Origin of the sequence: Dyadobacter sp. CY347 (assembly GCF_021502655.1) — a bacterium.
Lineage (GTDB): Bacteria > Bacteroidota > Bacteroidia > Cytophagales > Spirosomataceae > Dyadobacter.
Map to the genome: position 1 here is coordinate 115343 of NZ_JAKFFT010000002.1, position 230686 is coordinate 346028.

Here is a 230686-nt window from a genome sequence, read left to right on the forward strand (position 1 = left end):
TATATTGTCCCTTTTCAATTCGACAACACAGCATCTCTGCCAGTTACCCTCGTTTCGTTCTCAGGCAAGAAATCGGCTGAAAACGAGAATACGCTGAAATGGGTCACTTCGGACGAAAAGAACTTTGACCGCTTCGAAGTGCAATCGTCGGCGGATGCAAGGTCTTTTCAAACAATAGGCAACGTAACCGGCTCAGAAAGCCAGTCCACAAGCTTTTCTGAATATCAGTTCGTAGATCAGAACATTTGGTCAACCAGCTATTATCGACTGAAAATGATTGACAAAGACGCTACATTTAGTTACTCAAAAGTAATCGTGGTAAGCGACCATGGAAGCGCTGAGGAAATTTCGGTTGTTGGTAAAATTTATCCCAACCCTTCTATTGGAGACGTATTTGTTGACGTAATGGCCGTTAAGCCGGAAACGTGGCACATCACGATCCTGGACGTAACTGGCAGAATCATTTTCACCGAAAACCGTGACTTGCAAACTGGGATCAATAAAATCAAGCTGCAAACCCCGTCGTCTGGTTTGAATCTGATCAAATTCGAAAATGGAAAAGAAAGTGTTGTAAGGAAACTGGTGAAAGAATAGTGATGCAGTCGAAAGCGATGTAGTTCACAAGCTTACAAAAGAAGAGAGCGCCTCATTTTAATTAAGGCGCTCTCTTCTTTCAATGTGGGCCCACCTGGAATCGAACCAGGCACCTACTGATTATGAGTCAGTTGCTCTAACCGAATGAGCTATAGGCCCGTTACTCTTTCCTGGATAGGCCAGGCACCTACTGATTTTGAGCCCCAGTGGAGCTGCGGACGCGGCGCGGTTCACTTGCTATAATCGACCGGGCAAACGCTTTGTGAGCTATAGGCCCGTTCCTATTACGGAATGAAGCGCAAAAATACGCAATAGCGGCAATTCTCCAAATCATATTGATAAGAATAACTTCTTTTGTCCGTTGCTTGTTTATTACTTTTGCCAAAAAATCGAGCTTTGAATAAAAGGAAAATCATTAACGACCCCGTTTACGGGTTTATATCCATATCTTCTGATCTGCTTTACGACCTGGTTGATCATCCCTATTTTCAGCGTTTGAGGCGCATTAAGCAGCTTGGTTTGGCAGATGTTGTTTACCCCGGAGCCCTGCATACGCGCTTCCATCACGCGTTAGGCGCCATGCACCTCATGGGACAGGCCCTCAAAGTGCTGCAACAAAAAGGTCACGCCATTTCCGAACCGGAATTTGAGGCAGCACAAGCGGCCATTCTACTGCACGACCTGGGGCATGGTCCGTTTTCTCACGTTCTGGAAAGTGTTTTGTTACAGCATGTCGCGCATGAATCCATTACGCTGGTCATGATGAAAGCATTGAACAGCCAAATGGAGGGACGGCTTGATCTGGCGATTCAGATGTTTGAAGGGACTTATCCCAGAAAGTTTTTCCATCAAATGGTTTCCAGTCAGCTGGATATGGACCGGATGGATTATCTGAACCGCGACAGTTTTTATACAGGCGTCATTGAAGGTTCTATTGGTGCAGACAGGCTTATAAAGATGCTGGATGTGAGTGAGGATCAGCTGGTAGTTGAGGAAAAGGGCTTGCTTAGCATTGAAAATTTTCTGCACGCGAGAAGGCTCATGTACTGGCAGGTTTATTTGCACAAAACATTGTTAAGCGCGCAGGCCATGCTCACCCAGCTGCTGCAAAGGGCCCGCGAATTGTCTGATGGCGGCGCAACATTATTTGCTACGCCAGATTTTGCGAGGTTCCTGCACAATAATTACAGCCTTGAAGACTTTGATATACACCCGGATCTGCTGGAATCGTTCAACGGTTTGGACGATAACGACGTATGGGCTTCTGTAAAGGGCTGGCGGACACATAGTGACCCCGTTCTCTCGACGCTTTGTACCATGCTGCTTAACAGGCAGTTATTTAAAATTACTTTCTATGATTCGCCGCCAGATGAAGCGTTACTTGCTGATTTGCGAAGGCAGCTTCTTGAAGCGGGCGTCGCTGAGGAGCAAATGGATTATTTTCTGGTCAGCGGCGAAACGACCAACTGGGCCTATGCAAAAGAACTGGATCCGATCCGGGTGAAAATGAAGGGTGGCGCACTGCTGGACATTGCCGATGCATCCGACATCCCAACCATTAAGGCGCTCACTAAGATTGTACGCAAGTACTATGTATGTTGGGCTAAAAATGTATCTTTGCGTGGTTAGTCAGGATCATTAAAAGAAAAAGCCCTTTTCAAAATCCACTATAAGTACTCGATATTCGTTACCCGAAATTAGCCGAAAAAATATGAAATTTACTGTCAGCGAGATTGCTCAAATGCTTGATGGAACCATTGTTGGAAATGATACAATTACAATTGATTCGGCTGCTAAAATTGAAGAAGGGCGTCCGGGCTGTATTTCCTTTTTAGCCAACAGTAAATACGAACCTTACATATATACTACACAATCTTCCGCAGTCATTGTCAGCAAGGATTTTGTTCCTAAAAAAGAGATATCGGCAACACTTATATATGTCGAAAACGCTTACACTGCATTCACGATCCTGCTCGAAGAATATCAAAAACGCATTGCCAGCGGCAAATCCGGAGTAGAACAACCTAGTTTTATCGGGGAAAATAGTCAGACAGGCGAAAATTGTTACCGAGGTGCTTTTTCCTACATTGGCAAGAATTGCGTGATCGGCAACAGCGTAAAGATTTATCCAAATACTTATCTCGGCGATAACATTGAAATAGGGGATAACTCCATCATCCATCCCGGCGTACGTATTTATGATAATACGATCATTGGTAAAAACTGCGTGATTTTTGCGAATACAGTCATAGGAAGCGATGGTTTTGGTTTCGCGCCCCAAACGGACGGAACTTATAAAACGATCCCGCAACTTGGTAATGTCATCCTGGAAGACGATGTGAGCGTAGGATCCAATTCCACAATCGACTGTGCGACAATGGGTTCCACAATTATTCGGAAAGGGGTTAAAATAGATAATCTCGTGCAAATCGCACATAATGTAGAGATTGGAAAAAATACCGTAATTGCAGCCCAATCCGGGATCTCGGGATCAACAACGGTTGGCGAACAATGTGTCGTGGCCGGACAAGTTGGGATCGTGGGGCATATTACAATTGCAAATAAGACTAAAATAGGAGCTCAGAGCGGATTAGGGAAATCAATCAAAAAAGAAGGGCTTTCGCTGTCCGGCTCACCAGCCAGGGATTTGAACGAACATTTAAGATCAATGGCCCTCGTCCGCAGGCTGCCCGAAATAGAAGAAAGGCTGAAAGATCTGGAAAATAAACACGAAACATCCGATTTTCAGGGTCAATAGTACAACGCGCCTTTAAGAAGAAAAGGAAATTTATAATGAACGAAAAACAACAAACCATTTCCAAGTCTGTATCCGTAACAGGAGTGGGTTTACATACGGGTGTGGTGGCTACAATGACATTTGTGCCTGCCGCCGCCAATCACGGATACAAGTTTCAACGCATTGATTTACCCGATCAGCCCATCGTAGATGCAGATGTCGACAATGTGGTCGATCTGTCGCGTGGAACAACCATTGAACAAAACGGAGCGCGTATCCATACGGTTGAGCATACGCTTGCTGCCCTAGTTGGTTTGCAAATCGACAATGTGCTCATCCAGCTCGACGGCCCCGAGCCGCCGATCATGGACGGGAGCTCTATTAAGTTTGTAGATGCATTGCTTGACGCGGGCATTGAAGAACAAAATGCATACAGGAATTACTTCGAAGTTCCTGAATATGTGCATTATATGAATAAAGAAACAGATACGGAGCTTGTTGCGTTGCCACTTTCCGATTACCGCCTGACCGTGATGGTCGACTATAATTCGACGGTGATCAGCAGCCAGCATGCATCCCTGAATGATATTACATTATTCAAAGACGATATCGCCGAATGCCGCACATTTGTATTCTTACACGAACTTGAAGCGTTATACAGGCAAAACCTGATCAAAGGCGGCGACCTGACCAACGCGATTGTGATTGTAGACCGGGAAGTGCAGGATGGCGAACTAGATCACCTTTCGCAGCTTTTGAGTAAACCAAAAGTAAGCGTAAACAAGTCAAAGGGCATTCTGAATAATGTAGACCTGCATTATCCGAATGAAATGGCGCGTCACAAGCTGCTGGACCTGATCGGCGATCTTGCTTTGGTAGGCCGTCCGATTAAGGCGCAGATATTGGCTGCCCGTCCGGGACATGCAGCTAATGTGGCTCTGGCCAAAAAAATTAAGAAACTAATTAAATCCGGGAAAGGAGATATCCCGCAATATGACCCGAACAAGGCGCCGGTTTTTGACATTAACCAGATCGGACAGCTATTAGCGCACCGTTATCCGTTCCAAATGATCGACAAAATCATTGCATTGGACGAAAACAGCGTGGTAGGCGTGAAGAATGTGACGATCAATGAGCAGTTTTTCCTGGGCCATTTCCCCGGAAACCCTGTAATGCCCGGCGTTTTGCAATTGGAAGCCATGGCGCAGACGGGCGGTATTCTGGTTCTGACAAGCGTGCCGGATCCTGATAATTACTGGCCTTACCTGATCGGAATTGATGCATGCCGCTTCCGCCGCAATGTTTTTCCCGGGGATACGGTAATTTTTAAATGTGAATTTACGTCTCCAATGAAAAGGGGAATCGTGAAAATGAGTGGCCGGGGATATGTAGCCGGACAGTTGGTGTGTGAAGCGGATATGATAGCAAGCCTGGTAAAGAAAAAATGACTCAATCATTAGCATATATTCATCCTGGCGCTAAGATCGCTCAGAATGTGGAAATTGAACCATTCGCAATGATACATTCCGATGTTGAAATTGGCGAGGGCTCATGGATCGGATCACACGCTGTTATAAATTCAGGTGCGAGAATCGGAAAGAACTGCCGGATCTTTCCGGGTGCAGTAATCGCTTCTACGCCCCAGGATCTCAAATATAATAACGAATACACATTTACGATCATCGGTGATAACACCACGATCCGCGAATACGCGACGATCAGCCGCGGAACTGAGGAGCATTGGAAAACGGTGGTGGGTTCAGACTGCCTGATTATGGCTTATGCACACGTAGCGCATGACTGCCGCGTTGGGAACAGCTGTATCATTGGCAATAATGTACAGATGGCCGGTCACGTACATGTAGGCGACTGGGCTATTGTAAGTGCGTTAAGTGCTGTGCATCAATTTGTTAAAATCGGATCACATGCATTTGTTTCTGGGGCAACATTAGTCCGCAAGGATGTGCCGCCGTTCACAAAAGCCGCGCGTGAACCCATTTCTTATGCTGGAATCAACTCGGTTGGATTGAGAAGACGTGGTTATAGCAACGAGAAGATCAACGAGATCCAGAATATTTACCGTTACATCTATATGAGAGGCCTTAATAATGCCGAGGCTCTGCAAAAAATAGAACTTGAATTGCCGCCATCCAACGAGCGGGATGTGGTCATTAACTTTATTCGTAATTCGGAAAGAGGGATCATGAAAAGCCCTTTCCAGACAAATGGAACAACAGAAGCAGAAGCGCAGCCTTAAACGTTTGCCAGCAGGATTTGTCTTAAAATATATGAAGCCCGGGATTTTCTTCCGGGCTTTTTTTTCGCTTAAAATTCAAAAAACAACCTTGAATTAACTATTCAAGACTCATTCTTATTCAATTACTTCCAACACGTCCCCTTCCTTAACAACCCCAAAATTACTGGCAACCAAGTTTTGTCCGAATAGCACTTTGTTGTTAACGCGTCGGTAACTGGCTAGTGTTTTTAATGGTTCAGGGCCTTTCTGCCCGGTTGCGGGATCAACGGTAGTGAGGACGCAGCGGGCGCAGGGTTTTACGATTTCGAAATCCAGTTCGCCGATCCGGATGCGCTTCCATTGATCTTCTTCAAAAGGCGCTGTTTCGGAAATAACGAAATTGGGCCTGAAACGAACCATGGATATCGGCTCTTGAAGGCGTGTGTTGAGATCATCCAGTGAAGCCTGTGAAATGACCAGGAATGGGTAACCATCAGCAAAACTGACGATCTCTCCATTTTTAGCATACTTCGGATCCGCTTTCCGCTCCGTGGATTCTGGCATCATTACCAGCCTTACATTTTGTCCTATTTGTGCCGAAAGCCATTGATCCGCCTCATCCGAAACCGTTACAGCTTCGGCAAGGTCATCCCAGATCTTAACAGTCAGATTTTCACCGGAAACGGGCTCATAGGCAGCTGTAATGCTGTTTTGCGGATCGTTTCTTTCGAATATTTTCAGTCCGTCCTGTTCCAGGGAAACGTCAATCAATGCCATTTGGTGAAAGACGCGCTGCGTAATGAATGTATTATTGTCATCAATGATCAGCCAGCGGCGGTCGTATTGCAGTCCCTTGTTTTCGGTTTTTGCCTCTTTTAACCTTATTCCACCCAATGATTTGACGGGATAGATCCATATTTCTGATAAACGCATGTTCGAATATGTTTTTGTTCATGACTTTTTCAAAACTCCATCCGCGCCATCGGACTAACCATTTGATCAGTGAAATCCCTGGCTTCAAACTTATAATGTGCCGCCATGGCGATCATAGCAGCATTATCTGTGCAGTATTCGAATGCTGGAATGTACACTTTCCAATCCAGTTTCGCTCCCAATTCAAGAAGCGACTTCCTTAATCCGGAGTTGGCAGAAACGCCGCCGGCGATCGCAATTTCCTTAATCCCAGTTTCACGCGACGCTTTTTTGATTTTTTTCAAAAGAATATCCACCAGTGTATACTGAATGCTCGCACAGATATTATTTAGATTTTCACGGATAAAATCAGGATTCTCCCGCACCTGCTTTTGCAAAAAATACATAAACGAAGTCTTGATCCCGCTGAAAGAGAAATCCAGCCCCGGCATTTCAGGAAGCGGAAAAGGATATGCCTGAGGATTTCCAAATGCCGCATATTTATCGATCAATGGTCCGCCTGGATAGGGCAGGTCGAGCAGCTTGGCGGTTTTGTCAAATGCTTCGCCTACTGCATCATCTTTTGTCTCCCCGATAATCTCCATTTCCAGCGGGCCGGTAACTTTTACAATTTGGGTATGTCCGCCGCTGACGGTGAGGCAGAGAAATGGAAATGCAGGTTTGGGATCGTCGATAAAGTGCGCGAGCACATGGGCTTGCATGTGATTGATTTCTATCAGCGGAATATTAAGTCCCAGTGCCATCGATTTGGCAAAAGAAGTCCCTACGAGCAAAGCGCCTAATAACCCCGGTCCTTTCGTAAAAGCAATGGCATCCAGGTCTTTTTTTGTTACTTTTGCATCATTCAATGCGTTATCTACCACAGGCAGAATGTGTTGCTGGTGCGCCCGTGAAGCAAGTTCGGGAACAACGCCGCCATATTGTGTGTGAATCAGTTGCGTAGCAACAACATTGGAGCAGATTTTCCCGTTAGTGATTACGGCTGCGGAGGTTTCGTCACAAGACGATTCAATGGCGAGGATATTCATAATTGTTGAACTATAGTCGCAAAATTAAGCATTAACAATAAGATAAGCGGTATCCCGCCGCGAAGCTATATATGTTAAAATTCCTGAAGGCGTTTGGTAATGGTCTGATCGTAGTGATCATCTTTGCGCTGCTGGCGTTGGGAATTGTTACCATTGCACTTCAACTTCCTTCCGTCCAAACCTGGGCAGTTCAGCGTGTTACGAGCAATATTTCTGAAAAGCTGGGTTATCCCATTACCATTCAAAAAGTCAACATTAAGTGGTTTGACGTCGTTTCTCTGGAAGGGATTTCGGTAAAAGACACGAGCCGGAAGGATATGATCGATGTCGGCAGGATCGACGTCAACTTAGATCTGAATAACATCATCGAGAATTCTGCCAGGGAAATTTATCTTGACGAGGTGAATGTTTACCAGCCCAATGTGCATCTGGCCGTGCTGCCTTCATCAGGTTCATTGAACATTGATGGCTTCATCGAACGCATTAACGAGCTTACCGCCCCGGACGTTCCGCGTCCCAAAAACGCACCCGAAAATAATACACCATTCATTATTGGTAAATCAAAAGTCATTGACGGAACATTCCGCTATGATGATCCGCGCCAGCCTCGTGACAGGGGCGCCAGGACATTTGATTACTCTCATTTTGAACTGAACAAACTGAATGGTGACCTGAGAAATTTCCTTGTCCAGGGCGATACGATCTCTTTTCTGGCCAGAAACCTGGAAACCGTTGATAAACAGACTGGTCTGACGATGCACGATCTGGAAACGCGCTTTTTGTTTTGCCAGAAAAAAATGGAATTGAAAGAGCTGGACGCTCATATCGGCAATTCGCATTTGAAAGACGAAGTCATATTCTACTATAACAGGTCCGGCGAGCTGGGCGATTTCAATCACAAGGTCCGGATGAAAGGACATTTGGTAGGCAGTCGTGTTGATTCAAAAGATCTTGGACTTTTTTCGAGCTATGTTGATAATCTGAGTGAAACCTGGCGCATATCCGGCGATTTCAACGGGAAAGTGGATGATTTCATGGTTTCCAATATGGATCTCCATTTCGGGAGAGGCAGCCGGCTGGTTGGTAATGTTGGTTTTGAAGGGCTTCCGACTATCGAAGGCGTGAAAATGGACATTCAGCTGTCGCTATCGAAAGTGGAACCGATGGACATTGTTCAGTACTATCCTGAGTGGGAGATGCATTCTGAACTTTCAAAATTCGGTCTCACGCTGCTGGATGGCACCTTTAAAGGAACATTAGAAGATTTTGCCCTGAATGCTTCCGCCTCCTCGGATATGGGGGAAGTGGCGGGCGATCTCGTTTTCCACATTGCCGATGCGCAGTCAACCACTTATTCGGGAACGATCAAAACGGCTGCATTTAAGCTTGGGAAATTGCTGGATGACGAAGAAACGTGGCAGGAGCTGGATTTTGACGGAAAAGTTTTTGGAAAAGGCACGGAGTTGAAATTCGCTTCCACGGATATGAACGCGACAGTCGGGCGCGTAGGATTTCAGCATTATAATTATAAGAACATTCAGCTTAAAGGAAATATACAAAACCAGTATTTCAATGGCCTGGTCGTTGCGCGGGACAGCAATCTGCTTGCCAACATTGAAGGGGAATTTGACCTCTCAAAGGCGCAAAATGCATTCGACGTGCAGGGAATCGTTGAGCGCGCGAACCTGAAAGAACTTGGCTTTGCCAAAGATGCCATCACATTACGCACGCAACTAAATATTAATCTGACCGGTAACACATTGGACGCGCTGACAGGCGATGCCAAGCTCCTCGACACGTATTTGCTGATGTCTGAAAAGGAAAGAAATCTCGTGATGGATACGCTGGTGTTTTCATCCCGCCAGATCGCCGACAGACGCATTCTAAAACTGGAAAGTGAATTCTTGACCGCAAAAATGGATGGGAATTTTCTTCCCACAGCTGCCTATAAAGACATTAGCCGGATTTTGGAAGAGTACAAACTTTACTTTTTCGAAAACGAAGCAAACCGGACCGAATATTATTCTAGAAAGGCTGCGAAGACGTCACTGGACCGTTACCAGATCGACTATGCGGTTGAAACCAGGAACTTGTCACGTTTTCTCGCGTTCTTGAGTCCGGATGTATATGTTTCAAGAGGAGCGAAGGCAGAGGGGGTTTTTAAAATGGATAATACGGCTTTTTTGACATTGAATGCAGTTTCCGATACAGTCCGTTATGGAACAAATGAATTTGTAAAGGCAGAAGTCGACGTTACAACTTCAAAGTTTGTAAACTCAGCGGAAGTTCTGGCTTCAATGCTTGTCACATCCGAAAACCAGAAAATAAGCGCATTAGTCCCGACAGAAAAACTGGAAATCGAAGGCACCTGGGATGTTGACCATATTGATTTCAATAGTGCCCTGAACCAGGTTAACAGCACCAACAACGCTAATCTGGCCGGCGAAATCCGCTTCTTACCTGCCGGTTTGGACATTAATTTCAAAAATTCAAAGCTTAATTTGTTGGAGGAAACCTGGAATGTTCCTTCTGAGAGCTTTATCTCTATCGTCGGGCGTGATGTGACAATGTCTAATTTAGGTCTTGTAAGTGGCAAGCAGCGGATTTTTGTGAGCGGCACGGCATCGGAAGATCCGGATAAAAGCATGGTCCTGGACATCAAGAATTTCAGGTTGGCGAGTTTGAATGCGCTGTTAACCACGCAGTTGGCTGGGATTATGGATGGCTCCGCGCGGGTCAAAGACATTTATAATGATGTGGTGCTCGACGCCAATTTCAACATTGAAAGCCTTGGTTATGGTCAGTACGAATTTGGAAACTTATCCGGGACCGGCGATTGGGACCAGGGCAGGAGTGAGCTGGAAATTGATGCACAGCTTAATAAAGATGCAAGGCGCGTGTTCAATCTTACGGGTGCCTATCGTCCGAAGTTAAATGCTAACACGCTGGATTTGAAGGCTATTTTCAACAATTTCGATTTCAAAGGCCTCGAACCATTTGCTACCGGGCTGGTTTCGGACATTAGCGGGACGGCGAAAGGTGTGGTGACCATCAAAGGCGTTGTGAACGCACCGGTTCTTTCGGGTTCGTTAATGGTGGACAAAGGCCGGATGAAATTCGATTATCTGCAATCGATCTTTACTTTCAGTGATAAGATCAACTTTACCGAAAGTGAAATTACGTCCGATAATATGCTCATTACGGACACCGATGGAAACACCGCGAATCTGCGCGGCGGGGTTTTTCATGATGGTTTTAAATATTTTTCCTTGGGTTTCAATGCGGATTTGAAAAATTTCAAAATCCTTAACACAACAGCGAAGGATAATAGCATTTTCTACGGAACTGCCTATGTTACAGGCCCGGTCGCCGTTTTTGGCCCCATTGATAACCTCAACATTGAGGCTAATGTAACCAGTAACAAAGGCACCAAAATTCACATTCCGCTGGATGGCGCTACCGAAGTGGCCACACAGGATTACATTCAGTTTGTAAGTAAAATGCCTCCGGCAGACAGCACGGCAAACACGGGTGATTCAACGGCAAGAAGCCAGGTTGCAGGCGGAATAAAAATGGATTTCAATTTCAACCTGACGCCAGATGCGACTTGCGAAATCATTTTTGACAGGCAAACCGGTGACATTATCCGAGGGAACGGCAGTGGCAGGCTGAACCTCAACATTGATACAAAAGGCGATTTTACGATGGCCGGAACGTATGAAATCGAACGGGGGGAATACAATTTCACATTGCAGAATGTCATTAACAAGAAATTCAGCATCAAACCCGGGAGCCGCATTGTGTGGTCCGGGGACCCTTATGGTGCGCAGTTGGATGTAAAAGCGGGTTACACGCAAATGGTTTCGCTGGCCGGCGTTTTGCCCAATACAAGCACAACAGAAACGGGCAATGATGCATTATCCCGCCGTTATCCGGTGGAGGTTACCATTGCACTTTCAGAACAGTTAATGTCGCCGCAGATCCGGTATGATCTCAAAGTGCTGGATAATCCTTCGCTAAGCACGTATCGCGGACAATTGGAGGCATTTCAAAATAAATTGAAGTCGGATGAACAGGAATTGAGCAGGCAGGTGAGTAGTTTATTGCTTGTCAATCAGTTGCTTCCGGAGGCGAGTCTGGCTGCGGTGGGAAGCCAGAATTTCCTGGGCAGCAGCATTAGCGAGCTGGTGTCGAACCAAATCAGCCGCTGGGCGTCGGGGATTAATGAGAATCTGGAAGTGGGCGTTTCGGGGCTTTCTTTGGATCAAAATGCGCTAAACAACTTACAATTGCGTTTTTCTTACCGTTTTCTTAATGATCGCTTCCGCGTAACGCGCGATGGACGCTTCACATCTGGAACGCAAAGTGCCAATGGCGCTTCACAATATGATGCGGCCAGCTTGCTAGGTGAATGGACTTTGGAATACTGGCTCAACCCCAGCGGATCGGTGCGCGTGAAAGCCTATAACCGGAATGTGCTGAATTCACTTGTGCTGAACTCCGTGACAACCGGTGGCGTGAGCATGCAGTTTACACACAGCTTCAACCGTATTTCTTTAATGCCGAAGCCTTCGGTAAAGATCCCTTACGTGCCCGCTGATACAACCAGGCAGGACACGACGGTGAATAAGATGATTTCCAAAAAAGATCCTACACGCTAAATTTTGGCAAAAATTCCGGGCTCGATCGCGCGAATGTTATTCACCGCGATATCTCACAGCCAGCCCGCTGAGCATATAACCTTCACTTTTGACGCTGGTGTAATACTTGTATTTCACATTAATAATGGCATCAGCACCAATTTTTTGTGCCTTAATAACCAGACGCGCCGTAAGTAACTCCTTGGTTTTGGCATCATTACCCCGATACATCATGCGCTTATCCTGAGTCTGACGTGCTGTCAGCGAGTCTTCGCTGGTAATTTCCACGATCCCGATCTCTGAATAAGGGCGGTCCAGCGGCTGGTTATCGTAAAGCAATTCAATGGGATACTTTGTGTTGGTTGAAATAGGAATGCCCGAGGCGCAGCCAGCCAGGATCATAATAGCAGACAGGAAAAGCAGGCGGGTAATGTTTTTGAGCGGCGTCATTTATTTTAATTAAATCATATATGTTAAAACTGCTATTCTTCTCTCAGAATTCCTACTGACGCCGGAAAATATGTGGGGCTGTCCAGACCTATACACCAAAACGTTGCCATTGTGTTGCAGCGGATTTTATTTCGCCATTTATCCCTAAGTCATTGCTAAATGCGATAATCTGCGTTATTTTCATGCATTCTAAATCTCACATAATCTTCTGGATATGGTCATGAATTTTAAAAGAAGAAATGCATTCCGTGGCAAAGCTGTGCTCGGTCTGCTGCTAACCTCCCTGATTTCTGTTACTTCCTTTTCGCAGGATCTGCCGAAAGGTGTCAAAAAGGTCACTTCCGTGGAAGGGATCACCGAATACAACCTGGAAAACGGGCTGAAAGTCCTGATGTTCCCGGATCCTTCCAAGCCAACCATTACGGTGAATGTGACCTATCTGGTGGGTTCCCGTCACGAAGGTTATGGTGAAACGGGCATGGCGCATTTGCTGGAACACATGGTTTTCAAAGGCACGCCCAAGCACCCGAACATTCCGCAGGAGCTTACCGAACATGGTGCCAGACCGAACGGCACAACTTGGTATGACCGTACCAACTATTTTGAGACATTCTCTGCTTCCGAAGAAAACCTGAAATGGGCTTTGGACCTGGAATCGGACCGGATGGTGAATTCTTTTATTGCCAAAAAAGACCTGGACAGTGAATTCAGCGTGGTGCGCAATGAATTTGAATCCGGAGAAAACAGTCCTTTCCGCGTTTTGATGGAACGCGTAATCTCCGGCGCTTTTTTATGGCATAACTATGGCAAATCGACGATAGGAAACCGTTCCGACATTGAAAGGGTGCCCATCGACAATTTACAGGCGTTTTATAAAAAATATTACCAGCCCGATAATGCTGTATTAACCGTTGCCGGGAAGATCGATGAGGCTAAAACGCTGGCGGTGATCAATGATTATTTTGGTAAAATCGCAAAGCCCGAGCGTGTGCTGCCGAAATCTTACACTTCTGAGCCTACCCAGGATGGTGAGCGTTTTGTGGAGCTGAAAAGAACCGGCGACGTGCAAATGCTGATGGCAGCTTACCACATTATGCCCGGCTCACATGCCGATTATCCTGCTATGGAAGTGCTGACAGAGCTTTTAACGGCCGAGCCAAACGGCAGGCTTTATAAAAATCTGGTCAACACAAAAAAGGCGTCTTCCGAATTTGGTTTCAGCTTTCAGTTGTTTGATCCGGGATTTGTCCTTTTTGGAGCAGAGGTTTTAAAAGAAAAATCGTTGGATGAAGCCAAAAAAGCATTTACAGCGACACTGGATTCTGCCGCAGTCCTGAAACCTTCAAAAGAAGACATTGAGCGTGCAAAAACGACTATCTTAAAAAATTGGGACCTCGAATTCCGTAATTCCGAAAGGGTAGGATTGAGCATTAGTGAAGCCATTGCAACGGGTGACTGGCGGCTTGCGTTTTTGTTCCGTGATAACATTCGAAAAGTTTCCCCGGAAGACGTTTTCCGCGTTGCGCAATATTATTTCAGGCCATCCAACCGCACATTAGGAACATTTGTGCCCGAATCCAACCCGGTAAGGGCTGAAATTCCGGAAGCGCCGAATGTAGCTGATCTGGTTAAAGGTTATAAGGGAGAAGCCGTTGTGGCAGAAGGCGAAGCATTTGATCCGTCGCCACTGAATGTGGAATCCCGCACGACGCGTATTGAAAAACCCAACGCCATTGAAACAGCATTGTTGCCCAAAACCACCAGAGGAAATGTGGTCGCAGCCAAAATCACATTGCGCTATGGCGATGAAAAAAGCCTGATGAACAAAGCGACTATTTCAGATCTGACGGGATCAATGCTGGACAAAGGCACAAAAACCAAAACGAGACAGCAATTAAAAGATGAGTTTGACAGGTTGAAAGCGCGCGTTAGTTTCTTCGGGATCAATAACCAGGCTGGGGCGAACATTGAAACAACCAAAGAAAACCTGCCTGCTGTGATGAAGCTCGTGGCGGAAGTTTTGAAAAACCCTGCATTTGACGAAACGGAATTTGATAAACTGAAACAGGAAGAACTGGCCGGAATAGAATCCCAGCGCAGCGAACCACAGGCCATTGCATTCAACCAATATCGCCGGATCACGACGCCATATCCAAAGGGTGACATCCGTTATGTGGCTACTTTCGATGAAGATGTGGAGAGCATTAAAACCACGACCATCGACCAGATCAAGCAGTTTCACAAGGAATTTTATGGAGCCAACAATGCTTCCGCATCGGTTGTAGGGGATTTTGACAAAGCGGCGCTTCAAAAGATCATTAATGATGAATTCGGCAACTGGAAAAGTGCGAAGCCGTTTACCCGCGTTGCGTCGCCTTATGTGGCAGTGAAGGCCGAAAACAAAATGCTTGAAACGCCCGACAAGGCAAATGCCATGTTCATTGCAGGCCTTAACATGCCATTGCAGGACACAGATCCGGATTATCCGGCATTGGTGATTGGCAATTACTTGCTGGGCGGCGGCTTCCTGAACTCACGCCTTGCCACGCGCATTCGCCAGAAGGATGGATTGAGCTATGGCGTTGGTTCACAATTCTCGGCCAGCTCGCTGGACAAGAGCGGAACGTTTATGTCATACGCGATTTACGCACCTCAAAATGCTGAAAAACTGGAAGCGGCATTTAAAGAAGAGATCGAGAAAGCGATGAAGGAAGGGTTTACGCCAGAGGAATTGAAAGCTGCGAAATCGGGTTATCTGCAATCCAGGCAGGTAGGAAGGTCGCAGGATGCGTCACTGGCTAACACATTGACCAACAATCTGTATCTTAACCGGACCATGCAGTGGGATGCGGATTTCGAGAAGAAAATCGAAGCGTTAACACCTGAGCAAATCAAAGCGGCATTTAACAAGCACATTGATTACAATAAGTTGGTGATCATTAAGGCTGGCGATTTTGCCAAGGCTAAAAAAGGCGCTCCTGCTGCCGCTGCGCCAGCACCGCTGGGGGGAAGTGAGAAAAAATAAGGGTTTGTGTATTAAGAGATAATTAAACCGGCGGCAATTTGCTGCCGGTTTCTGCTTTTAAAGCGGTACATCTTTATCTTTGCCAAGTATATAAGGAAACCTTTACCGCTACCATGCGTCTCCAATGAAATTGATAAAAAACCTGACATTAAGATTACTGATTGCAGGACTCATCATCAGCCCATCCGTTTTTAGTCAATCCAAAACAAAACCTGCTACGGCTAATCCGGGCAAACTGGCTCGTCCTAAGCTTGTTGTGGGCATTGTGGTGGATCAGATGCGTTATGATTATCTGTACCGCTATTATGACAAATACAAAGAAGGCGGCTTGAAACGACTTATGAATGAGGGTTTCAACTGCCGCAATAACCATTATCATTATGCATTAACGGTTACTGCCGCAGGACATTCGGCCGTTTACACAGGTTCATTGCCAGCGATAAACGGCATTGTCGGGAACGACTGGTATGATGCGCAGGCCGCAAAAACGGTTTACTGCACAGATGACAGCACAGTGGCAACGGTTGGAAGCAACAATGGTGCCGTGGGCAAAATGTCACCGCGCAACTTGCTCACCAGCACCGTTACAGACCAGTTGAGAATTGCTACCAATTTTCGCTCCAAAACCATAGGCGTGGCCATTAAGGACCGCGCTTCGATTCTACCTGCGGGGCATGCTGCATCGGGTGCATACTGGTTTGACTCCAAAACAGGAAATTTTGTAACCAGCACGTATTACCGGGATGAGTTGCCGGATTGGGTGACTGCTTATAACAACCGCAAAATGCCTTCGGAATATTCGAAAGCGGGCTGGAAACTCTTGTTGCCGGTTGAACAATACACGCAGAGCACAGCAGACGATGTGATTTGGGAAGGTAAAATCTCCGGTGAGCCCAAATCGATTTTCCCGCACGAACTGATCGGGACCGCTGGCGATGCTTACACGGTGATCACAACTTCTCCGTGGGGCAACACCATGACAAAAGATATGGCGATTGCGGCTATTAAGGGTGAAAATCTGGGTAAGGGAGCGGATACGGATTTCCTGGCCGTAAGCTTTTCAACGCCGGACCGCATCGGACATGCATTTGGCCCAAACTCTGTGGAGCAGGAAGATAATTATCTTAAACTGGACATGGAATTTGCTGATCTGTTCAATTTCCTGGATACATGGACTGGAAAAGGCAATTACACGGTTTTCCTTACTGCGGATCACGGAGCGATGGATGTTCCTGCATTTTGGAAAGAAAATAAGCTGCCAGCGGGCTTAATGAGCGCAACCGCATTGACGCGCGCTGTCGTGAAATCGTTGAATGATGCCTATGGAGAAGGCGATTACATTGCTGCTTTTGAAAACTATCAGCTTTATTTAAATAAGGCCCTTTTGAAAGAAAAGAAAGTAAGCATTGCCGATGCCTACCAGGTATTGCGCACTGCCTTGCTCCCGATGGAAGGCGTTGCGGACGTGTTGAACCTCACCGACATTGGCCGTGCTCCGTTGAATACATATCAATTGGAAATGTATAAAAACAACATTCACGCAAAACGCACGGGCGACATTCAGGTGATTGTGCAGCCAGGCTGGTTTGCATCATCTTACGCCACAGGAACGGATCATGGAACGCCTTATAACTATGATACGCACGTGCCATTCCTACTTTACGGCTGGGGTGTGAACAAAGGCGAAACATTGCGCCGGACCACGATTGCGGACATTGCGCCTACGATCTCTGCATTGCTGCACATTCTGCCGCCAAGCGGAAATGTGGGCAACCCCGTTGAAGAAGCATTGAAAAAGTAATATTAGTCCCTTGCAGACTCCGTTGGCTGCAAGGGTTTTTTGTTTAATATATATTCCTGAACCGTGAGAAAAATTTGCTTAAAAGCGTTGCTGATACTGCTTTCTGTATCTGCATTTGCCCAGACTTCCAAGAAAGCCGCCCCCAAATCCTCACCGCTCGCCCGTCCCAAGCTTGTAGTCGGCATTGTGGTGGATCAGATGCGTTATGATTATTTGTATCGCTACTACGACCAATATCAGGAAGGTGGTTTTAAAAGAATGATGAATGAAGGTTTCAACTGCCGGAACAACCATTATAGTTATGCATTAACGGTTACTGCTGCGGGTCACGCGTCTGCCTATACGGGTTCTGTGCCTGCGATAAATGGCATTGTGGGAAACGAATGGTTTGATCCGATTACGAAACAAAGCATTTATTGCGTGGAAGACAGCACAGTAAAAACCGTCGGCAGCAATAATCCGACTGTGGGCAAAATGTCGCCGCGAAATTTGCTGACCAGCACGGTGTCTGACCAGCTCAGGATCGCGACCAATTTCCGCAATAAAACTATTGCGGTTGCGATCAAGGATAGAGGCTCTATTCTGCCTGGCGGGCACACGGCTAACGGTTCATATTGGTTTGATTCCAAAACCGGAAATTGGGTGACGAGCACTTATTATATGGACGATCTTCCGCAGTGGGTGAAAGATTATAATGCAAAAAAAATGCCTTCTGCTTACTTACAAAAAGGCTGGCAACTCTTGCTGTCTGCGAATAGTTACGGCCAAAGCTCGCCGGATGATGTGGATTGGGAAGGCAAATTGCCCGGTGCGAAAAGGCCTGTATTTCCTTATGATCTGGCTGGTCTGGCTGGCGATGCATTTGGTGTGGTAACCGACACGCCTTGGGGAAACACGATTACAAAAGAAATGGCTATCGAGGCCATTAAGGGTGAAAATCTCGGAAAAGGAAAGGATACCGATTTCCTGGCGATCAGTTTTTCCTCAACGGATAAAATCGGGCATAGGGTAGGGCCGAATTCTATGGAACAGCAGGATGATTTTCTGCGGTTGGACAGAGAATTTGCGGAGCTCTTCGGCTTTCTGGATAGTTGGGTAGGAAAAGGCGAGTATACCGTTTTCCTTACTGCCGACCACGGCGTTGTAGACGTTCCCGGGTTCGCGGCCGCACATAAGCTTCCCGCCGGCCTGGTTGAACGCCGCGTTGTGAATGCCACCGTTGACAAAGCATTGGATGATGCTTTTGGTAAAGAAAAATATGTGTTGAGCAGAGAAAACAATCAGCTCTATTTTGATCATGACCTTTTGCTTAAAAAGAAAATAACAGTCGCTATGGCCACAGAAGTGATCCGTGAAGCATTACTGAAAGTCCCGGGCGTAGCCGACGTGCTGAACCTGAATGATATGGGAAAAGCACCGTTGAACACGTATCAGCTGGAATTATATAAGAACAATGTGAATGCCAAACGCAGCGGAGATGTGCAGATCCTTGCCGAGCCAGGCTGGTTTTACGGAACGTTAACCGGGACATCGCATGGCACACCATATAATTATGACACGCAGGTTCCGTTCGTTATGTTTGGTTGGGGGATAAATAAAGGGGAAACATTGCGCCGGACTTCGGTTTCGGACATTGCGCCTACTATTTCTGCATTGCTGCATATTTTGCCAGCCAGCGGGAACATTGGAAACCCTGTTGAGGAAGCGATTAAGAAGTAAGTTATGGCAAAAAAAGGCTGCATAGGGGATATGATCCTTGCTATGCAGCCTTTTTTATGAATGTTCAGGTCTGTTTGAACACATTCAGGATTCTTCTACGATCAGCAGAATTCCGTCTGCTTTTTTGATCACAACTTTACTGCCAGCAGTAATCGAGGTGTGATTGAGGGAATTGGCTTTCCACTCTGCTCCGCGGTAATAAATTTTGCCTTCACCTTCGGCCGGTATATCCTTGATAACCATGGCTGTTTCGCCCACAAACTCATTGTATTCAGCGGCTCCCTTCCGATCCAGCAGCCTGCGAGCATGCTTGCGTAACACCAGCATGGAAATAACGGAAATCACAGAAAATGCGATGATCTGGCTTTCGGTGCTCGTAAGCAAGCCGGCGGCTGCGAGTAATGAAGTGAACAGCGCACCAATTGCAAAAAATACAAAAACAAGTAAAACACTGACCAATTCTGCGATAAGCATGATCAGTCCAACGATAAGCCATATTTGCGGCAGCGACAAATCCATACTATTTCTTCGGTTCTGATTTAACAACAGTAAGCGCAGTGGCAATCAGGGAGCTCATATCGGCGAGGTTTGCGGGCAAAATAAGCGTGTTCCCGGCCTTGGCCAGCTTGCCAAATTGTTCCACATAATTTTCGGCCACTTTCAGCTGGACTGCCTCGAAGCCGCCATCGACCCGGATTGCCTCCGCCACCAGCCTGATACTTTCCGCAGTGGCTTCTGCCACCGACCGCAAAGCCGCTGCTTCTCCTTCCGCCTCATTAATCTGTCTCAACTTTATACCCTCCGACTCCAAAACCACCTTTTGTTTCTGTCCTTCGGCAACATTGATTGCCGCCTGTTTCTCACCGTCTGACTGCAAAATAACCGCCCTTCTTTCTCGTTCTGCCTGCATTTGTTTTTCCATAGCAATCAAAACGCTTTGCGGCGGTGTGATATTCTTAATCTCATAACGTAAGACTTTCACGCCCCATCCCGTAGCAGCTTCATCAACCGACTCTACAACTGCACGGTTAACGGTCATACGTTCTTCAAATGTTTTATCAAGATCAAGCTTTCCGATTTCACTCCGCATGGTCGTTTGCGCGAGCTGGATTACGGCAAATGTGTAATCTGCAATACCGTAAGCGGCTTTTTTCGGATCAATAACCTGTATGAAAATGACTCCGTCCATGCGCACCTGCACATTATCGCGCGTGATGCATATCTGTTCGGGAATGTCGATAGCAGTTTCTTTGAGTGTGTATTTATAAGCAACACGGTCGAAAAAGGGGATTATAAAGTTAATGCCGGGTTGAAGGACGGCGTAGAATTTCCCTAACCGTTCCATAATGTAGGCGGTTTGCTGCGGGATCACTTTCACGGTCATCAGGATCGTGAATACAACGAGGACTAATAATACTAATAGTGGAGTAGTCATTTAAAGTCAGGTTATGGTCTATTGCGAAAATAACCATAACATGACTGGCTTCCTACTGCTTGATGCACCAGTGTAACGGAAACTTGCTCGTCGGCTTAAGATGGGGATGGATGGTTATTGATATATTAATTTTTCAATATTTCTTTTGATATAACCAATTTTTGAATTTCGCTGGTGCCCTCGCCAATGGTGCAAAGCTTGCTGTCGCGATAGAACTTTTCGGCCGGATAATCCTTTACAAAACCATATCCGCCAAAGATCTGGACCGCCTCATTGGCCACCCTGACGGCCGTTTCGGAAGAATGATATTTGGCAACAGAGCTCGCCAGCGCCACTTTTTGTCCCGAATCCTTTAATGCTGCAGCATGAAATGTCAATAATGTTGAAGCCTGCACGTCCGTATACATATCGGCCAGCTTGAACGCAATCGCCTGAAAATCACAGATGGCCTTGCCAAATTGTTTACGCTCTTTTGAATAAGCCAAAGCCGCTTCATATGCGCCTAATGCTGTACCCACGCCCAAGGCTGCAATAGAGATCCGGCCGCCGTCGAGCACTTTTAATGATTGTATAAAACCTTCGCCCACCTCACCCAGCCGCTGACTGTCCGAAACCCGGCAATCCTGGAAAATGAGCTCCACCGTTTCAGAAGCGCGCATGCCAAGTTTGTCTTCTTTCCGACCGGAAGCAAAACCGGGTGTTACTTGCTCAATGATGAATGCAGTCGCGCCATGCTTATCGCCGGGCTCACCGGTGCGGGTAATGATGACCGCTACATCACCTGACTTCCCGTTCGTGATGAAATTCTTGGAGCCGTTGATGATCCAGTCGTCGCCGTCGCGTACGGCAACAGTTTGCATATTGCCTGCATCTGAGCCTGTGTTAGGTTCCGTAAGGCCCCAGGCGCCCACGTGCTGGCCGGATGCCAGCTTGGGAAGATAGGTCTGTTTCTGCTCCTCGTTGCCAAACATTAATATATGATTTGTACAAAGCGAGTTATGCGCAGCCATGGATAACCCTACGGACGGATCTATTTTGGAGAGCGCAATGATGGCGGTAACATATTCTTTATATCCTAATCCCGATCCGCCGTATTGCTCCGGCACCAGCATGCCCATCAGGCCCAATTCGCCTAAGCTATGAAACAATGTTTTTGGGAATTGCTGTGCTTCGTCCCACTCCCTGATGTATGGCTTTATATGTATCGCTGTGAAGTCTTTAACTGTTTCCCGGATCAGGTCGCAGGTTTGTTCCCGCTGGCTTTCAACTGAATCCTCTTTTATTAAGTCCATATTTGCTGATGATTATATTATGATATTCAATGTTAGCAAGATTTGTATAAAAATCACCATCCGTAAACGAACAAATCCTACACGAGGAGGTGAAGATTCATTTAAAAAAATTACTTTTGCATACTCCGAATACTAGCCGTCTTGGTTAAGTACAAATATTTAACGTTAATTAATAAGTGTCATAACAGCTATATAATAATTATCACATTTTATGAAAATCGCAGTTGTAGGAACAGGGTACGTTGGTTTGGTTACGGGAACATGCTTCGCCGAGACGGGCAACCAGGTGACCTGCGTTGACATTGATGTCAGGAAAATAGAACGTTTGCAAAAAGGCGAGATCCCTATTTATGAGCCAGGTCTTGATGTACTTTTTGATCGCAATGTGGCTGAGGGCCGTTTATTGTTTACAACCAATCTTGCAGAAGGAATTAAAGACGCTGAGGTTATTTTCCTTGCACTTCCAACTCCTCCGGGCGAAGATGGTTCTGCGGATTTGAAATATATTCTGAAAGTAGCCGACGATCTGGGACACATCCTGGATAAATACGCAGTTATTATTGATAAAAGCACAGTGCCTGTTGGAACTGCCGAGAAAGTAAATGCTGCCATCGCGGCCAATGCAAAAGTGAAATTCGACGTGGTTTCAAACCCTGAATTCTTGCGTGAAGGTGTTGCCGTAGAAGATTTCATGAAGCCCGACCGTGTCGTTGTTGGAACTTCCTCTGAAAAAGCGAAGAAAGTGATGGAGAAATTGTACGCACCATTGGTACGTCAGGGCAACCCGGTTATTTTCATGGACGAGCGTTCTGCTGAAATGACAAAATATGCAGCCAACTCATTCCTGGCCATGAAAATCACTTTCATGAACGAGATCGCAAACCTTTGCGAAAAAGTGGGTGCTAATGTGGACGATATCCGTCGTGGTATCGGAACGGACAGCCGCATTGGAAAGCGCTTTTTGTTTGCAGGGATTGGTTACGGCGGAAGCTGTTTCCCGAAAGACGTGCAGGCTCTTGCCAAAACTTCAAAAGATTACAACTACGATTTCCGCATCCTGCAATCGGTTATGGATGTGAATGATGACCAGAAGAAAAAGCTTTTGCCAATGGTAGACAGCTATTTTGGAGGAAGTCTGAAAGATAAAACAATTGCGGTTTGGGGGTTGGCATTTAAGCCATATACGGATGATATCCGTGAAGCTCCGGCTTTGGAAAACATCAATGCATTGCTGGAAGGCGGCGCGAAAGTGACCGTTTACGATCCGGAAGCAATGACGAACGTTAAAAATATCCTGGGTGATAAAGTGACTTTCTGCCACACGCCATACGCAGCTCTGGACGATGCGGATGCGTTGATGATCTTCACAGAATGGCCTCAGTTCCGTACACCTGAATTTGAAAAAATGGGTAAACTGCTTAAAAACAAAGTAGTTTTTGACGGAAGAAACCTCTATGAACTGGAAACAATGCGCGAAATGGGTTACACTTATTTCAGCATTGGAAGAGAAAAGGTGGTTCCAGCCTGAGGGGAAGTCCAATATCAACATTAAAACTATCTCATTTTAAATGAAACGTGTATTAATAACCGGAGCGGCGGGTTTCCTGGGCTCACACCTTTGCGAGCGCTTCCTGAAAGAGGGCATGTATGTGATCGGGATGGATAATCTCATTACGGGTGACATGCGGAACATTGAGCATCTGATGCCAGATCCGAATTTTGAATTCAACCACCACGATGTGACGAAGTTCGTACACGTGCCGGGTGACCTGGATTACATCATGCACTTCGCATCCCCTGCCAGCCCGATCGACTATTTGAAAATCCCGATCCAAACCCTGAAAGTGGGTGCAATGGGAACGCATAACCTGCTTGGCCTTGCACGCGTAAAAAATGCACGTTTTATTATTGCTTCAACATCGGAAGTTTACGGAGATCCATTGGTTCACCCGCAAACGGAAGATTACTGGGGCCACGTAAACCCGATCGGGCCGCGTGGTTGCTATGATGAGGCAAAACGTTACCAGGAAGCGATAACGATGGCTTACCATCGCTATCACCAGCTGGAAACACGCATTGTTAGGATCTTTAACACTTATGGTCCGAGAATGCGCCTCAATGACGGACGGGTATTGCCTGCATTCATCGGCCAGGCGCTCAGAGGTGAGGACATTACCGTATTTGGTGACGGAACGCAGACCCGCGCATTCTGTTACGTGGACGATCTGGTTGAAGGAATTTACCGTCTGTTAATGAGCGATTATTCTCTGCCAGTTAACATTGGTAACCCATCCGAAATCACGATTGGCGAGTTTGCCGAGGAAATTATCAAATTGACCGGAACGGATCAGAAAGTGATTTATCAGCCGCTTCCACAAGACGATCCTAAACAACGTCAGCCGGACATTACACTGGCGAAGGAAATTCTGGGCTGGGAGCCTAAGGTTTCCCGTGAAGAAGGTTTGCGGATCACTTACGATTACTTCCGCAGCTTGCCAAAAGAAAGGCTTTACGAAGAATCAAACCACAGAGGCTTCGAAAGTTTCAGTGGAACCAAATAGAATTTTAGAATATATAATGCATAAAAAATCCCGCCTGAGCGGGATTTTTTGTTGATAAGCCAGTGATTTAAAAATCACTAAACTTCCATGATCTCTTTTTCCTTTGCATTAAAGATCTGCTCCACTTTGGAAATAAAACCGTCTGTCAGTTTCTGAACGCGGTCTTCGCTCAGCTTGATCAAATCCTCCGCAGCGCCTTCTTTCGTTAGCTTACGCAACGAATTGTTGGCATCCTGACGAATGTTCCGAATGTTGATTTTCGCAGTTTCAATTTCGTTTTTTGCGCGTTTAACCAATTCTCTTCTGCGTTCCTCATTCAATGGTGGAACCGAGATACGGATCATTTCGCCATCATTTGAAGGCGCAAAACCCAGGTTACCATTCCGGATCGCCTTTTCAATTTCATTGATGATCTTTTTCTCAAACGGCCTGATCGCGATAGTCCTTGCATCAGGCGTATTGATTGTTGCCACATTTTGCAATGGCGTCATGGAGCCGTAATATTCGATTTGAAGACCTTCCAGCATCTGAGGCGTTGCCTTTCCGGCGCGTATTTTACCCAATTCAATGATCAGGTGCTTGATGGCGCCTTCCATGGTGTCTTTGGCGTCATCCAGATATAATTCTATTTCTTCCATTATTTTGTAGTAAGATATTGTATTACTGCTAGTTAGAAATCAAAGTGCCCACCTCTTCGCCCATAACGAGGTCGTACAGGTTGCCAGGCTTGTTCATATCAAAAACGATGATCGGAACATTGTTTTCCTTACAAAGCGTAAATGCCGTCAAATCCATGATTTTCAGATTTTTAGACAATGCTTCATCGAATGTAAGTTGCGTGTATTTTGTAGCCAGCGGATCTTTTTCAGGGTCGGCTGTATAAACGCCATCAACGCGTGTGCCTTTCAGAACCACTTCCGATTCAGATTCAATGGCACGGAGGCCGGCTGTTGTATCCGTAGTAAAATATGGGTTTCCCGTTCCTGCTCCGAAGATCACTACACGTCCTTTTTCCAAATGGCGGATTGCGCGGCGGCGGATAAGCGGCTCGCAAACCTGCTCCATTTTAATGGCCGACATCAAACGCGTGTTCACGCCATGCTTTTCAAGGGAGCTTTGAATGGCCATACCATTGATCACCGTTGCCAGCATGCCCATATGGTCGCCCTGCACTCTGTCGATGCCCGATTTTTCGACTGATGCGCCGCGAAAAATATTTCCTCCTCCGATAACGATTGCAATCTGAACGCCTACTTCGGCAATTCTTTTAATTTCCCGGGCGTAATTATCCAGAATGTTAAAGTCAATAACCTGGCCTTTGTCGCCGCCATTAAGTGCTTCTCCGCTCAGTTTCAGTAATAAACGTTTATATTTTGGTTCGGGCATGATTGTGATGTAGGTGTTTTCGACCGTAAAAATAAGCGTAGGAAGTTAAGATTAACAAGTAATTTATTGAAACTCGAGCAATACCTGGTTTTTTTCAACGATTTCGCCAGCCGCCACTTTCAATGTCTTAACCACTCCATTTCCGGATGATTTGATTGTGTTTTCCATTTTCATGGCCACAAGCACCAGCAAAGTATCGCCTTTACTGATCGTATCGCCCTCAGCAACCGCAACGGACTGAATAAGCCCGGGCATTGGCGCTTTTACATTGTTGATCTTCGTGCTTGCCGTATTTTGCAATCCCATTCCTTCCAGAAGCAAGTCGAGCTGATCTTTTGCTTTGGTATAAAAGTGCTGACCATTGATCAAAAGATGAAATGTCTTTTCAGCAACATTGTGATCCAGCACTTCAATGTTATAGGATTTGTTTTGCCAAATGGCGTGGAAATGGTTCGTGCCAATGGGCACAATATCGCCTTCAAAAAGTTGCCCGCCTATGGACAAGCTGTTCTTTTCATTGTTGATCTCAAAAACATTTCCAGCTGACTTGTCGTCATCATTTTCAGTTGCGGGAGAATCGGATACTGCGATTTTTAGCATAATGCTTCGCTGTATTCGTGGACAACTTCCTGCAAAATCCCGTCGAGTTCTTCGTAGGTCATTCCTTCCACGAGCCGCATACGAAATGGTTTGAAATGATCGAGCCCTTTGAAATAATTGGTATAATGTCTGCGCATTTCGAAAACGCCCGCAACCGGCCCTTTCCAGCGGATCGAAAATTCAAGGTGTTTGCGGCAAACGGCTACGCGTTGTTCCATGGTTGGCGGCGCAAGCTTTTCACCCGTTTTCATATAATGTTTGATTTCATTAAAGATCCATGGATTTCCAATCGTCGCACGACCAATCATAATGCCGTCCACACCGAACCTGTTTTTGTATTCCAATGCTTTTTCAGGCGTATCCACATCCCCATTTCCAAATATCGGAATGGTAATGCGCGGGTTGTCCTTGATCATGGCGATCAATGTCCAGTCTGCCGAGCCTTTGTACATCTGCACGCGTGTGCGGCCGTGTACAGACAATGCCTTGATGCCGATATCCTGCAAGCGTTCCGCCACTTCCTGCACATTCTTGGTGCTTTCGTCCCAGCCCAGGCGCGTTTTCACAGTAACAGGCAAATGCGTCGATTTTACAACCGCATCCGTCATTTTCACCATTTTTGGGATATCCTGCAAAAGCGCAGCTCCGGCCCCACGGCAGGCCACGTTTTTGACCGGGCAACCATAGTTTATATCAATCAAATCCGGATTCACGCGCGATGCGATTTCCGCACAGGAACCCATTGTTTCTATATCACTGCCAAACAGTTGGATCCCAACCGGTCGTTCGTATTCGAATATGTCAAGCTTCTGCACACTTTTCGCCGCATCGCGGATCAACCCTTCCGACGACACAAATTCTGTGTACATCAGATCCGCCCCATTTTCCTTGCAAACCGCCCTGAAAGGAGGATCACTCACGTCCTCCATGGGTGCGAGAAGCAGTGGAAAATCACCTAACGCTATGTTTCCGATTTTTACCATTTCAAAAGGGAAGACCCCAAAGCCTTATTTTTAAATTCATAATTAACTGTAAATTTACATCAATTATGCAAAATAGTAACCCTATCCACTTAGTTTCCCGTGTACCCGGCATAGGAGGCAGTTTGTTGGTCCTCATCGGCTTCGTGCTTATTGGTATGGCAGTCGGCAATATCCTGGCGGTCATGGTGCTTGCAGTGTATTTGAAGGTGGATACGAATAGCATTACCACGGTTTTGAACCAATTACTGAGTGATCCCGGCGGCGTGAAAAATGGCTGGTATGCATTAATGATGCTTCAAGGCACGGTCCATTTCTTTTCTTATCTGCTTCCATCGCTTTTATTCTGGACTTACATAGATCGCAAATCAATTGCCGAATTCGATTTCCGGGCCAAACCTGCGTTTCGGATATGGTTACTGGCTTTTTTGCTTGTGCTGGCTTTTATCCCGGTTAACAGCAAGTTTATCGAATGGAATGCAGCCATGAAACTGCCGGATGCATTGTCTGGCGTAGAATTGTGGATGAAGGAGAAAGAGAACCAACTTTCAGTGATGACGGCTTTTATGACCGGGTATACTCAGTTTGGCCAGTTGCTGATCGCATTGTTTATAGTCGTTCTATTGCCTGCGTTGGGCGAAGAAGTGCTTTTTCGCGGGGTTATTCAAACCAAGCTGATTCAATTGTGGGGGAATCCGCATGTGGGAATCTGGGTTGCTGCGGCTATTTTTAGCGCCATACATTTCCAGTTTTACGGATTTTTGCCCCGGATGATGTTGGGCGCAGTGTTTGGTTACCTATATTACTGGACTGGTAGCATCTGGGTTGCTATACTCGCCCATTTTGTCAATAACGGCTTCGTGCTGGTGATGATGTATCTGAATAATATTGGTGTGGTCAACATTAATATTGAAGAAACAAAGTCGATGCCAGTGATGCTGATCTTATCTTCGCTGCTGGTTTCTGCTGGCATATTGTTTTCTATTAGGAAAACCAGTGCGGTGCAGAGTGAGGCGATTGTGGCAGATAAAGAATTTTAAATCAATATTTTAACAAATAATATGGCTGAGAATTGGGTAAAGGCTTATCAGAGCGCACAAATGATGCGTGCTGATATTGCGCGTGAAATTTTAGAGCAAAACGGAATTGCGGCTGTCATCGTAGACAAAAAGGATAGCAATTATCCTGTTTTCGGAATGTATGAAGTGCATGTGCCGGCAAGTGATTTTTCGCAGGCCCAAACGATAATAACGAATGAAGGAGCGCTTAACGAAACTGAATAATTTACAGCAAAGGACCATCACCGCACTGGCGGGGGTATTTGTCATCATTAGTTGCATTCTTTACAATGAATTGACCTTTCTGCTCCTTTTTTGTACCATCAGCTCGCTTACCCAACTGGAATTTTATAAGCTCCTGGGCCTCGATGGAAACCAGCCGCTGACATATTATGGAACATTCTGTGGCACAGTCATGATATTACTTGCGTATCTGATAGAACAAGACATTGTGCCGTTTGAAAATTACTTCATAATCAGCCCGTTGTTATCGATGATATTCTTTATCAAGCTTTATAAAAAGAATGACCTGAAACCTTTTACCAACATTGGTTTCACTTTTCTGGGCATTATTTATGTGGCTTTGCCTTTTGCGCTCATTATTGTGATGGCTATGCGAGGCGGGAATTATAATTATGAGATCGTGCTGGGAAGCTTGCTCTTGCTTTGGGCTTCTGACATCGGCGGTTATTTTGCGGGGACAAAATTTGGGAAAAGAAAGCTGTTTGAGCGTATTTCTCCCAAAAAATCATGGGAAGGCGCCATGGGAAGTGCGGTCTTTGCAGCGTTTATCGCATTTGTGCTCGGCTATTATTTCCGTACCTTCGAACCCTGGAAATGGTATTGCATGGGGGCAATTATCGTTGTAGTAGGCACTTATGGTGATCTGGTAGAGTCGCTTTTTAAACGCAGCATTGCCATTAAGGACTCAGGAAGTAGTATTCCAGGTCATGGGGGCTTTTTAGATCGGTTTGACGGTCTGCTTCTTTCTGCTCCGTTTATCGTCACTTTTTTGAAGCTCTTTTCCTGAGCAGCAGGCATTAGTCTTAAAAGAAGGCAATGCCTTTGACACTAAGTCGTTTTTAAATTAGGAACAGATTTTTAGCGATGATTACAAATGCATTTGGTTTAACATTGATTTTGGAATAACGATCTGGAAATGAAACGGAGTCTTTTTATATTTTTATTGATACTTGCAGGTGTAACTGGATTCCGGGATTCGTATGCGCAGGGTGAACAGAGTGCGATTGTATTTTCAGGGATGGTTGTAGGCGGCAAAACCACCGAAATCCTGCCTGGGGCTACGATTTTCATTGTCAATGCAGGCAGAGGAACATTATCCAGAAGCGACGGTTCTTTTACGATCAAGGTTTTTCCCGGGGATAGCATTGTTTTTGGTTATGTTGGTTTCAAAAAACAATATCACGTCATCCCAAGAAGCTATAATTCAGACATTTATTCGGCGATTGTTGCGTTGAGAGAAGATGTGGTAACGCTTTCCGGTGTGACCATTTATCCATATTCGACCGAAGAAGAATTCAAGAAAGCATTCCTGGAATTGAAGCTGCCCGATCAGGCGGACCGCGATGCACTGGCTAGGAGCACAGATCCTGACTATATCAACAGAATGGCCGCGCAGGTTCCTAATAATGCGCAAACCAATTATCGCTATTCAATGGATCAGCTGCTCTTCGGGCGCGAATCATCTGCTAATAAAGGCTTTGCGACCACATTTCCTTTCCTGAACCCATTTGCGTGGGCCAACTTTATCAAATCCGTTAAGAAAGGTGATTTGAAACAAAAGGATTGGAGAAAAGACCTGAATGCAGCTCCCCGGGAGAACATTACCAAGCAGGATTTTATTCCCCCAATGCCGGATAATGACATAAAGAAAAACGGCAGTAACTAAACCGTTTCCGCTTCAAATTTCTTCAAAGTAACATTACTGCCATCAAAAGTGGCAAAATGCTGCTGCGTAACCCATTCCCCAAGATTAATGTAGCGCGACCGCGCGTTGACCTGCATATCCAGCACCAGGTGACGATGCCCGAAAATGTAAAAATCGTGGTGTTGCGTTTGCTCCACTTCGCGGCAATATTGGAATAACCACTCATGATCCGCGCCCATAAAGCGCTCTTCGCCTTTGTTAACATTGGCTATCCGGCTTCTTTTAGACCATTCCATCGCGATCCACATGCCCACATCGGGATGTACGATCCGGAAGATCATTTGAAAAAAGCTGTTTTCAAAAACCTTTTTCAAAAACTTATAAGTGCTGTCGCCCGGCCCTAATCCATCTCCGTGGCCTATTAATATGCTTTTAGAAGCACCTTTTGCATTGAATGTAAATGAAACGGGATTCCTGTAAATGACAGCGCCTAGTTCCTCCGTCAGGTAACCCGACATCCACATATCGTGATTTCCGGTGAAAATGATCAGCTCAATTCCTTTGTCTGACAGCTCCGCGAGTTTGCCCAGTAAGCGCACAAAACCCTTGGGAACTGCCTTTTTGTATTCAAACCAAAAATCAAAAATATCGCCTACCAAAAATATCACCTGCGCATCGTGCTGGATGGATTCCAGCCAGCTGACCACGCGTTTTTCCCGTTCGCGGCTTTGGATCGGGGAGGGGACGCCAAGATGATAGTCAGATGAAAAGTAGGCGCGGCGGCCATCTTGCAAATGAATCGTCTTCTTCTCAAAATGAAAGTTCATGCGGATGTTTAAATGCGCTGCAATTTACAACCTTCCTTTTAATTGACACGGGTAATAAGTCTTTCCAATAAGGTTCAAGCCGCTAACTCAATTAGTTTCAGCACCCATATCTAAATGTGAATATTTAGTAAGGTATTTATCCAACTAAAAATCAGCACGTTATGAGAGCTTTATATGTAATGTTGATGTACGCAGTTTCTATGGCTTGTTGTCCTGTTAGCACATTCGCGCAAATACGGATCAATGAACCCGGGCGGGTTGTGGAGCGGCAGGCCGAAAACAGGGCCAACAGAAAGATTGATCAGGCGGTTGACAAGGGTTTTGACTCAGTGGAAGAGGGGATTGGTAACCTCTTTAAAAAGAAAGATAAAAAGGCGAAGGAGCCGGAAAGTTCTAATTCCGACGCAAACGCTGATAAAAAGCCGGAAAGCAGCGCTTCGTCCACTGCTGGTAATGAGGCGAATGCGGATAATGGAACACCGGTTAAGGCTGGAAAATCAACACTGAAATCTTATAGCAAGTTTGATTTTATTCCCGGTGAAAAAGTCGTTGCAGTGGAAGATTTCGCGCAGGATGCCGTGGGAGATTTTCCGGCTAAGTGGAACACAAATTCATCCGGCGAGGTGGTTACCATTGAAGGAACCGAAGGGAAATGGCTAATGCTTGGTCCCGAAGGTGTTTTTTATCCTGAATTTGTCAATAAGCTTCCCGAGAATTTTACGCTGGAATTCAGCCTGGCTACCACTTCGGAATTCAGTTATTACTCCGGTTATCTCAGAACAGTCATCGCGGAAGTTGGCAGTCCGGCAAAAGATTTCCCCAATTGGAAGGGATACGATGGAGACAAAAAGAACGGAATAGAGCTCGGCTTGCATCCCAAGGACGCTGGTGGAAGCCAGGGACTGGCCATGTTCAATGTCTTTGGCGATGAGAATGCTTCTTCAATTATGAAAAATGAAAAGAGCTTCCCGGCCTTCCATGTGCCTGATCATAATGTTGTAAAAGTGTCGGTATGGCGTCAAAAAGGGCGTATGAGGCTTTATGTGGACGATTATAAGGTTTGGGATTTACCTCGGGCATTTAATCCTGAGAAAAATTACAACTTTATCGCATTTTCCAATCAGGGTTATCACGACCAAGCGAACCGCTATTTTATCTCAAACCTGCGCATTGCCGTGGGTGCGCCAGACACCAGAAGCAAGCTGATTACGGAGGGTAAATTTTCTACAACAGGCATTTTGTTTGATGTGAATTCTGCAAATATCAAACCGGAATCCTATGGCGTGCTCAAAGACATCGCCAATGTGCTGACGGAAAACGGCACGGTGAAGGTCAAGATCATAGGTCATACCGATAGCGATGGTGACGATGGCAGCAATTTAGCATTATCCAAGAAGCGCTCGGAGGCGGTGAAAGAAGCATTATCAAGAGATTTTGCCATTGACAAAGCGCGTTTGGAGACAGACGGAAAAGGGGAAAGCGAACCTGCTACACCCAACACCACTTCGGAAGGAAAAGCGAACAACCGACGGGTCGAATTTGTGAAAATGTAGCCGGGGCGTGGTTTTTTAGCAGTCTCTTTCTAGATTGCGCACCGTTTACAACTCTTGCTAATGAAAAAATATTTCGCTTCCGTCATGATCATTTGTGCGCTTGCTTACAGCGCGCCCATTTTTGCCCAGGCCCCCAAAAAGATCCCGGCCGACAAGCAACGCGCTGCCCAGTGGCAACCCGCCAAAGGCCAGTATTATTTCAGCCATTCGCTGGTTTACGATTATGAAAACAAGGCGGATCAAACCAAAGGCACGATCACCATTTATCTTGACCCGGTGAGTGGCGGCATGTGTTTCAAAAAAGAAAGCAGTTTTGGAAAAGGCGGTAAGGATTTCGATTTTGTGATCGGTTTCCCGGACGGGAAATACATTTTCTGCGGCGCCGATGAGAATGGCAAAAAGATGAGGATCAACGAAGCCGTGGGCGCATTGAAACCAGGCCCTGATACCAAAGCGCAGGCAAGAGAAGATTTCTCAACTTACTGGGCAGCAACCGGAAACAAAAGGGAGGATTTTGGATTTGAAAGTCTGGAATATAATGTGAGTTTTGCCACTTCCGAGAACAAGGATACGGTTTGGATTGCCAAAACACCATTTAATGTTTATCCGCTATATGGGTTGGAATTTGTCGAAAGCGCAGTGGCCATGCCCATTTCCCTTGACTATATGCACCTTTTGGAACCTAATCAGCTGGTGGCTGAGATCAATTCCAAAGACACCATTCTGAAACTGAAAAGCTTCAGTAAGGATCCAATCACAGTCTCCACCAAAGGCTACACAGAATTCAAAACAGATTAAAAATTTATAAAACATTTCCGTCCCTTTAAAGGGACGGAAAACGTCTCTATTCTGCAATCGCGTCTGCTTCTGCTCTTTCTGCTTTCACTTCCGATAATGGGCGCATGTTTGCTGGGATTTCCTGCTCGTCCTCTTCTGCTGTGTACGGGAAAACGTCCAGGATTGGCGTTAATACAATATCTGTTGTTTCGTATGGGATCAGGAAATTGCGCATGCTTTCGTTGATCCGGTCCAGCGCTTGCTGAATGCCATCCGCGTTCACAAGCATATAATTCACGATTTTCTTTTCCTTACCACTCTTTTCATCTACTGAAAAATAGATCACTTTGGCCTTAAACCATTGTTCTCCTTCCTCAAATGTGAACAGATCGGCAAGCCGCATACGCGAAATGCTCATCACGCTGAACTCGCTCGCGCCGGTTACGATCTGCTTGTATAGCCTGGCTTCAGACTCTGTATATGAAACGGCGTCTACCAGATAAACTTCATTGATTGTTTTAAGACTCCCTGCCTCATCCTCTTTTTGATACCGAATTTTCCCTAAATACCAGCTCGCCATATTTGTAGTTTTGTTTTTCTTAAAAGTAGGCAAATGTAAACGCTTGGGTGAAGGCGTGCAAAAAATATAGTTACAAACTAATAATCGATGTGCGGTGCATGCGTTCTGATACCTACTGTTTAACTTGCGAAAAATATTTTGATAATGAAAAAGAACATTTGGGTCCTTGTACTCATGATTGTAGCCGGTGTGGCTTCGAGTTGCGGAGTGGGCCGCCAGGTTGCCGATGCCAAGACTTTTGGCGATTGTAAATACGACATTGCCTCCGTCGACAGCGTTTATCTGGCCGGAATTGACATCAGGGAGTTCCGTAACATCCGCAGTTTCAGCGATTTTGATCTGGCTAAATATCCGGGATTGGCGATGGGGCTTTTGCGTAAAAATGTGCCTCTTGACCTTCGGGTTAACATTGATATTACCAATCCAACAAAAAAACGCGCTGCGATCAATCAGTTGGAATATAAAGTGTTGCTTACGAATAATGAGATATTCAACGGTTTCCTGAGCCAGCTGATCGAAGTTTTGCCGGGAACGAGCCCTACGAGAGTTCCGGTGCGGTTGAACACCAATGCTTACCAGCTTCTTTCCAATGATAAAACGCGCGATGAATTCGTAAATATGATCCTTGCTTTAACAGGTAAGGCTGATGCCAAGCCAGCAAAATTTCAAGTGAAAATCAAGCCGACGCTGGACGTTGCCGGAAAGCAGGTGAATTATCCGGGTTATATCACATTTGAAAAAGAAATAACCAGTAAAATGCTGGCACGTTAAGATCTAAATCACACAGTTTTGAGAATACTTGTAGACAACCCTTATCTTTTTCAATATTTCAGCCTAGTCGTTATCCTGCTTATTTTATTTGGAATAAGCTTTTACAAAGGTCAGGTTGTATTAAGGAAATGGTCGGGAATAGGGCTGATCGTTACGCCGGTTGTCTATTTTTATCTTATTCTGGAAGCCTATACATTGAATATTCCTTACACGGATGACTTCAATCTGCTGGAAACGATTCACAATTTTCATGTTGCCGATGGTTTTGTAAGTAAAATTGAAGTGCTTTTTGAGCAGGTCAACCAGCACCGTTTTGCATTTGAAAGAACTGTAATGCTGATCATGTACTTTTTTACAGGTACGGTCAACATTAAAACTCAAATTTTGCTCGGTAACCTGGCGTTGCTGGGCATTTTTTATTTACTCTTTCTGACATTCAAAAAAGAGCAGATCACCTGGTATTACTTCATTCCCGTTCCCTATGTGCTTTTCAATCTGGTTTATTTTGAAAACGCGGTCTGGGGAATTGCCGCGATTCAGAATACACCGCTGATCCTTTTCGCGTTGGTTTCTGCATATGGATTAGCCAGAAATGATCAAAAAGGCTGGTATTTGGGAATTGCGGCGGCGTTGCTGACAACATTCACGAGCGGAAGCGGCATCCTGACCTGGATCATTGGATCATTAATACTTCTTTTACAAAAACGATTTAAACTACTCTTTATATGGCTTGCGCTCGCACTGGCCATTGTGCTTTTTTACTTCCTTTTTGACTATCAGGTGATCCCTTCGCACACGGGTTCCGTCTGGCCGCATCCGATATTTAACCTCGTTTTCGTGTTTGCTTTCTGGGGTAATGCACTTTACCTGGACGTCATACACCCGATGATGAACACATTTTATGCCGACATGATCGCGTGTGTTTTGCTTGGAGCGGGCATGTTGCTGGTTTTCGGCATCTGGCTGCTGCGGCTTTTGGTAAATAGGAAGCCGGTTTGGAGTGATTGGTTTTTATGGGGTGCTATGATGTTTGCCATGGGAACCGGCGCCATGTTCATTATCAGCAGGCCTATCAACACTTATGTCATGTATGGCGGCAACATCTTTTCGCGGCGTTACATGATTTTCGGGGTGGTTTTGCTGGCGACGGTTTATGTCTGTGTTGTGATTTTGCTTAAAAATTTCAAAAGCATTAAGCACATGGCAGCATTACTCGGCTTTTTTGGTTTCGTAGCGCTCAATTTTGTGAGCTATTACCTTTCCGTAGCAAGCATCCGCAAGTTCCATGAAGATCTGGTAATCGACAGTTTTTATTGGAAAAACCATAAGACATTCCTGACAACAGGCGACAATTTCGGGGACATTCCTTTCTGGAACCATCCAACGAGGATGAGCAACCTTATTGATACATTAAATGCGAATAACCTGCTGAATTTTGATCAGTATCAAGACTTCCCGGTTCATCAGCAGGTCATTGCAGAAACCGGAAAGAAAGCGGACCGTTACGAAGGGAAATTCGAGGTGAAAGTGAGTTATTTGAACGACGGCAATAACAATCCCGCAAAATTCCTACGCTTTCAGGCCACGGACATCGCGGGTGCAAAGCCGGTCTATTTTGCTCTGGCTTCCAATGAACGCACCCTCCTTTTACCAGCGCTTCCCATCCCTAATTCGCCTGGTGATCTGTTGAAAAGCCACACGTATTACAGCTCCGATTATCAATATTCGTTATACCGGACAAAGCTTCCGGCGGGATTATTTGAAGTTTGGATGGTGGAAAAAGACCCGGCTGCCCCAGGAAAATGGAAATCCTATTTTACCGGAAAAAGCATATCCTTATGTGAAAGCAAGAGTGCCCAAAAATAGCTGATATGAAAATACTTACTTACAATCTCAATGGGATCCGTGCCGCGTTACGGAATGGCCTGGTTGAATGGTTAAGCACGATTTCCGCGGATGTTTTATGCTTTCAGGAAGTGAAAGCAACGCCGGATGTTGTGGATCTTTCCGGGCTGAAAGCGCTTGGCTATGAGCTTATTGGCTGGCATGCGGCGGAGAAGAAGGGTTACAGCGGCGTCGCTATGTTTTCCAAAATTCAACCTGATATGGTTTCCGCAGGCTGCGCCATTCCGGCTTATGATGCAGAAGGGCGGATTTTGCGTGCGGATTTTGGTGATATCACTGTTTTGAACTGTTATTTTCCTTCGGGCACGAGCGGGGAAATCCGTCAAGGTGTTAAAATCCAGTTTTTGAGTGACTTCTTTGATTGGGTTACAGAATTAAGAAAAGATCGTCCTAACCTGATCATTTGCGGCGATTACAACATTGCGCACAACGAAATTGACATTCATGATCCGGTCAGAAATAAGAAAATGTCCGGTTTTCTGCCTGAGGAAAGAGAATGGATGACCAAATGGTTTGGTAATGGCTACACCGATGCTTTCCGCTTTAAAAATCCGGAGCTCCGGGAATATTCCTGGTGGACTTACCGTGCAGGCGCCCGAGGCAACAACAAAGGCTGGCGGATCGACTATATTTCGGTTGCCGATAGTCTCAAAGATCGGATCGTTTCGAGCCGGCAAATAAATGATGCCGTCCATTCGGATCATTGTCCGGTGTGGTTAGAAATTGAATCGCCATATTCACAGACCGACTCATAAATTTCGTATTTTTGATCAAAGCGAGATTCAAACAAAAGCGTTATGGACATGCCAATGCCGGTGACAATGAAGATGGGAGACCTGATGAGTGAGGAAGAATTCTTCCAGTTTTGCCAAATGAACGACACACTAGAGTTCGAAAGGGACTCGCAGGGAAATATTATACTTATGTCTCCAACAGGATTATTAACCGGTACATTTAATTCCAAAGTTTCAATTGAACTGGGAATTTGGAATAAAGAGAACGAACTAGGTCAGGTTTTCGATTCGTCAACGGGTTTCACATTGCCTAATGGCGCAGTAAGATCCCCGGATGTTTCATTTTTAACAAGCGAGAAATGGAATGCACTTTCCGAGAGCGAAAAGGAAACATTTGGGCATGTTTGTCCGGATTTTGTGATTGAGATTCGTTCCAAATCTGACGGCCTTAGTTATTTGCAGGATAAAATGAAAGAGTTTATTGCTAACGGCACTCAGTTGGGCTGGCTGATCGATCGGATCGCTAACAAAATTCACATTTATAGAGCCGATCAATCTGTCAGCGTTTACGATTCGTTGGATGTGATGCTTTCGGGAGAAGACATTCTGCCAGGCTTTACGCTAAATCCTGCTGCCTTAATTAAGATAAGCAAGCGCTGATACAGTCCTAATCCTTTCAATTTGTTCCGTTACTTCTTCATTTACAAGCCGTTTGGGATGCTTTCGCAGTTTACGCGTGAGGGCGATCATTTGACGCTTGCTGATCTGGATTTTGATTTTCCCAAAGATATTTATCCCGTTGGTCGTTTGGATGCGGATAGTGAGGGATTGTTGCTCCTTACCAATGATAATTTCCTCAAAACAAAGGTTTTAGATCCAAAAAATAAGCATTCCAAAACCTACTATGCGCAGGTTGAGAGCATCATAACAGAGGAAGCCTGCGCAATGCTTCGCAACGGCGTGCAAATTTCAATTAACGGCAAAAAGCACCTGACGCTTCCCGCCCAGGTTTCTCCTATCAGGGAGCCATCGCTTCCAGAACGCAACCCGCCCATCCGTTTCCGCCAGAACATTCCCGTTTCCTGGGTTTCCATTTCCATAGGCGAAGGCAAAAACAGGCAGGTCAGGAAAATGACCGCCGCCGCAGGTTTCCCGACATTGCGGCTCGTACGCTGGTCGATCGGAAAAATTTCTCTTGCGGATAAAACAGGCGAATTCCCTAAACCCGGGGACATATGGGAAGTTACGGCCAAAGAGGTGCGCCGCGTTTACGATTGAGATTTTCCCAGCTTTCACAAAACCTTTGTGCAATGTTGCCAAACCGGAGAGAAGGCTTAATTTTGTACATATCCTTTTCTTAAAATAAGGCTCATAGTTGGCAAAGGCACAAAAAGAAACTCCGCTTAATAAACAATACAATGAGATCAAGGCCAAATATCCGGGGGCGCTCCTGCTATTTCGTGTAGGCGACTTTTACGAGACTTTTGGCGAGGATGCCATTCGGGCTTCCAAGATCCTGGGCATTGTGCTGACGCGCCGGAATAATGGCGGAGCGCATGAAGAATTAGCCGGATTTCCACATCATTCGCTGGATAATTACCTTCCGAAATTAGTCCGTGCCGGTGAACGTGTTGCCATTTGCGACCAGCTTGAAGATCCCGCTGCGGCGAAAGGAATCGTAAAAAGAGGAGTGACAGAACTGGTTACTCCGGGCGTTTCGCTCAATGATAATGTGCTTGATATCCGTAAAAATAATTACCTGGCTGCCGTGCACATCGGACCGGATAACCTTTACGGAATTGCTTTCCTTGATATTTCGACAGGCGAGTTTATGACGGCGCAGGGCAATGCGGCATACATTGATAAGATGCTGCAAGGTTTCAGCCCGGCCGAAGTGCTTTTTTGCAAAAGACATAAACAAGAATTCAACCAGCTTTTCGGTGGCAAGTATCACACATTTCAGCTCGAAGACTGGTGTTTCGGCTACGAATACGGCTACGACCAGCTCATAGGGCATTTTCAGACAACTACATTAAAAGGTTTCGGGATTGAAGCGCTGCCTATGGGCATCATCGCAGCTGGCGTGATCCTGCATTATCTCCGCGAAACCGAGCATAAGGAAGTAGGGCACATTGGCCGCATTACGCGTTTAGAAGAGGAAAGATATGTTTGGCTTGACCGCTTCACAGTCAGGAACCTCGAACTCGTTTATCCGCAACAGGAAGGCGGCGTGCCCCTGATCCAGATTTTGGACCATACCGTGACGCCAATGGGTGCGCGGCTGCTTCGGAAGTGGATTGTGTTGCCTTTGAAAGAAAGATTAGCAATTGAAGACCGGCTTAATACGGTTGAGCATTTCCTTGATAATGAGGATTTGCACGAAACGATCACGCAGCATTTAAAGCAAATAGGAGACCTCGAGAGGCTTATTTCCAAAGTTGCGGTAAAGAGGATTAATCCCCGTGAGCTGGTTCAGCTTAAAAAATCGCTGAAACAAATCGGGCCTGTTAAAGAGCTGATATCCGGGATCATTCATCAGGAAGAGGAAAAATCAAAGGCGGCGGGCAAGAAACAGATTTCTACCCAAGCCATTGAAATACTAAAAAAATACGCGGACCAGCTTAATCCATGCAGTTTTTTGGTTGATAAAATTGAAAACGAGATCCGCGATGACGCACCGATCCTGACAAACCAGGGCCGCATTGTAAAAAGCGGCGTGGATTCTGAGCTGGACGAGCTGCACGCGATTTCCTATGAAGGGAAGGATTATCTGATCAAACTGCAAAACAGGGAAATCGAACGGACAGGGATCGGATCGTTAAAAATAGCCTATAACAAGGTCTTCGGCTATTACCTTGAAGTCACGCATGCACATCAAAACAAGGTTCCGGCCGACTGGATCCGGAAGCAGACTTTGGTGAATGCCGAGCGATACATTACGCCGGAGCTGAAAGAATACGAGGAAAAAATCCTGAATGCAGAAGACAAAATATCGGCCATTGAATACCGGATTTTTAGTGAATTAATGTTGATGGCTGCCGAATATGTCAGCACGGTTCAGCAGAATGCGGTGGTGATATCCACGCTGGATGTTTTGAGCTCGTTTGCGACAGTTGCCAGGAAAAACAATTATACAAAACCCACCATTAGCGAAGGCAATGAGCTCGATATCAAGGACGGCCGCCATCCGGTGATCGAGCAGCAGCTTCCTATCGGCGAAAGTTATGTCCCCAACGACCTCTTTCTGGACGATGTCGCTCAGCAGATCATTATTATTACAGGTCCGAACATGGCTGGTAAGTCTGCACTTTTGCGGCAAACTGCACTGATCGTGCTTATGGCGCAAATGGGATGCTATGTTCCGGCCAAATCGGCGAAAATCGGGTTGGTGGATAAGATCTTCACCCGGGTAGGAGCGAGCGATAATTTGAGCCGGGGCGAAAGTACATTTATGGTGGAAATGACCGAAACCGCCAGCATTCTCAATAATTTGAGCGACCGGAGCTTGGTGTTAATGGATGAGATCGGGCGGGGAACGAGCACCTATGATGGCGTTTCCATTGCATGGGCCATTGCGGAATATCTTCATAATCAGGCAGATTGCAGGCCTAAAACGCTTTTTGCAACACATTACCACGAACTGAACCAGCTTACCGAAGATTTTCCGCGCATCAAGAATTTTAATGTTGCGGTGAAGGAAGTGGATAACAAAGTAATTTTCTTGCGTAAGCTGAAACCAGGCGGAAGTGCGCACAGTTTCGGGATCCACGTGGCGCAAATTGCCGGTATGCCGCAACTTATCGTGCTGAGGGCCAGCGAAATCATGCACCATCTTGAAAAAGACCATGTGACTCAGGAGCACAAAAAACGGGTTAAAGAAAATCCGAAAAACAATTTCCAGCTAAGCATTTTCGAGCCCGCAGATCCGCGTATGGAGGAATTGAAGGAAAAGTTATCGCTCGTGGATGTCAACACGCTTTCCCCGATCGAGGCGCTTTTGAAACTCAACGAATTTCAGAAAATAGTCAAGAAATAACCGAATGCACTTTATATTTTACCAATTTAATCTCCTATCCCTTTTATGAAAAACTCGACGCGCTTCCAGTTGATGGCCATGATGTTCCTGCTCTATTTTATTTGGGGATCATGGTATGGGCAAATGAGTAAATACCTTTTTACGGCTCTGGGCGCATCCGGAGCGCAGGTTGGGAATGCTTATGCTGCTTTTTCAATTGCGCAGATCATCGCCCCATTTTTCGTTGGGATGATCGCCGACCGTTATTTCGCCGCCCAAAAAGTGCTCGGTGTTTTGAGCCTCGCAGGTGCAGCGATTCTTTTCGTGCTCACGGGCGTTGATGATCCGGACAACTTCTTCTGGATTATCCTGGCCTATTGCATATCATTCGCGCCGATGATGTCATTAACGACCTCCATCGCGATGCAGCAGGTGACCAATTCCGAAAAGGATTTTCCCGCAATACGCGTGATGGGAACGGTTTCGTGGATTGTCGTTTCCAATATCATCGGCTACTATGGCTTTGGGGATAATGTGATGATCTTCAAAATCTCAATGGTTGCCTCTGCATTCCTTGGCATATATTCATTCTTTTTGCCCGATACACCTCCGAAACCGAGCACAAAATCATCCTTCTCGGACATTCTGGGGCTTGATGCATTCAAACTCTTTAAAGACAGGTCTTTTGCAATATTCTTTATTTCGTCACTCCTGATCTGTATTCCCTTGTCATTCTATTACGCCATGGCCAACCCATCGCTGACGGATTCAGGTATGACCAATGTGGAAAACAAAATGTCCCTGGGACAAGCTTCGGAAGTTGTCTTTATGTTGCTGATTCCCCTTGCATTCAGCCGTTTAGGTGTTAAATGGATGTTGGTCGTAGGGCTTATTGCCTGGATCATCCGTTTTATTGGTTTTGGATATGGGGATGTGAACAACGAATGGCTTCTGTATATGGCAATCATTCTGCACGGTGTTTGTTATGACTTCTTCTTCGTAACCGGCCAGATTTATACAGATAGCAAAGCAGGCGAAAAATACCGCTCGTCTGCACAGGGACTTATTTCCATCGCCACTTACGGGATAGGAATGGGAATAGGCTCGTGGCTGGCCGGCCTGGTGGCCGATATGTACACGGTTAATGGTGTGAAAGACTGGACAAGCATCTGGATGGTCCCAGCGGGCATTGCAGCAGTTGTTTTGGTGCTTTTCGTGCTGTTTTTTAAAGATAACAAGATTAAAGCGACTGCTTAATCGGTTGAATAAGCCATTAAAAAACCCTGTAAGAATCATCTTACAGGGTTTTTTATTTATTGTTGTTTCAAATATTAATCGTCATCATCGTCGTCACCAATGTTGCGGGTGTAGTTTTTGGATCCGCCGCCGCCTTTTTTGTAATCTCCGCCGCCTTTTCCAAACCGGTCGTCGGATCTTGACTTGCCTCCGAATCCGCCTTTATCACCATATCCGCCGCCACTGTGTCCGCGGTCGCTGCTTCTATATCGGTCATTATTTCCGCCTCCTGAACTTCTATCGCCACCTGAATAGCCTCCGCCGCCACTGTATCCGCCGCCTCCGCTATATCCACCGCCTGTGCTGCTTCCGCCGCCTACGCTGCTGGGTCTCTCCGTGCTGCTGCTTCCTTCCGTACGCGGAGGTCTGTTAAATCCTCCCTCTCTTCTGGGTGCACCGGCATCACTTCTTGCATCTTTCTTCTGCGATTCGTTTACAACCAGCGGGCGACCGTACATGTCGGCACCATTTAAATTGTTGATCGCTAATCTTGCCTCCTCTTCATCCGGCATTTCAACAAAACCGAAGCCCTTGCTTTGACGTGTAATCTTGTCAATGATAATTTTCGCGGAGCTCACTGTTCCAAATTTTTCGAAAGCTTCACGCAGTTCGCTTTCCTTCAACTTAAAAGAAAGACTCCCAACAAAAATGTCCATGGAAACGACTTGTTTTAATTTAATTTTTAGGTTATAAATATATTTATTTTAACTGATAAGCTACAACACTGTTTTTGCCAAAAGTCGGCACGTAAACAATTTTTTTGACCGAATCGTAGCCAATGTCCGCCGAATTGGTCTTGTCTGCCGTAGTATCAATCAATTTTTGCGTAGTGCCGTCTGATTTTACGTAATAAACTACGCCAGCCCAGCAAGAAACAATGTATTCACCCGGAACAACTTGTTCAATTCCGTCGGTGCTTTTGTCCATTCCTTCCGCAACCACACTTACTTCTTTTGTCGCGCTGAGTCTTTTCAAAGTTCCGCTATCAGCAATCAGCAAGTCAGAACCAACGGCCAGAACACCATTTGGCCCTGTCAGGTCCTCAAAATAGGTTGATACTTTGCCGTCTTTTATCAAATGAACCTTCTTAGTATTCGAATCAGAAACATAAATGTTCCCTTCGGCATCAATGGTAAGATCGTTCAGGAATTTAGAACCTTCCACAGCATGCTTTTTTAAGATTTTTCCTGCTTTAATATCAATTTCAACAACATCCGTAACGTCTGAAACGAATAGCTTGTTTCCCATGATTCCCATGCCTTTTGGCGCATGAAGGCCGGTAATCCAATCTTTTTCGATGATCTTACCATCCAGTCCCACTTTTCCAATCGCCCCTTTGCCATCCTTTTCGCCTGGTTTTCCGTCAATTTGTGCGATATACAAAAGCTTATCTTTTGCACTGTACAGCACAGATTCGGGAATAGGGAGAGATGCTTCAGTTGACCAGATTTCTGTCAGCGAATGCTGCGCATAAGCAGATGCAGAAGCAAATAACAATGAAGCAGCAAGTAAAATATGACTGGTTTTCATGTGGATCAATTTATGTGGATACGTTCGCTTGGCCGTTTTTTTTGATACTTACTCAAAGCTAAATAAAAATGCCCGAAACAGTTCCCTATGGGCATTTTTAAATTTTTTTATAATTTAATCCTCGAATCGCGAACGAAGTCCCTGATTTCCAGAAAGTGTCGTCCGCGAATTCTCATTTCTTTTTCTTCTTTTTTGACGAAGATGCAGTTGGTTCAGCGACTGTCTTGCTAAGGTCTGCGATTCTGATGTTCCTGAACTTCAATTCCGAGCCGTGGCCCAAAAAGCCCAAATGTCCGCTTGTGCGTTTTAGTCCGGGATGTTCTTTGTGATCCACCGTGCCGTTCTTACTTGCTTCAGCCAGGTCACCATCCAGAATAACTGTTCCGTTCAAGGTTACCTTGATTTTAGAACCCTGCACACGCACTTCCTCATAATTCCATTCACCCATTGGCTTCAAAAAGCCCTTTTTTGCTGGAATGATGCCATATGCTGAGCCGTGATACTGGTATTCGTGCAGGTCTTTATAAACGTCTGCATCATTGTCCAGGATCTGGATCTCAGTTCCAACATAAGCGGCATCGCCTTCCATCGGCGTCCTGATTCCCAGCCCGTTATTAGCTCCGGGTGTTAATTGAAACTCAAATCGAAAGTCGAAATCGCTGTATTCGTCTTTGGTGTACAAATTCCCTTTGCCGCCTTTTTTCGGATCTACAACCAATGCGCCGTTTTCAATGAAATAATCCGTGCGGTTTCCTACCCAATTGAACATATCAGTCCCGTCGAACAGCACTTTAAAGCCTTCTTTTTTCTCAGTTTCTGACAGTGTAAATGGTTCAGGACGAGCAATTTCTCGCACATATACGTCGCGATAATTGATCTGGTTTCCATGCGCCTGCAACTCGATCTCTTCTTTGGCAAAAATAGGCAGGTTACGGTCCCAGTAATTTTCCAGGATCACATTATCCACCACATTCTCACCATTCAGATCCACAGAAACGCGGTCACCGATCATGGTAATGTGGAAAGTATTCCAGTCGCCGATGGCATTATCAGCCAGTTTTGAAGGTTTGCTTGGATTCGTTGTGTTGTTATACAAGCCGCCCGATCCCACTTGTGCACCCACGCTCACACGCGACGTGTCCCAGATCTGCACCTGCGGCGTTCCACGCAAATAAATGCCCGCATCGCCGTCTTTTTGAATTTTCCAATCCACAAACATTTCAAAATCACCATATTGCTTCACAGTGCAAAGGTTATCGCCATGGCCGGAGAAAACGAGCTCGCCGTCTTTTGCATACCAATCCTTATTTGCAGCTTCGTCGGCCTTTTTTTGTTTGTAAGCCAAACTGTCCGCGCTCATTTTGCCACGCGCAATCGGGTTTTCAACCAAACCTTTCCATCCGGAAAGATCTTTTCCATTAAACAATGCTACGAAACCTTCATCCTTTGGAAGTTCAGACAAATGCCTTTTAATCGATTCCCGCTGATATTCCGCATCTTTTCCTTTTAGTACAGACGAAGTTTTGTTAAGCAAATCACGGATTTCGGCGCCGTAAAAATTCTTATTAGCAAGCGCGATGGACGTAACAGCTTGTGCAGCAGCCTGTGCCGTTGCCGGATTGTCCAGAAATTTCCCTGCAAATAGCAATGCATTGAATGTTCTCAACCTCGGTAACTCTTTTAAAATTGTAATGCGCTGTGAGTCTGTTTTTGCCAGCGTCATGGCTTCACGCAGCATAATGACCTTATTAACAGGGGTTTTGGTAGATTTTGCAGCGGCAGCGACGTAACCTGTCAATGCTAATCCAAACTCCTCATCATCCGTTGCCTTTCTGGCCATGTTCAAAAGATCACCCGCAGCGCTTGCATCCGACCAGGACGATAACGCAGCAATCGCAGCCTTCTTCGACTTCGCATCACCGCTGTTATAGGCCGAAACCACAGAATTAAGGGCCGTTTTGCCTCCTATGCTTGATAAAACAGCCAGATAATTGGCTTGCTTGTCGGCCGGAGCGGCTTGCATTTGTTTCAAAATGATATCCGTCTGCGCCTTGGCATCGCCGGAACCTTTTACACCAGCCGCCACTGCTTTTTGGATAGCAGCCATTGGCTCTGCAGCGGTTACCGTGTTTAACAAAATGTACATTTGCGGCAGATCATTCGCTGTCGTCAGCGACTTCAATGCAGTGTAAGCCGATTTTGAAACTTCCGCATTCGGGCTTTTTAATAATGCAAACACATTGCTGAGCTTGGAACTGGCTTCGCGCGAAGCGATCACGTCAATGGCAGCAGCCTGTGAAGCTGCTGGTAATGTGGGTAATGCTGTTGCCAGCTGATTTACGACGCCCTCGCCCTTCATGGTTAGCAAGCTGCTTTTCACTGTTGCCACTTCCTCGGCATTGCCGGTTTTTAAAACAGTGATCAATGCTGGAAGACTTTTCTCCTGACCAATCCTGCCAGCCGCCCAAATCGCAGCTTGTTTGACTTTGCTATCCTTCGAGCTCAATGATTTCTGAATTGTAGGCAGGGCATCAAGGGAATTGGCATGGCCCAGCATGGTGATAATCTCTGCCTGCACTTCGGGTTTGGCCTTTTTCATTGCATTCAGCCAGGGCGTTGTGCCATCGGCCATCAGATATTTTTGGCCTAATTTCAATGCTGCTGCACGATATTGCGCATCGGCGCTCTGCAATGCGCTCACCAACACAGGCACAGATTCCCGTTTTTTAATGTCTGAATAAATTTTCAGCGCAGACGAGCGCGTAGGCGTTTGCTTCACATCCGGCGTGTTTTTAAGCAAAGCCAATGCAGCTTTTTCCGATGCGGCAGCATTGCCATTCTCGGCTAACCGGGCCAGATATTTGAGATAAACGGCCGTAGCGTCCGATTCGTCATAACCGAAATTCGCCTTTTGCGCAGCAGCCAATAAAATCTGCTCAGAAGAAGGTGCACCGATTTCAGAAAGTGCATACAAGCTCACTTTGCGTAAAAGCAGATCTTCATTCACCGCCGATTTTTCGATGCTCGGAGCCGCTTCCTTGTAACGCGCACCGCCTAATGCTTCGACAACGGCAATTTGTGTGCTTTCGGGAGCACCTTCCAAGCCTTGTAACAATGCAGCGCCAGCAGCAGGCGAACCAATTCTCGCCAATGTCCTTGAAGCCGGGCCGGAAAGTCTTTCGTCTTTTAAATAAGGTTTCAAAACTTCAACTGACTCATCTTTGCCAACCGTCTGCAATTGATAGATCAGGAAATTCTTGCTATCGGGATCGCTTACTTTGGACAGTGCTTCTCCATAAGCCTCAGCAGCGATTGTCCGAAAATCTTCTTTGCCAGCTTGGGAAGCATAATAGGTAAAACCGCCGATGGCATACTGAATTTTCGTATTGTCGCCTTTTCCGAGTGGAGTTAACATGGAGGCGATCTGCACCAGTCCCGGTTTACCGAGCTGGCCGAGTTCTTCCATATTCTTCTTTAATGAAGCTTCGTTCTGGGAAGGGAATTTTGACAGCAACGCCTTGGCTTTGGTCGCCAGCGCATCGTCGGTTTGCGCCCATGCCTGGGGGATCAGGATGCAGAGGGCGAGAATGTTATATAATGTTTTTTTCATGAATGGTCAGGGATAGAAATGAATGGTTGCAAAATTCGCGTTAACACAGTTTAAATGGTCCATGGACCTCGCATAGGCTGGTTAATCAACCGGTTTGCACCTTCATCGTCTATAAATTCTTGTTTTTCGGGGTCAAATTTCAGGGAGCGTCCTAACCTTAATGCGGCGAGTCCCATGTTTACAATGGTGCAGGAGCGGTGACCGTTTTCTTCGTTCAGCGCAAATTTTTTGCGGTTTTTAACGGCGTCCACAAAGTCTGTAACCTGTGGTTCGGGATCTGGGAATGCGGCCAGTTTCTTTTCCAGATCCGGAATGTCGGATTGGAAATTGGGGTAAAGTTTGCCTTTCGGACCTTCTATATAAGCCACTTTCTCGTCTTTTGCTTCGCCATCCAGAACGATCTGACAGCCGTCCGCATAAGTGTAAGTGATTCGTCGCCAGGTTCCTACGGCTTCTGTGTGCTGTTGAGGAGCGTCCACTTCTACGCTCACCGGACTTGTGTCATCTTTGCCGAGAAAATATTGGATCGGATCAATGTAATGCTGACCCATATCGCCCAATCCGCCGCCATCGTAATCCCAGTAACCGCGGAAAGTCTGATGCACGCGATGCTCACTATACGGTTTGTAAGGTGCAGGTCCGAGCCACATTTCGTAATCGAGTTCAGCGGGAACGGGTTGAGGCGCGTTGTTTGTGTTTCCTACCCAGTAAAATTTCCAGTCAAAACCGGTGTGCTTGCTGACGGTTACTTTCAAAGGCCAGCCCAATAATCCGCTTTGAACCAGTTTCTTAATGGGCTTAACCGGTGTCCTCATGCCGTAAAAATTGTCCTGAAACCTGAACCAGGTGTTCAACCGGAAAACACGGCCATGCTGCTGCACAGCTTCGACAAGCCTTTTTCCTTCGCCAATCGTGCGCGTCATTGGTTTTTCACACCATACATCTTTTCCTGCCCGTGCAGCATCCGCGGCAATGATCCCGTGCCAATGCGGCGGGGTGGCCACATGGACAATGTCTACTTCGGGCAACTGGATTACTTCGCGATAGTCAGAAAAGGTTTTCACGCCTTTATCCACCATTCCGACGGCTATATCGAGGTGTTTTTTATCCACATCACACAGCGCAACGACTTTGGTGCCTGCATATGGAATGTGCCCGCGGCCCATGGAGCCGGTGCCGACGATGGCTTTGGTCAGCTGGTCGCTGGGTGCGATGAAACCTTTGCCGAGAACGTGGCGGGGGACAATGGAAAAAGTGGCCAGCGTAGCCAGTGAACCTTTGATAAAGGTCCGTCTGGACGCAGAAGTGCCCGATTTTTCTTTCATTAGTTAAGGATGTTTAGGAAATTAAAACTTGGGAGTGAATTTAGAATATTAATCTTAAAGCGGAATGTTTCCATGGTTTTTTCTGGGACGCACATCCACCTTGTTTTCGAGCATTTCGAAAGCCCTGATGAGCTTTTCCCGCGTTTGTTCAGGATAAATGACCTCATCAATGTAACCCCTGAATGCCGCACGATATGGGTTTGTGAATTTCTCTGTATAATCTTCGATCTTCTCTCTGAGCTTTTCAGCTGGATCTTCTGCCTGCGCGATTTCACGTTTGAAAATGATCTCTGCCGCACCGCTCGCACCCATCACCGCAATTTCCGCCGTAGGCCAGGCAAAGTTCAAATCCGCGCCAATATGCTTGGAATTCATTACGTCATAAGCACCGCCGTAAGCCTTTCTCGTAATGACCGTAATGCGGGGAACGGTGGCTTCGCTGAATGCATAAAGCAATTTGGCACCATTTGTAATGATCGCATTCCACTCCTGATCCGTGCCCGGGAGGAATCCGGGAACGTCTTCCAGAACCAGCAAAGGAATGTTGAAACAATCGCAGAACCGCACAAAACGGGCCGCTTTCTGACTCGAATGAATGTCGAGCACCCCCGCCAGCACGGCAGGCTGATTCGCCACAATGCCAATGCTCCGGCCCGCAATCCTGGCAAAACCAACGACAATGTTTTCTGCAAAGTTCTGGTGCACTTCAAAGAAACTTTCCGCATCAGCGATTTCCCCGATTACCTCGCGCATATCGTAAGGCTGATTGGCATTGTCAGGGATAATGTTGTTTAAAACAGGACGCGATTCGTTTTGTGCCTCATAGGGAACGCCCGGTGCATTTTCCTCACAGTTCTGAGGCATGTAACTCAGCAGTTTTTTAATGTTAAGGAGGCATTCCACCTCATTGGGCGACACGAAATGGGTAATGCCCGATTTGGTCGCATGCGTCATGGCTCCACCCAGTTCTTCGGCGGTAACTGTCTCGTGCGTAACCGTTTTGACCACATTAGGGCCGGTCACGAACATGTAGCTTGTATTTTCGACCATTAATATGAAATCGGTGATGGCCGGAGAATAAACCGCACCGCCCGCGCACGGGCCCATCACCGCGGAAATCTGCGGAATGACGCCGGAAGCCAATGTGTTTTTATAAAAAATATCCGCATAACCAGCCAGTGAAAGCACGCCTTCCTGAATACGCGCACCGCCCGAATCATTCAAACCAATTAACGGAGCGCCATTTTTCATCGCCAGATCCATGATCTTGCAAATTTTCTCCGCATGCGTTTCAGAAAGTGAGCCTCCGAAAACGGTGAAATCCTGCGCAAAAACGTAAACCAGCCGGCCATTCACCTTGCCATAACCCGTCACCACGCCATCGCCCAGATAATGTTCCTTATCCAGCCCGAAATCCTTGCTGCGGTGCATCACAAACTTCCCGATTTCCTCAAATGTGCCCTTGTCGATCAGGACCATAATGCGCTCGCGGGCGGTGAGCTTGCCTTTGGCGTGTTGTGCTTCAATCCGTTGCGCACCACCACCCAAATCGGCCTCAGCATTTTTCTGATCTAAAAGTTCTTTTTTTGAAGTCGCGGAAGATTCTGATCCCATGTAATACGGACGATATGGTTACATTTGTTCTTGAAGAGAATCTAAATATACTGTCATTTTACTGATTCGGGAAATTATTGCAAACTATGAGGCAGATCGGATTGTGCGCTTTGTTTTTGGCCGGGATCATTTTTGGCGTCCGGCAAACGGCACATTCACAATTCATAGGCGGAAGAAACAAGCTCGATTTTCTGCAACTGCCGGCCCAGGCAAAAAGCACTGCCTTAGGCACCCATCACCTCACGATTTCGGGCAATGATCCCGCGATTTTTATCCAAAATCCTGCCCTGCTTGATTCTTCCAAAGCAAAAAATGTTTCGGTCAGTTTAATGCCTTACCTGGCTGATACGCGGTTTGTGAATGCTGCTTACGCCCGGCGGGCTGGCAAATCTGCGGGCGTTTGGGCGGTTGGGCTGCAATATCTGAACTACGGGACCATGGTGGAAACCGACGACATCGGCAATGTGATAGGGGAGTTCCGGGCGGCGGATTATGGCATTTCAGCGGGTTATGGGCATAGCATCGGCGCTTTTACCGTTGGTGGAACATTGAAATTGGTGGGCGCTTCCGTTCAATCTTATAATGTGTTCGGTCTGGCGCTGGATTGGGGTGGAGTTTTCAAGCATCCCGAGCAGGACCTTACCGTTGGTTTTGTGGTTAAAAATATAGGGTTTGTAAAACAGAATTTTACGAGTTTGAGTGATCCCACATTGCCGCTGGATGTGCGGTTGGGCATCACATTCAAACCGGAATATATGCCCATCCGTGTGTCGCTTACTGCGCATCATTTGAATCAGTTTGATATGGTTTACAATGATCCGAACCTGTTTTTTACCTATGATAACAATGGCAATAAGACCCCGAAAAAGGTCAGTGTAGCCGAAAAGTTGGGCCGCCATCTTTCACTCGGAGCGGAAGCATTATTTCATCCGAATTTCAGGGTTATGCTCGGTTATGACCATTTGCGCAGGCAGGAACTCCGGCTTTCCAACCGCGGCGCATTGGCCGGGTTTTCCTTTGGCGCATGGCTGCGGATCAAACGGTTTGAAGTTGGTTATGGACGCGCGCAATATGTTCCTGGTTTTGGAAGCAGCTCATTATCAATTGTTATGAACCTGAAAAATGGTTTTGTCAAAGAAGCCGTCAATGCGAAGCGATATTTTTCCTGCTTATGAATGCTATGTTAAATTTTGTTCATAATAGCTTAATCTTCACGTAAAACCCAATAGCCGCGGTTAGTCTAGTTTTGTTAAATAACTATCTCACCATGGCGATGAAATTTAACTCTATTCCCAAAAATGCCCTTACCGCGCTGGTTTGCGGCGCGATGACCTTTTCCGGCTGCATTAAAGATCATAATGATCCGCCAGTGGATTCTTCAAAACTCATTAACCGTTCGGTGAACCCTTCGTTGCTGCGTTCTTTACCGGGTTTTGAGGATCTGAAAATCACGACACTGATCAGCTCCGACGACAAGTTGCAGGATTCTCCCGACTTCATTTACGGTGCTCAGCCAGACGGCGGTGCATTTGTGAAAAACCCAAATGGTGAAGGCTTTGTGATGATCAATAACCATGAAATTCTTTTCTCCGTATCCCGCGTTTATCTTGACAAAGAGTTGAAACCCGTTAAAGGTGAATACATTGTGGACGCAGAAGGCGGGCAGTGGAGATTGTGCTCTGCTACATTGGCAACCCCACAGGAACACGGTTTCGGGCCATTATTTCTGACGGCGGGTGAAAGCAACTCAGAGTCGATGACGCATGCCATTGACCCATTTGCGCCAGCTGATAAAAAGAATAAGACAAGAACGGTAAGTGCATTTGGAAAGTGGAATGCTGAGAATGCAGTGCCGCTTCCTAAGGATGCATTTCCGGGCAAAACGGTGATCATTATCGGTGAAGATGATACGAATGGTCAGCTTGTGGCTTACGTGTCGGATGTGGTTGGTGATCTGAACAATGGTAAATTATATGCATTGCGCCGCACAAACCAGGAAAGTGTGGAAACGGATATGGTGAAAGGACAAGCTTACGACGTTGAATTTGTTCCTTTTGATAATGTAAAAACAAGCACTGGAATGGAACTGCAAACACAGACGGTTGACAAGAAAATGATCCAGTTTGCCCGCGTTGAGGACATTGATTACCGCAAAGGCGGCGGCGATGCAGGTCGCGACATTTACTTCACTGCAACGGGTGTGAGTCAGTCGGATAAGGTTACTCCTGTGGCTGGGAAAAACATGTGGGGCCGCGTTTATAACCTGAAATTTGATGCAGCGAACCCATTGAAAGGCAAGTTGCAGATCATTATGGACGGAGCGGATAAGCCTGGCAGCTTCATTGTAAACCCGGATAATATCTGCGTGACCAAAAACTTCGTGTACGTGCAGGAAGACGGTGATTCATTCTATAAAGACAATGATCACGATGGCACGATCTGGCAGTATAACATGGCTACAAAAGAGAGCAAGGCAATGCTTCAAATGCACCACCGCAGAGAAGATGCGACATTCAACGCAAAATATAACTCGGTAGGAAACAATTCGTTAAGCACCTGGGAGTATGGCGCAATGATAGATATTTCGGATGTTGTGGGCATTCCTGAAACATTCATGATCAACCTGCACCCGCACACGTGGCAGGATGAAAAATACAAAGGTGCTGACGGCAGCGGCATTTCTACAAATAAAGAAGGCGGACAAACAGTGATCGTTCGCGGAATTCAGCAATAACACTTCTCAGCAAGCATATAGAAGGCCTTTTTCGGAGGGCCTTCTATCATTTTTATATTCACCATGAAAAATATTGTCTTTGCGATTTTCGCAGGCATTCTGGTTTTTGTGCTCAATTCCTGCACATCTGAAAAACCGCCGCACGAAAAAATCTATGCGGATTTTAATGCAGACCTGGATTCATTGATCGTGATGAATGATGGTTTTTTGGAAAAAATAAGATCAAAGCCGGGCGTGAAAACTTTGCAGGAGGATTTCCTGAAACTCCGGCTGCAATTCAAAAAAACAGAAGCATTTGCTGAATATTTTTTCCCTACTACGGTCAGAATGATCAATGGCGCGCCATTGGACGAGATTGAGGATGAGGAGAATGCGGTTTTTGAGCCGGGTGGGTTGCAGGTTATCGAAGAGCTCATTTACACAGATGAACCTGTGAACCAGGAAGAACTGGTGCGTCATGCGCGCAAGATGCAGGTGAATGTCAAACGGATCAAGATGTTATGGGTGGACATTCGCATTACCGACTCGCATGTGATGGATGCGCTGCGGCTCGAAATGTTTCGGCTGATCAGTCTGGGCATTTCCGGGTTTGATACGCCGGCTTCGGGCAATGCACTCGCGGAGAGTGCGGTTGTTTTAAAATCTTTTCAACATTATACACAAGCATACAAAGATCAATTGCCTGAATTTGCGAAACTGGACGGCCTTACCAGGGCTGCAATTGCGTTTTTAGGCCAAAATAGGGATTTCAATGCGTTTGACCGCTCAATATTTATTGCCGATTATGTCAATCCGTTATGCCGGTCGCTGCATAAAAACCAGGAACTGGCGGCCATCCCGTTTATGAATGGACGGAAGCTTCTGAACGGGAATGTGGCCACGATTTTTGATAAAAATGCATTTAATCCCGAAGCGCTTTTACCCGATTCGAAGTTCAATGCGACAGCGGACCGGGTTGCGCTGGGCAGGACATTGTTTTACGATAGCAGGATTTCAGGCAATGGAAAAACCAATTGCGGCTCGTGTCACCAGCCCGGTAAGGCCTATGCGGATGGCTTGAAAACCAGCAAAGGGTTTGATAATAAGTTCGTTGACCGCAATGCGCCTTCCATTATGTATGCCTCTTTGCAGCAAGCCCTTTTTTACGACTTGCGTGCGCCATCGCTGGAAGATCAGGCCGCGGACGTGATCCATAACAAGCTGGAAATGCATGGTTCTATGGACGACGTGGCCAAACTGGTGGCGACGGATGAATCTTACAAACGGGATTTCAAAAAAGCTTATCCCGAGCTGGATTCCATCAGCCCGGTTTACATTCAAAATGCGCTGGCGTCTTTCGTCCGGTCATTAAACCCTTTCAATTCGCCCTTTGATAAATATATGCGGGGTGATAAAAAAGTGCTTACTGATGATCAGGTGAAGGGTTTTAATGTTTTTATGGGCAAAGCCAAATGCGGGACCTGTCATTTCGTGCCGTTATTCAATGGGACCGTTCCACCCGATTTCCAGCGGACAGAATCGGAAGTTTTGGGGGTGACTGTTCATGCAGATTGGAAAAATCCTGTGCTGGACAAAGATCCGGGCAGAGGCGTGCACGACCAGTTTCCACAATGGAAAAATGCATTTAAAACGAGTTCCGTCCGAAATATTGCCAAAACGGCTCCCTACATGCACAATGGGGCTTTTGCTACCATGCAGGAAGTGATGGAGTTTTACAATGAGGGTGGGGGAGCCGGTCTGGGACTCGATGTGCCGAACCAGACGCTGGCAGCAGAAAAGCTTAACCTTACGGCAATTGAAATTACGCAGGTAATCTCCTTTATGGAAGCATTAACCGACGCCCCGGAATGATCAGGCGATCACTTTTCCCTTATCCAACCGCAATGTTTTCGTGACGCAGCCTGGGATTTCATGCGGGTAATGTGAAACGTAAATCAATGTTCGCTCGGGTGTGTCGCAAATGGCATCGACCACGGCTTTGAAATATTCAATGGCATTCGCATCTAGCCCCTGGCAAGGTTCGTCTAGAATCAGCAGAGGCGGATTTTTGACCAATGCACGCGCCAGCAAAACCATGCGCTGCTGCCCTTTGGAAAGCTCTGAAAATTTCTTTTCGATCAAATGGCCGACATGCAAGAGCGCTGCCACTTCATACACCTTATCAATTTGCTGTTCGGACAATTTTTTGAAAAAAACACCCGTTGCGTCAAAGAAGCCCGAGGCGATGGTTTTGAAAACAGACGTGTCCCGCGGAAAATAGAGATGCAGTTCAGGAGAAACGTGCCCGATCTTTTGCTTGATATCCCAGATAGAAGCGCCTGATCCGCCTCTTTTTGTATCAAACAAATCAAAATCATTGGCAAAGCGCTGTGGGTTATCAGCAGTAATAATGCTCAGCAATGTTGATTTCCCTGAACCATTAGGGCCGGAAAGCGCCCATTTTTCTCCTTTTTCAATTTTCCAATTGACCTGATCCAAAATAAGCTGATCGTGATAACGGACCGTGATGTTCCTGAGATCAATTGCATTTTCAAAATCTATATGCGCAGGATAACCGAAGCTGGCGAGCTTTTCAGGATCGGGCTTGGGGTTATGGTGCTGCCCTGCGAACCCCGCTTTATATTCGTCTATATTGAAAGTGCCTGCAATGTGGCCTGCATTCAGTTCAAGAACGTGCGTGATGCAGGGTGGAATTTCAGTTGCCGTTGTTGCCATGATAATGGTTACTCCGGATGATGCCAGCTCGCTCAAGGCATTGCGAAGCACCTCTCTCGAATGCACATCCAGGCCGCTGAATGCATTGTCGAGGATCAGTATCTTGGGTTTTTTAAGTAAGGATTTAGCCAGAAGCATCCGCCGCGTTTCTCCGTTTGATAATGTTACAAAAGGATGATTAAGTAAGTGGGTGATGGACAGCAGATCAGAAATTTCATTCAGTTCCGACTCGCTAACCTTCGCCGGTCCCAGCGTAACAGAATTCTCATTCACCGTTCCCACTGGCTTTAACTGATCGGTGAGAATCGCCCTTACCGATGGCGCGCGCTCGCTTTCATATGCGTGGAAACGCTGCTGGTAATATTCTGCGCCGGCACTTACAATGCGGTTGAACGAATAATCATTGGAAACCAGCTCAATGGCTTGCCTCAACGGCGCTTGCAGATCATAGGTAACCTGCCCTTTGGAAACCGGCCACCTCCCGGCCACAACATCAAGCAAAATCGTTTTCCCCGAACCATTCGGCCCAATCACCGCCCAATGCATTCCGGGTTCAATGTTCCAGTCAATATCAGATAAAACAGTAGTATCGTATTTACGGGCAGAAACGCCCAAAAGAGAAACAAGTGCCATGTAAACGCCAAATCAATGAGCGGGCAAAGATAGTAGTTCGGCGTTTAAGCGAGGATATTTGAAGGGAACTAAGTTGCGAATCGAGCATTGTTTAAATACTCGATTTTGCAACGTGTGGTAAATTCCTTAATGATAAACTTCCAGATTGAGCTGCTTGATCAATGCGCTTGTGAAGGCGGAGAGGTCGTCGGTTGTGCGACTGGTGATGAGGCCGTTGTCGGTTACTACTTCCTGGTCTACCCATCTTGCTCCTGCATTTTCCAGGTCCTGCCGGATGGAAGCGTAGGAGGTGATTATGCGGCCTAAAACTACATCAGCATCAATCAGGATCTGGGGGCCATGGCAAATGGCTGCGACTGGCTTGGCAGATGCAAAGAAAGATTTTACGAAATCAATAGCCCGGCTGTTCATTCTTAGCGCATTCATTCCCAGCACGCCGCCGGGCAAAAGCAATGCATCATAATAATCTGCCCGTGCCAGTGTAAGCGGCACGTCAACATTATGCTTTTCACCCCAGTCAAGATGACTCCATCCTCTAACCGCATTTTTGTTAGGGGATATGAGATGAGTTGTTGCCCCCTTTTGATTTAGGACTTTTCTGGGGCCGGTCATTTCAACCTGCTCAAATCCATCCGCCACCAGAATAGCAACTTTGATAGAATTTAATGACTGTTCCACGGGATTTGTGTAGAATTAAAGGGTTAGATTATTTAGATATAAAATTGTACAAAAATTATGCCAAAATGCGATTGTGGTTCCGTAGTGCATTTCTTGATTTAAATGTTGCCCCTATGTAACCAGTGTGGTGTACGCGTTGAAAAAGTGGGGCACGTTACAAAACAAAGCGAGCGACATTGCTGCCGCTCGCTCTAATATTAATATTTCAAGAAATTAAAGCTCAACATTACCTACATTTTCAAAGATCAGATCACCTTGCGAATTGAGCTCCATCATAATGACGGAGTCTTTGGCAACCTGTCCGCTCAATATCCCTTTGGACAACTCATTCAAAATGCGTCTCTGCATGATCCGTTTCAAAGGCCGTGCACCAAAAGCTGGGTCAAATCCATCCTCACCCAGTTTGGTAAGCGCTTCGTCGGTGGCATCGAGGGTAATTCCCTGTTCTTGCAGCATCTTCTGAATCCCTTTGAACTGAATATCCACAATCTTGCGAATGTTTTTCTGCGTAAGGGGCTCGAAAAGCACAATTTCATCGATCCGGTTCAAAAACTCAGGTCTTACTGATGCTTTCAACAGGTCCAGGACCGCCTGTTTGGCTTCCTCCACAACCAATGTATGGTTCCAGCCCTCATCCTCAGCAAATTTCTCCTGGATAATGTGGCTGCCCATGTTGGAAGTCATGATAATGATCGTGTTCTTGAAATTCGCAACACGTCCTTTGTTATCCGTCAGACGGCCTTCGTCCAACACTTGCAGCAGAATGTTCCAGACATCCGGATGGCCTTTTTCAATTTCATCCAGCAAGATCACGCTGTAAGGTTTACGACGAACGGCCTCGGTCAATTGTCCGCCTTCATCGTAGCCCACGTATCCCGGAGGCGCACCCACCAGCCTGCTTACAGAGTGCCGCTCCTGATATTCGCTCATATCAATCCGTACGATCGCATTTTCGTCGTTGAACAAATATTCGGCAAGCGTTTTAGCCAGTTCTGTCTTACCTACACCCGTTGGTCCCAAGAAAAGGAAGCTTCCGATAGGGCGTTTCGCATCCTGCAAACCAGCCCGGCTCCGCCTGACAGCATCGGCAACCAGTTCAATGGCTTCGTCCTGTCCCGCAACGCGGTGGTGCAAATGATCTTCAAGCTGCAAAAGTTTTTCCCTGTCGCTTTGCAGCATTTTGCTTACCGGAATGCCTGTCCATTTTGCAACTACTTCTGCAATGTCCTCAGGCGTGATTTCCTCCTGCATTAAGCTCTCGGCGTTTTCGGATTGCTGCAATTGCGTCAACTTGTTTTGCACTTCCGGAATGCGTCCGTAACGGATTTCCGCTACTTTGCCAAAGTCACCCGAACGTTCGGCCTGTTCGGCTTCAAGGCGCAGCTGTTCGCTTTGCTCCTTCAATGTGCGGACTTCGTTGACTTTTCCTTTTTCATTTTCCCACTGGGCTTTCAAAGTGTTGCGCTCCTCGCTGAGGTCTGCAATTTCTCTGTTCAGCACGGTTTCTTTGTCTTTGTTGTTCTCACGGCGGATTGCTTCGCGCTCGATTTCGAGCTGCATAATGCGGCGGTTCAGTTCGTCGAGCTCTTCGGGAACGCTGTCCATTTCGAGCCTTAACTTCGAAGCTGCCTCGTCCATTAAGTCAATGGCCTTATCGGGCAGGAAACGATCGCTGATGTAACGGTTCGATAATTCGACGGCTGCAATAACCGCATCATCCTGAATCCGCACGCCGTGGTGCAATTCGTATTTCTCCTTAATCCCCCGAAGAATGCTGATCGCATCAGGAATATCCGGCTCGTCGACCATTACAGCCTGGAAACGACGTTCCAGAGCTTTGTCTTTCTCCATATATTTCTGATATTCCTTCAAAGTGGTCGCACCAATTGCGTGCAATTCACCACGGGCAAGCGCAGGTTTCAGCAGGTTAGCAGCGTCCATAGCACTTTCGCCGCCCCCGCCCGCACCGATCAATGTGTGGATTTCGTCAATGAAGAGAATGATCTCGCCTTCTGAATCGGTCACTTCTTTGATAACTGCTTTCAGACGTTCTTCAAACTCGCCCTTATATTTCGCACCAGCGATCAGAAGTCCCATATCGAGGGAAACAATGATCTTTGATTTCAGATTTTCAGGAATGTCTCCTTGTACAATCCGTTGCGCCAGACCTTCCACGATCGCGGTTTTACCCACGCCGGGTTCGCCCAGCAAGATCGGATTGTTTTTTGTTCTCCGGCTCAAAATCTGCAAAACACGACGTATTTCCTCGTCCCTGCCTATAACCGGGTCGATTTTACCGGCTTTCGCCAGTTCATTTAGATTTTTGCTGTATCGTTCCAGTGAGCGATATTTAGCTTCTGCATTTTGATCTTTCACGGGATTGTTTTTACCTCTGAGTTCTTTGATTGCGTTAATCAGGTCTTTTTCCTTGAAACCAACTTCCTTCATGAGCGTCGCGGTGGCGTCTTTTCCAGCCAGGATACCCAGGATGAGGAGTTCAATGCTTATGAATTCGTCGTTAAATTCTTTGGTGAAATTTTGGGCTTTGGCGCTTGCCGCAGCCATATCATTGCCCAGGTAAGGCTGGCCGCCGCTTACACGCGGATATCCTTCCAATATCTTTTCCAGACGGTTGTTCAAAATGTCCGGGCTTATCTTGAGCTTATTAAGCAGAAATAACGAAGTGTCAGGGTCTTCTTCCAGAATTGATTTCAGGACATGACCCGTTTCGATGGCCTGTTGCTGGTTGCCCTGGGCCATTTGCGCAGCATGTTGTATAATCTCCTGCGCCTTAATTGTATATTGGTTGAAGTTCATGGAGATGATTGCTTTGTTTACATCACTCCATGAAAATCATATGCCTGATCAGAAAGCCTGAAATTTTGGCATTAAAAAAAAAGAATTGAGCTTATTCAGGACATAATGTCTTGTTACAAGTCCATTTGTGTCTTCAACAGATCTTCCAGCGTTTCCCGTCTTCTGATCAGTCGTGCTTCCGATTGGTCTACTAAAACTTCCGCCGGCCTTTCGCGGGCATTGTAATTGGAGCTCATGGTGAGGCCATAAGCGCCTGCATTCAAGAATGCGAGTAAGTCTCCGGTTTTTACTTCCGGCAAAGTCCGGTCTGTTGCAAACGTGTCTGTTTCGCAGATATAACCCACCACATTATAAACTTTCGGCTCACCCGCAGGATTGGAAACATTCAGAATATGATGATAAGATCCGTACATCATAGGGCGGATCAAATGGTTTAATCCGGAATTCACATGCACGAAATTGCGTGCCGGATCTTCTTTTACAACGGTTGCATTCACCAGTAAGTAACCGGCTTCACTCACCAGGAATTTGCCTGGCTCGAACCAAAGCTGCAATTCTCTTCCATATTCACTGCAAAACTTTTTAAACCGCTCGGAAATTTTTCTTCCCAACAAATCCATGTCTGTGATCTCATCTCCGGGCAAGTAGGAAACCTTGAAACCGCCTCCCAGATCGACTATTTCAAGATCAGGGAAATGTTTGGCTGTTTCAAACAGAATGTCCGCCACTTTCAGGAACGGCTCCGCATCTTTGATGTCTGATCCTGTGTGTTGGTGTAAACCAATGATTTTAATGTCATATTTTTTAACAACTTCAAGGATTTGGTCCAGTAACAGCACCGATATGCCGAATTTGGAATCCGCATGCGCCGTCATGATCTTCGCATGGCCGCCTGCCGCAACATTGGGTTTTATTCTGATCAGGCATGGTTTGGTGTTGCCGTAAGTCTGGCCGAACCATTCCAGTAACGGAATGCTGTCCACATTAACGATCGCGCCCGCATCCACAGCCTGCCTTACTTCTTCAAATGGAACCCCGCTTGGTGTGAATGTAACCTGGTTTGCAGTATAGCCAGCCATTAAACCCATTTCCAGCTCCCCCGGCGACACCACATCCAGTTCCACTCCAATTTCACGCATTAAGCGCAAAATAGACAGGTTTGTATTGGCCTTGCAAGCATATTTGATCTTCATATTAATGCCGGGAAACGCATGCTGCAATTCCTGCACTTTGCGTCGGATCGTCGCGCCGTCGTAGACGTAAAGCGGACTGCCGAATTTCTCAGTTAACTGATGCGGATCAATGTTTTGTATCGAATATGAATGCTGATCGGAGAGTTGCATGGAGCAATGTAATGGATTGAAAACTGGAAGATTAATGTTGTAATTTTAAGTGCTTACTTGCAATATTGGTCGAGATAAGTTGCCATTTCCTGCTGCAAAAGCTGGGCTTCTTTTTTTGCTTTTTGGGCAAAATCAATGTCATTTCCGGCATAAATAATGCTTCGGGATGCATTCACGAGGAGGCCGCAATGTTTATTCATGCCAAATTTTGAAAGTTCTTCGAGATTTCCGCCCTGCGCGCCTACGCCGGGAACGAGCAGGAAATGATCGGGGATTATCGTCCTGATCTTTTCAAACTCAGCCGCTTGCGTTGCGCCTACGACGTACATCATACGGTCGGCACCGGCCCAGGTTTGGGAAGTTCTGAGCACTTGCTCATATAAAGGTGTGCCGTTTATTTCGAGACGCTGAAAGTCGCTGCTGCCCGGATTGGACGTTAATGCCAGCAGGATAACCCATTTATTTTCAAAATCTAAAAACGGAATGACAGAATCGCTGCCCATGTAAGGCGCGACGGTAACTGCATCAAAATCAAGCCCGGAGGCCGAAGGATCGAAGAACGTCCTGGCATAAAGGCCGGACGTATTCCCAATGTCGCCGCGCTTTGCGTCCGCAATCGTAAAATGACTTTTTGGAATGTATTCAATCGTTTTTTGCAAACTTTCCCAGCCTTTGGAACCCGAAGCTTCGTAAAAGGCGATGTTAGGTTTATAGGAAACACAAAAATCCGCAGTGGCATCGATGATCTGTTTGTTGAATTCAAAAACAGGATCCGCGGCTTTGTGCAGATGCGCAGGGATTTTCCTGATATCTGTGTCAAGCCCTATGCACAAATAGGATTTTTTCTGGGAAATTTGTTCAAACAGCGCTTCGTAGGTCATGATTTTGGAAATAATGCGCTGAAATTACAACCTCTATCAATAGATTCATAAATTTGTCCCAAGATTAAGACTTACCATTACCAACCAACAGAAATATTATTTTATGCAGATTCGCGAAACTTCCATTGCCGGATTAGTTGAACTTACCCCACGTGTTTTTCATGATGATCGTGGAATGTTTTTTGAATCTTATAATGAGCAGATATTTAAACAATTGGGTTTGCCAACCAACTTTGTTCAGGATAATCAGTCTTTTTCGAAAAAAGGCGTGGTAAGAGGGCTTCACTTTCAGAAAGCACCGTTCGCGCAAGGCAAACTGGTCCGCGTTATTTCCGGTAAGGTTCTGGACGTGGCCGTTGACATTCGCCCTGAATCCCCAACTTTCGGTAAGCATGAAATTTTTGAATTAAGCAGCGAGAAAAACAATATTGCCTACGTTCCGGAAGGTTTTGCGCACGGCTTTGTTGCACTGGAAGATTCGATTTTCTCTTATAAATGCACCAATATTTACAACAAGGAATCCGAATCTGGAATTTTGTGGAATGATGAGGACCTGGCGATCAACTGGGGCGTAGAAAATGCGAATGTGTCTGATAAGGATGCGATTTTACCGACTTTCCGCTCGCTTTTCGGAGACCTGAAAATCTAACATTATTTTTCAAAGAGCTCTTCCAGCGCTTTTGAGGCGACTTTTCTTGCTGAGTTTGGATTCTGGCCAGTGATCAGTCTTTCATCCATTTCAATGAATTCCATAAAAGGGATCATTGATTTGGTGTAATGTGCGCCGCGCTCTTTCAATTTGTCTTCCAGATAAAACGGCACCTCACTTACAAAGCTCATCAGGGCTTCTTCCACATTGGAAAAGCCGGTAACGTATTTATCCTGGATCAGCCAGGAACCGTCAGATAATTTAACATTCAGGAGGCCGCATACGCCGTGGCAAACTGCGGAAACCATTCCGTTGCGTTCGTAAACATCCCTGACGATGTTCTGCAAATCTGTATTTTCGGCCAAATCCCACATGGCTCCGTGACCGCCCGCAAAATAAACCAGGCGATAATCGGCAGAACGGACCTGGGCAGGGGAAAGCGAATGGTCTAATTTCGACCGGAAGGCTGCATCTTCCCAATATTTTGCATTGCATTCATCTTTCAATTCCAGACTGCGTTCGTCGATCGGAATTTTTCCACCCAACGGGCTGACAATGTCCATAAGAACCCGCCGTTTGGACATCACATCATAAAAATAAGTCAGTTCACTCAGCCATAGACCTGTTTTACCGGCTTTGGTCGGGAATGTTTCATGATTGGTGCAAACGATGAGGACTTTCATAAGATCTTACAAAGTTACTGGCTGAAAGATAAATAAATCACAGGAGTTTCCCAGCTGAAAACGAGAATGACACGCATTTGGGTGCGTGTCATTCTGTAAATTGCAATTTATAAATGCTCTTAATTCAATAGTTGATTTTTGTAGGCAAATGCAACCGCAGCTGCTGTGCTTTTGGTTCCTGTTTTTTCCAAAACCCTTAACCGGTGGCCTTCTACCGTGCGCACGCTGATGAAAAGCTTGTCGCCGATCTCCGCCGTCGAAAAGCCGTCGCATATCAGTTGAAGGACTTCCTTTTCCCTTGACGAAAGCGCAACATTGCAGGCGTTGGGGAAGAAGGGATGCTTATTAACCTGCCGGGTTACCATTTTCCGGTGCATGGCTTTGGAAACGAAGTCGTTGTAATAAAAACCTTCCTCATCCACGCGGCGAATGGCTTTTTCCACTTCGTCCGGACTTGTGTCTTTTAATAAATAGCCCTGCACACCCTTTTCCAGCATGTGAATAACGAAACGGTCTTCATTATACATGGAAACAACGATCACCTTAATGTTAGGGAATCTTTCAAAAGCAGCCTCTGTGGCCTGAATCCCATCCATAACCGGCATTTGCAGGTCCATAAAAACGATATCCGGTGTGTTGGCAGGCAAACGGTCGAGTAATTCCTGGCCATTGGCCGCTTCAAGTACAAATTCGAAATCGGGAATGCCGCTCAGCATGGAGATAAACCCCTTTCTGAACAGTTCGTGATCGTCGGCAATTCCCAGTTTTAAGGTTTTCATATTTAATTAAATGTTCACGCGCTCACGGCGGAATGGATGCAAAGGTTCCGGTTTGCTGTCTGAAACCGGCATCACCGGGATCTGTGCAAATGCACTTGCGCCGCCTTTTTCAGGTTTTTCGTATTGGACTGTTCCGTTAACAATCGCCAGCCGGCTTTCGATGCCTAACAGGCCCAGCCCAGCGAGATTATTTTCTTTGATTTTTTCGGGATCAAAACCCACTCCGTTATCCGTCACTTTCAATCCGATCATCTGATCATTGATTTCCAGCCGTATATCAATTTTAGAGCAGTTGGCATGCTTGATCGCATTGTTGACCAATTCCTGCATAATGCGGTAAAGCGTAAGTTCCAGTTTCTGGCCTTGCCTTGGGAAATCGTCTGTGTTGGCCAGGAAGGTGATGGCGAGGTTGTTATCTTCTTCTAATTTATGAATAAATTCCTCGATCGCCTCCATTAATCCAAACCTTTCCAATGTCGTGGGCACCAGATCACGCGTGATCCTGCGCACATGAAGGATGGTTTCCTCAACCAGCGACTGCGACTTTCTCATGATCTGGTCCTCCTTCTCATTTCCGCTGCTGCCGACCAGTTTGCTGAGCTGGTTAAGGCTTAACTTGGTGAGGGATAGCATTGTCCCAATGTCGTCATGCAAGTCTTGGGCAATGCGGCGGCGCTCTGTTTCTTCTGAGTTAAGCGCGGTGTCCAGTAAGAGGCGGTTGTAATTTTTTTCAATGTCACTGATCCGCTTTTCCTCCTCAAATCGTCTTTTTTGATAGTACATCACGAAAGAGATCATGCAGAACGCCATGGTCAGCATTGCCAGCGAGGCAATGAGTAACGCCCATTTCAATTCTTCACTGTTTTGCATAATGTCCTGCCGAAAAATGATAAATACCAACGCTAAAGCACAACGCACATACTATTTCAAAAATAGTTGGAATGGTTTCAGTTAAGCCTATGTCAACGGAATGATTCCAGGTGGCCGTATAATGTAAGACAGGCGCAATAAAGATAAAACTTGAATAATATAACAGTAAACCTGAGCATACCCAGAAAAAGGGAAAGGTAAGCAGGTTTGGAATGCGCAAAGACTTTATCAGTTCATAGAAAAACAATAAAATCAATGTAATAATCAAGACTCCTTCCACTGTTTTTGAAAACAATACTGCCCTGTGGTTATGCAGGTCACTTATCACTGGATTTGAATTAAAAATATCCCATGCTGTGAAAGCTAAAAAGCCCACCATTGAACCTATAATCCCTTTTTTTAATGTCGGTGAGTTGAATTTGTAATAGAACATTCCGCCCAGCAAAGCGTAATTAACCGGGATGGCTAAATTGAAAAACAATATATTATTCTCATGATTAGCAGCCGAACGAACCATTATAATATCAATCATCAATTTCACTGTCAAGTAAACCAACAGCAATCGGAAGGTGGGGTCGATGTATGCTTTTTTTAAAATTATTAATATTAGCGGTAATAGTGTGATAAATACTGCTATGCATGAGACCGGGTTTCTGAAACAATACGAAATGAAAATTTCAAACATATAGTGTGTTAATTATTACTGCCTAACATTGGTGCGGGCAAAGCGGTCCGCCTGTCATGGCTTCTTTCCTTGCGGGCATATCCTTCATTCCACTAAGCCGGGCAGACTTGGTTAGGTCATTGCCGTGCGCGTCGACAGGGATAAGCACAAGTCTTGCGGTCGGTCTTTTTGTGCCTTTGGCCAGCATTTGCTTTTCTCCTGCGTTATGTCCTTCCTCCTCCGTAATGCCGTAATAAACGCGAAAACCAACACAAGTTTCTCCGTGAATGCTCATCAATTCATTGAATGTATGTATTCCAAAAAACTCGGCTTTTACATAATTCTCACCGCGAAGCGTAATTTCCTGTTCTCTTCTCTGAAAAGGTTCAGTAATTCTTAATGCTTGTTCCGCTGAGATCAGCTGTCCTTCTTTACCCGTAAATTTCCGTGGATCCATAAACGTTTTAGAGAATTTTTAAAAATTTCTTGATATACGTAAATGTAACCCCCACGTGCCTTACCACCAAGCGGAATGCATTGTATTGAGTTACCGGTTCTCGTGTAAAGATTTGTAAACCAATGTGTTGAAAAATGAGCTGGGGACAAAAACACGTAGTTTTACCTACTACATTGGGGATTATTACCAAGGCTTAAAATAGGGGTTACGCATTTTACAAATCAGGGGTTATAACGCTAAAAATAATGTATAGGGCAAGCGACATTTGTAAAGCGTTAAGGGAGAAATTTTTAGACGGATTTCTCGCAAAAGATTAAAAGGGTTAGGTTAAAATTCGAAAGCCGTGAGGGATATCCTTCACGGCTTTTTTGATAACTTGATGACCCAAAGCATTGTGTTAATGATCATGAAACCTACAATCAACATTGAATACTGCCCGAAATGCGGCTGGCTGCTGCGATCTGCCTGGATGGCGCAGGAATTACTCACCACATTTACCGACGATCTGCATGCAGTCCAGCTTGTGCCGTCGGAAGTTGCGGGAAGATACATCATCAGCTTGGGGGACGACATTATCTGGGACAGGAAGCGCGAAGGACACTTCCCGGAGCCCAAAGAAATCAAGCAACTGATCCGCGATCGCATTGATCCCGAACGCGACTTAGGACATTCTGATCGCAAATCCTGATCAGCATTCAGATAGTAGGACAATTTGTCGCTCTGTGGGGAGCGGTTACTGCAACTTTGACATTAGGTTATTTCCGGTTTATTTGTGGTAATATGGTTATTCAGGGCTAAAAAGATGCTTTCAGTCATTTGAAGGCGGTTGAAGATTTTTTACCAACGGATTATATTTTCAAATTTTAATCGAAAAATAATCTTTGGCACGTAGTTTTTCGTTAATGTATAAAACTTGTGAATCTTAAACGCGATAGCTATGGAAAGCAAACTGAAAATACCCCAGGAAATGCTGATGAATATTGATTTCATCAACACGATCAATGGTGGAATGAGTGAGCCCGCTATAAAGCTTGATAGAGGATCGGACGGTTTTGAAGTTGTTGTGAAGGTTCCTGGCATCGAGGTTGAAGATCTTCAATTGGAAGTAGTAAAAGGAAAAAAGAATACTAATAATCTAAAACTATTTCACTTGTTGCCCATATTTTCTCAGGAAAGTCTGTCCGATGAAGAGCAGTGGAGAACGATACGTTTCATCAATACATTCGTCATTCCCGACGGGGTCGACGTTGAAAATATAACAGCAAAATATGACGATAATTTGCGCCATCTTGTGCTATTTCTTCCTTACGGAGACGAGCAGGGAGATTACCACAGGAAGGTTAACATTGAACGCTGGTAACAGCGAATTTGCACTAAATAAAGTCACCCGATAGTTACAACTGTCGGGTTTTTTTATGTGTCATGCACTATATTGCGCCCGAAAAAGAGATCTTTCATTGCCTTCGGTCTTATGAATGAAGCACATGGAATATAGCTTTCAGGAATTGTACGCATCCAATAGTTAATATTAACATAGGGTAAACATTTTGTTTTATATTAAAAAAAGGAGTTTCATCTCTGTATCTTAGCATCCATATTTTATATATTACTCCTCCAATCTCAACGTTATGAAAAAATCAAATATCTTCGCTTACATTGAACTTACGAAACTTGTAGAAGAGCTCAAAGTTTCAAATGCTTCCGGTCAGCTTAAGCAAAAGTTAAAATCCCAATCTGCATATTTCAACATTATCGAACCGCGGTACTTTTCCGATAGCCTTATTGGGGAGTGGGAGCAGATCCTGAGCCTTATCAAACAGAAAGGTGTGAAAGTGAATGAGGAAGGGAAAGTTGTTTCCAATGCGGTAAGCAATACAATCGACCAGTTTTCGGACAGGGAATGCGAAGTGCTGGTGGATAAGGTTTACTCCTTGTACGACCAGGTTAAGATGGAATTTCAATAACATTTTTATAGAAAAGGGCTCCTGGTTTTCCAGGAGCCCTTTATTGTTTCAAGTTGCAGATTATTAATTTACTGTCCCGCCGTTCCACACTTCTTTTCCGGGCTGTACAAAAGCCAGGCTTCCGTCCCGGTCTTCGGCCATCAGGATCATTCCGTGACTTTCCAGCCCCATCATCTTTCTCGGCGCAAGGTTTGCCAGATATAATACTTTTTTGCCAACCACTTCTTCCGCTGAAAAGTGCTCTGAGATCCCGCTAAGGACAGTTCGCTGTTCAGTGCCGATGTCTACGAGCAGTTTGAGCAGTTTTTTGCTTTTCGGAACGTTCTCCGCAGCGACGATTGTAGCGACACGAATATCCATTTTTCCAAAATCATCATATTGAATCTCCGGCTTGATTGCCGTGACCGTTTTTCCTTCCAGCTCGTTCATTCGTTTTGCGTCGTGCAGTTTCTGAATTTGTTTTTCAATGACATGGTCTTCAATTTTCTCGAATAACAGTTTCGCTTCCAGAACAGCCTGTCCGGAAGACAGCAGATCCGGGTTTCCAGCATTTTCCCAGGCTGTATCGGTCATTCCCAGTTGCTCCTGGATTTTCGCAGCTGTAAAAGGAAGCACGGGCTCAGACACAATGGATAATGTTGCTGAAATTTGTAATGCAATGTTCAAGATCGTGTTAACGCGTTCAGGATCAGTCTTAATGGCATGCCAGGGCTGCGTTTCTGCGAGATATTTGTTTCCTGATCTTGCTAAGTCCATGATCAATGTAAGCGCTTCACGGAACCGGTAAGTTTCCAGGGATTCTGCAATGCGCGCCGGGAATTCAGAAAGGTCTTTCAAAGCGATCTCGTCAATTTCCTGCAATGCGCCTCTTGCGGGCACTTTGCTGTCACAGAATTTTTGGGTTAAAACAATGGCCCTGTTAATGAAATTGCCGTAAATACCAACGAGCTCGCTGTTATTTCTGGTCTGGAAATCTTTCCAGGTGAATTCGCTGTCTTTGGTTTCAGGCGCATTGGCCGTAAGCACATAACGCAGCACATCCTGCTTATTGGGAAGCTCTTCCAGATATTCATGAAGCCACACGGCCCAGTTTCTTGAAGTGGAAATTTTATCGCCTTCCAGGTTCATAAACTCGTTTGCAGGTACATTATCCGGCAAAATATAGTTGCCTTCCGCCATCAGCATAGCAGGGAAAATGATGCAATGGAAAACAATGTTGTCTTTACCTATAAAATGCACCAGCTTCGTCTCCTCGCCAGGGGTGGTCGGTTGCCACCATTGCTTCCAGCCCTCGTCCGTTCCGTTTTTTTGGATCAGCCAATCTTTTGTAGCTGAAATGTATCCGATAGGTGCTTCAAACCACACGTATAAAACCTTTCCGTCCGTATCAGGAAGCGGTACTTTGATTCCCCAATCGAGGTCGCGGGTCATGGCGCGGGGTTTTAGTCCGTCTTTTAACCAGGATTGGCATTGTCCGAAAACATTTGTTTTCCACTCGCTGTGGCTGTTGATGTAGCTTTCAATGTCAGGTTGCATGGTGTCCAAAGGCAAATACCAGTTTTTGGTCGCCTTCAAAATCGGTTTTGCGCCGGATAGCATTGATCGCGGATCTTTCAGTTCCAGCGGGCTTAATGTTGAGCCGCAACGTTCGCACTGGTCGCCGTAGGCATTTGGATTTGCGCAAACCGGGCATGTTCCGACAATGTATCGGTCGGCCAGGAATTGTTCGGCCGTTTCGTCAAAATATTGCTCGGTTGTTTCTTCAACGAAAACATTCTTATCGAACAGGTCTTTGAAAATTTCCTGCGAGGTTTCATGATGGACCGCCTTGCTCGTCCTGGAATATATATCGAACGAAATGCCCAGTTCTTTAAAGGAAGCGTCGATTTGCGCATAATATTTATCAACGACCTGCTGCGGCGTTAGGCCTTCTTTTTTCGCACGAATCGTAATGGGAACGCCATGCTCATCGGTTCCGCTGATAAAAGCAACATCTTTCCCTTTGGAGCGCAGGTAACGAACGTATATATCTGCCGGTATGTAACATCCGGCCAAATGACCAATGTGTATAGGGCCATTGGCATAGATCAGCGCGGCGGTAACAGTATATCGTTTTGGATCGGGAATGGGCATCTTTGAAATTCAGGTAATATAAATAAGATTCTAAAACGTAAAATTAGTAAAAACGCTTTCAGAACCGGGACTTTGAGAAAGTGTAAATAAAATTTTATAACTTCAAGTGTTAACGCTTGTTCCACCATTTACCATTAACAAGATGACGACATACATATACAAAAGGCTTTTTGTGCTCTCTCTGGCTGTGCTGGCAGCGTTCGGATGTGCTGACAATCAGGATGATTATCTTAAAAAGGCAGAAAGACAGTATCATTTTACAAAAGCAGTAACCGAAGATGATGCATTATTCCCAACCTATTCCCTGGCGGAAAACGGGAAGATCACTAGGGAGCTGGTCAAATCAGAACGTCAGTTAAAAGAAAGGCTAACCGAAATGGCGCCGATCCAGTTGCCGGCAGAGAATGCGCCACTGACAGACGATCAGAAGGATGGGATTTTGAGAACGTATAAAAGCTTTTTGCGAAGCCACCGGGAAGATGCGTTGCTGATCAGGCACGTTCGGAACAGATACGCAAGAGTGATCTTGGAAGATGGTGATGTGATCAACTCAGACGACTATGCTTTAATTGCCTTTTTAACCAAAGAACTGATCGACTCCAAATGCGGCCGTTTTGCACTCATTATGGAAGGGATTAATAAAGTTAAAGGCCATGTTGCAGACAATGAATATAGCTTGCTGGTTGGTGATTTTAAGAACCAAATTTTGACAAGCCTGGATTTGCATAAGCAAGCGCAGGCAGCCTTACCCGGGTTGATTCAAAAAGTGAAAGACAGTCCCGAAACGACCGGAGAACTCCGAAAGGATTTTATGATTGCATTGTATGAAAAAGACGATCTTTCTCCCAGGATCGAAAAGCTTGAAAAATATCTGCTCGAAGCAGAACGCCTTTAAAATATCAGTTTTCAGAATGACATTCCCTTTCCTGATCTCGCGATTTGGGAAGGGTTTTTTGTTGTTATGCAGTGAATTCATTTTTTTACAGCCAACTTTGACCTTCACATTCTGTTTAATAAAATATGAAAGTGCTCATTACTGGTGCCACGGGGTTGGTTGGAAGTGCTACGGCGAAGAAGTTTGTTTCCGAAAATCATGAAGTTTTTGCATTGGCACGGCCTGACTCCGACCGGAGCCTGCTCGCTGACATTGCAGCAGAAATAACATGGGTGGAAGGCGATATTCTTGATCTCAGTGCTTTGGAAAGGGCGATGGAAAACATGGATATGGTTGTGCATACGGCCGCAGTGGTTTCCTTTATTCCAAAAGAGCGGAAGGCCATGTACAAAGTGAATGTGGAGGGAACGGCGAATGTGGTGAATGTTTGCCTTAAATATAAGATCGGAAAACTTTGTCATGTGAGCAGCATTGCGGCAATCGGCAGGCCTGATGCGCGAAAAACCCTTCCCGGAAAGGACGTTATTCTTGATGAAAGCCAACGCTGGGAAGATTCTCCGGAGAATTCTGAATATGCCAAAACCAAACATTTGGCCGAACTTGAAGTCTGGCGCGGGATTGCGGAAGGGCTTAATGCGGTGATTGTCAACCCCACATTGATACTGGGCGAAGGGGATTGGAGTAAAAGCAGCACGCAGATTTTTGGTTACATTTTTAAAGAAAAACCATTTTATACAGAGGGGATCGCCAATTACGTGGACGTGAAGGACGTCGCCGACATTATATTTCAGCTTTTGCTATCGGATATCTCCGGAGAGAGATTTTTGCTGAATGGTGGGAGCATTTCTTATCAGAATTTGTTCAATACTATCGCAGATGCCATGCACAAGAAGCGGCCTACATTTAAAGTGGGCGCCGGACTGGCTGGAATTATTTGGCGGTTCGAGGCGGTAAGGACGTGGTTACTAGGAACAAAGCCGCTAATTACCAAGGAAACGGCCAAATCTGCGGCCAGAAAGATCAGTTATGACAATGGAAAAATCCGAAAAGCATTGAATTTTCAGTTTCAGCCCATTGAGCGAACGGTTGCCAGGGTGAGTGAAAGTTTGCTTGGCAAGATTTGAATTACGATAATTTATTTTATAACTTTCTTTAATTAATTAGTGGTGCGTTAGCCCTCAAATCTAACCTGACGGTCCGTATGATGGAGAAAAATTTTGGGGAAAGAAAGGATTATATGAAAGAAACATTGCTCAGGTTTGAAAGAATGCTTAAAACGAGTGAGCCGGTTTTTTTTGATTTGGATACTTACGAAAAAGTAACGGTTCACTACATTGAAAAAGGAGATTGGGATAAGGCTTTTAAAGCTTGTGAGTTAGGATTGTCGGATTATCCTTATTCGCTGGATCTTTTGCTGAATATGGTGCAGCTGCATGCCAATCGCGGCGAACATGAGCTGGCCATGGAAATCCTCGAAAGAGCTTCCCTTTTTCATCCCGGCGACATTGAAATTTCGTTCATGCAGGTTGCCATTTCCAATATGATGGGAGAGTTTGAAGAGGCCATTGAGGTTTTGGAAAATCTGTTGCAACGTGTTGAAGATCAGGATGAAATATATTTTCAAATAGGGCAGACTTACCAGAATTGGGGCAAATATGACGAGGCGATCAAGTTCTATAAAAAGTCGCTCCGCAATAACCTGAATAACGAAAGCGCGCTGTATGAGCTTGCACATTGCCTGGATTTGGTAGGGCAGCTGGAAAGTCATCTGGATTATTATAATGAGCTCGTCGATCGCGATCCGTTTTCGCATCATGCCTGGTATAATTTGGGCATCGCATTCAGCAAGCTCGAACGTTACGAGGATGCAGTGAATGCTTACGAATATGCAACATTGGTGAAGGAAGATTTCGCTTCGGCATTCTTCCAGCTGGGCAATTCGTACATGAACCTGGAAAAGTTCGAAGACGCCAAAGAGCAATATCTGAAAGCCATTGAACTCGAAGGGGAGCAGCCGGAAACATGCTGCTGCCTGGGCACTTGCTATGAAAAACTGGGGCAATTTGAAACAGCCATCAAATATTACCGGCAGACTGTTAAGCTGGATAAGCAATGGGATGACGGCTGGTATGGATTGGGAATTTGTTTCAGTGAGCTTGGGCGCTGGTATGAAGCCGTTGGATTTTTGCGTAAGGCCATTCAGATCACAGAGTTAAATCCCGATTACTGGCTTGCACTTGCTGAAACAGAATTCAAAGTGGGTAATGTTATTTCAGCATTTGAAGCATTCGAAAAAGCAGCGGAAATCGAGCCTTCGAATCCTGATATCTGGCTGAAATGGTCTCACGTGTTGTTTGAACAAGGCAATTACTTGCGCGCTTGTGACCTGTTGCAAGCAGCCATCGATGAAATGCCCGAGGAAGCCGATCTCTATTATAGAATGGCAGTTTACCAGATTCACGGAGGTACGTATCGTGAAGCATTATTAAACCTGGAAACCGCATTAACGCTCGATTACGACGCGCATGTGCAGCTTTTCGATTTTTTCCCGGATCTGGAAAAACAAAAAGCATTGTTCCGGATCATTGAACAATACAGAGAGAAATAATTTAGCGGAGATTTTGGTATAAATCCACAAGCTGACGAGCAATATTTTCACCGGAAAACCTGCTAATGTGCTGTTTTCCGGCTTCTACAAGTTGTTTTCTTAAAGCGGCATCAGTTATCAGTTTATTCAGCTGATGGCTGATGTCTTCTTTTTGATAAGGATCTGCATACAGTCCACCCGGGCCACCCGCTTCTTCCAGGCAGGAGCCTTTCGCTGCCAAAACCGGGGTTCCACTGTGTAATGCTTCCAGAATCGGAATTCCAAAACCTTCGTAAATTGAGATGTAGGCAAATATTTCAGCGGCCTGATATAGTGCTGGCAAATCCTCTGTAGGGACATTATGAAGGATTTTCACCTTCTCTTCGAGGTTAAATTTTTGAATGCATTCCAAAATTCTGGGCGTGTAACTCGTTGGTTTTCCCACCAGAACAAGCTGAAAATCATTGCCGGCAACATTCGCAAATGCTTCTACCAACCTGTGCTGATTTTTACGTTCTTCCAATGTTCCTACACAAAGAATGTACGGACCCTGAATGTTATATAACTGCTTGATCTCTTCTATTTTATCTTGTTCACCTCGCTGTTTGAAAATCGGATTGCAATCCTGATAAACAACCTGGATCTTCTTATCATCAACATGATAGAGTTGTACCAAATCACGCTTTGTTTGCTCGCTAATGGCAATAACCGAGTCGGCGCGGCGGCATGCGGATTGGAATTTATGTCTGTAAATAAGCCGGTCAACGGGTTTGAACAAATGCGGAAGCCGTTCGAAAATCAAATCGTGAATGGTCACAACAGACTTAATGCCAGCCTGTTGCAATCCTTGCGGAAGTTCGTTGCTTAATCCATGAAAAACATCAATCTTATCTGCTTTCAGCTGATGGGTTATGGATGCGTAACGCCAGTACGCCGAGAGTTTTTTGTCCAGGAATGTCTGGGGAAGCCGAATGTTGTTTTCAGGGAAAGCAGTAAAAAGTTTTGCCTTGTTTTTGGGCGTGTAGGCGAAGTAGGTTTGTGCTTTTTCATTTGTCTGGAGCGCATCGAGCACAAATCGGGTGTAATTTCCGAGTCCGGTTTTATTGGCAAAAGCTCTTTTGGCATCAAATCCAACGCGCATAACTGGTGCTTTTCAAGGGTTTCAGAGCAAAAGTCTGTAATTTTGTGGATACCACCGAAAATTATTGGTGCCTATTTTGTGTTCAAAAGGAATGAAGAGAGATAACGTCCGTAAACAGGGTAACCCCAAATCCACCACACTACCAATCACAGAAGATTATCATTTACATACGCTTGCCAATGGGATCCGCATTGCTCACAAGCAGGTCCCTTATACGCAAATCGCGCATTGCGGCATCATGCTCGATATCGGAAGTCGCGATGAGCTGGCGCATCAGCAAGGCCTGGCCCATTTCTGGGAACATATGGCTTTTAAAGGAACCGAAAAACGAAGTTCTTACCACATTATCAACAGGTTAGAGAATGTAGGCGGTGAGCTGAACGCTTATACGACCAAGGAAAAAATCTGTTTTCACGCTTCGGTCCTGGACGATCATTTCGATAAAGCCATGGATTTGCTTGCGGATATAACATTCCATTCCATTTTCCCTGAAAAGCAGATCGAGCGCGAGCGGAATGTGATTTTGGAGGAAATGTCAATGTACATTGATTCTCCCGAAGACGCTATCCAGGACGATTTTGACCAGCTTATCTTCCCGGATCACGCATTGGGAAATAATATATTAGGCACGACCGAGACCGTCAGTTCGTTTGGCAAAGCGGATTTAATGCAATTTATCAACGACAACATTGATACAGAGCGCATTGTCGTTTCCTCGGTAAGCCGTTTGCCTTTTTCAAAAGTGATTCGCGTTGCCGAAAAATATCTGGGCAACATTCCGCACCGCAAAACTTCCAGGATCAGGCAGGCGCCACTCGCGTATGTGCCTGTGAGTCAGCAAAAAGAACGATCGATTTCCCAGGCGCAATGTGCGATGGGCCAGCCGGCATACCCTTTGTTGGACGACAGAAGATTGTCGTTTTTTATGTTGGTTAATTTGTTGGGCGGGCCGGGAATGAATTCCAGGTTTAACCTTTCATTGCGCGAGAAATACGGTTTTGTTTACTCTATCGAAGGGAATTACACGCCTTACCTGGACACAGGTTTTATGGGAATTTTCTTTGGTACAGAACAAAAACAACTCACGAAAAGCATTTCCCTGATCCATAAGGAGCTCAAAAGAATCCGGGAAGTTCCTTTGTCGGTTCTGCAACTGCATCAAACCAAAGTGCAGCTGATGGGGCAACTGGCTATGTCTGAGGAAAGTAACATGAGTTTTATGTTAATGATGGCCAAAAGCCTGCTGGACACCGGCCGCGTGGATTCGCTTCCGGAGATCTTCACAGAAATTGAGCAAATCACCGCACTTCAATTGCAGGACATTGCACAGGAAATGTTTAAAGAAGAGAATTTCAGTTATCTGACTTTCCTGCCGGAGGATTAATTGGCCACAGCCTGCTTATCTTCTGCACGATAATATAATGTGGAAGCATTTTCGGGCCTGAGCACCGATTTTGCCGCTTTGTGGATATCCTCGGAAGTAAGGTTTCTGATAATTTCCGCATCTTCATTGGCCCAGTCTACATTTCCGGCATTGGCCGCAAAAGCCAGGTTCATGGCACGGTTCAGCAGCTCCACTTCCGAAAAAGCCAGTGAAGCTTCCGACTGGTTTTTTACTTTGGTCACCTCATCATCATTAGCACCATTCGCTACAATTTCGCTAAGTATTTCAGTCACAGCGGCATCAGCCTCGTCCAATGTAACATTTGGATTGAGATTTCCTTTAATTAAAAGTAAACCGGGATCCAGGGACGAAGTAACGCTAGCGCTGATGCTGTTAAAGATCGATCTTTCCTTCAAAAGACTTTGATACAAACGGGACGATTTTCCACGTCCCAGAATATCACTCAGCAAGTCTGTCGCATAGAAGCCATTTTCATATCTGCCCGGCATGTGATACACTTTGATCAAGGAATTCAGTGGAACGGCTGCTGAGATTTCCAGATGTCGGGCTTCATTCTGTAATGGTTCTTGCGGAAGGTTGCGCACATAAGGCGCGCCCGGAGGAATGTCACCGAACCATTTGCTGACCAGTTCCCGAACCTGTGCAGTTTTTATGGCACCGGCAACGACCATTACTGCATTATTCGGGCGGTAAAACCGAAAGAAAAAGTCCTGAACATCATCCATTGTTGCCCTTTCAATATGGTCAATGTCCTTACCGATTGTTGCCCAGCGATAAGGATGCTGCTTGTAAGCCAATGGTCTTAATTTCAGCCACATATCACCGTAGGGCTGGTTCAGGTAACGCTGTTTGAATTCTTCGATAACGACTTTTCGCTGCACTTCCAGCACATTGGGATCAAAAGAAAGGCTCATCATTCTATCCGATTCGAGCCAAAAAGCCGTTTCTATATTGTCTGCGGGCAGTGTAATGTAGTAATTGGTGATGTCGGGCGAAGTGAAAGCATTGTTTTCGCCACCGACATTCTGGACTGGAATATCGTAGCTGGGAATGTTTTTGGATCCGCCGAACATCAGGTGTTCAAACAAATGTGCAAATCCCGTCCGCTCTTCATCCTCGTCCCGTGAACCAACATTGTACAAGATATTTACGGCAGCCATTGGTGTTGAAAAATCTTCATGAACAAAAACTTTCAAGCCATTATCCAGGGTAAACTGCTCGTAACGAATCATAATATCAATGAGTAAAATAATTTTTAAAAGAACCGTCCAAATAAAGCTTTGGAACAGAAACCCGGCATCTTGTTTTAGGGTTATTAACAAAGCTAATGTTCCGGTGCGGTTCCACCAAACCATTTTGAGTTTATAGTAATTGCCATGCAAAATACCCTTCGGTTTCTTTTCATATTTATATTGACACTTTGTTCGCTTTCTGCACCTGCACAACTTCTGAATGATCCGGCATCGTTAAAAAATGTTCAGAACAGCCTGGACAAAATTTACAATTACGAGTTTGAGGAGGCGGAAGTTTTTATGCATCAGGTTCAAAAAAAGTATCCTAATCACCCTGTTTCATACATTCTGGATTCGTTTGTGCTCTTCTGGAAACATTTGCCGATCAAGGATAACCCAGCAAAATCCAAGGAATATATTCACAAGCTGGACCAATGCCTTGACGCTATTAATAAGAAATACGGGAAAAACAGCCTGGATCCCGAAGCGGTTTTTTACACAATGGTTGCGCGTGGTTATATGGCCATGATGTACAATTATAAGGGTGAAATGATGAATGCAGCGGGGGAGGGCAAGAAGGCGTATAATGCATTCGTTGAAGGCCTGAAACTGATCAATAAGAACCCGGAATTTTACTTCACTTCGGGCATGTATAACTATTATGTTGAAGTATATCCTGAGGAACATTCAATGGTGAAGCCGCTGATGCTCTTCTTTAAAAGCGGTGATAAAGCGTTGGGATTGAAACAAATAGACAATGCAACCAAAGTCGGGACGATCACGCGTGCGGAGGCTAATTTTTATATTTCACACATTTACCTTAAATACGAGTCAAGACCGGACAAGGCCGTTTACTACACCGATAAGCTCGTTGATCTGTATCCCAGAAACCCGCTTTTTTTGATGAAAAACATCGAATCGCTGCTCTTGGCAGCGAAGTATGAGCAGGCGGATAAGGAACTGGCGTCGTTGAAGAAAAATACGCACGGCTTTTATCCTGTGGCCTGGCGCACTTTCCAGGGTTTGATGGATGAGAAGCATGATAAAGACGACGCTGCTGCTCAGCGCGAATATTTGCTTGCCTTGAAAACGCCGCATGACGATCAATACACCAAAGAATATCATGCAATGGCCTACGCCGGCCTGGCAAGGATTGCAGCACGTGCCGGGAACAAAGGGAAAGCCAAAGATTATTACAAAAAATGCCTCGGAAAAGCTGAGTACAGGTCGCTGATCAAGGAAGCGAAATCCTTTAAATGAGAAGGGTTACTTAGGGAAAAGACTTTTATCCAAGCCAGGAATGATCCGCAAAGCATTTTTATAATAAAGCTTTTTCAGAACCTCATCAGACAGCCCCATCCCGTACATTCTCCAAAATGCATGGTATTTTTTGTGGTAAGGAAAATATTCATCCTCTGTTTCCAAAACCCTGAAATAAGTTGCGTATTCGGCTGGCACCCAGCTGTCTTTACCAAATAATACACGGTCCTGATATTTATCAAAAAACTGCTTAGCTGCTCTTGGCTGACGGCCCAACTCTGCGATAACAGCGCCGATTTCCACATACATGTTTGGAAAAACGACCATTAAGCTGTCCAGTTTTTTCAAATTATTCGGATACCAGCCCATGTGCGCATTGATGAATGTCGTTTTTGGGTTACTCTTGAAAATGTAATGTTGCTCCGCGATCAGCGAATCGAATGGCACAGGATCTTTTGCACCTCGCCTGCGGTTTGGGTGGGTTTTCAGTTCAAGCCAGCGCTCATTGTAGCGATCCATCGGGTCCCAGAATGAAGGCACATCGGCAGTGTGGATCAGCACTGGGATTCCCAGGTCGCCGCATTTTTTCCAAACGGGTTGCAACCGCGGATCACTCACTGCGACTCGGTTTCCTTTATCATCCTTAATGCCGCTAAAACCAAGACTTTTGTATATTTTCAATCCTTTTGCACCCATTTTTACATCCGCTTCCAGCTGCGCAACGGCCTTAGCCGACCAGTCTTTCTCACCAAAGCCTTTAAATTGAAGGTTGGTGAACACGGCGATGCGTTTAGGCTCATTCTTGGCCACATTTTCCAGTGAACCTTTCAGCGTAGCCGTCCCTTCTTCCCATTCCTGCGACCAACCGCGTCCGCTCAAATTGACCATTATACCCATATTCAGCGCGTCCATTTCTTTTGTCAGCGCTTTCAGATCCTGCGTAGGCATCTGATATTGGTGATTATGTACGTCGATGAACGGGAATTTGGCTTTCTTGATAATGTGCTCTTCTACTTTCAATGTAGAAACCGGGTCATACTCCTCAAATCCAAGCGGTTGTGTAATCTGGCCGCCTTCCTGGGCGCATGCAATGAATGTAAAGCCAATAGTAACGGTAAGGGCAAGGAGAATTTTTTTCATGAAGGCGTTTTTCAGGGGTTTGATTTTATAAATCCTGCTTAAAAGGAAGGACATCAGGTAAATATATCAGGGCTACGCAATGGGCGGCAATTCCTTCTTCGCGGCCTACGAATCCTAAATGTTCGGAAGTGGTTGCTTTAATGGAAATGTTTTCTTCCGGAATCCGGGTGACAGAGGAAAGGCACGTTTTCATTTCCGGAATGTGCGGATTGAGCTTTGGATTTTGCAGAACGATCGTAACATCCACATTGCCTACTTCAAAGCCTTTTTCGCGGATCATTTCCAGAACTTTGGCTAATAAAATTTTGCTGTCGACCCCCTTCCATTGCGGATCTTTATCGGAGAAATGGTAACCAATGTTTCGCATGTTCGCAGCTCCCAGCATTGCGTCGCACATGACGTGGCAAACAACATCGGCATCTGAATGGCCCTTTGCGCCGTGCGAATGCGGGATCAGGATCCCTCCCAGCCAAAATGGCCTGCCTTCCACCAACTGATGCACATCATAACCCTGGCCAACGCGAAACGGAAACATGTATTTATTTTAGAGATTGAGGAACGTAGTAATTTGGCGGTTTTTTGAAGAGTTACCTGGCTTTCAGTACATTGACATCCTGCCGCAGCAAAACCATTTCGTCGTGCATTCTGGCGAATTGTTTGTCGGTCCGGTCAAAGCCATTTACCATTGCTTCCAGCAGGCTGGCAAACATCTGCTTTGTTGCCATGTTTTCTTTCAGGTAAGCAACGTCTTCTTTTACGACTGTAACATCATCTTTTAATACCGCGACATCTTCTTTTAGGACCGCGACACCTTCTTTTAGGACCGCAACATCTTCTTTTAGGACTGCAACATCGCCTTTTAGGACCGCAACATCTTCTTTTAAGACTGCAATGTCGCCTTTCATGATTGTGCCATCGCTCTTCAAGACTTCAATGTCATTTGAATTCCTCCAGACCAAATTATTTAGGTCATTCACACTTCTAATCAGGACATTTTGGCCGTGTTTCAGATCGAACTGTCCCGATTCAAGTCGGTCAAGGCGGATCAGGTTTTCTGACATTAATTCTTCGAGGATGCTAATTCTCTCTCTCTCTTTCATATGATATCATAGTATGTTTATTTTTCAAATATAAACAAACAAGCCGGAAGATCACGATGTGAGTTCCGGCTTGTTTTATGAATGTTGTCAGACTATTTGACTTGATGAATCTCTGTTTTAAGTCTTAGTAATTCTTCCTCCTGATTCACTGCTTTAAAGTAATAATACAAGCCGGCGATCAGGAATATTTTGGATAAAATAAATACAGCAATGAATGCGGGACGCCAGAATTTATGGACTTTAATGTGCGTGTCATTAACCTCGACATCAAGAAATTTCGTGCTGTTTTCCGCCGAAGCGCTGTTCTTGAATGTATGTTTTTCTTTACGAAAATTGTCCTGTCCACTTCTGAGATGAATAATTTCCCGAACTGCGGTGGGAGGCGTAGCTGCCGAGCCATTGAAGTAGCGGGTGAGGTCTCTCTCAATATCAACCAGTTGTTCTTTGACTTCCTGGTTTTCTTCCACCATATGTCGTACGAGTTCTTTCTCTTCTTTATTGGTTAATCCCAACAAGTGTGCCTCTAAGATTCCGCTCTCAATAAAATCCTGTATTTCCACTATATGCCCTGATGATTAAGCGTTACGGTATAATTTGAAATATTCATGAAAAGAACGAAGAACTTCGGATTTCGATATATTCAGCTTTTCAGCAACTTCCTCAGGAGTAAAACCCTGGCAAAAGGATAAATCAAAAATTTTCGCTGGTGAGGTGTCGGAAGTGTTTGACGGATCTGCGATCGGGGCGATTGCTGTTATCTTACGTTTCGCTTCCACGGCTTTTGCACGGGCCAGCTTGATCACGCAAGCGACAAAGCTGAACGGATAACTGTTGCAAGCCTGTAATTGCGGCGAGGAAAACACACTAACCAACACTTCCTGAGCTAAATGGACCTGCGGTATAATTTGTAGAATGATACCATAAGCCATTGCACCATATTTATCGTACACTTCCAGCGAAGTCATGTCCTCGCTTCGCCTTGCAATTGACTGGCGATCCACTCCATTCTTGATTGGTTCTAACTCACTCATACATTGTCATATTGTTATTTGCAAGAAAGCCAACTCTGATAACGTTCCGGCAGATCTTGCGTGCTATTTCACAATAGCGGAAGGTTGGTATAGTAAATTTAACAGAATAACCTTATAAAATGCAATCGGTGACTTAAAAAGAAGCTGCTATCCCGTTAAAGATTTCAAACCCGATTTTCCATTGTGCTAAATATCGCTGTCGTTTCGCGGTTTAGCAAGCGAATCTGTAAAGAATAAATGTGGCGTTGTCTGAAAAGTGACAGATTTTACATGCAGAAAATGTCGATTGTTTACCTTTGCGCGATGAAAAAAGAGATAGCAGTAATTTTTGATATGGATGGCGTGATCTGCCATACCAACCCTTACCATTCCATGGCATTCCGCGAATTTTTCTCCAAACGCGACCTGTCACCTACCGACGAAGAATTTGCCATGCATATGTTTGGTAAAAGCAACAGTTATATTCTAAGCCATTTCTTAAAAAGGTCCATTGAAGGAGAAGAACTCTTGCAAATGGAGAATGAAAAAGAAAGTTTGTTCCGGCAAATTTACGAACCCCATATCAACCCGATCGAGGGCATTGTGGCTTTTATTAATGACCTGCAAAGCAATGGTGTAAAACTGGGTGTAGCCACATCCGCACCGCAAGCAAACTTCGATTTGATCTTGACAAAAGTGCCGATCCGTGCACATTTGGGATCTATAATGGCCAGTGAAAATGTGAAAAAGCACAAACCGGATCCCGAAGTCTATCTGACCAGTGCCAAAAACCTGGGCGTGGAGCCGGATCAATGCGTTGTTTTTGAAGATTCGTTTTCCGGTGTTTCGGCTGCGATCAATGCGGGAATGCGTGTGGTAGGCGTCCTGAGTTCGCATACCAAGGAAGAGTTACCTCCCTGCAACCTCTATATCGAAGATTACAGGGAGCTGTCCTTCCAGAACATTCAGGATTTGTTCTGAAAAAAATCTTTTTGGAAAACTTAAAAGGTAACCGCGTCTTTCACTTTCACGTCGTACACGCCGGTGAGCACCTTTGCATTTCTTTTTAGTTGAAGAAATATCCGGTAACGTCCTGCTTTTGGAAAGGAGTAGGGAAATGAGATGCGGTTACCATGGTCCATGCCGGTCATGGCGCCGTCTTTAATGTCGTACATGCCCATTTCTGTCATCAGGAAAACTTCTCTTTCTTCCATCGGCATAGCTTTCAATTTGGCAAGATAACGGTCGATACTGTCCCTGAACATCGCTGGTTCAGGTCTTTTTGCGACTTTGGCTGTGTCGGCCATGCGGTTTTTAAATGTCTGTTCCGCGGCCATTGCAAATGTCCCGGTCGGGTGCAGGTGAATGTATACGGAGCCATCCGTACGCACAACTGCCACGTGACCCGTCATGCCCAGATATGGTTCAGGATAACAGGCGCTGCCGTCCGGATTAAAAAATTCGAATGTAAGCTGATAAGGCTGACCTGCGTTCAAAGGCTTATTAGGCATGCCTTCCCAAACCGCGTATGAACCGTCTTTAAACACTGTTTTGGTTCCTGGCTTGCCACAGACCACCACATTATCGTCCATCGGCACATTGCCCGGCGCGTCAATGGGGTCGGTCACAACATAAGTGTCTTCTTCTGCTGCTACTTCAGTAACATTGGTCATCGCTTGCTGTTCCGGAATGTCAATGGTATCCATAATGGTTTCAGCAAAACCGGATCGCTGCACAATGTCGCTGTAAACCAAATATTTACCAGCTGGTAATTTGGGAAGATAGGCTTCAAATGTAGTGCTATCCTTGCGTTCCGGATGAATGTGGGCAAAGGCGTCCATTCCAGGCGTGCGCACCAGGAATGTGTGCATGAGCTTGCCATGATCCGGGATTAATGTACTGAGCATACTGCCGCGCCTTTGCGCGTGAAACCCCGTCGTATCAATTTTTAGCTGAAAAACCCTTTGATCATTTTTCTCTAAAATCGCTGCGTTTCCCTGAATGGGCCGGTAAAGCCATTGCTTGTATTGGGCCGCCCAGCTATCCCACCAACTGCTTCCTCCATATAAAATGAGTGAGCATAGCACGGTTGCAATGCCCATATTAATCCAGCGCTTTCTTTTTTGTGCAAATGTTAATGTCTCGCCAGGTCTTAAAATCCCGTCGCTGACGCTCGCGCCAATGGTTGTGATCATTAATAAAAATAATAACACACCCAAAATGCTCAAACCAATGCCAAGATGTTTCGGCATTTCGCGCTCGGCGGTAGAAACGGCAACGATAGGAACGATCAGCTCGCCTTTGCCATTATCTCCCTCCACCTGGATCTGCGCGCTGGACGATCCCCATTCCATCAGCCAAACCACACCTTGAAACTGGCCGGCTTGTCCGGCAACCTGTACAAGTTCATCGGGAGAAGGAGCGCCTTTGTCGCCGGAATACAAGTAGATGGGCCTGGCCAGCACTTTTTTGGCGGTGCCATTTTCTACAAAAACCGTAATTTTTGCAGTCCCGGGAATAACATCCGGCGGCTCGACGCTTACCAGCACTTTATAAGGCCCGGCCTGTCCCTGCATTTGCACGCCGGCACTTCCTACATGCGCTTTTGCGGTCATGCCGACGGCCAAAAGCATGATGATTAAGATCAGATTTTTCATCGTTGAATTTTATGCATCCAGTTGCCCCAAGCCAAACCAATGCGTGTAGAAATCAGGCTGGCGATCAATGCAATGCCCAGTCCTTGCAGCAACTCAGGCGTTGTTTCCAGCCACGGGCCAAATTTGTAGCGATATTCCCAATCCGGGCTGTTGCCGAAATACCAGTAATGGCTGCCAAAAAACCAGTTCCGGGCATAAGGCGATTCCATCAGGAATGATCCGAAAAACCATTGGAATACTGCAAAAACAAATATAAAAACGCTTCCCAGAAGTAGGGTAAGCTTCCAATCATTCATATAACCGTAGCGATTACGCAAAAGATCAATGGTTATGGCGGGAATAATAAGCAAAAGTGGAAATTGAAATCCCTGATAATGATCAATGTGATTCAGGACCGGGCCTAGCTTGGGTTCGGCTGGAAAGAGGGGAATGATCCAAAGGGTCATTAACATGAGTATTGTGTAAACGGCCGTCGCGGCGGTAATCGCCCATTTGTGCTTCACCGCTTTTCCAATAGCCATTAAAAAAAGCGGAAATCCTGCCCCAACACATTGGTAAAGGCTGGAATGGTGCATCCACATCCGACCAAGACTTTCAGAAAGCAATGTATACCAAATGGTTAACAGGAAACCCGCCGATAGTGCGAAAAGCCAGAATAGTTTTTTGTCCCAGGATTTTGTTTTGTCAAAAGAATGCGCAAGCCCGAGTTTCAATTGATTTTTGACTGCAATAACGCTGATCAGGGCACCAAACTGAATGCCTATCATGCCCAAAAGCAGCACGGTATGCGGTGGGGAAAGAATGGTAACGTCCAGTCCGTAAGTGTTATGCCACCAGTCATCGAACGGGGCGGAGGTTAGCATGGCTAATGCGCCCCAGACACAGAATAATGAGCCTAATGAACTATAAAAAAAGCCCCATATCTTCACACTGGCGGCTTTTTCCGAACTGCTGCCCCAGAATGTTTTTCTTAAAATCTCATATCCAGAGAAAAGTCCGGCGACCACAGCACCCAGATAAATAACCAGGTGCGGAGGCGACAGAAGTCCGTCGCGGCCAATGCTTATGTGCCAGCAAATATCCCAGATCAGGCCGGTAATGACGCAGAAAGAAGCAAAAACTGTTGCGTAGATGTAAACAGGGATGTCCGGAGCTGCATGGAGCGGGACAATGCGGCCTCCGATGGCTGGCGGAGGGCCTATAGTAGTTTCCATAGGGTTGAGAAAGGATTATTGCTTCAATATAACATTTATGATGCAAAAGTGACAGCCTGCCAGCTGTTTACCCCCAGGCTGCATGAAAAAAATACAAAAGCATGAGGCGCTGATTAAAAAGGGCGCATGGCTTTTACGAATCTTCCTTTGAAGTAATTGGAAAATAAATTGTCTTCCCTGACGCCACGCGATGTGGATGCATGGATAAAGATGATCTCGTCCTGGTTTCTGACGTCCGTCACAATGCCGGCGTGCGAAACATAGCCTTCCTTCCCTGCTTCGGGCACGAAAAACAGCCAATCGCCGGGCTTAATGTCGTTAATGCTGCTTACTTCCTGTCCGAACTCCGATTGCTGCCAGGAAATCCGGGGCACTTTTACGCCTATTTCTGAATAAACAGAGCATATGAGACCGGAGCAATCAATGCCATTTTTATCATTACCGCCTGAACGATATGGTGTTCCGGCATATGTGCGTGCAACCTGAACGACTTGTGGAACAGCAGTAGCAGGCATATTTCGGGGCGTGTTATAGTTCGGTTTTGAGGCAGTTGCAGGTTTTCTGGCGGGTGTCCTGGTTGGCGGCCTGCGCGCTACGGTGCCGCGCGATCGGGATGATCTTGACGGGGAATATCTTGAAGAACTGGATCTTTCCGGGGTTTTACGAAGGGTATCGCATGCAAATAAAAGTATGGATAGTGCCAGGGTGCAGATTGTGAATTGGAAAGACCGGGTAATTTGCTTCTTCATGCGCAAGCTTTCTGTTAGTAACGATACTTTTATCAAAAATAATAAAGATTTACCAAGGGAATGGTCGGAATTGAAGCAGAAAATGTCACCATTGGTATAACGGACGCGGGGTGATTTTATCTGAAAAATAAGGCTAAATATTATGTCCCTGACCGCTTTGTAAGTAGTTTTGTGTTTTTATTGAATCCAAATTTTATTTGCTCCTAATGAAAATTATTTGTGTAGGCAGGAATTATACCGAGCATATAGCTGAATTAAATAACGAAAAACCAGACGCTCCCGTAATTTTTTTGAAGCCCGAAACGGCGCAGGTCAGGGCGGGCGAACCGTTCTTTTATCCTGATTTTTCAAAGGATGTCCATTATGAAGTGGAGCTTGTTGTGAAAATAAACCGGGTAGGAAAGAACATCGAGGAGCGCTTCGCGCACAAGTACTATGACGAAATAGGCGTAGGCATCGACTTCACAGCAAGGGACTTACAATCTGAATTGAAAGCCAAGGGCTTACCATGGGAACTGGCAAAGGCATTCAATGGTTCGGCGCCGGTTTCTGAGTTTGTGCCTGTATCCAACTTCGACGACATCCAAAACCTGAATTTTAGTCTGGATGTTAATGGTGAAGAGCGGCAGAATGGTAATTCTTCCATGATGCTCTACCGCATCAACTATCTGATCTCTTTTGTTTCCAAATATTTTATGCTCAAAAAAGGTGACCTGATTTTCACAGGAACGCCAAAAGGGGTAGGGCCTGTGCAGATCGGCGATAAGCTTACAGCGTCCATTGAAGGCAAGAAGATGCTTGAATTATTCGTTAGGTAAACCTGATCTTTTATTCGGTTGCGGGATCTTTCATCCATTCACTTCATTTTCATGCATTATCATTTTCGGGCGATGGTCCGTATTGGTTTGTTATTTTCGGGCTTGATGGGCTTTTGCCTGCCTTCTTTTGCCCAAACACAAACCTATCCAAAAGGTTATTACCAGTTTCCAATTCGGCCAGGGCTCGCCAATTCGCTTGCCGGCGGGCTGGGGGATTTGCGCAGCAACCATTTTCACGCCGGACTGGACATCCGTACAGAGCAGCGGGAAGGATTGAATGTGTACGCGGCGGCTGAGGGTTATGTGTATAAAGTGGCCGTTCAGCGCAGTGGTTATGGCAATGTCATTTATTTACGCCATCCCAATGGTCAGACAACGGTTTATGGACATTTGCTGAAATTCAGTGATCCGCTGGCGACCTATGTGCGGGAAGAGCAGTATAAAAAGCAGACATTTGAAATTGATCTTTTCCCGGAAGCAGGGAAATTTAATTTCAAAAAGGGCGAGATCATCGCGCTTTCCGGCAACACGGGCGGTTCTGCCGGGCCGCATTTGCATTTTGAGATCCGTGATTCCAAAGACAACTTCCTTAATCCGTTGTATTTTGGATTTAATGAAATAAAAGACGTCACACCGCCGAAATTTGTTAATCTGGCGATCCGGCCGCTGGACATTAACGGGCGGCTCAACGGTCAGTTTGGTCGGAAGGTTTATGCGCCGGTTAAGCTGAAAGACGGCTCTTACAGGCTTGCCGACACGGTTTCTGCAACAGGGATCCTGGGCATTGATATGGTTGCGCACGATCAGATGACGGGCACCGGGTTTCGCTACGGTTTGCAATGCATTGAGATTAAAATGGATGGGAATGAAGTTTTTTCTTATAACATCGAGATTTTTCCTAACACGGCAACCAGGGATTATAACAACCTGATCGACTACGAAACCGAGCAGAAAACCGGTCAGCGTTACCTGAAATGCTACGTTCCTGATGGCAATAATTTCAATTTATACAAAACCAATGCGATCAATGGCAAGCTGAACATTGCCGATACATTGCTGCATGAGGTGCGCATCAAGATCACCGATTCCTATGAGAATGCTTCGGAACTGGTTTTCGTCATCAAAGGTGAACCGCAAAACCCGCCACTTCCGGTTTATGACGTAGAAATAAATCCGGAATACATTCAAACCGATGTACAGGAAAATACATTGGTTGTGAAGGCCAAATATTACAGAAGCACGATCCCTTTCGCAACTTTGTATTCCAATGGTAAGGAGGTGAAAAAAGAACCTGATTTTTATACAGATGAGTCAGCCGTATTTTTAACAGACTTGCGGGAATACATGCCCGACTCGGTTAAAATCGGCAAAACGACGGTGAAAACTTTTCTGCGAAGCCAGATTTTTCCCGCAGTTGTATCGAGTTATAAGGCAGACAAATGGTCGGTGGATTTCCGGAACACCAGTATTTTTGACACATTGTTCCTGACCGGCCAGCAGAATTTCAATGCATTGACCATTAACAACCGGGGAACGGCGCTCAAAGATTATATTTCCGTATCATTCAAGCCGGAAAATGTCCCGGAAAATAAAGAAAGAACGCGTGTTTACCGGTATATCGATGGCTACTATCGATTTTTAGGAGGCGCCTGGGTTGACAATGAAATCAAATTTGAAACCAGGGAGCTCGGAACTTTTGTTATCCAGACGGACACGCTTCCGCCCAAAATCCGGCTGGTCGAACATAGTAAGGACCGCATCCGTGGATTTATCGGGGATGCAACTTCCGGAGTTGACCATTACAAAGCATTGATCAACGGGGAATGGGTGCTGATGAATTTTGATTCTAAAAAAGGCTATATCTGGTCAGAAAAGCAGGATCCTACTAAGCCTTTTGAAGGCGAACTAACGCTGGAAGTGACCGATAGGGCAGGAAATAGTACTATCTTGCAAACCGAACTGAAAGATCTGCCGGTTGCGCGGAAAAAACCGAAAAAACGAAAAAAGTAAAAGTATGGGACTTCAAGTTGGCGACCCCGCCCCGGCATTTTCTGCTAAGGATCAGGATGGTAAGGAAGTGAAACTTTCTGATTTTAAAGGAGAAAAAATCATTCTTTACTTTTATCCAAAGGACGATACACCCGGCTGCACGGCGCAATCATGTAACCTTCGTGATAATTATGATGTTCTTTTAAAGCGAGGTTACAAAGTATTGGGCGTAAGTGTGGATGACGAAAAATCGCACAGGAAATTTATTAAAAAATATAATCTTCCTTTTCCGTTACTGGCTGATACTGACCAGAAACTGGTGAATGCTTATGGTGTTTGGGGCGAAAAGAAATTATTTGGCCGCGATTATATGGGTATCATCCGCACTACATTCGTCATAGATGAGAACGGCGTGATTGAAGAAGTGGTGCAGAAAGTGGATACGGAAAATCACACTGATCAAATTCTTAACAAAAGTGAGTAATAATGAGTCATTTGGAAAGCCGTAATAATAGGATATTTACGAGCTGAAAAATGTACGCACAGAGAACGTATTTGATAAATAGAAAATCGATAAACATGGAAGTTGAACAATTAGAAAAAGTAGCCTCACAAGTTCGCAGGGACATTGTCCGTATGGTGCACGGCTGCCAGTCGGGACACCCCGGAGGTTCCCTGGGCTGTACAGAATTACTTGTGGCGCTTTATTTTGAGCGTATGCATTTGAAAGGACAGGATGGCAAGCCGGTTTTTGACATGGATGGCAAGGATGAAGACCTGTTTTTCCTTTCTAACGGACATATTTCGCCGGTTTGGTATAGCACGCTGGCACGCAAAGGATATTTCCCGGTTGAGGAAATGGCTACTTTCCGGAAGCTGGATTCGCGCTTGCAGGGTCACCCGACCACGCACGAGCATTTGGAAGGCATCCGCATTGCATCGGGATCATTGGGACAGGGAATGTCTGTGGCCATTGGTGCAGCGCTTGCAAAGAAGCTGAATGGCGATAAAGGTTTGGTTTACGTATTAATGGGCGACGGCGAGCAGCAGGAAGGCCAGGTTTGGGAAGCAGCAACATTTGCACCGCACCATCAGGTTGATAACCTCGTTGCATTCATTGACTTAAACGGTCAGCAAATTGACGGCCCGACGGTGAAAGTAATGAACAACCGTGATTTGGGTAAAAAATATGAGGCATTCGGATGGGAAGTGATTTCTATCGAAGAAGGCAATGATATGGCAGCAGTGCTGAAAGGTCTTTACGAAGCAAAAAGCAGGCTGGGTCACGGCAGACCAATCATGGTTCTGTTGCACACAGGAATGGGTTTTGGTGTTGATTTCATGATGGGCAGCCACAAATGGCACGGCGTAGCGCCTAATGATGAGCAACTTGCGGCAGCGCTCGGCCAGTTGGAAGAAACAATGGGAGACTATTAATTATATACAATGAAAAAATACACCTTCACTGAGAAGAAAGATACACGTTCTGGCTTTGGGGCCGGAATGCATGTGTTGGGGCAGCAGAATCCAAATGTGGTTGCACTTTGTGCTGACCTTGTTGGTTCGCTGAAACTCGAACCATTTATAAAAGAAAATCCTGACCGTTTTATCCAGTGCGGTATTTCGGAAGCTAATATGATCGGTGTTTCTGCCGGTTTGACCATTGGTGGTAAAATTCCTTTTGCAACAACATTCGCAAACTTTGCGACTGGCCGTGTTTATGACCAGATCCGTCAAAGTGTTGCTTATTCCAATAAAAATGTGAAAATCTGTGCTTCACATGCAGGTTTGACATTGGGAGAAGATGGCGCTACGCACCAGATCCTTGAAGACCTTGGAATGATGAAAATGTTGCCGGGAATGACGGTTATCAATCCTTGCGACTACAACCAGACAAAAGCAGCTACCATCGCGATAGCTGATTACGAAGGTCCTGTTTACCTGCGTTTCGGACGTCCCGTAATTCCTGTTTTCACGGATGCAGATCAAAAATTTGAGATCGGTAAGGCGTGGATGGTGAATGAAGGAACGGATGTGAGCATTTTTGCGACAGGCCACATGGTGTGGGAAGCGATCCAGGCGGGTGAAATTTTGGAAGCAGAAGGCATCAATGCGGAGATCATTAACATTCACACCATTAAGCCTTTGGATGAAGAAGCAATCCTGAAATCAATTGAAAAAACAGGTTGTGTTGTAACAGCTGAGGAGCATAACCGCATTGGTGGCTTGGGCGACAGCGTTGCACAGGTGTTAGTTAAAAATAAATTGGTTCCTCAGGAATATGTGGCGGTGAACGATAGCTTCGGAGAAAGCGGAACGCCTACGCAACTGATGGAGAAATACGGCTTGACAGCGAAGCACATTGTGGAAGCTGCAAAACGCGCAATCGAAAGAAAAAAATAGTTTATTGAAGTTTCTGGCCGGCTTTTTGTCGCCGGAAATCATTGAGTCTTGCGAAAGGTTAAAACATTGTTTTACTTTTTGCAAGACTCAAATTTTATTTGCCCTGAACCAAAAAATGAACTATTATTGACTTGTGTTGATTCGGGAATTAGTATTGATTAAATGTCTGACGAAGAATTATTATCCCTTTTTGAAAATCCCGAAACGCGCCGGAACGCTTTCAGTCAGCTGGTGCGGAAGTATCAGCAAAAAGTATATTGGCTGGTAAGGAAAATGGTTGTCGACCATGATGATGCGAATGACATTACACAGGATGTTTTTATCAAAGCATGGACGGCCCTGGAAAATTTCCGTGGCGATGCCAAGTTTTACACGTGGCTTTACCGGATCGCCAGTAATGAGGCCATTAATTTTCTCAACAAAAAAAGAAAGCGCTTTTTCATTTCTATTAATGATGTGGAAAGTGAGCTGGCGGAAAAACTGGAAGCCGATCCGCTGGTAAGCGGCGATGCCATTCAGCTGAAATTACAGAAGGCATTATTAAAATTACCAGAAAAGCAAAGGCTGGTTTTTAACCTGAAATATTTTGAAGAATTGCCTTATGAGGAGATTTCCCAGATCACCGGCACGTCGGTAGGAGCGCTAAAAGCTTCATATCATTGGGCTTCAAAAAAAATTGAGGATTATTTAAACGAAACGGATTAAACCATTTCAAACCAGTTTGGTCAAACCTTTACAAGAGTTGAAATATAAATAATCATGGATAATAAGCGCATACGACTGGATGATCTGAAAAAGGAGGTTCCTTTCACGGTCCCTGAGGACTATTTTGACAAACTGCCTCAGATGATCCAGTCAAGAATCCCTTCGGAACCTGTTCGCAAGCCCGTTATTGGCTGGTCGTGGCAACGTTCGCTGGCGCTTGTGTCGGCTATGGCTTTGATATTAATGTTGGTATGGGTAACCGTTCCGGAACGCCAGGGATCGCTTGGACAGGAGCCGTTAAGTGGCATCAGCAATGCATCCATAGTGAGTTACCTGGAAGATCAGGATTTGAGTTACTACGATTTAAGTGAGCATAAAGTTGTTCAGAAAGCATTTGACACGGATTCTACTGTACTTTTTTATCTGGACGGACTTGAAGATGACATTCTTCGCCAGCAATTACAGGAATCGGTTTCAAGCTCTGAGACGATTTGACCCTAACAATAATTATAAAATGAACTTACGACTTATTGCCAGACACCGGAATTTACTGTTAATGCTGTTCATAACGCTGTTTTCAATCACAGCGGCGAGCGCCCAAAAGAAATCTGAGGAAGAGATTAGGAGGATTCAGGATGCAAAGGTGGCCATTATTACCAATCGACTGAATTTGACACCTGAGCAATCAACAGGTTTTTGGCCTGTTTACAATGAATATTCTCAAAAACGCAGAGAGATCCACAGGGCGCAGCGGAAGATCATTAATGATAAAAAAGCAGAAGGCCAGACGGATGATCAAGTCCTTAACAACCTGAAAGAAGTGCAGGATCTGCGTCAGAAAGAGCTGGATCTTGAAAAAGAATATCAAAACCGATTTTTAAAGGTGATTACCGCAAGTCAAGTGATCGAATTATATAAGGCGGAACGTACATTTAATGATATGCTTATCCAGCGCCTAAAGAACAAATAGAACTTACAGAATTTTAACCGGCTTATCGGCTTATTACAAATCGTTATCCCACGCACTGGCTTTGCTGGTGGTGGGATTTTTTAATGCAAAATAGCCGGAGGAATGCCCCGGCTATTTTTGCTATTCGGATGATGGAAGGTTAATGACCACCAACCACTTCCACACCACTGATTCCCTTAGTTTCTACGGTTATATTACGCAGCGGCGCTGCATGCTTCTTGAAATCCTGGATGATTTCCAGCACATCATAATCAATATTCATAGACTTGCTGCCATCGATCACAACCGTGGAATTATCCGGCAAGTGATCCAATGTTGCACTAATGCTGCCCTTGTTCAGGAATGTTACTTCCTCAGATAGGATCAGCGTGATTACATCCCCATCTCTGTGTTTCTCTTTCACATAATGGTAAGAATGTTTGTAGTTTTTCCGAAGGATAAAGTAAATCGCGACCACCATTCCAATAGCAATCCCTTTCAAAAGATCAGTGCTGAGAATAGCAATAATGGTTACGATAAATGGAATAAACTGCTCTTTGCCAAGTTGATACATTCCCTTGTAAAGAGAGAATTTGGACAATTTATAACCCACCATTAGCAACACTGCTGCAAGCGATGCTAATGGGATGAAATTTAAAAAAGTTGGGATAAATAACGCCGATAGCAATAAAATAGAACCATGTGTTATGGTCGCCATCTTCGTTCTTCCGCCAGAATCGATATTTGCGGAGCTTCGCACGATCACCTGGGTAATGGGCAAACCGCCGATCATCCCCGAAGTAATGTTACCAACGCCCTGAGCGATCAGCTCGCGGTTGGTTGGCGTATTCCTTTTGAAAGGGTCGAGCTTATCCGTTGCTTCAACGCACAGCAAGGTTTCAAGGCTGGCAACAATGGCCAGGGTCAAACCGATGGTATAGGTTTCAACCCGGGTAATTGCGGAGAAATCCGGTGTTTTGAAAAAACTGAAAAACTCGCTTGCAGAAGACGCAACAGGCAATTGTACCAAATGCTCGCCCGACATTGCCAAATCAGGAATGGATGTTGAAAAGAAAAGATTAAGCAAGATCCCGGTGATTACCACAAACAATGCGCCTGGAATAAACCGGAAAAGCTGCACTCTTTTCATGAACGGCCTGTCAAACAGGATCAGCAATCCAAGCGAAACGATGGATATGATGATGGCGCCGGTGCTGCTATACTTTACTGCATTGAAAAGCTCGGTAAATGTATTCTGGCCGTCTTTCTGACTGAATGCTTCATCACCCATAAAGTCTGCATCATAGCCGAAAGCATGCGGAATTTCCTTCAAAATCAAGGTTATCCCAATGGCGGCCAACATTCCTTTGATTACAGAAGAGGGGAAGTAATAGCCAATGATTCCGGCTTTCATAAATCCTGCAATGACCTGGATAATTCCTGAAATCACAACAGCAAGAAGAAAGGCCTCGAAGCTGCCCAGCGTATCCAGCGCATTGAGTACGATCACCACCAACCCGGCCGCGGGACCAGAAACCCCAAGCGATGATCCGCTCATAGCACCCACCACAATCCCGCCGATCATTCCGGCTATGATCCCTGAAAAGAGCAGATCCGACCGGCCTGTGGAAGCCAGAGCAACACCAAGACATAATGGTAAAGCAACCAGATAAACGACCAGCCCGGCGGGGATATCATATTTTAGGTTGGAAAATAAATTCTTTTTATCTGCTGACATACGATTATCGCTAAGAGTCAAATATTAAATGAGGGCTGCTTAATGTCAGGCGATAACCGGAACGTCCATCCGATATACATTCTCCATATCGTCTGTACTGTCCATCGTAATGCCGAGATCCTGAAGAACGCCGGTGCCGACTGCGTACACTACACCGTGCACTTGCAAAGGCTTTTTATTTGCCCAGGCATTCTGCACGATCGAAGTTTTGGCAAGGTCCATCACCTGCTCAATCACATTGAGCTCAACAAGCCGGTCGGTTCTTTTCTGAGTGTCCTCAATGGCGTTCAGTTCTTCCTGATGCAACCTGTAAACATCTTTGATATGTCTCAGCCAGTTATCGATCAGGCCCACTTGCTTGTTGCCCATTGCAGCAGCAACACCGCCACAGCCGTAGTGACCGCAAACGATAATGTGCTGTACACCAAGCACATTGACAGAATAATCCAGCACGCTCAACATGCTCATATCCGTATGAATGACCATATTGGCAATGTTGCGATGCACGAAAATATCGCCAGGCATGGTGCCGGTTAATGCATTTGCGGGAACGCGGCTATCGGAACAACCGATCCAGAGGAATTTAGGGCTTTGTCCGTTTGCTAGTTTGGTGAAGAATTCAGGATCTTGCTGATTTGTTTCTGCAACCCATTTTTTATTGTTTTCAAATAGCTGGTTATACGACTTAATCATGATTTTTGAATTGAATTAGATTGAATAGGAGAACTTAGACGATACTTCCGGCGAAATGTGTACGCACACATTCACAGGAGCACCATGCTCACAAAAAAATAATGCAGGAAAAAATCAGATCAATTCGGGTGGCGGCGAGAGCAGCTTTAACGAAATTTCGTTTTGAAACCCGGTAGAGTAGGAGAAAGTATTTCGGAGAGGAATTGATAAAATATATTTATCAACATTGAAAGAATGAGAAATCAACAACTGGTCGTCGTTGATTTTCTCACCTTCGGTTTTTTCATTATCACAAGTGCCGGTATCGCAAACCACAGACGCCTTTTCCTTAACCAGCAAAAGGCTGGCTACATCTGTGGCTTTACAGATGAGGAAGGTCGTAAGCAATATGAGACAGAGTGTTCGCAGCAATGTGAATTGATTAATGTTTTACTTGGCCTTCCATTGTTTTTCGTTGTTTTCCAGCCAACGTCCAACTAGGAACGCAGAACCGAGAAGAACCACATAAAAAACGATCATTATGATTGTCATTTCCATAAAAAAGCAATTTATACACTACTTAACGTTAACAAAATTAACTAAAAAATGTCTTAGCCCGTTCAATATATTAAAAATTAAAGGACTCCTTTTGTCGACGGCATGAAATCGAGTGCTTTCAAATCACGTCGTACGGCCATTTTTATCGCCTTAGCGAATGCTTTAAAAATTGATTCGATCTTATGATGCTCATTGTCACCGCTTACCTGAATATTTAAATTAGAGAGCGAAGCGTCTGAAAAAGATTTGAAAAAATGAAAAAACATTTCCGTCGGCATTTCACCAATCTTCTCTCTTTTGAATTCAGCATTCCAAACAATCCAGGGACGACCTGAAAAATCGATGGCAACTTGTGCAAGCGCCTCGTCCATAGGAAGCAAAAATCCATATCTGCTGATGCCCCGCTTATCGCCAATGGCTTGTCGGTAAGCTTCACCCAATGCAAGCGCAGTGTCTTCAATGGTATGGTGTTCATCAATGTGCAGGTCACCTTCGACATGAATGGAGAGATCAGCACCTGAATGTCTGGCCAGTTGATCGAGCATATGATCGAAGAATCCAAGCCCTGTGTGAATATCAGATCTGCCGCTTCCGTCCAGGTTCAGCTCGACTTTAATCTGAGTTTCCTTCGTATTACGTTCAACAGACGCAGTTCTGGAAGGCAATTTCAAATGTTCATAAATCGCATCCCAGTCTCTTGAAACATAACTGGTCGCCTGTTTCATTTCGTCAGACATTCCCGTTTCAGGGGTTTGGTCCAAAACCAAAATGGCCTTGGCTCCGAGGTTTACAGCCAGTTGAACATCCGTAAGCCGGTCGCCGATCACGTAACTGTTGGCCAGATCATATTCATCTGAAAAGTAAGCGGTTAGCATTCCGGTGCCGGGCTTTCTGGTGGGAAGGTTATCTTCCGGGAAGCTGCGGTCCACGTGAATGTTGGCAAAATGTATATTTTCTCCTGCCAATGTTTGCAGCATCTTGTTTTGTGCGGGCCAGAATGTGGGTTCAGGAAATGAATCCGTTCCTAACCCGTCCTGATTGGTTACCATGACCAGCTCATAATCAGTTTCTTCTGCAATTTTGCGGAGTGCGGATATCGCTTTTGGTAAAAATTCGAGTTTTTCTAATGAGTCTACCTGAAAATCTGTGGGAGGTTCAACGATGATCGTTCCGTCCCGATCAATAAATAAGACTTTTTTCATTAATGTTTATAAAAGATATGATAGGCAAAAGGAATGCTGGTTTCCCGCGTTCGTGCAAAGTTCGCAAACTATGTGGATTTGAAAAGATTTACCCGCATCAATAGCGCCTTTTGTAAAGAAAAGAGCCGTGATAAATCGTAACTTTGTGTTTAAAATTTCGTCTAAGATAATGTTTACAGGAATAGTAGAATCCGTTGCGACGCTTTTAAAAGTCGATTCAGAGGGCACCAATAAAACTTTTTCGTTTCAGTCACCCATCGCCGCAGAATTTAAAATTGATCAGAGTGTAAGCCATAATGGGGTTTGCCTGACCGTCGTTGCCGTGCAGGGAGACACCTATAAAGTGACTGCCATCGAGGAAACACTACTGAAAACCAATCTGGGTGACCTGGCTGTTAATCATCACGTGAACCTGGAACGTTGTATGCCAGCCAACGGAAGGTTTGACGGGCACATTGTGCAAGGCCACGTGGATCAGACTGCTGTGTGCACGTCCATAGAAGAGCGCGACGGAAGCTGGCTGTTTGATTTTGAATATGATGCCTCCACTGGAAATTTGACGGTTGAAAAGGGTTCCATATGTATCAATGGCGTAAGTCTGACCGTTTTCAATTCAGAAACCAGTTCGTTCCGGGTTGCGATCATTCCTTATACATATGAATTTACCAATTTTCATAGCTTGAAAGCAGGCGATCGTGTCAATCTTGAATTTGATATTCTAGGAAAGTACATTAAAAGAATTCTTGGGTCATATACCGCATAGTATATTGGCATCCTGAAATATTACGTTTATTTTTACCCGTCTATACATTTCGAGCTTTAACAATACATGGCCAAAATAAGTACTCAGTCCAGAACGGATCTTTTCATTCATATCGGAATTATAGTTTCATTGCTTTTGGTCCTTTTTCTGGGTTTTTTCTTCGTTTATCTGCCTTTTACGACCAATCATGGCGAGGCTGTAACCATCCCGGATTTGAAGAAAAAGAATGTCGCCGATCTCGAAGAATTTCTTGAAAGCCGCGACCTGCGTTATGAAGTAGATTGCACTTTTGTAGCTAATGTGCCTCCACTGACCATTATTTCACAATATCCATTGCCGGGCGCCAAAGTAAAAGAGGGCCGGAAAATATATGTGACCGTTTCATCCCGGACCGCACCATTGATCAAAATGCCGAAGCTGACGGACATGACACACCGTAGCGCGCAAATGTTGCTGAAAAGCGTTGGTCTGGAAGAAGGAAATATTTCCTATGTGCCTGATATGGCCCAGAATGCGGTTTTGAGACAAATGTATAACGGAAAGGAAATTTTACCCGGGCAGGCAATTCCGAAGGGCTCGAAAATCGATCTGGAACTGGGTGAAGGACTTGGAACAGCTCAGTTCGAAGCGCCGTCTGTTTTAGGTTTGCCATTGGATGAAGCGAAAATTGCGCTGATAGGAGCGGGGCTGAAAGTGGGCCAGCAAATGGAAATACCGGCGGAAGAAGGACAAGCAGCTGGCACGGTGGTAAGACAGAACCCCGACGCTGGAAATAATGTAAGAATAGGAGATGTAATCGATCTCTGGATCACACCACAAGCAGTTGAATCAACTGGGAATGAGAATATATTACCGGAACAGTAAAATTTATTTTTATAATAAAAAACATATAATTCTGACATTGCTGCTCGCGCTTTTTCAGTGTCAGTTGCTATATGCCCAATTAAAACTCGTCCCGATAACCGGTTCCTATGCCGAAGAGGAAATGGAAACGCCGAGCGCATTGCGGACGGAAGCAACATTGAACCTGCCGTTTTTCGATGATTTCTCAACAACAAAAACAGCAAACCCAAATACTGCAAACTGGCTTCCGGGAAGCGGGGTTTACATTAACAATACACTTTCCAATTCGCAGCCCTCGCTTAACATTGCGACTTTTGATGGGTTGAACGCATCAGGAACGCCCTATAACCTGGTCAATCCGCTCACTCAGAACTTTACGGATACATTGACTTCCCAGCCGATTAATCTTGCCGGCAGGAAGGCTGCTGATTCATTGTATATCAGTTTTCAATGGTTAGCCAAAGGTTTGGGAGAGCTGCCTGATTCAAGCGATTATTTCCAACTCGAATTTTTGAGTAAAACCAATGGCTGGGTTACCGCCTGGCGGCAGGTCGGCTATAAGCTGGATACGATTTATAAAAATCAGTTTGTGAAGATTACTGATCCTGACTATTTCCACAATGCATTCCAGTTCAGGTTTCGTGCCTATGGCCGCAATTCAGGTTATTACGACACCTGGCATTTGGATTATGTTTATTTAAACGCAAAACGTTCAGTAAGGCAGCCTTACATTTTTGATGTGGCGGTTAGGAAAGCTGTTTCGCCTTTTTTGAAAAAATATACGGCAATGCCGCTTCGTCAATATCGCGTGAATCCGCAGGTTGCGATCGCGGATTCGGTGAGAACGGACGTTGTCAACAACTTTAATAACTTCAACATTCTGACCAGCACATTCACGATCAGGGATGCAGCAAAGGGAACTGAGTTGTTTAGAAATGTCCAAAGGTCGATTTATGTAGAGTCGCTCAAATCAAAATCTTTGGCAGTGAAAACTGTTCCGCCTGCGATCAATGCTAGTCTGGATAGTTTGAAACTGATTACGAAATTCTGGGTTACCACCACTGACACCATTCCGGGAGTAAATTTGAAAACAAATGATTCCATTACTTCCCGAGTGGATTTGACCGATTATTACGCTTACGACGACGGAAGTGCAGAATACGGCGTGCAGGTAAATCAGAAACTGGGACGCGTGGCGGTGCAGTATACACTCGCAAAACCTGATACAATTGGCGGCGTAAGGCTTGCTATAGTGCAGTTCAACAAGGACGTTTCAGGCCAGGGTTTCACCATTCAGATTTTTGATAATAAGAATGGTAAGCCGGATAAGATGATCGCGCAAAGATCGGTAGGGGCACGATATCCGGCGCAGCGGAATGGATTTATCGATTACGCGTTTGCTACACCTGTCGCCGTTCCTGATACATTTTACGTGGGCTGGCTCCAATTGAACGAGCAGCCGGTTACAGTTGGGTTTGACAGGAATTCGATGTTGGGCAGAAATTCGGTTTTCTATAATCTGGGAACCGAGTGGGCCAAGGAAACTGCGTTGAGAGGCAGTATCATGATCCGGCCGTATCTGGGAAAAAAGGCTGCTGGGGTAGTGACCGGAAATGAACCAGTTGCAACAACCGAAACGCACTTTTTCCCAAACCCGAATCAAGGCGTTATCAATTGGGAGAATGCTTCGGTGAAGCGAATAGAAATTTACTCGATGCAGGGGCATTTGGTTCAAACCATTGTTCCTGAAAAAGACCAGCGCTCAGCCTCAGTTCAGCTGAATGAAGGAATTTATATCGTTAAATCCTCAGACGGGAAACGATCATTTACCCAAAAAATGTTATTTGTCCAATAACCTTATCAATCACAAAAAGAAGATATTATGGATATTACCGTGGAAGAACTGAAAGAACGTCTTGACAAAGGTGAAGACCTAAACTTTTATGATGTTCGGGAAGAGCACGAATTCGAGGAAGACAATCTGGGCGCGAAATTGATCCCGTTAGCGGAGTTACCCGATCATCTGGACGAGCTGGAATCTTTGAAAGATGAGGAAATTATCATTCATTGCCGTTCAGGAGCGAGAAGCGGAAAAGCTGCCCGATTCCTGGAATCGCAGGGTTTTTCAAATGTCAGAAACGTACTTGGTGGAATCCTGGCCTACCGCGAGCTGGAATAACTTTCTTCCTGCCCCTGATCATTATCCTGGATCCTGGCCTGAATGTAGGTCAGGATTTTTTCATATTCGTCGGCCTGAAACCATTCAAATCTTCCCTGATGTCGGAACCAGGTCAATTGCCGCTTGGCATATCGCCTTGAATTCTGTTTGAGCAGCCGGATCATTTCCTTTTCATTATAGGCATTGTCCAGATACCCGTAAACTTCCTTGTATCCGACTGTTTGCAACGCATGGTGGGATCTGTATGGCTGTAATGCTTTTGCCTCGTCAACAAGTCCATGCGCCAGCATCATGTCCATCCTATCATCAATGCGTTGATACAATTCTGCCCGATCTCTGTCCAACGCAATCAAAATTTGTTTAAACGGGCGCTTCTGTGTGTTTTTTAAATGGTATTGACTGATCGGGGAGCCTGTTGTATAAAAGACCTCTAATGCCCGCACCACGCGCTGGGGATTGTTGATTTCGGATGTGGCAGCAAAGGCAGGATCAATTGCTCGGATCTCGTCCTGTAAGACATTAAGCCCTTTTACATTCAGCTTTTCGGTTAAAGATTCCCTGAGGCCCGGCAAGGGCGCTGGTAGGTCATCCAGGCCTTCTGAAACTGCTTTTACATAAAAACCCGAACCACCGGTCATGACTACGTAATCATGCGTTTCAAAGAGCTTTTCCAGCAATTTTAAAACATCGCGTTCAAAATCTCCGGCACTGTAAATCTCTGAAATGGAATGCGAATTGATAAAATGATGTGTAACCTGCAAAAGCTCCTCACTGGTCGGTTTGGCTGTGCCAATGTTAAGCTCTCTGAAAAATTGTCGTGAGTCAGCCGATATGATTTCCGTGTTCAGCGCTTTGGCTATTTGAATGGATAACGCGGTTTTCCCGACTGCGGTAGGCCCGGCAATGATGATCAGATATTTCTGTTTGCTTTCCGACATTCAGGCGCTTTTGGTTCAATGATAGTTTGTCGCGAATTTACATATCAGCAGTTTCTGCACACCACTTTTTCTCATATTTAGGCAACAGTATCCTATTGGTTTTTTAATCTTTTGACAGCGAGGAGGATTAATAATTTTTTTTGTATAATTTATGGGAAAAACGCCCTCGTTCTCGTCAAATTGAATCGGTCAGCGTATAAGCTCTAACATTTTTTCTTTCTTATTTCAATTCACTTTCTAAACATTGCAAGTTATGTTCAAAAAATTATTACTATTTGCCTGGATCGGGTCGATGGCGTTTATGGTTGGCTGCGAAGGCGAGCAGGGTGAAGTAGGGCCAAAAGGAGATGCCGGTGTAGCGGGACCAGCCGGCCCGGCGGGACCTGCAGGACCAGCTGGTGAGGACGGAACGGGATCGGGTGGGGGAGCAATCATTCTTTCTTCCGGCGCTGTTAAAACAGACACTTCCGGTGGGTTTGTTACAGGTTTTAATGATCTGTCGCCAGCGGAAGATAGTTTGTTCCAGTCTTCGGCTATATTGGTTTATATCAAATCACAGGGTGTATACTGGCCACTGCCCGGAATAGTAGGTTTTGGCACTGGTAACAGTCAAGCGGCGAGCGAATTCACTTTTGTTCATGGTGTGCAAGACAAAACGTTTTTCGTTGAGCTGTTTCAGCGCGGTTGGTCTGAGGAAGGTGTTAAAACTGCGCCTGACAGGTCTTTTGAGGATGTGCGTGTTGTAATCATACCTGCAATCACAGCAGGCAGAATGGATGCAGAGATTCTTAAAAGTTATGAGAGAACAATTGCTGCATTGGGGCTTACGGAAGACAAAACCAGATTATCGAAAACATTGAAATTCAAGTTTCCGAAGAAATAAGAAAAGTCAAGTAACAAAAAAAGGTTATCCACACTGGATAACCTTTTTTTGTTACTTGACTTATGAGATTAATATTCCCAAAGTCCGTGTTCCAATTCCATTAATTCCTGCTCGTAATTCAAAGACTTGATAAGGGCTTCTTTTTCACCGTTATAAATGTCTAAGAATGCTCTGTCATTCGCATTGGAATATTTGGTGATACGGCCGTAGAACAAGCGCAAATCAAACGCATCAGCAAGATTCTTGTTCTGGGCAGTGTTATGCGTGTTATACCAGATATATTTCTTAGGATCACTTCTGAACAACCTTTCCACATCTTTGTAGCGGAACGATGCAACTGGCAATTCAAGACCCGTTGCTGTTTGCTCAGAGGGAAGAATGATTGACAATGTCTGAATGTCATTATACAACCGTGATCTTTTCTTGTCGAACGTCCAATCTTCTTTCACTTCAAGAATGCTCAACTGTTCCGGGAAATACTCTTCCTCGGTTGCGGCAAGCTGCGTTTGAAATGTTGTGTCAACCTTTGGCTGTTCTACAACAGGCGGCTCTTCCTTGGCTACCTCTTTCTTAGCATTTTTCTTAGAAGACTTCTTTTTAGGAGGACCCCATCCGTCATCTTCCGCTGCTGCTTCCGGTTTTGTTTCTGTTTTCTTATTACCCCAGCCATCGTCAGCGGTTACAGCCTGTTTTGCCGGATCAGGCTTCGCAGTTGTTCCCCAACCATCATCAGCCTTCGCAGGTGCGCCAAATCCAGCAGCAAGCTCTTCTTCCGAAAGTCCGGCAGTTTGGTTTGGAATTAATATACGCTTATGTAATTCATCAGCAGTAATTTTTGTAGCGCATGAATCATTGGTATAAGCATCAATCAAACCTGCTTTTGCAGCTTCAAGCAAGTAACGTGTGATCTCGTTATTTTTTGAGAACATCGAAACGTTCTGTTTTTCTTTAAGATCGACCCTTCTCCAAAGCGTTCTTTTCATCAAAACATCACCATCGGAAATGGGGCGTGATGAAAACTGGTTTGCCGTGGAATCTTCTTTTTCCTGAGCGAAGGCTGCGCCCGTACCCAGAGACAAAGAAAGTAATGACCATGCAATCGTTTTTCCGTTCATTCTTCTCATAACATACATAAGGTTGTATTGTCCAATCAACGATTAAAATTGACGAATTAGTATAACGTTACCTGACGGGTTTGGTTACCCATTTCAACTTCACTGATCACACCTTTAAAATTCTGGCGTTCAACCTTTAAAATTGAAATTACATAACGGTCATTAGGTTGTGCCTGCTGTGCCAGTGAGGAGATTGAACCGCCACCACTGTTAAGCGTCACACCAGCAATGCGTCGGTTTCCGCGGGCCAGGGAAATCTCAATTTGAGAAACTCTGAACCTGGCGTCCTCAGGTGAGAAGTTCTTGAAACTCTCATCAGGAACTGCCACAACCTGAATACTCCGTGCGCCGGAAGCAGGTGCTCCTTTGCGTTCATCGAATACTGCGCCATTCACACGAACTTCGATAGAAGGTTTCGGAACGCGGTTAACTCTGAATGGCTCTGAACCCAGCACATTGCCACCATTGCTTACTGTAATATTCAACTGCGCTTTGCTTGGCACGATCGTAAACTTACCTTTCTGCCCGCTATTAATGATCTCACCGCCATCGGTTGAGAAGCTAGGTGCCCAAAGCGCACCTAATGCAGGACTTTGAATGCTTAATTTATTTGCGCAACCCAAATACAATGGAGGAAGTGTTCCTGTTTCAATCTGATAGGATGGCTTCACTACAAAGTATTCCTGGTTCATTGTATAAGTCGTGTCCCTTCCGGAAGCAGTAGGGATAGTGATGCGCGCTTGGAGTTCCTTGCGGGCAATACCCTCAGCATTGTATCCACCGCCTTGTGCTGTAAACTCGATCATACCCACGCCATTTTCAACCTTTACAGGTGAGCCATTCAAGCTCATGCGAGGTGTAATTCCCGAAGCCGAAGCTGCGATGAACATTTGACCTTTGAATTTTGTGCCGGCAACAACCGTTTTCGCATCAGCGCTAACCATTGCAAGGACACGGTCAAATTTAACGTCTGCTGCACCTACTTTGCTCGCCAGGTAATTCAAAACTTCACCTTCCATACGGCGAATGTCTGTTTGCTTCTGGCTCAAAACTGCCAATGCAGCTGCAACAGGAGTAGATTCGAAATTCAGCTCAGCAAAATCCTTATTGCGTTGGTCTTTGTTTCCCTTAACGCCAGGATCTTCTCTGCCGTCCATAGCAAGCATCTGAAACTTGTTTGGAGACAATTGATTAAGCTGTGCAGTGTAAGCATTAAGGGTTTGCTTCAAGCCATACGCTTTCCCTCTTTTACCTTGTGCAATCATCAATTCAGCAACTTTGGCTTCTTCCTGAGGATTTTTGATTCCACCTTCCTCATTAAACCCACCGCCAGCTTTGTTAATGATCTCTTGCTTTAACGCATTGATTTCGTTGGTAATATCAGCTGTAAACTTGCGAACTTCCTCAGCTTGCTTGATTACCGCAACATCAGCCGACCGGTTTCCCGCTTTCTCAACGGCTGCTTTAATCTTAAGAACAGTTTCCTGGTTTATTTTATTAGCTGCTCCGGAGGATAGTTCCAAAGAATTGTTCAGAAGAATGAATTTTTCTATGATGGCTGAGCTCACCTGCAATGCGAGCATTGCAGTAAGTACCAGGTACATCATGCCAATCATCTTTTGACGGGGTGTTTCTTTTCCACCTGCCATATATTCAGTAATCAGTTATCAGTGATTGAATAATTTATTATGCATTGCTGCCGCGCATAGCAGTCAGCATATTGCCGTAAATGCCATTCAGAGACGAAATGTTAGTCGTCAGTTTAGACATTTCATTTTTAAACACTTGTGATTCTTTGGTAGCGTCAGCCATGTTTTCCATAGCAGCAGTAAGGTTACCGTAGAATGCGTTCATTGCCTTCAAGTGCTTTGTTGTATCCTGCAATTCAAGCTCATAAACGGCATTTAATGCGCCCATGTTCTTGGTGATTTGCTGGAACTGCTCACGGTATGATTGTGCATCTTTGGTAGCGTCAGCCATGGAAGTCATTGCGCTGATGGCAACACCATAAGATTTATTCATATCATTGATCGCTGTTGACGCACTTTTCACATTTCTTGCGTAATCATTTGTAGCAACAGTTGCGTCGGTAAGATCTGTGATTTTGCCAACGGTTTCAGACAGGTTTCTGAAACCTTTTCCAAGGCTGTCGAAAACCTCAGGTCCAAGCTTAGCATTGTCAAGCATGTTGTCCAACTTAGCAGTAACGCCACTTGAAGATGTTGATCCGCGAGTAATTGAAGGACCATTATAGTCATCAGCAAGCTCAGGGTAAACACGAGTCCAATCCGGATCGCGGTCAGAAGATTGTGTTAGTGTTTGAAGTGCATAAAGTAAGAAGATAAGAACCTCAGTTCCCAAACCGGCAGTAAGTAAAGGGCCGCCGAAGTCCCAGTGTTGAATTTTTGCTAACGCTCCCAAAATAACAACGGCAGCACCTGCGCTATATATTGTTGGTACCAGTTTATCCCAAAAAAAATTAGGTCCGCTATTCTTAGCCATACTTATTGAAATCAGTTACAGTGAAAAAATTAGATATTGATAAAGAAAAGTGTTTTGAAAAGGTCGTAAAAAAGAAGCAGTGTTTGAAACGCTGCTTCTTTTCTGAAGAAATTCTATCTAGCGACGGCGTGCACGCGCACCTCCACGATCATTAACATTGTCCATGACGCAACGGAAGCCGATGAAAGCACGACGCTCTGTTTCGTATTCGAAAGTTCTCGTGCCGGTCTGTAAGTAGTAAGCGATGTCTTTCCATGAACCACCTTTCACCACTTTACGTGGTTCGTCAGGATTGTCATATCTTGGGTTCATATCCCAAACAATTGCAGTTGCATTGTCAGTGTAAGCGTCCGAAGTCCATTCTGCCACGTTTCCAGCCATGTTGTAAAGACCGAAATCATTTGGATTGTATGCATTGGCAGGACCTGTGTAAGGATAGCCATCCGCATCATAATTTCCGCGTTGAGGCTTAAAGTTCGCCAGGAAGCAACCTTTTGCGTTCATCGTGTAAGGATTGCCCCAAGGATATTTCGCTACTGCACGTCCGCCTCTTGCTGCCCATTCCCATTCTGCTTCTGTCGGAAGACGGAAACCTGTCGAATTGAATTGTCCTTCTTTGTTTTGGAAGTCATGCAAAAGGTTAGTACGCCATTTTGAGAAATACTGAGCTCCCTGCCAGCTAACACCTACAACCGGGTAAGTATCAAATCCTGGGTGCTGATAGTAATATTCAACAAACGGGTCACCATTAGAATATGCAAAGTCTTTTTTCCAGGCTGTTGTATCAGGATAGTATTTGGACATAATTTCTTCTTCTCCCAAAACTGAAACTGAGTCAACCAGCAAGGCATTTACAAACTGGCGATATTCATTGTTTGTGATCTCCGTATCATCCATAAAGAATGAGCTGATCGTCACGCGCCGGTTCATGTTGTTCATGGAAGAAGCTATATCTTCATCGGCCTGTCCCATTACAAAGGAACCTGATGGGATCACCACCATACCGGCCGGAGTTGTCTGCTTGTAACCTTTACGGGCTGTCGCTGTAATTTCCCCGTTTTGAATCCCGCTTTCTTCTTGTCCTCCCTTGCCAAACTTACTCTTAATAAACCCGCAACTTTGCATCAGCATAAGAGCGGCTACCAAAAGCAGGCTTTTGACTCCATCCCGATAGAACACTTTCACATTCATAGTGTTTTTGTAAAATTTGAATAATAAAATGTTAGCCTAAAAACGTCGACTGGTGATATATAGTATACTTGAAATAAAAACAAAAGTAACAATCTCACGCTCAGTAAAATCTGGGAGAAATCATATTGCGGAGCTCCCGAATCCCTCACAAAGCCTGCATTTATCGAGTTAACGTAAGAATAAGATAAATGGTATAAGGCAAGATTATTTTACAAATATAAATTAAAGTTTCGCAAACTGATCAATTACAATTACCCGCCGGCCTATAAAAACGGTTTAATAATTGCCAAAATTCATGCACTTTTAATAATTTCCGGATTCCATAGTACTATATACGGAGCTCGGTAAGTGGTTGTATCAGAATCTGAAACGTGGCGTCCGGATGATTGTTTTCTTGCCAAACTTTGGCGACGGCAATGCATACGATAACATTACTTCGAATGACGACGGTGCTTTTGCATCATTCCCTCCCAATACAAGATCATACGCGCCGGATAACCTCAGAGATTGATCGGGTAGTAAATAAATTCCGCCCATCAAGATAAAGTAAGTGTCCTGCTGCCTGTAAGTTCCACCAATCCAATAGCGCTTATTATAAGTAACAGTTGCGCCGCCTTCTGCGGAAAACGTGCTGATATCAGATTTTAACAGCACAATAGGTTGAATGTCAAGAAGGTAACCTAATTCAATGTTCAAACCTGCATTAAAATATAATGTTTTCGGCAAAGGGTTGGTGGCCGTTTCCGAGCCCAATTGGTATTTTGGTTCAAGCAGGTGATTTAAAGAAACGCCCGCGTAAAATGTTTCATTCTCAAAACGCGCTCCAACAGAAAAATCTGGATTGATTTCTGAAATGTTCCCGGTCGGGATCAACGGATCGTCCAGATCCTGATATCTTAACTTGCTGTAATCAATTGATTGCCTGAACAACCCTGCACTTGCCCCAACCTGAAAATTACCTCCGAATGCCGGGATCCTGTATGCTGCTGACAACTTAAAATCCTGATCCGTGCGCGGGCCACTGCGGTCATTCAATGCGTAAAAGCCTATCCCGAAATTTTTGATCGGCATGCTGAACGAAAAAAGCTGCGTAGACAATGCGCCGCCTTCATCCGTAACATTGGTCCCCTGATAACCTGCATACTGTGTTCTATGCGTGAGCTGAAACTTCGTAAGTCCGTCTGCACCCGCAGCTGCGGGATTGAGATAAAGCTGATTAAGAGAAAATAAGCTGAATTGTGCGTCTTTTTGAGCCATCGCACCGGTGGTGGTCAGGAGTATAATTGCAAGCAGCCGGTTATATTTAATACTTCGAATAATAAAAGTCAAAGTCATGCCTGTGGGTTTGGTTAAGGAACACGCTGGGAGTTTTCGGATTTTATTTATAACGCATATTGCTTAAAAAAATTGATAAAATAACAAAAAAGCCCCGGAAATTTTCCGGGGCTTTTTTGGACGAAAATCGGTCTAAACATTGTTCGCTTGTCTGATATATAGGTCAAGCGCGCCGGTCATGGACGGGGCATTCGGCAATGGTGCCTGAATGTCCAGGAAAAGTCCTGCATCGGTAACCGCTTTCGCCGTTGTAGGCCCGAAAGCCGCAATGCGTGTTGAGTTTTGCTTAAAATCAGGGAAATTGTCGAATAATGATTTTATCCCTGACGGACTGAAAAATGCAATGATATCGTAGTAAACATCTTCAAGATCAGACAAATCGGCTGATCCCGTCTGATACATGGTGGCTTCTACAAAGTGGAATTCTTCTGTGTCGGCAAACTCCGGAATATCGTTTTTGCGAACATCTGAGCAAGGATATAAGAATTTCTCCTTCTTGTGTTTCCGCATCAGCTCGATCAGTTCGGCAGCTGTTTTGGTGCCTGTAAAGATCTTGCGCTTGCGGATGACAATGTATTTCTGAAGATAATTGGCAGTCTGTTCCGAAATGCAGAAATACTTCATCGTCGCCGGCACTTCAACCCTTCCCTCGTTACAAATCCGGAAGAAATGGTCAATGGCGTTACGGCTTGTGAAAATGACCGCAGTATGGTCAAGAATGTTGATTTTTTGTTTACGAAAGTCTTTGTAAGAAACTCCGTCAATTTGTATAAATGGCCTGAAATCTACTTTGATATTATACTTTTTGGCCAATTCATAATAAGGTGAATTCTCGTCGGCTGGTCTGGATTGACTGACTAAAAGACTGGTTACTTTTTTAAGCCGCTCCTGATCAAAATTGATGGTATCACTCATGTATAAATCCTCATTAGTTTAAGTTCCGTTTCACTCTCTGCAATTACAAAGCAAACTTTATGCCGACAATGAGCGGGATTATTTCAATGACGCAAAGGTACGAAAATAAATACAGATTAATCAACGAGCCCGGCGGCTTGGTGACAATGTACAAAGCCAGGAATCGCGCCGAATAGAATAGCAAAAATGGAGCCAGAACATACATTCGCATCTCATTGAGCCAGTTTATGTGGTTGAAACTGAGCATGAAAACGAAGAGAAACAACGCTGCATAAAAAAGGTAAGAGGATTGCACTATTTTAAGAAAGATAATGTCGACCTGCTTGTCCAGATTCAGCATATTTCCGGCCATTACCATGCAGATGTACTTGGCATAAGTAAGAAGAAAAAAGATGGAGGAAAGGATAAAGAAGTCGCCCAGTATTTGGAGCGTATTTGACTTTTCTGATAATATCGTGCTGACAGAAAATACATTAAGCTTATTCGCCGAAAAGAAAACGACAATAAAGCTCATCAGCATAGATGTGATGATGACGAAGAAAACAGCGGTGTTGCTATAAGGCTTGTTAATCTTGGAAAGCTGATCCCTCGGGTCGTTGTTGAAGAACTCAATAGGATTTATCAAACGTATAAATGACAGCGGATTAGCATTGAAAATCCATACGCTGAGCATCAGAATCAGAATGAGAGAAAGTGCTGCAAAGTTACCGAACGGCGTAAATGTGATGGGTTTAATGTTGATAAAATTCCGTCCGGCCTGCTCAATCGTCGTGGGGTCATTCAATTTCTTTTTATTGCAAAGCAGCACAGATTTGTCACCGATCCCCGCGCTGCCGTAGATAGTGAGCAGCAATTCGTCCTTTTTGTAGATCTTATACAGACTGTCAATGTTCAGTTCCTGCCACTGATCTTTGTCAATTTTGTTTTGAAGAGACCCTTCCAGAAACAGGTAACCCTCGGTTTCAGCCTTCAAAAGCAGGACATAGCGACGGTTTTTGACCAGGTCAATGTACAAGCTCACATAACGTGCGCCTTCATTTACGCCTTGTGAAAAATGGACGTAGTTTTTGTATTGGGGATTGTAAACGAGCCAGTCGTTCTGGTAATCATAAACCGGGAAATACTGTTCGGGGGGATTGACTTTGGCCGCACCGGAAGCGAATGTTCCGGAAACGGAAAAAGCTATGAGAAAAGCCCAAAAAAGCGTAAAAGAAATGGACTTCATTGGTATAAAAAAGGGCGGGGTTTCCCCAGCCCTCTTATCAAGTTATATGTAAGCAGATTACTATTTTCTTCCAAGAGCGATCAGCATTGTTTCGCCGATCAATGCAGGTGACTCAGCCACAAATATGCCCGACTCTTTCATGATCCTGATCTTAGCCTCAGCCGTATCATCAGCACCACCGATGATCGCACCAGCATGGCCCATTCTGCGTCCCTTTGGAGCAGTTTGTCCGGCGATGAAACCAACAACAGGTTTTTTGTTACCCGTTGATTTAATGTAGTTGGCCGCATCCGCTTCCATGCTTCCACCAATTTCACCGATCATCACAATCGCTTCTGTTTCAGGATCGTTCATCAAAAGTTCAACTGCTTCTTTGGTCGTAGTTCCGATAATCGGGTCACCACCAATCCCTATCGCGGTTGTTTGTCCAAGTCCCGCGCGCGTCAACTGATCCACCGCTTCGTAAGTAAGCGTTCCCGATTTTGAAACGATTCCGATCGTTCCTTTTTTGAAAATAAAGCCTGGCATAATGCCCACTTTACATTCTTCTGCGGTGATAACACCCGGGCAGTTAGGTCCGATCAGGCGGCAATTTTTGTTTTTGATATATTCTTTTGCCTGCATCATGTCCTTGGTAGGGATACCTTCGGTGATACAAACAATAACGCCAATTCCAGCATCAGCAGCTTCCATTATAGCATCAGCAGCAAAAGCCGGGGGAACGAAAATGATAGATACGTCTGCACCCGTAGCACGAACTGCCTGGTCAACGGTGTTGAAAACAGGTCTTTCCAAGTGAGAAAGGCCGCCTTTGCCCGGAGTTACGCCACCTACGACATTAGTACCGTATTCGATCATTTGCTGGGCATGAAAAGAGCCCTCCGATCCGGTAAATCCCTGAACTATAATCTTAGAATTTTTATTAACTAAAACGCTCATGTTGGTAAATCAGTTTTTTTGGTAAAAGTAGAACGAAAAGCACGAAGTAGCAAAATGTAGCCAGAATTTGTAAATTGCTTTTCTGACAATATTAAGCAGGTTTATGCAGATACTCAGTAGCCCACATATATTTTCTAACTTAGTTTTAAGTTTTACCAGCATATTTATTTTCTCGCGGTATTTCCGGACACAGCCGTTTATAAGCAAGTGGCTCTGGGGCATATTTTTGTTCTTCATCGCGCTCGTTGCCCTCACGGACCTGCTTGTGTATGCGGGCGTGGAGAGCTTTGAAAACCTGCACGAGATCATCATCGCTGGTGAAATGACATTAGGGGCATTCTGCCTCGTTTCGGCATCCTGGTGCCTCATTATGCGCTATCAGCCCGGGACTTACTTCTTTGCGTCCACCATTGGGCTGGGGTTGTTGCTCATGTACTGCATTACATGGTTCGGGGTTGAGTATGTAGGACTTATCATTAAATCGCTCGCCATACTGATCACATTGCTCATTTCTTGTGTAGGACTTGCGAGCCGTCAGAAAAGCGCATTATGGGTTATATTTTCGATGATGCTGCTGGCATTATCTACGAAATCCGGCAAGCTTCCTATTCCCATGGACCCGGTGGACATTAACCATTATATGATGGTTCTGGCCGTGATTTGTGTGGGGAGAGCGGCGCGCGATCAATATAAAATCCTGTTTTAACATCTATTTAACAAACAAATGTTAATGGATTGTTTTTTTTAAATACCGCGTCGTAAATTGCACCAGTTAATTATCAAATAATCAAGTTTACTAATACTCTTAATATGAAAACGACGAAGTATGGCGTAATGCTTCTTGCCTCAGTTTTGGCTTTCGGAGCTGTTACAATGAACACTGCTGAGGCTAAATTGCCAGCCAAAGCTGTTGTTAGCGATGTGAAACAAGCTAAAACCATCGTTATAAAAGGAAGTGACGCAATGCAGTTTGACCTTAAAGAAATCAAAGTTAAGGCCGGACAAAAAGTGAAACTTACTTTGACGCACTCAGGTAAACTTGCAAAAGCTGCAATGGGACACAACTGGGTTTTGTTGAAGCCAGGAACTGACGTTGCTGCATTCGGTTCAAAAGCTGCTGCTGCAAGAGAGACGGAATACATTCCTGCATCAGAAAAAGCAAGCATTCTTGCGCATACCAAACTTGTTGGCGGCGGCGAAAGCGATACAGTTGAGTTTACTGCACCTGCAAAAGGAACATATACTTACATCTGCTCTTTCCCAGGTCACTATGCTTTGATGAAAGGAACATTCATCGTTGAATAAGTAGTTGATACAATATAAAAAAAGGCGCTGGTCATCATGATCAGCGCCTTTTTTTATGCCTTTTTAAATCTAAATTTCAGCCAGCTGCTTGTCGATCAGGTCGGTGATTTCGGGCCTGTCCCATTGTGAAGCGCCTACTTCTTCAACCAATATTTTGCCTTTATAAATGATGTAAGTCCGGGGGATAGCATTGCCGTCCAATGCAGGGGGATATGCGCCTGCAAATTGGTAAAAGGGCAGATTATAACCCTTGCGTGCGATGAATGGATTCACTGTTTCCGCATCTTCGTCAGAGATGATGTAGAATGCAACTTTCTCATGTGCCTTATATTTATCGTACAGTTTTTGGATGCCCGGCATTTCCATATTGCAGGGACCGCACCAGGTTGCCCATACATTCACAAACACCAGCTTCTCTTCATCCATAGCCACCGGTTTGCCTTCCAGATCCCGTAGTTCAGACAAGTATACCGAGGATGCTTCGGCTTCTGCGGGATCAGCGCTTTGTATGTTAGCTTCCTTATTATCAATGGTTTTTACAAATGAATAATAAACAGCGGCTGCTGCTACGATGAGCAAAACGATGAGAAAAAATTTCCTTGAATTGGCTGTCATAATGGTGTAGAATAAATAAAAAAAGAGTTTCCACAGCTGGAATTGATCCGGTAAAAGTAACCATATTCTCATTAACCCGCCTCAAAAACTGCGTTCGAAAAATAGGGCATTTGTTTTTTTGATGCGGACGGGTAATTTGAATACTTTTATAGGATAATAAAAACATATCTGATTTGAGGAAACGGTTTACATTCATGAAAGTTTTATTTTTTAGTCTGATTACCCTCTTTGCAATCCTTTTACCTGACTCCACTTTTGCTCAACGATCGGCTGCGGAATTTTTTGAAGAAGGCAATACAAGAGCCGGGACCGGCGATTTCAATGGCGCAATGCAAGCCTATTCCACGGTGATCTCCATGAGTCCCGAGCATGCGCCGAGCTACTTTAACCGTGGACTGGCGAAAGCAAATCTGAAAGATTACCGCGGGGCCATCCTGGACTACAACCGCGCCATCGAGCTTAATCCCAAGGAAGCACTTTACTACCAGAGCCGGGGCGTAAGTAAAAGCTTGCAGGACGATTTTTCGTCGGCCATTGAAGATTATTCCAAAGCATTGGAACTGAATGCCGAAGATCCGAAGATCTACTACAACAGAGGCGTAAGCTATGCCAAATTGAAAAAGCACCGTAGCGCACTCACCGACCTCGACCGCGCATTATCGCTTAATCCGGATGAACTTGCAGCATTGTATGCGCGGGGAAATTGCAAGCAGGATTTACAGGAATATGCGGGCAGTTTAGCTGATTTTACGAGAGTTATTGAATTGAGCCCAAAAAGGACGGGCGCTTATGCAGGCCGTGGGTTAGCCAAAATTGAATTAGGAGATTTTCAAGGCGCAGCAGCAGACTTTACCCGGGCGATTGAACTGAGCCCTAATGAGAGTGAGTTTTACGAGAAAAGGGGTTTCGCTAAAAATAAAATTGAAGACTATCAGGGCGCAATCATTGATTTTGATAAAACCATTCAATTAAATCCTGAGAACTATCACGCATTTTACGGAAGAGGTTATGCCAAGGGTAAATTGAACGATACGCGCGGCGCGATCTCAGACCTCTCTACGTCGATTGATTTGAAGAACACCTTTATCGGTGATCCTAAAAAAATAAATTATGCCGGAAAAATCAACCGTGAAACGCTTGATGGATTGAGAGATCAGGTTCAGCAGAACATGAAGATTGAACATTTGAGCGATGACAGGGCTGAGGCTTACTTTGTAAGAGGAATAAGCAAGGCAAAAGTGGGCGAAATAAAAGGGGCTATCCAGGATCTGACCATGGCGGTTGAGCTGAATCCTACCTATACAACAGCATTCTTTTCGCGTGCAATGATCCGGTCCGCAGCGGGTGATCAGATGGGGGCAGTGATGGATTTTTCAAGCTCAATCAAACTGCGTTCAGATTACCCGGAAGCGTATTATTTGAGAGGGATTCTGAAAAACAGCCTTGGAGAAATTAATGATGGCTGTCTGGACTTGAGTAGGGCAGGAGAGCTGGGTTACCAGCAGGCCTATAAAGTGATCAGCAGTTACTGCAACTAGAAGTCACAGCTATTAAAAGACAACGGGTTACCGATCATAGATCAGTAACCCGTTGTTATATCTTAATCTTCTGAAATTAAGCCTTTTTCATTTTCTCGGCAACCTTATCCCAGTTTACCACATCCCAGAATGCTTTAATGTAATCCGGGCGTTTGTTTTGGTAATGCAGGTAATAAGCATGTTCCCAAACGTCCAGGCCCAAGATCGGTGTTCCTTTGAAATCAGACACATCCATTAATGGATTATCCTGGTTTGGCGTGGAGCCGATCGCGAGTTTGCCATCTTTCACAACCAACCAGGCCCATCCGGAACCAAAACGCGTTGTTGCTGCCTTTGCAAATTCCTCTTTGAATTTATCCATTGAACCAAACTGACCATTGATTGCATCCACAACTGGTCCAGCGGGCGCAGCAGCCTTTTTTGGCCCCATTACTTCCCAGAAGAATGTATGGTTCCAGTGACCTCCGCCATTGTTGCGAATCGCGGCTGGCGCTTTTCCGATAGATTTAATGATATCATCCAGGGATTTTTTTTCGTATTCCGTTCCTTTTACAGCGTCGTTCAGGTTTTTCACATAGGTCGCATGGTGTTTGCCATAATGGATCTCCATGGTTTGCTTATCAATACTCGGTTCCAACGCACCAAAATCGTAAGGAAGCGGAGCTTGTTTGAATGGTGCCATTTCAGCTTGCAGGCCTTCTCCTGAATTTGCAAATGCCTGGCTGGACAATGCGCTCATGGCCAACGAACTGCCTGCTAATGTTTTTAGGAAGTCGGTTCTATTCATAACAGTCTTTTGGTAAAGTGTTTAGTTCTTAATCGTAGGCCACCCGGCTTACGATACTGCGCCCGAGGGTGATTTCATCCGCATATTCGAGGTCGCCACCAATTGGGATGCCACGGGCAATCGTACTCATTTTCACACCGGTCGATTTCAGTTTTTTCTGCAAATAAAAAGCGGTTGTATCGCCTTCCATTGTTGGACTTAATGCGAGGATGATCTCCTTCACAGGTTCCGAATCGTCCGGGTGTTCTATCCTTTTTAGTAAAGAATCAATTTGCAGGTCCGAAGGCCCAATGCCTTCAAGCGGAGAAATAATCCCTCCCAAAACATGATAAAGGCCTTTATATTGATTGGTTGACTCGATAGCCAGCACATCACGCGTATCCACAACCACGCAAATGATCGAATGATCCCGCCTTGGGCTGCTGCAAATGTTGCATAACCGGTCGTCCGCAATGTTGTGGCACTTTTCGCAATACGAAGTTTTGGTACGCATATTGATCAGCGCCTCTGAAAGGGACCGGGTCTGTTCCTCCTCTCTCTTAAGCAAATGTAATGCCAGACGCAGCGCTGTTTTTTTTCCTATTCCCGGCAAACGGGAGATTTCACTTACGGCTTCCTCAATAAGACGTGAGGGGTAATTCATGTGAAAAGTTGAGTGAGACTAGTGGATTTCTGCGGAGATTCCGCGGCGGCAGATTTCATTGCGCATGCCTGTCAGTTCTTCAAAAGCGCCCTCTTTAACCGAGCATTTGCCTTTGTAATGAATGATCAGCGTGCATTGTTCGGCTTGTTCATTGGTATGGCCACAAACCTCTATCAAAGTATCTATGACCCAATCAAAAGTATTTACATCATCGTTGTAGATAACCAGTTTCTGAACATCGGTTTCTACAGTTTTATCCAGAATTTCTACCTCAGTGTCTGTAAGCGCTTGCATAACAACCAAATTTCTGTTTGATTAGCAAATCTAAACAAAAACGCAGATTATCGGAAGTTTTAAGGACCTTTTAATCAGCTGCTAAAATTCACAAATAACCCACTACAAGCCGCTTTAATGAATCCATATATATCTCTGGTCATCCTGATTGCGTATTTCGGGATGCTCATAACAGTTTCCATTTACACATCCAGAGGGGCGGATACCAACACATTTTTTACTGCAAACAGGCAGTCGCCATGGTATCTGGTGGCTTTCGGAATGATCGGGACTTCATTGTCCGGCGTTACATTTGTTTCGGTCCCCGGGGCGGTTGTTAACATTCAGTTTTCTTACTTTCAGGTTGTTATAGGCTACATTCTGGGTTATCTGGTGATCGGGACGGTGCTGATGCCGCTTTATTACCGGTTGAACCTCATATCCATTTATTCCTATCTCGAACAGCGTTTTGGTTTTTGGTCATACAAAACAGGTTCCGGGTTCTTTCTGCTATCGCGTACAATTGGTTCAGCCGTAAGGCTTTATGTTGCTGCACAGGTTTTACAGCTGGCATTGTTCAAGCCGCTGGGAATTCCTTTTGAAGTGGCCGTTGCCATTACAATCTTCTTAATCTGGATCTATACATTCAAAGGCGGTGTCAAAACCATTATCGTTACCGACACATTACAGACATTCTTCCTCATTACAGCCGTTATCCTGACCATTATTCTTGTTTCCAATGAGCTTAATCTGGACGGTTTTGGTGATATCTGGAACCGCGTGCAAACGAGCGGTTATTCCAAGATCTTCTATTGGGATACGAATGACCCGAAGAACTTTTTCAAACAATTCTTCGCCGGGGTTTTCATTGCTATTGTTATGACCGGTCTGGATCAGGATCTGATGCAGAAAAACCTGACTTGTAAGAACATAGGAGAGGCGCAGAAGAACATGTTTTGGTTTACGATTGTGCTCGTGATTGTTAACTTTTTGTTTCTTTCACTCGGTGCGCTGCTTTACGTATATGCGGAAGCGCAAGGGATTCCTACGCCTGCAAAATCCGATGATTTCTATCCTATGCTGGCCCTTAATCACTTAGGTCTGGTTGTGGGGATCACATTCCTGCTTGGCATTACAGCAGCAACATATGCCAGCTCCGACTCTGCGTTGACTGCATTAACCACCGCATTCTGCATTGATTTCATGAACATTGAAAAGCGGCCGGAGCAGCAGCGCTCAACCATTAAATTCTGGGTGCATATCGGATTTTCGGTGGTGTTTTATCTGGTTATCCTGATCTTCAACAGGCTTAATAGTAAGGAAGTTATTACTGCGGTCTTCGATCTGGCGGGTTACACTTATGGACCGTTATTGGGATTGTTCTCATTCGGCGCATTTCTCAAACGACCTGTCAAAGACAAATGGGTTCCGCTGGTTTGTATCCTGGCGCCGATCATCACCTACATCATCAATGATCATTCTGCTGAATGGTTCAATGGTTATAAATTCGGCTTCGAACGGCTCATTATTAATGGGCTGATTACATTCATAGGACTGTGGTTACTACACGATCCGAAGGCTAAACGGTATGCTCCGAATCCTGTTGTCAGATAGGAAACATTAAGCCCTAAACTTCATGTTATTTCAAATCAGTTAGATTTTTCTGATTTGTGAACTGGAATATAGAATCAGGGGTAAAATTAGAATCTAGGTTTTGTATAACTTTTGAACCGTTCGGTTTTAAGTGCTGATGTTCGGTTATGAACAGCATTGGAAACCTGATAAAATTGGGTAAAGGTTTTAAATAGTTTTATAACTAATTGATATATAGTTTATTGCAATTAGGATGTGCCGGTGAAATTTCCTCTGGAAGTTGATCTGGCACATCCTTTTTTATATATAGTTCAGCTGTGCAGATGTACGGTCATAACAAGAAAACTATATTAGCCATGAAAATTTCAAACATCTCAAATCTATTCTGCGCTTTGGCGCTCACTTTGTCTCTTGCTTCATTTACAACAGACAAAAAGAAAAATCACGAAGACAAAGCTGCGTCTAATGCAGTGACTTTTGATGCAGCACTTTACAAAGTAAAGGAAACCAATAAGGTTAAACTTTCCGTAAACAAAGCTGCTGACGAAAAGCTGAGAATCACCTTAAAGGACAAAGGCGGAAACGTGTTCTACTCCGAAGTTTATGATAACAATGGTTCAAAATACCGCCGCGTATTTGATCTGGAAGAAATGAATGACGGAGTTTACTACTTTGAATTGTTTTATAACAAAGAGAAATTGGTAAAAGAAGTGCAGATCAAAAGCACCAGCGAGAAACTGATCTCCCTGCAATAACGTAAGGTTCAAAAATAGAAAAGGCTCTTTGTCCAAATGGATGAAGAGCCTTTCTTTTGTTAACCAAGTTCCTTTTCAGGATCCCAAAAATATTTTTCCCAATGCTGAATGCGCCCGTCCTCAACTTCCACACCCTCACTTTCAAGTCTTTCCTGCATAATGGTAGGCGTTTCAAAAAGGTGCCGGGCGCTTAATTCCCCTTGCTTGTTCACAACCCTGTGAGCAGGAAGCCCGTGTTCGGTGTAACCGCTGCTCATGGCCCAGCCCACCATTCTGGCGCCGCGTTTGGAGCCAAGGTAGGCGGCAATCGCGCCATAAGAAGTAGCACGGCCTGGCGGAATTTGCCTTACTACGTCGTAAACATCAGTGAAAAAATCATTTCCCTGCTTCATGTTCTCTTAGTTGGCTTTCCTTGCGCTCGTCAATTTCCTGCGTTAGCTGATTGTACCATTTAGGCCCATAAGCACGGATCAGCGGGTCTTTAAGGAATTTGTAAACCGGAACACCCAGTTCTTCACCCAAGCTGCACGCAGGACTGCATATTTCCCAGCGATCGTAATTCAGCGCGTGATATTGTTCGTATTTGGTAACCCTTATCGGATACAGATGGCAGGAAAGTGGCTTCTTGTAAGCGATGTTGCCATCATTATAAGCCTGCTCAATGCCACATTTCAAGATTCCTCTCTCGTCATAAAGCGCATAAGCACATTCTTTTCCATTGATAACAGGCGTTACATAATCTCCGTCCCAATCTTTGGTATAAGTGCCTTCTCGGGCAATTACATCCTTGCCAGCTTGTGTCAGATATGGTTCAACGTGTGGATAGATATCATCCAGAATAGCAAGCTCATCTTCGTCCAGCGGCGCACCCGAATCTCCTTCCACACAGCAAGCACCTTTGCATTTGTCCAGATTGCAGACAAACAGCTGGTCTTCAATGTCATCACTAATACATGTATTGTCAATGAGTATCATATCAATTATTGTTGCGGGATTTTAAGCTTTTGTCCCACCATAACACTATTTCCCGACATATTGTTTAATCGCTTGATGTCTTCCACGTTCGTGCGGTAAGTCTGCGCAATGCGGAAGAGCGTTTCACCCGACACCACAGTATGCGTTTTCGCTCCCGACAGCCCCGACGGAGCGGATGATTGGGCAGATGCCCGAGCTTGCGAATCTACTTTTCTTACACGCAATCTTTGTCCGGATTTCAATCGTGACGATTCATTCAGATCATTCAGTTCATATAGATCCTTTACTGACAAACCGTAAGCTTTGGAAATGCTATAAAAAGTCTGTCCGCCCTGAACCACGTGAAATTCCTCTCCCGAGCTCGCCGTAGTGCGGATTTCTTGTTTGATTTCTTCGGGCGTTTTAAAAGTTTCGGCCGGTTCTGTGCGAACAACTGTTATTTTTTCAGGCTCCTGCGTGGTTTTGGCAGGCGCTTCTTTTGTTGGGGCAGCACTTGCTGTTTCCGTAGCGGCAGCTTTGCTTACATTAAGCCGTTGGCCCACCACCAGCCTGCCCGGAGTATTTTTGTTCAATGCGATCAGCTCTCTCAGTGTCAGGTTGTATTTGCTGGCAATGCTGAAATAGGTGTCTCCTGATTGAACCGTGTGGAAAGAAGCTTTTTCTGGTGCAGCGCTGGATTTTGGTGTAGCAGCAGCTTCTCTTGCTGCTCTTTCCTCTGCCGCAGCCCTTTGCTTCATATATACTGAGGTTTCGGAAGCAGCGCGCGTATCATTCGGCGTCACTACCTTGGAAGGTGAATTGGCGCTGGCAACAGGCCTTTCCTCAGCCGATTTGAAAGATGAATCGGCATTGTCCTGCGTAATGATCACAACGCGATCGCCAGCTTGTGTGCTGACAGGCTCGGTAGGAACGGACGCAGGTACATTGGTGGCTGTTTTTACGGATGGATTTGTCTGAATGTTCGCGGCAGCAGGCGTCGCGGCTGCAACAGGTGCATTGGTTACCGGAGGAGCTGTTGGAGCCGCGCTGGCAGCCTCGTCTTTGTTTTCAACCAAAACAGGCGTGTATTTCTTGCGCCCCGATGGCTTATCAGGGATTGCATTGGCATTAGCCGCAGGCGCTGAGGCAATCACATCCGTTTTTGGAGCAATGACTGAATCCTTTTTGCCCGGTGAAGGCTGTGGCGGCGCAATGATTTCTATGGGTTGCTTTTTAGGTCTCTTTTTGGTCAAAAACAAAACCTGTCCTGTCTGGATAGGATAATTGCGGCTTGTTGTCCGGTTGTATTTCAAAAGGCTTACCAAACGGATCCCGTATTGCTGAGAAACGCTATGCCATGTGTCACCCGGTCTGGCTGTGTGGAAGGGTGTAGATGCTTTTTTATGTTTTTTGGCCAAATAATAAACCTGACCTGGAATAAGCTGCATTTCGGCAACCATATCATTGTAGCGCATGAACTTCGGAGCGCTCATTTTACCAGCTTTCGCCAGTGTTTTTGGCTTATCACCGGCACGCGCCTGGGCTCCGGCAAGACCATTGATTTCGTACAGATCCGGTCCATCAGGATCAGATGAATTTCCCGGCTTTTTTTTCAAAACCGGATAGCCAGTGTCCTCGTAAACAGATGCAACGGCGGTTTGCTGAGGCGGCAATGATAATTTTTCACGCACCGATGCAAGTTGATCAGCCGGGACGGGAATAGTTACCAGATATTCGCGGTCACTCGGAATTTTATCGTCTGTCAGCCATCGGTTGAAGCTCTTCAATTCCGACGAAGAGACGCCCAGAGACGCGGAAATTTCGTCGAATGTTTTGCCTTTACCATAATCCGCTTCCAGGAGCACCAGCTTATTCGCCGTTCTATGTTTCTCAATGCCAGCTTCCAGCGCAATTTTATGCGCAAAAAACCGCAGCATATAGCGGTCTGTTTTTCCGTTCAATGTCACTTCCCGCGCGTATGCCCAGTTGGCCGGCACCACCTTTTTTACACCGCCCGCTCCCTGATAATAAGAGTAAAGCGTCGTAACCCAGTTATTAAATTGCTGATTGTTCTTTTTCAAATACCAGGCTGCTGCGTGTGTGGACGCACTGATGTTTTTTCTTTCATCCACATCATTGTCAACCCGTAAGTTCAACTCCCTCGCCGTTTCCGGCTTGAACTGCCAGTAACCCACAGCATTGGATGAGGACACAACATCCGGTCTGAAAGAACTTTCCTGGACGGCCAGATATTTAAAATCAATGGGCACTTCTTCATCCATGAGTATGCCTTCAACAATCGGAAAATGGAGCACGGCGCGGTCCATCTTTTCTTCCCAAAACTTGCGGTTGGACATCAGGTTTTTCACATCTTCCTCAATAATGTCCTGGGCGCTCCTGTCCAGCTTTACGGTGATCCCTCCAAATGAAATGCTCGAAGGAATTTCAGGATAAGCTTGGGCAATGACGTTGCTATTAGCGGTAAGCAGCAACATCCAGGCAACTGTAATGTACTTGATGTGATTCATGAAAGTCCTGGCCATAAATTGTAAATGCTTGGCTGAATGTGTTTTGTGAATTATAATTTCTGGAGAATCATCAACCCATCGCGGATGGGAAGCAGAATGTTGGAAACGCGGCTGTCTTCATGGACCATTCTGTTGAAGTCCAGTAACGATTGAGTGTCCTTATCAATTTTGATATCGTCCTGAATAACCTTACCGCTCCAAAGTACGTTATCGGCAATCAAAAATCCTCCTGTCCGCACTTTTTCTATGCAAAGATCAAAGTAATTTTTGTAGTTTATTTTGTCGGCATCAATAAACACGAGATCGAACGTCTCGTCCAATGTTGGTATAATGTCGGTTGCTTTACCGATCTGGTAATCAATCTGACTGGAAAAGGAAGAATCGGCAAAAAAGCGGCGCGTGAATGTTTCCAGCTCCTCATTAATGTCGATCGTGATCAGCTTACCGCCTGAATTCAACCCTTCACAAAGACATAACGCAGAATATCCTGTGTAAGTACCGATCTCGAGAATTCTATCAGGACGGATCATCCGGGATATCATCGACAAAAACCTGCCTTGCAGATGCCCGGACAGCATTCGCGGGTTAAGAATGTTTGCGTGCGTCTCCCTATTTAAAGACCTCAGCAATGCACTCTCATCCTCCGTATGTGCTACGGAATACGCCTCAATTTCCTCTGCCAGAAACTTCATTTTTAATTTTAATGCTTGATCAAACGCAATGTGACCGTGAAATCAGACATTGGCAACAATCCGTTCAAGATATGTTCCGTAACCACTTTTAACCAATGGTTTGGCGATTTCACGTAACTGTTCTGCATTAATAAAGCCCATGCGGTAAGCGATCTCCTCAATGCAGCCTACCTTCAAGCCCTGACGCTCTTCGATCACCTGAACGAACTGTCCGGCTTGCATTAGCGACTGGAATGTGCCCGTATCAAGCCATGCAGTTCCGCGGTTCAAAACGCCCACTTTCAGCTTGCCGCGTTCGAGGTAAACCCTGTTAACGTCTGTGATTTCCAGCTCGCCGCGTGGGGAAGGAGGGATCGTTTTAGCGATTTCCACCACATCATTATCATAGAAATAAAGGCCCGGAACCGCATAGTTTGATTTTGGTGCTTCCGGTTTTTCTTCGATGGAAAGCACGTTATTGGCCTTGTCAAATTCCACAACGCCGTAACGCTCAGGATCATGCACCTGATAAGCGAAGATCACGCCGCCATCCGGATCATTGTTAGATTGAAGCAGCTGGGAAAGTCCTGAACCGTAAAATATGTTGTCGCCCAAAATCAAGGCCACTTTATCATTTCCAATAAAATCTTCACCGATAATGAATGCCTGCGCAAGTCCGTCCGGGCTTGGCTGAACGGCATAGGTAAATTCGCAACCCAGGCGGCTGCCGTCACCTAATAATTTCTCAAAATGAGGCAGATCGTGGGGTGTTGAAATGATCAGTATTTCACGGATGCCCGCCAGCATTAAGATGGATAACGGATAGTAAATCATTGGTTTATCATAAACAGGCATAAGCTGTTTACTAACTGCCAATGTCAATGGGTGCAACCTAGTCCCGGATCCACCGGCCAGAATAATTCCTTTCATTATGAGATCGTTGGTAAGCGTAAGTAATTTATCTGACTATCTGTCCGAGTACATTTCGGTGTAATATTTCTGGTAGTTGCCTGATGTGACGTTATTGAGCCATTCCTGGTTGTTCAAATACCAATCTACAGTTCTTTCAAGCCCCTCTTCGAATTGCAGGGAAGGTTTCCAGCCAAGTTCGTTAGAAAGTTTGGTTGCGTCGATCGCGTAACGCAGGTCATGCCCGGCGCGGTCGGTTACGTAGGTGATCAGTTTTTCTGTTTCACCTTTTTCACGACCAAGTTTCTGATCCATAATGCTGCATAGCAACAACACAAGGTTCAGGTTTTTCCACTCGTTATGGCCGCCAATGTTGTAGGTTTCACCGTTTTTCCCATCATGGAAAATCACATCGATAGCAATCGCGTGGTCTTCTACAAAAAGCCAGTCACGAATATTTTCGCCTTTTCCATAAACCGGAAGTGGTTTTTGCTGGATAATGTTGTGGATCATCAGCGGGATCAGCTTCTCAGGGAAATGGTTTGGTCCGTAGTTGTTGGAGCAATTGGATATAACAACCGGCAACTTATAAGTATTGTGGTAAGCCCTTACAAAATGGTCCGAAGATGCCTTCGAAGCTGAGTAAGGCGAGCGGGGGTCGTAACTGGTCGTTTCGGTGAAGAATGTTCCCGGATCGTGCAGTTCTCCATAAACTTCATCCGTAGAAACATGATAGAAACGGCGGTCTGTAAAATCATCTTTCCATGCTTTTTTCGCAGCATTCAAAAGGTTTACAGTCCCCACCACATTGGTCATCACAAATGACATCGGGTCGGAAATAGACCGGTCTACATGGCTTTCGGCAGCCAGGTGAATGATGCCATGAAAATCGTTTTCGCTGATCAGCTTGTCAATAAACTCAGCGTCAACGATATCGCCTTTTACAAAAGTATAATTCGGCGCATTTTCAATGTCCCTCAGGTTTTCAAGGTTACCCGCATACGTAAGGGCGTCGAGGTTATATATGTGATAATCCGGATGGAAGTTTACAAAACGGCGCACTACATGTGAGCCAATAAAACCTGCACCGCCTGTGATCAAGATCTTTTTCATTGTTGAGCTTTTATTTTTAATTGCCAGTTCCAAGCGTCTTTCAATGCATCCACCATCGTTTTCTCGGCATGCCATTTCATTACGTTATTCACTTTATCAGACTGCGCGTAAATTTTTTCAACATCCCCTTCACGGCGCGGCCCGATGGTATAATTCACTTTAACACCATTCACTTCTTCAAATGTGTTGATCAATTCGAGAACAGTATAACCTTCGCCTGTTCCCACATTGAAGACATCATAGTAGTCAGATTCTTTTTGTTCATCCAAAAGTTCAAGCGCCTTCACGTGCGCTTTCGCCAGATCCACAACATGGATAAAATCGCGGATGCAAGTTCCGTCCACCGTATCGTAATCATTGCCAAAAACGGTAAGCGACTTGCGAAGCCCGGCGGCAGTTTGCGTAATAAACGGCACCAGATTGCTTGGAACACCATTCGGTAACTCTCCGATCAATGCTGACTCGTGTGCACCAATAGGATTGAAATAACGAAGCGAGATGGATTTTACACCGGATTTTGCGTGTACAAAATCACGGATAATGTCTTCCCCAATGGCTTTTGTATTGCCATAAGGCGAACTTGCGGGTTTGCGGGGCGTGCTTTCCGTAACCGGAATGGCATCAGGCTGGCCGTAAACTGTACAGGATGAGGAAAATACGAAGTTGGGGACTTTGAATTCCTGAGCTGTGCGTAGCAATACGAGCAGGGAGATCAGATTGTTTTCGTAATAATTAAGCGGCTTTTCAACGGATTCGCCGACGGCCTTGTAAGCAGCGAAGTGGATAATTCCGTCAAATTTTTCCTTTTCAAAAATAGCCCTGATCTTTTCAGCATCATTGCAGTCAATCTCGTAAAACGGAAAATCCTTGCCGGTAATTTTTTTTATTCCTTCCAGAACACCAAGATTTGAATTGTAAAGGTTGTCAATGATAACCGGTTCAAATCCTGCCTTATCCAGCTCAACAACTGTGTGAGAACCAATAAAGCCGGCCCCTCCCGTAACAAGAATTTTCATGTGCTCTTTGCTTAATTTAAAAAAATATTGTGGTATAGATGGTGTAAAAAAAGAAGTTCAATAGTGCATGAATATACAGATTTTCGCGCTTGAACATTCGAAATCTGCTCCGTTAACCAGCTTTTTTTCCGGGCAAAAGTAGAAAATTTGATGTCCATAAAAAAAAAATGTTTTTATTTATCCGTTGGTTGTTAAATGCAGATTTGAGGAAAATGAACCAGAGAGAAATTAAAGCACTGATATCCTTGCTTGATGACGAAGATCATGAAGTGAGCCAGCATGTGGAGGGGAAAATCTTGTCGTTGGGTGGCAATGTCATACCATTTCTCGAGACTGAGTGGGAGGAAAGCTTCAACCCGATTGTGCAGCGTAAAATAGAAGAACTGATCCACGAATTGCAGCTGAGCATCATGATTGAGCGCCTTCAATCGTGGAAAAACGGCGGTGCATTGGATTTGCTGGAAGGCATGTGGATCATTTCGACATACCATTATCCAGACCTTTCCATGGATAAGCTCCGGACGAGCATTGAGCAGCTTTATTACGATATATGGATCCAGTTCCAGGAAGAAATGAATGCTGTGGACCAGATCAAGCGCATTAACAGCATCTTTTTTGGGGTGATGAACTTTGCGGCGAATACAAAGAACTTCCATTCGCCTTCCAATTCGATGATCAATGTGGTGCTTGAAAGCCGGAGAGGGAATCCGATCACATTGTGCGTGATCTATCTTTTAATCGCAAGAAAGCTCGGAATGCCCGTTTATGGCGTGAATTTGCCCAATCTTTTCGTACTGACTTACAAAAACGACAAGACGCAGTTTTATATCAATGTCTTCAACAGGGGAATTATTTTTTCCAAAACAGACATCGACCATTATATCGCACAGCTGAACATTAAGTCCAAGGAGATATTTTACCAGCCTTGCACAAACCTGGAAATCGTGCAGCGCGTGTTGCGGAACCTGATTTTATCCTATGAAAAAACGAGTGAGCAGGATAAAATAAAGGAGATTGAGAAAATATTGAAGTCAACATTGGACGACATGCCCGAATTGTAGGCTATAAGGCAATAGCCAGGCAATGGTTATCAAACCACCTTACCGTTACATTGGCCTCAATGTCCCTGCCCAGATCGGTAAGCTTTCCTTTTAATAGTAATGCGTTTTTATCAAAAGGTTCGATATAAATAGAATCTTTGAAACTGACCTTTTTCTTACCATACAACTTGTACAGCGCCTCTTTTGCGCACCAATACATGCATAGGAGGGGAATTTCGTCTCCGGCATGCTCGAATTCCGGCTGGGATAAATATTTTTTTGAAGTGCGTTGCAGTTTTGCGTCCATTTTCTCCATATCAATGCCCACAGCCGCGGGCGGGTTAATGGCAACGGCAACAAAATCGTTGGTATGGGTAATGGAAATGTGCGAATCGTTATCGATCAGGAATGCTTTGCCGTGCTCGTCCTTATAAGTCCCGATGTAGTTAATGCCGAATTGTTCCGCAATGATCTTGATCAGCAGCCTGCTGGCCAACCATTCGCGCAACTTTTGAGGATGCGTGATCGCCGAAAGTTCTTCCGCATTATAAGCATAACCCAAAGTTTCTTTCAGCTCCGTTTCGGTTTCTGTAAGCTTCCAAAGCAGCAGCGTACTGGACTCTTCGATCATTTCGGAATGAACGAGCGGCATAATAATTCTGTTTACAATTTCTATTTTTGACGCTTAATCCCTATTTCAAGTAAAGCATGAACATTCGCAAAGTAGATACTTTTTCCGGTCATAGAGACAGTGTTTATACAATTATTTCTGACAACACTTCTCATGGCTTTTACTCTGCTGGCGGCGATGGTTTTGTAATTCAATGGGACGTCAATAAACCCGACCTGGGAAATCTCGTTGCCCGCGTGGGCGTTTCCGTGTACGCATTGGGCTTCGAAAAAGAAAACAATGCATTGTGGATCGGGCAGAATTACGAAGGCATCCAGGTGCTGGACATTGCCGAAAATAAGATTGAAAAAACCTCAAAAATCACCACAGCGCCTATTTTCGACATTCAGTTTTTTGATAACAAAGCATTGATCGCTTTGGGTGATGGCGTAGTCGTGGTTATGGACATTGCCTCATTTGCAGTTCAGAAGCACATTAAGGTTTCCGGCAAAAGCATTCGCACCATTGCTATCAATCATGAAACGCGCGAATTTGCTGTGGGAGACAGCGATTGTAATGTCAATATCTTCGATTTGGACGGTTTTGTGTTAAAAAAGACGATCCAATCGCATGGTAACTCGGTATTTTCCGTTAAGTATTCACCGGACGGTAAATATCTTTTCACAACAGGCCGGGATGCACACATCAAAATATGGGATGTAAATGATGCTTATGGAATGGTTTTAGACATTCCGGCACATTTATATGCGGTCAATGACATTAGTTTCAGCCCCGACCGCACATTATTCGCCTCCTGCAGCATGGATAAATCAGTAAAGGTTTGGGATGCTGTCACATTTAAACTCAAAAAGATCATTGATCGTGCCAGGCATGCGGGGCATGGGACTTCGGTTAACAAACTGCTCTGGACGAGCTATGAAAACCAGTTGATTTCATGCAGCGACGACCGGATGATTTCGGTTTGGGAAGTGGCTGAATAGTATACTTATAATATGGGATTATTGGTAAATACTTTGAAAAATGATCCATATATCTTTAACTTACACGACCGTTTTTAACTAAGTAACAAAGCATAGATTGCATCATGAAAATATCCGCTATAGACATACGCAAGCATACTTTTGAAAAGATTTTCAGAGGTTACGACCCGGACGAAGTAGATGCTTTTCTAAATTCGTTGTCCCAGGAATGGGAGCGTTTTTCAAGCGAAAACAGCCTTTTGAAAATGCAGCTTGAATATGCCGAAAAGGAGCTTAGCAAGTTGAAAGATATCGAATCTACGCTGTTCAGAACATTAAAAGCGGCAGAAGACACCAGCAAGCTGATTGAAAAAGAAGCCAATGAAAATGCTGAAAAACGAATTGAAGAATCCCGCACAACTGCCAATGATCTGGTAAGCGAAGCCGAGAACCGGACTAACCTGATCATCCGTGAAACAGAGGACAGGTTGAAGCGTTTCAAAGAAGATTTTGCAGCCGAAGTGAAGTTACAGGAACGAGATTTCCGTGCAATAGAAAATTTCAGGGATAACCTGATTGTTCAGCTTTCATCCCTTGCCAATAACACCATCGAAACGGTGGAAAGGTTTGAACAGAAATATGACAAGCAATCTGTTTTGAATAAAATGGAGGAGATTAAACAGCATATTTCTGAAATTGAGATCCCTAAAAAAGCATCATTCTTGGCAGAATCGAGAGTTGTTCCACAATTGGAAGAAGCCACAGAAACTGAGGCGGAAGTGATTTTGCAGGATGATAAGCCTGAGGTTTTATTTGAGGTTGTTGATGCAGAGGAAGAAGTGGTTGTGGATGAAGAAGCAACATTTGTTCCGCAGATAGCCTATGAAGATGAGGAACCGGAAATGTACAATGAAGTCGTTGAAGTAGAGCCGGAAGCTTTCTCTGAACCGGAGCCTGTTGAAGAAGAAATTGCATATAGTTTAAAAGAAGAGCCAAAAACAGCGGCGGAGGAATCGGCAGCCGCATTAGCTGAACTGCAGCGCACAGCGCGCGAGCGGGAAACGGAGCTAAACAGAGAAACGGAGCGAGTGAGGGAAAATGAGCGGGTAAGGGAAAATACGCCTGTTAACCGCCCACGTGTGCCTGAAAATCAACCAAAGAAATCCGGAGGCTCATTTTTTGATCAAATCTAGAATACATTGGGAACAATAAGCCTCGAAGGTCTGGAGTTCTTTGCATACCACGGCTATTATCCTGAGGAGCAACGAATTGGAAATAAATATGCATTAGACATTATCATCACAGCCGACTTCATCAAGGCTGCACAGGAAGACAAGCTAAGCGAAACCGTCAACTACGAAACGATTTACCAAATCGCTTCCAAAGTAATGAAAGAACCAGCCAAGCTGCTGGAACACATCGGTTTCACCGTAATAGAAAAAATAAGGGAACATTACCCGCTCGTAGCAAACATCACAGTCCGGGTCTCCAAATTCAATCCACCAGTAGGTGGCGTGTGTACAAGGGCGATGATAACGATGGAAGGGTAGGTTATGAGCCCGAGCGCACTTGATGTATTGTCTCGTGGGTTAAGCATGCCAACATGCAACTGTCAGCCTGAGCGTAGTCGAAGGCCCTGTCATGCTAAGCGGAGCCGAAGCTCCTGTCAGCCTGAGCGTAGTCGAAGGCACGTTACCCAGGAGTAACGCGCCTTCGACTACGCTCAGGCTGACAGGGGATATGGCTTTAATACTCATGCGGCAGCGGCACGTTAATCCTTTCATTCCAAGGCAGTCCCTGCACATTCAGCAAGTCCATGAACGGATCCGGGTTTAGCTCTTCTACATTGTAAACGCCTGGTTTCATCCATTCTTCATTCGTAAGCATCAGCATCGCGCCGATCATGGCGGGGACGCCGGTTGTGTAGCTTACTGCTTGTGCGCGCACTTCGCGGTAGCATTCGGCGTGGTCGCAGTTATTCCAGACGTAGTAGGTTTTTTCTTCGCCGTTTTCGATTCCTTTGATCTGGCAGCCAATGGAAGTTTGTCCTGAATAATTTTCTCCCAACGAATCAGGTGCCGGAAGCACAGCTTTCAAAAATTCAAGCGGAACAATGTCCAATCCATTGAATTTGATAGGCTTAATGCTCGTCATGCCCACATTTTCCAGCACATTCAAATGTGTAATGTAAGCTTGTCCGAATGTCATCCAGAAACGTGCACGCTTCAATGTCGGGAAGTTTTTTACCAATGATTCCAGTTCCTCGTGGTAAAGCACATAACTTTCTTTCGCGCCTATCCTTGGGTATTCGATAGGCTTGTGAATAGACATTGCCGGAATTTCAACCCAAGCACCATTTTCCCAATAACGTCCCGGTTGCGTTATCTCACGAATGTTGATTTCCGGATTGAAGTTCGTAGCAAAAGCCTTTCCGTGATCACCGGCATTACAGTCGATGATATCCAGGTAATGCATTTCATCAAAATGGTGTTTGTTGGCATAAGCAGTGAAAACCTGCGTTACGCCCGGATCAAAGCCGCAGCCCAGAACTGCCATTAAACCAGCTTCCTTAAATCTTTCCTGATAAGCCCACTGCCAGCTATATTCAAATTTGGCAACATCTTTTGGCTCATAATTGGCCGTGTCCAGATAATGTACACCCGTTGCCAGACATGCCTCCATTATCGTTAGATCCTGATAAGGCAAAGCCACATTGATCAACAATTTTGGTTGAAAACGTTTGATCAGAAGCACTGTTTCAGCAACGATATCTGCATCAACTTGTGCCGTCTGAATGGTCACACCGTGCATTTCCTGAATTTCAGCAGCAATTTTATCACACTTCGATTTGGTGCGGCTGGCCAGCATTATTTCTGTAAAAACATTGCTGTTCAGCGCACATTTATGGGCTACAACACTTCCAACCCCACCTGCACCAATGATCAGAACCTTAGACATTTTGTTTCGTTTAAGTTAAAAGACTTTCCAGGTTTTCAGAACCCGGAAAGTCTCGTCGAATTTCCCGCAAAGATAGAATGACCGCTTAAACTTTCAATTTAAATTTCCGTTAACCAGCTTCATTATCTTGCCTTCGCCGTAATTCAAATAGTAAACTTCACCGCTCAGATCTTGTGCGAAAGAAGAAATAGCGCCTTTGCTTTCAAAGAGCATTGCATTGCTCTTCTTTTTGTCGCCATCCAATTCCAGCGCCCAGATCCTTCCGCTGGCAAAATCACCATAAATGTATTTGCCGGCCAAACTTGTAATGGCCTTTCCCCGATACACATAACCGCCTGTAATGGACCTGTCGCCATTGCTTTGCACATAATCATGGATCGGTTCCACAAGTCCTTGTCCGTTACAATTGGATGACGGCTCATAACAATCCACGCCTTCTTTGAGCTTCCAGCCGTAATTTCCGCCTTTGTTTATCAGGTCAATTTCTTCGCGCTTATTTTGGCCTACGTCCCCCACAAAAAGGCGGTTATTATCCATGTCAAAACTCATGCGCCACGGATTTCTAAGGCCATAAGCGTAAATTTCAGGCAGGAAACCATCATTGTTGCCGACCGGGTATGGGTTGTCCGCAGGGATGCCATAGTTGCCTTTCCCTGTTCCGTTCACATCCACACGCAGGATTTTCCCTAACATTGATTTACGGTTTTGGGCATTATTTTGCGGATCGCCGCCGCTGCCGCCATCACCTGTGGCAATGTATAAAAATCCATCCTTGCCAAATTGCAGCGAACCGCCATTGTGGTTGTCGTAGGGTTGGTTAAAGGTAAATAATACAGTTTCGCTGGAAGGGTCCGCGCGTTCCGCCGTCGGTGTTGTGGCTTTATAGCGTGCGATGACGGTTTTTAGGGGATTTCCGGCCGTATAATTCAGGTAAAAAAAGCCGTTCGTTTTAAAATCCGGATGAAAAGCCAGCCCGAGCAGCCCGCGTTCTCCGCCATCCTGCACCTTGTTTTTTATATCCAGAAAAACAGCGCTGCTGGAAACGTTAGCATTGTTTTGAAAAACCCTGATCACACCCGACTGCTCAACAACAAAAAACCGGCTGCTATCGCCCGGGATCTGCTTCATTTCAACGGGCTCCGTGAAATTCAAAGCAGGAAAAGCATCCTTTGTTTGGATCGTTGTATCGGCATTTTCAATGGTGCCGGGGTTTTCAACAATGTCTTTGTCCTTGGAACAAGAAGTGGTTGCGAGGCCAGATAACAGAAGGAATAATATCGGAAAAGAATAAAGGCTCATGACGTTGAAGTTTTATTTAACAACGTCATGAGCCCTCATTTGTTTTCAGCAATGCGTTTTAAGTCAGATGTTTCCAGATCACATCATAAACGTCCACAGCTTCAATCTCGGATTTTTCCAAGGCAGAATCCGTAACCAGGATCGGGTAGTATTCTTTGGGAACATTAATGCTTCCGTGGGAGCCTTTTACCAATGTTGCATCCAGCGGAATAACATCCATTAAATATCTGAAACCCATTAATTTACGGGCCAACTTATAGCCGGCACGAAGCTTAATGAGCGGGTTTTTGGGATCCATGAACATTTCCACAGGATCATAACCAGGCTTGCGGTGAATGTCTACCAAATGCGCGTAATCCGGCGCTTTTGCGTCGTCAAGCCAGTAATAGTAGGTAAACCAGCTGTCTGGCTTGGCCATCACCACCAGATCGCCGGAGCGTTCGTGGTCTATGTGATATGCTTTTTGTTGTTCTTTATCTAAAATTAAATCAATGCCCGGTATTTTTTTCAATGCAATGATGACCTGATCCTTAGCCGATTCGTCATTTAAATAAACATGCGCTATCTGGTGATCGGCGGTTGCGAATGCTTTTGAAATCCCTGCATCGAGCAGTTCATACCAACGCTCAGTCCGCACGGAAATCAGCCCTTCATTTCTTAAAATCCGGTTGATATGGATTGGATTGCTTACCGGATTAATTCCGTATTCCGAAAGCAAAATAATCTTAGCATTACGAGCCTCGTAAAACTGGATCAACTCTGCAACGACATCATCTATTTCTTTCAGTTCATTGCTGATCTTGGAAAAATCCGGCCCGGATTTTTGCAAACAATAGTCCAGATGCGGAAGGTAAATCAGCGTTAATGTTGGATTATGCTTCTTTTCAACCCACATCGACGAATCTGCAATCCATTTTGTAGACTTAATGTTCGCATTAGGCCCCCAAAAATTAAAGAGCGGGAATTGACCCAGATCTTTTTGCAATTCGTCACGCATTTCGGGCGGATAGGCATAACAATCGGGTGCTTTTACGCCATCGGCATGATATTGCGGACGCGGAGTTACTGAGAAATCGGCGGTTGAGTACATATTATACCACCAAAACATCTTCGCACAGGTGAAATTCGGATCCAGCTTTTTGGCCGCATCCCAGATTTTTTCACCCTTAACCAGCTTATTGGACTGTTTCCAGAATTTAATTTCCGAATCCTCGCGGTCATACCAGCCATTGCCAACAATTCCGTTTTCAGCAGGCCATTTTCCGGTAATGTAAGTGCTTTGAGACGTCGTAGTTACAGCAGGAAGAACAGGCTTAATAGGGGTTAAATGTCTGTCTTTTAAATATTTGGCAAGAAATGGAGTATGTTCACCGATCAGGTTTGCACTTAAACCTACGATGTCAATAACGACTGTTTTATTCATAACTGAGTATTTTCTTCACCCATTCAATTTCACGGACGATCGAATCGCCGATGGGCTTCTGCATGTCTTCGGGCAAAACGCCCCAGGTGTAAGTTTCCACTTCCAAAAACGAAGAAAATGGCTTTTCCCGGTGAATAGCAATTGTTTTGATAATGTCGCCCTGTGTAGAGTCCAGCACGCCATAAGAGTTTATAAATAGCGGGACGTGGAAATGTACGCGCCATTCTTTCTGTTTATCGTTCCAATTCGTCAATGCTTCCCGCAAATCCGGATAATGTGTTTTGGTTTCATCCGCATTCAAAGCCACAACCTGATGCAGGTAAACAGGCTCGTCGAATGTCTCAATCGCTTTCAGCTTAATCTCTCGCTCATTCGAGAAATTAACTTTCAGCGCAGAGCTAACCTGGATCCGGCCCACCTGGATGCCCACCTCGTCCAGCGAAGCCAGGATTTCTTCCGGATTTTCGTAGCCGACAGCCGCATGACAAATGTCGTAGCAAAGCTGAATGTGCTTTAAAATCGTTGCTTTTGCTTCGTCTGTCGTAACATTATATTTCTCTGATAAATAAGCGGTTCCTCTTGGCAAAAGTACATCGCGATACCATTTTACAAAATCAACTGCATTATCCAGAATGCCGTCCGGCTCAGGCTCAATGTCGAGGTGAAGGAGCTTTCCTGTTTCTTTTTCAATTTTGATCAACTCGTCCAGCAATTGCAAAACATGATCTGTCGCCTGCTCGGTCGCATTGATTGTTTCCTCCATCGTCGTCCACCACAAGCGATATGACAGCGGTGGCGTAGAAACGCCTCCATGCATTCCTTCGGGAAGCAATTCTGAGAGAATGTTGAAAAGCCGGATTGTATAGTTTAAACGGTCTGTCGTGGTCCAGTCGGGCGTATGCACATTGTCTTTCACAACCGTGTTATGGAAGCCGCCGTAAGGAAAGCCATTGATCACAAAAACGTAAACGTCCTGCTCTTGCAGCCAGTTTTTAAATTCCTGCAAAACCTCCGGCTTACTGAGTTCAACAGACGCTTCATTCGCAACGCGCAGGCCAAGGCCGAATGGTTGCCCGGGTGCAAGTTGCTGCCTGATATATGGGATGTTATCCCGAAGCGACTGGAAATGATCGGCCCATTTTTCGCCGGGATGAATATTGCTGCAATAAGTTAAATGTCCGTAAGGCGTGATCATAATGCATGAATGATTTTTGTTCCTTCCAGATAATCAACAGATTGTGCGATAATGTCTGCATCCAGTTCGTGCACTTCCACGCCTTTTCCTATTTTTTCCAAAAGCATAATGGTCAGCCTTCCGCCTAAATGTTCACGGAACTCGTCGATACCATTACGAAGGTTAATTTTATCGTTTTCAGACAGTTTTGGATGGAAAAGGTCAAAGCCTAATTTGCCCAAAACATCTAGAATACGGTTCAATTCTGTTTCAGATAGCTGCCCGATTTTCATCGCATAAACACAATCCAGCGCAATGCCAATCGCCACTGCTTCGCCGTGACGGACCTGGAAACCGGTCAGAAATTCAAGCTTATGCGCAGCCCAGTGACCGAAATCCAATGGTCTTGAAGAACCAAATTCAAAAGGATCACCGCCTGCGATATGGTCTGTATGCATTTCGGCGCAGCGGTGAATGAGGTAAGCCATAGCTTCTTCATCGCGATTTGCCAATGCAGTTGCATGCTCTTCGATCCATTCAAAAAATGAAGCATCTTTAATCAATGCCACTTTGATCGCTTCCGAAACGCCGCCACGCCAATCGCGGTCGTCCAATGTTCTCAATAATGTAAGATCATTAAACACGGCAACCGGAGGCGCAAATGTGCCTAGGAAGTTTTTCTTTCCACGAAAGTTAATGCTGTTTTTGACACCAACGCCCGAGTCGTTTTGAGATAAAACGGTTGTCGGAATACGGATCAATTTAATGCCCCTATGCGAAACCGCAGCTGCATAACCCACTAAGTCCAGCACCGCGCCGCCGCCTATGCCTATGATAAACGAATGTCTGTCAATGCCATAAGTATCAACGGCTTCGACGAGACTATCAAAAAGCGCCGGGTCATTTTTGCAAGCTTCACCACCGGGAACAATGATAATTTCCGGGGCAAGCTGGATATGGGAAACAGAAGCAGCAAAATAGGACTGAATCTGGTTTGATAAATCTGAATGATGCTGCGCAAACCCTTCATCCACAATCACCAAAGCCTTACGCTGAAAGCCCTGCTCGGTATATTCGTTGAAAAAATCTTGTAGTAAAGGGTTTTTTGTATCAAATAAATTTTCGGTAAAGAATACGGCATAATTGTATTCTACCTTGAAACGCTGTTGTATGGTTTGCATTGAAATCGACATTGAACACGCAAAAAAGTAATTTTTAACACTAAGTTACCGCAAAAACCTTTGCCAAAAGCATCGATAAGGGCAATAACGCCAAAACCAGCAACGCCAGCGGCCATAACCCAAAAGCCACGCACCACGAAGCATTCATCACAATCAAAGAAATAACCCCGGCCTTCACCGCCTTACCAATCAACGGCCCGACCGGATTCTGCATTGCATTCCATAACGGCCTGAATATGAGCCAGGCATGCAACAAAACGAATGGCAATGTATAAAGCAGGTTTCCATGCTCATTAGCCAGCTTTATTTGCGAAAAAAGCACGATCAGATACAAAAGCGCCGCAATGTATAATGTAGTTTTCTTGCCTCCATGCACCTCGTCCTGGCTGATCAATGTGATTGCTCCGATGTACATGATAGGAAAAATGGCCATCCACGACCATTGCTGCAAAGCTTCCGGCAGCACGCTCATGCCGAGGATAAGGTTTCCGCCGCGGCACATGCCCATGGTTATGGGTCCGAGAACACGGCTATGCTTTGCAAAACGATTGTACAGAACCGTCAGCATGGCAACGATTATTGCTATAATTCCGCTCAAAGCGCTGAACATCGTTGCGGCCAGAATGCCTAGAAATAACAGCGTAATGCCCAACATTGTCGCGGATCTTAATGGCACTTTACCGCTTGGGATCGGGCGTTCGGGACGTTCAATGGCGTCGAGCCTGGCGTCGAAAACATCATTCATCACCACGCCGCCGCCATATAAGCCTAATGTTGCAATGAGCAGTAGCGCCGGGTTGTAATCCGAAAAAGTAAATTGTACAATGGCCATTCCCGCAAAAATATCGGTGAATGCGGTGACCACATTGGCAGGACGGGTTAGCTGCAGATAGGGTTTTAAACTGCTCACTTTAATTAATTACTAATGAATCTTTCGCAGGCGAAGGTTGCTGTCCGCCTCTCAAAATGCTGTTTCCATGAAACTTCTCCGAATGGTCAATGGCATAACCCGACTCAAAATCTGTGACATCAATCTGTCCGCTCTTGCTAAATGCATCAATCGCATTCTGATAAGTTACCAACCTGATCGTTTCATCCGAAATGCCACGCATCTTCATCAGTGCAGCTGTTTTAGGAATGGCAAGCGGATCGGAAATCCCCCAGTCAGCCGCAGAATTGACCATAATGCGTTCAGGTCCATATTGTTCCACTACTTTAACCATGCGCTCATTGCCCATTTTGGTAAAAGGATAAATCGTAAAAGCAGCCCAGAAACCTTTGTCCAAAACACTTTTAACCGTTTCTTCATTATTATGGTCCACAATGACCCAGGAAGGATCAATTCCGTGTTCCAGTGCAATGGCCATGCTGCGTTCCGTTCCTTTTTTCTTGTCACGGTGAGGCGTATGGATCTGCACCGGAAGCTTCGCTGACTTGGCCAGTTCTAGTTGCAAACGATAATATTTTTCTTCCGCAGGAGTCTGGTCATCAAAACCAATTTCTCCCACACCAACAACGCCTTCTTTGTAAATATATAAAGGTAGAATTTCCATAACCTGTTCAGCAAGAGGCTCATTATTCGCTTCACGGGAGTTGAGTCCCATGGTGCAATAATGTTTAATGCCAAATTGCGAAGAACGGAATCTTTCCCAGCCAACGAGACTGCTGTAATAATCCTTGAAACTGGAAAGCCCCGTGCGAGGCTGCCCAACCCAGAAAGCAGGTTCGATCAAAGCCACAATGCCAGCCTGATGCATCGCCTGGTAATCGTCCGTTGTCCGGGAAACCATGTGGATATGCGGGTCAAAAAAGCGCATCCCTTTGATCAGATCCTTGTAATCGTTCCAGGCAACGTCGCGGTGCGCAGGCGCTGCGATTGTTTCTTCGCTGTCTTCAAAATGCGAAGGGTTAGGGGATATATCGTTATTGTTAAGGCACATAGGTTCAGGTGTCAGTGTTCAAGATCGGCCCAGGTTAATGTCCCGGACTTAACCGATTTTTCAAGATCAATGTATTTAGCCAAAAGATAATTGGCCGGAGCAAGCGATGAATCATTGCAAGCCAAAGCGGCTGCTTTTTGGTCATCAACGTTCTCAGAATCAAATAAATGCTGCATATCAGCAAGCAAAGTCGGGTTCATGAATTTGCCCGCCAGCCGCCACACCTGGGCCGGAACGCTGCGTCCGGCAGCCCATCGTTCATGCGCGAAATCAGAAAGCGTTATCGCCAATTTTTCGTTTGCACGATTGTCCAGACCTTCGATAAAATTGATAGGCTTATCATTAAAAATGGTTTTCAAAACCAGCTGATTCCAGGCCAGTTCGCTGAAATGTTTCTCGGGGTAAGGATTATGCAATGCAATGGCGTCAAACACAAAACCCATATTGGAGCGAACCGCGTCCGTCGCCCTGAAAAGCCATTGATCCGGATAAGAAAGCACGGGTAAGGCAGAATAAAGCGCCACCAGTTCATTCATTTCGGCCGTATCGAAGAGCGTTTCAATGTTCTTGACATAGTCCTCTTTGTCCGAAGGATCGAGTTGGGTCAGCAGCCATACGCGGGCAAGCCTCACAAGCGACCAGCCTTCAACCGAGAATCCGGGGATTTCGGCATTCAGCGTAAATTGCTGGTCTGGATTAACTGAGATAATTTTTTTGGAAAGAAACCTCGGAGCAGCGACAAATGCGGTCATCAAATCCATTGGACTGGACGCAGCTCTGTCTTGTAACCATTCAGCCTCAGGTCCGGAGGTGTTGAGGATGATTATATCCCAAAGATTCTGTTTTATAATATCGGACATAACGAAGCAATAAAATTCTGATTTACGCAGGTTGCGGCTTTGTAAATCATTCTTGAATGTGGGTTATATTAATGATAAAGTTTTTTTTAACTATAAAGTTTCCCTCCGCCATGTTATAACGCTTTCCTGCTTTGAAAAGACGCATTTGAAGGGTGTTAACATTCGTTTTTAATCAAAATCTAATGTTCAGTTTCTAATCCGCAACGGATCAGAAATCGAATTCTACAATCCCCTGATCGTTTAGCAAATGGTGCGTCAGCTTATCGTGTTTCTTTTCGGCGCCCTGCAATGTCCAGCTTCCCGTAATCTGTCCGCCGGAACGACTTTGCGCGCCTTGCAGAATTTTCAGGTCATGCTCTTTAAACAGTTCCTCATACATTTTCAACGTCTTTTTCTCATAAGGGCATACGAGTCTGTAATTCCGGATCTGGCTTTTCTTGCGAATAAATTTCTGGATAGGGGACAGGATCACCAGGGACAGTCCTGAAATAATGAATGTTGCAATGGTAACCCCGTAAAAACCAGCACCAATGCCCATTCCCACCGCCGCAGTCACCCACACAATAGCAGCCGTAGTAATACCCACAACCCGGTTATTTTCCCGGAAAATGATCCCCGCACCAATGAAGCCGATTCCGGTCAGAATATTCGCGGCAATCCTTCCTGCATCGGCACTGATCTTAATGGAAAGGATCGTAAATAATGTCGAACCCACTGCAATCAGAATCATCGTCCGCAATCCCGCCGACTTGCTCCGATATTCCCGTTCCGTACCAATCACGGCCCCCAGCAAAAATGAAGCTAACAACTTATAAATGTCTTCGGGCAAAAACTCCATTTTCTAAAACCAAAGGTTGTTAAATAACCAAAAGCCGGAAAGACGCTAAATCTCCCGGCTTTTGTTGAATGCGATATGATGTTACTGATTCCTGGCAACAGTATTCAGCAAATCTTCCAGCTCCTTTGCACTGATATTTTCTTTCTCGGCCTTGTCGTAAATGCTAAGGAGCACAACTTGTTCTTGTAAGGTGAAAACACAGGTTATTACCCGCGCGCCGCCACTTTTACCTCGACCTTTGCTTTTTATCGCTAAGCGAATTTTAAAACAATCTTTTCCAATCGATGTGCCCTGTACAGGATTATCCGCGATACTTTTTACCAAATTGGTGGTTTCCTGTGCTAACGAAGCGTATTTCTTAACAAGTCTTTTCAGGTCTTTTTCAAACTCTTTCGAAGCAATAATTTTATAGCTCATTCAAGATGTCTTCAATAGGACGAGTTTGTAATGTTCCTGCCTTCAAAGCAATGTAATCTCTCTTCAAGTTTTCAAGAATTTGGGCTTTGGTCGGTTCATCTTCATCCAAGTCGTCTTCTTGAATAACTGTAACAAGTTTTTCACGTTCCGGCCTCGGCAATTGCCTTACCAGATCCACGAGCTGCTGAAACGACAACGGAATGTTAAAATTGATCGTGCTTTCCATTTGATTTCAATTTGATCTGTACAAATTTACAAAAAGAATGACTCAAAAGCATTCAACTCACCGATTCATCAACTCCTCAATCTCCTCCGCCTCAATCGGAATATGCGCCATTAAATCGAGGTTGCCGTTTTCGGTAATCAGAATGTCATTTTCCAGGCGGATGCCCAGTCCTTCTTCTCGGATATAGATGCCCGGTTCACAGGTAAACACCATTCCCGGCTCGAAACGGCGGTATTTGTTGCCTACATCGTGGATGTCAAGGCCCAGGAAATGCGAGGTTCCGTGCGGGAAATATTTTTTGTAAGCAGGCGTATCAGGGTCTTGTTTGGCGATGTCATCCTTTGTAATCAGGCCCAACCCGATCAGCTCGCTTTCCATGATTTTTCCGACTTCCAGGTGATACTCGTCCCAGATATTCCCGGGAACCAACATTCCCTTTGCCGCTTTGAAAACCCTTAAAACCGCATCATACACATCACGCTGTCTTTTCGTAAAACGACCATTCACAGGAATGCTCCGGGTCAGGTCTGCTCCATAATTGGCATATTCTGCCGCAACATCCAGCAAAAGCACGTCGCCATCTTTGCAAGGCTGGTCGTTTTGAATGTAATGCAGGACGCACGCGTTGGCGCCGGATGCAATAATGGGCTGGTAAGAAAATCCTTTGGAACGGTTGCGGACAAATTCATGCAGCAGCTCGGCTTCAATCTCAAATTCCTGAACACCCGGTTTTACAAATGTCAGAAGTCGTTCGAAACCAAGCTTGGTAATGTCGCAGGCTTTTTGAAGTAATTCAATTTCCCTTGGCTGCTTTATTGCCCGGAGCTGGTGCATCAGCGGCGCAAGTCTGGCCAATGTATGGATGGGATATTTTTCCCTGAACTCATTTACGAAGCGCGTTTCGCGGGTCTGCACCTGCGAATCGTTTCTGGTGTGTTCATTTGTATTTAAATAAACCTGATCTGCTTCGAAAACAATGTTGCGGACAACCGTTTCATACTGGTGTGTCCAGTAAATGGTTTTGATCCCCGTAACTTCCCTGGCTTGTTCTTTGGTCAGTTTTTCACCTTCCCAGATGGCGATTGTTTCACTGGTTTCCCTTAAAAAAAGAATCTCCCTGAGTTTTTCATCGGGATGTTCGGGCGAGAGAACGAGGATGGTTTCTTCCTGATCCACGCCGGTTAAGTAAAACAAATCTGTATTCTGCTTGAAACCCATGGAGCCGTCTGCATTGGTTGGCATAACGTCGTTGGAATTCAATATAACCAATGACTTTGGCTTCAATAATTGGGTAAGTCGGCGGCGGTTTTCTATAAAAAGCTCCTTGCCGATCGGGGCGTAGCGCATAGGGGTTTAATTTTGTAACTGGTAATTTAATTTGTAAAATTACGTTTATCTTGTTCAAAAGTAGAGCGGTAAATTTGCAAAAATCCGTCGCTATTTTGACTGACTGATATAAGCTAACTAATGATCATATTCATGAAAAGATTGTTCTTGCTTGCGTTTGTTTTTGCTCCTTTCATTTTGTCGGCAAGCCCGAAATACTGGATTTACCTCAAAAATAAGGATCTGAGCGCAACGCCCGCTATATCCGCACTAACCGTTGAAAACCGCATTAAACTGGGAATAGCCGCATCTGATGAGCTCGATCTGCCTGTTAAGAGCGACTACGAACGTGCATTAAAAGAACAATCTGTCAACATTATCAACCGTTCCAAATGGTTGAATGCTGTTTCTGCGATCATGACGAGCGAGCAGGCAATGAAGGTGCGCGAACTGGATTTCGTACAGGAAGTCGTCCCTATCGATCCCGGATTTTACATTGCCCGCACCCAAGCCATCGAGAAAGCACAAATGGCACCGGTTATGTCCCAGGTTCAGGCCAATGCATTTACCAAAGCAAACATTTCAGCCAAAGATGTAACAATAGGCGTGATCGACGCAGGATTTTACGGTGCCGATTCTTCGCTTTCCCTCACACAGATTTTTTCCAACAAAAGAATATTAGGCATCCGCGACTATGTAAAACCAGGCCGCGCCGGAGAATTGCTTTTCAGCACGGCTGAGTCATTTTCCGACATGCACGGAACGGAGGTTTTAGCCGCCATCGCCGGCATTGATTTTCAGGATGAGATTCAATATGGTATGGCCACGAATGCAAAGTTTTATCTGGCAAGAACAGACTATTCGTTGCGGGAATACAGGGGCGAAGAAGATAACTGGATCGCTGCGATGGAGTGGATGGATAGCCTCGGCGTACGTTTGATCAACACATCATTGGGTTATGCCAAAGGATTTTCTGACCCCAAAGAAAACTATGTTCCTTCACAGATGGACGGCAAAACTTCTGCTATTTCAAAAGCTGCACAAATTGCCTCAGACAGAAAAGGCATTATGCTGATCGTTTCGGCAGGAAATGAAGGCGATGATAAAAGCTGGGAAATTGTTTCGGCCCCGGCTGATGCAAAAGGTGTTCTGGCTGTGGGTGCAACCAATGGAAAGCTTTGGAACAGAATCGGTTATAGCAGTGTAGGGCCTGAGTTTTTGTCATATGTAAAACCCAACGTCTCCTGCTTCTCATTATACGGAACTTCACTATCGGCGCCGGTTATCACCGGTTTTGCGGCCTGTCTTTTACAGGCAAATCCCAAATTGACCAATAAAGAATTGATCAGCCTGATCGAGAAATCAGCGCATTTGTATCCTTATGGAAATAATTTTGTGGGATACGGCGTCCCGCTGGCTTCGAGGGCGCTGGCACTTGCAAAAGCGCCCTATCTGCCTGATAATGCGAAACTGATCAATGCAAAAGGACGCAGCATTGACGTTGATGTCACCAGCGAAGATCAAATGGTCGCCATTTACAGAAAGAAAACGGATAAGGACGTGATCGCACAGCAGGTTGCCAAAGTTCAGAATGGCAAGATTGCATTAAAACGCCAGAACGGCGAGCGTTTCACGACCATTGACCTAAAAAATTACGTAATCGAAGTGGCTTGGGATTAATGTCAGCCTGAGTTTCTCAGCCTTGCTTCTTCCAGGTCCAATTCCCTTTCTTTTGTCCGTATCAATTCGTCGGAACACACTTTGTCCCGGCGAATTTTTCTTATTTCCTCGCGCTTAATGCCCACAATTTCCACAAGCATTTTGCGGTAAGCCCTTGCAAAACCGATCGTTGCATTGTTGTCAATGTCCAGATAACGCGTATCGGCCAGCTCAATGATCTTTTCATAACGGTCTTTCAAAAGTCGGAAAGGTTCAAATTGCGAGATTTCCCCTTCATAATTGGATTGCATATATTCCAGGCTTACCGTCGCCAGACGCGCGTTGATGATCGCTTTTTGTTCGGTCATGTTCTCGCCGGGATCTTCAATTTTGAGCAGGCGGATCAGCCACGGAAGACTTAATCCCTGCAAAACCAGCGTAAACAGGATCACTACAAATGTGATAAACAGGATCAGGTCCCGGTGCGGATAAGGCTTTCCGTCGAGGGTAAGCGGGATCGCCAGTGCGGATGCAAGCGAAACGACGCCGCGCATGCCGCTCCAAGCCACAATGAATGTCGTCCGCCAGTTAGGCCTCGCTTCCTTCTCCCGGACTTTTTTTGATAACAAATGAGGCAGATATGTTCCCGGGTAAACCCATATAATGCGGATAATAATGGTAACAATGCTGATAATGACCGCATAGGAAACCACTTCGAACAATGTGTACGATTGAAGCCCCGTCATCACTTCCGGTAATTGCAGGCCGATAAGGATAAAAACAATGCCATTCAGCAGGAAAATAACCGTTTCCCATACATAAGTGCTCTGCATGCGCGACTGATAAGCAAAAACTTCGTGCGCCCGGAAGCTCAGAAACAGCCCGCCACTCACCACGGCCAGCACGCCGGAATATTCAAAATGCTCGGCTGCGATGTACATCATATAAGGTGTGATGAATGTAAGCGCGGTGTCAATGCTCGGCGTGGTAGGAAAATATTTGTGTACAAAATAAAGGATATGAGCAATGACCAGCCCAACCAGGACGCCCATTCCGGCTACGACAAAAAAGTTGACTTCTGCCTTCCAAAGCACAAACTGGCCCGTTGCAATAGTCGCAAGAGCAAAGCGGAAAACGATCAGCGAGGAAGCATCATTAACAAGACTTTCCCCTTCCAGAATGGTAACCACGCGTTTCGGAACTTTTAGCCCTTGTAAAACCGACGTTGCTGCCACCGCATCCGGAGGAGAAATGACGCCGCCAAGCAAGAAGCCCATTGCCAAGGTAAATCCAGGGATAATCGCAGTTGAAAGATAAGCAACAGCAGTAGCCGTAAAAACCACCAGCCCGATCGAAAGCAGGCCAATGGGCCGTCTTGATTCCCAGAAATCTTTCCAGGAAGTATTCCATGCTGCGGAGTATAAAAGTGGGGGTAAAAAGATCAGAAAAACCCAGTCCGGTTCCAGCTCCATATGTGGCATTCCGGGAATAAAACTGATCAGTAAGCCTGCGATTACCAGAAAGATAGGATAAGAAACTCCAATTTTTTCGCTCAGCATGGTGAGCATTGAAACGATAAAAAGGAGGGAAATGATTAAAAGTAAATTATCGTGAATCATAGAGGGATGAGAAGTTTCGGAATATAAATGTATACAAAAATCAAAACCGGCGTTATAAGATTTTGTGTGTTAACGAGCACGCAAAATGATTTTTTGGTTCCCTATGGATGGAAAAATAACAGATTTTTCTATCTTTATTGCTCCGAAAGATCTTGTATGTATCATAAAATCTATCACCTAATCCTTAATTAACGATGAGTACTTCTCGAAGAGATGTTCTGAAAATGGCAGGCATTGCGCTGGCAGGCAGCACATTACCAGCTATTACTATCCTAAACCCGAACCGCGCGTTTGCAGGTGTTAATGCCGAGACGCTTAAAGTGGGTTTGATCGGTTGCGGCGGACGTGGTTCCGGTGCGGCAAACCAGGCTTTGAAAGCAGATCCTAATGTTGTTCTCCATGCCATGGGAGATATATTTAAAGACAAATTAGATTCTTCATTTGAAAACCTGACGAAAGTACACGGCGCGAAAGTGAAGGTGGATGAAGGTCATAAATTCGTTGGTTTTGATGCTTTTAAAAAAGTGCTTGATTCGGGTGTTGACGTGGTGATCCTTGCAACGCCTCCGCATTTCCGTCCGGAACATTTGACGGCGGCTATCAATGCAGGTAAGCACGTTTTCTGTGAAAAACCTGTGGCTGTGGACGCACCGGGTGTTCGCAAGGTTCTGGAAGCGGCTAAATTGGCCAAACAAAAAAATGTTTCCTTAATGTCCGGCTTCTGCTGGCGTTACCATGAGCCAAAGCGTGCCAGTTTCGGAAAAATCCTGGATGGCGCTGTTGGTGATATTTCTGCAATTTATAACACTTACGATACAGGCACATTGTGGTCGTTTCCCCGCGTTCAAGGCTGGACAGACGCTGAATATGTGTTGCGTAACTGGACTTACTACACCTGGCTTGCCGGTGACCACATTGTAGAACAGGCTGTGCACAGCATCGACATGATGTCGTGGGCAATGGGCGGAAAGCTGCCATTGTCAGCTGTTGGAACAGGCGGACGCCAGGTTCGTACGGATTCCCTTTTCGGTAACATTTTCGATCACTTCGCTGTGACGTATGAATATGAAAATGGCGTGAAAGGTTTCCACCATTCAAGACAACAGGCCAACTGCGAAAACAGCTATCTGGTTGAAACGATCGGAACGAAAGGCCGTGCCATGGTGAACTGCGCAAGAAATGTGCATGAGATCTTCGGACAAAATCCTTGGAAATATGAAGGTACCCAGAATGACATGTATCAAACCGAGCATAACGAACTTTTTGCATCCATCAGAAGCGGTAAGCTGATCAATGATGGTGAATTTATGGCGCAAAGCACACTCCTCGCGATCATGGGAAGAATGGCTGCGTATACAGGGAAACGCGTTACCTGGGAAGAAGCAATGAACTCGACAGAAAAGCTGGGTCCGGATACATATAGTTTTGATATGAAGCCGCCGGTTGTTGAAGTTGCTAAGCCTGGTATCACCGCGTTTTCATAAAAATTTATGCAAAGAAGAGATTTTCTGAAAAACTCAGCCCTGGCGGCCAGTGCCGCTGCTGTTGGAACTGCCGTTGTTGGGACATCAAATATTGCTCATGCAGCAGCATTACCCGCGCAAGCAGGACAACTCATTACGCCCGCATCTCTATTGCCGAGGCCAATGGTAAAGAAAAGCCTGAAATGGGGTATGGTGAAGGAGGATTTGTCTATTATGGATAAATTCAAATTACTCAAAGACCTGGGCTATGACGGAGTGGAGCTGGATTCTCCTGATAAATTAGAGATGAAGGAAGTGCTGGCGGCAAGAGACAAAACTGGTCTTGAATTGCCTGGCACGGTGAATTCCATGCATTGGAAGCTTCCGCTATCCGATCCTGATCCGAAAAAACGCGAAGAATGCGTCAAATCGATCGAGAAAGCATTGCGCGATACGAAGCAATACGGCGGAACGACGGTTCTTGTGGTTCCGGGTGTTGTGACGGCGGATGTAACGTATGCACAGGCATATGAGCGTTCGCAGGCTGAAATCCGCAAGCTTTTACCCGTTGCGGAAGAAACCGGCGTTAAAATTGCTTTTGAAAACGTTTGGAACCAGTTCTTACTGAGCCCTTTGGAAGCTGCCCGGTTTGTTGATGATTTCAAACATCCGATGGTAGGCTGGTATTTTGATGTAGGCAATGTCCTGCGTTACAGCTGGCCGGTTTCCTGGATCGAGGCACTAGATAAGCGCATCTTGAAACTGGATTTAAAAGAATTCAGCTTCAAAAAGCAAAACGATTTAGGTCTCTGGAAAGGCTTCGATGTAGAATTCATGGAAGGCGACTGCAACTGGGCAGAAGTTAATAAAGCCCTCCAAAAAATCGGCTACTCCGGCTGGGCTTCTGCGGAAGTTGCCGGCGGCGACCGGAAACGGTTATTAACTATCCGGGAGAAAATGGATGAGGTTTTTAAAGCCTGACAATACGAATTGTAATAGATGTAAATAGCCCGGAATTTCCGGGCTATTTTGCGTTATAGCAAGAAAATTTATTATTCTTGCTTAATTATTACGACACACTATACCATTTATGCCTAAACAATTACTTTCCTTCCTCGGGGCATTAACCCCTATTAATGACACCGTTTATTCGGATTTTCTGCAAGCGTTAAAACTGATATATGTGCCGAAAGGAAAGGTGCTTCTTTCCGAAGGCGAGATTTGCGACAAACTTTGGTTTGTTAAAACCGGGCTGGCCCGCGGCTGTTGCATCATCCATAAGCCCGGGAAGAGTCAGGAGATTACCGAATGGTTCGCCAGCGAAAACGACTTTTTCCTGGCCTTTGAAAGCTTCGTTCGCCAGGTTCCTTCGCGGGAATATATCGAGACATTGGAACCTTGCCAGCTGATTTGCATTTCGCACAAAGACCTGTATCACCTTTACGGCAAGCACCCTGAAATCTGCAATCTCGGGAGGATCATTGCCGAGCGTTTCGGCCTTCATGATAAGGAACGGCTCCGCGAAATGCGGCTTCACTCAGCCCAGGAGCGGCTCAACATTTTTCATCAGCAGTCCAAAGAACTCTTCCTGCGCGTACCACAAAAATACATCGCTTCCTACCTCGGCATCTCCGAAAACTACGTAAGCAAACTCAAAGCCAGACGCTGATTTTCTGGGTTTTTGTAGGTAATAAGGTGGGTTTTTGGTGCGTATTGTATAACTATTAGACTCTTTATTTGTACCAATCAAATAAACATCTAAAAGTCATGATAAGAACATTTATCCTTCTTCTAGCCGGGACGCTCTGGCTAAGTCTTCATGTATATGGCCAGGAAAAACCTCCTGAGATAACGAAAAAAGCGAGTAAGGAATTTAAGGATTTCAAGTGGGATGCGAGTATAGATATGTACTATATTTTTTATGGATATAGCACGGTATTGCTCCGATATGCTCCTAAATCAAAAGGTGCCTACCGACTTTCAATCGGTCACCACACTGCTGGTGTTCAGGAGGATTATACTTTCGTGGACTCAGCTCAAAAGCCTTTAGAAGATCCTGCGATAAGCGCGAGTAATAGAAATTATAATGTAGTAGCTAAGGTAGGATACGAGTTTCGAAAAAACGCAGGGCAACATCAACTATTCTATGGCCTTGATGTAAATATTGCTTATGATAACTTGAAACAACGAGAGCCGATCTATCATCCTGAAAGAAGGCTTTCGGGGGGACTTTACCCTTTTGTAGGTTTGAAATATAGAATTTTAGATCGCCTCTCTATTTCAGCAGAAACTACGATTGCTTTTAACTACACCAACTGGCGAACTTATACGGAAGATGGCTACCTGGCGCATTCCAACAAGCATTTTGGAACCCATTTTAATCCGCTAAGTGCATTGAATGTTTCTTATCACTTTTAATTTTTCTGTCATGAAACGTTATATAAAAACCTTCGCAACTTTTTTAATCGCAATATTGTGCATGACCATTGCTGCGTATAGCCAGAATTTGAATATAGTATGCAATGCTGCCAACTTTACCTGTCAATATGCCCTTCCCGACCAAAAAGTTTATAGATATGAAGTCAAGATAAATCCGTTTTCCGTTTGCAACAACGGTTTAAATTGCAAATACTCGTGGGAGGTTACCAATGGGGTTATTTTAGGAGGCTATGGCATGAATCCTTCGAAGCATGATGGTGACGGCAACTATTATATTGATGTCAAATGGAATAATTTCAATGGTAGTGGAAAAATCAAGGTAACATCGGCAGCACCTGCTAACGCAGGAGTTGAGTGTTCAACCTGCCCGGCTGGAAAATCTATCACACAAGATATTACCATCAAATACCTGGGCACCCCCGGCAACATTAAGATCAATAACATTGCTTATGCCGGAAGTTATCAGCTGGCTTGTGGCAAGACGCCGGTTACTGTGTCTGTTCCTGCTGTGACGAATGCGACTAATTATGTTTGGTCTTATCCTGCCGGGTGGACGCATAGTGGTAGTGGAAATGCAATTACGGTAACGCCGGGTGCAGGCTCTGGTGGCGTCATTAAAGTGGTTGCTAGCCGAAGCGATGTTCCGGGACTAACAACCTCCTCACAACTTACCATCACCCGCCCGCTCCCAACGACCCCAACCATCAACTCCGGCCCGATTCTTCTTTGTGCTCCCAAAGACATTACAGCTTCCGCCAGCAATGCGACATCTTACAATTGGGTTTCTACCGGTGGGATTACGGTGAGTTCTCCGGGGAATACGAATATGGCGCATTTGACTGGGGTGAGCGATGGGACGGTGAAGGTGTCTGCTGCGAATTCTGTTTGTGGGGTAACTTCGGCTTATAGCACGCCGGTTCAGGTGAAGAGAAGTGCGCCGTTGCCGGGCGCTTTGCTGGTCACTGAGAATGGTGGCGGTTCACCGGATTTTATGTGCAACGGTGCAGGTGTTTCGCTGAATGCTTATACCAGCGAGCCGGAAACGAAGTTTAGCGTCTGGACCACTTCCCATCCTGCCAATACAATTATCAACTCGAATGGTGGCACGGCTTACTTTAATTCCTATGTTAATAATTGCTATGGCGTGGATGTTACGGCGAGTAATTGCTTTGGATCAGTGAAAAAAGGCATCACCATATGCGTGGACTATTGTTTAGAGCACGCGCCGGTTTACGAAATTTATCCCAACCCAGCCAATGACTTCATTTACATTTCATTTGAAAACAACGCTGAAAACGATCCGCTGCCTGAAATGATCAAGCTTTTTAGCGAAGCGAGTACAAAGGAAGTGAAATCTGTTTCAGCCGCGGAGTTCGTCATAACGGATGATTTGAATAACAAAAAGACGATCGCTATTACTGTGAGCGATCTGCCAAGAGGCACGTATTATCTGCAAATTGTTCATGACAAAACAGCGGGAGAGAATGTTCGGATTGTGTTGAATTGATTTTATTTAGATCTTAAACGACAAAAGGGACTGATTGTCAGGCCCTTTTGTCGTTTTGATATAATTTTAAAATTATTTTTTCTTTTTATACAAAGTTCTTGCGTAATGCTTAATGGTGGAGATTTTCAATTCCTGGTTCTTCACCTGAACGAGCTTATATTCTTTAAATTCACCCGCTTTATCCAAAAAACCAATGATGCACGATTGCTCCTCTTTGCCTTTGCGGACTTCTACTTTGGGCATAATGCCGAAATTCGGGATCTTAATGTTGTCCTCAGCGTCCAGTTCTTTGTATTTTATTTTAACCGAAAAATCAAACGTCGATTTCGTTTCATACACGTCCACAGAAAAGCGCCAGTCGTTGAGCGGGTCTTTCACTTTTTCGCTGTAACTAGCTACGGGGCTGTTTTCAACCACTTTTCTTTCCGCAGGAATGGTGTCATTGACAATTTCATTTCCCTGGGCATCCTTTTCATTTTTGGTATTTGAATTACAGGCAAACAATGTTAGCAGAAGAAAAAGGCTGCAATACTTCATTGGATCACAATTTGGTTGAAGACGCTGATACTACTTTGCAATATACCTTTGTTATTTGCATTAAATAAAATATTTTACTTTCGGCTTTGTAAACAAATCTTTACCATCCCTGCCTATCACCCCGGACTTTTATTATGGCGTTAAATTACATTTTCGTATCCTTTTTTGTCATTGCCTTCATCATTGCGCTTCTGAAATTTATCCTTACCGGTGACGTACAGAGTTTTAAGGCGATTACAGAAGGAATGCTGGAAATGGCCAAAGTTGCGGTGATGGACATCGCTTTGCCGCTCACAGGCGTGATGACGTTTTTTCTGGGGATTTTAAATGTCGGTGAGAAAGCAGGGATCATTAATGCACTTGCCAGGTTTATAGGGCCGTTTTTTAATAAACTCTTTCCCGAAGTCCCAAAAGACCACCCGGCAAATGGGCAGATGATCATGAATTTTTCTGCCAATTTCCTGGGGCTGGACAATGCAGCAACGCCTTTTGGATTAAAAGCCATGCAAAGTTTGCAGGAGCTCAACCCAAGTAAGGACACTGCTTCCAACGCGCAGATCATGTTTTTGGTTTTACACACTTCCGGATTGCAGATCATCCCGCTTTCTATCATTGCGCAAAGGGCCATTCTGGGTGCGGAAAGCCCTTCGGACGTATTTATTCCCTGCGTTGTGGGCACTTACATTACGACGGTGATGAGTATGCTGATCACGGCTGCCTGGCAGAAGATCAACCTTTTCAACCGCACGGTTATGCTCGGTTTGGGAAGCATAACAACCATTATTGCATTGATGCTGTGGTATTTAGCTGGTTTGCCTAAGGAACAGATTGAAACCGTATCTATTTTCGTGGGTAACTCGGTGCTGCTGGGTGTTGTGGCTGGTTTTCTGTTTTGGGGAATGTATCGGAAAATCAATGTCTTTGAAACATTTATTGAAGGGGCAAAAGGCGGCTTTACGACCTCGGTAACCATTATTCCCTATCTGGTAGGACTGCTTGTAGCGATCAGTGCTTTCAGGGCTTGCGGCGCGATGGATTATTTGATTGACGGACTCAAATGGATGTTTGCATCGACCGGAATGAATACGGATTTCACGGACGCATTGCCCGTGGCACTCATGAAACCGCTCAGCGGAAGCGGCGCACGCGCATTAATGATCGACGCGATGAAGGAATTCGGCCCCGATTCATTTGTTGGCCGTCTGGTGTGTATTTTTCAGGGCTCGGCAGATACGACCTTGTATATTGTTGCGCTGTATTTTGGCTCCGTAGGCATTAAGAACACCCGCTACGCTATTGTGGCCGGATTAATCGCCGATTTGATTGGCGTTTTGGCCGGAATATGGCTCGGATACTTATTTTTTCACTGATTTTGTGGCTACGCAGCACGAATTGCCCTTTACCCCCGATATGCAACCGTCCGTACAAAATGGATGGCTGTTTTTTCTGGTAAACACTAATATTGATTATCTAACTCTGACCTGCTTATGTTGAAATCGTTACGCAAATCCGCACTTCTCTTCATTGTATTTTGTGTATGTGTTGCAGGAAACACAGCTTTCGCGCAGAAAGACACGAGCCAGGTGGCCAATACTTACTCCCTTGAAGATTGCATCAGGATCGCGCTGGAAACCAATCCTTCTATAAAAATTTCGGAGCTTACGGTTCAAACAAACGGCAACATTTACGCCCAATCCAAATGGCAGCGCTGGCCCAGCATTAGTTTCAGCGCCAGTCAGGGTTTCAGTTCCGGTAGAAATATTGATCCCTTTACCAACCAGTTTGTTCAGCAGAATGTGAACTCCAACAACTATCAGCTCGGCGGACAGATTACATTGTTCAATGGTTTTCAAATTAAAAATAATATCAAATTCAATAATGAAAATTACAAAGCAAGCGCCAAAGACCTGGATGCTGCGCGCAATGACATTATGCTGAATGTAGCATTGTCCTATCTGCAAGTAATGACCAACATTGAGCTGATAGAAGTGGCGAAACGACAAGTGGAAGCGTCGCAGCTTCAAGTTGACCGGACCGCCAAACTCGTGGAAGCGGGAACATTGGCCGAAAGCAATCTGCTAGATCTGAAAGCCCAACAGGCGAACGACGAACTGACATTGGTTAACGCAGAAAACAACCTTGAAACTGCGAAACTGAATTTGAAGCAGTTTATGAACATGCCTGGCAGTGAGCCTATCAATGTGGTTATGATCCAGGTGGCTGACCCAACTTTGCAAGCTTATGATGCCACGATCCAGGAGATATTTGAAGTAGCCCTCGGCAATCTGCCACAAATGCAAGCTGCGGAATTACGCATTGCAGCAGCAAAAACGAACATTGATCTGGCAAAAGGCGCAGCTTTACCTTCCTTGACATTAAACGGAGGGATCTACACCGCATTTTCAAGTGCTGCGCCCGATGAACGTTTCGTTGGAGATGGAACGGGTTTCACGATTACAGATGTGATTTCCCCGACAGACTATGTTGTTGTTGACAATAAACAAGTCCCACTCGTTCAGAAAATAAGAACTCAGAACGGGGAAATGCGGACTTTCCGCTATCTCGATCAATTGAACTTCAACCGAAACTCGGCTGTCAACCTCAACCTTACCATTCCCATTTTTACCAATTTCCGGGTGAAATACAATGTTGCCAACGCCAAGATCCAGCAAAAGACCTATGAATATCAGGCGCAGCAGGTTCAGTTGACGATCCGTAAAAATGTGGAACAGGCTTACATTGATATGACAAACGCGGCCAAGCGCTACTCTGCAACGGCCAATCAGGTTCAGGCATTGCAGGAAACGTTCCGCGTATCGCAGGTTCGTTTTGACGTGGGCGCGATCAACTCGGTGGAATATAGCATTGCCAAAGCAAACCTGGACAGAGCAAACGGCAACCTAGTTCAGGCCAAATATGACTACGTTTTCCGGACCAAGATTCTTGATTTTTACATGAACCGTCCGTTATCGGATTTTTAAATAAGTGCTTCATTTTGCGCTTAATGCCTCTAATCCTCAATCAACAATTAATAGTAACCAAAGTAAAATATGGCACGTAAATCTTCGAAACGGATCTGGTGGATCACAGCAGGCATTGTCGCACTTCTTGTGGCGGGTTTATTTGGAGCCAAACAAGCCGGTTACATTGGCAAACCCAAAGCAACGGAGGTTGAGTATACCAATGTAAAAAAGACGGATATCATTGAGCGCGTCAGCGCTTCGGGCAAAGTTCAGCCGGAGGTTGAGGTTAAACTCAGCCCGGACGTTTCCGGTGAGATTATCAGCCTCAATGTTGCGGAAGGCGATTCAGTAGTGAAAGGACAACTTTTATTGAAGATCCGTCCCGACAACTATGAGTCCCTGATGGCCCGTGCGCAGGCAGCCGTCAATTCCAGCAAAGCCAATTATGAGCAGACAAAAGCAATGGTTGCGCAGGCAGAAGCGCGCTTGATCCAAGCGAAAGCAAATTTTGACAGAAACAAAAAACTATATAATGATAAAGTGATCTCGGCAGCGGATTATGAGCAGTTTGCTTCAACATTCGGTGTGGCGCAGCAGGATGTAGAATCTTCGAAAGCCAATGTTTCGGCAGCATTGTTTAACATTAAAAGCGCAGAAGCGAGCTTGAAAGATGCAGCAGAAAACCTTCGTAAAACGAGTATTTTTTCACCGGTAACCGGGGTTGTGTCATTGTTGAATGTGGAAGCAGGTGAACGCGTAGTAGGAACTTCCCAAATGGCAGGAACCGAAATGATGCGGATCGCCAATCTGAGCAACATGGAAGTGCGTGTGAATGTGAATGAGAACGACATTGTGCGCGTTTCCCTGGGTGATACTGCCGAGATCGACGTTGATGCATATAGCGCATCCGGACGGAAGTTCAGAGGAATTGTGAAGGAAATAGCCAATACAGCAGCCGGTTTGGCTTCCACATCCTCCACAGGATCTGCCGTTTCCAGCGTTTCCGCTGATGCTGTGACCGAGTTTGAAGTGAAGGTGAAAATTTTGAATGAGTCCTTTGCAGATCTGATGGTCTCCAAGTCCAAAAAATCATATCCTTTCAAGCCTGGTATGACCGCGTCGGTTGAGATCATTACCGAACGTAAGAATGGTGTAGTTTCTGTGCCGATTGCCGCTGTAACCACGCGGAATAGCACACCGCCTGTCGCTGCGGGCGCACGTCCCGGCGAGCAGTCCGATCAAGTTCCTGAGGAGGATGAGAAAAAGCCTAAGAAAGAGGAGGTTATCAAGGAAGTTGTGTTCGTGGATGTGAATGGTAAGGCAGAAATGAAAGAAGTGAAGACGGGCATCAGCGATTTCGAGAATATTGAAATACTCTCAGGCCTCAAACCAGGCGACACCATTATTTCCGGACCTTATATTGCGGTGTCCAAAAACCTGAAGAACGGAGACCTGGTAGAAAAAAAGAAAGAAGAAGTGAAAAAAGACGATAAGAAATCAAATGAAAACGCGAACTGATACGTTGTAAAAGGGTAATAAGTTCGATTTAGTTTAGGTTAAAAAAGAAAATCCTTGCGGCTTTGCTGCAAGGATTTTTTATTTTCTGTCAAAATCTTCTCATTTTTGGAAACATTCAATTATATCAATTTTATGCCTGAACAGCATTTCAGGCTTCCAAAATGAGTTTTTTAAACAACATCAAGATCGCGGTGATAGGAGGGGGCAGCTGGGCAACTGCGCTGATCAAAATACTTTGTGAACAAAATAATGTCCAGATCCGGTGGTGGCTTCGCAATCAGAAAGACATTGAACATATCCGGAAATTCCATCACAATCCCAGCTATCTCAGCGACGTTGTGCTTTCTCCCAAGAAAGTCAAGGTTTTTGAAAAAACGACGGAAGCCGTTAAAGGTGCCGACTACGTGATTCTGGCCGTTCCAGCAGCATTCATTCAGGAAGCATTGCGCGATTTGTCTCCCAAACATTTAACAGGGAAAAGAATTGTTTCTGCTATCAAAGGCATGGTCCCGGACCAAAATATGCTTATTACCGACTGGATTTCAAAGGAATACGGCATTGATCTCCATGAGACTTGCGTCATTGCGGGCCCGTGCCATGCGGAAGAAGTGGCTTTGGAAAAACAATCCTATTTATCGATCGCATCTACGGAATGTCCCAGCGCGGAAGATTTTGCCAAACTGATGACCTGCCGTTACGTAACCGCCAACCCGCTCGACGATCTTTATGGCGTTGAATATGCAGCTGTGATGAAAAACATTGTAGCACTGGCCTGCGGCATTACGCATGGTTTGGGTTATGGCGATAATTTCCAGGCAGTGCTCGTTTCCAATGCCATGCAGGAAATCGGAAATTTTGTAACCGCCCTCGATCCGCGCGAGCGCAATATGAGTTCTTCAGCATATTTGGGTGATCTGCTCGTAACGGCTTACTCGCAGTTTAGCCGCAACCGCCTTTTCGGCAACATGATCGGCCGTGGATACAGCGTTAAAGCAGCGCAGCTGGAAATGAAAATGATCGCGGAAGGTTACTATGCAACCAAAAGCATCACCGAAATGAACAAAATTCACCAGGTAAACTTGCCCATAACCAGTGCCGTTCACCGCATTTTATATGAAGAACAGGCGCCGGGAATGGTGATGGACGAATTAAAGAAATTGTTGAAATAAATAGCCCGATCGGCTCGCAATAGGGTACTTTTTACAGTCATTACTTTCTCAAACGAATTATGCACGTTCCGAAAATCCTGTCGGCCAGTTTGCTAACCGGCCTTTTGATGTCAACAATGTTCTTAATTTCCTGTAATTCCAAAAAATCGGAAACGGCAGACGCTGAGGCAAACGATTCACTGGCAAGCGATAAGGAATTTGTATTTGGCGATAAACGGGACTTTGCGCAATGTCATGCGTCTACACTTGTCAGGCTGGACAATGGTCAGTATCTGATCGCATGGTTTGGAGGGACAGAAGAAAAAAATCCGGACGTGGGCATTTGGCTTTCCAAAGGTCAGCAGGGGAACTGGAGTGCACCGAAAGAAGTAGCCAAGATCCGGGAAGATGCGCATTGGAACCCTGTTTTGCAGAAAACGGCTGATGGAAAAGTTATTTTGTATTTCAAAGTAGGAAAGGAAATAGCACATTGGGAAACGTGGGTGAAAACGTCAACGGATAATGGCGAAACCTGGTCGGATGCATATGAACTGGTCAAAGGTGATAAAGGAGGAAGAGGACCTGTAAAAGACAAGCTCATTGAACTATCCAACGGTGACTGGCTGGCCGGTGCATCCAATGAAGTAAATCGCTGGGAAGTTTTTGTTGACCGAAGCACGGACAAAGGCAAGACCTGGACTGCAAGCCCTTACTTCAAGATTGACACAACAGAAATAAAAGGGAAAGGCGCAATCCAGCCCACATTATGGGAATCCAAGCCGGGTAATGTGCATATGCTGGTAAGAACAACCGGCGGCGTGATCGGAAGAAGTGATTCTTTCGATAATGGAAAAACCTGGACGACGATCAAAAAAACATCGCTTCCTAACCCTAATAGCGGCATTGATCTGGCCAAACTGCCAGACGGAACATTGGTGCTCGCGTACAACCCGAATGACAAAGATTGGGGTTCAAGATCGCCGCTTTCATTGATCATGTCGTATGATAATGGTCAAAACTGGACGGATCGCATTGACATTGCAACGGGCAAAAAGGAAGACGAATATTCCTATCCTGCTATCATTAGTTTCGGGGATTCTGTTGCGGTGACGTATACATTCAACCGCCGGAAAATCGCATTCTGGTCGGGCAGCAAAAAGGATATTATCGAACTTGCCGCAAAGACTAAGAGTAAAGCGGCTCAATAACCCATTAATTCAAGGTCATAAGATTCCAGCATTTCAACGCGTTTGCCCATTTTCTTTTGGATAATCTTAAAATGGTGCACGTCTTCCGGGCAGATTAAGGAGATCGCTTCTCCGGACGCTTCTGCCCGGCCAGTTCTGCCTATTCTATGAACATAGTCCTTCGGAGATCTCGGCAATTCAAAATTGATGACATAAGGAAGAAACTGAATGTCGATCCCGCGGGAAACGAGATCTGTGGCAACAAGCACGGTCAGTTTACCAGCTTTGAATTTGTTTAAAGCCTCTGTTCGCGCGCCCTGGCTTTTCTTGCTGTGCATCGCCATCGCCTGAATTCCATTTTTATTCAGTTTTTCAACCAGATTATCAGCTGTTCTGGTGGCAGACACAAACACCAGGACCTGTTTCATTTCCTGCGTTTTGATTAAATATCTCAGCAATGGTCCTCTGCGGTCGGGATCCACAAAATAGCCCGTTTGCTTAATCAGATCAAGGTTTTGTTCTTCTTCCTCGATCTCAATGCGCACGGGATTTCTAAGCTGCGTTTTGTTGATCTGATCAACTTCTTCGCCTAATGTTGCGGAAAAGAGAATGCTTTGGCGTTTTTTAGGCAAAAGAAAAAAGATATCCTTCATTTCCTCCGCAAAGCCCAGATTCAGCATTTTATCAGCCTCATCCAAGACCAGGATCTGCGTTTCCGAAATGCTAAGTGCCTTGTGGGATAACAGATCAATCAAACGCCCGGGCGTCGCGACTAAAATTTCAACGCCTTGCAAACCAATCATTTGCGGGTTAATAGAAACACCGCCATAAACGGCCAGCGTTTTCACTTTCCGGGGAAGCCTTTCGCCAAATGTTTGAAAAACCACCGCAATCTGCACAGCCAGCTCGCGCGTAGGAACGAGGATCAATGCAGAAATATGCCTGTTCGCCGCCGCCGGTTTGTTTTGAAATAATTCCAAAATCGGCAGCACAAAGCTGGCCGTTTTCCCCGAACCCGTCTTTGCAATGCCCAGCACATCATTTCCTTTCAAAATAGCCGGAATTGCTTCCTGCTGAATTGGATAAGGTTGAGTATAATTCTGTTCGGCAATGGTTTTTAATAATGGTTCGGACAAGCCAAGCGATTCGAAAGACATAAAGTGCTGCGCAGTTGGTCAAAAATATTTTTGTAAGCACAAAGATACCATTACCGCAGACAAATCGTCCATGCCCCGTCCGCAGCCACCCGACCATTTGACTTTTCTGAACATTTATTCTCCATAGACATGTCTTACAATCGCAGGGAATTTTTACAACAACTTGGATTTGGTGCATTACAATTAGGCATAATCAGCGCAATCCCGGCATCGGCCTGGGCTGCAACATTGCATTCGGGCTCACTACCACGCAGTTCGCCGGAATTGCAGGGATTATCGGCAAAAAGTATCTTGGATTTCACCAATGCTGTGGAGGCAGACAAATTAAATCTGCACAGCTTAATGATCCTTCGTCAGGGAAAAGTAGTTGCCGAAGGCTGGTGGGCGCCTTATGGCCCGGATATGAAGCATACGCTTTATTCGCTGAGCAAAAGTTTTACCTCTACCGCCATCGGATTGGCGGTGGGGGAGAAAAAATTGACCGTTGAAGACAAAGTTCTGTCATTCTTCCCTGATGATAAACCGGCAACAGTAAGCGCAAATCTGGCTGCAATGCGTGTGAAAGATCTGCTTACGATGTCGACCGGGCATGATAAGGACGCCACAGGGCCGGTTAGGGAGTCCAAGGAAAAGAATTGGGTAAAAGCGTTTCTCTCACTGCCTGTGGAGCATGAGCCGGGGACATTCTTTGTATACAACAGCGCAGCAACGTATATGCTGTCTGCGATCATTCAAAAACTTACGGGGCAGACATTACTGCAATATTTAACACCACGGCTTTTCGAACCGCTGGGCATTGACGATCCGGATTGGGAAGTCGATCCGAACGGCATTAACACAGGCGGCTGGGGCCTTCGGGTGAAGACAGAGGATATCGCCAAATTCGGACAGCTTTATTTGCAAAAAGGGCAGTGGAACGGCAAACGCATTTTGTCCGAGGCTTGGGTTGAAGAAGCGACGCGTTCGCACATTATGTCCAAAGGCGGAGCCCGCAAACCAGAGGAAAACGATTGGCTGCAAGGTTACGGTTACCAGTTCTGGCGCTGCCGCAATGATGCTTACCGCGGCGATGGCGCTTACGGGCAATACTGCATTGTCATGCCGAAGGAAGATATGGTTGTTGCGATAACCAGCGAAACGGGTGATATGCAAGGCATTCTGGACCACGTTTGGAAACACATTCTGGCTTCGGTGAAATCGGCCCGGGTACAGTCGGATAAGGACACACAGGCTGAGCTGCAAAAGAAACTGACAACACTTGCATTGCCGCTTACTGCCGGAAAACCAACCGCTGAGATGGCTGCAAAGCTTAATAATAAAAGCTTCAAAGTGGCTGATAACAGTTTGAATGTGAATAAAGTATCCTTCGAATTCGAAAAGGGATGGTGTTTGTTCCGGTTATTTGATGACAAGGGTGAACATTTGGTCGTGAATGGGTTGGGCAACTGGAAAGTCGGGTTAACAAATCTGTCGGTAATGCCATTGAAACTCGTACTAACGCCTGTTCCCGGCGAAAAACTAACAAAAGTAGCCGGTAGCGGAGCCTGGATCGACGAAAACACATTCGAAATGACCTGGCGTTTCATCGAAACCGCCCATTACGAAACCGTAACCTGCAAATTCGAAGGCGACGCCGTAAACATCGAGTTCAAACGCAGCCTCGCAATCCTGGGAAAAACCAAGGATTCAAGGCCGGTTTTAAGCGGGAAGGTGATCGGTTGAGCGTTATAAGGATATACGTTATTGTATTTTGGTTCAAACGCTTAGTTTTGCAAGCGTTAAACCAATTCGTCACACACATTATCAAAAACATGGCATTACACCTCCATTGGATTAAAGAGAAGACATCCGTGAATGCAAAAAAGGAAGTTCGGGAAAACGATAAAAAGCAAGTGCCGCAAGACACGACCGAATATCTTTTGAGTGATTCTTTGAACAAAGCGCGTCTTTTAAAAGCGATTGCAGATCTCAAAAACGGGAAGCTGAACATTCATGAACGCGAACTGATCGAATAATGAAGTTACTCTTCCACGACGAAGGTTGGGATGATTACTTATATTGGCAGGAAACGGACAAAAAAATAGTTAAGAAGATCAATGAGCTAATCAAGGCTTGCAGAAGATCCCCTTTTGACGGGATAGGGAAACCCGAACCATTAAAAGGAGATCTTACTGAATGCTGGTCCAGAAGAATAACGGATGAGCACCGCCTCGTTTATGCCGTCGAAAACAGTACAATCATTGTCCTGAAATGCAGGCACCATTATAAAAAGTAGAATTCCTCAAGCCCAATTAACTATCAAACCTCATTTCAATTTCACTCCTTTTATGAAAAAGACATTTTTCCTTTCCTTGACATTACTAGTGATCACTTTTACCTCTCAGGCGCAGAAATTCAGGCCTTTGGATAAAAGTCCGCGTGATATTGCTTATTTCCCGGATCACTTTGCGCATGACCGGAAAGATGGCGAAAAGGCTTTGGTAAAAGTCTCATATAGCCGCCCGTTTTTGAAAGGAAGAGAAGTTTTTGGTAAACTAGAACCTTACGGAAAAGTATGGAGAACGGGCGCGGACGAAGCAACCGAGATCAAATTTTATCAGGATGCGACATTCGGAGGCAAGAAAGTTAAAGCAGGCACTTATTCGATTTTCTCGATTCCTGGCGAAAAAGAATGGACCGTAATCCTGAGCTCAGACCTGGATTACTGGGGCGCTTATAAATACAAAGAAGGCAGCGATATCCTGCGGGTAACGGCTCCTGTGAAAAAAGCGGAAGCACCGATCGAGAATTTTTCTATCGTATTTGAGAAAGTTTCAGACACTTCTGCGAAGATGTTTATGGGTTGGGCCGATGCAGTGATTGAGGTTCCGGTTAGTTTTTAAATGGTGAGTTCCGAATCGCGCTTCTTGCTAATGTGTTTTAAGTAAGCAAACTGGCATCATTATTGTAAATGGCAGATCGTAGGTTGAAAAACCGATGATCTGCTTTTTTATTTTTAAACCCCTAAAGAATGAAGACAAATGGCCTCATACTTGCATGCACCTTCCTGGCAATCACACTAGCCGGGTGCAGCACCAAAGTTAGCGATCAAGAAAAAGAAGCCGCTGCACAAAGCGGTCCTGATTCCGTAGAAACCGTTACAGATAGGCTAACATTACCCGCGCCATTTACGTCCGAATCGGTTGAAAACAGGCCCGAAGAAGCTGGCTGGCCCGAAGGAAAAATGCCAACTGCCCCAGCAGGTTTCACGGTTAGTAAATATGCAGATAAGCTGAAAAGCCCCCGCTGGACTTACATAGCCCCTAATGGTGACGTGTTTGTCGCCGAATCTAATACAAAAAAGAGCGCAGACAGGATTACCGTTTTGCGCGATGTAAATAAAGATGGCAAGCCGGAGATCAGGGAAATATTCATGGAAAACCTGAAACAGCCGCTCGGAATGCTTGTGCTGAAAGATTACTTCTATGTGGCCAATACAAATGGTCTTTACCGATATGCTTATAAAAGCGGCGACACGAAAATCACAAGCAAAGGTGAAAAAATCGTTGATCTTCCCGCTGGTGGTTATAATAATCACTGGACCAGGAACCTGCTTGCAAACGCAGACGGCTCCAAAATTTACATTTCCGTGGGCTCAGCCAGTAATGTGGCAGATCATGGAATGGATGAAGAAAAACGCAGGGCGAACATTTTGGAGGTTAACCCGGACGGAACCGGTGAAAGAATATATGCGAGCGGCTTGCGGAATCCGGTTGGTATGGACTGGGCTCCTGGCTCAAATACATTGTGGACGGCTGTGAACGAGCGCGATAAGTTGGGCGACGAGCTTGTGCCGGATTACATTACCAGTGTGAAACAAGGCGGATTCTACGGTTGGCCTTACGCCTATTTTGGGAAAAATGAAGATCCGAGAAGAAAAGGTGAACGTCCTGATCTTGTCGCCAAAACGCTTGTGCCGGATGTGCCGGTGGGATCGCATACTGCCTCATTGGGACTTGCATTTTATGATAAAACACAATTCCCAGCCAAATATCAGAATGGCGCATTCATTGGGCAGCACGGTTCTTGGAACCGCTCGAAGTTGTCGGGTTATAAGGTTGTTTTCGTGCCTTTCAAAAATGGTAAGCCTGCTGGTAAGCCGGAAGATTTTTTAACCGGATTCGTTGAAAGTGAAAAGAAAGTTTATGGTCGCCCAGTGGGAGTGACCGTCATGGAAGATGGTTCGATGCTGGTTAATGACGATTCGGCGGGGACGATATGGCGCGTAAGCGCAAAGTAGAAAATTAGCTGTGGGAGATAAGATAGCGGCCTGGTTGCGTAACCGGGCCGCTTTTTTTGGTTTTGATAAATAAAATAAAAATATATAAGATTTCACTTGCAATTATATACCGATTGGTATATTTTTGTATCGTTAATTTGAAGCACATGACTAAGGCAGAAAAAACCAGGCAATTTATCATTGAAAAAACGGCACCGATTTTTAATGTTAAGGGCTATTCAGGAACTTCAATTAATGATATGATCGAGGCAACCGGCCTGACGAAAGGAAGCATTTATGGAAATTTCCGGAACAAGGACGAAGTGGCCCTGGCGGCTTTTGATTTTAACCTGAAAAAAATGTTCACCGCCGTGCAGGCTGAAATGGATGCGCAGAAATCTGTGAAAGAAAAGTTGCTGGTGTATGTGCGCATTTACGAAAACTTCCTGACTTACCCGTTTCCCGAAGGCGGCTGTCCCATTCTCAATACTTCTATCGAAGCGGACGACACACATCCGCCGTTGCGCCAAAAAGCGGCTGACGCCATTTATTCGTGGAAAAATAAAATCGAAGCCTTGATTAAAAAGGGGATTGTTGATAATGAGCTGAGTGCCAATCTGGAACCGGAAGAAGTGGCTATCACATTGATCGCATTGGTCGAAGGAGGGATTATGATCAGTAAAGTTACGGGTAAGCTGCAATACAGGACGGCGATTATGAAGGCAGTGAAAAAGATGATTGACGATTTGTAACTATTTTTTTAAACATGAATATACCGATCGGTATATTCTAATATTTGATTTATTTAAACAAAAGCAAAAATGAAAACGACTGGAAATACAATTTTGATCACAGGAGGAAGCGCAGGAATCGGATTTGAGATTGCGAAGATTTTTTCTGAAAAAGGAAACAATGTGATCATCACCGGCAGGAACGAAGCGCGTCTTAATGAAGCAGTAGCGAAACTCAAAAATACAACGGCAATCGTGGGCGACGTTGCTAACAAGCAGGATGTGGACCAACTGGTAGCAACATTAAAAAGCGATTTCCCGAACCTGAACATTGTGATCAACAACGCGGGTGCGGCATCTTACTATTTCCTTGATAGCGTGGACGATGTTTACGAAAGGGCAGAAGGAGAAATTGTGACCAACTATTTATCGATTGTCGGCATAAATCAGAAACTGGCGCCACAGTTAAGCAAACAGGCGGAATCTGCCATTGTCAACGTTTCAAGCATTGCCGCTTTCGTGCCCAATCACGTAATCCCGACTTACGCCGCGAGCAAAGCAGCATTGCATTCCTACACGCAATCACTTCGGTTAACATTAGCGAAGACAACTTCCACAAAGGTTTTTGAACTGATGCCGCCCTTGGTTAACACAGATTTTTCAACCGAAATCGGAGGAGAAAACGGCATTCCGCCACGTGAAGTAGCCGAGGCCTTGTTTAACGCCTTTGAAACGGATACATATGAAATACGCGTTGGCCGGACCGCGGAGCTGTTTGGATTATTCCTACAATCGCCCGAACAAGCGCTTTTGGCAATGAATCCGGGAAGTGCAGCCTGACATTCAAGTATCGGCCGGTAACAACTTCAAAACTTAACAAAATAAAAAAATGAAGCAGAGAATTGCGTTTGCCATGATTATGGGAGTGATCACTACGGGTATAATTTCCTTTAGTTTGGTTTCTATAAATATTGGATTTGTTGCCAATTTTTTGGTGATTTGGCTGAAATCCTGGATCATGGCCTATATGCTGGTTATTCCGGTGATATTAATAGTAGGTCCAAGAGTGCAAAAAATGGTGGAAGCCTTATTCAAAGATGCAGTAACTCAGGAGTTTGACAAATAGCGCCTGATGTTGTCGAGAAAATTCTAAATTTTTATGAGAAGAGTAGTTGTTACTGGTTTGGGAGTTATTTCTCCCCTCGGAAATTCCGTAGATGAATTTTGGGAAAATATTGTGAATGGTAAAAGCGGTGCTGCTACCATTACGAAAATGGATGTTTCTAAGTTTAAGACGCAATTCGGCTGTGAAGTCCGGAACTTCGTTGCAGAGGATTATATCGATAAAAAAGAGCTCAAAAAATACGATCTGCACACGCAATACGCGATTGCAGCATCCGATACAGCCATCAAAGACGCGGGACTTGATTTCAGCACGATCGAACTCGAAGACCGTTACGACATGGGCGTGATCTGGGCCACGGGAAATGGTGGAATGGGCACTTTTGAAGATCAGTTGCTTGAATTTCATGCATCGGGTGGTGTGCCGCGTTTCAGTCCTTTCTTTATTCCAAAAATGATCGTGGACATTGCAGCCGGCGTCATTTCGATCCGTCATAAATTGCACGGTCCTAATTATTGCACCGTTTCTGCCTGTGCATCTTCCAATACGGCGGTGATCAGCGCATTTGACACTATTAAAATGGGCAAAGCAAAGCTGATGGTCGCAGGAGGCTCGGAGGCAGCGATCATTTATTCGGCATTGGGTGGATTTGGTGCGGCTCAGGCGTTGTCCAAACGCAATGATGCCCCCGAAAAAGCATCCCGCCCGTTCGATAAAGACCGGGACGGTTTCGTTATGGGCGAAGGAGCGGCGGCATTGATTCTCGAAGATCTGGACTATGCAGTGGCCCGCGGAGCAACCATTTATGCTGAAATAGTAGGAGGCGGAATGGCAGCAGACGCTTACCACCTGACAGGCACGCCGCCAGACGGAATGGGCGCAGCGCTGGGAATGAGAAAGGCTTTGAAAGAAGCAGAAATCACGCCCGACAAAATCGATTATGTGAATGCGCACGCTACTTCAACCGGTTTGGGCGATATGAGCGAACTGAACGGCATCAAGACTGTTTTTGGCGATCATCAGGTTGCGATCAGTGCCACAAAATCAATGACCGGCCACTTGTTAGGCGCTGCCGGAGCCATTGAAAGCATTGTGTGCGCGCTGGCTGTGAAGCACGACATTATCCCGGGAACGATCAACACAGAAACCCTGGACGATGCCACGCCGGAAGGACTGAACATTATATTAGGTGATTCTGTGAAGCAAACCGTGAATTACGCGCTGAACAACACATTCGGTTTCGGCGGCCACACGGCTACTTCTATATTCAAAAAATACACTGAATAGCCCGCAGGTTATTCCGTAATTTCCGAAAGGATTTCAACAACCCCGTTTTCATCGTTACTCTTGGCGATGAAACGGGCTATTTTTTTGATATCCGGGTGTGCATTGGCCATTGCGTAGGAATAATGTCCTTTTGTAAGCATTTCAAGATCATTCAGATAATCGCCGAAGATCATGGTTTGGTCAAAAGTGATGTTAAACTTCTCCTGCAAAACCTCCATAGCACGGCCTTTGTTGGCTTTTTTGTGGGAAATGTCCAGCCATATCGGACCAGAAACCTTCACTTGCAGGTTGTCTTCAAAATGCTTGTAATGCGGATAACTGTTTGCCTCAGAACCGGCCAGGTCGCAAATCGTGAATTTCAGGAATTGGTCATCTTCCACTTTGGTCAGATCATCCACGATCTCATATCTTTCAAAATACAGCTTCAAATGATTGATAAACTCAGCATCGTCATTTTCCACATACGCTTTTTTCTTGCCGCAAATCACGGCGTATGTATCTTTGATAGGGCGTGAAATTTTTACCAATTCGCGCACAATGTCCGCTTCTATCGCCTGAATGTGGATTTCTTCATCTCTAAAAACAACATAACTGCCATTTTCAGCAGCAAAAATCACTTCGTCTTTTACTTGTTCCAATGCTTTGGCAAGATTGAAATACTGACGTCCGCTGGCGGCTACGAAAATGACACCGTGGTCTTTTAATTTTCTAAAAACGGGGAAAAATGATTCGTTTATTTCGTGTTTGGAGTTCAAAAGCGTGCCGTCCATGTCGGTTGCGACCAGTCTGATATCGGAAAAAGTCATATTAAATTCTAATGTTACTACTTAAATCAAGCCAAATATACTGGCTAAGGTTCCGTTTTTTGTATTATTAAAATATCCTAAGTTGAGAAACGAATGATTTTCAGCGCCTCCGAACCCTCGGAAATGTTTTGCTGTTCCCTGAATACATCCATCCACATCATTTGATACACATTACCAGCTCCATGAAATTTTCAAAACATTATCTGGCGGCATTTATCTCGTTTGTAATCTGGGGGTTTTTCAGTCTGGCCCTCAAACCGTTAAAGGCCTACGCGTCGCTTGATATTCTGTTTTACCGCGTCTTTTTATGTGCCGTCATCATGGCGGTGATCAGCCTTTTCGTGCGGGTAAAAGTATTGAAGGAAAATGTAAAAACATTCCGTCAGATGCCTCCTGCGCAGAAGAAACGGGTAACATTGCTGACGCTTGCGGGCGGACTTTTGCTGACCGCAAACTGGTTTTTCTTTATTTACGTAATGAACCACATTAGCGTAAAAGCAGCGTCATTCGCCTACTTGGTGTGTCCGATCATGACCACTGTGATCGCATATTTTGTATTAAACGAAAAATTGAGCAAATGGCAGTGGGCGGCAGTTTCACTCAGTGTGTTAAGCTGTATGTTGCTGTCTTTCAGTAATGTTGCGGACATTGCTTACAGCCTGATCGTCGCACTTTCCTATGCATTCTATCTGGTTAGTCAGCGCAAAAATGTGGGTATGGATAAATTTCTGGTCCTCACCGTCCAGATCATTTTCTCGGCCCTGATCCTGCTTCCGTTCTATCCGCAGTACAGCGAAGCATTGCCAACCGAATTTTCGTTTTATGCATTGATATTCGTGATCGCCGTGCTTTTTACCATTGTGCCGTTGTATATGAACCTGTATGCATTGCAAAGCGTAACGTCTTCAACAATGGGCATTTTGTTGTATATCAATCCTTTAATGAACTTCTTCATCGCCCTGGTTTATTTCCACGAGCCCATCAATTCCATTCAGATCACCGCTTATTCGCTGATTTTGCTATCCATCGTCATCTTCAATGAACGGTTTATTTTTGGAAGAAGGCGCGCAGCATTGGGTTAAGGTTTTTGGTAAACCAATGATTGGATAAAACCACTGTAAAAGGATTTTTGAAAAACGGTTTTGAAACCGGCTTTGCTGAACAGCATTTCAGTATCAGGCAGCTTTTTCGCTTCCACATCTGAAAGGATCCCGAAGAAAAGATACATGGATTTCAACAGCCATTTTTGCCAGAATTTGCCAGGTTTGTTTTCCACATTGAAATCCGTAAAAAGCCAGAACCCTTTTGAATGAAGCTTATTATCGAGGTTTTTGAAAACAATTTCTGCGTTATCCTGTTTGAAATTATCAAACAAAAATGAGGTGATGATCATGTCAAATCGTTCTACGGAATGAAATGATTCCACGGCTTCGTGCATGTATTGAACATTGTTTTTTCCAACATCACGCCTCTTCGCTATATCAAGCATTTTTTGCGAGATTTCAATGTAAGTAATGTCGATGTTGTAAGGTCGTATTTGTGAAATTTCTTCCAGAATCGCGCCTGTGCCACCGCCTGCTACAAGTATTTTCGCTCCTTCGGGAATAAAGTGCAAAACCGATCGCTGCGCCTCCATTAAAGTGTTTCCAAAAACCAGCTTTGAAAGCATGTCATAAAACCCGGCGACCCTATCGTAATTATTTTTCATGACCTTAATGAGAGGTGAAAATGCTGCCGACAATCCCGCAAATGGCTTTTACCAGCAATAATCCGTCGATCACGATGAGATAAAATAGGACGCTTTTGGGTTTTTGTAAAGCAAATGCAACCCCCAGCAAGCATACAAATGGAAGCAGATTAAGAATCAATGTGGGCGTGCTCAATTTTTGAAAAAACGCAAAAGAAAGGAAGGAAAAGAGCCCGATTAGCAGCAGCGGGACAAGCACATAGATGATCGTGTTACTTAGTCCCATCCGCACCGCAAATGTTTTCAGCTGAATGTTGGCGTCGTCCTCATAATCTTTCATATCGAACATAATTGCGTTCACCGTGCAGAACATCCAGTTTTTGACAAACAGCCAAAACATGAAAATGGGCTCGTGAACCACAATTCCCTGCTCAATTCGCAGCATTGTGATCGGGAATACATTCACAAAACCGGCCCACACAAAGCCGATCACAAACGCTTTCAGCCAGCCCGTATTCCGGAGATTGAAGGAGATCAATGATTTGGGAAGCAGTCCGTAATACAGGATTGCGGCGCCGGGAATGCTTAATAGTAACAGCCAGCTTGCAAGCGGCAGATGCAGCAACTTTGTAAAATCACGGATCAAAAACCAGCCCGCAATCCCCGAACAAATTGTAAAAAGTACATACTGACTAATGCGCGTGAAGCCGTAATGCATCCTATACCACTCCGTTCTCGGATTACTGGAAAACGCAGCGCCCGGCGGGATGGAGTAGGCAATGGTGTAATAAAAAACGGTGGCGCAGAAAATGAGGATGTAGTAAGGAACAGCATTAAAAGGCAGGCTAAGCTGGAACATGGTTTCGAGCGACAATGCCACTGCCAGCAGGCCAACGAAATAGTTTGCAAAGAAGACAAACGAAACAATTTTCCTAACCATTATCCGAACCTTTATCGCTATTTCCTATCTTAGGAAACAGATTAATTGTTAAACCAACATTTTCATGAAAAGAATCTCCTTTGTTTTTCTGTTATTTTTTGCCGTTCAGATCCAGCCTGGCTTTTCACAAAGCAAAGATCCGGTGGTTGAAAACATTGTTAAAGAAGCAACCGAAAATTCACAACTGGAAAAATTGGCTCACGAATTAATGGACGTCATCGGGCCGAGGCTTGTGGGCTCGCCGCAAATGCAGCAGGCGCACGAATGGGCAGTGGCGAAATACAAAGGCTGGAACATTACAGCAAAAAACGAAAAGTGGGGTGAATGGCGCGGCTGGGAACGTGGCGTGTCGCACATTGATATGGTAGCGCCGAGGGTAAAATCGCTGGAAGGCATGCAACTGGCGTGGAGCCCCGGAACGGGTGGAAAAACGGTGACGGCGGAGGTGATCATTCTTCCGGACGTGGCCGATTCGCTGGCTTTCCAGAAATGGCTGCCTACTGCAAAAGGCAAATTTGTAATGATCAGCATGAACCAGCCAACGGGCCGGCCGGATTACAACTGGCAGGAATTTGCGACCAAAGAATCATTTGAAAAAATGAAAAAGGACCGCGATGCGCAGACCGAGGCCTGGGCAAATCGTTTGAAAAAAAGCGGATATAATACACGCACATTGCCTCTGGCATTGGAAAAGGCCGGGGCGGCAGGCGTGGTTATGTCGTATTGGTCAAAAGGTTTTGGTGCAAATAAAATTTTTGGTGCTTATACCAAAGCGATTCCTACTATTGACATTTCGCTCGAAGATTACGGCTTACTATATCGCCTGTCTGAGTCGGGGCACACACCCAAAATCAGTGTGCGTGCGGATGCGAAGGAAACGGGCGTGAGCCAGACATTTAATACAATCGGCGAAATCAAAGGCTCGGAGAAGCCAAACGAATACGTAATTCTTTCCGCGCATTTCGACTCCTGGGATGGCGGAACGGGCGCTACTGATAATGGAACGGGCACCATTGTGATGATGGAAGCCATGCGCATTCTCAAAAAAGTTTATCCAAACCCTAAAAGAACGATCCTGGTGGGACATTGGGGCAGCGAGGAGCAGGGACTGAATGGTTCGCGTGCTTTTGTGGAGGACCATCCGGAAATTGTGCAGAACATTCAGGCGGTTTTCAACCAGGATAATGGCACAGGAAGGGTTATTAACCTTTCGGGCCAGGGCTTTTTGAATTCCTACGAGTATCTGAGCCGCTGGCTGACCAAGGTTCCGGAGAATATTAAAACGCCTATTGAATCCAAGTTTCCGGGTGCACCGGGCGCTGGCGGATCCGATTTTGCATCATTTGTGGCAGCGGGTGCGCCAGCATTTTCCCTGAGCTCTTTGAACTGGTCTTATGGAACCTATACCTGGCATACCAACCGGGACACTTATGATAAGATCGTGTTTGACGATGTGCGCAGCAATGCGATCCTGGCGGCGATTATGGCTTATCAGGCCAGCGAAGATCCCGCCAAGACTTCTCGCGAGAAAAGTATTTTACCATTAAATTCAAAAGGCGAGCCGGGAGCCTGGCCTGAGCCGAAGAAGCCGACACGTCGGGGCGGGCTGGATTAAGCATTGTCGCATTAACAACGGGTTAGGAAGGCATTTGAGACATTCTTTTATTGATTTACAACATATAATGCAGATTAAACAAATATCAGAGGCAGCGGATGATTTGTTGCTGATTCGTCCGTTTGAACAAGGTTTTGAACCCGAAAATCAAAATATGTTCAAGGCGGAAAAAGGTGAAATGTGGTGGTATTCTTCGCGTGAGCTCTGGATCGGGTTGGGCAAATCGCCACAGCTTCCGGCTATCATTAAAATTTTCAGGTCGCTGTTTTTCAAGCGCAAAGACCGCTGGCCGGACGAGATCATTCTGGATTGCAAAGGTCGCGAACCGGAATGGATCGAAAACGCGGTTAACGGGATCGTTCTGGGCGGTTATGATCTGCAACTTTATAAAACAGAACCCAAACCATTAAGTGCTTTTTTCAGAACGGGAACATTGTCCGTCTTGACTGAAAAGCATTCGCCATCGATCGACGAAGCATTGGATGTTGCGCAAAAGACAGCATTAGTCCAGATGCGGATCATGGATCTGATGAACGCGCCTTCAAACTATAAAAACCCTTCAACATTAGCCGAATGGGCCACTGAATCAGGCAGTAAAAATGGTTATAAAGTAACTGTGTTCGACAAATCCAGGCTCGAAGCGCTTGGTATGCATGCATTGCTGGCGGTTGGAAAAGGCAGTGAGGCGCCGCCGTTGATGATCGTGTCGGAATATGAACCGGAACATTATACCAAAACCATTGCATTGGTAGGTAAGGGCGTAACCTTTGATACAGGCGGGATTTCTATTAAAACGTCTGCCAATATGCATTTGATGAAAAGCGATATGGGCGGCGCAGCGGCTGTTCTGGGCGCGGTTGAACTGGCTGCACAGCTGAAAATTCCGGTCAGGATCATCGGTGTGATTCCATCAACCGAAAACAGCGTGGACGGACTTTCAATGAAACCCGGCGACGTTATAAAGTCCTATGCAGGCAAAACCATTGAAGTGATTGATACGGATGCAGAAGGAAGGTTGATCCTGGCTGATGGTCTTAGTTATGCGGTAAGGGAGTTCAAGCCGGATGTTGTGATCGATCTGGCAACATTAACAGGCAGCGTGATCCAGACATTGGGTTACGAGGCGGCAGGGCTGTTTACACCTAACAGTGAGCTGGCAGAAGCACTGTCACAGGCTGGCGACAGGACGGGCGAAAGAATGTGGCGGCTGCCCGTCTGGGATTCATATAAGGAAGAAATTGCGTCCGACATTGCAGATGTGAAAAACTACCACGGAAAACCGCTGGCCGGAGCCATCGTTGCTGCCAAATTCCTGGAAGCCTTTACGGACGAGCATCCCGCCTGGGCTCATCTGGATATTGCCGGAACCGCATTTGGTGATACGGAGTTTGCTCCCGGCCGGGCAGGCACGGCTTATGGCGTTCGTTTGTTGCGCGCTTACTTGTCAGGGATAATTTAAATGGCCATTCTCTTGCCAAATTGGTTCTTTTTGCTAGATTTGAAGAAGCAAGTTTTGGGTTGAACATTCAGAATTTTGTCAGCTATATTCCACGAAAGCTAATTTTTATGGCCCGAGCGCTAACTTTTCTTTGCATATCAACATATTTCAAGGGTAACGATTTTCTGAAAGCTTTGAAGGAGTCCGGTAACAAAGTCTTCCTCATTACGGCCAAAAAATTGGAGCATAAGCCGTGGGTTAGGGATTCGGTTGATGAGTTTTTTTATGTGGAAGAAGGGGAGGATGGCAGATACAATATGGACGAGATCATTAACGGTCTCGCTTACGTCATGCGCAGCAGGGCCATTGACCGGGTGGTTGCGCTGGATGATTTTGACGTCGAAAAAGCAGCGCATATCAGAGAATATTTCCGGATCCCGGGCATGGGGCAGACGACGGGGCGATATTTCCGTGATAAGCTTGCGATGCGCACCAAAGCTGCCGAATCGGGGATTTTAGTGCCGGGCTTTTCTGCGCTTTTCAACGATGATGCGATCAATGATTTCATTGAAAAATATCCTGGTCCGTGGATGATCAAACCTAGGTCTGAGGCTTCGGCGACGGGGATCAAAAAGATGGAGAATGCCGTTGAGCTTTGGGAAACGATTCATCAGCTTGGCGATAAAAGACATGCTTATCTTGTGGAGCAGTACAAGCCCGGGGATGTTTATCATGTAGATTCTATTTCGTATAATGGCCGGGTTATCTTTTCCTGGAACAGCAAATATCTGGCGCCGCCCTTCGATGTGGCGCATGGCGGCGGCATATTCAGGTCGGTAACTGTGCCTTTTGATTCTTCTGAGGAACACGCGTTGGAAACCCTGGCCGTGGATCTTTTGAAAGCATTCGGCTTAAAGCATAGCGCTTCGCACACGGAGGTGATCCGTTGCCATGACGATGGGAAATACTATTTCCTCGAAACTTCTTCACGGGTAGGAGGCGCCAATCTTTCGGAAATGGTGGAGGCATCGTCCGGCATCAACCTTTGGACAGAATGGGCCAAAATGGAGACTGCCGAAGCAAGAGGCGACAATTACAAGTTACCGGCGGTCAGAAAAGATTATTCAGGCATCATCATTTCACTAGCCAGACATGAATGGCCCGACCTCTCCGTTTTCAATGACCCCGAAATTGTATGGCGCATGAACGAACCTTATCACGTCGGCCTGGTCGTGAGGGCCAAAACCCGTGATAAAGTCATCGAATTACTAGACCAATATGCAGCCTTCATCCAAAAAGACTACCACGCCTCAGCACCCGTCCCGGAAAGGCCATCGCATTGAAAAAAAATGAATTTTTTTTTGATTGACTTGTGACCTTGTTTTGAAAGCTACGTCTAAATGCATAAAAGTTATAAAATTAACCAAATGCATTTATGAACGAGGAGACACAACCATCAGAACTCATTTCGTCTGTCAAGCTACTTATTAAGGAAAGCAGGGCCCGAGTTGCTGTTGCTGTAAATGCTGAGATAACTATGCTGTATTATCAGATTGGTAAGAGGATTAATGATGATGTGCTTAGGAATGACCGCGCGGAGTATGGCAAGCAAGTCGTCAAAATGTTAAGTATTGATTTGGTATCGGAATATGGAAGCGGATGGAGTGAGAAACTGCTACGTCATTGCATGCATTTCGCAAGCATATTTCCAGACAGCTCAATTGTCTCCGCACTGCGGAGACAATTGAGCTGGACCCATTTTAAGTTGCTGATGTACGTTGAGGATCAACTTAAAAGGGAGTTTTATATTGAAATCTGCCGTTTAGAAAACTGGTCTTCCAGGCAGTTGGATGAACGCATCAAATCAATGCTCTACGAGCGCACTGCTATCAGCAAGAAGCCGGAGGAAACGATTGCAAATGACCTTAACCTTTTGCGGGACAAGCAAAAGCTGAATCCCGACCTTGTTTTCAGAGATCCTTACTTCCTTGATTTTTTAGGTCTGAAAGATGCTTATTCAGAAAAGGATCTGGAAACGTCTATCATTGTTGAGCTTCAAAAATTTATCATTGAACTCGGCAGCGACTTTGCGTTTATGGCAAGGCAAAAGCGTATCACCATTGATCAAAGTGATTATTTTATTGACTTACTTTTTTATCACAGAAGGTTACGATGCCTGGTGGCCATCGATCTGAAAATGGGCGCTTTTGAAGCGGCTTTCAAAGGACAGATGGAATTGTATTTACGCTTCCTCGAAAAATACGAACAGGCCGAAGGCGAGAACGCGCCCATCGGCCTGATACTTTGTAGTGGTAAGAATAAGGAGCATGTAGAACTGATGCAATTGGATCAATCAAACATCCGGGTTGCTGATTACCTCACTGCGCTGCCTTCGCAGGAGCTTTTACAAGACAAATTGCACAAAGCAGTTGAAATTGCGCGTCAAAAAGTGAGTTTTAAGGCAACTTGAATGCCTGGCGGCCCATTAAGAGCCATTGTCCTTTTAATTTTTGCCAAACTGTAAATACGCCCAGCTTGACGGCAGCAGGCTCTTTGCCTTTGTTATGGGTTTCTCCCATTAATTTATGGCGGACTATGGCTACGTCGCCGGAAACTGTGATGGTTTGCTCGGAAAGATCGATCTTGGTGAATTTAGATTCTTCGCTGGTTAATGCGCGGATGAATTCTTTTTGATCTTCCAAAAGACCGTTTGAATGTCCGTATGTTAAAGATGGGGACGTGAGTTTTAAGAGGTCTGACTCCTGGGCTCCAATGATGGCGACGCGAAGTTTTTCGACTGCGTCGGCTACTGCTTTTTCGTCGCTGCTTTGGGCAAATGCGATGATATTTCCCAGCACGAGAAATACAGCCACTAATAATGTTTTTTTCATTGTTAAAATTACTGTTGGTTTAATGTTGCAGGTTATGGCAGCTCTTAAATATCAACCCTTTCCATTTTAGGCGCAAACAAATGCATGACACCCCAGGCGAGCAAATATGCAAAGCCGCATATGATGAAAATCAGGTTATAACCGCCGCCAATATTGCCGGCAGCCTTATAATTATCCAAAATGATCCCTACCAAAAGCGGAAAAAGGATGCCTCCTACTGATCCTGCCATGCCGCCGATCCCTACAACGGAACTCACTGCCTTCTTGGGAAACATATCCGAAGCCGTAGTGAAAATGTTAGCGCTCCAAGCCTGATGCGCCGCAGCCGCCAGGCTGATCAGCACCACCGCCTGCCAGATGTTGGTTGTGTATTGTGCCAGCATAATGGGCGTAACGAGGAATGCGAAAATGAGCATGGAAGTCTTCCTAGCCCTGAAAATTGGCCATCCTTTTTTGATAAAATAACCTGAAAGATAACCGCCGCCAATGCTTCCAACGGTGGTTGCCGTGTAAACGATAACAAGCTCGGGGCTTGGTTTGGAAAGATTCAGCTTGAATGCTTCGGCAAAATAGGAAGGCAGCCAATACAGGAAAAACCACCAGATGGGATCGGTGAGCATTTTACCAAAAACAAATGCCCAGGTTTGTCTTACTTTAAACAAATCCAACCATTTAACAGGCGCTTCCTTGCTTGTATCAGGCTCATTGTCACTGTGAATGTAGTCGAACTCGGCCTGATTAATGCGGTGCTGTTTCGCAGGAACCTCGTAATAACGGAACCAGAAAAATAGCCACACAAAACCAATGGCGCCAGTGATCAGAAACGCTTCCTGCCAGCCATAGGAGCCCAAAATCCAGGGGACCATGATCGGGGCGACGACTGCGCCAATGTTAGCACCGGAGTTGAAAATCCCCGTCGCAAGGGCGCGTTCGCGTTTGGGGAACCATTCTGCCGTCGCTTTAATGGCAACCGGAAAGTTTCCCGCTTCACCAAGCCCGAGCAATGCACGCATAAAGCCAAAACTGAAAGTTCCGCTCGCCAATGCATGCATCATAGCTGCAATGCTCCAAACCACCACGGAAATCGTGTAACCCAGCTTCGCACCTATCTTATCAATAATTGCGCCAAATCCGATAAGCGAAATGGCATAAGCCGTTTGAAAAGCCATTACAATGTGACTGAAATCCTGCTCAGACCAGCCAAAATCTGCCTCTAATGTGGGTTTCAGCAATCCCAGAACCTGCCGGTCCAGATAGTTGATCGTAGTTGCGCAAAAGAGCAGGGCCACGATCCGCCAGCGGTATTTGGTCATTTGGTTTTCCATGTAGGGAATTTGCAGATTAGGTTAAGGTGAAAAAGGTTTAGCGTTTTTTATTCAGGCGTATTCTGTTTTTTCAAGGAATATTTTCAATGTGTCCAGCGCGCCTACTTGTTTCAGGGATTCGAGATAGGAGACGATATTTTTACGCACTACCTCTGATTTGGAAAGATCTTTTTGCCAGATAGACTGATCTTTAAGAATAGTGGTAACCATATCGTCCAGCGAAGCAATCTGCCATTTCTGATGAAAATAGGCCGCTTTCTGGTCCTGAATTAAATAATAAGCACCATTTGAAAGCCCGTAATAATGCTCACCGTCTTTTCGTACTGCCTTCATATAGAAGATGTAAGCAGCAAATCCGAATGTAATGTGCTCTGGAAAAGTGTCGCGGATCTTCTCATATTTCAAAAAAACCGGCATAACCCTTGACAACATTTTGGCAGAATAATTTTGCGTGATATTCAGCCATTTATGCCTTAAATGCGGATTGTGAAAACGCTCCAAAACGCTGCGGCTAAATTGCAGTGCGCGCTCCTCGGCCACCGGATAAGGGATTGCCGGTGCTATCTCACTTTCCATGAGATTGGCCAGATATGTTGCAAAAAAGGCGTTATCCATAGCCTGGTCCACAGTTTTGAAGCCGCACAAATGCGCTAGGCCGCTCCCGAGTGTGTGTGCACCATTGAGCAGCCTTAATTTCAGTTCACGATAGAGCTCAATGTCGGGCTCAACGATCATTCCTTCGTCAACTTCGTGGAATGGCAGCTTTTTGCGGATGGTCGCATCGCCTTCGATGGCCCATAAATGATAATGTTCGGCGGTGATCAGCAAATCGTCCTGGTAACCCAGTTCGGCAGCTAGCTCTTTGCAAATATTTTCATCAGGTTTTCCAGGTACAATTCTGTCTACCAGTGAATTACAGAACGAATTGTGATTTTCCAGCCAATCTATAAATGCTGCTTCCAGCCCGTTCCTATGTGCTAGTTCCAGCACAATAGATTCGAGTTTTTTGCCATTTTCTGTAATCAGTTCCGTGGGGATAATGACGACGCCGTATTCCGGGTTTCCGCCAAAAGCCACATAACGTGCATATAAAAAAGCCAGCAATTTGCCTGGAAATGAAACGGGCGGCCATTGATAAATATCATCCTGAACAAGCTGGATGCCGATCTCCGTGGTGTTGGAAATTACAATGCTGATCGCAGGATTTTTCGCCAGGTCCAGCACGAGCGACCATTGTGTTTTGGCCGACAACACCCGGCTAATCGCAGAGGAAATGATGTTTTCTTCTTCCACAGCGCCATTCCGGCTGCCACGTAGGCAGATTGTATAAAGATTATCCTGCCGCTCAAAAGCTTTCAGATCGCCTTCGTCCGTAGACTTCACCACCACAATGCGCCCGTTGAAAACGCCCTGCCTGTTGGCCTTATCAATGAAATAGTCAGCCAGGCCACGTAGAAATGCCCCTGTGCCGAATTGAAGCACTTTTTCCGGGAGTTGGAAAATGGAATCATCCGGAACAGTAAGCGCTGGCTGATTTCTTAACTGGCCAAGATTTTCGCGAAAAAGGCGGCTCATAACATTTCGGTTTTACTTTTTAACAACCTGTTTTAGTAACCAATCGGCCAGATCTTTCCCTGCTTCAAAATTCTCAAAGCTCGTATCAATCCTCCGTCCGTCGACATATTCATTGTACAGCCACGGGTCTCCCACGGCGAAAACCGTCCCTTTACCATATTTGGAAATACCAAAAATAACGTCTCCCTGGTCTGTCAGGGCGGATTTGGCTGGTGGCGAAAGGAGGAGCGGAGAAAGTTCTTTGATGTAAATTTTGCCGGCCGTTTTGAAAATGGCTTTGCTATCCACGGGGATCATCAGTTTTCCCTGTTCAAACTGCGTCCCTTGCACCATATTCCTGTTTTTATTGCTGAATTGTATGCCAAATTTTTTAGCCAGCTCATTGAAATGCTTGATCTCACAATTGGCAGTGTCATTTGCCATCATCACCAGCACTCCGCCGTTCTTCACCCAATTTTCGATCTCGTTAATGTCGTTTGGTTGAATGAAATTGGGCTCGGGCGACTCCTTTTTCGTGTCCGGGTCTACTATAATGTAAATGTCAATGCCTTTGAGTTTTGCGGCTGTGGGGGGACCGGAAACTGACACTGTCTGCGCGCCTAACTCTCTGAAAATGTTTCCCCAAAGCCAAAATCCGGAATGCAGCCGGTCTTCCCAGGTGTAATGAAAGGGGTCGCTTGTTCCGTCAGACAGTTTTCTGGATTCCTGATTAAAATGATAGTCTAACCCAACTGTTTTGCCCTTTCCCACCGCATTCTCCGCAGCAATTTCCATTTCAATGCTGGCAAAAATGAATGGCCCGATTCCTTTCAGGTCGTTTTTCCGGATGGGTTCGCTGAGATAATATTCGTAAGTCCCGTCGCGGTAAGGCGTGCCGCCAAGTCCGCCTACACTCACTGTTTTGTTCAGACTAAGCAGTCCATCTGCTTCTTTTTCAACAAATTCCTTCAAAGCTCCTGCATAACCGCGCTTCGCGTTGGCTGCAAATGACTGATCAATATAGCCCATTCTAGCACCCTTAGCCAATGCATAAATGAACATGCAGGACGCGGAAGCTTCTAAATAATTTCCTTTCCTTTTCCCCTGATCGATTACCTGATACCAAAGGCCGGATTGCTTGTCCTGATATTGGGCCAAGACCGGCGCAAGCCTTTTCAGATATTGGATAAGTTCAATCCGCTTGGGATGATCTTTGGGAAAATAATCCAAGACATCCACCAATGCAATGGCATACCAGCCGATGGCTCGCGACCAGAAATTAGGTGAACGGCCCGTCGTTTTATCCGCCCATTTTTGCTCACGGCTCTCATCATACGCATGGTAAATCAGGCCCGTTTTTTCATCGACTGCATATTTCTCGATCAATGCAAATTGTTTGGCAATGTCATCGAAATGCTCGGGATGATTAAACAGCCGGCTGTATTCCGCCGCAAATGGTTCGCCCATGAAAAGGCCATCCAGCCACATTTGATAGGGATAACGCTTTTTATGCCAATAGCCACCTTCCTTTGTTCGCGGCTGCGCTTCCAATTGCTTCCAGAGCAGATCAGCGGCCTTTTTGTATTTTTCTTTGTCTGGTTGTGTTTGTTGATAAAGTGTAAGTAATGCCCTTCCCGGAGGAATGTTGTCAATGTTGAAGTCGTCGAATTTGTAAGTTCTGATGCTTCCGTCCGGCCCGACATATTGGTCAATGTCTTTTCTGATGTATTCAAAATATTTGCCTTCGCCTGTTCTATACCAGACTTTTTCAATGGCTTTCAACATTAAGCCCTGCTCGTAATCCCATTTTGTTGCAGTATTTTTTCCTACCAAAATTGAATCCTTATGACGTGCCATGAAAGAGTCGGCCATTCGGCGTGACATGGGAAGTTTCTGTGCGCTAACATTGAGTATAATATCAGGGGCAAAGCAGAATAGTGCAATAACGGAAATGCTGCGTAGCAATTTTTTCATCAGAAAAGAAGAAACATTATCATCTAAAATTTTATAAAATCACCTCGCATGGGGTTGAAAATATCCACCAGCATTCCCGCTTCCAGGCATAGTGCGCCGTGAACCACATCCGGCGGAATGTAATAGGCGTCGCCGCCGCTCAGTATGCCGGTTTTCGGGCCAATGGTTATTTCAAATTTCCCGCTTTCCACATAACTCATCTGCGTATGGAAATGGCTGTGTAATACACCAATGCCACCTTTCTCAAAAGCCACTTTGACCATCATCAGATTGTCATCATAAGCCATGATCTTCCGCTTTAAACCACCGCCCAGATCTTCCCAGGGAATGTCTGCGTCGTCAATAAATTGCCTCCCTTTTATGTCGCTCATTATCTCAGATCAGTTATAGCCACTGCGTCCATATCCGTATAATCCCTGTTTTCGCCAGCCATTCCCCAGATGAAAGAATAGCTCGAAGTGCCACAGCCTGAATGGATTGACCAGGGCGGAGAGATGATCGCCTGACGGTCGGCAAGCCATAAGTGGCGCGTCTCCGTTGGTTCGCCCATCAAATGCAGAATGCGCTGATTAGCAGGAACATCGAAGTAACAATAGGCTTCCATGCGCCTGTCGTGAACGTGCGCAGGCATGGTGTTCCAGACACTTCCGGTTTGCAAAACAGTAAGCCCCATCACAAGCTGCGCGCTTTGAATGCCGCCTGCGTGAATGTATTTGTAAATGGTCCGGTGATTGGAAGTTTCCATGCTGCCCATTGTTGTAGGCGCAGCGTCCTCTTTTGTATATAATGTTGCCGGAAACGACTGGTGCGCAGGTGAGGACAGGAGATAAAATACGGCCGGATCTGCCTGATTTTCACTCGAAAAAACAACTTCTTTTGTCCCTTTTCCTAAATAAACACAGCCCAGCTTACTGATTTCAAATGTGGCTCCATCCGCCTGAATTTGACCCTTTCCGCCAATGTTAATGATCCCGATTTCTCTTCTTTCCAGAAAATATTCAGCTTTCAGCGGGCCGTAAGTTTCAAGCGTAAGCGGCTTGGTCGCCGGAATGGCGCCGCCGATCATGACGCGGTCATAATGCGTGTAAACGAAGTTGATCTGGTCGTTTTGGAATATATTTTCTATTAAAAAATTTTCGCGTAAAGTCGCCGTGTCCATTTGCGAAACTTCTTTCCGGCTACTTTCAAATCTGATTTGCATAGGGTTGGTTTTAGCTGTGTTATTAATGATTTTGGAGAAATTACCGGCCCATCCAGCCGCCGTCAACGGTTAATATTGTGCCATTTACATAGCTCGAAGCGTCTGATGCCAGAAATACCGCCGGACCTTTGAAATCTTCCGGCATGCCCCATCTTCCGGCCGGAATGCGGTCCAGGATGGATTTGCTCCTTACCAGGTCATTTCTCAGCGCTTCCGTATTATCCGTATTGATATAACCGGGTGCTATGGCATTCACATTTACCCCTTTTCCGGCCCATTCGTTGGCCAGTGCTTTCACAAGACCGCCAATCGCACTTTTGGATGCCGTATATCCGGGCACATTAATGCCGCCCTGAAATGTAAGCAATGATGCTGTAAAGATGATTTTCCCATAACCCCGCGCAATCATATCACGACCGAATTCCCGCGAAAGAATGTAAGGCGCGTCCAGGTTAATGTTCAGCACCTGGTCCCAATATTCATCCGAATGTTCTGCCGCGGGCTGGCGGAGGATAATGCCAGCGTTGTTGATCAGAATGTCGATGCGGTCGTGCTCTTTCTTTACTTGATTAATAAATGCATAAATGCTTTCGCGATTTCCCAGGTCCGCCTGGTACGCATAAAATTTTCGGCCGGTCGCGGTCACCGCAGTCTGTAATCCGTCGGCTGACTTGACGTCGGACGATGAAACGCCAATGATGTCGGCACCCGCTTCTGCAAGGGCCTCCGCCATGGCTTTTCCAATTCCGCGGTTGCACCCGGTTACCAGCGCAGTTCTGCCTGTCAGGTCAAATATGTTTTTTGTATGCATTCAAGAATGGCAAATTGTGTTTTTCGGGGTAGCCCCTGAATTCCGCGTCGGTCTAAGAAGACCGTTAGCCCCGGCAGTTTAGGCCGAATAGTTAGAACTATCAAATAATGAATTGTCTTTTTTTGTGCAATCGTTATCGGGAACGTTACCAGCTCACGTGCGGCGGCAAACAACGGACGATCGATTTCAATATTCGTTTGTATTTTAGTACATTGACGTAATGTTGGATAAACTATATTTAATCGAACATTAAGTTGGAATAAACCAATTTTTCTTTGGAAACTATCACAATTAAAGACATTGCCAAAGCGCTGGGACTTTCGACTTCGACCGTCTCCCGGGCTTTGCGTAATAGCTATGAAATCAATCCTGAAACCAAGAAATTGGTGATGGAATATGCAGAACGGATGAATTACCGGCCCAATCCTATTGCGCTGAGCTTGCGGGACAGCAAAAGCAAATCCATAGGGGTCATCATTCCTGAAATTGCCAATCATTTCTTTTCCCAGCTCATTAACGGCATTGAATCCATAGCGTATAATCTGGGCTATCATGTGGTTATTTTCCAAAGCCACGAGTCGTATGAGCGGGAAGTTGCCAATACGAATTACCTGGTTTCCCGTAAAGTGGATGGTCTTCTAATTTCCTTGTCCAGCCTGACAACCAACCTGTTTCATTTCCAGGACCTGATGGAAAAAGGGTTGCCCATCGTTTTTCTGGACCGCGTTCCAAATGCCATTGAAACGCATAAAGTGGTCGTGGATAATTTTGCGGGAAGCTATGAGGCGACAGAGCATTTGATTAAGTCCGGCAGAAAACGCATTGCGCATTTAACCAGCCCCATTTATTTATCCATCACAACCGAACGCCTGGCGGGCTACAAGCAGGCTTTGGAGGACAATGGGCTTGCTTTTGAGGAATCTTACGTCAAATATTGTTACCACGGAGGCAAAGTAGCGAGCGAGAATGAACAGGCCGTTCAAGAAATGCTGGAAATGCCGGAACCACCCGACGCTATTTTCACAGCCAGCGACCGCCTTACCACGGGTTGTATGTCTGTTTTGCAAAAGAAAAACATTAAAATTCCTGAGCAGATCGCCATTGTTGGCTTTACCAATATCAGCGTTGCGGAGCTGCTTAATCCGCCTCTGACTGCCGTGGTGCAGCCTGCGATGGAAATGGGCCAGCAGGCTGTTGAGCTGCTGATCCGGCTCATAGAGCATCCCCAAAAGACAGATGTTTTTGAAACCAGATCATTAAAAACCTCATTGATCATCCGTGAATCGTCCGTAGGGAAAGCCGAAGCACTATAATCTCCAAAATTTGAATGAAATGATCAGCCTTGCCATTGATGGAGCATTGTTCAATTACCGTGTCGCGGGCGTTGCGATTGTGGACGGGAAAGTGCTTTTGCATAAGACACCCGCTGACAAATTTTGGAGCCTGCCCGGCGGCCGCGCTTCTCTTTTTGAGTTTTCCAAGGATACATTAATCCGGGAAATGCAGGAGGAAACGGGAATGGATGTTGAGGTTGGCGAAATGCTTTGGGTTTCAGAGAATTTCTTCGTTTACAATGATATCAAGCACCACGAGCTGGGTTTTTATTATAAAATGGACATTCAGGATTTGAAAGATCAAAGCGATTTCATTGGCGTGGAAGGTGATGGTGAATTGCTCTTTAAATGGCATTCCGTTATAGAAATTTCACAAATTAAGGTTTATCCGGAGTTTCTTGCTTCGGAATTGACACAAAATCCGCTTCGTGTAAAACAATTTGCCTCTGGTTTTATAGATTTGGACAAAGCCTGATCACAGGGCTCATTTTCCAATTGATTTACAGAATCTTTTATGTTATTGAAGGCCGGTTTTCGCTCCAAACTTCCACGCGTTGGAACTACTATTTTTACAAAAATGTCCAGGCTGGCCGAAGAGCATAAGGCGATTAACCTGGCCCAGGGTTTTCCTGAGTTCGATTGCGCGCCGGAATTGCAGAAGTTGGTTGGTAAATACATTGCGCAAGGCAAAAACCAATATGCGCCTATGGCTGGCGTAATGGCGTTGCGGGAGGCAATTGCAAAGAAAGTCTTTATTGCGACATCAAAAGAGTATCATCCCGAAACTGAAATAACCATTACCAGCGGCGCTACGGAAGCGTTATATGTTGCATTGTCGACGGTTGTGCATCCGGGTGACGAGGTGATCGTTTTTGAGCCTGCCTATGACAGTTATGTTCCGGCCATTGAGCTGAATGGCGGCATTCCGGTTTTTGTCACATTGCATCCGCAATATGACTGGATCGACTGGCAGGATGTGCGTTCGAAAATCGGTCCGAGAACGAAGGCCGTGATCATTAACACGCCGCATAATCCGACCGGGAATGTTTGGAAGTTGTCTGATCTGCAAGAACTTGCTAGCATTGCTGAAAAGCACGATTTGATTGTGATCAGCGACGAAGTTTATGAGCATATCATTTTCGACGGCCGCGAACATATCTCCACTGCTTCCATTCCCGAGCTCGCCGGGCGAACTTTCCTATGCGGTTCTTTTGGTAAAACATTTCACACAACCGGCTGGAAAATAGGATATTGTCTTGCACCGAAACAGCTTACCGCAGAATTCAGAAAGATCCATCAATTCCTGGTTTTCAGTGTCGTAACGCCGATTCAGTTTGCTATGGCGGAGTATCTGGAAGAGCCGGAGCATTATTTGGGCCTTTCGGCATTTTATCAGCAAAAAAGGGATTTATTCAACCATGCGATCGGCGATATCGGATTTACATTGAAATCATCGGAAGGAAGCTTTTTTCAGAATGTTTCCTATGAAAAACTTACTGACGAAAATGACAGGCAACTTGCTGAACGACTGACCATTGAAGCAGGCGTGGCGTCCATTCCGGTTTCTGTTTTTTATAATGAAATTACCAATTACCAGACTTTACGTTTTTGCTTTGCCAAGAATGACGATACGCTGCTAAGGGCTGCGGAATTGCTGGGGAAAGTTGTCTGGTAAAATTAATGGGCTTATTTCTTGAACAACAACGCTTTAATAGGCGTGATCTGGGAAATAATCAACGTAGGAATCAGCAGGATCAGTCCGGATATGACAATGGTTATAATGTTGACCATGAGGAAGATAGGCCAGTCAAAAACGATGGGGACGGTGTCCATGTAATAATTGACTGGGTCTAGTGCAATGACTTTAAACTGATACTGGATCCAGCAAACTGCAAGGCCGACGATGTTGCCAATGATGATGCCTTTGCGCACCATATGCAGCCCGACCCGGAAAAAAACCATTCTGATTTGCTTGTTAGGACTTCCTAATGTTTTCAAAAGTCCGATCAGCGGCGTCCTTTCCATGATCATTACGAGCAGTATCGAGATCATGTTAAAGCAGGCAACGAAAAGGATCAATGCTAAAAAAACGGCTGTATTGCGGTCCAGCAGCAGAAGCCAGTCGAAGATCTGCGGAAAAATGCTTGTGACCCTTTGAAGGTAAATAGATGGCGGGAGCGTTCTTCTGAGTACCGCTGCGACCTCGTCCAGTTTCTCAAAATCTTTCAGATACACTTCATAAGTCCCGACGGAATCTTTTCCCCAGCCATTCAGCCGCTGCACGAGGCTGATGTCGCCTATGATCAGGTTATTGTCAAACTCCTCCATTTGCGTGTCATAAATGCCGACTACAGTCAGCTTGCGCGGTCGGGGAGGGTTTTGCATAGAATACATGATCACATTGTCGCCGGATTTGAGCCGCAGCTGCGAAGCGATTTTATGGCTGATCAGGATTTCTGAAGAGTAACCGTATTTTAATGAAGTGGAATCTTTGTTGGTGATTAATTTTCCGCTGATCAAACTTTTCTTGAATGTATTCCAGTCATAATCCTGACCAACGCCTTTTAGGACAACCCCTTTAATTTCATCTGCCGTTTTAAGAATCCCGGATTTATGCGCAACTGCCTGCCAGCGAAGGACTTCTGGAATGCGGGGTAAGGCTTCGGAGATCGGGTTTTTGACAAAAAGCGGCCCTTCTTCGTAAGTGTTACCCACTGCAAATGAAGAGATATTAATGTGTGCGCCGAATAAAAAGATCTTCTGCCTGATGGTTTGTTTGAAACCCAGCAACACCGCGAAAGCAATGATCCCGACCGCAATCCCGATGGCAATACTGGCAACGCCTATGCGCGAAACGGTGGCAGAAAATGAGCCTGCTTCGTTGTGCCGGATGCGTTTTGCGATGAATGAGGGGAATTGCAAGAGGAATCTACGGGTTAATTTTTATGTTTGGCAAAAATAGGGAAAAACTTTGCCGGTACGCACAAGCAATTTTATTAAGTTGCCGGCACAAACCAGAATCGTTTTTATGCCATTGATCAAAGTAGCTTCCGGAGTAGTGAATCAGACGCCGATGGCGTGGGAGGGGAATACGAAGAACATTATTAATGCAATCAATGAAGCCAGAAAGCAGCAGGTAAGCCTGCTTTGCCTTCCTGAATTGTGTATTTCAGGATATGGCTGCGACGACTATTTTTTTGCGCCGGACCTTGTGGAACAAGCCAAAGAATGTTTGCTCGAAATTGTGCAGGAAACGGCCGGAATGGTTGTGGCCGTGGGTTTGCCGGTACGGCACAATGGCAGCGTTTACAATGCTGCCTGCCTTATTTCCAACAAGCAGATCCTGGGTTTTTATTGTAAACAAAACCTTGCAAATAACGGCATTCACTACGAAGCCCGGTGGTTTCGTCCCTGGCAACCGGGCATTATTGAGTCTATTGAAGTAAATCAAATGCTTTATCCGATCGGCGATGTCGTTTTTGATCTTGCTAATGGGCCTATTCTGGGCGGTTCCAACAGTGTAAAAGTCGGTTTTGAGATTTGTGAGGACGGCTGGGTTTCGAACCGGCCTGCACGCCGACTGTACGAAAGAGGCGTCGACATTATCCTCAACCCAAGTGCGAGCCATTTTGCCTTTAACAAATTTATGACGCGCGAAAAGCTCGTTGTGGACGCGTCGAGGGCGTTTTCTTGCAGTTATATTTATACCAATTTGCTTGGTAACGAGGCTGGAAGGGCACTTTACGACGGTGACGCGATGATCGCGTCCAATGGTGATTTGCTGGCTTCGAGTCCGCGTTTCAGTTACGAAGATTACCTGATTACAACTGCCGTTATAGATACAGAATACACGCGCCTGAGCCAGGTCCAAAGTAAAATTGCGATTGCGAATAAAGATCGAACGTGGCGTGTGAACGGGCGTTTCGATTTTCCGGAAATTGATCCTGTTCTTCCGCAGGTTCCTGACATTGAGCCATTTGAAAAAGGTGGCGCGCTTAAAGAAGAAGAGTTTGCTCGGGCAGTATGTCTCGCATTGTTTGATTATTTAAGGAAAAGCCGTTCCAATGGTTTCACGATCTCGCTTTCCGGCGGTGCGGATTCTTGCGCTTGCACTGCTTTGTGCGGGTTAATGATCCGGCTTGCGGATGAGAGCATTGGTATGGATCGTTTGAAGGAGAAATTGTCTTACATTAAAGATATTCAGTCTGCCAAAACAGAAGAAGATCTCGCTTTGGTTTTGATCCATAATATTTACCAGGGAACAGAAAACAGCTCCACGGATACGCTGGAATCGGCGCAGTCGCTGGCGGAATCCATCGGTTCGACATTCTATAACATTAACATTAATGGTCTCGTAGAAACGTACAGAGGCCTGATCGAAGACCAGATTGGCAGGAAGTTATCCTGGGAGCAGGATGACATTGCTTTGCAAAACATTCAGGCGCGCGTGCGTGCCCCGGGCGTATGGCTGCTGACTAACCTTTCGAATCATTTGCTATTGGCCACTTCCAACCGGTCGGAAGCTGCCGTGGGTTATGCCACGATGGATGGCGACACGGCGGGAAGCATTAGTCCGTTAGCCGGCATTGATAAGCATTACTTGCGTCAATGGCTGCGCTGGCTGGAAACTGCTGGTTGCGAGGTGAATGGCAAGCACATTAAGATCGAAGGTTTGAAAAAAGTGAACAGCTTGCAGCCGACCGCCGAGCTGAGGCCGCTCGCCCAAACGCAAACCGATGAAGCGGATCTCATGCCTTATGAGTTTTTGAATGCTTTGGAGAAACTGGCGATCAGGGATAAGAAGTCACCTCTGGAAGCGTATCGACATTTGCAGGTTCGTTACAAAGGGTTGTATGAAACAGAGCAACTGCTGGCCTGGACGGAGCGTTTCTTCAAACTATGGAGCAGAAATCAGTGGAAACGTGAGCGTTATGCGCCTTCCTTCCATTTGGATGACCTCAATCTGGATCCGAGAACTTGGTGCCGCTTCCCCATTTTGTCGGGTGGTTTTGAAAAAGAATTAAAAGAATTGAGGGAATATGCTGCGGGAATAGCCTCGCAGAACGGCAGAAAGCGGATTGGTTTTTAACTAATTACAAAACCGGATTCCAGCCTGTACACCAACCCAGCCATAGGTTTTGCGGGAGTCGTCCGGCTTCCCGCCAAGCCATATGGGGCTGAGGCCTTTTGATTTCTCCGTGTCGATTAACCCGGAATGATGGCCAGTGAGCAGATTGACGGACGGGCCCGCAAACAATGCGAATTGCCTGCCCAGCTTCTTCTCGATGGCAATCGAAGCTTTGAATAGTCCAGTTTCTACATCTTCCAGTGGCTCGTCTTTGAAAACTACCAGATGCCCGGTGAGATCCGCATTAATGCCCCAGCCTTTTCCAAGATTTTGGGATGTTCCGAATCCGTATCCCAATGTAACCAGCGGTTTGTCATCCACTAAGCCGTTGGTTCCCAGACTAAAAATGTTATAAAATGCACTTACGCCTGTTTTAAAGGCAGTGTTGAAATAATTAAATTCATCCGTCGAAAACTCGTAGCGGCGATAACCATTCGTGCGGACAAAGCTAAAAATCCCGAATGGCGTGGTGGCAGAAGAATCTGCATAGTTGACAAAACCAATCTGGTGGCCGCTCCGGACCGTATTTGCGTAATTATAACCCGCCGAGAGCTGGTAACCTTCCAAAGTCCCGACCACTACATTGCCGACGCCTGCAAATTGAAAACCGCGGAGATTTCTGCCAATGTAATTAATGAAATTCGTTCCCTGGAACCCGTGCACACTGCCTAATGTGATGTTCAGGACATTGGCATATTGAAAACCGCTCACGTCCCTGCCCACAATGTTGCTGAACCCGGCCAGCTGAAATCCATTCACATTCCCACGAACCACATTCAGCAAACCCCCGACTTCCAATTTGTTGACCCCCAATGAGTAACCGGCAATCAGGTTTATGGAGTAGTCGTTGATAATGTTCCCGCTCAGTTCATGATTTGTTCCCAAAAATGGCAAAATCGAAGCTTGGAAGGGATGGTATAATGTATCCTGAATGTTGCGGGTGTGAATCGCTTGCTTGGCAGACGCAAATGCACTCACAAAACTGCTCTGGACCTTGCGATAAGTGGTTTTAAATTTTTCAGGATCCTTGGTTAGATTGAATTCTGGCCGGCTTCCAGCCCGGCTGGCAGCCTGGTTGGAAGCCTCCTGCGCGATAACAGTGTCCGTTTCGAAAGCAGGTTCGGAGACGATCTCAAACTGCGGAATCGCCACTTTGTGATGCAGCGAATCTTTGATGAAAACAGCCCGCGGCGCCTTGCGGGAAAGCAGTTTTAATGTATCCGGATTAAGTTTGATTTGTAAATATTTATCCTCTCTGCTCGCAACTGAAATGGTTTTTCCAATGTAATCCTCTTTCCTGACTTCCAGCCGAACGGCCGCCAGTGAAACCGGCAGGCGAATTTTATAATAACCATATTGATTACTAACCGCCGACGCCAATGTTGCTGATTCGTAAATACTCGCATTAGCCAGCTTTTGGCCCGTTTTGTTGTCGATGATGTAGCCATTCAGATTGAAATTCTCGGGCTTTTCATCTTTCGGAACTTCTATTTTTTGAAGGATAATGTATCGGCGGCGCTCTTTGAATGAGACTTTATCTTTGAATAGGGAAGTTAAAATTTCCCTGACGCTCAGGTTATTGGCCTGAATGGAAACCCGCCCTTTGACATCCACCATATCCGGGCTGTACGAAAAGCTGAAACCGGCCAGATCTCCGATCTTTTGCAATGTTTCATCCAGCGGGCGGTTGGTAATATTAAGTGAAATCCGTTTTTCTAGCAGGTCCTGCGCAGATGCAAAACCGGCCATCAATAAAAGCCAGACTAAGAGAATGCTTGTTTTATGTTTTAAAAAACTATTGGCAGCCATTTCCGTCGAGCCAGTAAACCTTTCCTTCTTTTCTCAGATCAAGATCCAATGTTTCCGCAATGACAGACAGTGTGGCATCCAATGGCTCTTTTTCAAACCGGATCGTAAGCCTGCATTGCGCTATCTGCTGGTTGGACAGACGCACATCTACGTGGTAACCGTCACGAATTGAGGTAATTACTTCATTCAGGTCGGCCGCATTGAAATCATAAACTTGTGTGTGGTAACTTAGCATATTCCTGTTTGCTTCCAGGCCTCTGATTGTATCATCAAGCACTTCTGCGCCTTGCCCTTTTACGAGCTGGACCTTGTTCGAAGCTTTGCTAACCTGCACTTTTCCGGTTGAAACATCCACTCGCACGGGTGCTTCTTTGTAAGCTTTTACATTGAATGATGTTCCCAAAACGCGTATTTCGGTTCCGTTTGCGTCAATTACAAATGGGTGCGCAGCGTCGGGCTTTACATCAAAAAACGCTTCGCCCTGCAAGGAAACGGTTCTAAGGTCACCGTCGAAATTGGCAGGATAGGTTAGGGAGGAATTATAGTTAAGAAAAACTTTGGTTCCGTCGGGAAGCACGCTGTCACTGGTGTTGTTGGTCGTAACTATGCGCTGCATCTCAGCCGGTTGGTTGGATTGGAAATGAAACCATCCGAAGGCCAATAAGGCCAAAACAACCATGGCAGCTGCCCAAACCGTGATCGGGAGTTTCCGCTGAACGGTTTGCGGTTTAAATTCAATTTCACGCGCTGCCGGTTTTGATGTTTCGGGTGCAACGGCGGGAGCGGGTTTCGCCATTTTGGCCTTCATTTTGTCCCAGGCAGCATCTGTACTAACCGGAACATTCGTTTTTGCAGCATAAGCCGAATGGTCCCAGATCAATCTGTAAGTGGCCAGCTCGCGTTCGTTTTCAGGTGATTGTGCCAGCCAGGCGTTCACCTGTTCAATTTCTTTTTCGGAAGCGGTTTCGGCCAGGTAACGTGCTAACAGCTCCTCCGACATGTTTTCATGAAAGTTCATGGTTACGATCTGGTTAGCTGTTCAACAATAAGATAAACCGGCCAAAGCATTCCGGGCAGATAATCTGCAAGCTCAATGCGCAATATTTTCAGCGCCTTACCAATCTGGTTTTCAACCGTTTTAATGGATATGCCTAGTTGTTCTGCAATTTCGTGGTATTTTAGTTCTTCAAATCGACTGAGCCTGAAGGCTTTCTGACATTGTTCGGGTAATGTGCTCACTGCTTTTTCTATTCGTTCTTCCAGTTCATTTGCATGGATCACTTCTGTTACCGATTCGTAAGATTGCGCGGCGAAATTCAGTGTGTGTTCCTTATGCACCTGCCTTACCGACGCATGTTTGAAGCGGTTGAGGCAATGGTTGTGAACAGCACGATAGAGGTAGGATTTTAATGATAATGTTATTTCAAGATCTTCTCTTTTCTCCCAAATGGTCAAAAAAACGGTTTGTACAACCTCTTCCGACTCTTCCTCATCTTTGAGTAAAGTGCAGGCATAATTGCAAAGTCGCTGGTAGTAATGTCGGAAAGTCTGCTCAAAGGCTAGTTCGTCGCCGCGCCTTATGGCATTGACAATATCTGGATCGGAAGAGTACACCGAGTTATATTTTTGATTTTGGGCCAAAAATAAATAATCTCCCTCGATTAATGGTTCCCGATAAAGAAGAGCGGTCGCTATCAAGTTTAAGTCGCTTTTTGAATAAGACAACTAGACCCTCGTTACCCCCTATGGCAAATTATTTTTTTTTGGTTTCAAGTTACTTGATCATGCCATAAGTCGCACGCGCCTGGGCCTTGGACATGCCGTCAAAGTGCCACCATTCGGTTGTGTTGGTGGCAAAACCAGCCTGATTCATCACTTTTCGTAATATCTGGCGGTTGGTAACTTGCTGGATTGTAAGCTTACCTTTCTTTAACATTTCCTGTTCTGAGCGGGGATAGGCCAGGGGGCCGAAGAAGTCATACTTGGTCCCCATATCCAATGGTTTCCCTTTTTCATCAACCACCGTCAGATCCACCGCGCAGCCGAAGTTATGGTTGGAGCCGATCTTCGGATCCGCCACGTACAGTTTCTTATTATTCGCAGGAATTTTTAAGTTGTCCAATGCATCCCAAAGCGCATATTGCACCGAATTCGGACGAGCAGCGTCGTAGACCAGTAATGTATAATCCGGGTGTTTTTTTCTTAGAAGAGCATTTGCTTTCACAAGCCGCTTGGCCATTTCGGGTTGCAGATAGGCGCGGTTCAAATCTCCGTAAACGTCTTTACCGACGAAATTATCCGTTGTGGAATATTTGAGTTCAACCTTAATGTTAGGGTCCAGCTTTTGAATGTCAACCAATCCCTGCTCGATCATTTTTTGTTCAATAGCAGGAATTCCGGCCTTCTTGCCTGATTCTTTTCCCGACTTTTGGGCAAAGCTTATTAGTGAAACAGAAAGCAGGAAAAGACTTAGACAGGTGATTTTTTGGAGCATAAAAAAATGAATATCGTTGCGATAAGCTGCAAAGATATTCATTTCTATTTTCGGGGTGAATCAATAGCGCTTGATGTTCACGCTGGTGAGGCCGCCTTCGAAGTGAATAATGATCTTTTTGGAAGCGCTTTCAAAATCCGGCGAGCGGTAAAGCCCCGTGCTGATTTTATCCAGGTCATCCATATTTTTGGCATTCAGCGCGCCGTCCATATGCATTTCACAACCCACAGAGCGAGGTAATTCCAATGTAATAGAGGCAACACCCGCTTCGATCTCAATGTTGGAAGTGGTCATTTTGTCGCCCATTTTGATGTCCATATCGGCAACGCCTGTGCTCACTTTCAGTTTTTCAACTTTATAATTGCTGAAATCAAAGTCGCCTTTTCCGGCGCCAATGCCCAGGTCAATGTTCCATACTGGTCGCTCGTTCAGGTGAATGTTTGCCTGATTTGAAATTTCACCTTTCTTGATCTTTACATTGCCTTCTTCCATTTTAAGATTAACAGTTGCTGAATTATCGAGCTTGTTAATAGAAGTGTTCGATAAAAAACCAACAATTGTGCTCTTCGTATTGGCTTCAAAAAGTTTCTGCGTGTTTCCGTTCAATGTGAAAGAACCGGCACCGCCTTCAAGATGAAAATTGGCTTTTTGAATAAAATCCTCCATTTCATACTTGTAATTGCCATTTATCGGTCTTTTTCCATCCCGGTTGTTACGGTCATTTTCGTAGTCTTCATCTTGGTTGCCGTCATTATCATTATCTTCATCATCGTGGTTGTCGTCGTTGTAACCAAAATTCCGGTCATCTTCATCGTCGTCCCAGTTCCAGTTCCAATTGTCGGCGTGCCGGTCAAAGGCTTTGTCGGTTTTGTTAACAATGCCCCCGAACACTGCAAGCGTGATCAATAGGCCGATTAATCCTCCTAATCCTCGGTTTTCATTGCCTTTGGCAATCAGTAATGCTCCCGCAATGATCAGTAAAACAGGCCAGTAAGGCAGAATCTCGTCCCAATTGATGTTCACAAGATTCATATTCCGAAGCAGCCAGAGCATTCCAAATATGATCAGCAATCCACCCCAAACTATACCGCGTGAGTTTTTCATCGTTTTAAATGTTTGAACGGTTGGAAATATCAGAATTCAAATAATTGCGTAAAAGCAAAAGCGCGCCGGTAGTGATCAGGATGATAGGCCAGAAAAAGCGGCCAAAATCAAATGCAGTCAGTTCTTCAATCAAGAAAAGAGATCCGGCAATGATGAGGATAACACCCCAAAAAATGTTTCGAAAGTTCATGGCTATGTTTGGTTAATGTATTAAACCGAAGAATTTTAAAATTCAATGTACTAATTCACTTTAATCACCTGATCATCCTCATCATCCGGTTTCCTGGTCTCAGGATCTTCAGGGAAATGTGTGGGCGTCGTGGTTGTTGCGGAAGACGGGGTAAATGGTGTATAAGGCTGTGGTTCAGGCTCCGGCGCAATAGGATCAACAGGCGGCGGAGGCGTTGTGGGATATACAGTTGTATTGCCGTGATGCTCCTTATCGCGTTGACGAAGGATCAAAAATGCACCAATTGCGATCAGGACGATGGGCCAGAAATATTGTTTAAACTGATACCAAAGCGGAAAATCGTCGACCAGCATTAGAGCGCCGAAAAAGATCAGCACGCCACCCAGTACCATGACCGTCTGATCCGACTTTTTCTTGTCCCAAACAGGGTCGGAAGGAGTGTTAGGCGTTGGATCAAATGAAGTGTTCGTAGTATAAACTGTCCCGGCCGGTCCTGTCGGCAACACTGCCCATAGAATGATGTATATAAATGCGGTCATTCCGAATGTGGGTGGAATAGGGAGCAGCAGCATTACAACGAGCACAACTCGGACTATTACAACATCAATGTTAAAATATTGAGCAATTCCGGATGCGACTCCTCCTAAAACTGCCTGGTCAGGTATGCGATGCAATTTCTTTTCCATGATTAGTAGCGTTTATTTGTAATCAAAGGTAGTAGGTAATGCAAGATACTGCAAATCGGAAAATTATTATCGGCGGAGGGGCGTGTTGAGCGGATTTTTTTAAGGAAAGCTTTTATTAATTGACTTATAAGCGGGCTTTTTAGAGGCTTATTGTTCCTCTAATGCTTCAAGAATGTCCATCATGCTGCCGAAGTCTTTATAGCCGGGTCGGATTTCTTCACTTCCGCGCAATGCGATGCCAATGTTTGGGAAAAGTTCTGTTAAAGCACTAACTGTGTATTCGTTGTCCAGGCCGAAGCCTATCAGGATAGGGTATTCACCTGCCAGGTTTCCCAGCACTTGCATCCAGTTGTCTGTAAGTTGGGCGTCGTTGTCACTTTCCAGCAAAAAATGCGAAGCCTCGCCTTCGTAACGGCTCAGTATGGAGTTGATTTCGTCGGCTTCGTAAAGGTCGACGCTGATTCTGAGGACCAGCGGGAGATTTAATTCACTTTTCAAATAATTCAAAAGCCCTGGTGCTTCCACTTGAACGGAATGAACCGGATAATTTGCTAATGTCTGAATGATCGCCGCAGGATCGGTTTGAGCGGTTTCGGCAATCAGGGTCACGCCAGCCAGCCAGGAGCAGATATCCTCAAATTTTTTGGGAGAAATATAATTAGGAGAATCCTCATCAATCGAAAAACCAAGCATTTCCACGCCCATCCCCGCACAATAACGCGCATCGGACAAGTTAGTAACATTGCTGATTTTTACTGTTCTGGTAAGCATTGGGGTAATTTAATTGATGAAGTTCCACTAAGAAACGAAACCCATGGATGTATAATCGGGTTGGCCTGGGCAAAAATACTAAAATAACAACTTATGAAAAAGCGAATCACTTTTGGATTCAAACATCCTCAGGTGATTCGCTTTTTCTATTTATTTCTGTTACTCAGCCGAAAAACGATATTTCGTTGTTGTCTGATATGTTTCGCCTGGTTTTAGCTCGGTGGATGGGAATTGGGGTTGGTTTGGGGAGTCAGGGTAATGTTCTGTTTCGAGGCAGAAGCCGAATCTTTTGACGTAAGTTGCGTTCTTGCCTTTTAATGTTCCGTCCAGGAAGTTGCCTGAGTAGAACTGGACAGCAGGTTCGGTTGTGTATGCTTCCAATTTACGTCCGCTTTCAGGGTCTTTTGCTGTTGCAAATAGAACAAGACCTGATTCTTTGCGTTTCAGCACCCAGCAATGGTCATAACCGCCGCCGTTTTTAATCTGCTCGTCTTCAACTTTGTTGATTCCAGCAGAAATTTTCGTTGGCTTTCTGAAATCAAACGGCGTTGCTTCCACAGCGCGAAGCTTTCCTGTCGGGATTAATGTGGTGTCAACCGGCACAATGCTATCCGATTCGATCATGATCTCATGATCCAGAATGTCCCTTTTCAAGCCTGTCAGGTTGAAGTAGGAGTGGTTTGTAAGATTTACGACTGTTGCTTTATCAGTTGTAGCAGTATAATTGATCGTCAATGCATTGTCATTATCCAATGTGTACACCACCTTAACAGTCAGATTTCCAGGATAACCTTCTTCCATATCCTTGCTCACATATTCCAGTTCAAGGCCAACAATAGAATCCTTATTGATCTCCGTCGCTTTCCAAAGCACTTTGTCGAAGCCTTTTGTTCCGCCGTGCAGCGAATTGGGTCCGTTATTAATGGCCAGCTTGTATTCCTGATCATTCAATTTGAACTTCCCTTTTGCAATCCGGTTCCCGTAACGTCCTACCAATGCGCCAAAAAACGGATGTCCGGAGAGGTAAGGAGCCAGAGAATCGAAACCAAGCACAACATCCGCAAATTCACCTTTTTTATCAGGAGCGGTAAGTTTCGTGATAATGCCGCCGTAATTGGTAATGTTCACCGTCATGCCTTTGGCGTTGGTGAGCGTATACAAATCTGCTTCCTGGCCGTCGGGGAGTTTGCCAAATGACTCTTTCGAAATCGTACTGATCATTTCTTCTTTGTTTGATTTAGAGCAGCTAAACAGATAAAAACCCGTTAGCGCAGTGAGTAAAACGAATATTTTTTTCATATGAATGGTTAAAGGTTGTCTGGATATTGAGCAATTATTTCAAATGATTTCTCCCGTTCCGGCAGTAATTTTTACTTTATAGCAAGGCAGGTCAATCTGATATTTTTCCTGATAAGCTGCTCTCATTTTTTGTTCAAAAGCATCAACTACCTCTTTTTTTACAACATTAATCGTGCAGCCGCCAAAACCTCCGCCCATCATTCTGGCCCCTAGTACGGAAGGATCGTCCAATGTCTGGTCTACCAAAAAGTCAAGTTCCGGGCAGCTTACTTCATATTCGTGCTGCAACCCCTGATGTGTAGCGTACATTTTTTTACCAAAATCAACCAAATTTCCTTCCACAAGCAAATCACACGCATCCTGAACGCGCTGGATTTCTTCGGTTATGAACTTGCAGCGGCGGTAAACCACGTCACCCAGCTCTTCCTTATGCGTTTCGACCATCTCAGGCGTCGCATCTCTCAGGCTATGAACTTCGGGATGATATTGTTGCAGTATAGCAGTTCCTTTTTCACATTCCAGGCGGCGTGTGTTGTATTCAGAGCTTGCCAATGAATGTTTCACGCTCGTGTCGCATAGCACAAGAAGATAATCCTGCATGGGGAAAGGGAAATATTCGTATTCCAATGACCGGCAATCGAGCCGGATCACGGATTCTTCCTTACCGAATGCAGACGCAAACTGGTCCATAATGCCGCATTGCACCCCCACATATTCGTTTTCGGCCTTTTGCGACATTTTTACAATGCTGAACCGGTCCAGATCCAGGTCGTATAATTCATTCAGAGCGAAAAGCAGGCAGCATTCCAATGCAGCAGAAGAAGATAAACCCGCCCCAACCGGAACGTCCCCGCCGAAAGTGGTTTGGAAACCGCCAATTTTTAGCCCTTTTTTATAGATCTGCTCAATAATGCCCAGCTGATAATGTGCCCAGGATTGTGCAGGTTTTGAAAGATCCTCAACTGAAAAGGAATAAGTTTCGTCCAGATCTGCCGCGTGCAGGATCACCTGGTCATCTTCCCTCGGTTCAATGACGAAATAGACGGCCTTATCCACGCTGGCCGGCAGCACAAAACCATTGTTATAGTCTGTATGCTCACCGATGAGGTTGATCCTTCCCGGTGAACGAAAAACCCGCACATTGTTCGGCTTAGCCGATTGTCCGAATTTTTGGAAATACTTTTCCTTTATTTTATTTACTATTTCTGATTCTTGCATTTAAAATACTAATCTGATATTGGTTAATAACCCCTGCGCAAGTTCACTTCATTGACGATATTTCCACCATTTTCGATTGCGAAGATGTTGTTGAGGAACAGATCAACCTTGCCGATATGCTCGTTGCTATGCCCGCCGCCGGTGTGCTGCGTGAGGATTACATTCTCCATCTTCCATAATGGGCTGTCTTCGGGCAATGGCTCAACCTCCGTCACATCCAAAACTGCTCCGTCCAGATAACCCGACTGCAATACATCAATCAGCGCATCTTCGTCTGTGGTGCTGCCTCTTCCGACGCTGGCGTACACGCTGCGTTCTTTCATTTTGGAAAAGAATGTTTGGTCTACAAAATGCTGCGCAGTTCCGGGAAGCGTGTTGATGACGAGATCCGCAAATGGAAGCTCTACAAATAATTCTTCCGGTGAATGCAGATCGGCCTCCTGCGAGGTCCTGGCCATTAAATGTGTGTTGCAGCCAAAGCCTTTGAGTATCGTATTGACCGACAATCCAATGGTGCCCGCGCCCAGAATGATGACATTCTGCTTGTAAAGGATCTTTAATTCACCTCTCAGCTTCGAGCCGATCCATTCCGATTTTTGTTTAAGCAAAGTCAATGTGTCAATGCCGCGGTATAAGGCCAGAACGCCGCCCACGATGGATTCTGCGCAGGGACGGGCAAACCAGTCGCCCATATTGGCCGTTTTTACGCCTTCATTAATGTTTACAGAAGCATACTGGTCAAATCCCGCCGAATCCAGTTGCCAGAATTGCAGCTTATCCTTAGGTTCGGAAAACCAGGCGACAGGCGGATTGCCCAGAACATAATCTGCTGTACGAAATGCTGCCTGGCTTTCTTCCTCACTAGACGTTTCAGTCCTGAAATGAACGGTATGGTGTTGTTGCAGTGCTTCACTAAGCTTGCTTCTCAGTGACTCATCCAGCATGGAATAGCAGTATATGATCATTTGCTTTTTTATTTTAAAGAAGTAAAGTAAAGACTTTTACCTGTGTTAAGGATGCTTTTGCTTTTTAATGTTAGCCAGAATTTTCTTGCCTCTTGACCTGAATGCGGGTGTTTCGAATTCCATCGCTTCCTCAATAATTATGCCCAGTTCATTTTTAATCTCAGGATAAATTTTTGAAAAATTGTAAAGCACCGTAAGTGAAAAAGCCCTGATAGCAATCGCTATCTGCCTGTTTTGTACAAAATGAAAACATGCGTCCATCACCTTTCCATGCAGCTCGGCAGGGATTTCTGTCTCCTGCAAAATGCGCAGACTATTCCGGATCACCGCGTCATGAACGTCCGGTCTCGAAAGCTGGTCTACAAGTGAACCCATGTGCGGCGCGATCAGATCGGGGCGTTCGCTTGCTGCAATGCTTACGCTGTGCGCGGCCCTTTGTGTCAGCCTGTAATCGTCGGCAAGAAAGCAGTCCATGATTTCCTGAAAATGCGCGCTGTCCAGACAGGCGTAGGCTGCCACTTCCGTTGCGCGCCGTTTGGATTGGATAGGGTCTGCCAATAATGTGCTCCGGATGTTCATAGCCTAGCAGTTATCAAAACAAATGCTCCACCGGTCCGGCAGAGCATTTGCTTAAATGTTTATCTGAAACTATTTGTTGTCCCCCACCATTTCTTCCGGTTTCACCCAGGCGTCGAACTCTTCCGGCGTCAGGTAACCAAGCCCCACAGCCGTTTCTTTCAGCGTTGTGCCGTTTTTATGCGCCGTTTGTGCGATTTCGGCAGCTTTGTAATAACCGATTTTTGTATTGAGAGCGGTTACCAGCATTAATGAATTGTTCACGTGCTTCTTAATGTTCTCGTGCAAAGGTTCGATGCCCACTGCGCAATTATCATTAAAGGACACACAAACATCCCCGATCAGACGTGCTGAATGCAGGAAGTTATAAGCCATTAGAGGTTTGAAAACATTCAGCTCAAAATGACCATTGGAACCGCCGATGCTGATCGCAACGTCGTTACCCATCACCTGCGCTGCCACCATTGTCATAGCTTCACATTGCGTAGGGTTCACCTTACCTGGCATAATAGAGCTTCCTGGCTCATTATCAGGAATATGGATCTCGCCAATCCCGGAACGCGGGCCGGATGACAACATACGGATATCATTGCCGATTTTCATCAAACTTACCGCAACCGTTTTCAACGCGCCATGCGCTTCTACGATCGCGTCGTGTGCTGCCAATGCTTCGAACTTGTTCTCAGCGGTTTTGAATGGCAGGCCTGTTAATGTGGCAATGTGACGCGCCACGTTTTCGGAGTAACCTTCGGGTGTGTTAATGCCTGTTCCAACGGCCGTTCCACCTAATGCCAGCTCTGAAAGATGCGCCAATGTGTTGTAAATCGCACGCAGGCCGTGGTCTAATTGTGAAGCGTAGCCGGAAAATTCCTGTCCCAATGTAAGCGGAGTCGCATCCATGAAATGCGTACGGCCGATTTTTACGACACTTCTGAAAGCTTCGGATTTAGCTTTCAATGTATCCCTAAGCTTAACAATGCCTGGAATCGTAACGTCGATCAGGATTTTGTAAGCAGCAATGTGCATCGCTGTGGGATATGTGTCATTGGAAGACTGCGACTTGTTCACGTCATCATTGGGATGAAGGAATTTCGTTTTGTCCGCCAGTTCGCCGCCCTGCAACACATGGCCTCTGTAAGCGATCACTTCGTTGCAATTCATATTAGACTGTGTTCCGGAGCCGGTTTGCCACACGACAAGCGGAAACTGGTCATCCAGTTTTTCAGTTAAAATTTCATCACAAACCTGTCCGATCAGGTCGCTTTTTTCTTTTGGAAGAATGCCAGCCTCGTAATTTGTAATGGCCGCGGCCTTCTTTAAATATGCAAATGCCTTGATGATTTCCTTCGGCATTTTATTGATATCCTGGGCAATAGGAAAATTCTGGATCGAGCGTTGGGTTTGTGCGCCCCAATATACATGGGCCGGCACCTGCACTTCGCCCATGGTATCTTTTTCTATACGGTATTCCATTTTTTAATTAGTGAGAATGAACAATCGCGAATATGCGGTAAAGTTAGGATTGGACTTTCAGTTTTTGGTGTTTTTCAAGGATAAATGTTTCTTAGGCGAAAAGATTCTGTGCAGGACCATTTTTCAACCGCTTTTTATTTAAACAATGAAACCAAAACTGAACATTTACCCGGATTATAAAGCAATGAGCCTTGCCGCAGCGGAGCGTGTGATGGGTTTACTGGCTAAAAAACCTAATGCAGTGATTTGTTTGCCCTCCGGCAGCACGCCGCTGGGGATGTTCGAAATCCTGGTGTCCGCTAACCAAAAGGGCATGACAGATTTTTCGCAATGTATTTTTATCGGTCTCGATGAGTGGATCGGTTTCGGGCCGGAAGACGATGGCGGTTGCAGAAATTTACTTAATAAGGATTTTTTAAAACCCATTGGCCTGCGTGCCGATCAGATCGTGTTTTTTGATGGAAAAGCCATTGATCCGGAAGAAGAATGCAGGCGGGTTAACAAGGTCCTGGAAACGCTCGGCGGTCTGGATATGATCATTTTAGGTGTAGGAATGAACGGACATCTGGCCTTAAATGAGCCTGGAACGCCCTGGGACAGCTATGCGCATGTGTCGGAATTGGAAAATGTAACCAAAGAAGTTGGTCAAAAATATTTTCAGAAACCAACGACCATTACCAAAGGGATCACCGTAGGGATCCGCCACATTATGGAAGCGAAAACAGCGATTCTGATAGCGGCAGGAAGCGCAAAAGCGCCTGTGGTGCAGCGTGCAATGGCATTTCCCGTCACAACAGCATTTCCTGCGACTGTTTTACAAAACCATATGAATGCTGAGTTTTTGCTGGATACGGAAGCGGCAAAACTAATCGAAGATTAGGCCATGTTAGGCCGACTCTTTTTTACCTTTGCCCAAAATAATATATCACTGTTTTGACATTAGAAGAAAAGATCATTGCCTCCGAAGCACGCGTTTTTAAAACGGTGTTTCCCAATAATACCAATCATTACGACACCCTTTTCGGAGGGACCGCATTGTCTATGATGGACGAAGTGGCATTCATTGCAGCCACACGTTTTTCCAGATTGCGCTGTGTTACAGTCTCCACCGATCGCATTGATTTCACGCACGCCATTCCTGCGGGGACCATTATTGAACTCATCGGGCGCGTGGAAACGGTTGGTAATACGAGTATGAAGGTGCGTGTGGATATTTTTGTGGAGAAAATGTATGAGGAGGGCAGGGAAAAGGCCGTGACCGGCATATTTACTTTTGTAGCGCTCGACGAACAGCACAAACCGACAAAAATTATCGTGTAAAAATCCAAAATTAAGTTCTGTGCGTATATGCCAAAGTCGGTACGGTTGAACGGAGATTTTTCCTTTTTGACTAAAAGTTTTGTGCCGTCATACTATCCGGATGACTTGGCGTTCGTTCCTTTTTTCGTTAATATTTTTCTTAATCCTGTTCGTTGTTACTGAAATAATCCTCAGAATAGCGTTGCTATGCTATGGTTACCCGCTGCTAAAACCAGGCGATTATTTATACACAGGCTTTTATCCGACACTCAAAGAGGTGATCGGAAAGGATATCAGGAGTGATGACGATGTCCAGGACATTCTTATCCTGGGCGGTTCGGTGATCAGCACGCCCTGGTCCAATATGGAAGTCCGGCTTGACACGATCCTTCAAAAGAAATATGGCAAAACAAAAAAGTTTGCCTTCTACAACACCGCCGCCGCCGGCCACACTTCCCTGGATAATCTGATTAAATATAAATTACTGAAAGACAAGCATTTCGACCTGGTTGTTTACTATGAAGCAATCAACGAAAACCGCGCAAACTGTATCCCCGAAAAAGATTTTCGTGCGGATTACGCACACATTAAATGGTATAGCGACATTTATCTGTTGCAAGCTCACTCCGAAATCAACTTTACGGTTATTCCTTATATATGTGCGCTGGTAATCAGGGCCGTGCGGGACAGGGTCACGCATAAAGTATATGCAAGTCAGGATATGGTTGCCCCGGAGTATGCGAAATTTGGCAGCAACATTAAAACCGCCTTGCCATACCGAAAAAACCTTACGGACATGATCAGCATTTCAAAACAGCGTAGAGATCAGTTGCTGTTAATGAATTACGCCTCTTACTTTCCGGAGGGGGTGAAGCTGACGGGCGAACAAAAGGATATGGATCATTTTGCAGGTTGCCACTATGCCTCGCCGGTGACAATATGGGGCCAGGCGGACAATGTAAAGAAAGGCATTCAGGTCCATAATCAGATTTTGACGGATCTGGCAAAAAGGAATCAGACACACTTTTATGATATGGAAGCGAACATGCCAAAGGATGGCAGTTTTTTCTGCGATGTGTGCCACGTCAGCGAAAGGGGAGCCCAAAACTTCGCTTCCAAACTGACCGCTTACATGATCGATTCCAGACTTTTGGAACATGCTGACTAAGAGCAGGGAACATTTGCCGTTCGATTGTTCTTATTTGTCAAAAAATCTATAATACCTAACTTGTGTCAACTTTTGCTAGCTTTGTCGTCAATTTAAGCATATAGTGCATTCGTTCAGGAAAACACGCTATTGCCATCTGGTTTAATTGTCTCCGGAAGCGTTTGTAGTGAAAAATTTTAAATAGGTAAATGAAAATTTTAGGTATTTCAGCTTTTTATCATGATTCGGCGGCAGCCCTAATTGATAACGGAGAAATTGTTGCAGCAGCGCAGGAAGAGCGCTTTACACGAAAAAAGCATGATCCGGGTTTCCCTTCTGAGGCAGTAAAGTTTTGCCTGGAATATGGCGGATTAACACTGAACGAACTGGATGCCATCGTTTTCTACGACAAACCACTCCTTAAATTCGAACGACTTCTTGAAACCTACTATGCGTTCGCGCCAAAAGGGGTAAGGTCATTTTTAACCGCAATGCCGGTCTGGATCAAGGAAAAGATGTTTTTAAAGCGTCTGATCAATGAAGAACTGGTGAAATTGGGTTATGAGAAAAAGAAAAAAGTAAAACTGCTTTTTCCGGAACATCACCTTTCCCACGCGGCCAGCGCTTATTATCCATCACCATATGAAAAATCGGCCATTCTAACCATTGATGGCGTGGGTGAATGGGCAACGGCTTCCATTTGTTTGGGAGAAGGGAAAGATATCACCATCTTAAAAGAACTGAGATTTCCGCATTCATTAGGACTTCTGTATTCTGCATTCACCTATTTTCTTGGTTTCCGCGTTAATTCCGGTGAGTATAAATTAATGGGTTTGGCCCCTTATGGCAACCCAACTTCGCCTGACATTAAAAAATACGAGGACATTATTCTTAGAGACCTCATTGAACTGAAAGAAGACGGCTCGGTTTGGCTGAATCAAGACTATTTTGATTATGCTACGGGCTTGAAAATGGTCAATGAGGACAAATGGGAAGCACTTTTTGGATTCAAAACAAGAAGACCCGAAGACGCGCTTGAACCGGTTCATTGCAATCTGGGACTTGCTATTCAGAACATTACAGAAGAAGCGGTGATCCGGATGGCAAAAGAGGCCAAACGCCTTACCGGTGCGGATTATCTGTGTATGGCCGGCGGGGTCGCATTGAACTGCGTGTCTAATGGTAAGTTACAGAAAGCTAACATTTTCAAAGATATTTTTATCCAGCCAGCTGCCGGTGACGCCGGTGGTGCATTGGGAGCGGCGCAGGCTGCTTATCATATTTTCTTCGGTCAGGAGAGAAAGATTACCTGGAAAGCGGATGCGATGAGAGGATCTTATCTCGGACCAACATTCTCTGACCTGGACGTGGCATTAACGGCTAAGAAATACAAGGCTGTTTATACACATTACGAAAATTTCAAAGAACTGGCCGGTGACGCAGCCCAATTGCTTTCCGAAGGAAATGTAGTAGGCTGGATCCAGGGCAGAATGGAGTTTGGGCCGCGGGCTTTGGGTGGAAGAAGCATTCTGGGCGATCCCAGAAATGCTGAAATGCAGAAAAAGCTGAACCTGAAAATCAAATACCGAGAATCATTCCGGCCATTTGCACCTTCGGTCCTGGCGGAGGATTGCGCCGAATATTTCGATTATGATGGGATTTCTCCTTATATGCTTCTGGTTCACCCGGTTGCAGAAGGAAGACGCAAGCCTGTTCCGGCTAATTACGGTGCCATGGATCTTCGTGAAAAACTTTATTTCGAGCGTTCAGACCTTCCTTCTATTACGCACATTGATTATTCAGCGCGGATCCAGACCGTTCACAAGGAAACCAATCCACGTTACTATCAGTTAATCGATTCGTTCAAAGCGCTTACCGGTTATGCAGTGATCGTGAACACGAGTTTCAATGTGCGCGGGGAACCGATCGTTTGTACGCCTAATGATGCCTATCGCTGTTTCATGCGGACGGAAATGGATTATCTCGTAGTAGGCAATTTCATTTTTGATAAAAAACAGCAGCCTGAATGGCTTGAAAAAGATAACTGGAAAGAAGAATTTGTTCTTGACTAGTCTCCTTGAATATCAGTAACGTACACAAATGACTTCTAAAATAGTTACAAGCGTAATCCGCATTTTATTTCTTGGTCTATTATTCATTTTCTTATTTTATCCTGATAAGTTTCAGATAAAATTTGATTATCCCGGATTCCCCCAGGCAGACAGTTGGTACGTTCGCCTGGCGAAGTTTGCATTCTGGTTTTTGCTCGTTATTGAAATACTCAGGATATTCTATTATGGCGTTGTAAAAAGCAAAGCAAAAGGGCTTTTGGCAAACATTGTCACGATCACCGTCCCGCTGCTTGTAACGCTTATTTTCCTCGAAATCATTTTCATGTACATTCCGCAAAGCCATGAAGGTGTGCTTTCCAAGGCTTCGCAGATATGGTGGGAAAAGTACTGGAAACCGATTAATTCGCTTGGTTACCATGATAAAGAGATCACGAAAGAGCCAGGAAAAAAGCAGATCCTCGTCATCGGCGATTCCTTTGCCGCTGGTCATGGTTTGAAAGATGTGAATGAGCGGTTTTCCAATCAACTGGAAGCTTCTTTGGGTGCGGACAAACATTCTGTTTATAATCTCGGAATGTCCGGCGCGGACACGCGTGACGAAGCCAAAAGACTGGAAGAATTTCCCGTAAAACCCGACGTGATTGTTCTGGAATATTTCCCTAATGACATTGAGAAAGTAGGCCGTGAAAAAGGGCTTTCCCTTTCAGGCGCTGAGCCGTATGCGGATTTAAAAGGGCCTATGGCGACGCTCGTGAAGCGTTTTTACCTGCCTAATTTTATCTATTGGCAATTGCCTCACACCGGTTTCAGTACATTCGAAAAGTTCGTGCAAACTGCGTACACGGATACAACCGTGCTCAATGCGCACCTCAGAGATCTTTCCAAAATGATCGATTACCGGGACAGCACAGGTGCCAAAATGTATGCGGTCTTCATTCCGTTCCTTTTTCAGGTGGATAAAAGTGCAGGTTATACCAAGCCGGTTGAAGATTATCTGCGCTCAAAAGGCGTTACTGTGGTGGGCATTAATGACGGCGTTTTAAAAATTCCGGAAAAGGAACGTGTTGTAGGCAAAAACGACGGCCACGGCAGCGCAACATTGAACAAGCTTATTGCGGACAGGCTTACGGAGGCTATGAAGAAGCCTTAACAATAATATAATTGTAAAATTGTATTACAAAATATTGAAATATTTATCTTTGAAATAAAAACAACGAAAGAAATGGATTTTTTGACAGACTTGTTTGCCTTTATGAAGGAGCGTAAGAAATGGTGGTTGGCTCCTGTGATTGTCGTTTTACTGCTTATCGGTGTCCTGATTGTTATCGGTGGAGGTTCAGCGGTTGCTCCGTTCATTTACACCTTGTTCTAGTATATCCGATCAATTAGACTTTTAAAATTGATGCAGTGGTTTTAAAGCCACTGCATTTAAATTATCCCAAATATTCAAATGAGTGAATCAGATAAGGCCAAAGCGCAGTTGGTCATCGTTACAGGCCTGGTAGTTTTTTACTTTATTTTCGGCTCTAAATATCCGTATCTGCTTATCGCGGCAGCAGTTGTAGGCGTGTTAAGCATTGCAATTCCTGCGGCCGGAGACCTGATCGTAAAAGGTTGGTACAAGATTGCGGAGATTCTGGGCGCGATCAATGGCCGGATATTGCTATCCCTGGTTTTTTTCGTGATTCTTTTCCCGGTTGCGGCAATTGCGAAATTGGGCAAGAAAAATCCGTTAGCATTGAAACGCGAAGCGAAAGACTCTGTTTTTGTTGAGAGAAACCACAAATACTCCGCAAAGGATCTTGAACAGGTTTGGTAACCTATAAATATTACGCTGACAAAGGCCCGGGCTTAACCTCGGGCTTTTTTTTGCGGCATGCCCGATCGTAAAGCAATTGCAGCATACCATCTTTCAAGCCCACGTCAGGCACGTGAATGACATTTGCGCCTGCCCATTTCATTGCAGATGTGTAAATGTCGCCCGCAGGAACAATCACATCAGCGCGATCCGGATTAAGTTGTAGTTTATTAATTCGCTCTTCCAATGTAAAGGAAGCAATGTAGTCGCGCATTCTTTCAATCTCGTCCAGGCTGGTGGAGCTTTCGGATAATTTGGACGACAGATCAAACAATTTGTTAATGTTACCGCCCGTTCCAACGGCCTCGATAGGCAAAGAGTAGTCAACATACTGATTGATCCATTCCTTTATTTTCAGCCAGGAATTTTTAGATTCTTTCCCTTCCAAAAGCCTTACTGAACCTAATTTGAATGATTTTGCTGCAATCTTCTGCCTGTCTTTGTAAACATTCAGTTCTGTACTGCCGCCGCCTACATCAATGTGAATGTACTGGCCGTCGCTCAGTGATTTTACCACAACATTATTAACAAGCTCCGCTTCTTTCTGGCCATCGATGATCTGAATGTGAATGCCGGTGCGCTGCTGAATGTGTTCCCGGACCTCATAACCATTGTCTGCTTCGCGCATAGCCGAAGTTGAGCAAGCCATGTAATCGTCCACTTCATGGAGTTCCATCAAAAGCTGATAAGCGAGCATCAGCTTCATCATCCGGTCTTCGCTATTTGGACTTATCCGGCCTTCTGTGAAAACGTCATGACCAAGCCTGAGCGGAAAACGGACATATTCAACCTTCTTAAAACGGGAAATTCCCTCGTCATGCAACACCGAAGATATTTGCATGCGGGCACCATTGGATCCAATATCTATTGCAGCGAATTTCAAAAGTCAGGTATAATAGGGGAGTAAATAAAAGCCAAAAATAGAACTTTCAGGAACAACATTCTATTTATTATTCCTGAAAGTTGAGGCAGGCTATTTACATTTTGCCTCCTATCTGATACATCAGCTTGACTTTCACGCCTGGTCCGGCGGACTGGCTCAATGGGTTGAGCTGGTTGAAGTAAGTGTACAGATATCCTTCTGCCTGCACGACGATCGGATACCAGGCTTTTTCAAGGCCCATCGAGAGATTTACTGAATTGATCAAAGGCACATCCGACTTGGCTTCCAGATGCTGGTTCATGTATGCAAAATTCGGAGATTTGGCGTCGTAGGAAATCTTCTCTTTTGCCGAAACGGTAATGTTCGTTCCTGCGCTCGCATAATAGGCCCAGTTGTCTTTAATGTTGTTTCTGAATGCAACAGTCAGCGGAATTTGAACGACCGTAGGGTCAACCTTAATGTTATAGACATGCAAAGCCATCGGCACCTCGCCAGGATGGTCTTCCCTGAAATCACGGCGACTTTTTTCACGGAAAATTTTCTCATTGAAAAACTCCATAGGCTTCACTTTAAGCCAGCTTATCCCGGCCGAAATCGAGAATTTCTTTCCAACGAGCACTTCTCCTGAAACGCTTTTAGCCCTACCTACACGATCTGTCTGAAAGCCCACCCCAAATCGGTAGGGAACTTTGAGGTCAAGTTTTGGAATGACCGTCTCGGCCTGCGCAACCTGTTCAGCGCCTTTTACAGAATGTGACTCAGATAATGTGTTCGTATTACGGGCAAGCAGCGCCTGCTTATACTGGCGCGAAGAAATGCGGTTGACCAGGCTGTATTTCATCCTATTACCCTGCGAACTGCCGTTATTGAATGCGACAGCACGTTGCATATCCAGTGGTGCTTCGAATGGAACCGTCAGCTCATCAGTTGCGGATCCGTTTCCTCCATTCGCATTGATGGCAACCGGTTCTTGCTCTGCAACCAATGCATTGTCGGTCGATGCAGATTGACGCTTAGCATACATTGCATTTGGTCCGACCAAAATTCTGTGCGCTGCAAGTCGTTGCTGCACGTTTTCAGGCGCGGCCGCAAGTCTGGCATTAACCGGGCTTCGCTGGGTTAGATTTTCTTTTGAAACCGCAACCAGCTCACCAGATTCACCTGCCTTTTGCATGAGATACACCGTATCCGTTTTTTCGGCAGGTGTACTTTTGATCACCTCGATCTGGTGTTGCAGGTTTTTGACATCGGCCGTCAGGCTGTTGTTTTGCGTGCGCTGGCTCACATACATAAATGCCATCACCGTCGAAACCGAAGCTGCGGCAGCGTAACCGATCCAGGAATTGTGTTGTTGCCAAAAAGTGGGAGGGTTATGGGCTTGCATGTAATTTTGCATTTTAGCCCAATCCTTCTCTTGAAAGTCTGGTTCAATACTTTCTAATTTCTGGCGTATAGTATCTTCAAATCTATTAGTTTTCATTTCCTCTTAATGACTTTACAGCCCAATCGCTTGGATAAAGATTTGGGTAATATTGTTTAATCAAATGCTGCAAACGCGCTCTTGCACGCACATAATGCGAGCGCACAGTGGCTTCATTTATTTGTAGTAAATCTGCAATTTCGCGGTGGTTGTAGCCGTCGACAACATACAGTAAAAATACATTTTTGTAAACTGGCTTGATTTTCTGGATCAGTTCCAGGATCTCATCTGCGGTGATCTGACCGATGATATCTTCATCAAATTTAGGATAAGGAGCATCTTCCAGGGAAACCATATCCTCGTTGTGCTTCTTATGCTTGCGGTAATAGCTGATCGCCGTGTTCACCATGATCGTCCTCAGCCAGGCCTTGAACGGGTGATTGGAATCATATTTTCCCAAATTATTGAAAACCTTCAAAAAACCTTCATTCAAAACTTCCTCAGCCTCTTCGGTTGTCGATGTGTAGCGCAGGCAAATGCTTTTCGAATAGCCAAAAAATTGTTTATAAAGATGTCTCTGCGCCTGGTTGTTACCAGCAATGCACGCAGCAACGACTGTCTCAAAGTCGTTTTCGTTAAAAGATATTTTTCGTCCGAAGAGCAAAGTTAGAGGATCAGATTGTCAGGGATTGATTGCTTAAATAGGATTACGGATATTGCCGTAATTCTGTTGCAAAAGTTGAGCATTTAAATTTGAGATGATTCTTAAAAAACGTTAAAGCCGTTTTTCTGCTGAAAAAAGTAGTAAATTTTGCAACAGCTGCTTTGTGAGGAACGTAAATAGGGAGGGAATGTCCTTACATTCAAAGACATTAAAAATTTTTGTTAGGGGTGAGTTGGAATACGGCCTGGAATTTCCGGCGCCGTATTTATTTTTTCTGGACATGCATTTCCAGCGCAGAAGAATTCTTGATTTCGCCCATGACAAACAGGCTGTGCGTGCTCCCAATGTTTTCAAGCGAACCCAGTTTTTGCATTAAAAATTGCTGATACTGCGACATATCATCGACCACGACTTTAAGCAGAAAATCATAATCGCCGGATATATTAAAACATTCCATGACCTCCGGCATCGCCACGACAGCCTTCACAAATTTTTCGCCCATGGATTTGGAATGTTCTTTCAATGCAATGTTACAGAATGCCATTAGTTTCTTCCCAACCTTTTCCCGATCTACGAGCGCGACATATTTTTTAATAATCCCTTCTTTTTCAAGTCTTCTAACTCGCTCATAAACAGGCGTGTACGAGAGGTTTAACTTTTCCGACAATTCCCTTGTTTTTAAAGTAGCATCCTGTTGCAGATAATGCAGGATTTTTGCATCCGTTTCGTCGGGATTATACATAGATAGAATATCTTTAATCACTTTTTGAACCGGCCGAATATAGATAAATAATTTGTGGATGAGAAGTAAGGCAGACGATTAGTCTGAAATTTTTGATTTTTTTGAACAAAACATCTATTAGGTTAAATTTGCTTTCCAGTTGACCTTGGAATTCTTCCGCTTAAAATTATTCAGCTAATACAAATACAACACAATGGTAGCAACGCAAAACGCAGATATCCGTGAAATCCTGAAAAACCGCATTCTCGTACTTGACGGGGCTATGGGAACCATGATCCAGCGGTATAAACTGGAAGATCACGATTACAGGGGCGAGCGTTTTAAAGACTGGCCGCGTGATGTAAAAGGGAATAATGATCTGCTTTCACTAACACGCCCCGACATTATAAAAGCCATTCACGCTGCGTATTTCGAAGCTGGCGCAGACATTGCTGAAACCAATACATTCTCCGGAACCACCATTGCCATGGCCGATTATGGCATGGAAGAGTTGGTTTATGAACTGAACTTTGAGTCTGCACGCCTTGCGAGGGAAGTCGCAGATGAATTCACTGAAAAAGATCCCGACAAGCCACGTTTTGTCGCAGGTTCTATCGGACCTACCAACCGGACCGCTTCACTTTCGCCTGACGTGAATAACCCGGGATATCGGGCGATCAGCTTTGATCAGCTGGTTGAAGCTTATTACGAGCAGATTAAAGGCTTGACCGACGGAGGTTGCGATGTGCTGCTGGTTGAGACTATATTTGATACATTAAATGCAAAGGCCGCACTTTTTGCCATTGATCAGTTTTTTGTTGATGCTAAAAATGGTAAAATAGAGCGCCTTGATTCATGGAGAAACAAGCCTGGTGAATCATTGCCGATCATGATCTCCGGAACGATCACCGATGCTTCCGGAAGAACATTATCCGGCCAGACGACGGAAGCTTTCTTGACTTCTGTTTCTCACTTGCCATTGCTTTCAGTAGGTTTAAACTGCGCATTAGGAGCTGATTTAATGCGTCCATATGTACAAATTCTGGCAAAAGAAGCCCCGTTTTTTACATCGGCGCACCCGAATGCCGGGTTACCGAATGAAATGGGCGAATACGACGAATCTCCCGAGCAGATGGGAGAAGTGATTGATGGGTTTTTAAGGGATAATTTGGTCAACATTATTGGTGGCTGCTGTGGAACGACGCCGGATCACATTCGCGTTATCGCGGATCTGGCCGTAAAATATACGCCGAGAACATTGCCATCCACGGAAACGGTTATGAAATTATCTGGTTTAGAGCCGGTTAAAATTAATCAGCTGAGCAATTTTGTGAACATTGGTGAGCGTTGTAATGTAACCGGTTCCAAAAAATTTGCGAGGCTTGTTCGTGAAGGTAAATATGATGAAGCACTCGCCATTGCCCGCGAACAGGTTGAAAGCGGCGCGCAGGTCATTGACATCAACCTCGATGAAGGGATGATCGACGGCGTAGAGGCGATGAAAACATTTGTTAACCTCATTGTTTCTGAACCTGACATTTCCAAAGTGCCCTTAATGATCGACTCTTCAAAATGGGAAGTGATCGAGTCGGGGCTGAAATGTGTGCAGGGCAAGTCGATCGTGAACTCGATTTCTTTAAAAGAAGGTGAAGAAAAGTTTATAGAATCGGCCAAGACGGTCTTACGTTATGGCGCGGCTGCTGTTGTAATGGCATTTGACGAGCAAGGCCAGGCTGATAACCTGGAACGACGCATTGAAATTTGTTCCAGAGCTTACCGCATTCTGACAGAGGAAGTTGGTTTTCCAGCCGAGGACATCATCTTTGACCCGAATATTCTGACGGTCGCGACCGGAATGGAAGAGCATAACAACTACGCGGTTGACTTTATCAATGCTGTTCGTTGGATCAAGGAAAATCTGCCGCATGCGAAAGTTTCAGGTGGTGTATCTAATGTTTCTTTCAGTTTCAGGGGAAATGAACCCGTTCGTGAAGCCATTCACACAGCATTTTTATACCACGCCATTCGCGCGGGAATGGATATGGGCATTGTGAATGCTGCGCAAATTGGCATTTATGATGAAATTCCAAAAGATGTGCTCGAACTGGTTGAGGATGTGTTGCTCAACCGTCGTGCAGATTCAACAGAACGTCTTGTTACTTATGCTGAAACGGTAAAAGACAAAGGCAAAACACAAAGCGGCCCGGATCTTTCATGGAGACAGTTGCCGGTTAAGGAGCGCATTTCACATTCTTTGGTAAAAGGGATCTCGGATTATATTGATGAGGATACCGAGGAATGCAGACATTTGTTTGACAGACCATTAGAGGTGATTGAAGGGCCTTTGATGGACGGAATGAGCATTGTCGGTGATCTTTTCGGAGAAGGAAAAATGTTCCTGCCGCAGGTTGTGAAATCAGCCCGTGTAATGAAAAAAGCCGTTGCTTATTTGCAGCCTTATATTGAAGCTGAAAAGAGTGAAGGCAATAATTCAGCTGGAAAGATCCTGCTGGCGACAGTGAAAGGTGATGTCCATGACATTGGCAAAAACATTGTAGGCGTGGTGCTGGGCTGTAACAACTACGAAATTATTGACTTGGGCGTAATGGTGCCTACGGATAAAATTCTTGCTGCTGCGATCGAGCACAATGTGGACATTATTGGTCTTTCAGGGTTGATCACGCCTTCTTTGGACGAGATGGTTGGTGTTGCCAAAGAAATGGAACGCAGGAATTTCAAAATGCCGCTTTTGATTGGCGGGGCAACGACTTCGCGTATACACACGGCAGTTAAAATTGACCCGAATTATTCCGGTGCGGTTATTCACGTTCTGGATGCTTCGAGATCGGTTCCTGTGGCCGGGAAATTGATCCAAAGTGATCAGAGTCAGGCGGATGTATTATCGGACATTAAGGCCGAATACGCCCAGCTAAGGATTGATCATGCCAAACGCGGCGGTGAAAAAGCGCATGTTCCCATTGCGAAAGCAAGGGAAAACAAAGCAAAAATCGATTGGAACAGCTTCCAGGCAACCAAGCCGCAGTTTCTGGGAACAAGGGTTTATGACGACTATGATCTGAATGATATTGCCAAATACATAGACTGGACGCCGTTTTTCCAGACGTGGCAATTGCACGGCAAGTTTCCGAAAATTTTTGAAGACAAAGTGGTTGGTCCCGAGGCGATCAAATTGTACGAGGATGCTGCGGTGCTGCTAGGTGAAATCATCCGGGATAAAACGCTTAAAGCCAAAGCCGTTATCGGTTTCTGGCCAGCGAATTCGATTCAGGACGACATTGTTTTACATCATTTTCAAGAGGAAACACGCGAAGTGCCTTGCGAGAGGCATGGTTCGCACCAGCATATTGAATATCTGATCAGCCAGCAGGCCACTGAAAACCTCAATGCAGGCGAGCTTGTTGCGGATACGGCGGCAGTGCTGCACCATTTGCGTCAGCAATCACAAAAAGCATCCAATCTGGCCAACTATTGCTTATCCGACTTCGTTGCACCGCTTGAAACCGGCAAAACAGATTATATAGGCGGATTTGCAGTTACTGCGGGCATTGGAATTGAAGCGCTTTTGGATAAATTCGAAAAGGACCATGACGATTACAACAGCATTATGGTAAAAGCCCTGGCTGATCGTTTGGTAGAAGCCTTGGCTGAATTAATGCATGAGCGCGTTCGTAAGGAGATCTGGGGATATGCCAAAAATGAAACATTCAGCAATGAAGACCTCATCAAAGAGAGCTATATGGGCATCCGTCCTGCTCCCGGATATCCCGCCTGCCCCGATCACACGGAAAAGCGTATGTTGTTCGATCTTCTAGACGCAGAACAGCTCGGCATTACATTGACAGAAAGCTATGCCATGTATCCCGCAAGCAGTGTGAGCGGCTGGTATTTTTCACATCCGGACAGCCGCTATTTCCCTGTCGGTAAGATATTTAAAGATCAGGTTGAAGATTATGCTCGGAGAAAAGATATGCCTTTGGAAGAGATTGAAAAGTGGCTTTCTCCGGTTTTGGGATACTAAAATTTTAATATTTAAGGTTCATTTGGGAGAGCGGGGCAACCTGTTCTCCCATTTTGTTTATTAACAGTATACTTTTCTTTGGTAAATCACGTAATTAAGAAGCGTGAAGTGCTGGAAACAGGTATTAATACGCTATTTTCTTAGTTTTCTACAGTGAATATTTGTCTTATAATTCAAGTTAGAATTAAAGTCTATTAGCCATGAATCGTAATATCACCGTTTTCATCTTACTCATCCTCATTGCTTCTTCTTTTAAATACAGAACCAAAACAAGTGAGCAAGTTTTACCATTAAGCCCCGTTCCGAATCGTCCCGTTACCAATGTAAGTCTGCAATCCGGCGCATTCGAAAAGGCCGTTCTGAAATTGCAGGAGGGCAGCCGGGAGTTTGCGGAGGGCCAGCCTTCCATTTATAAATCACTTTGGTCACACTCCGACGATGTAAGTAATTTTTGCGGCCTGGATGGAAAAGAGTTCAAAGGCTGGCAATCGGTTGAAAAAAGTCTGGATTCATTTAATCAAAGGATTTCAGGCAACAATGCTTTTCGATACGAAAAAATTGCGGGTCAGGCTAGTCATGAACAGGGATATGTACTTCAAAAAGAGCATTACACGCTGCATGATGGCAGCAAACTTGACCTGAATGTTACGATTGTTTTCCGCCTGGAAAATAATGAGTGGAAAATCGTGCATCGTCAATCCGACGAATTGTCTGTTCCGGCAGGGGCCATTATTGCCGCCAAATAATCTCCGGCATAATCCTGTATATTTTACACATTTCGTAGCTTCCAATTAATTTGTTGTTATTTTGCACCTTTTGGCAAAGGGCGACTTAACAATTTATGGAAAGATTTACGGGACTGCTGGGTATCTTATTGATCCTGGGCATTGCATTCGCAATGTCAAATAATCGAAAGGCAATTAATTACCGGACAGTCGGCGTGGGGTTGGGACTTCAATTTGGCTTGGCTGTTTTTATTCTTCGTACCGAAACCGGCCAGCGGATCTTTCAATGGCTGGGTGATAAAGTTCAAAAATTACTCTCATTCTCCGACCGGGGCGCCGATTTCGTGTTTGGGACACTCGTTCGCCCCGACTTGATGCAACGCGCATTCGGCCCCGGAAATGACTTCGTTTTCTTCTTTAAAGTGATCCCTACTATCATTTTTGTGGCCGTTTTGGTGAATATGCTCTACCATTTGGGCATTATGCAGCGCGTGGTTTCTGTTATTGCGCGTGGCGTTTACTGGCTTATGGGGGTAAGTGGCGCGGAAGCATTATCTAATGTTGCCAGCACATTCGTCGGACAGGTGGAAGCTCAGATCATGATCAAGCCGTATCTTAAAAATATGACCAATTCCGAGCTAATGGCTTCTATGACAGGAAGTTTTGCATGTATAGCGGGCGGAGTTATGGCTGTTTACATTTCATTGGGCGTTCCGGCTCCCTATCTGATTGCAGCAAGCTTAATGGCCGCGCCGGGTGCATTGGTTATCTCAAAAATCGTCTTTCCGGAAACGGAACATTCCAGCACAAAAGGCGTCGTAAAACTTGAAATACAAAAAACCCACGCAAATTTGCTCGATGCCATTGCAGCGGGAGCAGGCGAGGGTTTGAAGGTTGGTTTCAATGTTATAGCTATGCTGATCGGTTTCATCGCATTGGTCGCCTTGCTGGATTATCTGCTGGGCCTGATCGGTGGGCTGTTTGCCTTTCCGCAACTGAGTTTCAATTTCCTGCTTGGTAAAGTATTCTCTGTTTTTGCATGGGCCATGGGCGTGCCGGGCAAGGATATCGAGGCTGCAGGTTCGTTAATGGGGACAAAAATGGTGATCAACGAGTTTGTTGCCTATCTTGATTTGGTGAAAATGAAGGATACTTTGGACCACAAAACCATTGTAATCACCAGTTTCGCATTGTGCGGTTTTGCTAATTTCAGCTCGATTGCCATTCAAGTGGGAGGGATTGGAGAACTTGCCCCGTCACGCCGCGCTGATCTAGCGAGGCTGGGATTTAAGGCGCTCATTTGCGGTACATTGGCTTCCTACATGTCCGCCACGCTGGCCGGTCTGCTGCTGTAAGGCTTTCAGGGTTGCTGCTTTGGCATGGATATTTGTGTTCTACTAATTCAAAAGTAATATTGAACTAGTAGAACACCGTATGAAAAACGTCAAGCTGTATTTTTCCATCCTCAAAGAAAGTTTCAGTGAATTCATGAATGATAATGGGCTGAAACTGAGTGCAGCTCTTTCATACTATACAATATTTTCATTAGCTCCCATGTTGCTGGTCATCATTTCGGTGTTCAGCATTTTTTTTGGACGGGATGCCATTCAAGGTGAGTTGTTTGGACAAATAAGCGGATTGGTAGGAACGAATGCAGCATTGCAATTGCAGGAAATTCTTAAAAATGCCGAACTTTCCAACAAATCGGGTGTTGCGGCTGCGATAGGCATTGCAACTTTGCTGATTGGTGCAACAGGGGTTTTTGCAGAAATGCAGGATTCGATCAATTACATCTGGGCCATCAAATCGAAACCCAAAAAAGGCTGGCTGCAATATCTCAAAAACCGCCTCGTATCCTTCTCGTTGATCCTTACGCTGGGCTTTCTGCTGGTGGTTTCGCTGGGCGCGAGTGCATTAGTCGATGTGCTGAGTAATCAGTTGGAGAGATATTTTTCCGAAGGTTCAGTCGTGCTGTTTTATATTGTGAACCTGGCGCTGGTCCTAACCATCATTACCGCGTTATTTACGGTAATTTTCAAGGTTTTACCCGATGGCGAACTGAGATGGAAAGAATGTATGGTAGGCGCAACATTCACCGCTATTCTTTTCCTGGTAGGCAAATTTGTCATTAGTTTTTATCTGGGCCAGTCCGACCTGGGCGCGGCATACGGGACTTCCGCTTCGATTGTTATCCTGTTGACCTGGATTTACTATTCTTCGATCATCCTATATTTTGGGGCCGAATTCACGAAGGTTTATGCCAAACAAGACGGCGTAGGAATTGCTCCCAATAAACACGCCGTCCTGATTGTAAGAAAGGAAATTGATGAAGAAACCGGTAAGCTAATTGTCGATTAAATGTTGACGCTTAGCGGATTACCAATTCAAATGGCATTCTGGTTTGTGTTCCGCCCATGTTCAAAAGCTTTTTATACATTTTGACATAAGGAGCAAGTTCACCCATTGCTTTGGTTGTTGCTTTTTCTTCCTTGTCACCCATCATTTTGGTGATCAATTCGTCAAACGGCTTTTTCTTTTCAGGATAATAGCGAACGCGGTAATCGCCTTCATTTAATTTCGCCGCTTTGGCTGCGAGCTTAATAGCATCGTCCACACCTCCCAAAACATCCACAAGGCCGTTTTCTTTGGCTTCCGCGCCAGACCAAACACGTCCTTGTGCGAGGCTTTTTAACTTTTCAACCGACATTTTTCTGCCAGCCGCTGCTTTCTTGGTGAATGTCTCGTAACCTTCATTCACACTTTTCTGGATCCTCGATTTTTCGAAATCCGTCATGTCACGTGTAGCTGTCGGCCAGTCGGCATGCGGGCTTGTGCCTACGCCATCGAATGTTATACCAAGCTTATTATTCATGAAGTCCGAAACATTGAAAATCAAGCCGAATATGCCGATAGAACCCGTAATGGTGTTTGGCTGCGCTACGATTTTATCACAACCCATGGCCATATAATAACCGCCAGAAGCCGCTACATCCGACATTGAGGCAATAACGGGCTTCTTCTTAGCCGTAATTTGAATCTCGCGCCACATGACATCAGACGCAAGCGCGCTGCCGCCAGGGGAATTGATACGAATGACAATTGCTTTAATCTTGTCATTTTCGCGGATTTCTTTCAGTTCTTTTACAAATTTTTCAGAGCCAATGTTGCCGTCGCCGCCTTCACCGGAAGTGATCTCGCCCTCGGCAACCAGCACGCCAATGCGTTTGTTGAAATCACCTTCATCAACCTTACTGCCGCCTTTCAGATATTTGTCAACACCAACGTAAGTGATCTTTTTTTTCTCCTCTATTTTCAAATCTCTTTTCAAATAGGATTCTAATTCATCCTGGTAACCAAGGTCCGTTACGAATTTGTATTGCAATGCTGCTTTCGGATTGTCCACGGCAAGCGAATCCGCAAGTCCCTTTAATTCAGTAACCGGAATTTTGCGTGAAGCAGAGATATTTTTCAGGAAATTATCATTAATGGCCGTAATCAGCTCAATGGATTGTTTTTTGCTCGAATCACTCATATCCTGACGAGAGAACATTTCAATTGCACTCTTAAACTCCCCAACACGGAAAACCAACGGTTTGATTTCCAATTTGTCAAACGTGCCTTTAAAGAAGCTGTATTCTGCCGAAAGTCCGTTCCATTCAATGCCGCCCGCCGGGTTCAGATAAATCTTATCAGCTAATGAAGCAATGTAATAGCCTTTTTCAGAGTAAGATTCGCCGTAAGTGACGATGAATTTTTTTGATTTTTTGAATTCGAGAAGCTGGTTCCGGATCTCTTCAAGTGTGGCCCATCCGGCTTCCGGTCCTTCTGTTTTGAGGTAAATTCCTTTGATGTTATCGTCCTTCTGAGCGCTCTTTAAGGCTTCGATGATGTCTTTCAGTCCAACTGCATTTTCATCGCCTCCAAACGGTCCGCCAATCTCAGCAAATGGATTCTCAACGCCCACTTCCTGTATCGGTTTGTTAAGGTCTAATCTGAGGACGGACTTTTCTGCAATGACCACTTCGTCGTCTGACGAAAGCATCGAACCAATACCCGCAAGAATGAAAAAGGAAGCAAAAACGAAAATGATTATGCCGACAAAAGTGGCCAGGACATATTTAAAAAATTGTAACATGATATGCTTGCTAGTGGGTTTTATTTCATAGGTATGTAAGAAACAAAAATACAGATTAATTGTCGCGGATTGCAGAATAATTAATGTCGAAAGGTTGTATGACCTCGCTAAGTGGCAAAAAAATCCGGCTTATTTTCGTGGTCTGGCAAAGTGTTTAAATGCAGGGAATCTGTATTTTTGGGAAAAAAAGAAAAATGAAGAAGACGCTTATTCTCGTTCGTCATGCCACCGCTGAGGACCATAGTTTTTTGATCAAGGATTTTGACAGAAAACTCAACGATAAGGGACTGGGCGAGTCAGCGAAAATGGGTGAATGGCTTGCGGCTGCCAATATACATGCTGATATTTTTGTTTCAAGTCCAGCTCCGAGAGCTTACCAGACCGCAGAAATTATTGCCGGAAAACTTGGTGTAAATTTGGATCAGCTGGTTTCAGACAGAGAACTTTACGATGGCGGACCACGAGCTTATTTGAATGCTGTAAATGCTGTTTCGGAAAACTTTTCAACGCTCATGCTTTTCGGTCATAATCCTGATATCAGTCATTTTACGGAATATATGTCGGGCACAGACTTGGGCTCAATGAAGAAAGGGAGCGTTGTCATGATTGAATTTGAAGGGCTCAAATGGGAAGAACTTTCAGCTAAAACCGGGCAGCTGACTCTGTACAAAACACCTAAACAAGTGAGCGAAGCCGAGTAAAATGGACAAACCAAACAAAAACCGTAGCATATTCATCGCTATAACCATCTTTTTTATCGCGCTGTTCGTGTACATTTCTTATGACATGTCCAGCCGCACAACCGCCCCCTGGAATAAACCCAAGCAACTGAACCGCGCATTGCCAGGCGCCACGCCGGATGCAGATTCTCTTCTATTGGATTCGCTTCTGGAAGAAGTGAAGTGATTAACCTCTCGGATGAAACTCCGTGATAACCTGCCGCAGATAATCCCGATCCAAGTGCGTGTAAATTTCTGTCGTCGTAATGGACTCATGACCAAGCATTTCCTGAACAGCGCGCAAGCTCGCGCCGCCTTCAATTAAATGCGTTGCAAACGAATGCCGGAATGTGTGAGGGCTTACCATTTTATGAATTCCAGCCTTTTCCACAATGTCTTTGATCATTATAAAAATCATCACACGGGAAAGCTGGCCGCCTCTTCGATTCAGAAAAACAATGTCTTCCGCGTCCTTTGCCGGCGCAATTTCACTCCGAACGTGCTCCAAATAAATTTCCGTGTATTTAATCGCTTCTTTGCCGATCGGCACTAGGCGCACTTTATCGCCTTTCCCCAAAATCCGTAAAAAACCAATGTCAAAATAACAATGTGTTAACTGCAAGCCAGTTAGCTCCGAAACACGTAATCCAGAACTGTACAAAACCTCAATAATAGCACGATTCCGCGTTCCTTCTGGCGTGGAATGGTCAATGGCGGATAACATTGTTTCAATTTCCTCATAAGAAAGCACATCAGGCAGTTTGCGGGGCAGGCGAGGGGATTCTAACAGTTCCGTGGGATCTTCTGTAATTTCATTTTCCAATAAAAGATATTTGAAAAAAGCTTTAATCCCCGAAAGCATGCGCGCCTGGGAATGTGCGGCTAGGCCAAGCTCAGATAGATATTTGAGAAAACCAGTCAAATGGTCTTCATTCACTTTGGCTGGCGGCAAGTCAATTTTAGCCAATTCCAAATATTCTTCCAGTTTTTCAACATCCCGCACATAAGCCTCCACCGAATTGCCAGATAACGAGCGTTCCAGGCGGAGATAATTTTTGAAATGTTTGATGTAGCTTTGCCACATAGAAGAACTGTTAATCTGATTATTGAATGAAAAAGATCCTGATCCTGAACGGCCCTAATTTAAATCTTTTAGGCAAACGCGAACCCGGCGTTTATGGTAACCAATCATTTGAGGATTATTTGGAAACGCTAACAGGCCTTTTCCCCGACATTGAACTGCACTATTTCCAATCCAATCACGAAGGTGCATTAATCGATAAAATCCACGAAGTCGGCTTTACATTCGACGGCATCGTAATCAACGCAGGCGGCTACACCCACACTTCCATCGCCCTGGCCGACGCACTTTCAGCAGTAACCACACCCGCCATAGAAGTCCACATTTCCAACATTCACGCAAGAGAACCCTTCCGCCACCACAGCTATTTGACGTCGCGTTGCAAGGGGATGATTTGCGGGCTGGGGCTTCGTGGCTATGAAATGGCGGTTCGCTATTTCTAATTTTGAATGAGTGAATGAGTGAGTGAGAAAGTTAGAATACTCACTCATTCACTCATTATCTAAAAACCGCATTACTAAACAGGATTTTGCCATTATAGAGCATGGAACGGAAAACGGGATCGTCCATGAGGTAAACAACCTGGCCGCGGCCCATTTCCTGGACGCCCATAATAAGTGTGTTTTTGAGCTTTCCTGTTATTTTGTTGCCTACAAATCCTGCTTTGTAGCCAGTTTCTGCGAGGTAACCTACATTCCAGCCGTCTTTCAGGAAATCCATTTCGTATGCATCGCGTACGAGGGTGAAATATTCTTTGCTGCATCCAAATGAAAGCGGGTGCGTGGTGTCAAAAGTGACTTGGAACATGCTTCCCGGTGAAGATTCGCCTGCGCCTTCACGTTCCTGGTCACCGTATTTTTTGAATGTTTCGGAATCTTTCTTTCTATCCGTGATTTTTTTAGTCAAATTAAATCCTGGTTTTCCTACAAAAGCATCATTAGCACGTTCCATAGCGATCAGCTTTCCACCATTACGTATCCAGTTTTGTAATGCTTCCAGATTTTTGTCTCCAATAAGGTCTGAATATTTGCCATCGGGTAGGATTAGGACGTCGATTTCATTCCAAGGCAAAGACGAAAGTCGCGAACCGCTAACCATGGTTGCCGGATAGCCGATTTGCTGTTCAAAAAAGTGCCAAACGGCCCCCACGGACGTTGCGCTAATGCCATCTCCTGTAACTACAACCACTTTTGGCGTTTTTAATGTCGCAATGTAATCGCTGCCAAAGTCGGCGCCGTTGGTTACGTAACCTGTGTTTACAGGGGTGAGTTTTACAAAATGCTTGGTCGCGATGGAAGTGACAAGCTTGTCAAACGCCAGATTCTCATTGCCTTTTTTGGGAATGATCAATGTTCCTGCTTCATAAGAAGCCTTATTTATTTCAAATGGAATGTTAGAACTTTTAACCAAAACGCCATTTTTCAAAAGCTCACCCAGAAATGCAGCATGCTCAACCTCAGACCATTGTGCCAAGTATGCATAGGGCGATGTAGCTGGAATTGGATTTTCAATTTTATCCTTTTGATATGCAGCAGGTGTTAATTTGTCCTTCAAACCGTAAGCTTTCAAACCATATAAATAAGCAAGTCCCCAGCTCGTCACATCATACGTAACCGAGTCTTCCAGCACAGGCTTTGGTTCAAACAGAATTCTTAAAAGGTTCGATTTTGGCTGATAGGCGCTGATTAGTAAGTCATTATTTTCAACTTTAATCGCTTGTTCCGTTAATGTCGTCAGCTCCGTTCCTTTCGTGGAAGCCGATTTGCCTGCAATGCCATATACAAATCCCTGGCGATCCATCCATTCGCTGAACGAGCGAATGCGCTCTTCGTTGCCTTTGGATTTTACAATGTAGGTTTTGAAAGAACCGGCTGGCGCATTTGCAGCGTCGTCGTGGAATTTGATAAATTCAGAAACAATGCGCTCCTTTTGCGAAAGCACCGCTTCCAATGTCGCCAGGCTCGTGGCGTAATGATGTGAAATGCGGCTTACGAGTGTTAATGTGTCGTGCTCGTCTTTGCGCTCAATGCCCAAGCCAGCCCGTCCGCCACCGCCTTGCTCATAGGTCACACCCACTGCTCCGTTCGCCGTGGGCCAGGTGTCACCATAGCTTGGGTAAAATAGGTCGTAGTTGTAACGCGTGAAATACGCCCAGTTGTTTTTATCAAAATATTTGCGGCAATATTCTCCGATCAGGTCATTGAACTGGCGCTGCCATGCCGTCACATCCTTGTGAAAAGGGCGGGCGGCCGGTGGAAAATAGTAACTTCTGCTATGGCCCATTTCATGGAAATCGGCATGGAAATGCGGCATCCATTGATTGTATAGCGCGATTCGCTCTTTCGTCTCCTTTTGTGTTTGCCACGCCCAGTCACGGTTTAGGTCAAACAAATAATGATTAAAACGTCCGCCAGGCCACGGCTCGTCATGCTCCATTGCAAACGGCGTCACGTCCGGCGTCGCATTTTGCACGCGGTTATACCATTGCGTATAGCGCTCATAACCATCCGGATTAATGCAAGGATCGATCATCACGACCATGTTTTTCAAAAAATCCTGTGTCAGCGCATTTTGCTTGTTCAGTAATTCATAAACCACTTTCATGCTCGTATTGGCCGAAACCGATTCATTTCCATGCACATTATAACTCATCCAAACGATCGGCGGCGTGGCAGCATCGGGTTTGCCGTCGAGCAGTTTGATGCTTTTCAAATGATTCGTCCGGATCTTTTCCAAGTTCGCAATGTTCTCAGGCGAAGAAATGAATGCGACCATGAGCGGCCGGCCCTCATTGGTGCTGCCATATTGCACAAGCTTCACGCGATCCGCATTTTGCGATTGCAGCAACTTAATGTAATCGACGATTTGAGAATGATAGGCAAATTTGGAACCGAGCGGATAGCCGAGGAACTCATCCGGTGTTTTATTTTGGGCAAAGGTAAAATGTGAAAGCAGGAAAAACAGGGAATAGGAGATATATCGGATCATAATGATGCATTGGGTAAAACGGCAAAGTCCAAAATTAGGAAGTTAGCTCAATTTAATGTTATTGAAGATTGAATAAAAAACTTTCAGATTGAAGGTTCTGGAAATGAGGCAGGTGCAAAATACTTTGATTTTATTTCCAGTGTAAGTTTGGAATTTAAAAACCGGTCGTGCATCTTTGCACCACGATTTCGGAAAACGGAAACGAAAAGTGAAAGAAAGTGCTTAAAAAACGCGCGAAGTAGGAGACCAGTCGGCCCATTCGTCTAGCGGTTAGGACACGACCCTTTCACGGTTGAAACAGGGGTTCGATTCCCCTATGGGTCACATAACCGCGCGGAACGCGCTTTCAGAAACTACAAAAACCGCTTTATTTTAAAGCGGTTTTTTTGTTGTTAGCTGGCTCCAATTCCCAAACGCGCTGGTTCCAATTTCCAAATTGGGACCCCTTATTCTCCGATTTCTAAATCGGAAACGAGTAAAGATTTTCCAAATCGGAAAACAAGCGAAACGTTAAATACACACAATAATGCCCTTCCTAACCAACGCCACCACAACCGACCTAGGCAACCCATCCGAATATCCATTCAACATCCCAGTCCTAGCCAATGGGCTAGACTTAGAATTCAATTCCAACGTAACCTTCTTCGTAGGAGAAAACGGCTCCGGAAAATCAACAATCCTGGAAGCAATAGCAATTAAATGCGGCTTCAACCCAGCGGGAGGCAACCAAAATCACACATACGAATTTTACGAAACCGAATCAAACCTTTCCAATTATATAAGACTTTCCTGGCGACCAAAACGAATCACCAACGGCTTCTTCATGCGCGCCGAAAGCTTCTTCAATTTCGCCACTTATGTAGATTCAAATGATCTGTCCGACGTGTACGGCGGCAAATCGCTCCACGCGCAATCGCACGGCGAAGCATTCTTATCATTGTTTTTAAATAAATTCAATCGAGGCATTTATCTGCTGGATGAGCCCGAAGCAGCGCTTTCCCCGCAGCGGCAGCTTGCATTCATGTCGATCATTAATAGTCTGGAACGGGCCGGCAATGCACAATTCATCATCGCAACACATTCTCCAATCCTGCTAACCTATCCCGGAGCAGTAATTTTTGACTTTGACAAATCGCCCGTTGAAGAAATAAAATACACGGAAACAAACCATTATCAACTAACCAAAAGCTTATTGGAAGATCCGGAGCGTTATTTTAAAAATTTGTTTGATTAATCCCCGCAATTTCCTCCAAAGCCAAAGTCACACATTCAATCCGATCCACATCGCCACGTCGTGGATCTGAAAGCGCCTGAGCAACAGACCGCATATAAGCCTCGCCGGTTCTGGTGTCAAAGAATTTATCGTGCTTGGCAAGTTTATCTCTCCATTTTGGACCCACCATTCCTTTTGCTTTTCCGAAACGTAAAAGCAGTCGTTGTTTGATTGGCAATGCGGGCTGGCGCGTCGTAGTTGTTTCCATTTGTATAATATGTGTAATTTGCGGTAAACAGATAGTGTTTCACAAATATAACTCATTTTGATTTATATTAAATCATTTTAAGTTTAAATGATTCGTATTTTTGAATGTTTAACGTAATTAGAGTTAAAAGACTGCGGGAAAATTTGAATCTTAGCGAAACCCAATTCGCAAAGAAGATTGGTGTTTCACAAGCAACCTATAACAGACTTGAAAAGGGAAGTGGAAACTTTACAGCAGATGCAATCGCTCAAATCGTAAAAATCTTTGAGATTAGCCCATATTGGCTGCTGCTTGGTGAAGGAGGAGAAGAACCGGTTTTCTTAAATCAATCTAATCCAGCTGATCAAATAACAATTACCAAAGATGAGTTTATTGAATTGCAGCGGAAGGCTTTGCGGCAGGAGGATCGGATTAGGGAGTTGGAGAGGGAGGTTGGGGATTTGAAAAGTAAATAACGATATTTGAAAAAATTAACACACTATCTATGATAACAGAAACTACTAAATGTGCATCAGCGCTGTTGACTTCTAGATTTTATCTAAGAGTTTGGCATCGTTGAAATGATAGAAAGCATTCAGCATAAGGGTTTATGCCTTCTTTTCGAAGACGATAACCCGTCAAAACTGCCGCCTCATCTGGTGGAACGAATCCGCCAAATTTTATCTTTGTTAGACGTCGCTGATTCAATCGAGCAGTTAAATGTATCGGGATATCGGTTACATAAGTTGACCGGTGAATTAAAGGAATTTTATTCCGTTAGAGTTAGTGGAAACTATCGGATAATTTTCCGGTTTGTAGATGGAAATGTGTTTGATGTAGACTATCTTGACTATCACTAATCGCAGTCATATGTTAAAAAGGGGAATGCGCCCATCCCATCCGGGCGCTATTTTGGTAGGAATGATAGAAGGTTTACGTGATGAGTCGGGCAAGGCTTTTACTATAACTGAAATCGCTGCGGGACTTGGGATAAACCGCGGAACACTATCGGCTATCCTAAATCAAAAGGCGTCTGTAAGCCCGGAAATGGCGGTTAAACTTTCCGAGGGGTTTGGTACAAGCGCGGAATTATGGTTGAACTTACAAAAGAATTACGATCTGTGGCTGGCAGAAAAGAATGTTAGCAGAGATAAAATAAGGCATTTTGTGAATGGCGAAAGCGCAGTGGTGCTTTCTGCTTGACGTTTATATTGCAATTCTACAATAAAAAGTACTTACATTCTTGACAAAGGTCGCAAATTTGCGACCTTTGTTTTTTTAACACACTATATAGAATGGATGCAAAAGAGCTAATCCGCCTTTTGGAAAAGCAAGGCTGGGAAGAAGTAAGGACCCGAGGAAGTCATCGAATGTTTAAGCATCCAGATAGCGACCGAACGATTCCTATTGCTTTTCATGGTCATAGGGATATTCCTATTGGAACTTTAAGAAAAATTTTGAAACAA

Annotated in this window: 218 protein-coding genes and 2 tRNA genes (2 of these 220 cut by a window edge); 109 read left to right on the forward strand and 111 right to left on the reverse strand. The window is 45.2% G+C overall.

The window, feature by feature from the left end; translation table 11 throughout:
* Positions 1–594, forward strand: partial view of a choice-of-anchor D domain-containing protein gene (locus L0659_RS01180; protein WP_235123691.1) — the final stretch only. The gene continues 4092 nt to the left of window position 1, outside the view; the window shows 594 of its 4686 coding nt (coding positions 4093–4686); the start codon falls outside the window, past its left edge; the stop codon is at positions 592–594.
* A gap of 85 nt (positions 595–679) precedes the next feature.
* Here L0659_RS01180 and L0659_RS01185 read toward each other — a convergent pair.
* Positions 680–753, reverse strand: a tRNA-Ile gene (locus L0659_RS01185).
* Between the two features lie 237 nt (positions 754–990).
* Here L0659_RS01185 and L0659_RS01190 point away from each other — a divergent pair.
* The 4 genes from L0659_RS01190 to lpxA all read left to right on the forward strand — a co-directional run bounded on the left by L0659_RS01190 (position 991) and on the right by lpxA (position 5588).
* Positions 991–2223 (forward strand): HD domain-containing protein, encoded by a 1233-nt coding sequence (locus L0659_RS01190; RefSeq protein ID WP_235123692.1) that lies wholly within the window; start codon positions 991–993, stop codon positions 2221–2223.
* A gap of 82 nt (positions 2224–2305) precedes the next feature.
* Positions 2306–3352 (forward strand): UDP-3-O-(3-hydroxymyristoyl)glucosamine N-acyltransferase, encoded by a 1047-nt coding sequence (gene lpxD / locus L0659_RS01195; RefSeq protein WP_235123693.1) that lies wholly within the window; start codon positions 2306–2308, stop codon positions 3350–3352.
* A 35-nt stretch (positions 3353–3387) separates the two neighbouring features.
* Positions 3388–4779 carry a bifunctional UDP-3-O-[3-hydroxymyristoyl] N-acetylglucosamine deacetylase/3-hydroxyacyl-ACP dehydratase gene (locus L0659_RS01200; RefSeq protein ID WP_235123695.1) on the forward strand — a complete coding sequence of 464 codons (1392 nt, stop codon included), beginning with the start codon at positions 3388–3390 and terminating at the stop codon, positions 4777–4779.
* On the forward strand, positions 4776–5588 hold the full coding sequence (gene lpxA, locus L0659_RS01205) for an acyl-ACP--UDP-N-acetylglucosamine O-acyltransferase (protein WP_235123696.1): 813 nt from the start codon (positions 4776–4778) through the stop codon (positions 5586–5588). The genes L0659_RS01200 and lpxA overlap by 4 nt, the downstream gene beginning before the upstream one ends.
* A 114-nt stretch (positions 5589–5702) precedes the next feature.
* Here the strand turns inward: lpxA and L0659_RS01210 are convergent, their stop codons facing one another.
* The gene (locus L0659_RS01210; protein WP_235123697.1) at positions 5703–6500 is read right to left on the reverse strand and encodes an MOSC domain-containing protein; all 798 of its coding nucleotides are present in this window, start codon (positions 6498–6500) and stop codon (positions 5703–5705) included.
* Positions 6501–6529: 29 nt separating this feature from the next.
* Positions 6530–7528: a tRNA (adenosine(37)-N6)-threonylcarbamoyltransferase complex transferase subunit TsaD gene (tsaD, locus tag L0659_RS01215; protein WP_235123698.1), complete on the reverse strand. Its 999-nt coding sequence runs from the start codon at positions 7526–7528 to the stop codon at positions 6530–6532.
* Between the two features lie 71 nt (positions 7529–7599).
* On the opposite strand from tsaD, the gene L0659_RS01220 reads away from it, so the two are divergent.
* Positions 7600–12189, forward strand: a complete 4590-nt coding sequence (locus tag L0659_RS01220) for a translocation/assembly module TamB domain-containing protein (protein WP_235123699.1) — start codon at positions 7600–7602, stop codon at positions 12187–12189.
* Positions 12190–12225: 36 nt separating this feature from the next.
* On the opposite strand, the gene L0659_RS01225 is transcribed toward L0659_RS01220, so the two are convergent.
* Positions 12226–12618, reverse strand: coding sequence for a hypothetical protein (locus tag L0659_RS01225; protein ID WP_235123700.1), 393 nt, complete (start codon positions 12616–12618; stop codon positions 12226–12228).
* A 214-nt stretch (positions 12619–12832) separates the two neighbouring features.
* On the opposite strand from L0659_RS01225, the gene L0659_RS01230 reads away from it, so the two are divergent.
* From L0659_RS01230 to pafA (L0659_RS01240), 3 genes are all read left to right on the forward strand, one after another.
* Positions 12833–15643, forward strand: coding sequence for a pitrilysin family protein (locus tag L0659_RS01230; RefSeq protein WP_235123701.1), 2811 nt, complete (start codon positions 12833–12835; stop codon positions 15641–15643).
* 124 nt (positions 15644–15767) lie between these two features.
* Positions 15768–17444 carry an alkaline phosphatase PafA gene (gene pafA / locus L0659_RS01235; RefSeq protein WP_235123702.1) on the forward strand — a complete coding sequence of 559 codons (1677 nt, stop codon included), beginning with the start codon at positions 15768–15770 and terminating at the stop codon, positions 17442–17444.
* A gap of 63 nt (positions 17445–17507) precedes the next feature.
* Positions 17508–19163, forward strand: a complete 1656-nt coding sequence (gene pafA / locus L0659_RS01240) for an alkaline phosphatase PafA (protein WP_310590676.1) — start codon at positions 17508–17510, stop codon at positions 19161–19163.
* Between the two features lie 84 nt (positions 19164–19247).
* Here pafA (L0659_RS01240) and L0659_RS01245 read toward each other — a convergent pair whose 3' ends face one another.
* The 3 genes from L0659_RS01245 to L0659_RS01255 all read right to left on the reverse strand — a co-directional run bounded on the left by L0659_RS01245 (position 19248) and on the right by L0659_RS01255 (position 21890).
* Entirely contained in the window at positions 19248–19682 is a 435-nt protein-coding gene (locus L0659_RS01245; protein WP_235123704.1) for an NfeD family protein, read from the reverse strand.
* A gap of 1 nt (position 19683) precedes the next feature.
* Positions 19684–20598 carry an SPFH domain-containing protein gene (locus L0659_RS01250; protein WP_235123705.1) on the reverse strand — a complete coding sequence of 305 codons (915 nt, stop codon included), beginning with the start codon at positions 20596–20598 and terminating at the stop codon, positions 19684–19686.
* Positions 20599–20723: 125 nt separating this feature from the next.
* Positions 20724–21890, reverse strand: a complete 1167-nt coding sequence (locus L0659_RS01255) for an acyl-CoA dehydrogenase family protein (protein ID WP_235123708.1) — start codon at positions 21888–21890, stop codon at positions 20724–20726.
* A gap of 211 nt (positions 21891–22101) precedes the next feature.
* Between L0659_RS01255 and L0659_RS01260 the strand changes: the two genes are divergently transcribed.
* Together L0659_RS01260 and L0659_RS01265 are read left to right on the forward strand one after the other, a co-directional pair.
* Entirely contained in the window at positions 22102–23418 is a 1317-nt protein-coding gene (locus L0659_RS01260) for a UDP-glucose/GDP-mannose dehydrogenase family protein (protein ID WP_235123709.1), read from the forward strand.
* 40 nt (positions 23419–23458) lie between these two features.
* Entirely contained in the window at positions 23459–24451 is a 993-nt protein-coding gene (locus tag L0659_RS01265) for a UDP-glucuronic acid decarboxylase family protein (protein WP_235123711.1), read from the forward strand.
* 77 nt (positions 24452–24528) lie between these two features.
* On the opposite strand, the gene frr is transcribed toward L0659_RS01265, so the two are convergent.
* The 4 genes from frr to dusB form a co-directional block, all read right to left on the reverse strand.
* Entirely contained in the window at positions 24529–25089 is a 561-nt protein-coding gene (gene frr / locus L0659_RS01270) for a ribosome recycling factor (protein WP_234615934.1), read from the reverse strand.
* Between the two features lie 28 nt (positions 25090–25117).
* Positions 25118–25837, reverse strand: coding sequence for a UMP kinase (pyrH, locus tag L0659_RS01275; protein ID WP_026628531.1), 720 nt, complete (start codon positions 25835–25837; stop codon positions 25118–25120).
* Between the two features lie 63 nt (positions 25838–25900).
* Positions 25901–26437 (reverse strand): acetyl-CoA carboxylase biotin carboxyl carrier protein subunit, encoded by a 537-nt coding sequence (locus L0659_RS01280; protein ID WP_235123713.1) that lies wholly within the window; start codon positions 26435–26437, stop codon positions 25901–25903.
* Positions 26431–27420, reverse strand: a complete 990-nt coding sequence (gene dusB / locus L0659_RS01285) for a tRNA dihydrouridine synthase DusB (RefSeq protein WP_235123714.1) — start codon at positions 27418–27420, stop codon at positions 26431–26433. The genes L0659_RS01280 and dusB overlap by 7 nt, the downstream gene beginning before the upstream one ends.
* A 65-nt stretch (positions 27421–27485) precedes the next feature.
* On the opposite strand from dusB, the gene L0659_RS01290 reads away from it, so the two are divergent.
* The 4 genes from L0659_RS01290 to L0659_RS01305 all read left to right on the forward strand — a co-directional run bounded on the left by L0659_RS01290 (position 27486) and on the right by L0659_RS01305 (position 30384).
* The gene (locus L0659_RS01290; protein WP_235123715.1) at positions 27486–28457 is read left to right on the forward strand and encodes a CPBP family intramembrane glutamic endopeptidase; all 972 of its coding nucleotides are present in this window, start codon (positions 27486–27488) and stop codon (positions 28455–28457) included.
* 21 nt (positions 28458–28478) lie between these two features.
* Positions 28479–28700, forward strand: a complete 222-nt coding sequence (locus L0659_RS01295; RefSeq protein WP_235123716.1) for a DUF2007 domain-containing protein — start codon at positions 28479–28481, stop codon at positions 28698–28700.
* On the forward strand, positions 28672–29505 hold the full coding sequence (locus L0659_RS01300) for a phosphatidate cytidylyltransferase (protein ID WP_235123717.1): 834 nt from the start codon (positions 28672–28674) through the stop codon (positions 29503–29505). Before L0659_RS01295 ends, L0659_RS01300 begins: the two co-directional genes overlap by 29 nt.
* A 129-nt stretch (positions 29506–29634) precedes the next feature.
* On the forward strand, positions 29635–30384 hold the full coding sequence (locus L0659_RS01305) for a carboxypeptidase-like regulatory domain-containing protein (RefSeq protein ID WP_235123718.1): 750 nt from the start codon (positions 29635–29637) through the stop codon (positions 30382–30384).
* Here L0659_RS01305 and L0659_RS01310 read toward each other — a convergent pair.
* Positions 30381–31190 carry a UDP-2,3-diacylglucosamine diphosphatase gene (locus tag L0659_RS01310; protein ID WP_235123719.1) on the reverse strand — a complete coding sequence of 270 codons (810 nt, stop codon included), beginning with the start codon at positions 31188–31190 and terminating at the stop codon, positions 30381–30383. The two genes, L0659_RS01305 and L0659_RS01310, sit on opposite strands and share 4 nt — an antisense overlap.
* A gap of 161 nt (positions 31191–31351) precedes the next feature.
* Between L0659_RS01310 and L0659_RS01315 the strand changes: the two genes are divergently transcribed.
* Positions 31352–32743 (forward strand): OmpA family protein, encoded by a 1392-nt coding sequence (locus L0659_RS01315; RefSeq protein WP_235123720.1) that lies wholly within the window; start codon positions 31352–31354, stop codon positions 32741–32743.
* Positions 32744–32803: 60 nt separating this feature from the next.
* Positions 32804–33541 carry a hypothetical protein gene (locus L0659_RS01320; protein ID WP_235123722.1) on the forward strand — a complete coding sequence of 246 codons (738 nt, stop codon included), beginning with the start codon at positions 32804–32806 and terminating at the stop codon, positions 33539–33541.
* A gap of 46 nt (positions 33542–33587) precedes the next feature.
* On the opposite strand, the gene L0659_RS01325 is transcribed toward L0659_RS01320, so the two are convergent.
* Positions 33588–34100, reverse strand: a complete 513-nt coding sequence (locus tag L0659_RS01325; RefSeq protein WP_235123723.1) for a DUF4494 domain-containing protein — start codon at positions 34098–34100, stop codon at positions 33588–33590.
* A 144-nt stretch (positions 34101–34244) separates the two neighbouring features.
* Here L0659_RS01325 and L0659_RS01330 point away from each other — a divergent pair, with 144 nt between their 5' ends.
* From L0659_RS01330 to L0659_RS01360, 7 genes are all read left to right on the forward strand, one after another.
* Positions 34245–34871, forward strand: coding sequence for a hypothetical protein (locus tag L0659_RS01330; RefSeq protein WP_235123724.1), 627 nt, complete (start codon positions 34245–34247; stop codon positions 34869–34871).
* 18 nt (positions 34872–34889) lie between these two features.
* On the forward strand, positions 34890–36737 hold the full coding sequence (locus tag L0659_RS01335; RefSeq protein WP_235123725.1) for a hypothetical protein: 1848 nt from the start codon (positions 34890–34892) through the stop codon (positions 36735–36737).
* A gap of 5 nt (positions 36738–36742) precedes the next feature.
* Positions 36743–37531, forward strand: a complete 789-nt coding sequence (locus L0659_RS01340; RefSeq protein WP_235123726.1) for an exodeoxyribonuclease III — start codon at positions 36743–36745, stop codon at positions 37529–37531.
* A gap of 42 nt (positions 37532–37573) precedes the next feature.
* Positions 37574–38170, forward strand: a complete 597-nt coding sequence (locus L0659_RS01345; protein ID WP_235123727.1) for a Uma2 family endonuclease — start codon at positions 37574–37576, stop codon at positions 38168–38170.
* A 21-nt stretch (positions 38171–38191) separates the two neighbouring features.
* The gene (locus L0659_RS01350) at positions 38192–38788 is read left to right on the forward strand and encodes a pseudouridine synthase (RefSeq protein WP_235123728.1); all 597 of its coding nucleotides are present in this window, start codon (positions 38192–38194) and stop codon (positions 38786–38788) included.
* A gap of 97 nt (positions 38789–38885) precedes the next feature.
* Positions 38886–41546, forward strand: a complete 2661-nt coding sequence (gene mutS, locus L0659_RS01355; protein ID WP_235123729.1) for a DNA mismatch repair protein MutS — start codon at positions 38886–38888, stop codon at positions 41544–41546.
* Positions 41547–41591: 45 nt separating this feature from the next.
* The gene (locus tag L0659_RS01360; protein WP_235123731.1) at positions 41592–42782 is read left to right on the forward strand and encodes an MFS transporter; all 1191 of its coding nucleotides are present in this window, start codon (positions 41592–41594) and stop codon (positions 42780–42782) included.
* A 74-nt stretch (positions 42783–42856) separates the two neighbouring features.
* Here L0659_RS01360 and L0659_RS01365 read toward each other — a convergent pair whose 3' ends face one another.
* The 5 genes from L0659_RS01365 to L0659_RS01385 all read right to left on the reverse strand — a co-directional run bounded on the left by L0659_RS01365 (position 42857) and on the right by L0659_RS01385 (position 50900).
* Entirely contained in the window at positions 42857–43477 is a 621-nt protein-coding gene (locus L0659_RS01365) for an RNA-binding protein (protein ID WP_235123732.1), read from the reverse strand.
* A 43-nt stretch (positions 43478–43520) separates the two neighbouring features.
* The gene (locus L0659_RS01370; RefSeq protein ID WP_235123733.1) at positions 43521–44351 is read right to left on the reverse strand and encodes a strictosidine synthase family protein; all 831 of its coding nucleotides are present in this window, start codon (positions 44349–44351) and stop codon (positions 43521–43523) included.
* 172 nt (positions 44352–44523) lie between these two features.
* Positions 44524–47961, reverse strand: a complete 3438-nt coding sequence (locus tag L0659_RS01375) for a family 16 glycoside hydrolase (protein ID WP_235123734.1) — start codon at positions 47959–47961, stop codon at positions 44524–44526.
* A 50-nt stretch (positions 47962–48011) separates the two neighbouring features.
* Positions 48012–49286, reverse strand: a complete 1275-nt coding sequence (locus L0659_RS01380) for a Gfo/Idh/MocA family oxidoreductase (protein ID WP_235123735.1) — start codon at positions 49284–49286, stop codon at positions 48012–48014.
* A gap of 54 nt (positions 49287–49340) precedes the next feature.
* Positions 49341–50900 (reverse strand): acyl-CoA carboxylase subunit beta, encoded by a 1560-nt coding sequence (locus L0659_RS01385; protein WP_235123736.1) that lies wholly within the window; start codon positions 50898–50900, stop codon positions 49341–49343.
* A gap of 86 nt (positions 50901–50986) precedes the next feature.
* Between L0659_RS01385 and porQ the strand changes: the two genes are divergently transcribed.
* The 3 genes from porQ (at position 50987) to L0659_RS26445 (ending at position 55485) form a co-directional block, all read left to right on the forward strand.
* Positions 50987–52075: a type IX secretion system protein PorQ gene (gene porQ, locus L0659_RS01390; RefSeq protein WP_235123737.1), complete on the forward strand. Its 1089-nt coding sequence runs from the start codon at positions 50987–50989 to the stop codon at positions 52073–52075.
* 98 nt (positions 52076–52173) lie between these two features.
* Positions 52174–53634: a PhoX family protein gene (locus L0659_RS01395; RefSeq protein ID WP_235123738.1), complete on the forward strand. Its 1461-nt coding sequence runs from the start codon at positions 52174–52176 to the stop codon at positions 53632–53634.
* 843 nt (positions 53635–54477) lie between these two features.
* Positions 54478–55485 (forward strand): cytochrome-c peroxidase, encoded by a 1008-nt coding sequence (locus L0659_RS26445; RefSeq protein ID WP_409018818.1) that lies wholly within the window; start codon positions 54478–54480, stop codon positions 55483–55485.
* On the opposite strand, the gene L0659_RS01405 is transcribed toward L0659_RS26445, so the two are convergent.
* From L0659_RS01405 to pyrF, 5 genes are all read right to left on the reverse strand, one after another.
* Positions 55486–56982: an ATP-binding cassette domain-containing protein gene (locus L0659_RS01405; RefSeq protein ID WP_235123742.1), complete on the reverse strand. Its 1497-nt coding sequence runs from the start codon at positions 56980–56982 to the stop codon at positions 55486–55488.
* 126 nt (positions 56983–57108) lie between these two features.
* Positions 57109–57660, reverse strand: coding sequence for a type 1 glutamine amidotransferase domain-containing protein (locus tag L0659_RS01410; protein ID WP_235123743.1), 552 nt, complete (start codon positions 57658–57660; stop codon positions 57109–57111).
* Positions 57661–57873: 213 nt separating this feature from the next.
* Positions 57874–60477, reverse strand: coding sequence for an ATP-dependent chaperone ClpB (gene clpB, locus L0659_RS01415; protein ID WP_235123744.1), 2604 nt, complete (start codon positions 60475–60477; stop codon positions 57874–57876).
* Between the two features lie 113 nt (positions 60478–60590).
* Complete coding sequence (gene lysA / locus L0659_RS01420; protein ID WP_235123745.1) at positions 60591–61820, reverse strand: diaminopimelate decarboxylase; 1230 nt, start codon at positions 61818–61820, stop codon at positions 60591–60593.
* 53 nt (positions 61821–61873) lie between these two features.
* Positions 61874–62701, reverse strand: coding sequence for an orotidine-5'-phosphate decarboxylase (pyrF, locus tag L0659_RS01425; RefSeq protein WP_235123746.1), 828 nt, complete (start codon positions 62699–62701; stop codon positions 61874–61876).
* Between the two features lie 103 nt (positions 62702–62804).
* Here pyrF and rfbC point away from each other — a divergent pair, with 103 nt between their 5' ends.
* A complete protein-coding gene (gene rfbC, locus L0659_RS01430; protein ID WP_235123747.1) occupies positions 62805–63350 on the forward strand; it encodes a dTDP-4-dehydrorhamnose 3,5-epimerase in 546 nt (181 codons plus the stop codon).
* 2 nt (positions 63351–63352) lie between these two features.
* Here the strand turns inward: rfbC and L0659_RS01435 are convergent, their stop codons facing one another.
* The 5 genes from L0659_RS01435 to L0659_RS01455 form a co-directional block, all read right to left on the reverse strand.
* Positions 63353–64033, reverse strand: coding sequence for a type 1 glutamine amidotransferase domain-containing protein (locus tag L0659_RS01435; protein WP_235123748.1), 681 nt, complete (start codon positions 64031–64033; stop codon positions 63353–63355).
* A gap of 119 nt (positions 64034–64152) precedes the next feature.
* The gene (locus L0659_RS01440) at positions 64153–64812 is read right to left on the reverse strand and encodes a response regulator transcription factor (RefSeq protein WP_235123749.1); all 660 of its coding nucleotides are present in this window, start codon (positions 64810–64812) and stop codon (positions 64153–64155) included.
* A gap of 6 nt (positions 64813–64818) precedes the next feature.
* Positions 64819–65682 carry a sensor histidine kinase gene (locus L0659_RS01445; protein WP_235123750.1) on the reverse strand — a complete coding sequence of 288 codons (864 nt, stop codon included), beginning with the start codon at positions 65680–65682 and terminating at the stop codon, positions 64819–64821.
* Positions 65669–66214: a hypothetical protein gene (locus L0659_RS01450; protein WP_235123751.1), complete on the reverse strand. Its 546-nt coding sequence runs from the start codon at positions 66212–66214 to the stop codon at positions 65669–65671. Before L0659_RS01450 ends, L0659_RS01445 begins: the two co-directional genes overlap by 14 nt.
* Before the next feature lie 175 nt (positions 66215–66389).
* Positions 66390–66803 (reverse strand): hypothetical protein, encoded by a 414-nt coding sequence (locus tag L0659_RS01455; protein WP_235123752.1) that lies wholly within the window; start codon positions 66801–66803, stop codon positions 66390–66392.
* A gap of 406 nt (positions 66804–67209) precedes the next feature.
* On the opposite strand from L0659_RS01455, the gene L0659_RS01460 reads away from it, so the two are divergent.
* From L0659_RS01460 to L0659_RS01470, 3 genes are all read left to right on the forward strand, one after another.
* The gene (locus L0659_RS01460; RefSeq protein WP_255727019.1) at positions 67210–67491 is read left to right on the forward strand and encodes a SelT/SelW/SelH family protein; all 282 of its coding nucleotides are present in this window, start codon (positions 67210–67212) and stop codon (positions 67489–67491) included.
* Positions 67492–67740: 249 nt separating this feature from the next.
* The gene (locus L0659_RS01465; protein ID WP_235123755.1) at positions 67741–68163 is read left to right on the forward strand and encodes an Hsp20/alpha crystallin family protein; all 423 of its coding nucleotides are present in this window, start codon (positions 67741–67743) and stop codon (positions 68161–68163) included.
* A gap of 268 nt (positions 68164–68431) precedes the next feature.
* Positions 68432–68767, forward strand: a complete 336-nt coding sequence (locus L0659_RS01470; RefSeq protein ID WP_235123756.1) for a hypothetical protein — start codon at positions 68432–68434, stop codon at positions 68765–68767.
* A gap of 63 nt (positions 68768–68830) precedes the next feature.
* Here L0659_RS01470 and metG read toward each other — a convergent pair whose 3' ends face one another.
* Positions 68831–70900: a methionine--tRNA ligase gene (gene metG, locus L0659_RS01475; RefSeq protein ID WP_235123758.1), complete on the reverse strand. Its 2070-nt coding sequence runs from the start codon at positions 70898–70900 to the stop codon at positions 68831–68833.
* A 142-nt stretch (positions 70901–71042) separates the two neighbouring features.
* Between metG and L0659_RS01480 the strand changes: the two genes are divergently transcribed.
* From L0659_RS01480 to L0659_RS01490, 3 genes are all read left to right on the forward strand, one after another.
* Positions 71043–71795 (forward strand): hypothetical protein, encoded by a 753-nt coding sequence (locus L0659_RS01480; RefSeq protein ID WP_235123759.1) that lies wholly within the window; start codon positions 71043–71045, stop codon positions 71793–71795.
* A 125-nt stretch (positions 71796–71920) separates the two neighbouring features.
* Positions 71921–72919: an SDR family NAD(P)-dependent oxidoreductase gene (locus L0659_RS01485; protein WP_235123760.1), complete on the forward strand. Its 999-nt coding sequence runs from the start codon at positions 71921–71923 to the stop codon at positions 72917–72919.
* A gap of 77 nt (positions 72920–72996) precedes the next feature.
* Positions 72997–74403, forward strand: a complete 1407-nt coding sequence (locus tag L0659_RS01490; protein WP_235123761.1) for a lipopolysaccharide assembly protein LapB — start codon at positions 72997–72999, stop codon at positions 74401–74403.
* A gap of 1 nt (position 74404) precedes the next feature.
* On the opposite strand, the gene L0659_RS01495 is transcribed toward L0659_RS01490, so the two are convergent.
* Positions 74405–75523 (reverse strand): glycosyltransferase family 1 protein, encoded by a 1119-nt coding sequence (locus tag L0659_RS01495; RefSeq protein ID WP_235123762.1) that lies wholly within the window; start codon positions 75521–75523, stop codon positions 74405–74407.
* A gap of 91 nt (positions 75524–75614) precedes the next feature.
* Between L0659_RS01495 and L0659_RS01500 the strand changes: the two genes are divergently transcribed.
* Positions 75615–76907, forward strand: coding sequence for a pitrilysin family protein (locus L0659_RS01500; protein WP_235123763.1), 1293 nt, complete (start codon positions 75615–75617; stop codon positions 76905–76907).
* On the opposite strand, the gene L0659_RS01505 is transcribed toward L0659_RS01500, so the two are convergent.
* Positions 76904–78160, reverse strand: coding sequence for a pitrilysin family protein (locus L0659_RS01505; protein WP_235123764.1), 1257 nt, complete (start codon positions 78158–78160; stop codon positions 76904–76906). The genes L0659_RS01500 and L0659_RS01505 overlap by 4 nt on opposite strands.
* 144 nt (positions 78161–78304) lie before the next feature.
* Here L0659_RS01505 and L0659_RS01510 point away from each other — a divergent pair, with 144 nt between their 5' ends.
* Positions 78305–79420: a lipopolysaccharide assembly protein LapB gene (locus L0659_RS01510; RefSeq protein ID WP_235123765.1), complete on the forward strand. Its 1116-nt coding sequence runs from the start codon at positions 78305–78307 to the stop codon at positions 79418–79420.
* A 6-nt stretch (positions 79421–79426) separates the two neighbouring features.
* On the opposite strand, the gene L0659_RS01515 is transcribed toward L0659_RS01510, so the two are convergent.
* The 5 genes from L0659_RS01515 to L0659_RS01535 all read right to left on the reverse strand — a co-directional run bounded on the left by L0659_RS01515 (position 79427) and on the right by L0659_RS01535 (position 82691).
* Complete coding sequence (locus tag L0659_RS01515) at positions 79427–80560, reverse strand: amidohydrolase family protein (protein WP_235123766.1); 1134 nt, start codon at positions 80558–80560, stop codon at positions 79427–79429.
* Between the two features lie 25 nt (positions 80561–80585).
* Positions 80586–81095, reverse strand: a complete 510-nt coding sequence (gene ispF / locus L0659_RS01520; RefSeq protein WP_235123767.1) for a 2-C-methyl-D-erythritol 2,4-cyclodiphosphate synthase — start codon at positions 81093–81095, stop codon at positions 80586–80588.
* A gap of 52 nt (positions 81096–81147) precedes the next feature.
* Positions 81148–81660: a hypothetical protein gene (locus L0659_RS01525; protein WP_235123768.1), complete on the reverse strand. Its 513-nt coding sequence runs from the start codon at positions 81658–81660 to the stop codon at positions 81148–81150.
* A 92-nt stretch (positions 81661–81752) separates the two neighbouring features.
* Positions 81753–82220, reverse strand: coding sequence for a hypothetical protein (locus L0659_RS01530; protein ID WP_235123770.1), 468 nt, complete (start codon positions 82218–82220; stop codon positions 81753–81755).
* Positions 82221–82235: 15 nt separating this feature from the next.
* Complete coding sequence (locus L0659_RS01535; RefSeq protein ID WP_235123772.1) at positions 82236–82691, reverse strand: RNA polymerase sigma factor; 456 nt, start codon at positions 82689–82691, stop codon at positions 82236–82238.
* A gap of 303 nt (positions 82692–82994) precedes the next feature.
* Between L0659_RS01535 and L0659_RS01540 the strand changes: the two genes are divergently transcribed.
* A complete protein-coding gene (locus tag L0659_RS01540) occupies positions 82995–83651 on the forward strand; it encodes an HAD family phosphatase (protein WP_235123773.1) in 657 nt (218 codons plus the stop codon).
* 20 nt (positions 83652–83671) lie between these two features.
* Here the strand turns inward: L0659_RS01540 and L0659_RS01545 are convergent, their stop codons facing one another.
* The 3 genes from L0659_RS01545 to L0659_RS01555 form a co-directional block, all read right to left on the reverse strand.
* Positions 83672–85327, reverse strand: a complete 1656-nt coding sequence (locus L0659_RS01545; protein ID WP_235123774.1) for a hypothetical protein — start codon at positions 85325–85327, stop codon at positions 83672–83674.
* Positions 85324–86541, reverse strand: a complete 1218-nt coding sequence (locus tag L0659_RS01550; protein ID WP_235123776.1) for a hypothetical protein — start codon at positions 86539–86541, stop codon at positions 85324–85326. The genes L0659_RS01545 and L0659_RS01550 overlap by 4 nt, the downstream gene beginning before the upstream one ends.
* 113 nt (positions 86542–86654) lie before the next feature.
* Positions 86655–87290 (reverse strand): C40 family peptidase, encoded by a 636-nt coding sequence (locus L0659_RS01555; protein ID WP_235123778.1) that lies wholly within the window; start codon positions 87288–87290, stop codon positions 86655–86657.
* 206 nt (positions 87291–87496) lie between these two features.
* On the opposite strand from L0659_RS01555, the gene L0659_RS01560 reads away from it, so the two are divergent.
* The 8 genes from L0659_RS01560 (at position 87497) to L0659_RS01595 (ending at position 94175) form a co-directional block, all read left to right on the forward strand.
* Entirely contained in the window at positions 87497–88108 is a 612-nt protein-coding gene (locus L0659_RS01560; protein ID WP_235123780.1) for a fumarylacetoacetate hydrolase family protein, read from the forward strand.
* A gap of 51 nt (positions 88109–88159) precedes the next feature.
* Positions 88160–90118 carry a M23 family metallopeptidase gene (locus tag L0659_RS01565; RefSeq protein WP_235123781.1) on the forward strand — a complete coding sequence of 653 codons (1959 nt, stop codon included), beginning with the start codon at positions 88160–88162 and terminating at the stop codon, positions 90116–90118.
* Between the two features lie 4 nt (positions 90119–90122).
* On the forward strand, positions 90123–90581 hold the full coding sequence (gene bcp, locus L0659_RS01570) for a thioredoxin-dependent thiol peroxidase (protein WP_235123782.1): 459 nt from the start codon (positions 90123–90125) through the stop codon (positions 90579–90581).
* A 95-nt stretch (positions 90582–90676) separates the two neighbouring features.
* Positions 90677–91534, forward strand: coding sequence for a transketolase (locus L0659_RS01575; RefSeq protein WP_235123783.1), 858 nt, complete (start codon positions 90677–90679; stop codon positions 91532–91534).
* 9 nt (positions 91535–91543) lie between these two features.
* Positions 91544–92500 carry a transketolase family protein gene (locus tag L0659_RS01580; protein ID WP_235123784.1) on the forward strand — a complete coding sequence of 319 codons (957 nt, stop codon included), beginning with the start codon at positions 91544–91546 and terminating at the stop codon, positions 92498–92500.
* Positions 92501–92662: 162 nt separating this feature from the next.
* Positions 92663–93205 carry an RNA polymerase sigma factor gene (locus L0659_RS01585; protein WP_235123785.1) on the forward strand — a complete coding sequence of 181 codons (543 nt, stop codon included), beginning with the start codon at positions 92663–92665 and terminating at the stop codon, positions 93203–93205.
* A gap of 54 nt (positions 93206–93259) precedes the next feature.
* On the forward strand, positions 93260–93700 hold the full coding sequence (locus L0659_RS01590; RefSeq protein WP_235123786.1) for an ash family protein: 441 nt from the start codon (positions 93260–93262) through the stop codon (positions 93698–93700).
* Positions 93701–93719: 19 nt separating this feature from the next.
* Positions 93720–94175, forward strand: coding sequence for a hypothetical protein (locus tag L0659_RS01595; protein ID WP_235123798.1), 456 nt, complete (start codon positions 93720–93722; stop codon positions 94173–94175).
* Between the two features lie 139 nt (positions 94176–94314).
* Here L0659_RS01595 and L0659_RS01600 read toward each other — a convergent pair whose 3' ends face one another.
* Both L0659_RS01600 and can read right to left on the reverse strand, forming a co-directional pair.
* Positions 94315–95892 (reverse strand): SulP family inorganic anion transporter, encoded by a 1578-nt coding sequence (locus L0659_RS01600; RefSeq protein ID WP_235123799.1) that lies wholly within the window; start codon positions 95890–95892, stop codon positions 94315–94317.
* Between the two features lie 45 nt (positions 95893–95937).
* Complete coding sequence (gene can / locus L0659_RS01605; protein ID WP_235123800.1) at positions 95938–96585, reverse strand: carbonate dehydratase; 648 nt, start codon at positions 96583–96585, stop codon at positions 95938–95940.
* A 234-nt stretch (positions 96586–96819) separates the two neighbouring features.
* Here can and L0659_RS01610 point away from each other — a divergent pair, with 234 nt between their 5' ends.
* The gene (locus L0659_RS01610) at positions 96820–97065 is read left to right on the forward strand and encodes a hypothetical protein (RefSeq protein ID WP_235123801.1); all 246 of its coding nucleotides are present in this window, start codon (positions 96820–96822) and stop codon (positions 97063–97065) included.
* A 134-nt stretch (positions 97066–97199) separates the two neighbouring features.
* Here the strand turns inward: L0659_RS01610 and hisB are convergent, their stop codons facing one another.
* Positions 97200–98324, reverse strand: coding sequence for a bifunctional histidinol-phosphatase/imidazoleglycerol-phosphate dehydratase HisB (gene hisB, locus L0659_RS01615; protein ID WP_235123802.1), 1125 nt, complete (start codon positions 98322–98324; stop codon positions 97200–97202).
* A 169-nt stretch (positions 98325–98493) separates the two neighbouring features.
* Here hisB and L0659_RS01620 point away from each other — a divergent pair, with 169 nt between their 5' ends.
* The 4 genes from L0659_RS01620 to L0659_RS01635 all read left to right on the forward strand — a co-directional run bounded on the left by L0659_RS01620 (position 98494) and on the right by L0659_RS01635 (position 102109).
* Positions 98494–99087, forward strand: coding sequence for a riboflavin synthase (locus L0659_RS01620; RefSeq protein ID WP_235123803.1), 594 nt, complete (start codon positions 98494–98496; stop codon positions 99085–99087).
* A gap of 66 nt (positions 99088–99153) precedes the next feature.
* On the forward strand, positions 99154–99951 hold the full coding sequence (locus tag L0659_RS01625) for a PASTA domain-containing protein (RefSeq protein ID WP_235123804.1): 798 nt from the start codon (positions 99154–99156) through the stop codon (positions 99949–99951).
* Positions 99926–101785: a T9SS type A sorting domain-containing protein gene (locus L0659_RS01630; protein ID WP_235123805.1), complete on the forward strand. Its 1860-nt coding sequence runs from the start codon at positions 99926–99928 to the stop codon at positions 101783–101785. The genes L0659_RS01625 and L0659_RS01630 overlap by 26 nt, the downstream gene beginning before the upstream one ends.
* 27 nt (positions 101786–101812) lie before the next feature.
* The gene (locus tag L0659_RS01635) at positions 101813–102109 is read left to right on the forward strand and encodes a rhodanese-like domain-containing protein (protein ID WP_235123807.1); all 297 of its coding nucleotides are present in this window, start codon (positions 101813–101815) and stop codon (positions 102107–102109) included.
* Here L0659_RS01635 and miaA read toward each other — a convergent pair.
* The gene (miaA, locus tag L0659_RS01640; RefSeq protein WP_235123808.1) at positions 102091–103047 is read right to left on the reverse strand and encodes a tRNA (adenosine(37)-N6)-dimethylallyltransferase MiaA; all 957 of its coding nucleotides are present in this window, start codon (positions 103045–103047) and stop codon (positions 102091–102093) included. The genes L0659_RS01635 and miaA overlap by 19 nt on opposite strands.
* A gap of 253 nt (positions 103048–103300) precedes the next feature.
* On the opposite strand from miaA, the gene L0659_RS01645 reads away from it, so the two are divergent.
* Positions 103301–103930, forward strand: a complete 630-nt coding sequence (locus L0659_RS01645; RefSeq protein WP_235123809.1) for a hypothetical protein — start codon at positions 103301–103303, stop codon at positions 103928–103930.
* Positions 103931–103998: 68 nt separating this feature from the next.
* Here L0659_RS01645 and gldN read toward each other — a convergent pair whose 3' ends face one another.
* From gldN to sucD, 8 genes are all read right to left on the reverse strand, one after another.
* Complete coding sequence (gene gldN / locus L0659_RS01650; RefSeq protein ID WP_235123810.1) at positions 103999–105063, reverse strand: gliding motility protein GldN; 1065 nt, start codon at positions 105061–105063, stop codon at positions 103999–104001.
* 38 nt (positions 105064–105101) lie between these two features.
* The gene (gldM, locus tag L0659_RS01655) at positions 105102–106694 is read right to left on the reverse strand and encodes a gliding motility protein GldM (protein ID WP_255726882.1); all 1593 of its coding nucleotides are present in this window, start codon (positions 106692–106694) and stop codon (positions 105102–105104) included.
* Positions 106695–106731: 37 nt separating this feature from the next.
* Positions 106732–107547 (reverse strand): gliding motility protein GldL, encoded by an 816-nt coding sequence (gene gldL / locus L0659_RS01660; RefSeq protein WP_235123811.1) that lies wholly within the window; start codon positions 107545–107547, stop codon positions 106732–106734.
* Between the two features lie 117 nt (positions 107548–107664).
* A complete protein-coding gene (locus L0659_RS01665) occupies positions 107665–108738 on the reverse strand; it encodes an SUMF1/EgtB/PvdO family nonheme iron enzyme (RefSeq protein ID WP_026628456.1) in 1074 nt (357 codons plus the stop codon).
* Positions 108739–109095: 357 nt separating this feature from the next.
* The gene (locus L0659_RS01670) at positions 109096–110073 is read right to left on the reverse strand and encodes a type IX secretion system membrane protein PorP/SprF (protein WP_235123812.1); all 978 of its coding nucleotides are present in this window, start codon (positions 110071–110073) and stop codon (positions 109096–109098) included.
* A gap of 132 nt (positions 110074–110205) precedes the next feature.
* Positions 110206–110988 (reverse strand): uroporphyrinogen-III synthase, encoded by a 783-nt coding sequence (locus tag L0659_RS01675; RefSeq protein ID WP_235123814.1) that lies wholly within the window; start codon positions 110986–110988, stop codon positions 110206–110208.
* Positions 110989–111031: 43 nt separating this feature from the next.
* On the reverse strand, positions 111032–112213 hold the full coding sequence (locus L0659_RS01680) for a DUF4271 domain-containing protein (RefSeq protein ID WP_235123816.1): 1182 nt from the start codon (positions 112211–112213) through the stop codon (positions 111032–111034).
* A gap of 60 nt (positions 112214–112273) precedes the next feature.
* Positions 112274–113152: a succinate--CoA ligase subunit alpha gene (gene sucD, locus L0659_RS01685; protein ID WP_026628452.1), complete on the reverse strand. Its 879-nt coding sequence runs from the start codon at positions 113150–113152 to the stop codon at positions 112274–112276.
* A gap of 103 nt (positions 113153–113255) precedes the next feature.
* Between sucD and L0659_RS01690 the strand changes: the two genes are divergently transcribed.
* Entirely contained in the window at positions 113256–113858 is a 603-nt protein-coding gene (locus L0659_RS01690) for a hypothetical protein (RefSeq protein WP_235123817.1), read from the forward strand.
* Positions 113859–113962: 104 nt separating this feature from the next.
* Complete coding sequence (gene azu / locus L0659_RS01695) at positions 113963–114457, forward strand: azurin (protein WP_233797293.1); 495 nt, start codon at positions 113963–113965, stop codon at positions 114455–114457.
* Between the two features lie 69 nt (positions 114458–114526).
* Here the strand turns inward: azu and L0659_RS01700 are convergent, their stop codons facing one another.
* The gene (locus L0659_RS01700; RefSeq protein ID WP_235123818.1) at positions 114527–115072 is read right to left on the reverse strand and encodes a TlpA family protein disulfide reductase; all 546 of its coding nucleotides are present in this window, start codon (positions 115070–115072) and stop codon (positions 114527–114529) included.
* A gap of 194 nt (positions 115073–115266) precedes the next feature.
* Between L0659_RS01700 and L0659_RS01705 the strand changes: the two genes are divergently transcribed.
* Positions 115267–116610 (forward strand): tetratricopeptide repeat protein, encoded by a 1344-nt coding sequence (locus L0659_RS01705; RefSeq protein ID WP_235123819.1) that lies wholly within the window; start codon positions 115267–115269, stop codon positions 116608–116610.
* Between the two features lie 76 nt (positions 116611–116686).
* Here the strand turns inward: L0659_RS01705 and L0659_RS01710 are convergent, their stop codons facing one another.
* Genes L0659_RS01710 through L0659_RS01720 form a run of 3 tightly spaced genes read right to left on the reverse strand, consistent with a single transcriptional unit; the run spans position 116687 to position 118334 of the window.
* Positions 116687–117397, reverse strand: coding sequence for a superoxide dismutase (locus L0659_RS01710; RefSeq protein ID WP_304488756.1), 711 nt, complete (start codon positions 117395–117397; stop codon positions 116687–116689).
* Between the two features lie 28 nt (positions 117398–117425).
* Positions 117426–118040 (reverse strand): recombination mediator RecR, encoded by a 615-nt coding sequence (gene recR, locus L0659_RS01715; protein ID WP_235123820.1) that lies wholly within the window; start codon positions 118038–118040, stop codon positions 117426–117428.
* 18 nt (positions 118041–118058) lie between these two features.
* Entirely contained in the window at positions 118059–118334 is a 276-nt protein-coding gene (locus L0659_RS01720) for an ATP-dependent Clp protease adaptor ClpS (RefSeq protein WP_026628445.1), read from the reverse strand.
* Positions 118335–118451: 117 nt separating this feature from the next.
* On the opposite strand from L0659_RS01720, the gene L0659_RS01725 reads away from it, so the two are divergent.
* Both L0659_RS01725 and L0659_RS01730 read left to right on the forward strand, forming a co-directional pair.
* On the forward strand, positions 118452–119927 hold the full coding sequence (locus tag L0659_RS01725; RefSeq protein ID WP_235123821.1) for a sodium:solute symporter: 1476 nt from the start codon (positions 118452–118454) through the stop codon (positions 119925–119927).
* Between the two features lie 335 nt (positions 119928–120262).
* Positions 120263–120661 (forward strand): hypothetical protein, encoded by a 399-nt coding sequence (locus L0659_RS01730; RefSeq protein ID WP_235123822.1) that lies wholly within the window; start codon positions 120263–120265, stop codon positions 120659–120661.
* A gap of 59 nt (positions 120662–120720) precedes the next feature.
* Here L0659_RS01730 and L0659_RS01735 read toward each other — a convergent pair whose 3' ends face one another.
* Genes L0659_RS01735 through galE form a run of 7 tightly spaced genes read right to left on the reverse strand, consistent with a single transcriptional unit; the run spans position 120721 to position 127852 of the window.
* Positions 120721–121053 (reverse strand): MGMT family protein, encoded by a 333-nt coding sequence (locus tag L0659_RS01735; protein ID WP_235123823.1) that lies wholly within the window; start codon positions 121051–121053, stop codon positions 120721–120723.
* Positions 121037–121636, reverse strand: coding sequence for a DUF3109 family protein (locus L0659_RS01740; protein WP_235123825.1), 600 nt, complete (start codon positions 121634–121636; stop codon positions 121037–121039). Before L0659_RS01740 ends, L0659_RS01735 begins: the two co-directional genes overlap by 17 nt.
* A gap of 5 nt (positions 121637–121641) precedes the next feature.
* Entirely contained in the window at positions 121642–124143 is a 2502-nt protein-coding gene (locus tag L0659_RS01745; RefSeq protein WP_235123827.1) for a LysM peptidoglycan-binding domain-containing protein, read from the reverse strand.
* 50 nt (positions 124144–124193) lie between these two features.
* The gene (locus L0659_RS01750) at positions 124194–124835 is read right to left on the reverse strand and encodes an O-methyltransferase (RefSeq protein ID WP_235123828.1); all 642 of its coding nucleotides are present in this window, start codon (positions 124833–124835) and stop codon (positions 124194–124196) included.
* 42 nt (positions 124836–124877) lie between these two features.
* Complete coding sequence (gene rfbA / locus L0659_RS01755) at positions 124878–125744, reverse strand: glucose-1-phosphate thymidylyltransferase RfbA (RefSeq protein ID WP_233797282.1); 867 nt, start codon at positions 125742–125744, stop codon at positions 124878–124880.
* Positions 125745–125780: 36 nt separating this feature from the next.
* Entirely contained in the window at positions 125781–126836 is a 1056-nt protein-coding gene (gene rfbB / locus L0659_RS01760; RefSeq protein WP_235123830.1) for a dTDP-glucose 4,6-dehydratase, read from the reverse strand.
* Positions 126833–127852: a UDP-glucose 4-epimerase GalE gene (gene galE / locus L0659_RS01765; RefSeq protein ID WP_235123832.1), complete on the reverse strand. Its 1020-nt coding sequence runs from the start codon at positions 127850–127852 to the stop codon at positions 126833–126835. Before galE ends, rfbB begins: the two co-directional genes overlap by 4 nt.
* A gap of 212 nt (positions 127853–128064) precedes the next feature.
* Here galE and L0659_RS01770 point away from each other — a divergent pair, with 212 nt between their 5' ends.
* Positions 128065–128913, forward strand: coding sequence for a transglutaminase-like domain-containing protein (locus tag L0659_RS01770; protein WP_235123834.1), 849 nt, complete (start codon positions 128065–128067; stop codon positions 128911–128913).
* 1 nt (position 128914) lies between these two features.
* Here the strand turns inward: L0659_RS01770 and L0659_RS01775 are convergent, their stop codons facing one another.
* Positions 128915–129544 (reverse strand): 4'-phosphopantetheinyl transferase superfamily protein, encoded by a 630-nt coding sequence (locus L0659_RS01775; protein WP_235123836.1) that lies wholly within the window; start codon positions 129542–129544, stop codon positions 128915–128917.
* A 56-nt stretch (positions 129545–129600) separates the two neighbouring features.
* Here L0659_RS01775 and L0659_RS01780 point away from each other — a divergent pair, with 56 nt between their 5' ends.
* The 3 genes from L0659_RS01780 to folB all read left to right on the forward strand — a co-directional run bounded on the left by L0659_RS01780 (position 129601) and on the right by folB (position 132032).
* Positions 129601–130503 (forward strand): WD40 repeat domain-containing protein, encoded by a 903-nt coding sequence (locus L0659_RS01780; RefSeq protein WP_235123837.1) that lies wholly within the window; start codon positions 129601–129603, stop codon positions 130501–130503.
* Positions 130504–130607: 104 nt separating this feature from the next.
* A complete protein-coding gene (locus L0659_RS01785; RefSeq protein ID WP_235123838.1) occupies positions 130608–131675 on the forward strand; it encodes a DivIVA domain-containing protein in 1068 nt (355 codons plus the stop codon).
* 6 nt (positions 131676–131681) lie between these two features.
* Positions 131682–132032 carry a dihydroneopterin aldolase gene (gene folB / locus L0659_RS01790; RefSeq protein ID WP_235123839.1) on the forward strand — a complete coding sequence of 117 codons (351 nt, stop codon included), beginning with the start codon at positions 131682–131684 and terminating at the stop codon, positions 132030–132032.
* A gap of 39 nt (positions 132033–132071) precedes the next feature.
* Here the strand turns inward: folB and L0659_RS01795 are convergent, their stop codons facing one another.
* From L0659_RS01795 to L0659_RS01855, 13 genes are all read right to left on the reverse strand, one after another.
* Positions 132072–132239 (reverse strand): hypothetical protein, encoded by a 168-nt coding sequence (locus tag L0659_RS01795; protein ID WP_235123840.1) that lies wholly within the window; start codon positions 132237–132239, stop codon positions 132072–132074.
* On the reverse strand, positions 132229–133440 hold the full coding sequence (locus tag L0659_RS01800) for a saccharopine dehydrogenase family protein (protein WP_235123841.1): 1212 nt from the start codon (positions 133438–133440) through the stop codon (positions 132229–132231). Before L0659_RS01800 ends, L0659_RS01795 begins: the two co-directional genes overlap by 11 nt.
* A gap of 93 nt (positions 133441–133533) precedes the next feature.
* Entirely contained in the window at positions 133534–134739 is a 1206-nt protein-coding gene (locus L0659_RS01805) for a sorbosone dehydrogenase family protein (RefSeq protein WP_235123842.1), read from the reverse strand.
* A gap of 58 nt (positions 134740–134797) precedes the next feature.
* A complete protein-coding gene (locus L0659_RS01810; protein WP_235123844.1) occupies positions 134798–136162 on the reverse strand; it encodes an alkaline phosphatase family protein in 1365 nt (454 codons plus the stop codon).
* Positions 136155–137357, reverse strand: a complete 1203-nt coding sequence (eboE, locus tag L0659_RS01815) for a metabolite traffic protein EboE (protein ID WP_235123846.1) — start codon at positions 137355–137357, stop codon at positions 136155–136157. Before eboE ends, L0659_RS01810 begins: the two co-directional genes overlap by 8 nt.
* Complete coding sequence (locus L0659_RS01820; RefSeq protein WP_235123848.1) at positions 137354–138517, reverse strand: 3-dehydroquinate synthase; 1164 nt, start codon at positions 138515–138517, stop codon at positions 137354–137356. Before L0659_RS01820 ends, eboE begins: the two co-directional genes overlap by 4 nt.
* A gap of 40 nt (positions 138518–138557) precedes the next feature.
* Complete coding sequence (gene eboC / locus L0659_RS01825) at positions 138558–139427, reverse strand: UbiA-like protein EboC (RefSeq protein ID WP_235123850.1); 870 nt, start codon at positions 139425–139427, stop codon at positions 138558–138560.
* A 1-nt stretch (position 139428) separates the two neighbouring features.
* Entirely contained in the window at positions 139429–140457 is a 1029-nt protein-coding gene (locus L0659_RS01830; protein WP_235123851.1) for a TatD family hydrolase, read from the reverse strand.
* An 11-nt stretch (positions 140458–140468) separates the two neighbouring features.
* Positions 140469–141317, reverse strand: a complete 849-nt coding sequence (locus tag L0659_RS01835; protein ID WP_235123852.1) for an EboA domain-containing protein — start codon at positions 141315–141317, stop codon at positions 140469–140471.
* A 208-nt stretch (positions 141318–141525) separates the two neighbouring features.
* Positions 141526–142155, reverse strand: a complete 630-nt coding sequence (locus L0659_RS01840) for an MgtC/SapB family protein (RefSeq protein ID WP_235123853.1) — start codon at positions 142153–142155, stop codon at positions 141526–141528.
* Positions 142156–142236: 81 nt separating this feature from the next.
* On the reverse strand, positions 142237–142572 hold the full coding sequence (locus L0659_RS01845) for a type II toxin-antitoxin system RelE/ParE family toxin (protein ID WP_235123854.1): 336 nt from the start codon (positions 142570–142572) through the stop codon (positions 142237–142239).
* On the reverse strand, positions 142562–142798 hold the full coding sequence (locus tag L0659_RS01850) for a hypothetical protein (protein ID WP_235123855.1): 237 nt from the start codon (positions 142796–142798) through the stop codon (positions 142562–142564). The genes L0659_RS01845 and L0659_RS01850 overlap by 11 nt, the downstream gene beginning before the upstream one ends.
* A gap of 57 nt (positions 142799–142855) precedes the next feature.
* Positions 142856–144145: an aminopeptidase P family protein gene (locus tag L0659_RS01855; RefSeq protein ID WP_235123856.1), complete on the reverse strand. Its 1290-nt coding sequence runs from the start codon at positions 144143–144145 to the stop codon at positions 142856–142858.
* A gap of 132 nt (positions 144146–144277) precedes the next feature.
* Here L0659_RS01855 and L0659_RS01860 point away from each other — a divergent pair, with 132 nt between their 5' ends.
* Complete coding sequence (locus L0659_RS01860; RefSeq protein WP_235123858.1) at positions 144278–145804, forward strand: S8 family serine peptidase; 1527 nt, start codon at positions 144278–144280, stop codon at positions 145802–145804.
* A 2-nt stretch (positions 145805–145806) separates the two neighbouring features.
* On the opposite strand, the gene L0659_RS01865 is transcribed toward L0659_RS01860, so the two are convergent.
* The gene (locus L0659_RS01865) at positions 145807–147402 is read right to left on the reverse strand and encodes a Na+/H+ antiporter (protein WP_235123860.1); all 1596 of its coding nucleotides are present in this window, start codon (positions 147400–147402) and stop codon (positions 145807–145809) included.
* Between the two features lie 224 nt (positions 147403–147626).
* On the opposite strand from L0659_RS01865, the gene L0659_RS01870 reads away from it, so the two are divergent.
* The 5 genes from L0659_RS01870 to L0659_RS01890 all read left to right on the forward strand — a co-directional run bounded on the left by L0659_RS01870 (position 147627) and on the right by L0659_RS01890 (position 152811).
* A complete protein-coding gene (locus tag L0659_RS01870) occupies positions 147627–148886 on the forward strand; it encodes a Gfo/Idh/MocA family protein (RefSeq protein ID WP_235125228.1) in 1260 nt (419 codons plus the stop codon).
* 6 nt (positions 148887–148892) lie between these two features.
* Entirely contained in the window at positions 148893–149846 is a 954-nt protein-coding gene (locus tag L0659_RS01875) for a sugar phosphate isomerase/epimerase (RefSeq protein ID WP_235123861.1), read from the forward strand.
* Between the two features lie 109 nt (positions 149847–149955).
* Entirely contained in the window at positions 149956–150534 is a 579-nt protein-coding gene (locus L0659_RS01880) for a Crp/Fnr family transcriptional regulator (RefSeq protein WP_235123862.1), read from the forward strand.
* Positions 150535–150632: 98 nt separating this feature from the next.
* On the forward strand, positions 150633–151283 hold the full coding sequence (locus tag L0659_RS01885; protein ID WP_235123863.1) for a hypothetical protein: 651 nt from the start codon (positions 150633–150635) through the stop codon (positions 151281–151283).
* Positions 151284–151293: 10 nt separating this feature from the next.
* Entirely contained in the window at positions 151294–152811 is a 1518-nt protein-coding gene (locus L0659_RS01890) for a T9SS type A sorting domain-containing protein (protein ID WP_235123864.1), read from the forward strand.
* Between the two features lie 72 nt (positions 152812–152883).
* On the opposite strand, the gene L0659_RS01895 is transcribed toward L0659_RS01890, so the two are convergent.
* Positions 152884–153348, reverse strand: a complete 465-nt coding sequence (locus tag L0659_RS01895) for a hypothetical protein (RefSeq protein WP_235123865.1) — start codon at positions 153346–153348, stop codon at positions 152884–152886.
* A gap of 134 nt (positions 153349–153482) precedes the next feature.
* Here L0659_RS01895 and L0659_RS01900 point away from each other — a divergent pair, with 134 nt between their 5' ends.
* The 5 genes from L0659_RS01900 to L0659_RS01920 all read left to right on the forward strand — a co-directional run bounded on the left by L0659_RS01900 (position 153483) and on the right by L0659_RS01920 (position 160185).
* Positions 153483–154718 (forward strand): nucleoside recognition domain-containing protein, encoded by a 1236-nt coding sequence (locus tag L0659_RS01900; RefSeq protein WP_235123866.1) that lies wholly within the window; start codon positions 153483–153485, stop codon positions 154716–154718.
* A gap of 117 nt (positions 154719–154835) precedes the next feature.
* Positions 154836–156329, forward strand: a complete 1494-nt coding sequence (locus L0659_RS01905) for a TolC family protein (protein ID WP_235123867.1) — start codon at positions 154836–154838, stop codon at positions 156327–156329.
* Between the two features lie 69 nt (positions 156330–156398).
* On the forward strand, positions 156399–157829 hold the full coding sequence (locus tag L0659_RS01910) for an efflux RND transporter periplasmic adaptor subunit (protein WP_235123868.1): 1431 nt from the start codon (positions 156399–156401) through the stop codon (positions 157827–157829).
* A 161-nt stretch (positions 157830–157990) separates the two neighbouring features.
* Positions 157991–158998 (forward strand): NAD(P)H-dependent glycerol-3-phosphate dehydrogenase, encoded by a 1008-nt coding sequence (locus tag L0659_RS01915; RefSeq protein ID WP_235123869.1) that lies wholly within the window; start codon positions 157991–157993, stop codon positions 158996–158998.
* Positions 158999–159057: 59 nt separating this feature from the next.
* Entirely contained in the window at positions 159058–160185 is a 1128-nt protein-coding gene (locus tag L0659_RS01920) for an exo-alpha-sialidase (RefSeq protein WP_235123870.1), read from the forward strand.
* On the opposite strand, the gene L0659_RS01925 is transcribed toward L0659_RS01920, so the two are convergent.
* Complete coding sequence (locus L0659_RS01925) at positions 160179–161321, reverse strand: DEAD/DEAH box helicase (protein ID WP_235123871.1); 1143 nt, start codon at positions 161319–161321, stop codon at positions 160179–160181. The genes L0659_RS01920 and L0659_RS01925 overlap by 7 nt on opposite strands.
* 129 nt (positions 161322–161450) lie before the next feature.
* Between L0659_RS01925 and L0659_RS01930 the strand changes: the two genes are divergently transcribed.
* The 9 genes from L0659_RS01930 (at position 161451) to fabF (ending at position 168720) form a co-directional block, all read left to right on the forward strand.
* The gene (locus L0659_RS01930) at positions 161451–163043 is read left to right on the forward strand and encodes a serine hydrolase (RefSeq protein WP_235123872.1); all 1593 of its coding nucleotides are present in this window, start codon (positions 161451–161453) and stop codon (positions 163041–163043) included.
* Between the two features lie 89 nt (positions 163044–163132).
* The gene (locus L0659_RS01935; protein ID WP_235123873.1) at positions 163133–163336 is read left to right on the forward strand and encodes a hypothetical protein; all 204 of its coding nucleotides are present in this window, start codon (positions 163133–163135) and stop codon (positions 163334–163336) included.
* Positions 163336–163596 (forward strand): Txe/YoeB family addiction module toxin, encoded by a 261-nt coding sequence (locus L0659_RS01940; RefSeq protein WP_235123874.1) that lies wholly within the window; start codon positions 163336–163338, stop codon positions 163594–163596. Before L0659_RS01935 ends, L0659_RS01940 begins: the two co-directional genes overlap by 1 nt.
* 52 nt (positions 163597–163648) lie before the next feature.
* Complete coding sequence (locus L0659_RS01945; RefSeq protein WP_235123876.1) at positions 163649–164203, forward strand: DUF2911 domain-containing protein; 555 nt, start codon at positions 163649–163651, stop codon at positions 164201–164203.
* 128 nt (positions 164204–164331) lie between these two features.
* Positions 164332–165600, forward strand: coding sequence for a sorbosone dehydrogenase family protein (locus tag L0659_RS01950; RefSeq protein ID WP_235123878.1), 1269 nt, complete (start codon positions 164332–164334; stop codon positions 165598–165600).
* A 146-nt stretch (positions 165601–165746) separates the two neighbouring features.
* Positions 165747–166331 carry a TetR/AcrR family transcriptional regulator gene (locus L0659_RS01955; protein WP_235123879.1) on the forward strand — a complete coding sequence of 195 codons (585 nt, stop codon included), beginning with the start codon at positions 165747–165749 and terminating at the stop codon, positions 166329–166331.
* Positions 166332–166400: 69 nt separating this feature from the next.
* On the forward strand, positions 166401–167150 hold the full coding sequence (locus L0659_RS01960; RefSeq protein ID WP_235123881.1) for an SDR family oxidoreductase: 750 nt from the start codon (positions 166401–166403) through the stop codon (positions 167148–167150).
* 49 nt (positions 167151–167199) lie between these two features.
* Positions 167200–167436: a DUF2798 domain-containing protein gene (locus tag L0659_RS01965; protein ID WP_235123882.1), complete on the forward strand. Its 237-nt coding sequence runs from the start codon at positions 167200–167202 to the stop codon at positions 167434–167436.
* Between the two features lie 33 nt (positions 167437–167469).
* Entirely contained in the window at positions 167470–168720 is a 1251-nt protein-coding gene (gene fabF / locus L0659_RS01970; RefSeq protein ID WP_235123884.1) for a beta-ketoacyl-ACP synthase II, read from the forward strand.
* Positions 168721–168728: 8 nt separating this feature from the next.
* Here the strand turns inward: fabF and L0659_RS01975 are convergent, their stop codons facing one another.
* Complete coding sequence (locus tag L0659_RS01975) at positions 168729–169526, reverse strand: HAD family hydrolase (protein WP_235123886.1); 798 nt, start codon at positions 169524–169526, stop codon at positions 168729–168731.
* Between the two features lie 182 nt (positions 169527–169708).
* Between L0659_RS01975 and L0659_RS01980 the strand changes: the two genes are divergently transcribed.
* The gene (locus L0659_RS01980; protein WP_235123887.1) at positions 169709–170608 is read left to right on the forward strand and encodes an EamA family transporter; all 900 of its coding nucleotides are present in this window, start codon (positions 169709–169711) and stop codon (positions 170606–170608) included.
* Here L0659_RS01980 and L0659_RS01985 read toward each other — a convergent pair.
* Both L0659_RS01985 and L0659_RS01990 read right to left on the reverse strand, forming a co-directional pair.
* Positions 170605–171234 carry a bifunctional 2-polyprenyl-6-hydroxyphenol methylase/3-demethylubiquinol 3-O-methyltransferase UbiG gene (locus L0659_RS01985; protein WP_235123888.1) on the reverse strand — a complete coding sequence of 210 codons (630 nt, stop codon included), beginning with the start codon at positions 171232–171234 and terminating at the stop codon, positions 170605–170607. The genes L0659_RS01980 and L0659_RS01985 overlap by 4 nt on opposite strands.
* 4 nt (positions 171235–171238) lie before the next feature.
* Entirely contained in the window at positions 171239–172153 is a 915-nt protein-coding gene (locus L0659_RS01990) for a UbiA family prenyltransferase (RefSeq protein ID WP_235123889.1), read from the reverse strand.
* A gap of 64 nt (positions 172154–172217) precedes the next feature.
* On the opposite strand from L0659_RS01990, the gene L0659_RS01995 reads away from it, so the two are divergent.
* The 4 genes from L0659_RS01995 (at position 172218) to L0659_RS02010 (ending at position 177676) form a co-directional block, all read left to right on the forward strand.
* Positions 172218–173768, forward strand: coding sequence for a M20/M25/M40 family metallo-hydrolase (locus L0659_RS01995; RefSeq protein WP_235123890.1), 1551 nt, complete (start codon positions 172218–172220; stop codon positions 173766–173768).
* Between the two features lie 67 nt (positions 173769–173835).
* Complete coding sequence (locus tag L0659_RS02000; protein ID WP_235123891.1) at positions 173836–175227, forward strand: M17 family metallopeptidase; 1392 nt, start codon at positions 173836–173838, stop codon at positions 175225–175227.
* 107 nt (positions 175228–175334) lie between these two features.
* Positions 175335–176549: an acetyl-CoA carboxylase biotin carboxylase subunit family protein gene (locus L0659_RS02005; protein WP_235123892.1), complete on the forward strand. Its 1215-nt coding sequence runs from the start codon at positions 175335–175337 to the stop codon at positions 176547–176549.
* 92 nt (positions 176550–176641) lie between these two features.
* Entirely contained in the window at positions 176642–177676 is a 1035-nt protein-coding gene (locus L0659_RS02010; protein WP_235123894.1) for a YhcG family protein, read from the forward strand.
* Here the strand turns inward: L0659_RS02010 and L0659_RS02015 are convergent.
* The 7 genes from L0659_RS02015 to kduD form a co-directional block, all read right to left on the reverse strand.
* Positions 177663–178097, reverse strand: a complete 435-nt coding sequence (locus tag L0659_RS02015; RefSeq protein ID WP_235123895.1) for a nuclear transport factor 2 family protein — start codon at positions 178095–178097, stop codon at positions 177663–177665. The two genes, L0659_RS02010 and L0659_RS02015, sit on opposite strands and share 14 nt — an antisense overlap.
* Before the next feature lie 44 nt (positions 178098–178141).
* The gene (locus L0659_RS02020; protein ID WP_235123896.1) at positions 178142–179422 is read right to left on the reverse strand and encodes an MFS transporter; all 1281 of its coding nucleotides are present in this window, start codon (positions 179420–179422) and stop codon (positions 178142–178144) included.
* Positions 179423–179473: 51 nt separating this feature from the next.
* A complete protein-coding gene (locus L0659_RS02025; RefSeq protein ID WP_235123897.1) occupies positions 179474–180997 on the reverse strand; it encodes a tagaturonate reductase in 1524 nt (507 codons plus the stop codon).
* A gap of 12 nt (positions 180998–181009) precedes the next feature.
* On the reverse strand, positions 181010–182848 hold the full coding sequence (locus L0659_RS02030; RefSeq protein ID WP_235125231.1) for a glycoside hydrolase family 88 protein: 1839 nt from the start codon (positions 182846–182848) through the stop codon (positions 181010–181012).
* Between the two features lie 125 nt (positions 182849–182973).
* The gene (locus L0659_RS02035; protein ID WP_235123898.1) at positions 182974–183321 is read right to left on the reverse strand and encodes a cupin domain-containing protein; all 348 of its coding nucleotides are present in this window, start codon (positions 183319–183321) and stop codon (positions 182974–182976) included.
* The gene (gene kduI / locus L0659_RS02040; RefSeq protein ID WP_235123899.1) at positions 183321–184151 is read right to left on the reverse strand and encodes a 5-dehydro-4-deoxy-D-glucuronate isomerase; all 831 of its coding nucleotides are present in this window, start codon (positions 184149–184151) and stop codon (positions 183321–183323) included. Before kduI ends, L0659_RS02035 begins: the two co-directional genes overlap by 1 nt.
* Positions 184152–184191: 40 nt before the next feature.
* Positions 184192–184962 (reverse strand): 2-dehydro-3-deoxy-D-gluconate 5-dehydrogenase KduD, encoded by a 771-nt coding sequence (gene kduD, locus L0659_RS02045; RefSeq protein ID WP_235123900.1) that lies wholly within the window; start codon positions 184960–184962, stop codon positions 184192–184194.
* 275 nt (positions 184963–185237) lie between these two features.
* On the opposite strand from kduD, the gene L0659_RS02050 reads away from it, so the two are divergent.
* Genes L0659_RS02050 through L0659_RS02060 form a run of 3 tightly spaced genes read left to right on the forward strand, consistent with a single transcriptional unit; the run spans position 185238 to position 187971 of the window.
* Positions 185238–186275, forward strand: coding sequence for a LacI family DNA-binding transcriptional regulator (locus L0659_RS02050; RefSeq protein ID WP_235123901.1), 1038 nt, complete (start codon positions 185238–185240; stop codon positions 186273–186275).
* Between the two features lie 19 nt (positions 186276–186294).
* Positions 186295–186771: an NUDIX hydrolase gene (locus tag L0659_RS02055; protein WP_235123902.1), complete on the forward strand. Its 477-nt coding sequence runs from the start codon at positions 186295–186297 to the stop codon at positions 186769–186771.
* Between the two features lie 39 nt (positions 186772–186810).
* Positions 186811–187971, forward strand: a complete 1161-nt coding sequence (locus tag L0659_RS02060; protein WP_235123903.1) for a methionine aminotransferase — start codon at positions 186811–186813, stop codon at positions 187969–187971.
* An 11-nt stretch (positions 187972–187982) separates the two neighbouring features.
* Here the strand turns inward: L0659_RS02060 and L0659_RS02065 are convergent, their stop codons facing one another.
* On the reverse strand, positions 187983–189218 hold the full coding sequence (locus L0659_RS02065; protein WP_235123904.1) for an ABC transporter permease: 1236 nt from the start codon (positions 189216–189218) through the stop codon (positions 187983–187985).
* Positions 189219–189324: 106 nt separating this feature from the next.
* Here L0659_RS02065 and nadE point away from each other — a divergent pair, with 106 nt between their 5' ends.
* Positions 189325–191385 (forward strand): NAD(+) synthase, encoded by a 2061-nt coding sequence (gene nadE, locus L0659_RS02070; RefSeq protein ID WP_235123905.1) that lies wholly within the window; start codon positions 189325–189327, stop codon positions 191383–191385.
* On the opposite strand, the gene L0659_RS02075 is transcribed toward nadE, so the two are convergent.
* From L0659_RS02075 to fumC, 13 genes are all read right to left on the reverse strand, one after another.
* Positions 191386–193233, reverse strand: coding sequence for an STN and carboxypeptidase regulatory-like domain-containing protein (locus L0659_RS02075; RefSeq protein WP_235123906.1), 1848 nt, complete (start codon positions 193231–193233; stop codon positions 191386–191388).
* The gene (locus L0659_RS02080) at positions 193220–194251 is read right to left on the reverse strand and encodes a FecR domain-containing protein (protein ID WP_235123908.1); all 1032 of its coding nucleotides are present in this window, start codon (positions 194249–194251) and stop codon (positions 193220–193222) included. The genes L0659_RS02075 and L0659_RS02080 overlap by 14 nt, the downstream gene beginning before the upstream one ends.
* A 2-nt stretch (positions 194252–194253) precedes the next feature.
* A complete protein-coding gene (locus L0659_RS02085; RefSeq protein ID WP_235123909.1) occupies positions 194254–194847 on the reverse strand; it encodes an RNA polymerase sigma-70 factor in 594 nt (197 codons plus the stop codon).
* Between the two features lie 160 nt (positions 194848–195007).
* Positions 195008–195727, reverse strand: a complete 720-nt coding sequence (locus L0659_RS02090) for a M15 family metallopeptidase (RefSeq protein ID WP_235123911.1) — start codon at positions 195725–195727, stop codon at positions 195008–195010.
* Between the two features lie 60 nt (positions 195728–195787).
* Complete coding sequence (locus L0659_RS02095) at positions 195788–196831, reverse strand: LiaF transmembrane domain-containing protein (protein ID WP_235123913.1); 1044 nt, start codon at positions 196829–196831, stop codon at positions 195788–195790.
* 4 nt (positions 196832–196835) lie between these two features.
* Positions 196836–197021 carry a LiaI-LiaF-like domain-containing protein gene (locus L0659_RS02100; RefSeq protein WP_234603889.1) on the reverse strand — a complete coding sequence of 62 codons (186 nt, stop codon included), beginning with the start codon at positions 197019–197021 and terminating at the stop codon, positions 196836–196838.
* A 50-nt stretch (positions 197022–197071) separates the two neighbouring features.
* Positions 197072–197707 (reverse strand): PspC domain-containing protein, encoded by a 636-nt coding sequence (locus tag L0659_RS02105; RefSeq protein ID WP_235123914.1) that lies wholly within the window; start codon positions 197705–197707, stop codon positions 197072–197074.
* A gap of 147 nt (positions 197708–197854) precedes the next feature.
* Positions 197855–198478, reverse strand: a complete 624-nt coding sequence (locus L0659_RS02110) for a hypothetical protein (RefSeq protein WP_235123917.1) — start codon at positions 198476–198478, stop codon at positions 197855–197857.
* Between the two features lie 159 nt (positions 198479–198637).
* Positions 198638–199777 (reverse strand): aldose epimerase family protein, encoded by a 1140-nt coding sequence (locus L0659_RS02115; protein WP_235123919.1) that lies wholly within the window; start codon positions 199775–199777, stop codon positions 198638–198640.
* 39 nt (positions 199778–199816) lie between these two features.
* Positions 199817–200995 (reverse strand): galactokinase, encoded by a 1179-nt coding sequence (locus L0659_RS02120; RefSeq protein WP_235123921.1) that lies wholly within the window; start codon positions 200993–200995, stop codon positions 199817–199819.
* Positions 200996–201018: 23 nt separating this feature from the next.
* Positions 201019–201960: a D-2-hydroxyacid dehydrogenase gene (locus L0659_RS02125; protein ID WP_235123923.1), complete on the reverse strand. Its 942-nt coding sequence runs from the start codon at positions 201958–201960 to the stop codon at positions 201019–201021.
* 45 nt (positions 201961–202005) lie between these two features.
* Entirely contained in the window at positions 202006–202539 is a 534-nt protein-coding gene (locus L0659_RS02130) for a hypothetical protein (protein WP_235123925.1), read from the reverse strand.
* 69 nt (positions 202540–202608) lie between these two features.
* Positions 202609–204009: a class II fumarate hydratase gene (gene fumC / locus L0659_RS02135; RefSeq protein ID WP_235123927.1), complete on the reverse strand. Its 1401-nt coding sequence runs from the start codon at positions 204007–204009 to the stop codon at positions 202609–202611.
* A 145-nt stretch (positions 204010–204154) separates the two neighbouring features.
* Here fumC and L0659_RS02140 point away from each other — a divergent pair, with 145 nt between their 5' ends.
* The 7 genes from L0659_RS02140 to L0659_RS02170 all read left to right on the forward strand — a co-directional run bounded on the left by L0659_RS02140 (position 204155) and on the right by L0659_RS02170 (position 210346).
* Positions 204155–204889: a 6-phosphogluconolactonase gene (locus L0659_RS02140; RefSeq protein ID WP_235123929.1), complete on the forward strand. Its 735-nt coding sequence runs from the start codon at positions 204155–204157 to the stop codon at positions 204887–204889.
* Positions 204890–204942: 53 nt separating this feature from the next.
* Complete coding sequence (locus L0659_RS02145) at positions 204943–205329, forward strand: acyl-CoA thioesterase (RefSeq protein ID WP_235123931.1); 387 nt, start codon at positions 204943–204945, stop codon at positions 205327–205329.
* 100 nt (positions 205330–205429) lie between these two features.
* Entirely contained in the window at positions 205430–206476 is a 1047-nt protein-coding gene (locus tag L0659_RS02150) for a hypothetical protein (protein ID WP_235123932.1), read from the forward strand.
* Between the two features lie 188 nt (positions 206477–206664).
* Positions 206665–208527 carry a carbamoyltransferase gene (locus tag L0659_RS02155; RefSeq protein WP_235123933.1) on the forward strand — a complete coding sequence of 621 codons (1863 nt, stop codon included), beginning with the start codon at positions 206665–206667 and terminating at the stop codon, positions 208525–208527.
* Between the two features lie 28 nt (positions 208528–208555).
* Positions 208556–209677: an SGNH/GDSL hydrolase family protein gene (locus tag L0659_RS02160; protein ID WP_235123934.1), complete on the forward strand. Its 1122-nt coding sequence runs from the start codon at positions 208556–208558 to the stop codon at positions 209675–209677.
* A 72-nt stretch (positions 209678–209749) separates the two neighbouring features.
* Complete coding sequence (locus L0659_RS02165) at positions 209750–209899, forward strand: DUF5989 family protein (RefSeq protein WP_169719989.1); 150 nt, start codon at positions 209750–209752, stop codon at positions 209897–209899.
* A gap of 78 nt (positions 209900–209977) precedes the next feature.
* Positions 209978–210346: an SxtJ family membrane protein gene (locus L0659_RS02170; protein ID WP_235123935.1), complete on the forward strand. Its 369-nt coding sequence runs from the start codon at positions 209978–209980 to the stop codon at positions 210344–210346.
* 10 nt (positions 210347–210356) lie between these two features.
* Here the strand turns inward: L0659_RS02170 and L0659_RS02175 are convergent, their stop codons facing one another.
* The 4 genes from L0659_RS02175 to L0659_RS02190 form a co-directional block, all read right to left on the reverse strand.
* Positions 210357–211268 (reverse strand): Ppx/GppA phosphatase family protein, encoded by a 912-nt coding sequence (locus L0659_RS02175; RefSeq protein ID WP_235123936.1) that lies wholly within the window; start codon positions 211266–211268, stop codon positions 210357–210359.
* Between the two features lie 94 nt (positions 211269–211362).
* Positions 211363–212748, reverse strand: a complete 1386-nt coding sequence (locus tag L0659_RS02180; protein ID WP_235123937.1) for a hypothetical protein — start codon at positions 212746–212748, stop codon at positions 211363–211365.
* Complete coding sequence (locus tag L0659_RS02185) at positions 212738–213352, reverse strand: RNA polymerase sigma factor (RefSeq protein WP_026628354.1); 615 nt, start codon at positions 213350–213352, stop codon at positions 212738–212740. Before L0659_RS02185 ends, L0659_RS02180 begins: the two co-directional genes overlap by 11 nt.
* Before the next feature lie 265 nt (positions 213353–213617).
* Positions 213618–214094 carry an Lrp/AsnC family transcriptional regulator gene (locus tag L0659_RS02190; protein WP_082215697.1) on the reverse strand — a complete coding sequence of 159 codons (477 nt, stop codon included), beginning with the start codon at positions 214092–214094 and terminating at the stop codon, positions 213618–213620.
* A gap of 193 nt (positions 214095–214287) precedes the next feature.
* Between L0659_RS02190 and metH the strand changes: the two genes are divergently transcribed.
* The 4 genes from metH (at position 214288) to L0659_RS02210 (ending at position 221195) form a co-directional block, all read left to right on the forward strand.
* Positions 214288–218112, forward strand: a complete 3825-nt coding sequence (gene metH, locus L0659_RS02195; RefSeq protein WP_235123938.1) for a methionine synthase — start codon at positions 214288–214290, stop codon at positions 218110–218112.
* A gap of 200 nt (positions 218113–218312) precedes the next feature.
* Positions 218313–218858 (forward strand): nuclear transport factor 2 family protein, encoded by a 546-nt coding sequence (locus tag L0659_RS02200; protein WP_235123939.1) that lies wholly within the window; start codon positions 218313–218315, stop codon positions 218856–218858.
* Between the two features lie 95 nt (positions 218859–218953).
* On the forward strand, positions 218954–220192 hold the full coding sequence (locus tag L0659_RS02205; RefSeq protein WP_235123941.1) for a NupC/NupG family nucleoside CNT transporter: 1239 nt from the start codon (positions 218954–218956) through the stop codon (positions 220190–220192).
* 79 nt (positions 220193–220271) lie between these two features.
* Positions 220272–221195 carry a YihY/virulence factor BrkB family protein gene (locus L0659_RS02210; protein ID WP_235123943.1) on the forward strand — a complete coding sequence of 308 codons (924 nt, stop codon included), beginning with the start codon at positions 220272–220274 and terminating at the stop codon, positions 221193–221195.
* A 10-nt stretch (positions 221196–221205) separates the two neighbouring features.
* Here the strand turns inward: L0659_RS02210 and sppA are convergent, their stop codons facing one another.
* Positions 221206–222972, reverse strand: a complete 1767-nt coding sequence (gene sppA / locus L0659_RS02215; RefSeq protein ID WP_235123945.1) for a signal peptide peptidase SppA — start codon at positions 222970–222972, stop codon at positions 221206–221208.
* Between the two features lie 194 nt (positions 222973–223166).
* Between sppA and L0659_RS02220 the strand changes: the two genes are divergently transcribed.
* Both L0659_RS02220 and L0659_RS02225 read left to right on the forward strand, forming a co-directional pair.
* The gene (locus L0659_RS02220; protein ID WP_235123946.1) at positions 223167–223673 is read left to right on the forward strand and encodes a histidine phosphatase family protein; all 507 of its coding nucleotides are present in this window, start codon (positions 223167–223169) and stop codon (positions 223671–223673) included.
* A gap of 1 nt (position 223674) precedes the next feature.
* Positions 223675–223878: a hypothetical protein gene (locus tag L0659_RS02225; protein ID WP_235123947.1), complete on the forward strand. Its 204-nt coding sequence runs from the start codon at positions 223675–223677 to the stop codon at positions 223876–223878.
* Here L0659_RS02225 and xerD read toward each other — a convergent pair whose 3' ends face one another.
* On the reverse strand, positions 223879–224775 hold the full coding sequence (gene xerD / locus L0659_RS02230) for a site-specific tyrosine recombinase XerD (protein ID WP_235123948.1): 897 nt from the start codon (positions 224773–224775) through the stop codon (positions 223879–223881).
* A gap of 26 nt (positions 224776–224801) precedes the next feature.
* Between xerD and aroQ the strand changes: the two genes are divergently transcribed.
* Positions 224802–225215, forward strand: coding sequence for a type II 3-dehydroquinate dehydratase (aroQ, locus tag L0659_RS02235; protein WP_235123949.1), 414 nt, complete (start codon positions 224802–224804; stop codon positions 225213–225215).
* Between the two features lie 55 nt (positions 225216–225270).
* Here the strand turns inward: aroQ and L0659_RS02240 are convergent, their stop codons facing one another.
* Positions 225271–227760 (reverse strand): M14 family zinc carboxypeptidase, encoded by a 2490-nt coding sequence (locus L0659_RS02240; protein ID WP_235123950.1) that lies wholly within the window; start codon positions 227758–227760, stop codon positions 225271–225273.
* 252 nt (positions 227761–228012) lie between these two features.
* On the opposite strand from L0659_RS02240, the gene L0659_RS02245 reads away from it, so the two are divergent.
* Positions 228013–228084, forward strand: a tRNA-Glu gene (locus tag L0659_RS02245).
* 202 nt (positions 228085–228286) lie between these two features.
* Positions 228287–228994, forward strand: a complete 708-nt coding sequence (locus tag L0659_RS02250; RefSeq protein ID WP_235123951.1) for an AAA family ATPase — start codon at positions 228287–228289, stop codon at positions 228992–228994.
* On the opposite strand, the gene L0659_RS02255 is transcribed toward L0659_RS02250, so the two are convergent.
* Positions 228975–229241, reverse strand: coding sequence for a hypothetical protein (locus L0659_RS02255; protein ID WP_235123952.1), 267 nt, complete (start codon positions 229239–229241; stop codon positions 228975–228977). The two genes, L0659_RS02250 and L0659_RS02255, sit on opposite strands and share 20 nt — an antisense overlap.
* A 104-nt stretch (positions 229242–229345) precedes the next feature.
* Here L0659_RS02255 and L0659_RS02260 point away from each other — a divergent pair, with 104 nt between their 5' ends.
* The 4 genes from L0659_RS02260 to L0659_RS02275 form a co-directional block, all read left to right on the forward strand.
* Positions 229346–229696, forward strand: coding sequence for a helix-turn-helix domain-containing protein (locus L0659_RS02260; RefSeq protein ID WP_235123953.1), 351 nt, complete (start codon positions 229346–229348; stop codon positions 229694–229696).
* Between the two features lie 105 nt (positions 229697–229801).
* Positions 229802–230080, forward strand: a complete 279-nt coding sequence (locus L0659_RS02265; RefSeq protein ID WP_235123954.1) for a type II toxin-antitoxin system RelE/ParE family toxin — start codon at positions 229802–229804, stop codon at positions 230078–230080.
* A 10-nt stretch (positions 230081–230090) separates the two neighbouring features.
* Positions 230091–230423, forward strand: coding sequence for a HigA family addiction module antitoxin (locus tag L0659_RS02270; RefSeq protein ID WP_235123956.1), 333 nt, complete (start codon positions 230091–230093; stop codon positions 230421–230423).
* A 92-nt stretch (positions 230424–230515) separates the two neighbouring features.
* Positions 230516–230686, forward strand: partial view of a type II toxin-antitoxin system HicA family toxin gene (locus L0659_RS02275; RefSeq protein ID WP_235123957.1) — the 5' portion only. 15 nt of this gene lie beyond the right edge of the window; the window shows 171 of its 186 coding nt (coding positions 1–171); the start codon lies at positions 230516–230518; its stop codon lies off the right edge, out of view.

What these genes read in the sequence shown, in the direction of transcription:
- lpxD (WP_235123693.1), top strand. Translation starts at nt 2,306, where the DNA reads ATGAAATTTACTGTCAGCGAGATTGCTCAAATGCTTGATGGAACCATT.
- L0659_RS01200 (WP_235123695.1), top strand. Translation starts at nt 3,388, where the DNA reads ATGAACGAAAAACAACAAACCATTTCCAAGTCTGTATCCGTAACAGGA.
- lpxA (WP_235123696.1), top strand. Translation starts at nt 4,776, where the DNA reads ATGACTCAATCATTAGCATATATTCATCCTGGCGCTAAGATCGCTCAG.
- L0659_RS01210 (WP_235123697.1), bottom strand. Translation starts at nt 6,500, where the DNA reads ATGCGTTTATCAGAAATATGGATCTATCCCGTCAAATCATTGGGTGGA.
- tsaD (WP_235123698.1), bottom strand. Translation starts at nt 7,528, where the DNA reads ATGAATATCCTCGCCATTGAATCGTCTTGTGACGAAACCTCCGCAGCC.
- L0659_RS01220 (WP_235123699.1), top strand. Translation starts at nt 7,600, where the DNA reads ATGTTAAAATTCCTGAAGGCGTTTGGTAATGGTCTGATCGTAGTGATC.
- L0659_RS01225 (WP_235123700.1), bottom strand. Translation starts at nt 12,618, where the DNA reads ATGACGCCGCTCAAAAACATTACCCGCCTGCTTTTCCTGTCTGCTATT.
- L0659_RS01230 (WP_235123701.1), top strand. Translation starts at nt 12,833, where the DNA reads ATGGTCATGAATTTTAAAAGAAGAAATGCATTCCGTGGCAAAGCTGTG.
- pafA (WP_235123702.1), top strand. Translation starts at nt 15,768, where the DNA reads ATGAAATTGATAAAAAACCTGACATTAAGATTACTGATTGCAGGACTC.
- L0659_RS01245 (WP_235123704.1), bottom strand. Translation starts at nt 19,682, where the DNA reads ATGGATTTGTCGCTGCCGCAAATATGGCTTATCGTTGGACTGATCATG.
- L0659_RS01250 (WP_235123705.1), bottom strand. Translation starts at nt 20,598, where the DNA reads ATGACTACTCCACTATTAGTATTATTAGTCCTCGTTGTATTCACGATC.
- L0659_RS01255 (WP_235123708.1), bottom strand. Translation starts at nt 21,890, where the DNA reads ATGGACTTAATAAAAGAGGATTCAGTTGAAAGCCAGCGGGAACAAACC.
- L0659_RS01260 (WP_235123709.1), top strand. Translation starts at nt 22,102, where the DNA reads ATGAAAATCGCAGTTGTAGGAACAGGGTACGTTGGTTTGGTTACGGGA.
- L0659_RS01265 (WP_235123711.1), top strand. Translation starts at nt 23,459, where the DNA reads ATGAAACGTGTATTAATAACCGGAGCGGCGGGTTTCCTGGGCTCACAC.
- frr (WP_234615934.1), bottom strand. Translation starts at nt 25,089, where the DNA reads ATGGAAGAAATAGAATTATATCTGGATGACGCCAAAGACACCATGGAA.
- pyrH (WP_026628531.1), bottom strand. Translation starts at nt 25,837, where the DNA reads ATGCCCGAACCAAAATATAAACGTTTATTACTGAAACTGAGCGGAGAA.
- L0659_RS01280 (WP_235123713.1), bottom strand. Translation starts at nt 26,437, where the DNA reads ATGCTAAAAATCGCAGTATCCGATTCTCCCGCAACTGAAAATGATGAC.
- dusB (WP_235123714.1), bottom strand. Translation starts at nt 27,420, where the DNA reads ATGGTAAAAATCGGAAACATAGCGTTAGGTGATTTTCCACTGCTTCTC.
- L0659_RS01290 (WP_235123715.1), top strand. Translation starts at nt 27,486, where the DNA reads ATGCAAAATAGTAACCCTATCCACTTAGTTTCCCGTGTACCCGGCATA.
- L0659_RS01295 (WP_235123716.1), top strand. Translation starts at nt 28,479, where the DNA reads ATGGCTGAGAATTGGGTAAAGGCTTATCAGAGCGCACAAATGATGCGT.
- L0659_RS01300 (WP_235123717.1), top strand. Translation starts at nt 28,672, where the DNA reads ATGAAGGAGCGCTTAACGAAACTGAATAATTTACAGCAAAGGACCATC.
- L0659_RS01305 (WP_235123718.1), top strand. Translation starts at nt 29,635, where the DNA reads ATGAAACGGAGTCTTTTTATATTTTTATTGATACTTGCAGGTGTAACT.
- L0659_RS01310 (WP_235123719.1), bottom strand. Translation starts at nt 31,190, where the DNA reads ATGAACTTTCATTTTGAGAAGAAGACGATTCATTTGCAAGATGGCCGC.
- L0659_RS01315 (WP_235123720.1), top strand. Translation starts at nt 31,352, where the DNA reads ATGAGAGCTTTATATGTAATGTTGATGTACGCAGTTTCTATGGCTTGT.
- L0659_RS01320 (WP_235123722.1), top strand. Translation starts at nt 32,804, where the DNA reads ATGAAAAAATATTTCGCTTCCGTCATGATCATTTGTGCGCTTGCTTAC.
- L0659_RS01325 (WP_235123723.1), bottom strand. Translation starts at nt 34,100, where the DNA reads ATGGCGAGCTGGTATTTAGGGAAAATTCGGTATCAAAAAGAGGATGAG.
- L0659_RS01330 (WP_235123724.1), top strand. Translation starts at nt 34,245, where the DNA reads ATGAAAAAGAACATTTGGGTCCTTGTACTCATGATTGTAGCCGGTGTG.
- L0659_RS01340 (WP_235123726.1), top strand. Translation starts at nt 36,743, where the DNA reads ATGAAAATACTTACTTACAATCTCAATGGGATCCGTGCCGCGTTACGG.
- L0659_RS01345 (WP_235123727.1), top strand. Translation starts at nt 37,574, where the DNA reads ATGGACATGCCAATGCCGGTGACAATGAAGATGGGAGACCTGATGAGT.
- L0659_RS01360 (WP_235123731.1), top strand. Translation starts at nt 41,592, where the DNA reads ATGAAAAACTCGACGCGCTTCCAGTTGATGGCCATGATGTTCCTGCTC.
- L0659_RS01365 (WP_235123732.1), bottom strand. Translation starts at nt 43,477, where the DNA reads ATGGACATTTTTGTTGGGAGTCTTTCTTTTAAGTTGAAGGAAAGCGAA.
- L0659_RS01370 (WP_235123733.1), bottom strand. Translation starts at nt 44,351, where the DNA reads ATGAAAACCAGTCATATTTTACTTGCTGCTTCATTGTTATTTGCTTCT.
- L0659_RS01375 (WP_235123734.1), bottom strand. Translation starts at nt 47,961, where the DNA reads ATGAAAAAAACATTATATAACATTCTCGCCCTCTGCATCCTGATCCCC.
- L0659_RS01380 (WP_235123735.1), bottom strand. Translation starts at nt 49,286, where the DNA reads ATGAAAGAAAAATCGGGCACTTCTGCGTCCAGACGGACCTTTATCAAA.
- L0659_RS01385 (WP_235123736.1), bottom strand. Translation starts at nt 50,900, where the DNA reads ATGGGATCAGAATCTTCCGCGACTTCAAAAAAAGAACTTTTAGATCAG.
- porQ (WP_235123737.1), top strand. Translation starts at nt 50,987, where the DNA reads ATGAGGCAGATCGGATTGTGCGCTTTGTTTTTGGCCGGGATCATTTTT.
- L0659_RS01395 (WP_235123738.1), top strand. Translation starts at nt 52,174, where the DNA reads ATGAAATTTAACTCTATTCCCAAAAATGCCCTTACCGCGCTGGTTTGC.
- L0659_RS26445 (WP_409018818.1), top strand. Translation starts at nt 54,478, where the DNA reads ATGAATGGACGGAAGCTTCTGAACGGGAATGTGGCCACGATTTTTGAT.
- L0659_RS01405 (WP_235123742.1), bottom strand. Translation starts at nt 56,982, where the DNA reads ATGGCACTTGTTTCTCTTTTGGGCGTTTCTGCCCGTAAATACGATACT.
- clpB (WP_235123744.1), bottom strand. Translation starts at nt 60,477, where the DNA reads ATGAACTTCAACCAATATACAATTAAGGCGCAGGAGATTATACAACAT.
- lysA (WP_235123745.1), bottom strand. Translation starts at nt 61,820, where the DNA reads ATGCAACTCTCCGATCAGCATTCATATTCGATACAAAACATTGATCCG.
- pyrF (WP_235123746.1), bottom strand. Translation starts at nt 62,701, where the DNA reads ATGACCTACGAAGCGCTGTTTGAACAAATTTCCCAGAAAAAATCCTAT.
- rfbC (WP_235123747.1), top strand. Translation starts at nt 62,805, where the DNA reads ATGCAGATTCGCGAAACTTCCATTGCCGGATTAGTTGAACTTACCCCA.
- L0659_RS01435 (WP_235123748.1), bottom strand. Translation starts at nt 64,033, where the DNA reads ATGAAAGTCCTCATCGTTTGCACCAATCATGAAACATTCCCGACCAAA.
- L0659_RS01440 (WP_235123749.1), bottom strand. Translation starts at nt 64,812, where the DNA reads ATGAAAACCTTAAAACTGGGAATTGCCGACGATCACGAACTGTTCAGA.
- L0659_RS01445 (WP_235123750.1), bottom strand. Translation starts at nt 65,682, where the DNA reads ATGCAAAACAGTGAAGAATTGAAATGGGCGTTACTCATTGCCTCGCTG.
- L0659_RS01450 (WP_235123751.1), bottom strand. Translation starts at nt 66,214, where the DNA reads ATGATTGATATTATAATGGTTCGTTCGGCTGCTAATCATGAGAATAAT.
- L0659_RS01455 (WP_235123752.1), bottom strand. Translation starts at nt 66,803, where the DNA reads ATGGATCCACGGAAATTTACGGGTAAAGAAGGACAGCTGATCTCAGCG.
- L0659_RS01460 (WP_255727019.1), top strand. Translation starts at nt 67,210, where the DNA reads ATGAAACCTACAATCAACATTGAATACTGCCCGAAATGCGGCTGGCTG.
- L0659_RS01465 (WP_235123755.1), top strand. Translation starts at nt 67,741, where the DNA reads ATGGAAAGCAAACTGAAAATACCCCAGGAAATGCTGATGAATATTGAT.
- L0659_RS01470 (WP_235123756.1), top strand. Translation starts at nt 68,432, where the DNA reads ATGAAAAAATCAAATATCTTCGCTTACATTGAACTTACGAAACTTGTA.
- metG (WP_235123758.1), bottom strand. Translation starts at nt 70,900, where the DNA reads ATGCCCATTCCCGATCCAAAACGATATACTGTTACCGCCGCGCTGATC.
- L0659_RS01480 (WP_235123759.1), top strand. Translation starts at nt 71,043, where the DNA reads ATGACGACATACATATACAAAAGGCTTTTTGTGCTCTCTCTGGCTGTG.
- L0659_RS01485 (WP_235123760.1), top strand. Translation starts at nt 71,921, where the DNA reads ATGAAAGTGCTCATTACTGGTGCCACGGGGTTGGTTGGAAGTGCTACG.
- L0659_RS01490 (WP_235123761.1), top strand. Translation starts at nt 72,997, where the DNA reads ATGATGGAGAAAAATTTTGGGGAAAGAAAGGATTATATGAAAGAAACA.
- L0659_RS01495 (WP_235123762.1), bottom strand. Translation starts at nt 75,523, where the DNA reads ATGCGCGTTGGATTTGATGCCAAAAGAGCTTTTGCCAATAAAACCGGA.
- L0659_RS01500 (WP_235123763.1), top strand. Translation starts at nt 75,615, where the DNA reads ATGAAGAGAGATAACGTCCGTAAACAGGGTAACCCCAAATCCACCACA.
- L0659_RS01505 (WP_235123764.1), bottom strand. Translation starts at nt 78,160, where the DNA reads ATGATTCGTTACGAGCAGTTTACCCTGGATAATGGCTTGAAAGTTTTT.
- L0659_RS01510 (WP_235123765.1), top strand. Translation starts at nt 78,305, where the DNA reads ATGCAAAATACCCTTCGGTTTCTTTTCATATTTATATTGACACTTTGT.
- L0659_RS01515 (WP_235123766.1), bottom strand. Translation starts at nt 80,560, where the DNA reads ATGAAAAAAATTCTCCTTGCCCTTACCGTTACTATTGGCTTTACATTC.
- ispF (WP_235123767.1), bottom strand. Translation starts at nt 81,095, where the DNA reads ATGTTTCCGTTTCGCGTTGGCCAGGGTTATGATGTGCATCAGTTGGTG.
- L0659_RS01525 (WP_235123768.1), bottom strand. Translation starts at nt 81,660, where the DNA reads ATGAAAGAGAGAGAGAGAATTAGCATCCTCGAAGAATTAATGTCAGAA.
- L0659_RS01535 (WP_235123772.1), bottom strand. Translation starts at nt 82,691, where the DNA reads ATGAGTGAGTTAGAACCAATCAAGAATGGAGTGGATCGCCAGTCAATT.
- L0659_RS01540 (WP_235123773.1), top strand. Translation starts at nt 82,995, where the DNA reads ATGAAAAAAGAGATAGCAGTAATTTTTGATATGGATGGCGTGATCTGC.
- L0659_RS01545 (WP_235123774.1), bottom strand. Translation starts at nt 85,327, where the DNA reads ATGAAAAATCTGATCTTAATCATCATGCTTTTGGCCGTCGGCATGACC.
- L0659_RS01550 (WP_235123776.1), bottom strand. Translation starts at nt 86,541, where the DNA reads ATGGAAACTACTATAGGCCCTCCGCCAGCCATCGGAGGCCGCATTGTC.
- L0659_RS01555 (WP_235123778.1), bottom strand. Translation starts at nt 87,290, where the DNA reads ATGAAGAAGCAAATTACCCGGTCTTTCCAATTCACAATCTGCACCCTG.
- L0659_RS01560 (WP_235123780.1), top strand. Translation starts at nt 87,497, where the DNA reads ATGAAAATTATTTGTGTAGGCAGGAATTATACCGAGCATATAGCTGAA.
- L0659_RS01565 (WP_235123781.1), top strand. Translation starts at nt 88,160, where the DNA reads ATGCATTATCATTTTCGGGCGATGGTCCGTATTGGTTTGTTATTTTCG.
- bcp (WP_235123782.1), top strand. Translation starts at nt 90,123, where the DNA reads ATGGGACTTCAAGTTGGCGACCCCGCCCCGGCATTTTCTGCTAAGGAT.
- L0659_RS01575 (WP_235123783.1), top strand. Translation starts at nt 90,677, where the DNA reads ATGGAAGTTGAACAATTAGAAAAAGTAGCCTCACAAGTTCGCAGGGAC.
- L0659_RS01580 (WP_235123784.1), top strand. Translation starts at nt 91,544, where the DNA reads ATGAAAAAATACACCTTCACTGAGAAGAAAGATACACGTTCTGGCTTT.
- L0659_RS01585 (WP_235123785.1), top strand. Translation starts at nt 92,663, where the DNA reads ATGTCTGACGAAGAATTATTATCCCTTTTTGAAAATCCCGAAACGCGC.
- L0659_RS01590 (WP_235123786.1), top strand. Translation starts at nt 93,260, where the DNA reads ATGGATAATAAGCGCATACGACTGGATGATCTGAAAAAGGAGGTTCCT.
- L0659_RS01595 (WP_235123798.1), top strand. Translation starts at nt 93,720, where the DNA reads ATGAACTTACGACTTATTGCCAGACACCGGAATTTACTGTTAATGCTG.
- L0659_RS01600 (WP_235123799.1), bottom strand. Translation starts at nt 95,892, where the DNA reads ATGTCAGCAGATAAAAAGAATTTATTTTCCAACCTAAAATATGATATC.
- can (WP_235123800.1), bottom strand. Translation starts at nt 96,585, where the DNA reads ATGATTAAGTCGTATAACCAGCTATTTGAAAACAATAAAAAATGGGTT.
- L0659_RS01610 (WP_235123801.1), top strand. Translation starts at nt 96,820, where the DNA reads ATGAGAAATCAACAACTGGTCGTCGTTGATTTTCTCACCTTCGGTTTT.
- hisB (WP_235123802.1), bottom strand. Translation starts at nt 98,324, where the DNA reads ATGAAAAAAGTCTTATTTATTGATCGGGACGGAACGATCATCGTTGAA.
- L0659_RS01620 (WP_235123803.1), top strand. Translation starts at nt 98,494, where the DNA reads ATGTTTACAGGAATAGTAGAATCCGTTGCGACGCTTTTAAAAGTCGAT.
- L0659_RS01625 (WP_235123804.1), top strand. Translation starts at nt 99,154, where the DNA reads ATGGCCAAAATAAGTACTCAGTCCAGAACGGATCTTTTCATTCATATC.
- L0659_RS01630 (WP_235123805.1), top strand. Translation starts at nt 99,926, where the DNA reads ATGAGAATATATTACCGGAACAGTAAAATTTATTTTTATAATAAAAAA.
- L0659_RS01635 (WP_235123807.1), top strand. Translation starts at nt 101,813, where the DNA reads ATGGATATTACCGTGGAAGAACTGAAAGAACGTCTTGACAAAGGTGAA.
- miaA (WP_235123808.1), bottom strand. Translation starts at nt 103,047, where the DNA reads ATGTCGGAAAGCAAACAGAAATATCTGATCATCATTGCCGGGCCTACC.
- L0659_RS01645 (WP_235123809.1), top strand. Translation starts at nt 103,301, where the DNA reads ATGTTCAAAAAATTATTACTATTTGCCTGGATCGGGTCGATGGCGTTT.
- gldN (WP_235123810.1), bottom strand. Translation starts at nt 105,063, where the DNA reads ATGTATGTTATGAGAAGAATGAACGGAAAAACGATTGCATGGTCATTA.
- gldM (WP_255726882.1), bottom strand. Translation starts at nt 106,694, where the DNA reads ATGGCAGGTGGAAAAGAAACACCCCGTCAAAAGATGATTGGCATGATG.
- gldL (WP_235123811.1), bottom strand. Translation starts at nt 107,547, where the DNA reads ATGGCTAAGAATAGCGGACCTAATTTTTTTTGGGATAAACTGGTACCA.
- L0659_RS01665 (WP_026628456.1), bottom strand. Translation starts at nt 108,738, where the DNA reads ATGAATGTGAAAGTGTTCTATCGGGATGGAGTCAAAAGCCTGCTTTTG.
- L0659_RS01670 (WP_235123812.1), bottom strand. Translation starts at nt 110,073, where the DNA reads ATGACTTTGACTTTTATTATTCGAAGTATTAAATATAACCGGCTGCTT.
- L0659_RS01675 (WP_235123814.1), bottom strand. Translation starts at nt 110,988, where the DNA reads ATGAGTGATACCATCAATTTTGATCAGGAGCGGCTTAAAAAAGTAACC.
- L0659_RS01680 (WP_235123816.1), bottom strand. Translation starts at nt 112,213, where the DNA reads ATGAAGTCCATTTCTTTTACGCTTTTTTGGGCTTTTCTCATAGCTTTT.
- sucD (WP_026628452.1), bottom strand. Translation starts at nt 113,152, where the DNA reads ATGAGCGTTTTAGTTAATAAAAATTCTAAGATTATAGTTCAGGGATTT.
- L0659_RS01690 (WP_235123817.1), top strand. Translation starts at nt 113,256, where the DNA reads ATGCAGATACTCAGTAGCCCACATATATTTTCTAACTTAGTTTTAAGT.
- azu (WP_233797293.1), top strand. Translation starts at nt 113,963, where the DNA reads ATGAAAACGACGAAGTATGGCGTAATGCTTCTTGCCTCAGTTTTGGCT.
- L0659_RS01700 (WP_235123818.1), bottom strand. Translation starts at nt 115,072, where the DNA reads ATGACAGCCAATTCAAGGAAATTTTTTCTCATCGTTTTGCTCATCGTA.
- L0659_RS01705 (WP_235123819.1), top strand. Translation starts at nt 115,267, where the DNA reads ATGAAAGTTTTATTTTTTAGTCTGATTACCCTCTTTGCAATCCTTTTA.
- L0659_RS01710 (WP_304488756.1), bottom strand. Translation starts at nt 117,397, where the DNA reads ATGAATAGAACCGACTTCCTAAAAACATTAGCAGGCAGTTCGTTGGCC.
- recR (WP_235123820.1), bottom strand. Translation starts at nt 118,040, where the DNA reads ATGAATTACCCCTCACGTCTTATTGAGGAAGCCGTAAGTGAAATCTCC.
- L0659_RS01720 (WP_026628445.1), bottom strand. Translation starts at nt 118,334, where the DNA reads ATGCAAGCGCTTACAGACACTGAGGTAGAAATTCTGGATAAAACTGTA.
- L0659_RS01725 (WP_235123821.1), top strand. Translation starts at nt 118,452, where the DNA reads ATGAATCCATATATATCTCTGGTCATCCTGATTGCGTATTTCGGGATG.
- L0659_RS01730 (WP_235123822.1), top strand. Translation starts at nt 120,263, where the DNA reads ATGAAAATTTCAAACATCTCAAATCTATTCTGCGCTTTGGCGCTCACT.
- L0659_RS01735 (WP_235123823.1), bottom strand. Translation starts at nt 121,053, where the DNA reads ATGAAGCAGGGAAATGATTTTTTCACTGATGTTTACGACGTAGTAAGG.
- L0659_RS01740 (WP_235123825.1), bottom strand. Translation starts at nt 121,636, where the DNA reads ATGATACTCATTGACAATACATGTATTAGTGATGACATTGAAGACCAG.
- L0659_RS01745 (WP_235123827.1), bottom strand. Translation starts at nt 124,143, where the DNA reads ATGAATCACATCAAGTACATTACAGTTGCCTGGATGTTGCTGCTTACC.
- L0659_RS01750 (WP_235123828.1), bottom strand. Translation starts at nt 124,835, where the DNA reads ATGAAGTTTCTGGCAGAGGAAATTGAGGCGTATTCCGTAGCACATACG.
- rfbA (WP_233797282.1), bottom strand. Translation starts at nt 125,744, where the DNA reads ATGAAAGGAATTATTCTGGCCGGTGGATCCGGGACTAGGTTGCACCCA.
- rfbB (WP_235123830.1), bottom strand. Translation starts at nt 126,836, where the DNA reads ATGAAAAAGATCTTGATCACAGGCGGTGCAGGTTTTATTGGCTCACAT.
- galE (WP_235123832.1), bottom strand. Translation starts at nt 127,852, where the DNA reads ATGAAAATTCTTGTTACGGGAGGGGCCGGCTTTATTGGTTCTCACACA.
- L0659_RS01770 (WP_235123834.1), top strand. Translation starts at nt 128,065, where the DNA reads ATGAACCAGAGAGAAATTAAAGCACTGATATCCTTGCTTGATGACGAA.
- L0659_RS01775 (WP_235123836.1), bottom strand. Translation starts at nt 129,544, where the DNA reads ATGCCGCTCGTTCATTCCGAAATGATCGAAGAGTCCAGTACGCTGCTG.
- L0659_RS01780 (WP_235123837.1), top strand. Translation starts at nt 129,601, where the DNA reads ATGAACATTCGCAAAGTAGATACTTTTTCCGGTCATAGAGACAGTGTT.
- L0659_RS01785 (WP_235123838.1), top strand. Translation starts at nt 130,608, where the DNA reads ATGAAAATATCCGCTATAGACATACGCAAGCATACTTTTGAAAAGATT.
- L0659_RS01795 (WP_235123840.1), bottom strand. Translation starts at nt 132,239, where the DNA reads ATGAGTATTAAAGCCATATCCCCTGTCAGCCTGAGCGTAGTCGAAGGC.
- L0659_RS01800 (WP_235123841.1), bottom strand. Translation starts at nt 133,440, where the DNA reads ATGTCTAAGGTTCTGATCATTGGTGCAGGTGGGGTTGGAAGTGTTGTA.
- L0659_RS01805 (WP_235123842.1), bottom strand. Translation starts at nt 134,739, where the DNA reads ATGAGCCTTTATTCTTTTCCGATATTATTCCTTCTGTTATCTGGCCTC.
- L0659_RS01810 (WP_235123844.1), bottom strand. Translation starts at nt 136,162, where the DNA reads ATGAATAAAACAGTCGTTATTGACATCGTAGGTTTAAGTGCAAACCTG.
- eboE (WP_235123846.1), bottom strand. Translation starts at nt 137,357, where the DNA reads ATGATCACGCCTTACGGACATTTAACTTATTGCAGCAATATTCATCCC.
- L0659_RS01820 (WP_235123848.1), bottom strand. Translation starts at nt 138,517, where the DNA reads ATGCAAACCATACAACAGCGTTTCAAGGTAGAATACAATTATGCCGTA.
- L0659_RS01830 (WP_235123851.1), bottom strand. Translation starts at nt 140,457, where the DNA reads ATGTGCCTTAACAATAACGATATATCCCCTAACCCTTCGCATTTTGAA.
- L0659_RS01835 (WP_235123852.1), bottom strand. Translation starts at nt 141,317, where the DNA reads ATGTCCGATATTATAAAACAGAATCTTTGGGATATAATCATCCTCAAC.
- L0659_RS01840 (WP_235123853.1), bottom strand. Translation starts at nt 142,155, where the DNA reads ATGGAGTTTTTGCCCGAAGACATTTATAAGTTGTTAGCTTCATTTTTG.
- L0659_RS01845 (WP_235123854.1), bottom strand. Translation starts at nt 142,572, where the DNA reads ATGAGCTATAAAATTATTGCTTCGAAAGAGTTTGAAAAAGACCTGAAA.
- L0659_RS01850 (WP_235123855.1), bottom strand. Translation starts at nt 142,798, where the DNA reads ATGGAAAGCACGATCAATTTTAACATTCCGTTGTCGTTTCAGCAGCTC.
- L0659_RS01855 (WP_235123856.1), bottom strand. Translation starts at nt 144,145, where the DNA reads ATGCGCTACGCCCCGATCGGCAAGGAGCTTTTTATAGAAAACCGCCGC.
- L0659_RS01860 (WP_235123858.1), top strand. Translation starts at nt 144,278, where the DNA reads ATGAAAAGATTGTTCTTGCTTGCGTTTGTTTTTGCTCCTTTCATTTTG.
- L0659_RS01865 (WP_235123860.1), bottom strand. Translation starts at nt 147,402, where the DNA reads ATGATTCACGATAATTTACTTTTAATCATTTCCCTCCTTTTTATCGTT.
- L0659_RS01870 (WP_235125228.1), top strand. Translation starts at nt 147,627, where the DNA reads ATGGCAGGCATTGCGCTGGCAGGCAGCACATTACCAGCTATTACTATC.
- L0659_RS01875 (WP_235123861.1), top strand. Translation starts at nt 148,893, where the DNA reads ATGCAAAGAAGAGATTTTCTGAAAAACTCAGCCCTGGCGGCCAGTGCC.
- L0659_RS01880 (WP_235123862.1), top strand. Translation starts at nt 149,956, where the DNA reads ATGCCTAAACAATTACTTTCCTTCCTCGGGGCATTAACCCCTATTAAT.
- L0659_RS01885 (WP_235123863.1), top strand. Translation starts at nt 150,633, where the DNA reads ATGATAAGAACATTTATCCTTCTTCTAGCCGGGACGCTCTGGCTAAGT.
- L0659_RS01890 (WP_235123864.1), top strand. Translation starts at nt 151,294, where the DNA reads ATGAAACGTTATATAAAAACCTTCGCAACTTTTTTAATCGCAATATTG.
- L0659_RS01895 (WP_235123865.1), bottom strand. Translation starts at nt 153,348, where the DNA reads ATGAAGTATTGCAGCCTTTTTCTTCTGCTAACATTGTTTGCCTGTAAT.
- L0659_RS01900 (WP_235123866.1), top strand. Translation starts at nt 153,483, where the DNA reads ATGGCGTTAAATTACATTTTCGTATCCTTTTTTGTCATTGCCTTCATC.
- L0659_RS01905 (WP_235123867.1), top strand. Translation starts at nt 154,836, where the DNA reads ATGTTGAAATCGTTACGCAAATCCGCACTTCTCTTCATTGTATTTTGT.
- L0659_RS01910 (WP_235123868.1), top strand. Translation starts at nt 156,399, where the DNA reads ATGGCACGTAAATCTTCGAAACGGATCTGGTGGATCACAGCAGGCATT.
- L0659_RS01915 (WP_235123869.1), top strand. Translation starts at nt 157,991, where the DNA reads ATGAGTTTTTTAAACAACATCAAGATCGCGGTGATAGGAGGGGGCAGC.
- L0659_RS01920 (WP_235123870.1), top strand. Translation starts at nt 159,058, where the DNA reads ATGCACGTTCCGAAAATCCTGTCGGCCAGTTTGCTAACCGGCCTTTTG.
- L0659_RS01925 (WP_235123871.1), bottom strand. Translation starts at nt 161,321, where the DNA reads ATGTCTTTCGAATCGCTTGGCTTGTCCGAACCATTATTAAAAACCATT.
- L0659_RS01930 (WP_235123872.1), top strand. Translation starts at nt 161,451, where the DNA reads ATGTCTTACAATCGCAGGGAATTTTTACAACAACTTGGATTTGGTGCA.
- L0659_RS01935 (WP_235123873.1), top strand. Translation starts at nt 163,133, where the DNA reads ATGGCATTACACCTCCATTGGATTAAAGAGAAGACATCCGTGAATGCA.
- L0659_RS01940 (WP_235123874.1), top strand. Translation starts at nt 163,336, where the DNA reads ATGAAGTTACTCTTCCACGACGAAGGTTGGGATGATTACTTATATTGG.
- L0659_RS01945 (WP_235123876.1), top strand. Translation starts at nt 163,649, where the DNA reads ATGAAAAAGACATTTTTCCTTTCCTTGACATTACTAGTGATCACTTTT.
- L0659_RS01950 (WP_235123878.1), top strand. Translation starts at nt 164,332, where the DNA reads ATGAAGACAAATGGCCTCATACTTGCATGCACCTTCCTGGCAATCACA.
- L0659_RS01955 (WP_235123879.1), top strand. Translation starts at nt 165,747, where the DNA reads ATGACTAAGGCAGAAAAAACCAGGCAATTTATCATTGAAAAAACGGCA.
- L0659_RS01960 (WP_235123881.1), top strand. Translation starts at nt 166,401, where the DNA reads ATGAAAACGACTGGAAATACAATTTTGATCACAGGAGGAAGCGCAGGA.
- L0659_RS01965 (WP_235123882.1), top strand. Translation starts at nt 167,200, where the DNA reads ATGAAGCAGAGAATTGCGTTTGCCATGATTATGGGAGTGATCACTACG.
- fabF (WP_235123884.1), top strand. Translation starts at nt 167,470, where the DNA reads ATGAGAAGAGTAGTTGTTACTGGTTTGGGAGTTATTTCTCCCCTCGGA.
- L0659_RS01975 (WP_235123886.1), bottom strand. Translation starts at nt 169,526, where the DNA reads ATGACTTTTTCCGATATCAGACTGGTCGCAACCGACATGGACGGCACG.
- L0659_RS01980 (WP_235123887.1), top strand. Translation starts at nt 169,709, where the DNA reads ATGAAATTTTCAAAACATTATCTGGCGGCATTTATCTCGTTTGTAATC.
- L0659_RS01985 (WP_235123888.1), bottom strand. Translation starts at nt 171,234, where the DNA reads ATGAAAAATAATTACGATAGGGTCGCCGGGTTTTATGACATGCTTTCA.
- L0659_RS01990 (WP_235123889.1), bottom strand. Translation starts at nt 172,153, where the DNA reads ATGGTTAGGAAAATTGTTTCGTTTGTCTTCTTTGCAAACTATTTCGTT.
- L0659_RS01995 (WP_235123890.1), top strand. Translation starts at nt 172,218, where the DNA reads ATGAAAAGAATCTCCTTTGTTTTTCTGTTATTTTTTGCCGTTCAGATC.
- L0659_RS02000 (WP_235123891.1), top strand. Translation starts at nt 173,836, where the DNA reads ATGCAGATTAAACAAATATCAGAGGCAGCGGATGATTTGTTGCTGATT.
- L0659_RS02005 (WP_235123892.1), top strand. Translation starts at nt 175,335, where the DNA reads ATGGCCCGAGCGCTAACTTTTCTTTGCATATCAACATATTTCAAGGGT.
- L0659_RS02010 (WP_235123894.1), top strand. Translation starts at nt 176,642, where the DNA reads ATGAACGAGGAGACACAACCATCAGAACTCATTTCGTCTGTCAAGCTA.
- L0659_RS02015 (WP_235123895.1), bottom strand. Translation starts at nt 178,097, where the DNA reads ATGAAAAAAACATTATTAGTGGCTGTATTTCTCGTGCTGGGAAATATC.
- L0659_RS02020 (WP_235123896.1), bottom strand. Translation starts at nt 179,422, where the DNA reads ATGGAAAACCAAATGACCAAATACCGCTGGCGGATCGTGGCCCTGCTC.
- L0659_RS02025 (WP_235123897.1), bottom strand. Translation starts at nt 180,997, where the DNA reads ATGAGCCGCCTTTTTCGCGAAAATCTTGGCCAGTTAAGAAATCAGCCA.
- L0659_RS02030 (WP_235125231.1), bottom strand. Translation starts at nt 182,848, where the DNA reads ATGGCCGACTCTTTCATGGCACGTCATAAGGATTCAATTTTGGTAGGA.
- L0659_RS02035 (WP_235123898.1), bottom strand. Translation starts at nt 183,321, where the DNA reads ATGAGCGACATAAAAGGGAGGCAATTTATTGACGACGCAGACATTCCC.
- kduI (WP_235123899.1), bottom strand. Translation starts at nt 184,151, where the DNA reads ATGCAAATCAGATTTGAAAGTAGCCGGAAAGAAGTTTCGCAAATGGAC.
- kduD (WP_235123900.1), bottom strand. Translation starts at nt 184,962, where the DNA reads ATGCATACAAAAAACATATTTGACCTGACAGGCAGAACTGCGCTGGTA.
- L0659_RS02055 (WP_235123902.1), top strand. Translation starts at nt 186,295, where the DNA reads ATGATCAGCCTTGCCATTGATGGAGCATTGTTCAATTACCGTGTCGCG.
- L0659_RS02060 (WP_235123903.1), top strand. Translation starts at nt 186,811, where the DNA reads ATGTTATTGAAGGCCGGTTTTCGCTCCAAACTTCCACGCGTTGGAACT.
- nadE (WP_235123905.1), top strand. Translation starts at nt 189,325, where the DNA reads ATGCCATTGATCAAAGTAGCTTCCGGAGTAGTGAATCAGACGCCGATG.
- L0659_RS02075 (WP_235123906.1), bottom strand. Translation starts at nt 193,233, where the DNA reads ATGGCTGCCAATAGTTTTTTAAAACATAAAACAAGCATTCTCTTAGTC.
- L0659_RS02080 (WP_235123908.1), bottom strand. Translation starts at nt 194,251, where the DNA reads ATGAACTTTCATGAAAACATGTCGGAGGAGCTGTTAGCACGTTACCTG.
- L0659_RS02090 (WP_235123911.1), bottom strand. Translation starts at nt 195,727, where the DNA reads ATGCTCCAAAAAATCACCTGTCTAAGTCTTTTCCTGCTTTCTGTTTCA.
- L0659_RS02095 (WP_235123913.1), bottom strand. Translation starts at nt 196,831, where the DNA reads ATGAAAAACTCACGCGGTATAGTTTGGGGTGGATTGCTGATCATATTT.
- L0659_RS02100 (WP_234603889.1), bottom strand. Translation starts at nt 197,021, where the DNA reads ATGAACTTTCGAAACATTTTTTGGGGTGTTATCCTCATCATTGCCGGA.
- L0659_RS02105 (WP_235123914.1), bottom strand. Translation starts at nt 197,707, where the DNA reads ATGGAAAAGAAATTGCATCGCATACCTGACCAGGCAGTTTTAGGAGGA.
- L0659_RS02110 (WP_235123917.1), bottom strand. Translation starts at nt 198,478, where the DNA reads ATGCTTACCAGAACAGTAAAAATCAGCAATGTTACTAACTTGTCCGAT.
- L0659_RS02115 (WP_235123919.1), bottom strand. Translation starts at nt 199,777, where the DNA reads ATGAAAAAAATATTCGTTTTACTCACTGCGCTAACGGGTTTTTATCTG.
- L0659_RS02120 (WP_235123921.1), bottom strand. Translation starts at nt 200,995, where the DNA reads ATGCAAGAATCAGAAATAGTAAATAAAATAAAGGAAAAGTATTTCCAA.
- L0659_RS02125 (WP_235123923.1), bottom strand. Translation starts at nt 201,960, where the DNA reads ATGATCATATACTGCTATTCCATGCTGGATGAGTCACTGAGAAGCAAG.
- L0659_RS02130 (WP_235123925.1), bottom strand. Translation starts at nt 202,539, where the DNA reads ATGAACATCCGGAGCACATTATTGGCAGACCCTATCCAATCCAAACGG.
- fumC (WP_235123927.1), bottom strand. Translation starts at nt 204,009, where the DNA reads ATGGAATACCGTATAGAAAAAGATACCATGGGCGAAGTGCAGGTGCCG.
- L0659_RS02140 (WP_235123929.1), top strand. Translation starts at nt 204,155, where the DNA reads ATGAAACCAAAACTGAACATTTACCCGGATTATAAAGCAATGAGCCTT.
- L0659_RS02150 (WP_235123932.1), top strand. Translation starts at nt 205,430, where the DNA reads ATGACTTGGCGTTCGTTCCTTTTTTCGTTAATATTTTTCTTAATCCTG.
- L0659_RS02155 (WP_235123933.1), top strand. Translation starts at nt 206,665, where the DNA reads ATGAAAATTTTAGGTATTTCAGCTTTTTATCATGATTCGGCGGCAGCC.
- L0659_RS02160 (WP_235123934.1), top strand. Translation starts at nt 208,556, where the DNA reads ATGACTTCTAAAATAGTTACAAGCGTAATCCGCATTTTATTTCTTGGT.
- L0659_RS02165 (WP_169719989.1), top strand. Translation starts at nt 209,750, where the DNA reads ATGGATTTTTTGACAGACTTGTTTGCCTTTATGAAGGAGCGTAAGAAA.
- L0659_RS02170 (WP_235123935.1), top strand. Translation starts at nt 209,978, where the DNA reads ATGAGTGAATCAGATAAGGCCAAAGCGCAGTTGGTCATCGTTACAGGC.
- L0659_RS02180 (WP_235123937.1), bottom strand. Translation starts at nt 212,748, where the DNA reads ATGAAAACTAATAGATTTGAAGATACTATACGCCAGAAATTAGAAAGT.
- L0659_RS02190 (WP_082215697.1), bottom strand. Translation starts at nt 214,094, where the DNA reads ATGTATAATCCCGACGAAACGGATGCAAAAATCCTGCATTATCTGCAA.
- metH (WP_235123938.1), top strand. Translation starts at nt 214,288, where the DNA reads ATGGTAGCAACGCAAAACGCAGATATCCGTGAAATCCTGAAAAACCGC.
- L0659_RS02200 (WP_235123939.1), top strand. Translation starts at nt 218,313, where the DNA reads ATGAATCGTAATATCACCGTTTTCATCTTACTCATCCTCATTGCTTCT.
- L0659_RS02205 (WP_235123941.1), top strand. Translation starts at nt 218,954, where the DNA reads ATGGAAAGATTTACGGGACTGCTGGGTATCTTATTGATCCTGGGCATT.
- L0659_RS02210 (WP_235123943.1), top strand. Translation starts at nt 220,272, where the DNA reads ATGAAAAACGTCAAGCTGTATTTTTCCATCCTCAAAGAAAGTTTCAGT.
- sppA (WP_235123945.1), bottom strand. Translation starts at nt 222,972, where the DNA reads ATGTTACAATTTTTTAAATATGTCCTGGCCACTTTTGTCGGCATAATC.
- L0659_RS02220 (WP_235123946.1), top strand. Translation starts at nt 223,167, where the DNA reads ATGAAGAAGACGCTTATTCTCGTTCGTCATGCCACCGCTGAGGACCAT.
- L0659_RS02225 (WP_235123947.1), top strand. Translation starts at nt 223,675, where the DNA reads ATGGACAAACCAAACAAAAACCGTAGCATATTCATCGCTATAACCATC.
- xerD (WP_235123948.1), bottom strand. Translation starts at nt 224,775, where the DNA reads ATGTGGCAAAGCTACATCAAACATTTCAAAAATTATCTCCGCCTGGAA.
- aroQ (WP_235123949.1), top strand. Translation starts at nt 224,802, where the DNA reads ATGAAAAAGATCCTGATCCTGAACGGCCCTAATTTAAATCTTTTAGGC.
- L0659_RS02240 (WP_235123950.1), bottom strand. Translation starts at nt 227,760, where the DNA reads ATGATCCGATATATCTCCTATTCCCTGTTTTTCCTGCTTTCACATTTT.
- L0659_RS02250 (WP_235123951.1), top strand. Translation starts at nt 228,287, where the DNA reads ATGCCCTTCCTAACCAACGCCACCACAACCGACCTAGGCAACCCATCC.
- L0659_RS02255 (WP_235123952.1), bottom strand. Translation starts at nt 229,241, where the DNA reads ATGGAAACAACTACGACGCGCCAGCCCGCATTGCCAATCAAACAACGA.
- L0659_RS02260 (WP_235123953.1), top strand. Translation starts at nt 229,346, where the DNA reads ATGTTTAACGTAATTAGAGTTAAAAGACTGCGGGAAAATTTGAATCTT.
- L0659_RS02265 (WP_235123954.1), top strand. Translation starts at nt 229,802, where the DNA reads ATGATAGAAAGCATTCAGCATAAGGGTTTATGCCTTCTTTTCGAAGAC.
- L0659_RS02270 (WP_235123956.1), top strand. Translation starts at nt 230,091, where the DNA reads ATGTTAAAAAGGGGAATGCGCCCATCCCATCCGGGCGCTATTTTGGTA.